Source organism: Chryseobacterium sp. IT-36CA2 (genome assembly GCF_949767875.1).
Classification (GTDB): domain Bacteria; phylum Bacteroidota; class Bacteroidia; order Flavobacteriales; family Weeksellaceae; genus Chryseobacterium.
The window spans coordinates 288,356-519,041 of record NZ_CATKPG010000020.1 but is presented as its reverse complement, the minus strand read 5'-3'; the positions used below and the strand labels follow the sequence as shown (position 1 = coordinate 519,041).

The following is a 230,686-nucleotide window of genomic DNA, read 5'->3' as shown; positions in this document are numbered from 1 at the left end:
ATACACATTCTTGTTTCTGGAATGGAAATAATACAGCTATTGATGGATGCGGGCCTGCGTCAGGAAATAATGAAGGATGTACTGCGGCTCTTCCTCCGGCAGGTGGTGGTACTATTATGAGCTATTGCCATTTGGTAAGCAGTGTAGGAATTAATTTTGCGAATGGTTTTGGCATACAGCCAGCAACACTGATCAGAAATACAGTAGATTCAAAAGGATGTCTTGGAACCAATTGTACCACATCATGTCCTACATCCATCTCCAACTTTACAATTAACAATATCACACAAAACTCTGCAAATGCTTCTTTTACTGATGCTGCCTCTACATCATGGAAGTATAAACTGACAACAAGTAGTGGAACACCCATATCTTCCGGAAATGCAAATACACCATCTTTTAATTTTACAAATCTTCAGCCAGCTACTTATTACAGATTAAATGTAGGAACTGATTGCAGCGGACCAAACGCATTCCAGTTATCACAGCTCTTTTTGACTGATGGAGCATGGTGTGACGGAACTCAATTTGTAGATACAGGAGGTTCAACAGGGCAGTATAAGGATAATGAAGAATTGGTAAAAACATTTTATCCTACTTCTGGATCTTCTATGACAATGGCGTTTACCACGTTTGATATTGAGCAGGGATACGATTTTATGTATGTGTATAATGGTCCTTCCACAGCTTCACCATTGTTTGCCAATGGAAATAATCTAAGCGGAAGTACAATTCCTGGTCCTTTTGTATCAACACATCCTTCAGGGGCAATAACCGTAAAATTTGTTTCTGATGGAGGGGTAACAGGAAATGGATGGAATGCAAATTTCTCTTGCAGTGTATTAGCTGTAGAAGATATTAATATTAAAAATAATTCAATAGATATTTATCCGAATCCTGCCAAAAATATGATCACCCTTTCTTCAAAAGAAAAATTGAAAGGATATAAAATCTATGACGAAGCCGGAAGACTGGTACTCTCTGATTCTTCTTTAAAAGGGAACAAACAGGAAATAAACCTTTCCTCAATTCAGACAGGAAACTATGTGATTACCGTTGAAACAGAGAAACAAACCATCAACAAAAAGTTGATCAAACAGTAATTTTTAAATAATTTATGATGAAAGCCTGAGATTATCAGGCTTTTTTTGTATATTCATAGAAAAATTTCGGCCTGAGTTTTGCTTATATTCAGCGGAATAATTTTTAACTTTGCAAAAAGATTTATTGTCAACATGACCAACCCTTTATTTTATGCAAAAATAATTCTGTTCGGAGAATATGGAATGATCGAAGATTCCCAGGGACTTGTAGTACCTTACAGTTTCTATAAAGGAACTTTGAAATTTTCAGATCTGAGTTCTGATTTTGAACTTAATTCCAACAAACATCTGCAGAAATACTCTGAATTTCTTACAGCACTTGATCTTTCTGACGATTTTAAGTTGGATATCGAGAGCTTCAAAAAAGATATTTCAAACGGACTTTTCTTTGATTCCAATATTCCTCAGGGATATGGAGTGGGAAGTTCAGGAGCTTTGGTAGCTGCTATTTTTGAAAAATATTCAATCAGCAAACTGAATCCTGAGAATATTTCAAAAGATAATCTTAAAAAATTAAAAGCTGTTTTCGGAGAAATGGAAAGCTATTTCCATGGGAAAAGTTCTGGAATGGATCCACTGATCTGTTATATGAATCTCCCAATTCTGATCGAAAATAAAGAAAATTTAGACAGAGTAAATATTCCTGAAGGAGAAGAAGGAAAAGGAGCTATTTTCCTGATTGATTCCGGAATAACGGGAGAAACAGGACCAATGATTCAGATTTTCTTTGAAAAAATGAAAGCCGAAGGTTTCCGTAAAACCCTGAAAGAAGAATTCATCCGTTACAACAACGCATGTATTGAATCTTTCCTTAAAAAAGATATGAATCCTTTCTTCAGAAACCTGAAAAAGCTTTCTCACTGGGCATATGAACATTTCCGTCCTATGATTCCTGAAAGTATTTTTAATATCTGGAAAAAAGGTCTGGATTCTAATGCTTATTATCTGAAACTATGCGGTAGTGGCGGTGGCGGCTATATCTTAGGATTCACCAAAGATTATGCAAAAGCAGAAAAAATGCTTGAAGGCTTCCAAAAAGAAGTGATTTACAGATTTTAAACAGATTGGAATGAATTCTGAAAAAGAAACTTTCCAATCTAAAAACTATGTATCAAAATCTATATTTTACAGATTTTCACAATTCGTGGGCTTTCTCCTTGGAGCACGTTTTTTTGTAGCAGCTCTGTTGACATTTGCCCTTTATGTTTCTACTTTTTTCCTGTTCAACCAGGATGAATCTTTCCAAAAATTTGTCTTTGATTTCAAAGTACATGGTATTATTTTCTGTACGGTTCTTACGATATTGGCGGGTGGTATTATTAATCAGTTCTATGATATCGAAAAAGACCACATTGTAAAACCTTTCAGAACAAGGGTTCAGAGTTTTATCAAACAAAAATATTTTCTATACGCGTATCTGGCACTCAGTGCCATTTCTTTAGGAGTAGCATGGATGATCTCCCATAATGTGTTTGTTTTTTTTGTGGTATATCAGTTTTTTATGTGGTTTTATAGCCATAAACTGAGCAGGATACTGATTTTAAATAACCTTACTTTTGTCAGCCTTACCTTATATCCGTTTTTTGGAATGATGGTGTACTATGAAACCTTTTCCAAAAAGGTATTTCTGATGGCCGTTTTCCTTTTTCTGATCTTATTATGTATTGATATTGTAAAAGATACTCTTACCAAAAGTGTAGATAAAACCTTTGGATATACTACAATTCCCAACTATTTTAAAACCAGAAATACAAAAATTATACTGGCTTCTTTATTGATGATCACTATGGCGGTTTCTATGAAGATCATTACCAAAACCGGCGTTACCGGATTCATGGCTTATTATTTTGCCGGAGGGCTTTTTGTCATGATCCTATGCATCTATCTTATTATCAATGCATCTCGTAGAAGTAACTTCTTTACATTGAATGTGTTACGATTTTGGGTTTTTGTAGGAATTATTGCAATGCTTTTAAACGGAATAGAGCATAAATTATAAAAAAAATTCTTTAAATAAACTGAGGTTATTACTACCTTTGCCTAACTAAATTTAATAAATAGGAATGCCCATTTTTAACGATACAAAAGTCGCATTTGCAGACAAGTCTGATGCACAATTGAAAAAGGCTTACTGGATGTTTAAAATGATTGAACAGCCCGCTCTTACAAGCCTTGGAACATCTGTCCTGAATTTTACAGTACACAACAACTTTCCTTTCGTTACCGGAATTGTAAAAAGTACTTTATTTGCCCAGTTTTGTGGTGGTGAAACCCGCGAAGAAAGCATGAAGGTTGTGAAACAGCTGTTCAAAAGAGGAGTTGGAAGTATTTTTGATTACTCTATTGAAGGGAAAGAAGATGAAGCAACTTTTGATGCGGTATGCAAAGAAATTAAAGACATTGTAAGATTCTCAGTAGGAAATCCGGCAATTCCTTTTATTGTGTTTAAACCTACGGCTTTCGGAAGGATTGATCTTTATGAAGCAGTTGGAAAAGGGACAGAGCTTACTACCAGCCAAAAAGAAGAATGGGAAAGAGTAGTGAAAAGATTTGATGAAGTATGCAGTCTTTGCCACGAAAATGATAAGAAAGTAATGGTAGATGCTGAAGAAACCTGGATGCAGGATGCAGCAGATCACCTTTGTGAAGAAATGATGGAGAAATATAACCAGGAAAAACCTATCGTTTGGAATACGATTCAGATGTACAGAACGGGAAGGCTGGAATATATGGAAGCTAATCTTCAGAGAGCAAGAGAGAAGAACTATTTCATTGGATATAAGATCGTGCGTGGTGCTTATATGGAAAAAGAAAGAGCCAGAGCAGCAGAAAAAGGCTATGCAGATCCTATTCAGCCAACCAAAGATGCTTCAGATAAAAACTACAATTCAGGAATTGATTTTGTCATGAATCATCTGGACAAAGTTTCAGCGTTTTTCGGAACCCATAATGAAATCTCTTCAGAGTTGATTATGGATAAAATGAAAGCTAAATCTCTGGAAACCGACAATCCTCATGTGTATTTCGGGCAGCTTTACGGGATGAGTGATAATATTACTTTCTATTTGTCTGATAAAGGCTATAATGTGGCTAAATATCTTCCATATGGACCCGTAAAGGATGTTGTGCCTTATTTAACGAGAAGAGCTCAGGAAAACACCTCTGTAGCCGGACAAACCGGAAGAGAATTGGGATTGATTAAAAATGAACTGGAAAGAAGAAAGAAACAATAATATTGTTCTTTATATATCAATCAAGCTCGCAGATTTGCGGGCTTTTTTTTATTGGATTAAACGCAATAAAAAAGGGGGGAATTTCTTGAATTTTCAGGTTTGGATTATAAGTCAAAATTAATAATAATCAACATAATTTTTACTTACATTAATTATATGTTAAAATAATTTGATTTTTATTGCTGATTTGATTTTAAATATTTATATTTGGTATAGCCATAAAAAACAATGTATGAAAAGACTTTATTTACTGCTATAATACCTCCTTATAACAGGATCTTTACAACACGATAAACAGAACAGATTACCCTTTAATAAATAATCGAAATTATAAAAGTATAGTTGTGGACAGATGATGCAGTAAGATGAAAACTTCATCAATTTAATTTCCCCTTATATTTCAAAAACAAAATAAAGCAATAGCTTTAGTTTTCTTCTTCAAATATTTTTTAACCTGATCATTTTCTTTGATCAGGTTTTTTTTAAGGCTCAAAACTTTCGAATTTTCCGTTTTCGTAGAATAAAACAATACGTTTTATTTTACTTTGTTGATTTTCAAATAGTTGCCCTAGTATTTGATCGCTTGAATTTTCTAATCGCTGAGAATCCGATATTTTTTCCGGAGCTTTATCTTGGGTCGGTATAAACGATTCTCCAGAACTTGATTGGGGAGCTTCAGCTTCCGTTTCATCACTCCCGAATTCATTATCATCATTCATCATCGTAAAAAGATCGGTTAGTGGAGTTGTTCTTATTTTCTCCTCTTCAGTATGCTCTTCGTTCATTTCTGTTTCGGGCAGCTGAGATTTCAGCATCTCACCTTCACCGGTAACCAGCCAGTCCCACAGAAGTTCCGGGAAACGGGATTTTATTTTTATGATAAACTCAAGAGACGGTTTGTTTCTTCCTGATGTGATATGCGAAATAGACGAACGCTGTACATCAATCTCATCAGCAAACTCAGAAGGAGTAAGGTTTGAATACTCTATAATTTTGGAAATTCTTTCATTTAAACTCATAAAAATAAGCCTTTAATTATTTTACAAATGTAACTGATATAATTTACAAATGCAAAATACAAATGTAAATAAATGAAAATATTATTTGTATACATTTGTAACAAGGTTATAATTGTTTTAAAATCAATACATTAAAATATGATTACAATTGTATTTAATTTGTATATCAATCCGTTACAGGACTTTTGAAGAGACATCTTTGGTCTAATATTGGAGTATGATTTACCCTAAATATTGGTTTAAAAATGTAAATTCATGTATTTTGGAAGGATATTCAGGTCCTTAAATCTCTTTAAAAGTAGGATATACATTACTAAACCAACTAAACCACTTTTAGGACTTCAATTATAAATAAATTTCTGTTAAAGGCTTTATAAATGGACTTTTTTAAATATTACATTCGTAAATTACTGATGTAAACGCCCTATTTTAAGCCCGTTTTGGGTATTATTGAAGAAAAATACTATTCTTATTAAGGACAATTTTTATCCTGGATTAAAATGCTTCAAAAATAGCTGCTTGATTAAATTTTGAAAGAAAAATAGGATTCTATAAGCACTTTACATATGTATACTATACTAAATTACAGAGTTATCCACAATTTCAATGTTTAATAAAATAACTCTCAAATGGCAAAAATAGCCCTTTAATACACTTAAAGTACAGTTACAAATACAATTGAGATAAATTTCATAAAGTATTGACTTTTAGGTATTTAAATATCTCATTTTAAATTATTCGCAATCCACAATTTTATCAACAGACAAATTGTCTTCTGCTTATGTTTAATAATGTTACAAGTGTTAACTAGTATCTAAAGCTCCAAAATCTCAATATTTAAATCTTGTAAACAATTTAAAAAAACTGATGTCAAATGTAAATTTGTAAATTTCGCTAATATTTACAAATGTTAATTTATGTTTTTGGCTAAAAATGGCTAAATTTGATTTTTGTAAACAATTCCCAAAATGAATTTTGAACAGATCTATTCTCAAACTTCCGATTTCTCAAATCGCTATATTTTCCCTGAAAAATTATTTTCTTATCTACAGAGCAATCTCAGCGATTATATTGAGGAGATCGGAACATCCTATTTAGATAAACCTATTTATCAGTTAAGCCTCGGAACCGGAAATATTCAGGTATTGGCCTGGTCTCAAATGCACGGCAATGAATCCAATGCTACTCATGCTATGCTCGACCTTTTGGTAAGCCTTGATAAAGCTCCGGAAATGAAAGAGGATTTATTCAGTAAAATAAAACTCGATTTTATATTCATGCTGAATCCGGACGGATCTGAAAGATGGACCCGACTGAATGCTGCCGATATTGATCTGAACAGAGATTTTCATAACGAAGCAAGCAAGGAGATTAAATTCCTGAAAAAAGCGGCAGCTTCCAAGAAGTATGACTATGCATTAAACCTTCACGAGCAGAGAACCATCTTTACTACTGATGGTCTTCATCCTGCTACACTTTCCTTTTTGGCACCTTCCGAAAACGTAGAACGTACTGTGACGGAAAACAGAAAAAAATGCATGGCAGTTATCGGAAGTGTTTACAACCATTTAAAGGAAATGATTCCTAATCAGATTGGAAGATATTCTGATGAATTTTATCCAACTTCTACAGGAGACAACTTTATCAAAGCCGGAATGCCAACGATTTTATTTGAAGGCGGACATTTTGTAGATGATTATACCAGAACTGGAACAAGAAAATATTATACAATTGCTCTTTATTATGCATTAAAGGCAATCAGTGAACTAAACTCTGATATTACGGGTTGGGAAACATACCTGGAAATTCCGGAGAATCAGGAAACACATTATGATCTTATTTACAGAAATGTAAGATTGAACACGGATCATGAATGTATTTTAGATATTGCCGTTCAGTATAGAGAAATAAAAGAAGAAGGGAAGAGCGAAATCTCATTTATTCCTTTTGTAATGGAAGCCGGGGACGTTAAAAAAAGAAAAGGCTGGAAAGAAATAGACTGTACCGGAAAGAAATTTATTTCTGCCACTAAATATCCGAAACTGGATTCTGTGGTGGATTTTACAATTGAAGATTAAAAAAATTGGCTGTCCTTCAGGACAGCCGATTCTATTTTTATGTAATTTCTAAAATCTCTATTCAATTGGGATGGACTTTAGTCAAAACCTAATCTTAAAATTAATTTAAACTAGTTCACTACTTTAATTCCGTTCGCTACAAATCTGATCTCTTCTTTTGGCTGTGTAATTGCATCAATTTCAGACTGAGGCTTTTTAGCATCTTCAGCATAATGTTTCTGTTCGTTTACAGAAGTTACTTTTCTTTCTGCATTTCCTTCCAATACTACATTTTTACCTTTTAAAGCTGTAGGTACGAAGAAAGCATAGTCTTTCATTTTTACAAAAAACTTAGAATTATCTTCCGTCTGAATGGTAAGCCAGCAACCTTTTTTGTCACAAACGTCGGTTACTTTTCCTTTAACGGATACATTCTCAACCTTTTTGTTATCTTTTTTAAGCTGTTTATTCAATTTATCTACTGAAACTGCTTTGGATTCAGCAGAAGAAGTTACCTGATCTCCGTAAGTGTCACCTACCAAAGCTTTTCCTTCTGGTGGTCCGGATTGAGCAAATGCTAATGAAGAAGCTGTTAATGCTGCACCAAATAATATTGCTTTAAATTTCATGTTTAATATTTTTTCCAAAAATACTAATTAAAATTGAATCATAAAGGAATAAAAAATGACAAAAAACAGGTGTTTTAATGAATTTTCAACAAAATTGAAAATAAAAGGCAGATTTGATTATATTTGACCCCTATACTTGACTATGCAGAAAAAATTAAAACTATGGGATGCCATCATGCTCGTGATGGGATCTATGATTGGAAGCGGGATCTTTATTGTAAGTGCCGACATGATGAGGAATCTGGGATCCGGATATTGGATGATTGTGGTGTGGGTCATCACAGGAATAATGACGGTAGCCGCAGCCATAAGCTATGGAGAGCTGTCCGCATTATTTCCAAAAGCTGGAGGGCAATATACCTATCTGAAAGAAATTTTCGGTAAAAGAATGGGATTCCTTTATGGATGGGGATTGTTTACAGTAATACAAACCGGAACGATTGCTGCAGTGGCCATGGCTTTTGGTAAATTTACAGCATATTTGATTCCATCACTCAATGATGCTGCACCTATTTTTCAAAGTGGCGAATTTAAAATTACCTGGATACAGATTTTAGCGATTGCTGTGATAGTTTTGCTTACCTACATCAATACCAGAGGAGTAGAGAGTGGGAAAATCCTACAAAATATCTTTACAGGTTCTAAAATTATTGCATTATTGGGTCTAATTGCTGCTGGTTTTATATTGGTGGATTTCTCTCATATGGCAGAAAATTTTAGCTGGGGAACAGATTCTTTTAACAATCTTAAAAAAGATCTGAGTGGTAACTTTCTTAAAGAAGGCTGGGAACCCATTGGAGGAATGACGCTTTTGGGCGGAATTGCTGCTGCAATGGTAGGTTCTGTTTTCAGTTCTGTGGCTTGGGAAAGCGTAACATTTGTTTCTGGTGAAATTGAAAATCCTAAAAAGAACGTTGTAAAATCTATGATTTACGGGACTTCTGCCGTAATGATTCTTTATATAGCGGTAAATTATGTATACCTAAATGCACTGGACAGAGATGCAATTGCTTTTGCTGCCAATGACAGAGTAGCAGTATCAGCCTCTCAAAATATTTTCGGAAGTGCTGGAACAATCATTATTGCTTTATTGGTTATGATTTCTACTTTCGGATGTAATAACGGATTGATTCTGGCAGGAGCAAGAGTTTTTCAGACTATGGCAAAAGACGGAATGTTCTTTAAGTCAGCAGAAAAAAACAATAAAAATGAAGTTCCTGAAAATGCTTTATGGATGCAGGGAGTTTGGGCTTCCATTTTGTGTCTGAGCGGGCAGTACGGGAATTTATTGGATATGATCTCTTTCGTGATTGTTCTGTTCTATATGATTACGGTTTTTGGAGTTATTTATTTAAGAATGAAACAGCCTGAGCTGGAAAGACCTTATAAAACATGGCTGTATCCGGTAACACCTCTTATATACCTTTTAATAGGAACTTGTTTCTGTATTCTACTGTTAATTTATAAGCAACAATATACATGGCCAGGTTTTATTTTGGTATTGCTGGGACTTCCGGTGTACTATTTTATCAACCGAAAAAAAGCAGATGCTTAGAATAAAATAAAAATATAGCAGATTAAAGGGTCTTCAATTCAGTTTGAAGACCCTTCTTTTTGATAATATTTAGGATATTATATTCATTATTTGGTGAAAATGCGTATTTTGGTATTCCGTTTTTAGATAAGCGGAAACCATGAAGTAAAAACTAAAAGTTATGGATACACCAAATTACAGAATGCCTTTCGTACCGTCTACTTTAATGACCGAAGGCGGAAGTATCGATACCTGCGATATGGGGGAAAGTATTGCCCACAATATTATGCTGCTGATCACCACAAAAAAAGGGGAGAACAGATATGATGAAAACTATGGAAACGATGTTTGGAACCTTGAATTCGATAATGGAGTAACAAGTGCCATCTGGGAAAGCGTTTTTATCAAAAGCCTAAGGAGACAGATTCAGGAATATGAACCAAGAATCGTAAACCCGCAGATTGATGCTCATATCCAGTTTGTAGAGCACAGCTACGATACCAAAGAACACACCGAAATTAAAAAGAAGGTAAGAATTGCCATCAATGCAAAAATGGAAGAAACAGGAGAGCGTTTCAGTTTTTCAACAGAACTGTTTCTAAGCCCAATGTCTATTGATTAATATTTTTAACAGCGAAAGAAAATTATGAATTTAGATCAGAATATATATTCCAAAGAATCTGTAAAAGCAAGAATGCTGCAGAATGCCACTAAAGTATGGGGATTGAGAAGCCCTCAGTCTTTAGATCCGTTTGTAAAACTTTTGATAGATGCATTCAGTACAGAAGTTTTTAAAGCGAATAATGAAATACAAACGGTAAATGCCCGTATATTGGAAAAACTGGCAAAACTTCTTACACCGTCCATTTATACACATCCTATTCCGGCTCATTCTGTGGCTTTTACACAGCCTTACGATTCATCCGAAATTTTATTGGAACATACGGAGTTTTTCTTCCGTAAACAAATGACTTCCACGGTGAAATCAGAATCAGATAAGCAGATTAATATTCCTTTTACTCCGGTAGGAAATGTGAGAATCAATAAAGTTCACACCTCTATTATGTTTGTAGGAAATACCTGCTACAGTATAGATGACAGGTTCAATAAAATTCCTATTGCAAGATTTCAGGGAAGACCTGAAGATTATAGAAAGATTACAATAGGAGTAGATGTCAGTAAATACATCAGTGAAAATTTCCCAAAATATCTGAGCATATTCTGCTCCAATCCTGCTTTTGAACACCTTGATTTTGTGTATAAATTATTACCATACATCACCGTATCAAGCAATGGCAATCCGCTTTTTGTAAGAGAGGGATTAAGTTACCTTACAGAAAATCAAAATGATGGCTACGAGCAGATGTTCAAAGAGCAGTCTATCAGAAATAAAGTGATTGAGGATATTAAAAGTATCTATCGTCATAAATTTATTGAAGTCACAGGAATTTCTCAAAGTCTGTTTTCAGAACCGGGACAGCTCCCACAGAATCTTGACTTCCTTGCAGAGAAAGAAGAAATTACCAAATTCCTGGATAATAAACGTTACCTGTGGCTTACTTTTGAATTTCCACCACAATTTTCGGCAGAAATCCTTGATAATTTTTCCTTTGTTCTGAATGCCTTTCCGGTATACAACAGAGGCTGGAAAAAAACAGAATATAGCCTTGATATCATGGGAAATAATATCCCTTTGGTAACAGATGAAGGTGAACATTTCCTTTATGTAGATGAAGTACAGGACGGTGATGGAAGAAAGTACACCGAAATCCCTTTCACTCCGGCTGATGATCTTAAAAAAGGTTTGTATACGGTAAGAAAAGGAGGGATGGAACGCTTTACAAGCAGAAATGCTGTAGATATGATTGCCAATGTTCTGGAGCTGACAAGAGACGAAATTGCTGCATTTTCCCTTTTGAACAGGGATAATGTAAAAGGAGTTCTCAGCGAAATGTCTGATAAAATGAAATCCATGGTACAAAAAGTAAACAATGCCAAAAGGAGCATCAGACAAGAGCTGAACTATGTGATCATGGAGCCTGTTGAAAAAACAGATCATACCTATGCTGCTTTCTGGGTAACCCATTGCACGCTTGCCAATCATATGCGTCCGGGAACTGAACTTTCCAATCAATTGAAGTCACAAACCGTTGTACTGCTTACAGAAACATTGGGTGGGGCTGAGGAACAGAAAGGAACAGATAGTATTCAGGCTTATAAATATGCACTGACGACCAGAGATAAAATCATTTCATTGGAAGACGTTAAAAACTATTGCCGAATGATCCTGAAAGATGAGGTAAGAGAAGTAAGGGTAAGAAGAGGAACAATGATCAGCAATAAACCTAAAGAAGGTTTTGTAAGAACAGTTGAGATAGAAATTATACCTCAGAATTATTCTTTTTACGGAAGGGCTTATTGGGAAAATATGGCGAATATTATCAGAAATCAGATTATCGCCAAAGCTATTGACGGAATTGAATATATTGTAAGAATTAACAATGAAGATGTTGATTTTCAGGATATGTAATCTCTTCAAAGAGAATTAAATCAGTTTAAAATATAAATGTCTTTATTAATAAGCATTTTTAAATGATATCAATAGGAACGGGCTTTAGCCCGTTTTTTTATTTTAACACAAACCTATGGGCTTCAGCCAAAACATAATTATCCTAAATAAAAAATCAACAATTTCTGATTCAATGCATTAACAAAACAAAAGAATTTTTTATGAAACTTTTATCCCTTTTATATTCAAAAAAATTCCATAAAATTCCGTATTTTTGCACGTTGTGATTTTCAGGCAAAGTCACTCCAAATTATGAGCAAATCAACAGAATATATAGAAGTTTACGGTGCACGTGAACACAACCTTAAAAATATTAACGTTAAAATTCCACGCAATGAATTGGTTGTTATTACCGGCCTTTCCGGAAGTGGAAAATCGTCATTGGCTTTCGACACTATTTTTGCGGAAGGCCAGCGTCGTTATATCGAAACATTCTCTGCTTATGCACGCCAGTTTCTAGGCGGGCTGGAGCGTCCTGATGTAGATAAAATTGAAGGACTTTCTCCGGTAATTGCTATCGAGCAGAAGACGACTAATAAAAACCCTCGTTCTACCGTAGGAACTGTTACAGAATTGTATGACTTTCTGCGTCTTTTGTATGCAAGAGTTTCAGATGCGTACTCTTTGTCTACAGGACAAAAGTTGGTAAGTTATACTGAAGATCAGATTCTTGAAACCATCAAAGAAAATTATAAAAAAGAGAAAATCATGCTTTTGGCGCCAGTGGTACGTTCCAGAAAAGGGCATTATCATGAGCTCTTTGTTCAGATGGCTAAAAAAGGTTACGGACAGGCAAGAATTGATGGTGAACTGCAGGACATTGAATATGATTTAAAGCTTGACCGTTATAAAACCCATGACATCGACATCGTTATCGACCGTTGGATTATCGGGGAAAATGCCTCAGAAGGTAGAATGGAAAAATCCCTGCGTACCGCAATGGAAATGGGAGAAGGAATTATAGGAATTCAGAAGCTGGGAGGTACAGATATCGAATATTTTTCCAAAAACCTGATGGATGCAGAAACCGGACATTCTTTGGCGCTGCCAGAACCGAATACTTTCTCATTCAACTCTCCAAAAGGAAGCTGTCCGAACTGTAAAGGTTTGGGAACAATCAAAAAGATCAATACAGATTATTTCATAGATAATCCCAAATTGTCAATCAATCAGGGAGGATTATTACCATTGGAAGATATCAAGTCGAACAAATGGATTCTTTCTCAGATTAAGAATATTCTTGAGATTTTCGGATTGGGATTAACAACGCCGCTTCAGGATATTCCGGAAGAAGCACTGGATTATATCTACAACGGATGCCATAAAGAATTCAATAAAGACTTGAAATACGCAGGAATTACCAAGAAAATAAAGATTGGTTTTGACGGTTTGATTGCTTTCATGGAAGAAATCATTGAGGAAAGAGAATCTTATGAAGCTATTTTATTGGAAAGACATTTCACCACAGAAGAAACCTGCCCGGAATGTAATGGTACTCGTCTTCAGCCTTCAAGTTTAAGTTTTAAAATTGACGGAAAAAATATTGCTGAGGTTAACGGTTTAAGCTTAGCCGATTTAAAAGACTGGTTAGCGGATGTTAAAGATAAATTCTCAGAAAAAAATAAAATCATTGCTCACGAGATCTTAAAAGAAATTGAAACCAGACTTCAGTTTTTGCTGGATGTAGGTTTGGATTATTTAAGTTTGAGCAGAAGTTCAAAAACACTTTCGGGAGGGGAGTCACAGAGGATTCGTTTGGCTACTCAGATCGGATCTCAGTTGGTGAACGTATTGTATATCCTTGATGAACCTAGTATCGGGCTTCACCAGAGAGATAACGAAAGACTGATCCATTCCCTGAAAAACCTGAGAGATATCGGAAACTCTGTATTGGTGGTGGAACACGATAAAGATATGATTCTGGAAGCTGATGAGGTTCTGGATATTGGTCCAAGAGCTGGAAAATTCGGTGGAGAAATTCTTTGGCAGGGAAAACCAAAAGACCTGTTGAAAGCAGATACCATCACTGCTCAATATATCAATGGAAAAAGAAAAATTGCAATTCCTGAAGAAAGAAGAGCAGGAAGCGGTAAAAATATTGTTTTAAAAGGAGCTACAGGAAACAACCTTAAAAACGTAACGCTGGATATTCCTCTTGGAAAACTGGTCGTGGTAACCGGAATTTCAGGAAGTGGAAAATCTTCTTTGATTAACGGAACATTATATCCAATCCTTAACAAGCATTTCTACAGAGCGGTTCAGGAGCCATTACCATACAAAAAGATTGAAGGGCTGGATAATATTGATAAAATTGTAGACGTAGATCAGACTCCAATCGGAAGAACACCGCGTTCTAACCCAGCTACCTATACCGGAATGTTTACCGATATCAGAAATCTTTTTGCCGAACTGCCGGAAAGTAAAATCCGTGGTTATAAGCCTGGAAGGTTCTCTTTCAACGTAAAAGGCGGAAGATGTGAAACCTGTCAGGGTGGAGGATTGAAAGTGATCGAAATGAACTTCCTTCCGGATGTATACGTACACTGTGAAACCTGCAACGGAAAACGTTTCAACAGAGAAACACTGGAGGTTCGTTACAAAGGAAAATCAATTTCTGACGTATTGGATATGACAATTGATGAAGCGGTAGATTTCTTCCAGCCGATTCCTAAGATTTTTGCGAAAGTGAAAACATTACAGGATGTAGGTTTGGGATATATTACCCTTGGACAGCAGTCGACAACCCTTTCAGGAGGTGAAGCGCAACGTATCAAGCTGGCAACCGAATTGGCAAAAAGACAAACAGGAAACACCCTTTATATCCTTGATGAACCAACTACAGGACTTCATTTTGAAGATGTGAAAATCCTGATGGATGCCATCAATCAATTGGTAGAACTCGGAAACTCATTCATCATCATCGAACATAATATGGATGTAATAAAACTAGCAGACCATATTATCGACGTAGGACCGGAAGGAGGAAAGTATGGTGGACAGATTGTAGCACAGGGAACTCCTGAGGAAATTGTGAAGTCTAAGAAGAGTTTGACTGGGAAATTCCTGAAGAGAGAACTGGAGTAGATATCAGAATAAAAATTTATATAAAAAAGGCTAAACTGATTAAGTTTAGCCTTTTTTATGCTTAAAACAATTCTTCAATATTAAATTTCCAATTATTTTTAAAATTTATCATACTGATTATCAATTAATTAGATTTTAATGTTAACTAAATGTTAACTGAATGTAAAATTAATATGAATTTTTTTTAATAACTTTGGTTAAGAGATACAAAAATAAGTTAGTATAATATTTAAAACCAGTTAGTTATGAAAAACAGAATTCAAATATTGTTCGCTTCACTTTTCGTTTGCGGATTTGCTGCTGTTTTGAACACTGCTAAAGCTCAAACTACAGATCATAATACCATTCAGGAAATTCAGCTGAATAGAAGTGAAACATTTAATGATATCCGAAATAAATTAGAAGCCAATTTTGACCTTACCAACCCTGATTACAAACAGGGAACGGTAAATTCAGTGGTGAAATTTGATATTGCAAAAAATGGGAAGATCGTCAATGTTCATTCCAGTGGTGACTGTAAAACCGTAAGCAAAGAAATTGAAATGGTACTAAGCGATCTTGACTATAGAGTAGACCGCAATAAACTAACAGATAACATGGTTGCTTACACTTACGTAATGCCTGTTACAGTAGAGATTCACAGCAGATAATATTCATATTATTCAATAATGTGTGAATAATGAAAACTTATCAGATTAAGTTGTAATAAAGAATAAACTTCAAGGTTTTAATTTTGGACTACCATAAAAATTAAAACTATATGAAAAATCTAAAGAAACTGACGAAGTCAGATTTGAAATCAGTGTACGGAGGAGAACCTAAAAAATACTGTACGTTTTGCGAATGGGCAAATAAAGTAATTTGCAGTGATATTCCAATCGTTCAATGCCCGTAAAAAATAAAGCCGCTTTTATAAGCGGCTTTATTTTTTTATTTATTTTGTTCTTTTGCATACTTAATAAAGCTTTGTAAGCCAGTCTTAAGATCTTTAGAATTTCCTATTGTATCAAAGACTATATTATCAATTCTCCAACCTGCATCAAAAGCATTGATCAAATGTATTTTGTCAGTCCATATAACTTTTGGTGAAGAATGGGAATATTCAAATTCAACATTTACGTCTGCTTGAGAACCTAATGGCTCCGTACTTTCACTAATGTTAATGGATTTTATTTTATAACTGGTAAATCCTTCATACAGACTGGAAAACATAGCTCCTTCAAAAATTAAAGGTTTCTCATCGGGATGGTCACTTTTCTTCACCTTTTCAATATCCGCTTTTGATGCATGTATTGCTTCGTCTAAAATTTTTTTTAAATCCTGAGAAAACAAATTGTCAGGAATCGGTTGGTTGTAAATAGCTTCAGTAGATTTACCATACTGAGTGTAAAGTGCATTTACTTTTTCCTTGATGGCAGCATCTGAAGATAAAGAAGGTTTAGGTTCATTTTTTTTGCAGGATGCAAAAATCAGGACAACTCCTAAAAAGAGAAATAATTTTTTCATTTGATAGTATTTTTATGGTATTTATCAGAATCCCAAGGTCAAAATGCATACCAAAATCTGTTAAAAAATATTTTTAGCGCATGACAAAAATCAATACATTTGAGTAGATAAAAAAATTGTGGATCCTATTCTTAATGTTGCCGTCCGTTCCCTGTGCGTTTACCTTTTCATGGTGATTGCTATCCGTTTATTTGGTAAAAACCAACTTTCCCAGCTCAATGCAGGAGATGTTGTATTGTTATTATTAATTTCAAATGCTGTTCAGAACGCAATGGTAGGTCCTGATACCTCTCTTCAGGGAGGGATTATTGCGGCATTGGTTTTGTTTGTTGCTAATTTTACCTTGAAAAGGATCATGTTTTCCAATCGTTCCTTTCAGACTTTTATGGAAGATGAACCCGTCATTTTGATCAGAGACGGAATTGCAGATCAGGCAGCCCTGAACCGTGTAAAAATTACCGAAAGTGAATTGGAAGAAGCCATAAGAGAGCATGGGATTGAAGATATACATAATGTAAAGCTCTCTGTTCTGGAAGTGGATGGAAATATAAGCGTTGTTTCTCAGGACGAAAAGAGTAAACAGACTCACTATTCGAGAATTAAAAGAAAAATGAAAAGAAAATACCATTAAATACAATGAATTACGAATTAAGAGAAATGCTTCCCAGTGACGAAGTAAGGGTGCTGGAAATTTTCCGACAGGGAATAGACAGTGGAATTGCCACTTTGGAAACAGAAGTTCCCACTCCGGAAGCCTGGAGCATGGAATATTTCAACGACTGCCGCTGGGTACTTGAAAATGAAAATAATGAGGTAATAGGATGGTGTGCGTTGAAGCCTTTCAGTAAAAGAGAAAGTTTTAAAGGAGTAGCAGAAGTAAGCATTTATTTCGATAAAGAATATCAGGGCAAAGGATTGGGCTCCATATTGCTCAAAAAGATCATTTTGGATAGCGAAGACCACGGATTCTGGACATTACAGACCAATCTCTTCTCTGAAAATGAAATGGCCATTAAATCTCATCAGAAAAACGGCTTCAGAACGGTAGGAGTCCGTAAAAAAATCGGAAAGCTCAACGGAGAGTGGAAGGATCTTGTCCTGATGGAGAAAAGAAGCGAAACGATTTAGAGAATTATAAATTATAAATGATGAATGATGAGTCGGGACAATGCTCATATCTTTAAACCTTAAACTTTGAACTTTGAATTCTTTTTTTGGCATTAACATTGATATATTTCGCTATCGAAATTGAAAAAGTGAAAGTAATGAAAAGTATGTTGAAAATTGTAGGGGCAGGCGTGGTTCTGTTAATGTTGTCCTCATGTGTGGTACATGAGCCTTATGGAAGAAGAATGCCGCCGGGACACGCAAAAAGATATTATGGCGGAAGTGCAAGGTACTATGCACCAGGCCATGTTCAGAAAGTGTATATTTATGAAGAGCGTGGCCATCATCACAGAGGTCGTGGTCATAGGCATCACAGATAAAAAAGAAAAGCACTGAGAAATCAGTGCTTTTTTATGATTAATTATAATCTCGACTTTTTGGGATTCAGGAAAGTGTTAAAAATCATAACTTCTTGTCCGAATTTTTTCTCAATTCTTTCCGAAATATTCAAAAGTTCACTTTGAATGAAGTCTTCCCGCAGTTCATCATTATCAAAGATCAACAGAAGATTATAATTTTTACCTTCTTCAATAAAATCACTGTGTACTTCAGAAAGGATATATTTATTTACATCCATCAGGTTTTCAGTCATTAAAACCAGTGTTTCATCAATATAATTTTCCCATTCTTCTAGGTTATCTTTTGTACAGTGGAAAGTTATACTTAATACGCTCATTTTTTTATGAATTTTTAAGATTTTTTGGATAAATTCTACTGCAAAAATCGGCATTTTTTTCGTAAATTAGCCCGTTAATAAAAATTGGAAATAAATAATTTTCAGACTTACAGCTAAAGGTTTGAATATCATTACAATAAAATTTGTTTATGCAAAAAGAAGGAGAAAGACTGATTCCTATCAACATTGTTGATGAAATGAAGTCGTCTTATATCGATTATTCGATGTCCGTTATCGTTTCAAGAGCGTTACCGGATGTAAGAGACGGCTTGAAACCCGTTCATAGAAGAGTACTTTATGGTATGTATGGATTAGGGGTGTTTTCTAATAGAAAATATTTAAAATCTGCGAGAATTGTTGGGGATGTTTTGGGTAAATATCACCCGCACGGAGATTCCTCTGTATATGATGCTATGGTAAGAATGGCCCAGGACTGGAGCTTACGTTATCCTCAGGTAGACGGGCAGGGTAACTTCGGTTCAATGGATGGTGACCCGCCTGCAGCAATGCGTTATACCGAGGCAAGATTGAAAAAAATCTCTGATGAGGTGCTTTCAGACTTAGACAAAGAAACAGTTGATTTCCAGAATAACTTCGACGACAGTTTACAGGAGCCGACAGTAATGCCAACTAAAGTTCCGAACCTTTTGGTGAACGGTACTTCCGGTATTGCAGTAGGGATGGCAACCAATATGGCGCCACACAACTTATCAGAATCTGTAGATGCTATCTGTGCTTATATTGATAATAAAGAAATTACAATAGACGAGCTGATGCAGCACATCATTGCGCCGGATTTCCCTACAGGTGGTATCATCTATGGATATGACGGTGTAAGAGATGCTTTCCATACAGGAAGAGGTAGAGTTGTTTTAAGAGCTAAAGTTAGTTTTGATGAAATAGGAAACAGAAACGCTATTATCGTTAGTGAAATTCCTTATCAGGTTAATAAAGCTGAAATGATCGCAAGAACAGCAGAACTTGTAAAAGACGAGAAAATCCCTGGTATCCACGAGATCAGAGATGAATCGGACAGAAAAGGACTTCGTGTTGTTTATGAATTGAAAAACGATGCAATTCCGAATGTTGTTCTTAACCTATTATATAAATATACGGCACTTCAGACTTCTTTCAGTGTAAACAATATTGCATTGGTACACGGAAGACCGGAGCAGCTGAACCTTAAAGATATCATTCATCACTTTGTAGAGCACAGACATGAGGTAATCGTAAGAAGAACTCAGTATGAGCTTAAAAAAGCAAAAGAAAGAGCGCATATCCTTGAAGGATTCATGAAAGTGATCGGAACTCAGGATTCTCTGGACAGAGCTATTTCTATTATCCGTCACAGTGCCAACCCTCAAGCTGCAAAAGAAGGTTTGATCGAGGCATTTGAACTTTCTGATATTCAGGCTCAGGCGATTCTAGATCTTAGATTGGCTCGTTTGACAGGAATGGAGCTTGACAAGATTCGTGATGAATACGATGCGATTATGAAAGAAATTGAGAATTTAGAAGATATCTTAGCCAACGAGCCAAGAAGATTCCAGATTATCAAAGAAGAATTGATCGAAATCAAAGAAAAATACGGAGATGAAAGAAGAACTGAAATTGATTATTCAGGAGGAGAAATGTCTATCGAAGATATTATTCCGAACGAATCTGTAGTTCTTACAATTTCTCATGCAGGATATGTTAAAAGAACTTCTCTTTCAGAATATAAAATTCAAAGCAGAGGAGGGGTAGGAAACAAAGCGGCAACAACAAGGGACTCTGATTTCCTTGAGTATATTGTTTCTGCTACCAACCACCAGTATATGTTATTCTTTACAGAAAAAGGAAGATGTTACTGGTTAAGAGTATTTGAAATTCCTGAAGGCTCCAGAACAGCAAAAGGAAGAGCAGTACAAAACTTGATCAACATTGAACCGGATGATAAGATCAAAGCGTATATCAGAACCAATAACCTTAAGGATTCCGAATATGTAAATCAAATGAGTGTTGTGATGGTTACCAAAAACGGTACAATCAAGAAAACATCATTAGAAGCTTATTCAAGACCAAGAGTAAACGGGGTAAATGCTATTGAAATTAGAGATAATGACCAGTTATTAGGTGCTTACCTGACGAACGGAAATTCTCAGATCATGATTGCTACCAAAAATGGTAAATGTATCCGTTTCCCTGAAGAAAAAGTAAGAGAAGTAGGTAGAGGATCTATCGGGGTAAGAGGTATTGCCATGGAAGACAATGATGAAGCTATTGGTATGATTGTTGTGAACGATGTAGAGAACGAAACAGTACTTGTAGTATCTGAAAAAGGATATGGAAAAAGAACTGCAGTAGAAGACTACAGAATTACCAACAGAGGAGGAAAAGGAGTAATCACGCTGAACATTACCGAAAAAACAGGAAATCTGATCGCTATTCAAAACGTAACAGATGAAGATGGATTGATGATCATCAATAAATCCGGTGTTGCCATCAGAATGGGAATGGATGAAATGAGAGTAATGGGTAGAAATACGCAGGGTGTGAAGCTGATCAATCTTAAGAAAAATGACGAAATTGCAGCCATTGCAAAAGTAGAAATGGATAAAGATGTAGAAGAAGATTCTGAAGAACTTGAAGAAGGAGAAGAAGGAGTAGGAACACTATTTGATGATCAGGAAGAGAATAAAGCACCTCAGGCTGAAAATGAAAATACAGCAGAGGAAAATTCTGATTCTGAAGAATAAATTGTACAATATAAATATAAAATAGTTATTATGAAGAAACTAATTTTAGGAATGGCTATCGTAGCATCTGCTTTTGCTTTTGGGCAGAAAAAAGATGCCGCTGCTTTGAATGCTCAGCTTCAGGAAGCTAACAAAGTTGCTATGGACGCATATAATGCAAAAAACTATGCAGCAGCAGCACCCAAGTTTATTGAAGTTTATGACTTATTAAAGTCTAGCGGTCAGGACAACAAAATATATATGTATTATGCTGGTCTTAGCCACGCGTTAGCTAATAACAGTGACCAATCAATCAAAATTTATACAGACCTTGTTAATTCAGGATTTACAGGAGTAGAAACTACTTATACTGCTAAAGAAAAGAAAACAGGACAGGTTGTAAATCTTGATAAATCCACTTGGGAGCTTATGAAGAAAAATTCTGACTATTCTGACTTCAAAACTGAACAGTCAAAAAGTATAGAACCAGATTTGTATGAAACTTTGGCTTCATTACTTCTTAACGCGAAAAAAGGACCGGAAGCTCTTGCTGTTATTGAAAAAGGATTAGTGAAATTCCCAAACAGTGCTAAGCTTAAAGAAGCTCAGACTACAGCATATCTTCAGTCTGGAAACACTGATAAATTTGTTTCAGGATTAAAAGAACAGTTGGCTAAGAACCCAAGTGATCCTACAAACTGGTATAACTTAGGAGTAATGCAAGCAAAAAGCCCGGCTACTGCTAACGATGCGGTAGAGTCATTCAAAAAGGCAATTGAGCTTAAACCTGATTTCTCTGACGCGTACCAAAACCTGGTGTATACTACTATTGGTGATGATTCTAAAGTAGTAGCAGAAATCAATGCATTGAGAAAAGACAAGCCGGATGAAGCTTCTAAATTGATCGATGCAAGAAGAGAAAGATTTGGAAAAGCATTACCATACGCTGAAGGATGGTATAAAGCAAATCCAAAGAGCATTGACGCAGTTTCTGCATTAAAAGAAATTTATGTAGTGACTAAAAACATGGAAAAAGTTAAAGAAATGAAAGCTAAAGAAGCTGAGCTTAGTGCAGCTGCCAAGTAATCATTAGATAACTTAATAATAAAAAGCCGGAACAGAAATGTTCCGGCTTTTCTTTTGGTTAAAATTAAACTCAGTTTTTCATTCTAAAACGGCCCTTTTACTGAATATTCACAGCCAGAAATCCATCATTCAAAATTTATCCTCCTTATAGCAATGATCAGTGAATTTCCCATACAGAAATTCTCTGTAATTCCGTATCTTTGAGAAAAATTTTTATAAGATGATCGAGTGGAAAACCGCCAAGGAATACGAAGATATTACCTATAAAAAATCTAACGGAGTAGCAAGAATTGCTTTCAACAGACCAGAGGTTCGTAATGCTTTCAGACCTAAAACAACTTCAGAATTATACGATGCTTTTTATGATGCCTATGAAGATCCTTCCATAGGAGTTGTATTGCTTTCAGGTGAAGGGCCAAGTCCTAAAGATGGAGGATGGGCATTTTGTAGTGGAGGAGATCAAAAAGCAAGAGGACACCAGGGATATGTAGGAGAAGACGGAAGACACCGTTTGAATATCCTTGAAGTTCAGCGTCTGATCCGTTTTATGCCAAAAGTGGTGATTGCAGTGGTTCCGGGATGGGCAGTTGGTGGAGGACACTCTCTTCATGTAGTATGCGACCTTACCCTAGCAAGTGAAGAGCATGCTATTTTCAAGCAGACAGATGCTGACGTAACAAGTTTTGATGGTGGTTATGGTTCTGCTTACCTTGCTAAAATGGTAGGACAGAAAAAAGCCCGTGAAATATTCTTTTTAGGAAGAAACTATTCTGCGCAGGAAGCTTTCGAAATGGGAATGGTGAATAAAGTGGTTCCTCATGCGGAATTAGAAGATACCGCTTACGAATGGGCACAAGAAATTTTAGGAAAATCTCCAATGTCTATCAGAATGCTGAAATTCGCCATGAATCTTACAGATGATGGTATGGTAGGACAGCAGGTTTTCGCAGGAGAAGCTACACGTCTTGCTTATATGACGGAAGAAGCTCAGGAAGGAAGAAACGCATTCTTGGAAAAAAGAAAACCCAACTTCGGAGAAGATCAATGGATATCTTAAAAATATAATTGATAATTGATGAATGATGATCCATATATTATCATTTATCAATTATCGCTTATCAATGATAAATTTATGACGGATTGGATAAAAGCCGCAAGGCTAAGAACTTTACCGCTTTCCCTAAGCGGAATTATTATGGGAGCCTTCATTGCAAAATGGAGACTGTACGGAGAAGGCGGAACCTGGGATTGGAAGATCCTTGCACTCGCTCTTTTGGTAACGCTTTTATACCAGATTTTATCAAATTATGCCAATGATTATGGTGACGGAGTAAAAGGAACCGATGCCAAAAGAATCAATGAAGCAGAAGCTAGAGCCGTAGCATCAGGGAAAATTACTGCAAAACAGATGAAAAATGCAGTAATCCTTTTTGCTGCATTATCTTTCATTGCTACCATTGCTTTGCTGTACGTAGCGTTCATTCCGAATTATATGAATGAATTCTACATCTTCATAGGATTAGGAGTAGCGTGTATTCTTGCAGCGATTGGATATACAGTAGGTAAAAAACCTTACGGATACATGGGATTGGGAGACATCTTCGTGTTTATCTTCTTTGGATTGGTTTCTGTATGTGGAAGTTATTTCCTCTTTACAAAAACGTTCAGCTGGGATATGTTATTACCCGGAACAGCTGTAGGAATGATGAGTATGGCGGTTCTTAACCTGAACAATATGAGAGACATCGAAAGTGATAAATTATCAGGAAAAAACAGCTTTGCATTGAGAATCGGATTCAAAAATGCAATGATCTATGAAATGGTGTTGTTACAGCTTCCGTTATTGCTGATTCTTATGTTTTTAGGAATAAATGGATTCATGCAGGGACAAAACTACTATGTTTTCATCGTAATGATTCTGTTATTCCCACTGTCAAAATTAAGAAGAAAGATTTTATCCGTAAAAGAACCAAAAGAATTAGACCAATATCTAAAACAGGTCGGGATTATGACGTTTGTAATGGCTATTCTTACGGCACTCGGACTTAATTTATTTAACTAATTTAAAAATAAAACACTCATGAATTCCAATGTCTATGTTGAAGCTCAAATGCTTATCAGAAAACCGATTGAAGATGTTTTTGAAGCATTTATCAATCCGGAAGTAACCACTCATTTCTGGTTTACGAAATCTACCGGAAAACTGGAAGAAGGTAAAACCATTACCTGGGAATGGGAAATGTACGGTGTAAAATCCGAAGTGAAGGTTCACGAGATTATTCCAAACCAACTGATCAGAACAGAGTGGGGCGAGCCTTCAACCAACGTAGACTATGAATTCAAAACCATGGAAAAAGGAACTCTTGTTATCATTAAGAGCTACGGATTCAGCCAGAGTGGCGAAGACCTGTTAAAAGTAATTAACGACAATACAGGAGGTTTTACAACGGTTTTAGACGGGTGTAAAGCTTATTTGGAACACGGGATTAATCTCAGACTGATCGAAGATAAATTCCCACAGAAATAATAAATTTAAAAAAACACGAATGACACGAATGCTTTCATAAATGTCACTAGTTTCATAGTGCTGTTTGTGAAATTATTTGAGTCATTTGTGTTTAATAATAATTGAAATTAAATTTAAAATGAAAATACAATTCTTAGGGCAAAATTGTTTCCTGTTCACTTACAAGGACAAAACAATTTTGAGCGACCCTTTTTACAACTACAAAAAAGCAGAATCAGGTTTTGATATTGCTGCTCAAAAAATCGACTACATTCTGTTGACCCACGCACACGGTGATCATATTGCTGATGTAGCAGAAGTATTGCAGCATTATCCGGAAGCCACCATTATTGGAGTTCCTGAAGTATGTGGTTACTTCCAGCAGGCTAAAAATAGAGACGATGTGAACTTAGGAGGATCGGCAAAAATCGACGATCTTAAAATTTCCATGGTTCCGGCTCATCACACAAGTTCTTTCCCGGATGGAAGCTATGGAGGCGTTCCTGTAGGGTATATCTTCAGACTTCCTGAAGGTAAGAACATCTATTTGGCAGGTGATACAGGAGTAATGGCAGATATGGAGCTGTTCCCGAGATTATACGGAAACATTGATCTTTCTATTCTTCCCATCGGAAGCCACTACACAATGTGTCCTAGAAAAGCCTCTTTTGCAGCAGCAGAACTATTGAAAACACCTAAAGTAATCGGATGTCACTTTGATACTTTCCCTGCTATTGAAATTAACCATGAAAGTGCACTAAAGCATTTTGCAGATAAAAATTTAGAACTTGTTTTACCAAAATTAGGTGAGACATTCGAATTTTAATCAATAACGAAACCGGAGGTAATCTGAAAATTAGAAAATGAAAATGATGCGTAAGGTATTAAAAACAAAAAAAGATAATTATCAAATTACCTCTCTTCTTACTTTAAAACAAAAAAAAATGGCAAGCTACCTAAATCACACCGCTACGACCGATTACCTTTGCTGCGTTCCCACCCTGGAGGATTCTCAGGAGCTGGTTGTTTAGGACTTGCCGTTGCAAAGGTAGGAATATTTTATAAACTTCAAAACTTTATCAAAGAAAATTAGTTGAAAAAATGCAGTAGTAAAGCTAAACGCCTGACATTTAGAGGGAAAATTTTTCAACTTTTTTTAAAAATTTAAATATGACGAAAAGTCCATCAACACTAGGAATTATACTTTTTATCGCTACAATGATCGTTTTCTTTGTAGTGTACACTTTTTTCTCAGGAATCAATTATTTTGATATCTCTTTGAAAGCCAATGCTTTTGTTTTGCCTCTTCTTTATGCGGGAGCTGCTTTCTGGTCTGTGAAATCCTTTTGGAACAATCATAGAGTAGTAAAATTCAAAGAAGCTTTCAAAAGAGCATTTGTCCCAATGTTTGTCGGAGGAATTCTTTCCATCTTCAGTATTTATGCCTTTTTAAACTTTGTAGATCCGGCTGCTAAAAAGCTGTTGAACTACCAATATGTTCAGAGACAAAAATCAGAACTGGATACAGAATATACTTCAGCAAGAAAAATTCTGAAACATCAGAAAGATATTGATGAGCTGGATCAGAAATATAAAGAAAGAGTACAAAGCTTCACGCCTGAGGCTGTTAAAGGAAAAGATATGCTTACCGCAAGTCATTTTTCAGGATATTTTGCAGCAATTCTTATATTTTACGTAGTTTTGTCGGTGTTTTTCGGAGCATTTTTCAGAACAAGAACAATACATCAGCCCGAAGAAACAAATCAAGCCTAATTTTTATTAAAATTAAATGAATTTATCTATAGTTATTCCGTTACTGAACGAAGAAGACTCTCTGGAAGAGCTTTTTTCAAGAATTGATAAAGTATGCACAACCAGCAATTTATCTTATGAAATCTGGTTTGTAGATGATGGAAGTACGGATTTGTCGTGGAGTATTATTGAGAATATGAAAGTTCAGTATCCTCAGATCCACGCTATTAAATTTTCCAGAAATTATGGAAAATCTCAGGCGCTTCATGCTGCCTTTGAAAGAACAAACGGAGATGTAGTGATTACAATGGATGCCGATTTACAGGATTTTCCGGAAGAAATTCCAGAACTGTACAATATGGTCATTCATGATAATTATGATATAGTTTCCGGTTGGAAAAAGAAGCGTTTTGATAATGTAATGACGAAAAATATTCCGTCAAAACTATTCAATGCAGCAGCAAGAAAAGTTTCAGGAGTTTATCTTCACGATTTCAATTGTGGTTTGAAAGCCTACAAAAAACAGGTTGTAAAATCTGTTGATGTTTACGGTGATATGCACCGTTATATTCCGGTATTAGCTGCTAATGCAGGTTTCAGAAGAATCACGGAAAAAGAGGTACAGCACCAGGCAAGACCTTACGGAACGTCAAAATTCGGAACCGAAAGATTTGTAAGAGGGTTTTTGGATTTGATAACCCTTTGGTTTGTAAGCCGTTTTGGAGGAAGACCAATGCATTTCTTCGGAGCTGTTGGTACTTTGATGTTTATTGTTGGTTTTCTTTCCGCACTTTGGCTGGGTATTTCCAAACTTATTGATGTTGCAAGAGGAATTTACGGACATTTGATTACCAATAACCCTTGGTTCTTTATTGCATTAACAATGATGATTTTGGGAAGCCTTCTGTTTGTAGCAGGATTTTTAGGAGAAATGATTATCAGAACAAACCGCGAACACAAGAATTATAATATTGACGAAGTGATATAGACAGAAAGATATTCAAACAAAATGAAAATCAATCTGTTAATGTAAATATCCATTCGATGTATGACCATTCCCATCCTTTGGAGGGGTGGCGAAAATTCAAAGAATTTTTGACGGGGTGGTTAACCTGATTATAACGACTTCAATCCCAATAAATAAAAGCACTCTGCAAAAAACAGGGTGCTTTTTTGTATTTTGAACTTATCAGATAAAAAGCAAAAGAAAAGCATACAAAGAAATAGTCTTTTCCCAAAAAGCACAAAATTGAAAATAATCAGGTATTTTATTGTCAAAAGACAAAGATTTTTAGAAATTTTAATCCTATTTTTGTTCAAACGTAATATTGAAAGTCCTGTGAGAGACATGAAAAAGTTTTCAGTGATTTTCAGTAAATATCGTTGCGATTATAATATAGAATATTTAAAATTAAATATGAAAAAAGTTGTATACACATTAATGCTGATGGTGGTAGTTTCCTGTGGAAAAGTTTCTCCAAAAGGAAATATTGAAAAGAAAGATGTGGATGTTTCGGAATTCGTAAACCTTGATTTGGAAGGGAAATTCCGTGTATTTTATGCCAGAGGTCCTAAAAATTTTGTTGAAATAGAAACCTATCCGAATGTGGCGAGCAATCTGGATGTGGATGTAAAAGACAAAACTCTTTTCATTAAAGAAAAAAGAGGGACAAAAGGGGTAGATTTTTATAACGTAACGATTTATTCAAAATATAACCTGGAAAAAGTAGCCGTTTCTGATTCTGTTGAAGTGAATATTTCAAGTGAAATCAAAACAGATAATTTCAGACTTAATATGAAAAATAATGCAAGCTTCATGGGTTCTGTTAATACTAGAAGAGCAGAAGTGGAAATGCACAACAGAAGCCGAGCAAATTTTCTGGGATTGTCCAAAGATGCGGTGATAAAGATTTCAGATACAGCAAGTTTAATTGCACCCTACTGGAAAATCACCAACCTGAATATTGATTCTAAAAACGGAAATTATGCAGAAGTAAATGTAAAAGATTCGTTGAAAGGACATATTCAGAATACTGCAAAATTTATCTATTATAACGATCCTATCAGAGCGTTCAAAATTGATAAAACAACAAAAGTCGAAAACAAAAAATTAGAGTAATTTGGGTTGGAAGTCAGAAGCTGGAAGATGGGAGTAATATTAGTTTTTCATAGCTCTTATTTTCCAGATTAGAAATTTACTTCCAAGCTTTAAAACATAAAAATAAAAACAAAGCAGGAATTTTGAAGCCAGGCACGATATAACTTCCAGCCTCCAGCTTCCTTCTTCCAACTTAAAAAACTGAATATGAGTTTTAAATTTGAGAAATTGATTATCTGGCAGAAATCTATGGAGTTTGGAGAAATTATTTTTAATTTATCCCAGCATTTTCCAAAGATTGAGACTTTTAATCTTAGTTCTCAAATAAGAAGAGCATCAGATTCTATAGCACTCAATATTTCAGAAGGATGTATTTTGCAGTCAAAATTAGAGTTTAAAAAATTTTTAGGATATTCAATTCGATCTTTGGCAGAAACAGTAACCTGTTTATATAAAGCAAAAAACAGACAATATATTACAGAAGAAAAATTTAGAGAAATATACAATGAAAGTTATAGTTTAATGAATCAAATTATTGCTTTCAGAAATCAGATAAAAGAGTAGAACAAGGCTGGAAGAGTGAAGCTGGATGATGGGAGCGGTGTTAGTTTTTCATACCTCTTATTTTCCAGATTAAAAATTACTTTCAGATTTTAAAATAAAAAAATAGAAAATAAAAACAAAGCAGGAATTTTGAAGCCGGGCATGATATAACTTCCAGCCTCCAGCTTCACTCTTCCAGCTTAAAAAACTTAGACATAAATATGAATACACTAGAAAAAGCGAAACTTTGGTTAAGTGATACCTTCGATAAAGAAACAAGAGATGCTGTACAGACATTGATTGACAGCAATTCCTCAGATCTGGAAGATTCTTTCTACAGAGAACTGGAATTCGGGACGGGAGGTATGCGTGGAATAATGGGAGTAGGAACCAACCGCTTGAATAAATATACATTAGGACAGGCTACTCAGGGATTGGCCAATTATATGCTTCAGCAGTTCAAAGGAGAAGAAATTAAAGTGGCCATCGCTTATGATGTTCGTAATAATTCCAAAGAATTTGGAAAACTGGTAGCAGATGTTTTGACGGCAAACGGAATTAAAGTATTGCTTTTCAAAGATCACAGACCCACTCCGGAATTGTCTTTCACAGTTCGTGATAAAAAATGTAACGGAGGAATCGTGTTAACAGCTTCTCATAATCCGCCGGAATACAACGGTTATAAAGTATACTGGAATGACGGAGCACAAATTGTTCCGCCTAATGATGAAGCGATTATCAATGAAGTATATTCTGTGAAATTTGAAGAAATTAAATTCAACGGAAATGATGATCTGATCGAGTGGATCGGAGAGGAGCAGGATGATGTTTATATTGATGCCTGTATTGAAAACTCTACCTATCAGAATGTTGGAAAAGAAAATTTAAATATTGTTTTCACATCTATCCACGGAACAACGTATACTACCATTCCGAAAGCTTTAGAAAAAGCCGGATTCAAAAAAATAGATCTTGTAAGAGAACAGATGATTCCAAGCGGAAATTTCCCTACAGTAGATTCTCCAAACCCGGAAGAGCCTGCAGCACTGGAAATGGCAATGGATCTGGCAAGAATTACCAATGCTGATATCGTAATCGGAACAGATCCGGACGGAGACAGATTAGGAATTGCAGTAAGAAACCTTGATGGTGAAATGCAATTGTTAAACGGTAATCAAACCAATACAATCCTTACGTATTACATTCTGAATGAGTGGAGAAAACAGGGAAGAATCACCGGAAAAGAATTCATTGGTTCTACAATCGTAACTTCTGATATCTTCTTTGATATTGCACAGAAATTCGGGGTAGAATGCAAAGTAGGTCTTACCGGATTCAAATGGATCGGGAAAATGATTCGTGAAGCAGAAGGAACACAGAAGTTCGTGTGTGGTGGTGAAGAGAGTTTCGGATTTATGACCGGAGATTTTGTGCGTGATAAAGACTCTTGCGGAAGTATTCTTGTAGCTTGTGAAATTGCTGCCTGGTGTAAAGCTAACGGAAAAACAATGTATCAATACATGATTGAGATCTATGAAGACCTTGGAATGTATTATGAAGGATTAATCAATATCGTAAGAAAAGGGAAAGAAGGAGCTGAAGAAATTCAGAATATGATGAAAAACTTCCGTGAAAACCCTCCAAAAGAACTTGCAGGTTCATTGGTAGAAGAAGTGAAAGACTTTAAAGAACAGACAAGCCTTACCATTTCTACGAATGAGAAAAAGGTAATGAACGATATTCCGAAGTCTAATGTTTTGATCTATTACACACAGGATGGAACAAAAGTATGTGTAAGACCTTCAGGTACAGAACCAAAAATTAAATTCTATGTTTCAGTGAAGGATTCCATTACTTCAGAAGCTGATTTCAGAGATAAATTAAAATCATTGGAAGCTAAAATCGGAGCCGTTAAAACAGATTTAAAACTGGATTAATTCTTTGAAAACAGCAGATGATCAAAAAAATAATAGCAGCTTGCCTATTGTCTGCGGCTGTAGTTTCCTGTAAAAAGGAAGCTGCAGTTTCAGATACAAAACCGGTAAACGATTCGGTTGCTACAACGGAGACCAAAGAAGATCAGTACAAGCCGTTAGACACAGCGTGTTCGTCCACCCACAAAACGGAGGATTATATCACTTCTCTTCAGTGGTATCGTACCAAAATCGAAAAAGAAATAGCTGGAAACAGTCTGGAACAAAACGACAAAGTATACGAGGATTATTTAAAAATAAGAGGAAAGTATACCGAATGTCTGATGAACTTACACAGCAATGTTCTGGATAAATATGTGAATTATTATAATTACGATAAGGATCAGTACAACTTACCGGACAATGTTAAAAAATTAGCTTCAGAACTCAAAAAAGCAGATCTTGAATTCAGAGAAGTAGGAGAAGGAATAACTGAAATATGGACCATTCCGGGATATTATTCTTCTCTTTTTAAGAATAAAGTAACTCCGGATTATGAAGCCTATATTTCACAGACTGATAAAGAAAGTGAAACTAATTATGCAGCAGATGCAGGATTAATAATTACCTGGGAACAGCTGGGAGACAGGCTAATGTTCTGGGAAAATTTTATGAATAAATATCCTAAAAGCAAGCTGATAAAGACTGTAAAACAAGACTATAACTACTATCTGTCTGATTATCTTATAGGAATGGATAATACTCCAACCTATGAAAGAGACCCAGACAAAGGAACCGGACAACTAAACGATGAAAACAGAGCGGAGTTCAACAGGATTATCAAGAAATATCCGAATTCCAATACGGCAAAAAAGGCAAAGGAAATAATCACTCTTTTTGATGCACAAACGCCCGTAGATCAAATACATGAGAGAATCAATGAAGAACGATAATATTAGTAAATTTTAAATAAGAAAAAAAGTGAAAGTTTCAAAATTAGCAGCGAACCTGATCGGTTCTGAAATTGTAAAAATTGGTAACGAAGTAAATGATCTAAAAGCAAAGGGAGCGGAAATTGCCAATCTTACTATTGGTGATTTGAATTCTAATATCTATCCTATTCCAGCATTGCTGAAGGAAGAGATTCAGAAAGCATATCAGAATAATCTGACGAACTATCCTCCTGCAAACGGACTTTTATCTTTAAGAAAAGAAGTTTCCAAAGACCTTAAAAAAAGATGGAATCTGGATTATTCCCCTGAAGATATTCTGATCACTGCAGGGTCAAGACCTTTGATTTATGCCGTATACAAAACCATCGTAGACGAAGGTGATAAAGTAGTATATCCTACACCATCTTGGAACAACAACCACTACGCTTACCTTACTTCAGCTAACGCTGTAGAAGTAAAAACAAAGCCTGAAACCAACTTTCTTCCAACTGCAGATGATTTAAGACCTCATTTGGATGGAGCCGTATTATTGGCGTTGTGTTCACCATTGAACCCTACAGGAACCATGTTTACAAAAGATCAGCTTTCAGAGATCTGCGAACTGGTGATTGCTGAAAATAAAAAAAGAGGAGCAGATGAAAAACCGTTATACTTAATGTATGACCAGATCTATTCTTGTCTTACTTTCAGTGCTGAGCACGTAGATCCGGTTTCTCTTTTCCCTGAAATGAAAGACTATACGATCTACATCGACGGTATTTCAAAATGCCTTGCAGCAACAGGAGTACGTGTTGGATGGGGATTCGGGCCTGCTCATATTCTTGATAAGATGAAGGCACTTCTTACACACGTTGGAGCATGGGCACCAAAACCAGAACAGGAAGCAACTGCTAAATTCTATGAAAATCCAGAGAATGTAAATACTTTCGTTGATGATTTTAAAGCTAAACTTGAAGAAAGTCTAAAAGTTCTTCACGGTGGAATTCAGGATTTAAAAGGAAAAGGACTTGCTGTAGACAGTATTGAACCAATGGGAGCTCTTTATCTTACCATTAAATTAAACTATATCGGAAAAACAAAACCAGACGGAGCTGTCATTGAAAACTCTTCAGATCTTGTATTCTATTTAATTAATGATGCAGGAGTAGCTTTAGTCCCATTCTCAGCCTTCGGAGAAGAAAAATCAGAACCTTGGTTCCGTGCTTCTGTAGGAGGATTAGCTGTAGATGAGATCAAAGTAATGCTTCCAAAACTGGAAAGTGCTTTGAACCAATTAAAGTAATTTTCAAATAAATATAAACTTCGGCTCTGTCCGGCATGACACTGTTTGATCTCGAAAAGAGTATTAGCCATGTCACGCTGAGCAGAGCCGAAGCTTTTTTTGATCAAATATTTCAATTGAAATTACGTTTATTTATAAAAAATTAAATAAATATTAAAAATTAAACTACTTCTTTGTAGTAAGCTCAACTAGGAATTATCTTTGGGGCTTTTACACACACTTAAATATAATAAAGTCGAAAATTACACGATGAAAAAACTGAGATTTCTACTCTTACCAGTTTCAATACTGGTATGCTCACAAGAGGTTGATAGTCTGAAGGTAAGTGAGTTACCAAAAGAAGTCGAGCTGCCAAAGGTACAAACCTACACCTTAAAAGATGGATCCGTCCGAACTTATCCGAAGCCTAAACTATTAGATTTTGTAACCAAACTACCCAGAAACTTTATCAACACCAATAAAGATTTTGTAGCCCAGGATCATGCTTATTATCTGGGAGGAGCGGTTGCAGCCACGTTGATTCTTTTACCAGTTGATCAGAAACTGATCGACAATTCCAGAGAGCTGGGAGAAAGATGGGGAATGGACAAAGATAATAACTACACCAAAGTTGGAGGTGTATTTAAAATCCCAAAAGACATCGGATCTGCATTGTACCTGGTAGGAAACGGTTCTACATTAGTATTGTTAGGAATTGGTTTCGGAACGTATGGTTTGATTAAAAATGATTACAGAGCACAGGCTACAGCCAGTGGCTTGATGGAAAGTTTAATTCTTTCAGGAGTTTTTACCCAGACTATTAAAAGAATTACCGGAAGAGAAAGTCCTTTTATTGCAGAAATAAATGGTAATAAAGGTGGAGCATGGAACCCTTTCCCAAGTTTCTCAGCATTTGGAAAAAATACTTCAAATTATGATGCGATGCCATCAGGACACTTAACCACCTTTATGGCAGGTATTACTGTGATTGCAGACAATTATCCCGATGCAAAATGGATTAAGCCAGTAGGATATACCCTGGCAGGAGCACTTTGTTTTCAAATGATGCAGAGTAAAGTTCATTGGGCTTCAGATTACCCTTTAGCCTTATTAATGGGATATTTCATTGGAAAAACAATCTCAAAAAGCAGATATACTTCTTCAGAAGGAACTATAGGAAAGACAAAATATAATCTCAACTTTGTAGCTTCCCGCCAATGGGAATACAATATGGTAGGAGTAAAACTCTCTTTTTAAACTGCTGAAATCTCTGTTTTGTAGAGTAAATAAGATACTTTTCACTACATTTGGTCTCAGGATAAAAGGATTATTCAGGCTTTTGTAAAGGCCGGAATGAAACCTGCTGATTTTAAAAGAATTACTTAATATCATATTGAATGAAAATAATCGCTGTCATCCCTGCCCGTTACGAAGCAAGCCGTTTTCCGGGGAAATTAATGCAGATTTTAGGAGAAAAAACCGTGATCACTACTACCTATCAGAATGTAGTGGAAACCGGACTGTTTGATGAAGTATTTGTAGCCACAGATTCTGAAATTATTCTTGATGAAATTGTAAAAAACGGAGGGAAAGCTGTTATGACAGGACAGCACGAAACCGGAAGTGACCGCATTGCTGAAGCAGTACAGAATATTGATTGTGATATCGTAATTAACGTTCAGGGAGATGAACCTTTCCTGAAACTGGAACCTTTACGCCAGCTGATTGAAGTTTTTAAACATGATGATCAACAGGAAATATCTTTAGCTTCTTTAAAGATACAGCTGCATGAAAAAGAAGAAATTGAAAATCCGAATAACGTAAAAGTCATTACTGATAATAATGGTTTTGCCTTGTATTTCAGCCGTTCTGTAATTCCTTTTCACAGAGAAGTTTCCTATGATGTAAGTTATTTTAAACATATTGGAGTATATGCCTTCAGAAAAGAAGCCTTACTGCAGTTTTCAAAACTGGCGATGAAACCTTTGGAAATATCCGAAAAAATTGAATGCATCCGTTATCTTGAATATGGGATGAAAATCAAAATGATAGAAACTAATTTTGTAGGGGTAGGTATTGATACACCGGAAGATCTGGAAAAAGCACGAAAGTTAATTTAAAATTGTAGAAAGAAGTAGAGTAAATTTGCCAATCAGCATTTTTGCTTTCTTTGTGTTTTTGCAACTTTACATAAATCCCCCTATATTTGAATTTATAAATAAAATTAATGAAGAAGTTACTATTCGTATTTGGACTGATATTTTCGCATGTGATATTCGGACAGACCGCAAAGGAAATTATTGACAAAAACATAGAATTATCCGGAGGGTTAACCAATTGGAAATTGCTGAACTCGGTATTGCTTCAGGGAAAAGTAGTATTGGGAATCAAAGATGAATATCCGATCAGAATTTTTCAGCAACGTCCGAATCTTACTAAAACATTGATTACAACTGGAGGAAAAGAAACAGCTATTGAAGGTTTTGATGGTTCCAAAGGCTACGCAATGAACTACGCCGCCAACAAGCTTCAGGAATATCCTGAATATGTGCCGGAAAATTTTGATAATGACTTCATTGATTGGGAAAATAAAGGTTTTGATGCCAAATACCTTGGAAAAGAAAAAATAGGAGAGATCTACTGTCATAAAGTGGAACTTACTAAGAACGTTAATAAGAATATGTATTATTTTGATACAAAAACTTATATGTTGATAAAAGAAGTGAAAAAAGATGAAACGCTTGTCTATTCTGATTTTAGAAAAGTAGGAAACCTTACCATGCCTTTCAGAATAGAATCTTCCAGTACAAAAAAAGACGGAGATTATGTGATGTTATTAAACAAAATAGATATCAATAAAGTATTTCCGGCTAATATTTTCAAGTTTTAATTCAATTGCAGTTCGCTGTATAAAACGAAAAAAATGAAAAAATTTTTTTTAATGCTGCTTTCCTTCGTTGCATTCCTGCAAAGCTGCTTCAATCAAAAAAGTGAAATTTCAAAAGCTAAAACCAACGAACTTATGGGAAAAACAATATATGACTTTAAAGTAGAAGGTCTTGACGGAAAAGAAATCAATTTTGCAGATTTTAAAGGAAAGAAAATCCTGATCGTCAATACCGCCTCAGAATGCGGATTTACTCCTCAGTATGCAGACCTTGAGAATGTATATCAGCAATATAAAGATAAATTGGTCGTAATAGGTTTCCCTGCCAATAATTTCGGAGGACAGGAACCCGGAACCAATACTGAAATTGGAGCTTTCTGTCAGAAAAATTACGGTGTAACATTTCCGATGGCTGCTAAAGTTTCTGTAAAAGGTGATGATACAGCACCTATCTTTAAATATTTAACAGAGCAGGAACTGAACGGAGTAAAGAATACAAGCATTCTTTGGAACTTCACAAAATTCCTTGTAGACGAAAACGGAAAACTGATTGACTCTTTTGTAAGTACTACAAATCCTAACGGAGAGGCGATTACAAAGTATCTGAAATAACGATAAAAAATATATTTTTAATAGTGGGTGTTTACATCCACTTTTTTTATTTTTAACCCTAATAAATACTTCCTATGAAAAAAATAATTTTTACCCTTTGTGTCCTGGCTTCATTTATGTTAGGATTTGCTTTTAAGGCTGTTACGGAAAACAAGTCTGATGATATGAAAAGAGTAACCGGTATTGGCGGCATCTTTTTTAAGTGTAAAGATCCTAAAAAAATGAGAGAATGGTATGAAAGCCATCTAGGTCTCAATACTAATGAATATGGAGCTGTATTTGAGTGGTTTCAAGGCGCTGATAACTCTAAAAAAGGCTTCAGCCAGTGGAGCCCATTCAGTGAAAAAACAAAATATTTCCTGCCTTCCGAAAAAGATTTCATGATCAATTATCGTGTAGAAAACCTTGAAAAGCTGGTTGAACAGTTAAAAAAAGAAAATGTAACAGTAGTCGATAAGATCGAGACGTATGAATACGGAAAGTTTGTCCATATAATGGATATCGAAGGCAACAAAATAGAACTTTGGGAGCCAAACGATATTGAATACGAAAAATTAGGACAGAAAATGAACAGCAAAACCACAAAATAGATGATAGGTAGCAGGGATTAGGGCTTAGGTTTTAGGAAAATTACTAAGAAGGTTCTCACTTTTAACACGGACCCCCATTAACTCTCATCCCAAACCCCATATCCCGATTATTCATTACTCTTCTCTGCAAAACAAAATATATTTCCCAGCTTTATACTGGAATAACCATTGCTTTTTATTTTCGAAGAATTGATCATTGCCTTTGCCAGAATATCGGTTGGCAGAGGCTTTTGACTTTCCAGTAATCCCAATTTATTGGCAAATTTGATAATCCGGCTGCCTAAAACTTCTCCGGTTCTTTCAGAATCTTTTCTTTCAAGCATTCCAGGTTTGAAAATAGTGATCTTATTGAAATGGAGCTGCTTTACAGCGTCTTCAAGTTCTCCTTTCATTTTAGAATAGAAAATTTTAGATTGCGGATTCGCGCCATAAGCTGAAACCAGAATATAATCTTCCACATCATTTTCTTTTGCTGCTTTCGCAAATTCATATTGATAATCAAAGTCTACTTTCTTTTGGGCTTCCTTGCTTCCGGCATCCTTTAAAGTTGTTCCTAAGCATGAGAATGCAACATCTCCCTTCACCATTTCTTTCCATTCTTCAGGGTTTTCAAAATTCACAACATGAACTTTAAGCTTATCATTCTGAATATCAACAGGCTTTCTGACAAAAATATCCACTTCATCAAACTCTTTGTCATTCAATAACTGATTGACCAGATCCTTTCCTGTGGCACCTGTAGCGCCTATTACCAGAGCTTTCATAATAATTGTGATTTTGCGGGATTATTTCTTTCTTAAATTTACTAAATTTGAATCAAAGATTAAAGAATTATATCATTTAATCATTACTAATTACTGATCACTCATTATTAATAACTGCATGGATGCCAACGAGATTTTAGACTATTGTCTTGCCAAAAAAGGGGTTACGGAAAGCTTTCCGTTTGATAACGAAACACTTGTAATGAAAGTAGATACCAAAATGTTTTTACTGATGGGGCTTGAAAGGCAGCCGCTAGCAATCAATGTAAAAACAGATCCGGAGTGGAGTGCAGAGCTTCGTGAGCAATATCCTCAGATCACAGGCGCTTATCATATGAACAAGACCCATTGGAATTCTGTATTGCTGGATGGATTGAAAAGAGATTTGATCCTTAAACTTATTGATCAATCGTATGATCTGGTTTTTAAATCTCTGACAAAGAAAGCTCAAAATGAAGTAAATTCTTTATAAAAATATAAGAAAAGATTGAGGTACGAAATTTGTTATCTATTATCGGTGAAATATAGATTTAACGTTAATAAAATAAAGAACAAATGAGAAACCACCTTTTATTATTCGTCGCAGCAGGCACATTGATGCTATCAAGCTGTACCAATCCGGGAAAGAAAAATACTACTGAAAGTCCAACTCCGGAAGCCTCAACATCTGAAGCTTCTTCTGAAAATATTAAATTGGAATTTTCAGGAACAGAGAACTTTACGATTAAAAATCCAAAATTGAAAGTAAGTTTATATGGAGCAGACGAAAAACTGGCAGATGCTCCTGCTACCTTAATTACAGAAAAAGAGTATGAGCAAAAATCTGTACCATTCACCATTGATCTTCCGGTACCTAAAGATGCTGAAAGTAAGATCAATCCTAAACCTGCAGGTCCTGCAAAATATTACGTAACAATAAGCTGGGATTCTGACGGAAACGGAAAAGCAGATGAAAAAGGGGATATCTTTATTGATTATGACAAACGGTTTCCTAACGTGAAACTGAGTAATGAACCTCAGAAAATATACCTAAAAGTATTAAAATAAATAAAAGCAAAAAGGCTATTCATCACTGAATAGCCTTTTTAGCAAATAAATCTTTATATCCTAATGCTTTCTTTTCAATCAGATGCCAGGAAATATATCCCAAGAGAACTGAAATTGGTAAAGAAAGTATAAATAACATAGCGGTGTCCAACTTAAAAAAATACATCAGTGCCTGCTGTATGGGAAAAGAATAAATATAAATCCCGTAAGAAGTATCTCCAATTACTTCTCCTACTTTATTAAGATATTGAGTGGATCTTTCACCAATAAGAATAATCAGTAACGGTAGTGTAATATAGCAGGTATACTTGGAAATATTAAAATAGAGACTGATGATAAGAACTAGAAAAGAAAGTAGAATAATGATATTCTCAGTTCTTTTATTATTGATTTTCAGATAAGTTAATACCATTCCTCCAGCAAAAAAACACATCAGATTATAAAAATGATTAGTTCCCAATGCCAACCTGCGAAATAATCCATAAAGAAAATAAGGGTAGTAGATGCTTAAAACATAACTTGATATAAATAAAAGGATAACAACCGTTTTTACAAAAGCTTTTTTTCTTATAAAAAATAACATTGATGTCATAACATACATGCTGAATTCATAGCATATAGTCCATAAACTGCCATTGATACTGTGTTTATAAGGATTGCTTTCGAAAACACCATCGATCCCTTTCTGACGGAAGAATAGTGTTATATTTTGAGGAATATAGGTATATACTGATTTGTTTTGCAAATAAGGAACAGAGCCTTCATATACTGCAGGTGCCAGCAAAACAGTCAGTAAAAGAACTACTAATAACGCGGGGAAAAGTCTTAAAAGTCTTTTCCAGTAAAAATCAGTGAGACCTTTGCAGCGAAGTAAACTTTTAAAAATTAAATATCCGGAGATAATAAAAAAGCCATGCACTCCCAGATAAGAAAATTCCATCTGGCCATGGGTGAGCTCTGATAAAGGATCACCTTGAGTAGCTCCGGAAAGAGCATAGGAGTGGGTAATTATAACAAGACTTGCAAAAAAAAGTCTCAGAAAATCAAAATTGTTGATTCTTGAAATCATAATCCTGGGTATGTTTTTTATCCAGGTCCAGTTTCTCGATAAGCTTTTCTAGGCTTTCAAATTTAATTTCATCATGAAGGAAATCTCTGAACCTAACTGTTATTTTCTCATCATAAATATTGTCATCAAAATCCAGAATATAAACTTCAACAGTTAATTTTTCTCCGTTTACCGTAGGGTTGGTTCCCACACTCAGCATTCCTTTATATTGGTTACCTTTTATGAATACTTCTACAATATAAGCTCCTTTTTTGGGTAAAAGCTTAATAGATTCTGTATCAATATTGGCGGTTGGATAACCAATTGTTCTTCCGATCTTTTTACCATGAACTATTGTACCAGATACTGAGTAGGGATACCCCAGCATCTCATTAGCCTCTGTAATATTTCCGGTTAAAAGAGCATTACGAACCTTTGTTGAACTGATATTATTTTCGTGGATGTTAATAGCTTCCATTTGTTCTACTTCAAAATCAAGCTCTTTGGATAATTTCTTAAGAAGCTCGAAGTTTCCGCTTTTATTTTTTCCGAAAGAATGGTCGTATCCTATAATAAGATACTTTACATTGAGTTTATCAACTAAAATCTGACGTACAAACTCTTCTCCGGTTAAGTTTCTGAATTCTTCATCAAATTCTTTCAGGAACAGATTATCAATACCATATTTCTCCACCAGCTGTTTCTTTTCTTCCAGCGTATTCAGCAGTTTTAAATCTTCATTAGGATTAAAAACAAACCTTGGATGCGGCCAGAAAGTGAGAATAGCAGTCTCCAGATTATTCTCTGTACCTACTTTAGTCAGCTCATCAATGATACTCTTGTGCCCGAGATGTACCCCGTCAAACATACCTAAAGACAGTGCTAAAGGCTTCTGTGAGGAATAATCTGTAAAATTCTTGAAAACTTTCAAAACGGAAAAATTTGATTGCAAATATAGAAATAATGTACCAATGTATCAATATAACAATAGAGTAATACCTGTAACCTTAACATTGCTACCTTGATACATTGCTATATCGGGATATTACTAAAATAATCTATTCTCAAAAAGCATGATAAAAATCTTTTTTTTACCAATTGCGGGTTTATGAAGAATCACTATATTTGCACCAAGAAAAAATTTAGCAATGGCAAACCAAATTAAAGGTAAAATTTCTCAAATTATTGGTCCGGTAATCGACGTTGTCTTCACAGATGTGGAAGCTGTTCCAGCAATCTATGACGCGTTAGAAATTACAAAAGAAAACGGTGAAAAAGTAGTTTTAGAGGTAGAACAACATATTGGCGAAGATACAGTAAGATGTATCGCAATGGACGCTACTGACGGTCTTAAAAGAGGGCAAGACGTAATTGGATACGGAAATCCTATTATGATGCCAATCGGTGAGGCTGTAAACGGAAGACTATTCAACGTTGTTGGTGATGCTATCGACGGACTTCAAAATATTTCTAATGAGGGTGGTCTTCCAATTCACAGACCAGCTCCAAAATTTGATCAACTTTCAACTTCTGCAGAAGTTTTATTTACAGGTATTAAAGTAATCGACTTAGTTGAGCCTTACGCAAAAGGAGGTAAAATTGGTTTGTTCGGTGGTGCTGGTGTAGGTAAAACAGTATTGATCCAGGAGTTGATTAACAATATTGCAAAAGGACACGGAGGTCTTTCAGTATTTGCCGGAGTAGGTGAAAGAACGAGAGAAGGAAATGACCTTTTGAGAGAGATGTTGGAATCAGGTATTATCAAGTATGGTGATGATTTCATGCACTCTATGGAAAACGGAGGTTGGGATCTTTCTAAAGTAGACTTAGAAGCTATGAAAGAATCTAAAGCAGCATTCGTTTTCGGACAGATGAACGAGCCGCCAGGTGCAAGAGCGAGAGTAGCACTTTCTGGTCTTACATTGGCTGAGTACTATAGAGATGGTGGAGAAAGCGGACAAGGTAGAGATGTACTTTTCTTCGTAGACAACATCTTCCGTTTTACACAAGCTGGTTCTGAGGTATCTGCACTTCTTGGTCGTATGCCATCAGCGGTAGGTTACCAACCAACACTAGCTTCTGAAATGGGTGCGATGCAGGAAAGAATTACTTCAACTAAAAATGGTTCAATTACTTCAGTACAAGCGGTATACGTACCTGCGGATGACTTAACTGACCCGGCTCCTGCAACTACATTTGCTCACTTGGATGCAACTACGGTACTTGACAGAAAGATTGCTTCATTAGGTATCTATCCAGCGGTAGATCCACTTTCTTCTACTTCAAGAATCCTAAATCCTGAAATCTTAGGTCACGATCACTACAACTGTGCTCAAAGAGTAAAAGAAATTCTTCAAAGATATAAAGCTCTTCAGGATATCATCGCAATCCTTGGTATGGAAGAACTTTCTGAAGAAGATAAATCTGTTGTATACCGTGCAAGAAAAGTTCAGAGATTCTTATCTCAGCCTTTCCACGTAGCAGAGCAGTTTACAGGTATCCCAGGATCATTAGTTGATATCAAAGATACTATCAAAGGGTTCAACATGATTATGGATGGTGAATTAGATCACTTACCAGAAGCAGCTTTCAACTTGAAAGGAACTATCGAAGAAGCTATCGAAGCTGGACAAAAAATGTTAGCTGAAAACGCTTAATAATTAGACACAAGATTAAGATACCAGACATGAGACTTTAACGTTGTCTGAAATCTGAAATCTGAAATCTTCAAATCTAAATTAAAATGAATATAAAAATTTTAACACCAGAATACGTAGTTTTTGAAGGAGAAGTAGACTCAGTATTATTGCCTGGAAAAAATGGTGAATTTCACATCATGAAAAACCACGCAGGAATCGTTTCTTCTTTGATCGGAGGTGATGTAAAGCTTTTTGCTAATTCTATTGATGAAGCTTTTGCTAAAAACTTCACTAAAGAATCCGGAAAAGACTCTGTTTTTGCTTATGCTATCAAAAGCGGTGTTGTAGAATTTAATCATAATAAAGGAATTATCCTTTGTGAATAATTAAATGAAAAGCTAAATATATTTTCAAGAAAGTGTAACTTTGTGTTACACTTTTTTTATTTATGTAAAAGTCTGATTGTATGAAGAAAGGCATAATCATATTCTTTACAGTTCTGGGTGTTTTTCTCCATGCTCAGAACATCAAAACCAAGAGGGGAATTATCAATCTTGACGGTATTCCGGTAGCTAAGCTATCCAACAAATCCAGCGAGTATACGTTTATGGATCTAAAGGAGACTCCGCTCTATACGATAAAATTTATTGATAAAAGCGTTGTTGATTCCGTTCGAGACAGCTATATCAGTGTCAACAGAGTATATAACAGGGATAAGACGATTGAAATTGATTATTCATCACCTTCTGCATTCTCAGGAGAGGAAAAGTCAGCAGTTTTTACTTCGGTTAAGGATCTTAAAATTATTGATAATAAAGGGATCAATGTCAAAAATCTTGATGAACTTTTTTCAAATGTTCCAAAAAGAAAACTGGATACTAAAACTAAAGATGCCTATACCATCAGAAAGAAAATAGATAAGATGAATATTGAGGTCAATAAAGTAGGAGAAATCCTTAGTAATGGCGTTCCGGTGGGATATTTCACCAATTTACCTGTAAGTTTCGGCTCGGAAGACACCATTATGGACAAAACCTCTATAGATATTGAAATCTATGATGCAAAAAGTAAGCTTATCGGAAGATATATTACGACCACAAAGCAATTAAAAACAGCTGGAGGAAAATCTTTCACTATTTATAAAGAAATGTCTGGCAGGGCTTCCATCTTAAAATTTCCAACATATAAAGCATTGGCAGAACGTATGGCGATTATGGATCCGAATTTCATTAAAATTCAGGAAAAGGTGTCTGTAGGAACCGTATCAAAGGAAACTCCTAACTGATTTATTTATCAATAGGAATGGGTTGTAATCCTGAGTTTAGAATGAAGGGAGCCCATTTACTTATTAAAGATTAAATTTCGATTGGGTTTAGCCAAAACTTATATAATTAACCACCCCGTCAAAAATTCTCCGAATTTTCGCTACCCCTTCAGATGATGGGAATATTTTGCCGTTTTATTCTATAGTAATCTAGAAATTTGGACTTGATCCTTAGGTATAAAAATAGAAAATTTTATTCTCTTAAATCAAAATAAAAATCTGTGTAAATCCGTATAATCTGTGAGAGATTATAATTCAATCAAGTCTTATTCATCCAGAAAAATAAAAATTCACAAAAAATTCAACAATTTCAAAAATCCCTGAGAAAAAAATAGAAATTTTTATAAACTTAAGATCACCCCATTTTCCTTCAATTGCTGCATGGGTTTTGAGAACCAGAATAACTCAAAATCTTCAAAATTCTCTTCAAATTGATTCTTAAGTTGTTGAACTGTAGGTTTTTTTGAATTTTCAATTGCATTTTCTTCCAATACACTCATTAGCCACTCTGCCTTTTCTTGTTCGAGCTCTACCTTCACAATATTGGTTTTTAAGTGGAATGTAAGAAGCGTATATGTACCAGAATATTTCTTTTTATTTTTTACGCGATTCTCAGCGATTACATTTTTGGTCAAAAAAATCACTTTTGAATTTCCTTTCAGACTAAACTGTCCATCTTCCAAAAGACAGTCATGAATATAATCCGGATGGATAGTTGTTCTTGGAATTTTAAAATCAAACCATTCCTGAAGAGGAAGCTCAAAATTCACTCCATGCATATAATTGAATAAGGATTTCTTTAATCCAAAACTGAACTTGTTATGATCAATTCCGGTTTTATCTTTAAAATCAATATCATTATTGGCAAATAAGATTTCCTGCTTTACAGGTACCACTCCAAAATCTTCCGGATTGATTCCTACAGGTGAATGGGCAGTCATGGCAAACTGATGCCAGAATCCGCTTTGAAGAATTCCCATTTCAAACATCTGCCGAATCATTTCCAGAGAATCAACGGTTTCCTGAACGGTTTGGGTAGGGTAGCCATACATCAGATAAGCATGAACCATAATTCCGGCTTCGGTAAAATTTCTGGTTACATTGGCAACCTGATCTACAGAAACTCCTTTATCAATTAATTTCAACAATCGGTCACTGGCTACTTCAAGTCCTCCGGAAACAGCAACACATCCTGAAAGTTTCAGAAGGTAACATAAATCGCGGGTGAAGCTTTTTTCAAAACGAATATTGGTCCACCAGGTAACGACAAGGTTTCTTCGTAGAATTTCCAGCGCTACTTCTCTCATCAAGGCAGGTGGTGCCGCTTCATCCACAAAATGGAAACCTGTTTCACCAGTGGTGCGGATCAACTCTTCAATTCGGTCAACCAGAATTTTAGCAGAAATAGGTTCGTAGATTTTAATATAGTCTAAAGAAATATCACAGAATGTACATTTTCCCCAGTAGCATCCATGAGCCATTGTCAGTTTGTTCCATCTTCCGTCACTCCATAAACTGTGCATGGGATTGGCAATTTCAATAACAGAAATATATTGATCCAGTTTTAAATCTGTATAATCAGGAGTTCCGATTTCAGACTGCTTATAATCATGTTTTTTAGAATTGTTCTTATAAACAACTTCATTATTTTCGAGAAGGAAAGTTCTCTTGAATTCGCCTTTATCAGATGGAATTTCTAAATTCTGGTGAAGAAGTTCAAGTGGAATTTCTCCGTCATCTAATGTAATAAAATCAAAAAATTCAAATACTCTCTGATCTTTCACTTCCCTTAATTCTGTATTGGGAAAACCTCCTCCCATAGCGGTTTTAATATGAGGATAGTGCTTTTTGATCCATTGGGCACATTTGAAACCTGAATACAGATTTCCGGGAAACGGTACCGAAAAACAAACCAGTTTAGGCTGAACGGTTTCTATGTTTTCACGAAGAATTTTTAAAGTAAACTCATCAATAAAAGTGGAGTCACCAGATAGTTTCGAATACAATTCATCAAAAGAATTGGCACTTTTTCCAAGGCGTTCCGCATATCTGCTGAAACCAAAATCGGAATCGATATTTTCTACAATATAATCTGAAATATCTTCCAAATATAACGTTGCCAGATGCTTGGCTTTATCCTGAAGTCCCATATTTCCGAAAGCAAATTCCATATCATCCAGCTGATTGAAACGGGAAGCTTCGGGAAGAAAATTCATGCTACAGATCTGTCTTGCCAATGTAGGCGTTTTATCCTGTAAAAAAGTAATGACCTGATCTATGGTTTTTACATATTCTTCTCTTAAGGCATAGATTCTCTGAGAGTTTTCAGAGATGGTATGAAGATCAATTTCTTTACTGAAAACCTTTTGAATTCCGTCTTTTGAAAATAATTCCAAGATAACATCGATCCCCAAATCTACCTGATAAGCGGAAATATTTTTGGTATTTAAAAATCCTTTAATATAAGCCGTTGCAGGATAGGGAGTATTAAGCTGGGTAAAAGGCGGAGTAATAAGAAGCAGGTCTTTCAACAGAAATTTTTTGCAAAGTTATTCTAAAGTTTTTTTAGAAAAAAATTTTTTCTCCTGATTATGGACAGTCAAGAAAAGACTTTGCGTTCCGAGTTATTATAATCTCTATTACAAGTAGTCTTCTAAAATAAATTAGCAGGTTTATTAAACAAGGCATCTGGAGAATTATTGTCAATAAAATTAAGGAAAGAATCTTCGTCAAAATACCCGTCTTCATCCAGAATTTCAGCTTTCAGTAATCCGATTTCACCAGGTCTTTCGATGCTGATATTCTCAATGAACTTTCCTGTTTTCCCGATGATTTCATTATGAAAACTGATTAAATATCTGGAATATATATTTCCTTCAGCCACCGTATAATGCCCGTTTTCTGCAATAAGAGAGGTCATAATACTTCCTCCGATATACGTTTCATTATCATTACCCGAGGCTCCGAATAATGCTTTGGATGTAATATTTCCGGAACAATATAATGAACCGTTGACAATAATATTTTCAGCCTGAATATTACCTGTAACAATGAGAACAATGTAATCTTCCACAAAAAGTTTTTTTGATAATTGTAGGTCACCTTCTATAAGAACTATTTTGTACCCTTCATCTTCAATGGTCACCAATTCAAGAGAAATGTTGTTTTCATTTTCTATAAGGACAATTTCGGGAGCATTATCTTCATTATTAATATGCAGAGAAGCATCTTTGATTTTTTCTGCTGTTTCATCATCCAGCATTTCGAGAAATTCGGCAAGACTTTCTTCATCTAAATAGCTTTCGTTGAAGAAATTGTTTTCCAGCGCTTCATGAGCGATGTTATATAGATTTTCCGATTTTTCTTTAAGCTTTTTATATAATTGATCTTTGGTGAGTTTTTGCAATTCTTTCATCGGTTTCTAAAAGTATATACATTGGCCTGATAGGAGAGGAAATACCTATTAATAGACAGATGCAATATAGTCAGATAAATTTTGTTATGCCAGAAAGTAAAGGATTTATTTTGTTAAATATATTCAGACATAATATTTTTTTATCTTAATATGATATTATTTTATCAGTAAACTCACTTCTAGGAACTTCTGTGTGGTATTTTATTATTTTAGATACAAAAAGGAACAATGTGAAAATAATTTTTTGATATTGATTTTTTAGAGTCATTCATCCTTATAATGTTCAGTTTTTTTGATATATTGTAATAATGATTTACTCAAAATCTATATAACAAGTCCATTTTATTTACAATGTCAAAAGAAACCAATCCGCTTGTAGAATATTTTAAAAGCTATATCCCTCTTTCAAAGAAGGAAATTGAGGTATTGAATGAACGGTTTGTTGAACGGAGAATCAAACGAAAACAATTTATCCTGATGGAAAACGAGATCTGTCAGTATTATACGTTTGTGGTTTCCGGATGCTTAAAAATGTACAATATAGATGGTAATGGGGAAGAGCATAATCTCCAGTTTGCTGCAGAAAACGATTGGATTGTAGATATAGACAGTTTTCATAATAAAAAACCAAGTAAGCTGTATATTGCAGCTCTTGAGACTTCCACTGTACTGCAGATTGAAAAAAATGACCTTTGGTTTCTTTATACCTATTATCCCAAATTTGACAGGAACTTCAGGGTAATTATTGAACAAAAATTTATTGAGCTCCAAAATCGGGTACTTCAAAATATAAGTTCTACAGGAGAAGAAAAGTATGAGTTTTTTCTCAAACATTATCCCCAGTTGGCAAACAGACTTCCCAATACACAAATTGCTTCCTATTTGGGGATTACTCCTCAATTCTTAAGTAAAATCAGACAACGGAGAATCAAAATCTGATCATATTCATTTTCTTTATGAAACTAGTTTCATGATTCTTCTTACCAAATGTCAAGATGAGTTCTTAAACTAGTTTGCCCTTTTTTGGATGTCTTTCCTCCTAATTTTGACATAGATAAATATTAAAAATCAAAAGAAATGGAAACATTAAAAAAAGTGGCCGTTATTGGTCTAGGTAACATTGGAAAAGCAATTGCCGGTGATTTAATTAATAACAACCATAATGTGATTGTAGCATCAAGAAATATTGAAGAGTCTGCGGGCTTTGCTCAACAGTCTAATGGTTTTGCCCAAAGTATGGATATTGATCAGGCAATCAATACCTCAGATATTATTATTCCGGCAATATGGTTTGGCGCTTTTAAAGAATTTTTTAATGATCATAAAGACATTCTGAAAGGTAAAACCATAATTGATGTATCAAATCCTATTGCCCCGGATGGAAATGGAGGATTTAAAAAGATCATCGGGGAAAAAGAATCTGCCGGAGAATTGAACAGAGCAGTGCTTCCTCAGGGAGCTAAACTGGTAAAAGCATTCGGAACATTGGGCGCAGGAAGTCTTGCAGGAGCTTCCAACAGTAACCCGGAAAAAGCAGTATTGTTTTATGCTTCAGATGATACCTCAGTAGACAAAGATGTTGAAGATTTGATTAAAATTGCAGGATTTGATCCTTTAAAAGTAGGAGGGATTGACCAATCGATCCGTATCGAGGTTTTTGGGGATCTGCATGAATTTGGAGCACTGGGAAAAACGGTGAGTCTTACAGAAGCAAAAGCAAAGTTATAGAAAAACACTTATTTAAGTTATACAAAAAGCCGAACTCATAAAGAAGTCCGGCTTTTGTATTATTATCAGTTAAGCATGACCTATTTTCTTTTGATCACCAATTACATTCAACGTAACTCCAAAAAGAATTAAAGTAATCCCGATTAGCAGATTGGGAGTAAATTTTTCATGAAACATCAAGACACTGATCAGTACAGCGACCACAGGTTCCAGGGCTCCTAAAATAGCCACAGGAGTAGAACCGATATATTTAATCGCAAATACCAGACACAAGCTGGAAATAACCGTAGTAAGAAATGCAAAAATAAGGAAGTTAATGAAAATTTCTGTTGAAGGAATAACAAATGATTCATTCGCCATCAAAGCCTTGGTCATAAAGAATATTGAGGTGAAAAACATAGAATAAAACGTAAGCTTAAATCCTGAAACCTTAATATTCGATTTGTTGACAATAACCATATATAAGGCATAGAACAGTGAACTGAGCATTACAATTCCCAGTCCTGCAAAATTGATTTCCAGTCCATTTCCTTTTAAACACAGAACAATGACTCCTGCGAAAGCCAGAAGTAAAGATGCTCCTGATAATTTGGTAAGCTTCTCTTTATAAAAGAAAAGCATGATCAACGCTACAATAATTGGGTAGATAAATAAAACGGTAGAGGCAATTCCTGGGGTAAGAAAATCATAGCCTAAAAACAGAAACTCTGATGAAAGGGCATAGCAGATTCCAAGAATAGCCAGAATTAAGGCTTCTTTTTTATTGATTTTAAAACTTTCCCTCGAATACAGCAGATATCCTCCCACCATTAAAGCTGAAAAGAAAAATCTGTAAAACAGCGTAATATCCATTGAAAAGTGTGCCCGTTTCACAGGCAGAATAAAAATCGGAATCAGGCCATATGAAACAGCCGACAGAATTCCCAGTGTGTAACCTCTAAGTTTCATTTGCTTTTATAGGTATTAAACAAAAAAGCCACTGAATCAATCAGTGGCTTTTTTTATTTTTTAAGATTAAATAGGTTTAAAACTTAATCCTTGTTCCTGCAGTAATTTTTCTTCCTGCTCTTTGTAGTAGCCACCTACTAATTTATCATGAATTGCTTCAAATGCTGCCAGAGTTTCATTGATCTCTGCATCTGTATGAGAAGCAGTAGGAATCAGTCTTAAAAGAATCATTCCCTTCGGAATGACCGGATATACCACCACAGAGGTGAAAATTCCGTAATTTTCTCTTAAATCTTTCACTAATATAGTTGCTTCTACCGGAGTTCCCTGCATCATAACCGGAGTTACACAAGTGTTGGTATCTCCAATATTGAATCCTCTTTCTTTAAGTCCGCTTTGTAGTTTTTCAACATTCTCCCAAAGTTTAGCTTTGATCTCAGGTCTTGATCTCAATAGCTCTAGTCTTTTTAATCCTCCGATTACCATTGGCATCGTAAGAGATTTTGCGAAGATTTGTGATCTCAGGTTGAATTTCAGATATCTGATGATTTCTTTGTCACCCGCAAGGAATGCTCCGAAACCTGCCATAGATTTAGCAAAAGTAGAGAAGTATACATCAATCTGATCATTACAATCCTGCTCTTCACCTACACCGGCACCCGTTGTACCAAGAGTTCCGAAACCGTGAGCATCATCTACTAAAAGTCTGAATTGGTATTTTGATTTAAGATCGCAGATCTCTTTAATTTTTCCCTGCTGGCCTCTCATTCCGAAAACCCCTTCTGTAATCACAAGAATACCTCCTCCTGTTTCTTCAGCTACCTTAGTTGCTCTCTGAAGGTTTTTCTCAAGACTTGCCATATCATTGTGCTTGTAGGTAAATCTTTTACCAGAATGAAGTCTTACTCCATCCACGATGCAGGCGTGAGAATCCATATCATAAACAATCACATCATTTCTGCTTACCAAAGCATCAATGGTAGAAACCATTCCCTGGTAACCGAAATTCAATAAGTATGCTGATTCTTTTTTTACGAAGTCTGCCAATTCTCTTTCCAGCTGAAGGTGCTGATCTGTTTCTCCAGACATTGCTCTTGCCCCCATTGGATAGAACATTCCGTATTCTGCAGCCGCTTTTGCATCCGCTTCTATAACTTCAGGATGATTACACAGTCCTAAATAGTCATTGGCACTCCAGAAAATTACTTCTCTCCCCTGAAATTGCATTCTAGGGCCGATAGGTCCCTCTAATCTTGGGAAAATAAAATAGCCTTCACCATAATCTGCAAATTGTCCAAGTGGTCCTGGATTTTCTTTTATTCTTTCAAAAATATCCAACATTGTATCGTAATTTTTAAGTAAAAAAGCCTTTTTTGTCAGAACACGCAAAAGGCTTTATTTGTATCGTGATTTTATTCGTTCTTATTTGATAAACTCTGTTTTGAAAACTTCGTCATAATTGTGAACACAATTATTGACAAATCCTTGTTCAGCCATCCATTTGTCACTGTATACTTTAGTGATATATCTGGAACCATGATCAGGATATATTAAAACAATTAAGTCATTTTCTGTAAGCTCATGAGATTGAGCATACTGTATCAATCCCTGCGTTACAGCTCCGGTAGTATAACCTCCCATGATGGCTTCTTTCAAAGCAATTTCACGGGTTCTGTAGGCAGACATTTCGTCATTTACCCTTACAAATTCATCTACCTTGTCGAAAAGCAGGGCAGCAGGAATAAGGTTTTTACCCATTCCTTCAATCTGATAAGGATGTACATCTTCTTTGTGTATTTCCCCTGTCTCATGATAGCTCTTCAGGATAGAACCATCTGCGTCTACTCCGATGATTTTGATATCTGGATTTTTTTCCTTCAAAAACTTGGCAGAACCGGACAGCGTACCACCAGTTCCTGTGCAGGCAAAAAGGTGAGTGATCTTACCTTTAGTCTGCTCCCAGATCTCAGGACCTGTCGTCTGATAGTGTGCATCAATATTAAGCTCGTTAAAATATTGATTGATGTAAATAGAATTAGGAGTTTCCTGAGCGATTCTTTTAGCTACTTCATAATATGATCTGGGATCATCCGCCGGTACATTGGCTGGGCATATATACACCGTAGCACCCAATGCTTTCAGATAAGAAATTTTTTCAGGTTTTGTTTTATCACTTACTGCAAGAATACATTTATATCCCTTAATAATACATACCATCGCAATAGAAAACCCGGTATTTCCGGAGGTAGTTTCAACAACTACAGAATCTTCTTTTAAAAGGCCTCTTTTCTCTGCGTTTTCTATAATATGAAGTGCGATTCGGTCTTTGGTGGAATGTCCAGGATTATATGATTCTAACTTGGCATAAACGGTTGCTGGAATATCTTTTGTAACAGTATTTAGCTTCACCATAGGAGTATGTCCTATTAGGCCAAGAATATTATCGTAAACATTACTCATTATTTGTTATTTTCAATAAAAATCTGACTGCAAAAATACAAAAAAATAAATAATTACTAAACTTTTGTTTGATTTCTAGGGCATAGTTTTGTAAAAAGTCATTTTCGTATTTACAGTTTTAACACGTCTATAATCTCAAATACTACGCCAAAATTTTTAAATTTTGTTAAAACCCGCATAAAATAAGATAAAAGCCTTATTTTCGCATAATTGATTTAATACTATGAAAAATTGGACTTTTAGGCAATGGAACACCGTTTCAGGATGGGTGATTTTCGTCATTGCGTTTTTCACGTACTTGTCCACCATAGAACCCAATTTCAGTTTTTGGGATTGTGGCGAGTACATTTCTTCTGCAGTAAAACTTGAAGTAACGCATGCTCCCGGAGCTGCCTTATTCCAGATAGTGGGTGCCGTGGCAGCCATTTTTGCATTAGGGAAAGGCGAAAATTATTCTATCGTGATCAACGCGATGTCTGCATTGTTCAGTGCGCTGACTATTTTATTTTTGTTTTGGACGATTACACACTTTGTGAGAAGACTTCTTAACAAAGATTTTGAAGAAATTACAAAACATCAGGAGATTTCTATTTTATTTGCCGGAGCAGTGGGTGCACTTTGCTTTACATTCTCAGATACATTCTGGTTCTCGGCAGTAGAGGGAGAGGTTTACTCTATGGCTTCTATGTTTATTGCGCTTTTGGTCTGGTTAATCACCAAATGGGAGAATGAGTATAAAGCGGGAGACAGTGAAAGATGGATTATTCTTATTTTCTTCGTTTTAGGACTTTCTGTAGGAGTGCATATGATGTGTATGCTGGCAATTCCTGCAGTATGTCTGGTATATTATGCAAGAAATTATAAGTTTACCTGGAAAAACTTTATCTGGGCAAACCTTATCACATTAGGGATTTTGATTATCGTTTTCAAAATTATCTTCCCTTTAATTATGACCATGTTCGGAAGACTGGAGATTTTCTTCGTAAATGGTCTTGGACTTCCTTTCCATTCCGGAACAATTGCAGCTTTTGTTTTGATGGTAGCGATTTGCTATTTCTTACTAAAGTATGCAAGAAAAGCAAAAAGAAATATTTATCAGACGGCTGCATTATCTGTAGTTTTCATGATGATTGGGTTCTCTTGCTGGATGGTTATTCCTATCAGAGCGAATGCTAATCCGCCAATGAACCTTAATGATCCGGATACGGCAATTGGTATGCTGGATTATTATAACAGAGAGCAGTATGGTGACTGGCCTACCATCTACGGACAAAACTATACAGCATTCCTTGATGCTAACGGAATTGAAAAGAACGAAGACGGAAGCTTCAAAACACAAAAAACCGGGGAAATCTACGAAAAAGATGAAAAAACCGGAACATACAGAAAAACCGGAGACCGTTTCAATTATGTATTCAACAAGTCTCAGGTAAGCTTAATGCCGAGAATGTTTAATGAAGATAAGGATGTAATGGCGAACTATATTTCCATGTATGGTGCTCCTGATTTTACATTCAACTATGCGAATGAAGATGTAGCAGACAATCCACAGGCAAAGCAGATCTTTGACGAACTGAGAGCTAAATATGAAGACAAATCGATTACAGCTGCAGATTACCTGAAAGTAAAACCTTATAACCTGATCAATGTTCAGAAGCCTTCACTTCTTCAGAATATGGATTATTTTATCTCTTTCCAGAACGGATATTACTTTGTAAGATACCTGATGTGGAATTTCGTAGGAAGACAGAACGACCTTGAAGGAAATATGGAAAGCACAAAAGGAAACTGGATTTCCGGAATTCCTTTTATTGATAATGCTGTGGTAGGAAATCAGGATAAAATGCCTGCTAAATTCAAGAATGAAAGTACTGTAAAATTCTTCTTCCTTCCATTGATTTTAGGTTTAATCGGATTTTTCTTCCAGCTAAACAGAGACTTCGGAAGATTCTATGCACTGTTATCTTTATTTATTTTAACAAGTGTAGGAATTGTTTTCTATACAGGAGTAAAACCTTTTGAACCGAGAGAAAGAGATTATGCAATGGTAGGTTCATTCTACGCATTTGCCATTTGGATTGGTTTGGGAGCGGGAGCTATCTTATGGTTCTTACAGTCTAAAATAAAATCAAACGGAGCCAATATTGGCTTAGGAGTCGTTTTATTAGGAGTTCCTTTCATGATGGGCTTCCAGAACTATAATGTTCACGACAGAAGTAACAGATATACGGCTTACGATTATGCGTATTCTGTATTAAAATCATTACCGAAAAACGACATCCTTTTCGTTTACGGAGATAACGATACTTACCCGGTTTGGGCTATTCAGGAGACTGAACAGTTCAGAGATGATGTGAAGGTTGTGAACTTTACCCTTGCTTCAACTCCTTGGAATCTGGATCAGGTAAAAAGAAGAACGTACAACGCTATGGGAATCCCGAGCCAATTGACACACGAAGATTACAGAGATGGGGTAAATGACCAGATCTATATGATGAAGAAGGAAGATTGGGAAGGTGTTTTCTCTATGTTGAAAGAACAGGGAGCTCCGGACACAGAATTCCAGTCTTTCAGAAAATATCTGACTCAGGATTCTTTAACATTGAAGGAAGCAATCAATTTCATTAAAACCAAATCTCCTGAAAAAGATGAATTATTGAAAATGTATTTCGGAGAAGAAAAATATGAAAAGTATAACATTCTTCCTGTCAACAAATTCATCCTTCCTGTTAATAAAGAAAATGCTTTGAAAGCAGGAATTATCAACCAGGCAGATCTTCCAAATGTAGCGAATCAGATCATGATTACTTACAAAGGAAATACATTGTATAAGAATAACCTTATTTTGATGGATCTTTTAGCGAACTTCGACTGGAAGCGTCCAATCAACTTCTCATCAGGAGGTATTTATGACAGCGAGAATATTTTCTATTTGAACGATTACCTTCAGTTTGACGGGTTCAGCTACAGATTAATTCCTATCCAAACACCTCCAACAGCAGATGGAGATATGGGAAGAGTAGATGCTAATTCTCTTTATAATGTTGTGAAAAACTTCAGATGGGGGAACTTTAAGAACCTAAATGCTCACTTTGATGAGACAGCTACATCTAACATTATTAGCTATAGAATGTCAGCGAGCAGAGCTGCAGCAGCACTTGCATTAAGCGGACAGAAAGCTAAAGCAATAGAAATTCTGGATCTTGCAGCCAAAGAAATTCCTGCTGAGAAATATAATGATCCACGTTCATTAAGCTCAATTGTTTCAGGATACATCATTGCAGGTCAGGAGCAAAAAGGTCTTCAATTGGCTGAGGTGCTTAAAAAAGGAATCTTTGAAGAGTACGATTATTATTTAAGCCTATCCAAAGCAGACCAAAGTTACTTAAGAAGACAAATGAGAACAAAACCAATGGAATATTCTCTTGTGGTTTCTGCAGTAACGGATGCTTACACAAAAATCGGACAGAAAGAAAAAGCTTATGCTTATCTGGTAAAATCTATAGAGCCGATTGATAAGAAGTTCAATGTATTTATCAAAGATCTTCAGGAAATGGGTAGAGAAAAGGCAATGAAGGAGTCTGAAAATGTTCAGCAGATCACGCCATTCTATCAATATTTATTTGATGTGATGGAACCTTATGACTCTACTTATTCAAAAGAAAAAGAAAATCAGATAACGACAGCGATTATCAAAGCAACAAAATAGCATACTTTAAAACGGAACTTCGGTTCCGTTTTTTTTATTTATTGGGAATCCTGAATATTAAGATTATATTTGTACAATTAAAAATACATAATGGCTGAAACAAAAAATAGCAGGTTCCCGATCTATGCTGTAATAGCTACTGTTGCTTTTAAGCTTCTTTTTTTATTGACACATTATATTCAGGAAGATGCGTTTATTACCTGGAGAGTCGCCCAGAATTTATGGGATTATGGAGTAATTGGTTTCAATGGTGATACCAAAATTTCTGCGTCTACAACACATTTATATGTTTTTGTGTCTTATTTTTTCAATCTTGTTTTTGGAAAAGAATACTTTATTGAACCTCTTTTGATTTTTAATTCTCTATTATTTACAATAGGAACTTTGCTTCTTTCTCATTTGGTTCTTAAAAATCCATGGCATAAAGCAATCTTTATATTTCTGATCGGCATTTTGCCGCCATCCATTAAAATCTCAATTCTCGGAATGGAGTATGGGCTTCTGTTCTTTCTGGAGATGTCATTATTGTATTATGGGTTTCATAAAGGCAAAAAATGGGTATTGATTTTTCTGCCGGTTCTCATCATGTTTACCAGAATTGATACTGTGATCTTCCTGGGAATTGTATTTCTTGTAGATGTATTCTGGAACAAAAAAATCCGATGGAATTATGTTTTTGGCGGAATTTGGGGCGTTTTATTTACAGTTGCTTTCAACTGGTTTTACTTTGGAGAACTAGTGAATAATACGATTACAGCTAAAAAACTTCTTTACAATAAAAACTTTACAATCCAACAAAATATTGAGCATTTTTTTAAAAGTTTTGGAAACTTCTGGGGAATGTTGAAAGTTCCTGGAGATTTCAATCCAATGACTATTGTTATCTTGATTTTTGAGCTGGTTTGTTTTATTTATCTGATCAGACAAAGAGATAAGAGAAACTATTTTTTATGGATGATTTTTCTCTTCGGATGGGCAAAACAGATTATTTTTATTTCTCAGAAAAGTTTGTTCGACTGGTATTATTGGGTACCACAGCTTTTGCTTTTTGTTCCTATTCTTATTTTTGTATTAGAACAGAAAGAGAAGAGGAACCTATGGCTGTCATTACTTGTGATCTTCTATATTTTCCCAATGCTTGTTTTCCAGACTGTTCACTGTATAGCAACAGGAAATGGAGAATGGAACTACCGAAGAACGATTGGAACCTATTTAAATAAATATGAAAAAGATAAAAATCAGTGGATTTTATTGGAACCGGCTGGTTATGTACCTTATTTCTCAGGGTTAAAAGCAATTGATGAAGTTGGGTTGGTAGATAAACAGATTCAGGAAGAAATTAAAAAGGATAAACTAAATTACTGGATCAATACCGTAAAGACAAGAAAACCTAAGTACCTTCTTTCTTACCAGAATCTATACGAAGGAAATAATGTGAATTCAGAATATTATAAAACTCATTATAAACTTTTGAAAGAATTCCGTGTGAAAGATCACTTGAAAAGTGACAATAAAATTTTAGAAAAAATATACAACCTGAAACCTTCCGGAACAGACTATAATTTGTACATTAGAGTTGATTAAAAGATTTATAATAGCTCTAGTCCTCTAAACTCTAAGGCCCAAAAACTGTAACCTATTACCTAAAAACTAAAACCTAAAAAAATGAAATACTGTGCTTTTCTCCGCGGTGTCAACGTAAAAGGAACCAATATGAAAATGGCTGATGTATGTCAGGTCTTTAAAGATGCAGGTATGAAAGAGGTGAGTTCAATATTAGCTTCCGGAAATATTGTTTTTTCTTCAGATAAAAATGGTAAAGATTTAAAGATCATATTGGAAAAAGCCATGTCAGCTCATTTTTCTTATGAAGCGTTTCTGTTTGTAAAATCTCAGGCAGAAACAGAAGTTTTCTGGAACAGTATTCCTTTTGATAAAAGTGAAGAACTTCATATTTATGGCTTTGTTGGAATTCCGGGTGTGGAAAAAGTTCTAATGGATGAGTTTCAAAAAGCAGGACAGGTAGAAAATGAAAAGGCAGAAATCATCAATGATGTATTTTACTGGCAGGTTCCGAAAGGAAATACGTTGGATTCTACCTTTGGAAAAGTGCTGGGTAAAAAAAGCCTTAAAGATCAGTTTACCAGCAGAAATGTAAATACGTTTGAGAAGATTCTGAAGAAATTCTAAATAAATTATCGTAAATGCTTCGACAGGCTTAGCATCACATCGCTGTAAATTAACTTTTAACGTAATGCTAATCTTGTATGTTTTAAAGCAAAGGGAATCAAAGAGTTTTTTTATGCTTTATTTTCACATATTTTAAGCTTGCAAAGACATTGTCTCTCTGCAAAGTAATGGAGACTCACTTTTTTGGATAAATAATCATAAGCTATTTATTTCTATACTAGTTATCATAGTTATAACAGGTTGTATTAGGGTTGCCATGCTGAGCTTGTCGAAGCATTCATCAATTATTAATCGGAAATTCAAGAATCCAAAAGACTCAAAGACTATTGCAATCATAGCCTGTTAAAGCAACCAAATAATTTCCATTTGTGAAACTTTCTCAGTATTTTTACTGAACTTTTTAATTACAACAAAATGATTCAGTATTTAGATAATATTTCGCACAAAGATTCAAAAAACTTTTTCCTTATTGCCGGACCTTGTATTATTGAGGGAGAAGACATGGCTTTAAGAATTGCTGAAAAAGTAATCAGTCTCACAGATAAATATAATATTCCGTATATTTTCAAAGGGAGCTTCAAAAAGGCCAACAGAAGCCGTGTAGATTCTTTTACATCCATTGGTGAAGAGAAATCTCTTGAAATTCTTAAAAAAGTAGGAGAGACGTTCAATATTCCTACAACAACGGATATTCATGAAAATGAGCATGCAGCATTAGCAGCACAATATGTTGATGTTCTTCAGATTCCTGCATTCCTTGTACGTCAGACCGATTTATTGGTGGCAGCAGCACAAACAGGAAAATGTGTGACTTTGAAAAAAGGACAGTTCCTTTCTCCGGAATCGATGAAGTTTGCTGTTCAGAAAATTACAGATTCCAATAATCAGAAAGTAGCCATTATTGAAAGAGGAAACTCTTTCGGATATACAGATCTGATCGTAGATTATAGAGGAATTCCTACCATGAGAGAATATGCTCCTGTGATTTTGGATGTTACACACTCTTTACAACAACCTAATCAGAGTTCAGGAGTTACCGGAGGAAGACCGGATCTTATCGAAACCGTTGCCAAAGCAGGAATTGCAGTAGGTGCAGATGGAATATTCATCGAAACACATCCTACACCGGAAACCGCATTGTCTGATGGTGCCAACATGTTAAGATTAGATTTATTAGAAGATTTGTTACAAAAATTGACAAGAATTAGAGAATCAATTTTGTAATTGTTAAAAAAACATTAATTTTAGAAATTCTAAAATATTTCTTTTGAAAAAACTAGTTTTACCGTTAAGCCTTATGGTCCCTGTACTGATTTTCTCCCAACATAGAAAAAAGGATACAGTGACCACTAAAGTGACCGATATAGAGGAAGTTGTCTTCCAGAAAAAAGTAACAGGAAGAACCAATGACCTTACCAACGTAAGAATTTCAGCGAAAGAAGCGAAATCAGTAGCTTCTATCAATGGAGGGATTGAAGGATTGCTTAAAACACTTCCTTCTGTAAACTCCAATACCGAGCTGTCTTCCCAATATATGGTTCGTGGTGGAAACTATGACGAAAACCTTATCTATATTAATGATATTGAGATCTACAGACCTTTCCTGATCAGAAACTCTCAACAGGAGGGAATGAGTATCATTAACCCGGATATGGTGTCTGCAGTGAACTTCTCTGCAGGTGGGTTTGAAGCCAAGTATGGAGATAAAATGTCTTCTGCTTTAAACATCTATTACCGTGAACCTGAAAAATTTGAAGTTTCAGGAGAAGCCAGTTTAATTGGAGGAAGACTGACAACCGGTCTTGCTTCGAAAAATAAAAAATTTACAGCTTTATTTTCCGGTAGATACAGAAATACCAATCTTGTTCTTAATACCTTAAAAGAAGATACAGATTTTAACCCAACATATTGGGATTTCCAGTCTTATCTGAACTATCATGTGAGTGATAAATTCACAATGTCATTTATCGGATATTATTCCAAGAATGATTATCAGATGATTCCTAAGGCGAAAAGTGTTACGTTCGGAAGTCTTCAGCAGCCTATTACTGTAAATATTGGCTATGGAGGTCAGGAAAATGACCAGTATAAAAATATGATGGGTACATTTTCCATGAATTATAAGCCAACAGACAAATGGAAGCTTACTTTGGATGCTTTTGCTTATCAGAACAGAGAAAGAGAATATTATACCATACAGTCGCAATATGAATTGCAGACTTTTGATCCGATAACACAGAAGCCTGTGACTTCTTTTGATGTTGGAGGACAGATAGAACATGCAAGAAATGATTTATTTGTAAGAACATACGGAACTCAGTTCAGAGCTAAATTTTCTCCCAATGTAAATACTGACTTTGAGGTTGGATTTAAATATGAAAAAGAAAATCTGAAAGATCTTACCAATGAATGGAAATTGGTTGATTCCGCAGGATACAGCATTCCAAGACCGGAAGTGATTGATCCGAGAACCGGAACTACAGGAGATCTTAAGCTTGCTTATTATATTGCGGGACAAAATAATATTGAACCAACAAGACTTTCTGCTTATGCTCAGTATTCACAGAAGTTCTACTGGGGAGCCAGTAAAGTATTTGTGAACGCCGGAGTACGAGTTGCCAACTGGAGTTTCAATAAGGAAACTATTTTCTCTCCAAGAGCTCAGTTTGCCATAAAACCTGATTGGGACAGCGATATGTTGTTCAAAATTTCCGGAGGAATCTATTACCAGTCTCCTTTTTATAAAGAGATCAAAGATTTAGACGGTAATTTTAATTCCAATATAAAATCACAGCGCTCTATTCAGGTAATTCTTGCCAATGATTATGAGTTCCAGATGTATGACAGACCATTTAAACTGACTACGGAACTTTACTATAAGAAAATGGATAATCTGATCCCGTACTATATGGATAATGTAAGGATTCGTTATTCAGGACAGAATAATTCCAAAGGATATGCCTATGGTATTGATACAAGATTATTCGGGGAATTTGTACCTGGAGTAGATTCTTGGTTGTCTGCGAGTTATGCCAGAGTATACGAAAATATTGATGGAAAAGGAGATATTCCAAGACCTACAGATCAGAGGTTGAGGTTTGCCATGTTCTATCAGGATTATATGCCGAGCTTCCCGTCTATGCGTGTGAATCTTACTTTGGTGTATGCTATGGGATTGCCAACAGGAGCTCCTGTAATGTTCAACAGTAACGGGCAGCCTGATTTTAATGCTGCTTATAACTACCAGCAGACACTTCCTTCTTATAAACGAGTAGATTTAGGATTAACGAAAGTATTTATAGATCCGAAAGAGAAAAATAAGAGATCCGGTTTCTGGGGTAATTTTGAAGAACTGACATTAGGTGTTCAGGTTTTCAATGCCTTTAATATTAACAATACTGTTGCTAACCAATGGATCACAGATTATAACAGTAATTATATGTATCCTGTTCCGGTACGTCTTACAGGACGTTTCTTCAATGTGAAACTGGAATTCAAACTATAGAATTGAAATCCCGCAGGATAAAAATAAAATAACAGAAAGCTTCCGAATTTTCGGAAGCTTTTTCTTTTTTACCAGAATTTTATAACAACATTACCAAATTCTATAACAACGGTCTCAGAGATATTTTTAACTTTGTCTTACCAATGAAAAAGATTCTTGCCATATTGTTTTCTATTTTCTACTTCGGTTTTTCTTCCGGAGCAGCTTTTAGCATTCATTATTGTACGAAAGAATTTGTTTCTGTAAGTCAGAAAGCAGACGATATCTGTGGAAAATGTGGTGTTAAGGAAAAAAAAGGATGCTGCAAAACAGAAATTAAAATCGTAAAAGTAGATGATTCTCAGAAATCTGATTATCTGAACGTTGATTTCTTAAGTGCAGTTTCAGAGATTCCGGTGGAACATCAGTTTGCTGTTATTGATAAGTCTTTTTCTGCAACTAAGTTTACTCAGATTCAAATCAATGCACCGCCAGAATACCGGCCGGTACCTATCTATATCAATCATTGTAATTTTAGAATTTAGAATCCGTCCGTCGTTTTCAGTATTATAAAAATAGATACTGTTACGGGCGACACGTCCTGACGCATTTACCGTTGCGTTACCCATTATTCTTTATTAAAAATTAATTCTAAAATTTAAAACAATGAAAAAATATATCATTACAGCAGCCTTATCTTTATTTTCAATCCTTTCATTATCAGCGCAGTCTAAAAAGGATGCTCAGGTTTCTAAACTGTATCAGAACTATATCGCTATCAAATCTGCTTTAGCTTCAGATGATGCTGACAAAACTTCAAAAGCGGCAACAGAATTTATTAAAACAGCTTCCGCAATTGATCTTAAAGTAGTTTCTGAAGGAAATCTTAATGTGCTTAGAAAAGATGCTTCTGCTATTTCTGATGCGAGAAATGTTGCTGCACAAAGAGAAACTTTTTTAAATCTTTCGGACAATATGATTGCTCTGACCAAACAGTTTAAACTTTCTGATAAACCAGTCTACGTTCAATATTGCCCAATGGCAGATGGGAGCTGGCTGAGTAATGAAAAACAGATTGTTAATCCATACTATGGAAAGTCTATGCTTTCTTGCGGAAGTGTAAAGTCAGAGATTAAATAATTAACGTACTGTTCTTTAAAATAATAAGTTGCATAGCCTTAGTTATAATTAACTTTAAGCTGTGCAGCTTCTAAAAAGTTCGAAATATTATGAAAAAGATAATAATGTTTCTGGTACTTTTGTTCTCTGTATTTACTTTCGCTCAAACTACAAACAATGTTTATACTTGTCTGATGCACCATGAAGTGGTGTCCTCTAAACCTGGAAACTGTCCGAAATGCGGAATGACTCTGGAGAAGAAGACTATTGCTATAAAGTCAAAAGTAGCGACAAGACCGGAAGCGAAATCTATAACGGAGACAAAGACAAAACCCTCAGAAACAAAAATAAATAAAGGGAAAGTTGAAAAGATAGATACTAAAGATGTAAATAAAACTAGTTATACCTGCCCGATGCATCCCGAGATAATTTCAGACAAACCGGGAAAATGTCCGAAATGCGGGATGGAACTTGAGGAAAAAGAAGGTCATTCTCATCCAGATAAACCGAAAGAAGAAGGTTCTTTTTTAAAAAGAAACTCTGAAAACGGGAGAATTTCTTTTGGAGGGAAAAAGGTTCGTTACGACCTTTATGTAAAAGATACCATCGTTAATTTCACAGGGAAGAACAGAAGAGCAATTGCAATCAATGGGAAACTCCAGGCTCCGACTTTGTATTTTACAGAAGGAGATACTGCCGAAATTTATCTGCACAATATGCTTAAAGAAAATACAGGACTGCACTGGCACGGAGTGATTCTTCCCAACGAACAGGATGGGGTGCCATACCTTACAACAAAACCTGTAAAACCTGGAGAAACTCATGTATACAAATTCAGAATTTCCCAAAACGGAACGTATTGGTACCATTCTCATGAAGCACTTCAGGAACAGATAGGAATGAATGGTATTTTGGTCTTCAAAAAAAGAGAAGGTGAGCCCAAAACAGAATATAATGCTGAAATTCCTGTGTTATTGGGAGATTGGAGTGATGATGATCCCATGCAGATTGCAAGAAGACTTCATATGGCCAATACAGATTGGTATGCTGTAAAGAAAAATGCAGTACAGAGTTATTGGGAAGCCATTAAATCTGGAAACCTGGGAACAAAAGCTTTGAATGAATGGAAAAGGATGGAAGCCATGGATGTAAGTGATGTCTATTATGACAAATTCTTAATCAACGGAAGTCCAAGCTCCGATTATTCTAATCTAAAAGCAGGTGACAAAGTAAGATTGCGAGTTGCTAACGGAGGTTCATCTACTTATTTCTGGCTGAATTATGGTGGAGGAAAGATAAAAGTAGTAGGAAATGACGGAAACGATGTAGTACCGGTAGAAGTTGACCGTCTGATTGTTGGAGTTTCCGAAACATATGATATTGAAGTAACCATTCCTGAGAATAAAAGCTTTGAATTCAGAGCAACTTCTGAGGACAGAATAGGGCACGCTTCGCTTTGGCTGGGCTCAGGGGAGAAGATAGAGGCTCCCAATCTTCCAAGGCTGATGCTTTTTGAAGGAATGAAAATGATGAATGGGATGATGGAGATGAGCGGAAATATGAAACCGATGAATATGACGATGGGAAATCAGATGATGGATATGAATGAAGTTATGTATCCGGAATTATCCGAAAGTCAGAGAAAAACCACAGCCAAGCACATCAATGAAATGATGGGAATAAAAATGAAAGAAGATAAAAAAGAAGATCATTCCCAACATTCAGAAATGGATACAAAAGAAGAAAAAACAATCAAAAGGCTGTCTTATAATATTTTAAAGTCTCCCGAGAAAACTATTCTTCCTACGGACAGTATCCGTGAAATGAAATTTACGCTGGAAGGAAATATGAATCATTATCTGTGGACACTGGATAACAAAACGGTGACAGAAACAGATAAAATAATGATTAAAAAAGGAGAGGTTCTCAGAATTAAAATGTATAATAATTCTATGATGCGCCACCCGATGCACCTTCACGGTCATGATTTCAGATTAATCAATTCAAAAGGAGAGTATTCTCCGCTGAAAAATGTAGTAGATATCATGCCGATGGAAACCGTGACCATAGAATTTGCAGCCAATCAGGATGGAGACTGGTTTTTCCACTGTCATATTTTATATCATATGATGGCGGGAATGGGAAGAATCTTCAGTTATGAAAATTCAAAACCCAATCCACAGCTTCCAAACAGAAAACTGGCCTGGAAAAACTTTATACAGGATAATAAAATGACCAGTTCTATGGCAATGCTGGATATAGCAAGCAATAAAATCCACGCAGAAACAATGACAATGTTCGGGCCGAGATGGGCCAATCTGAATGAGTTTCATTCCAACTGGAATTTTGACCATTTTGAAGGAAGCGCAAAAGTAGGACGCTTCTTAGGAAAATTTCAATGGGCATTACCTTATGCAGGAATCAGGGTTCAAAAGAATCATGAAATTATGGAGAGACAGATGGCAGAAGATATGGGAATGGATTTTCATGGTAAAAAAACATGGTTCGGACAGCAGAAGGCTTCAAAAAACAGATTTGCGTTCATTGTGGGGATGCAATATGTATTACCCATGTTGATTACAGCTGATGCAAGTGTGGATCAAAACGGAAAAGTATTGCTAGAATTGAGCCGTGAAGATATTCCGCTTTCAAGAAGGCTGAGAGGAAATTTCAGTGTCAATTCAGACGGAGAGTTTTCTACAGGACTCCGGTATATTGTTCAAAAATGGTTATCCCTTTCCGGAAACTATGACAATGAAATGGGCTGGGGTGCAGGTCTTACTTTAACTTATTAAATAGAATAAAAATCAGTAAACTATTTTGCGTGTTCTTGGACAATTATAAATATGAAAATAAATATATTTTATTGATTTTTAAAATGTTAATTTGCTATATGTGTATTTTTTTTTAACTTTATTGTAAATTTTAACACATAACAAAAATGAAAAAACAATTTTTAATTGCCTCTTTGATGCTTTCATCATTGGCATATTCCCAAGTAGGTATTAATACACCAACACCAACCAATACTTTGGATGTTAATGGGACTGCGAGAGTCAGGACCGTTAATCAAGGTGTGGGTACCACTGTGATATCTCCTCTTTATGTAGATAATACCGGTGTTGTTGTAAAGTCTTCTACTTCAGCTACTTATGGTAGTGTAAGATCCAATACTGTCACTGTTGCCAGCGGCGGCACAGGAACGCTCGCTGGCAGTGTTACTGATGGTGTTTATAGGGCTGTTGTTACTACTGGTAATGGTTGTGCATTTTCAGCCTCAGTAGAGTTTTTTATTAGTACTAATTCAGCTAATAGTTATTATGGGCTTAATGGACAGGATGGACTCATCATTGCCACTGCGAATAACCACCCAATTTTTACCCAAACAAGTTCTTCTAGTGTTGCTGTAACCTGGAACAGTACCAGCGTTCCTTCTTGTTCTGATGGAAGCAATTCTGCAGCACTTAATTTCACATTGTCAATGCCTGCTGCAAATACAATAAATGTGACAAATAATGGAAATACAACAAAAGCTTATTCAATAACCCTTACAAGAATTAATTAATAAGAACAATTACAATCTAAATACACAAGAGCGGAGCCTGATTTTCAGGCTCCGCTCTTTTTTGTTTATAGTAACAAGATAGGATTATTTAGAAACTCCTGCAGCTTTTTCAGTTTTTACTGGTGTATAAGTTACTTTTGAAATATCAACTGTCATTTCCTTCAGACGCTTTGCCACATTATCAGGCATATCTTTCTGATACCTTCCTCCAATTACTTCTGAAAGGAATTTCTCTGTTTCAGCATACATCGCCATGCTGTTTACCGGCTTACGGAAACCATGACCTTCATCATCAGCTAAAATATAATTAACCTTTTTACCTTTATCACGAAGAGCAATTACAATCTGATCTGCCTCAGCCTGTTTTACCCTTGGGTCATTAGCGCCCTGAACAATTAATAATGGTTTATTGATTTTATCTACACTAAATAATGGGCTTGCATCATGCATTCGTTTTTTACCTTCTTCAGTCTTTGGATCACCTACCATGCCATAAAGAAAAGCACGTGCAGCTTCCCAGTAAGCAGGAACAGAATCGAGTAGAGTAAATAGGTTACTTGGTCCTACAATGTCTACCCCTGCAGCATATACATCCGGAGTGAAGGCTAGACCTGCCAGTGTTGCGTATCCGCCGTAACTTCCACCCATAATCACCACTTTGTTTTTGTCTGCAATTCCTTGATCTATAAGGTATTTTACGCCCCATGTAATGTCATCCTGCATGAGTTTTCCCCATTGAAGATCGCCACCATTCTGGAATTTTTTACCATATCCGCCACTAGCTCTGAAATTTGGTTGTAGCACAGTATAACCTCTGTTGGCTAAAAACTGTACCGTTGAATTGTACCCCCAATAATCCCTTGGACCTTTAGGGCCGCCATGAACAAGAACCACTACAGGAACATTCTTTCCTGTGGATCCCACTGGTAAAGTCAGATATGCTGGAATTTCAAGGCCATCACTGCTTTTATAGCTGATAGGAGTCATTCCGGCAAGATATTTTTCAACTTTTTTCAGTTCTGCTCTTGGAGTATACTGAAAGATTAGCTTTTGGGTTTTTGCATCAAAGAAATAGGCTTCAGAAGCGTATTTATCACCACCTACAGAAACCAGGAATTTAGAATAATCATTGGTTGAGCTAGCAAAACCAACTTCTCTTCCCGGGAATTTACTTTGCAGGAATTTGTAATTAGCTTCCCATGTTTTGTCTTTCCAATAATATTCGGTCTTATCCCCGGTATAAGAGGTATAGATCATCTTTCTGGTATTTCTGTCCAGAAAAAGTCCTCCGAAATCTACTTTATCTTTAGGATCACTTTCTATTTTTGTAATCTGTTTGGTTTTTGGATCCATCAGGAATAAGGTAGACTTATCCAGGTCTCCCTTATTGGTTACCAGATAAAATTTGGAATTATCCTCGTTCCAGTTTGAGATATAAGCGCTTTCTGTTACTAATGTTTTGTAAATAGGAGTCAGTTTATCACCTTCTTTGTAAAAAAACTGGGTAGTTCCTTTATCATCTGTTTTGGAAAGAACTCTCAGTTTTTCATCCCAGTCAAAATCATAGCTTGTGATACGGTCTTTATTCTCGTAGATCTTTTTCATTTCACCCGTAGAAATTTTCAGTGAATATAGATCATGCCATGCTTTGTCACGATTATTCAATCCAACCATCAATAGATCCGGATCTTTTCTGCTTACCATATAGATTTGAGCCGTTACATCTTTAAGTGGGGTGATATTTCTGGATTCCGGAACTCCTTTTGCTACTTTTGCCATAGGATCTACTACAAAAATATTCATATTTTCATCCCCATTATTGTCTTTTACATACAGGATATATTTTCCGTTTTCTGACCAGAAATAACCATTCAACGGACGTTTGCTGTCTGTTAAGGGACGTGCTTTTTCAAAAGGTTCATCAATTTGTTTTACCCAGATATTCATAATACCTCCATATTCTTTCATAAAGGATATCCATTTTCCATCCGGACTCAATTGTCCCCCGGCAATTTCCGGGTTTCCAAAGAATAATCTTCTGTCCAATACCGGAACTTCCTGTGCTCGTACCGTATGAGCTCCTATAAGTAGAAGCAGTACATAAAAGATTTTTTTCATGTTTTTAATTTTTGTTGTTAGTGATACATCGAATATAATTTTTTTAAATCTTTATCTTTCTTAAATTGAATCTCTACATTTCCAGTTCAATAATTTTTTTAGCCATCTTTTGATTCACACTTTCCGGAATCAGTCCCATTAGAAAATTACGCAGTGAATTCCCTTTTTCCCATTGAGAAATTTTTCCGATGTTGCGGCTTGTATTCACAATATAATCTACTTTCTTTCGTCTGATGCTTTGAAATTTTTCGAAAAGAGTATTAAAATCTTGATGATTATCCAGCAATTTTCCAATAATATAAGCATCTTCAATGGCCTGGCAGGCACCTTGTCCCATGTTAGGAGTGGTAGCATGGGCGGCATCTCCGATCAGGCAAAGATTTTCAGAATACCATTGAGGAATAGGGGCAAGGTCGGAAATGGTATTACAGATGATATTTTCAGTGGATGTAGCTTCAATAATTTTTAAAACCAAAGAATCAAAATCATTGAAAATATCTTCAATTACCGAATGCCTTCCGAAGCTTTTTTCGTTGATGCAGGCGTACCAATAGACTTTTTTATCGGAAATTTTTACAAATCCGAAGCGTTTTCCTTTCCCCCACATCTCAAAAGCTTGCTGATGATGTTTTTCCGGCAGATCAAAATCTACGAGACCACGCCAGCATTTCTGTCCGGAGTTCCGTATAGTACCCGTTTTCAGGATCTGATTGCGGATAGGAGATTTGATGCCATCTGCTCCAAAAATGATTTTACTTTCAATCTGATTCCCATTTTCAAAATCTAGAATATAGTTTTCCTCTTTTCTTATTTTCTGTAAAGTATGATCTAATTTTATTGAATTCGAGTTTAAATTTTTAGCCAGAATTTTCTGAAGTTCAGCCCGGTGAATGGCAACATTACAGGAATTGTACTGAGTTTCCAGTTCTAGGATTTCTGTTTTTGAAATAGGTTGCATAGATTCATCTGAGATAATAATCCTGTGAATTTTATTACCTGCATTTTCAATCTTTTCTTTTAACCCCAAACGATCAAAAACCTGCATGGCATTTACAGCCATCATAATTCCGGCACCTACAGGCTTTATTTCGGGAGCAGATTCATAGATTGTGAAGTCATATTGATGCTGCTTCAGTATATTTCCAAGGGTAAGTCCCCCGATTCCGGCTCCGATGATTGAAATGGTATTCATATATTGATTTTTGCTGGGTTCTTCGCAAGGGTGCCAAATACTGCTCTTGCTATACAGTTTGTATTCTATTTTCGATAAAATTTAATCCTGCCTGTAATTTATAACGTTAAAATATAACTCTCCGATACTTTTTTGAAACCATATCTGCTAAAAAAATTGTGAGCACCGTGGTTGTTGACTCCGCTTTCCAGTAAAATAAAGCTGATGCTCCAGTTTTGAGATTCATGAATGGCTTTTTCCAAAAGTGTACTTCCCAGAGATTGGCCTCTCACAGACTGATCCAGAAGCATGTCTTCCAAAATTGCATATTTTTTAAAAGGGCTGTTGATCACATTGAAAACCATCATTCCTACAATTTCTCCGTTCTCATTTTCTGCAATCAGAATATTCAGTTTGGAATTACCGTCAGAATTGAAATCTGTGATCAACTGTTCAGTAAGAATTACTTCAAGATCAGGATTCCAGTGGTGTGAATCTATGGCTCTTCCGGACATCATTTCGCCATGAGAAATATAAGAATCTGTTTTATGCGTAATAAAAAAGTCTACGAGTTCCTTGATGCGGCTTTTATCTGTTAGCCATTTGGTTGTATATTTCATGAAATGGGATGGTGTTTATTTTAAGTTTTTCAGCTCTTCCAGCAATTTATTCTGTTTATTAATGAATTGATTAAGGCTATCTGCTTTTAAGGGATGAGCATTTTGATATTTTTCAATTTCAGGAAGCGTTTTTCTGATTTTGAACACGATATATTCATTATAAAGAGCTGCCTTGTTTGCTTTTATTTTGCTAATGAGATCTTTAATGCTTTGAGTTTTTACATCATATTTTTCAGAGCTTTCCATGATCTCTTTTTCAATCTGTTTTTTGGTAATAGAGTCTGTTATTGAATTTGACAATACAGCGGCATCATTATAGTATGTTTCTGATTTTCCAAGAATGTCATCATATTCTGAAAGAATTGTATCGGTTTCATTATGAATGTTTTCTATTCTGATATCAAGCTCCTGTAAAGCTTTGTCATTTTTGATAATTTCCTGATAGATTTCCTGAACAAGATTTCCACCGCCAGAATATCGGGTATTTTTCTTAATAGAACTGGAGACTGAAGATTCAGCATTGTCGACTGCATTTTCTATACTTGGTGCTTGCCGGGGTTTATTTTCTCTACAGGAAAGCATGGATAATGTAAGGGCAGAAGCGAATAGTATTTTTTTCATAATATGTTTTGTTTTGGTGTATTATCAACATCATATCCCGATAATTAAAATTACTCATTTCAATTTTATTACAAGTGATTAGAGGATATGATTTTAATTAGTTGGATAGACTGTGAAAAATGTTACAGAAGCTTATAAAATAGAATAAAAGCAAGCCAAAATCATTGTATTTCTTTTTGAGTTATACATATTGAATTGATTATCAGTGATTTTACTTTGGTGTCATATGTATGTAATAGTGCTTTTTTGATCTAATATCGATATTTTTTGCACTTTTGAGATACTACGTATAGGATGTAGAGAAGATAACATTAAATATACTTTTGAAATGAAAAAAAAAATTACCCTAATGTGCTTTTTGGTTTCATCATTGGCATTCTCTCAGGTTGGAATCAATACCAGTAATCCCCAAACTACTTTACATGTTGATGGAGGTAAAGACAATGTAACTACGGGAACACCTACAGTAGCTCAACAGCTTAATGATTTTAATGTAACTTCTGCAGGAAATGTTGGGGTAGGGACAAACATACCTGCGTCTGGGGCAAAACTGGATATAGTAGGCTCTCTTTTCGGGATAAAAAATTCTGCAGCCAGTGGAAGTTGGGATAACCTTTGGTTTAATGTGACCGCGACTATTCCTTCGATTAATGCTTCAGGAGCAGAATCCGGCTTGCAGTTTAATGTAGGAGCCAATAACACAGGAACTTATGGAGATGGACAAACTTTGGCAACAGTTGCTACAATGATGCCCGATGGGAAAGTGGGAATTGGAACCACAACTCCAACAAATACTCTGGATGTCAACGGTACTACAAGAATCAGGACGATCAATCAGGCTTCTGCAGGAACAGTAACATCTCCTATTTATGTAGACCCTACCGGAGTTATAGTGAAGTCATCAGTTTCATCTACATCTGGTCAGAGGATATCTGCTTCTATTACACTTGCAAGTGGTGCTACCGGATCAGTAATTACAGGCTTGGCGCAAGGTGCTTACAGATGTACTGTTCTAATACCGCCTACCCTTTGTGGTGATATGGCTACAGTAGATTTTTTAATTCATTACAGTACACAAAATAATTGGTTTGCTATTAGTGGGCAGAATGGGCTTATAAGCAGTCCCACTACTGGAAATGGTCTTCCAGCAATTACCAGAACAGGAAGAAACACTGCAGCAGTTGTCTGGTCCGGAGTTATAGGATGTGCTGATGGTGGTAATACTAACGCACTTAATTATACAATAACAACGCCATCTATGGGAGCAATCAGTATAACAAACAATGGAAATGTATCAAGAAACTATACGGTTATTGTTACAAGAATTGATTAAAAAACAGGTTGTTTTTTTGGAAAATAAGAATATTAACTTTTAATAAATTGACGATAATTACATGGTACATAATTACCCGGAGAAATCTTTTTCTCCGGGTTTTTTTATGAATATCTCTATTGAGCAAAATTGTAAAAAATTACTCATCAATGCATAGAATAACATATAAATAAGTTTTTTCTTTGATGAATTACAATAAAAAACGGAGCCTGAAAACAGACTCCGCCTATAAAATTTTTTACGCTAAAATTATTTACCCAGGTAAGATTTAAGGATCTTGCTTCTGGTATTGTGTTTTAGTCTCTTAATTGCCTTTTCTTTGATCTGACGAACTCTCTCTCTTGTAAGATCGAAAGTTTCACCAATTTCCTCTAAAGTCATTGGGTGTTTTCCGTTCAGTCCGAAGTATAATCTTACCAGATCAGCCTCTCTCGGAGTCAAAGTATTCAATGCTCTTTCAATCTCAATTTGTAGAGATTCCAGCATCAGATCTTTATCAGGACTTGGAGATTCTCCTGAACGTAATACATCATAAAGATTAGAATCTTCACCTTCTACTAAAGGTGCATCCATAGACAGGTGTCTTCCGGAGTTTTTCATAGATTCTTTGATATCTTCCTCGCTCATGTCAAGAACTTCAGCCAATTCTTCCGGAGAAGGTGGTCTTTCATTTTCTTGTTCAAGGTGAGCGTATGCTTTATTGATTTTGTTGATAGAACCAATCTTGTTCAACGGTAGTCTTACAATTCTTGACTGTTCAGCCAATGCCTGTAAAATTGATTGACGGATCCACCATACTGCATAAGAGATAAATTTGAAACCTCTAGTTTCATCGTACCTTTTTGCCGCTTTCATTAATCCTAAGTTACCTTCATTAATCAAATCGGGTAAAGAAAGACCTTGATTTTGGTATTGCTTAGATACGGATACTACGAAACGAAGGTTGGCTTTGATTAATTTCTCCAGTGCGGCTCTGTCGCCTGCACGTATTCTTTGTGCCAATTCTACTTCCTCGTCCGCAGTGATCAGTTCCACTTTACCAATTTCCTGCAAATACTTGTCTAATGAAGCAGTTTCCCTGTTGGTAACCTGCTTAGTGATTTTTAATTGTCTCATTTATTTTTTCCTCAAAAAAGAGTTACTATAATATATACGTATGAAAAGGTAAAAAGGTTACACAAGGTGCAATGTTTTTTGTATAATGTATAAAGTAAAATGTATGAATGTATTTTAAAAACGTTTTAATTATTTGGTATTTAGTTATTTGTGATTGTTTTAGATTAATAAATAAAATACAGATCATCAATTAAAAGACTGGAATTCAATTGAAAATTCTATAAATTCCTTAAACCTTAAACCTTAAACCTTAAACCTTGAAATAAAAAAAACGAAACCGAAGTCCCGTTTTTATATTGAAGAGTTATATTTTAGATGGTCAGGTTAAACAATTCGCAAACCCGCACCCCGTATTTAAAAAAGCTCGTTTAAAACTTTCGCCAGTCTCAATCCTCCGTACAACAATTGTCTTTCTACGGTATCGTTGAACTTATACTGATAGTCGTAAGATAGCTTAGAATCGTTAGGAGTCTGTGCATAGATCTTATTGGCAATTTTATGAGAATCATATAACCAGTCTTCCAATGTTCCTGACTGGATCTGCGCTACTTCTTCTTTAGATTTAATATCTAAAAGTTTAGAATATTCTGTGTAGCTGTATTTTTGAGAATCTACTAATTTTCCGTCCCAAACTGAGTGTAAATTGGTTTTTTCTCCAAAATAGGTAACATTAATTTTGTTTCCACCCAAATCTTCCGCTCTTCCTACATGTAGTGGCTGAGCAAGATCTCCCATGATGTGGATAAGGAAGATTAAAGCAATTTTTCTGTCTTTTTCAGAAGTATTTTTATCTTTAATCTGACTGGACAGGGTATTTACCTGAGTGTAAAGGCTTGGCCCTGCCTGCGCTTTTAAGTTTTGTTCAAAAGCTTTAAAATCCGTCATTGGATCAATGTTTACATAATGCCATGATGAAGCCTGCTTCCATGCACCTGTAGTATCAGATTTGATGAAATCCGGCCAGTTGGCCCAGTAAGCCAGGCGTTCTTTTCCCATGATTTTTTTAATCTCTCTTCTTGCTTTTCGGGAAAGGTGGTTTTGTGCAATGTCTGCAATCACCCTGTGTCCCGTTAATCCCCACGCATAAGAATAAAGTGAAGAGGCCATGAATGCTAAAATCAGAATTTTAGAATAAATACTTTTCATTTTAAATAACAATTTTCAGTCTGCAAAGATACGTCCAGCTTTCGGAATGAGCATGCATTATCCTGAATTTATTCTATAAGATGATGTTAATAAAATTTAATCTAAATAAATGCACTATCCTATTAGGTTCGAAAAGAAGAGAAAGAAGGGAAGATAATGGCATAAAACTCTTCATATATAATAGATAAGGACTAAAAAACTTAGCCACAACCTTGACATTAAACCTTAAACCTTGAATTTTATACTCTAAATGATTGATTCTGAATGATTAGTTTTTAAATTAAAAAAACAAATAAACAGTGTATTTACCGTATTTTCACGGAATTTGCAGAAGTTTATTCCTATTAATGTCAATAAATTATTATTTTTAGGAGAAAATTATTGTAAAAATATTTTTTCAAACTTATGAGATATATTATCTTTACAAGTCATAATCAGAGGAAACACTATGTATGAGAACAATATTGTAGATATGCATTACAATAAGCTGCAGACAGACTTTAAGGCTGAAGCTGTGGCTGTTAACCTTTTGAAATACCACCGTGCAGTAAGCAATATCTTCATAGAGCGTGTGGGAGTAAACGACCGTGCTTACCTTAAGGATATTAAAAGTATTTCAAGCAGCTATTTAGGGTTTGATGAGGAAGTATTTACTATAGAGAGTTACAGAGAGGGTATCTATGATTACCTTCCGGAAGGACTATTCCATCCGCCATCTCTTGGGGCTTCCAGAAAGAATGTAGATACTGTGGTAAGGGAAATCCGAAAACAGAAAAGGGTAGAAGATGATGCCCGTAAATTTTTCCGTCCTTTTGAACTGGAAGTATTTTTTACGGAGATCAGTGCTTTGCTTAAGGAATCGGAATTTGATATCACAAGCAATACGGATTCTTTACTGGAAACGGTAAGTGAACTTTGGCCCATGATCAAAATGCTGGATCAGCAGAGTGCTTATATTTTCATGCATATTTTACCGTTTTTCCATCAGATAAGAGGGGATAAAAGATGGTTTGAAAGATGTATGACGGCTTTTCTTCAGGTACCGGTAAAAGTAACTTTCTCACCCAATATTATTGATCAGATTGAGAAAAATGATGATTCCATGTTATTGGGAAATTCAAGATTAGGGGTAACCTATATTCCAAGTGGTCCTCATATGGATGGTCAGAGAAACTGGGTTGTCAATATTGGTCCGATTCCTTATGGTGATATGAAAAAATATATTACCGGAAGTCCGTTCAGAAATGTGCTTCAGTCACTGTATGACTATTTTCTTCCTGTAACAGTGGATGTGGAAGAAAATTTTGTTACAGAAAAGGAGGAATATTCGTTCAGTCTGGAGGATGATGAAAGAAATGCCAGCCGCCTTGGATACTCTACATTCCTCTAAATTATTTTATTATATTTACAATTACCAACAAAGTATAAATTCGAAAAGAAACAAATGGAAATTTCTTCAGTAAAAGGTATTTTTTTAAGGTATATCTTAATGCCTTTAATCGCAATTATTATGATGGTTATACTGGGTGTAATCAGGAGAAATAAACCTGCGATCAAGATTAAAGTGATTATTATATACGTGCTTCTGTGCAGTTTATGCCTGGCTATTCCGGGAGTTTTTGGATTTTCAAAAAATCTTTTTAACCCGTACTGGTATCTTATCGCACAGGTTATTTATCTTATTTTAGGAATTATTCATGTGAATTTATTACACAAATATTTCAAAAAGCATATCGAATCTCTTTCTATGAGTATCCTGTTTGAGTCTATACTTTCATTAACATGTATTGCTTTGGGAGGATATCTTTTCACTCTGATTTTCAATTGGATGAGTAAAGGTATAGGATATGCAGTAATGGCGGCAACCAGCATGGCTATTTTTGTGGTTCCAATGGTATTTTATTACTGTTATATTCAGTTCATCAGTATTCCTTTTGATATTTATAAAACATGGAGATATTCACCAGAGCAGAAGTTACCTGATTTTGAAGGAGCAGATTTTGACAGATTAATGGTATTGAATGTTGAATTGAGTAAAAAATTAGAAGATTCTAACCGTTTCAGAATTAAAGCAAAAACACTTCCCACAGGAGTTACTTTCGGAGATTGGTTCTACAGGGTAGTGGATGATTACAACCACAAAAATCCGGGTTCTATTATTCATCTTTCTGATGAAGGGAATGAGCCGTATTACTGGATCTTCTACACTAAAAAATCGTTTTTCAGTTTTAGAAAATATATAGATTTCGACCACGACATTACGACAAACAGCATTTCTGAAAATGAAGTGGTGATTTGTAAGAGAGTTATTCAGCATGAAGAGGAGGGAGTCGCAAAAAAACAATAACACAAAAATCTAAAAAGTATTAAACATGATACAGCCTATTAAACATTTTGCAATCAATTGGGTGGATGGGATGAAGGTTTCCCAGAGACATCTTAATGATCAGGATAATTTCTTAATTGATACGATCAGAGATTCCAATTCTCTTGGAATTACTACATATAACTACGGACTTTTGCCTATTTCCAACGAATTTACAGACCGTACCATTTTTGATGTTCACAATACAGCAACCAATGATGTACAGCTCGTAATCAAGCGTTGCAGTGCGGTTACCATGGCGGGATACCGTATTGAGCTTACAGACAGGAGAATAAGTGTGAAGTCTTTGGCAAAATCCATGAATGAAGAGCAAGCAGATGGGGAATATTATATTCTTATTTCTGTAAACCCTTTTGATAAAGTACCTTTTGGGGATATTGATCCTGAGGAAATTCCGCCACGTCATCCAAGTGCACAGCCGAATCACCATATCGAATTACTTCCTGTAACTTCTTTGAACAGCAGCTATTCAGGAGGGAATTATCTTATCATTGGAAAAGTAGATTTAAAAGGAAATATTGCTCAGGTAGATTCCAACTTTATTCCGCCTTGTACTTCTGTGCAAAGTCATCCGGCTTTGGTGGAGTATTACAGCAGCTATGCGAAATCTATCGGAAATCTTCAGCAGTATGCCTTTAAAATTATTCAGAAAGCCTCTCATAAAAATCAAAATACCGCGTTGGCACAAAACGTTAAGTTTTTGTGTACTACCATGGTGAATACTTTTGGAGACATGTATTTCCAGTTCAGAAATATTACTCCCTGGCAGCCGCCTGTATTCTTGATCGAGTCTTTTGCAAGGCTGGCACTTCATTTATACAACTCAACTCAGCTTTTAGTACCTGCAGAATTGGAAGAAATGTTGAATTATAGCTTAGAATGGAGTGAGATTGCTCCTCATACTTTACTCAACCAGCTTTCTATTGTTGCAGAAACGAATTATGATCACCATAATTGTGGCGAGCCTTTGCTTTATATTCAACAGATGTTGAGAAGCCTGGAAATCATTTTCTCAAAACTGAGCGAACTTGATTATATCGGTCAGAGAAAAGAAAATATCATCGTTAATGAGCAGGAAGTTTCTACCAACACGAATCCAAAAAGAGGTTGGAGTGTTTTAGATTAAAATCACTTATTAAAAATAGAGTCCCGGATGAAAATTCGGGATTTTTTATGTACTTGTATAGAAAAAATTAGAAGTAAATTTGCTTTAAGGTTTGATAAAAATGAATTTAGAGGTTATAAGACAGGAAACGCCGGGATGCTCGGATAAGATATTTTTAAACAGTGCGGGAGCATCATTAATGCCAAAGTCCGTTGTGGAGGCAACCGTTAAGTTTTTATACGAAGAACAGGAATTTGGAGGATATACCGCGGCAACACGAAACTCAGGATTGATTAATCAGTTTTACGAAGAGACCGCGAAACTTATTAATACAAAACCTTCCAATATTGCATTTGTAAATAGTTCTACAGATGGGTATGCTAAAGCTTTGTCAAGTATTTCTTTCAAAGAAGGAGATTCTATTATTACAACCAATGATGATTATATATCCAATCAGATTGCTTTTATTTCCTTGCAGAAAAGATATAAAATCGAAATCATCAGAGTTGCTAATCTTCCAGACAACGAACTGGATCTTGAAGATTTCGAAAATTTGATCAGAAAGCATCATCCCAAATTAATTGCAGTTACTCATACTCCTACCAATTCTGGCTTAATTCAGAATATAGAAGGAGTTGGTAAGCTATGTAAACAGTATGATATTCTTTATCTTGTGGATGCCTGCCAGTCAGTAGGTCAGATTGTGGTAGATGTTGAAAAAATCAATTGTGATTTTCTGACAGCAACCGGACGAAAATTTATGCGCGGACCAAGAGGAACCGGATTTTTGTACGTTTCAGACAAAGTATTAAACCAGAAAATATATCCTTTGTTTCTAGATAGTATTGGAGCCCAATGGACTTCTTTTGATGATTTCCAGCTGATTGATACAGCCAAAAGATTTGAACTTTTTGAAAGACCATATTCTGCTTTACTCGGTTTTACAGAAGCTTTACGCTATGCCAATTCTATAGGAATGGAGAAAATTGAACACTACAATCGCACGTTGGCAGATACATTGAGGATTAATCTGCAGAATAGTGATTTCAGGGTTTTGGATAAAGGTAATAGATTAAGCAGTATTATTACTTTTTGCCAGGCAGATGGAAACGTTGAAAAGATCCATAAAATTCTGACCGAGAACAACGTTTTTTTTAAGGAGAATAAGAAATGTGATGCGTTAATTGATTTTACTTCTAAAAATGTAGATCACGCCATCAGATTATCACCTCATTATTTCAATACGATGGAGGAAATTGAAAAAGTATCCCAACTTTTAGCAGATATCAACCATTAAAATAATGGTTTTAAAAGTATCGGGCCCTGGCATTCGCCAGGGCCCGATACTTTTTTTATCCAATAGATCAATCTTGTGTTCTACATGTCCGCCTCCTTTCCATTCATCATATCCCCAATCGGTTTCCCTTACAGCACTCAGTTTAAATGATAAGTTGCCATCGCGTTGATTATGTTTTACTTTGCATAATTCGATTTTTCTTTCATGTTTTTTATGGGGGCTTTACAACAAAAACTACTTTATAAAATTTGTGTGGCATTTGAGTAGGGGGTTAGATCTCTATTATTTACCTACATCATCTATTCTACATATACTCTACATCATCTCCTACATGATACTTCTTAGCATCTACAATTGGCAGGAAAATATTATTGTCATTGATTTTTAATGAATTGATAATTAGTAGGTTATTTTGAAGAAGTAGATGTGTCGTAGATTTTTTTTAATGATTTTATGAGTTTTAACGATAATACTATGGGAATATGTTAATTATTTGTGTTTTTATTTGATAAATGTATAAATGAATGGTTTTCAAAGAATAATAGATACAAATTCTCCCTAAAGATTGATATTAAATCCTAATAAGATAATTACTTACTAATGAAATAATTTAAAAAAGATCTATGAAAAAGAAAACGTTTAAAATCTTCTGCCTATGGCTTATTTGTACCGGAACGGCGATGATGGGGCAGAATCAATTAAAGGTAAGCCTGGACGCAGGGTATACCAACAGCGTATTACACTCTAATCTTTCTAATCTTGTTGATTCAAGATACACAGCACGATCTGGTTTCGGAGTCAACCTGTCTGGGGAATATATGATTTGGAAATCACTTTTCGTTTCTACAGGAATTTCCTTCCAGCAAAAGAATTATAAGTTTGAGAGAACGGGAAACCGGGCGGGATGGTATACAAATTATACCAATGATTTTTTAACCTTTCCTCTAATGATTGGAGGCTATATTTTGAACAACCCCCATGAAACTACCGGAGTGTGGATCAAGGTTGCCGGAGGAATGTATACGGATTATTGGCTTAAGATGAAACGAGAAGGAAGGTATCCGGTATTTAATGAAGAGCAGGAAAATGGAACTTACAATTATACGGAAGTTTCGGATACGTATGATTTCAAGAAGAATGAGAATCAGCTCAACCGATGGGGCTACGGACTGGCAGGTCAGGTACAAGCAGGGTATTCTTTCAAAAAGTTTGATGTATATGGCTCCTATAATTATCAGTATGGGCTTTCGGATATCAATATGGCAAATGATGATAAAGATCGTAAGTCTACAATTAGGTCGTATATGATTTCTTTAGGCGTGTCGTATAAATTTAAATAAAATCTTATCAATTAAAATATATAAAAATGAAAAAAAATATCATTTATTTAGGACTTGCATTATTTTCAGCATCAGCAATATTCAATTCCTGTGTACAGGATTACGAATCTTCCATTAAAGAACCAACAAGATATACGAGGAATGATATAAAATCTTATGCAGATCTTTTTAAAGTATTCTGGACAGTAATGGATCAGCGGTATAATTACTTTTATGAACAGAAGGAAAAAGGAGGGATGGACTGGAATGCTATATACAAAGAATATTACCCCAAATTTGCTGCTTTAAAATCTTATAGTAGGATTGGAGTAAGCGATGCGGATATGCAGGCAGATGCTGAAAAAGCAAGAGGGTATTTTACAGAGATCATCAACCCTATTATTGACAGACATTTTAATGTTAAAATAAGTATGCCTTTCTCAACTTCCGGTGTTGTCAATACTTATACATTTTTAGGGGGGATGAAGGAAAAGAAATCTAATTATTATTCATTTGATGCAAAATTCGCATATATGAAAGATAGATTGAATGATGTTGTATTTAATTCTTACAGCGATACTAAGGATGATATGACATATCTTATGGGAAGTTTGAAATCTAACCCTGAAATTTACTATTTTACATATGATAGTTTTGCATTACAAAAATTTCTTAAAATTGATCTTGCTGATAAATATGTAAGTCCGGATCCGGGAAATTCTCTGGTTCTTACCCCTGCAGCTATTGAAAGCAGCGCAGAGCTCAATGCAATTGGTGATATTAGCAAGAGAAATGAAATTAAAAATTTCACTATAAATATACTGAACGAATGGAATTCATTTCCGAATTCAAATGATATGAAATCCTTCAACAGTCAGATCGGAGCGTTTAAAAGTACAGAAGTTTTATCAGATTCTTTTTTAGTTTTAACCCAGCAGTTACTCACCAAGTCTAATAATCTTGTAAAATATAATAGTCCGGCAACTTATTCAACTGTGTTAAATAGTGAAAACCTTCCTTATATCCAATGGTTTATTGCTAAAATGAATGATCATGTAAAATGGGGGTATCGATTAGACATCTTTCAGAATGCCGCAAACAAAATACTGACAAGTGCTCCTTTTTATAAAAAGTTTCTGAATCCTTTGCATAAAGGAGATATTAAAAAACTGATTATTGACCTAAGAGGCAACGGTGGCGGTTACACTATGGATACTCGTTTTTTTGTGGATCGTTTTATTACCAAAAGTACAACGGCATTTTACCAAAGGACAAAAGAGGGTAACGGACAATTTAATTATACTCCCTGGATTCCGGTACAGGTAAAACCTCATCTGTTTGGACTTCCCAAAGATATTCCGATTGTATTATTAACAGATAAGGAAAGTTACAGTATGTCGGAAATGTCTACATTGATGCTTAAAAGCCAGGGACCTCATGCTATCTCAATAGGGGATTACAGTGCGGGAGCTACTGCAGGTTTGGGAGGACCTGATGAATTTAACGGTGGCACCCAGGATGTCATCGCTGATGGGATTTTTAAATTTTATATACCGTTGATGGCCACTAAAAATCTCAACGGAGAAGTCATAGAGGGAATTGGTGTAAAGCCGGATATTTATGTGGCACCTCCTTCGGATGTTGAAGTTTCACAAATGAAAAATAGTCCGCAAACATTTGTAGACAGAGTAATGGGAGAAGCTATAAAATATCTTTCAGGGAAGTAAATGCTTTATAAAAAAAGACCTGGCAAAAGTCAGGTCTTTTCTATTTCATATGATTATTTTTTGTTCAAAAGATCCAGCGTATGTTCTACGTGTCCGCCTCCTTTCCATTCATCATGACCTGGAATGATAAGAGTGGCTTTTGAATATTTTGATTTCAGTTTTGCCATGGTTTGCGGCCATTGAGCAACATTGGCTTCTCCTGTGTAACCCAGATTTTCTGCAGTTCTGCTTTTTACAAGACATCCTCCGTCCAATATGTTATATTTTGGAAACCAAACGACTACATTATCTACAGTGTGTCCTTCACCAAGAAAGTCTACTACAAATTTTTCTCCGCCAATACGGTATGTTTTTCCGGTTTCTATAATTTCTGTAGAAGTTGCTTTTCCTTCTTTTTTCAGCAGTTCGTTGGTTTTAGCTGTTGCGTAAGTTTTGATTCCTTTGTTATTATAAAAACTTAAATCTCCGGCTCTGTCTTCATGTGAATGGGTTGCAAATACTGCTATAACAGGAAGATTATGACGTTTTTGAATTGTATCCAACAAACTTTGATACTGCGTTTTCTGCCATGGAACATCGAATAAAACAACTCCTTTTTTGGTAATCAGGTAAACTGCATTGGTAGAATATTCTTTCCCACCGAATACCCCGAAAGTTTTATAAATATAGAAATTAGGCTTAATCTGTGGTTCAATTACAAAATCTCTTACCTGAGTGGTTTGAGCATTTGAAAATGGACTTAATAACATCGAAATAATAAAAAATGGGATGCTTTTCTTCATAATTTTTTTAAGTAATAATTAAATGTTGGTATTTGTCAGAATGACAAATGCTGTAGAAAGTTTTGCAAACCTAATTAAAAATAAATTTTTCGGAGAGTTCAAAAAGGGAGTTTAACCGTTTTTTAACAGTTAATCGAGTGCTGTTCTTCAGGAAAATTTTAGAACAGACTATTTTTTAAAATGAATTTAAAATTAAATAATGCAACTTTGTTGCGATATTGTTTTTTTTAGTACTTTTGATTTTTAATTAATAACCATTTCTTCAATGCTTCAAAGACTTTAATAAAAACCTTAATGTATATGAAATTTAGATTGATGCTGTCGGTATTGGTAATCTTTATTACTATAATGGTAAATGCTCAGGATGCGGAAATAGCAGGGAAAGTACTTTTTGAAAATGGAGGAAGTCCTGGTGCTGACGTAATGCTGAAAGATACCTCGATAAAAACTACAGCGGATAAAAATGGTGATTATGTAATCAAAAACCTGTCTCCAGGAAATTATAAGCTTTTGGTGAAAGCTAAAGGATATGAAGAATTTGAAAAGGATATTTCTGTAGGAAAAAAAAATACACTCATTCCAAATATTGTACTTACCCAAAATAGTAACAGGATTGATGAAATAGCAATAACAGGAGTTTCGAGGGAAACTTTAATTAAAGAAACCCCCGTTGCCATGCTCAGTATTTCGTCCAAACAAATTGAAAGAACTGTGGCTACCAATATCATCAGTTCATTGGTAAAATCTGCTCCCGGATTAAGTGTGGTGGAAACAGGACCTAATATTTCAAAACCCTTTATCAGAGGACTGGGCTATAATCGGGTACTGACTCTTTATGATGGGATACGCCAGGAAGGACAGCAATGGGGAGATGAGCATGGTATAGAAGTCGCTCCTTATATTGTAGAACGGGCAGAGGTTATAAAAGGACCTGCCAGCTTGATGTTTGGTTCTGATGCCTTGGCAGGAGTGGTAAGTCTTTTTCCTTATATGCCTTCTCAAAATGATGGTATTGTGCATGGCAAAATAACAAGTGAATATCAGGGAAATAATAGTCTTATCGGAAATGGGATGCAGTTAGGCTATAAAAAGAATTCTCTTATAGCTTCATTAAATGCTTCCTACAGAATGGCAAAAAACTACAGGAATGCTGTAGATGGAAGAGTATACAATACCAATTTTGAAGAAAAAAACTTTTCCTTTCTCTTGGGACGAAAAACAACTACAAGCTTTTCAAGAATCAATTTTACATTATATGATAATCTGCAGGGAATACCTGATGGAAGCCGTGATCCGGGCACCGGAAAATTTACCTATCAGATAGGAGAGGGAGACGACGATGACGTTGAAAAAAGGCCTGTTGTTTCAGAAAAAGATCTTAATTCTTATACGCTTTCTCCTTTGCACCAGAGAATTCAACATTACAGGCTCTATGCACAGCACACTCAGCAGATAGGGAAAGGGGATCTGGATATTCAGTTGGCTTTGCAGCAAAATATCCGTAGAGAATATAATCATCCCACTGTGCCCTCACAACCCGGAATGTATGTAAGGCTTAATACGTTAAACTATGGAATACGCTATAATTTTCCTAAATTTTCATCAGTTGAAATTTCTGCGGGTATTAACGGAATGGTTCAAAATAATAAAAATAAATCAGCAACAGATTTTCCAATTCCCGATTACGACTTAAGTGAAGGAGGAATCTATACATATATCAAATGGAAACATAAAAGATTCAACATAAGTGGCGGTGCCCGTTATGATATCCGAAAGATCGGCTGGGATGATTTTTATATACAGACTAATCCTGTACCACAATTTGAAGAACATGCTGCTCAGGCGTCTGCTAATACCAGACTTGGATTTGCTTCTTACAACAAAACGTTCGGTGGTCTGTCTGCAAGTATCGGATCGGCTTTTCAGCTGACAAAACAGATCAGTCTTAAAGCTAATATTGGAAGAAGTTACAGAGCACCAAACATTACAGAAATTGGTTCAAACGGACTAGATCCCGGAGCCCATATTATCTATAAAGGAAACAGAGATTTCAACCCTGAGTTCTCATTACAGGAAGATCTGGGAATCAGTACCAGATTTAAGGACTTTTCAGCAGATGTAAGCTGGTTCAACAATAATATCCAGAATTATATTTATCTGTCATTACTTGTAGATGCACAGGGAAATCCTATCGTAGATGCGCAGGGTAATAAAACTTATCAGTATCAGCAGGCTTCCGCTCAGCTTTATGGTATGGAAGCATGGCTGTCACTGCATCCTGAAAAATGGAAAGGGTTTAATTTTGAAACCAGTTTATCCGTCATTTATGGTTTCAACCGTGATAAAAAATTCAAAAATAAAGAAACTCAGGGAGAATATCTTCCTTTGATTTCTCCATTAAAGTTATCCGGAAACCTATCCCAAAAAATATCTATCCGGTCAAAATTGATTTCATCCGTAACACCCACAGCAGAAGTAGAGTTTTCGGCGGCACAGAACAGGTATATGGGGTTAGACAATACAGAAACAGCAACGCCTGATTATACATTGTTTAATATCGGTGCATCCGTTGCCATTCATTATTCTGAAAACCATTCAGCTGTCTTGCAGTTTCAGGTAAACAATGCATTTGATCGGGCTTATCAGTCACATCTTAGCCGGTTAAAATACTTAGGAAACATATATAATATGGGAAGAAATATTTCTTTAAAACTGATTGTACCTTTTTAATAGATTATACTAAAAGTGACTTTATACAATGAGTCACTTTTAGTATAATAATTGTTGGTAGTTTATTTTTTTACCAATATTTTCTCAGTTGCTTTTTTGCTTAAAATTTCTGTTTTGCCCTCAATTTCTATCGTCATTGATTTATCAAAACTTTCCACTTTTACCACTTTTACTTTGGTATTGAGGAGCAGTTTTCTGTCATTCAGGTAGGTAAGGAAAGCATCATCAGATAGGGTAACTGAAGCAAAGGTCACATCTTCGCCAGGTTCACAGTTGCTGAGTTTTTGCAGATCTTGTGAGATAATATTTCCGTCTTTATCTGGGATCGGTTCTCCATGTGGATCGAATTTAGGATGATCCAGAATTTCGTCCATTTTATCGAAAAAGATTTGAGAATGCACATGCTCAAGCTGTTCTGCGATTTCATGAACATTTTCCCAGCCAAAATTCATTTTTTTAACGAGGAACATTTCAGTAAGCCGGTGTTTACGAACTACCAGTGCTGCTTCACGTCTTCCGCTTTCTGTAACAATTAATGGCTTATAAGTTTCGTAGATGACCCACTTTTTGTCGGCAAATTTCTTCATCATATTATTGACACTCGGCATTTTTACGTTCAAAAATTTACTGAGCTCATTAATCGTAACCTTTCCTTCATTGTCAACTAAATGAAACAAAGCTTTCAGGTAATTCTCTTCTGTTAGGGTTGTTTTCAAAATGTTAGATGATTTTCAATACAAATCTAACAAAATATAATTTAATTTATGATGCTTATATAGCAAAAATTCATTTGAAGAATCTGCAAATTATTTTAATGAAAAAATAGAATTATGAGTAAATTAACAAGTATGCAATTTAAAATTAGTTATAAATGAGATTGTTATATGTAAGCTTGAAAGTTTTTTGTATTTTTATTTATTCAAATTTTAATTAATATTTTTCTTAATAATTAGAGATGTTTGTGTTTTTTTTAAGGTATTAAGGATTGACATGCGTTTTTTTTCATTTTTATGTGATTTATTGATTAATTACTTATCTTAACTTCGTAAAAAATAGAGCAATGAAATTAAAAATTACTTTCCTTTCACTCTGTGCATCATTTCTTATGAATGCACAGATATTGAAGCCCATTGGTTTAAACAGTGATGATCTTCCTGGAACAACTTTTAAACTTAATATTGATGATTTTAAAAGAACTGTAAATACCAGTAGAAAAAGTTCTGAAAAAATTAGTAACCAATCTATTGTTTTAACGCTTATTGATGGTACTAAAAAGGAGTTTATTCTCTCTGAAAATAATCTTTTAAAAAGGAAAATTGATAATATTGTCACCTTTGACGGATATTCAAAGGACAGAAAGGATAAGATAAAACTTACACTGGTTGGAAATGAGATATCTGCAATGGTTAAATCCGGTACAGGATATTACATCATTGAACCTTACAAAACTAAAAAAGGGGAGTACCGTATTTATAACTCTTTTGAAATGTTTGGTGAAAAATTTATATGCGGAACGGATGAAAATGATTTCAAAGAGAGTTTAGAGGCCGTAGCTAAAGGCTTGAATGTTCAGAAGTCTGCGACAGGATTTCCTTATGGAAGCTCATTGAAAACCTTCAGGATGGCTGTAGCAACGACTGGTGAATTTACAACTGCTTTAGGAAATCAGGATGCTGCTCTTGGAGAATTGGTGGCTATGATGAACCTTATCAATCAGATATATGAATCAGAATTATCCATTTCTTTTACATTAATTGATAAAACAACCAATAAAACCCTGATTTTTACTGACGGAGCTACAGATCCTTTTACAATAGACCCATCTTTTGCCTCAGCGGCCAATTCACAATCCGGGTTCGATATTATGAATACGAACGGAACACTGCCTTATGCAGATTACGATATTGGTCATACCTTTAATATTATGCCGGGAGCGGGAGGAAGCGCTCAGGGACAGGCAGGTCCTCGTCCATGTACTGCATCTCTTAAAGCGAGAGCATGGAGCCAATGGACGCTCTCTATGCCAAAATCTTTGTCTGCCAACCTGATCGTTCATGAAATGGGGCACCAGTTTGGAGCAGGGCATACTTATAATGCGGTGGGAGGAACGCCTTCAAGCCCTACATTCTGTACTTCCGGATGGAACTCTGCGGCAGCAACTGAGCCGGGTTCAGGATCTACTATTATGGCTTATAAAAACAACTGTACTACTCCTAATGATCAAACTAATACTGGAAATAACGGTTTGAATTATTTCCATGCCAAAAGTATTGATCAGATCTTAAATACACTTGCAGTGTCTTCTACCTGTTATACTTCTGTAGCAGTAAATAATACACCGCCATCTGCAAACCCGGGGAATACTGCCATAAGCATTCCGAAAAATACACCTTTTAAACTGAAAGGAATAGCAAGTGATGCCGAAGATACCAACCTTTCTTATACCTGGGATCAGGTAGACGTTGCTACAGCTAATGATAAAGGAGCTTTTGGAAGTACTATTAACGGAAGTGGCGGATATTCTGCAGTCAACAGTACTACAGCGCCATTGTTCAGATCTGAGCAGAGTACAACGACTACAGAACGATATTTTCCAAAAATGAAATTTGTTCTGAATAACCAGAATAATCCTCCTGTTAATGAAGCAGAGGCACTTCCTTTGGTAGCTAGAACCATGAAAATGAGATTTACTGTAAGAGATAACAGTGTGATTTCTGGCGGGGCAGATTCTGATCAGGTTACAGTGACCGTAACTGACCAGGGACCTTTAGCAGTGACCTATCCTAATTCAAATGTGACAGTGAATGCTGAAACAAATATCAATGTAACATGGGATGTAAACCAGACCAATGTTCTGAAAAATACAGTTAATGTTCTTCTTTCTACGGATGGGGGAGACACTTTCCCATATGTACTTGCTTCCAATGTTCCGAATAATGGAACTGCAGCGGTAACTTTGCCATTTGTTCCTTATACCAATAAAGCAAGAATAAAAGTTACGGCAGTGATTAATGATTACGCAGAATTTTTTGATGTTTCTGATACTAATTTTATCATCAGTTCCAACTGTAATGCTTTCCAAACCATTATGGTAGATAATCCGAAAGTGGTAACAGCAATACAGGGAAGTGCACAGGCTAACCTTAATCTGGTACCACAAACCCCATCGAATGATACGTATAATTCTAAAACACTTACTTTCGATGCTGCGAATATGACTGCCAATAGCTGGTACATATTCAATCAGGCACAAACAGCTCCTTATCTGCTTAATGCAAGCTCAAGTATGCTGACTTTAAAATTCAAAGCAACAGAAACAGGAAGTTATACATTAAGCTATCCTTCTCCAAGTGGTGTGGCTATTACTTTATATAAAGGAACCCAAACAGGAACTGCTAATTTCTTGACTTCAAATGCTGTGTATTCCGGAACAGGAACCAGCTTTACCTATTACAGAACATTAACAGTAAATCTGGAAAAGGGTGTAGAGTATTTCATGACTTCAAGAAATCTGAGCAGTACTCCTGCAGGATCAAGTGTTGTGGTTAGCATTAATGGACCTGGGCAATTCTATGATACTGTAAGTTTACCTGCAGGCGTTAGTTTTACGTATGCAGCTATTAATCCGACAACCAATACGATCATTGCTACAAGTTCAACAGGTAACTTTACGACTTTACCAGTAGGAACATATACGGTACAGGGTATTTCGTTTACCGGAGCAGAAAGCGCATTAGTTAATAAAACGATTGCTGAACTTAATCAGGCAAAAGTTTGTTACCAATTAAGCAGAAACAATATTACTTTAAATATTACTTCTGTATTAAGTACCAAAGAGCTTTCTAAAAAGCCAATTGGCTTGGTTCCGAATCCGGTAAAAGACTTCCTTCAGGTATATAGTGATGAGAAGATCACTCATTATGAAATTTATGATGCATCGGGAAGATTAATGGAAAGTAATACGATGAATAATTCAGCTATTAACTTCACTAAATTTAAAACCGGTGTTTATATGTTAAAATTATTGAATAATAAAACATTGATTCATCAATCAAAAGTTATCAAAAAATAATAAATAATTTATATTTAAAGGAGCTATAGCGATATAGCTCCTTTTTTGTATAGAATTTGTATGAGTATTAATAAATACTACCCAAGATGAAAAACATTATACTATTTCTGCTTTTTACATTGTTCTGTAATATATCAGGACAATCCCGAAGCTTTGCATTTGATTTTAATCCTAAAAAATTTATAAAGGAAAATAAATTAAATAAGGGAGGAACAAAAGAGATTATTTTTAATTTATATGATATCAATGGTAATGAAACAAAATATATAACAGCAGACAGAACAACTGAAGCATTGAGAAAAGAGCAGGTATACAGTTTTAAAGGGAAATCTGAAGATGGTACAAAGCTTATTACCTTAACCATTGCCTCAGGAAATTTAACAGGAGCTTATATGGAGAACGGTGTCTCTTATTTTATTGAGCCACTGGAAAAAAATTGTAAAAAGAGATATAAGATATATATAAATTCCGGAAAAGGGTTTCAGGTGGGACAGCCTAATGATGTTATTCAATAAATGCAATATTTGCAGATATTGTATTGATTTATCTGTTTCATAAGAACGATTTTCTTTTTACATTTACTCTATGAAATTTTCATTCAAAAATGATTATTCTGAAGGATGCCACCCCAATATTTTACAGGCCCTTTTACAGCATAATCTTGAACAGCAGGCCGGATATGGAGAAGATGAGTATTCATTAAGCGCTAAAACATTAATCAAAGAAAAAATCAATAACCCGGATTCGGAAGTCTTTTTAGTTTCAGGAGGAACACAGGCTAACTTAATTGTTATTTCGGCGATCTTAAAACCTTATCAGTGTGTTATTTCTGCAGCACCGGGGCATATTCTGAACAATGAAACGGGAGCTATTGAAGCTACAGGTCATAAAATACTGAGCATTGAAACAGCAGACGGAAAAATAAGACCATCAGATATTATCCCAATTTTAGAAGGACATAGTAATGTACCGCATCAGGTAATGCCTAAACTGGTATATATTTCCAATTCTACGGAGTTGGGAACAATCTATCAGGCAAAAGAATTGGAGGAGCTTTCCTTATTTTGTAAGCAGAATAAATTGTATCTATTCATGGATGGAGCAAGATTGGGACATGGACTGACTGCGGAAATCAGTGATCTTACCCTGGAGAAAGTAGCTGCGCTAACTGATATTTTTTATCTTGGAGGTACCAAAAACGGAGCTTTAATAGGAGAGGCCATTGTGATTAATAATCCTGTTCTTCAGGAAGATTTTGCCTTTAATATCAAACAGAAAGGAGCATTACTGGCAAAAGGAAGACTGTTAGGAATTCAGTTTATGGAACTGATGAAAGATGATCTGTACTTTGATCTGGCAAGACATGCCAATCAGCAGGCGATGAAAATTAAGAATGCATTGCAGAAAAAAGGAGCTGCATTTCTTTCTGATACTTATACCAATCAGATTTTTCCTATTCTCAATAATCAGTTGATTGAGGTATTATCTGAGCATTTTGAATTTTACGTCTGGAAAAAAGTAGATGAAGATTCTTCTGCTATTCGTCTTATTACTTCCTGGAGTACAGGAGATGAAGCTGTGAATCGCTTTATTGAAATTATTGAGCAGAATTAAGATAAAAAAACAGCCTTTTTCAAGGCTGTTTTTGTTTTTACGATGAATTATTTTTTCAAAGCTTCGCTTACAACTTTACAATCTGCAGGGTTTAGCTTCTGTCCGTCTTTATAGCTTACTTTTTTATCGTCAGCATATTTGGACTGTCCGTCTTCTTCTTTATGATCACCAATACCTTCTGTCAAAGCATTATCTTTTTGAAGGAAGTAAATATCTCTTTTGCTTTTTTTACCTTCTGCAGTAAATTCATAAGTTAGTTTTAGAGTATCTCCGGATTTGAAACCGGTTACATCTCCTTTTGAACTGTCTTTTTCACTGTTTTTGTAAGATAATTTTCCGGTGATTGTTCCCAAATTGTCATCAATAGAGGCAAAAACACTGTCTTTTCCAGTTACCCCTACATAACAGAAAGATTTTGGTCCAAGAGTATCAATTACAGGTTCTTCAACAGCAATCGTATCTGCTTTTGGGGCTGGAGCCGGAGCTTCAGTTTTCTTATTACAGTTGATTAAAAAAGCTGAAACAGCACCCAATAAGATTAATTTTTTCATATCCTTAATTGTTAAAATCAAATTTTGAAGTTCAAAAATAGCAATAGTATTTATATATTGAAGAATATTGTTTATAAATAAGAATAATTTTCAATGGTCTTAAAGATGATAAATGTTTTTAGGCACGAAAAATGATTTACTTTTTAAAATTGATTTTAATGAAAAAGATTACTAAAGTACTAGGATTGGGATTATTTATTCTAGGTTTACAATTGATGAGAGCACAGGCTCCTCAAAATTACATTTATACTTCTTCGGGAGACCTTCATGATATTGAAAAAATGATTACGAGGGAAGATATTGGCGGAGTTCAGATTGTCTATAACTGGAGGGCTTTGGAAAAATCAAAAGATGTATATGATTTTTCTGTTATTGAGAAAGATCTTGATTATCTGACGGGTCTCCATAAAAAACTATTTATTCAGCTTCAGGACAGATTCTTTGAACCACAGGCAAGATATATTCCTGATTATGTTTTGAATGACAAAGAGTATGCCGGAGGATTGGTTCCTCAATATGATAATCCGGGCGAAAATAAACCTGTTGGAAGTGGTTGGGCTACCCAGCAATGGAATCCAGCTGTCCGAGTGAGATTTCAGAAGCTGATAGGAGAGTTGGCAAAGAAATTTGACGGAAAAATTCAGGGAATTAATCTTCCGGAAACTGCCATAGATATTGACATGAAAAAGGATAAAACAGGATTCAGCTGTGACCGTTATTTTCAGGCTGAGCTAGAAAACCTGAAGTTTGCAAGAAATGCTTTTCAAAAATCCAATGTCTTGCAGTATGTGAATTTCTTTCCGTGTGAATGGGATAATGACCATCAATACATGTCCAGATTATTTGATTTTGCCTATAAAAATAATATAGGATTGGGCGGACCTGATATTGTTCCGAATAAAAAAGGACAAATGAAAAATTCTTATCCTTTTTTCAATCAATACAAAGGAAAGCTTCCTCTGGTAGCAATGGCGGTTCAGGAGCCGACTCTTACGTATAAAAATCCTAAAACTAAAAAGCCTTTCACTAAAGAAGAATTTACAGAATATGCAGAAAACTATCTTGGTGTGAAAATCATATTCTGGAGTGTGGAATCTCCCTGGTTGAGAGATTCCAAATAATAATTCTCTTTATACTTTTAATACACCTCTGAAACCTCTCGCTGCATAATAAGAATCTGCGCCATTGTGGTAAGTAAATACGGTATTGTATCGTCTGTCGCAGAAAATAGCCCCTCCCAATTCCCGAATTTGCTGAGGTGTCTTGATCCAGCTTGAGGTTTTTTGATCAAATTTTCCCAGTTCCTGAAGATAGCGGTATTGTTCTTCTGTTAAAAGTTCAATACCCATTTCTTTAGCGGTATCAATGGCATTGCTTTCAGGTTTGTTGGCCTTTCTGGCATCCCAGGCCGGATAATCGTAGCATAAGCTTCGACGTTTTGGGCTTTCCGGAGAACAGTCGATAAAGGAATATTCATCTGTTTTTTTATTATAATCTACTACATCGGGTTCACCTTCTGTAGTTTCCATTTCGTACAAAGACCATATTTTTTCAGGATTGGCTTCCAGTTTTTGCTGAATTTTTTCCCATTGAAGATCTTTATGACGGTTCATATTTTTTTCAAATCGAGTTTCTAATGTTTTTAAAAGTTCGTTGATTTGTTCCTGGGTCAGTTTCTTTTTCATGTCAAATTTTTTTTATAGTTTATTGTGTTGTGTTGTTGGAAATCGCAAAGGCGCAAATTTCTTAGTGAGAATATTTCTTAAAACGCAAAGATTTTATCTTCGATAAAATTTCTGACTGTTATTCTTTAAAACTATTAATCAATAATAGTGATTTTTCTGTCTGCAGGTCTGAAGTACCAGGAAATAAGAACCAATACGAATAATAATACCGCCGGGAAAGTTCTTCCTGCTGTGTCACCCACGATCAGGTGGGAAATAACTGCTCCTGACATAACGAAGAAAAATCCTGCATAGGCCCATTCTTTTAACAGTAAACGTTTAGGAATCAATATGGCGATAACGCCCAGAATTTTCCATACTCCAATGATGGTCATCAGGTAAGAAGGGTAGCCGAGATTGGTAAAATTGAGCAGTTCGTCTTTACTTTTCATCAGTTGTACAATAGCAGTGGAAACCATTCCCAATGCCATCCAAAGGGTGAATATCCAATAGATAATCTTTGTTCTTTTTTGTGATTGTGGTGTGTTCATGATGAGTTTTTTTATAGTTAATCATTTAATCCTATTCCGTCCATTATTTGAGGAATGCATTTTTCAATGCGGGCTTCGCGGGTTTTGGATTGTTTGGCAGAGGAAAAGTGGAGTAGGTAAGCTCTTTGTCTTCCCGGAGTTAATGTTTCAAAAGCTTCTTTTAATGCCGGATCCTGATCCAGTATAGTTTGAAATTCTTCAACCATTTCAAACTCTTTGGTTTTCTTCATTTCCACTTTGGCACCTGATTCTTCAATTTCAACGGCTTCAAACATATATTCCCGAAGAACTTTTTCCAAATCATTGATTTGCTCTACATCTGTAAAACGAATCTGCCTTGCTGCCTGTACATTTTTAGACTGTTGGATCAGAATCTGATCCGGATCTTTCATCAGAGCACCTTTAAAGAAAAGAATTGCACAATATTCTTTAAAACCGTGGATCAGGAAAATATTTTTCCCTTCGTAGGTATAGCAGGGACAGCCCCATTTTAAATCTTCTACTAGCTCAGTGCTTAAAGCAATGGTTCTTAGTTTTTCAAATTCTTTTTTCCATTGCTTGGCGTCATTAAAGAAAAAATTAACTTTTGGATTCATGTGTTTTGGGTTTTGTGTTGGAAAGTTTGAGGGTTCAAGATTTAAAGTCTAATGCTTAAAGTTATTATCCTTTCACTGATCATTGACGATTCACAATTTTAATGTTGGTTCAGCGTCTATTATCTGCTGCCTAAAATCTCCTGTAAACGGTTATGAGCCATATTAATACCTTGAGCAAATGGCATTTTCAGATGCTGATCTCTGAGATCCGCAGATTTATAAATAGTCTGAATAATAATTTTACTTGTTGTATCTGTTAATTTTTCAAATTCTAAAAACTCAATCTGAGCTGGAAAAGGTGTATTTTCCATTTGGAAAGTTCTTATAATTTTCTCATTCTGAACAATATCATGAATAGTTCCATTGGCATTGAAAACCACATCTCCCTGAGGGTTTGATGTTTCGAAACGGTAACTTCCATGCTGCTTGTTTTCAAACTTGGTCACTTTTGTTCCCATCCATTGTTCGAAAAGTTCAGCTTCTGTATAAGCTTTGAAAAGGAGTTCTACAGGAAGATCAAATTCTCTGATAATGAAGATTTCCTGTTTTCCGTCTTCGGCTTGTATTTTTGTTTTGAGTTCCATATTTGGGGTTTTCTTGGGTTTGAGGGTTTTAGAGTGGGAGAGTTAGGTTTTTGTGTATGAGGTTCGAGGTAAGAAATTCGGGTTGTTTTAAATTGCTATTCATTTATGCAATCCAACTCGCCTCACGCTTCTCTGTTCTGATACGCTTTCATCACATCTTCCAGTTTGTTGAATTTTTCGTCCCACATTTTGCGGAAAGGTTCTATAAAATCGGCTATTTCTTTCATTTTATTGGGATTTAGGTGATACATAATTTCTCTGCCGTTTTGTTCAGATCTTAACAGTTCGCACTCGGTAAGGATCTGGAGATGTTTTGAAACGGTAGGTCTCGCCGTATCAAAATTGGAGGCAATGGCTCCCGCTGTCATCGACTGTGCCGCCACCAACATCAATATAGATCGTCTCGTAGGATCTGCTATCGCCTGAAATACATCTCTTCTTAAATTCATCGTGTAGTTATTTGACTACAAATATATGTGTAGTTATTTAGCTACGCAAATATTTTTATAATAAATTTTTGATTTTAATAAAAAAAGCTCAAAAATGTAAAGAAATACACTTTTGAGCTCTATAATTTTACATTTCGAATAAAGAAGTACGCTTAAGATCTTACTTCAATATCTTCAACTATATGTATTGCTTCCTGCAGGTACAAGTCTTTTTGCAGATTTTTAACCCATACTTCAGATTTATTTTTGAAGGCTGCATCAGTTTTCTCTCTTTCAATATCCTTTGGATACATAGTGAATTTAAGACCGCTTTCTAATGTTTTTAAAACTTTGAATTTATCATCCTGAGTTTTTCTCTGCTTCATCAGGTCACTGTATTTTTGCATGCTCAGAGGTACTGTTTTTTCTTTGCCCAGATTCTCTCTCCATTGTGCGTATTCAAGCAGTAACTTATAATTATCATTTTTAGCGATTCTTTCTTCACTTACTTTCTGCAAAGCCTGAATATTAAGAAAGTTTCGTTTGCTGAAGCTTGTTCCCGGTATTTTATCCCAGGCTAATGCATAATCATCATATTTTTCACCTATGTCTGCATAAGAGAAAACATCTTTCATCTGGATATCTGAGCTTACTCCTTTTCTCTGTGTAGACTCACCAGTGATTCTATAATATTTCTGAATGGTTAGTTTTATGGAGCCAAAGTCTTCCTCGGTATTCAGAAACCTGTTCAGATCTACAAAAACCTGTACGGTCCCTTTTCCATAGGATACAGGAGATCCCATGATAACTGCTCTTCCATAATCCTGCATCACACCAGCTAAAATTTCTGCTGCAGAAGCTGACAATTCATTTTGTAGAATGACAAGCGGCCCGTTCCAGATCGGCGTTTCATTTTTATTTTTTAAAGCTGTAATCTTTCCATTTCCGTCCTTCACCTGTACATAAGGACCTGCATCCATGAAAAGGCCCATAATATCGCCAACTTCGCTTAAAGATCCTCCAGAGTTATCTCTAAGATCCAGAACAATTCCCTGGATATTTTGTTCCTTAAGTTTAATGATTTCTTTTTTAATATCATCAGATGCATTTCTGCCGTCTTTATCTTCAAAATCAGCATTGAACTTTGGTAAATTGATCAATCCGTATTTTTTATCAGATGCATTTACGATAATACTTTTAGCAAAAGTATCTTCAATCGATATTTCTTCACGGAGCATGGTTACGTCCTGAATAGTTCCGTCTTTTTTCTGTACCGTTAAAGTAATTGGAGTTCCTTTTTCACCTCTGATTAATTTTATGGCTTCGCTGGAAAGCATATCCACAACATTTACAGGATCAGTAGTGGGAGTAGATTTTATTTTTAAAATTTTATCACCCTCAGTCAGCTGTTTTGTCTTCCAAGCCGGAGCTCCAATGGATAATGTGCCGATATAAAGATTTCCTTTCTTTTCCTGGATCACTGCACCTATTCCGATTATTTTTCCTGTGAAGTCCATATCGAAATCTTTCTTTCCCTGCGGTGAATAATAATTGGTATGAGGATCAAAAATATGGGTATAGGCATTCATATATACAGTAAACCAATCCATTTTTTGTCTTTTCTTGAACCTGATAAATTTTTCTTCCAGAAGATCTTTAACATTTTCTGTTGCTTTTTTTACCTTTTCATCCTGGCTCAGTACTTCGGGCTTACTTTTGTTGTCTTTGTTATCAGAATCTTCCTTCTTTTTTTCTTCGCTTTTCCTGTTCATGGATTCTATTTCCTGAAGAATATTGTATTTCACATATTTTCTCCATTCATTATACTGCTGCTGCTTGTTGGCAGGTGTATTTTTCAGCTTGGGCTCTAACGTTAATACTTCATCCTCTTCCAGATTGATGGGCTTACTGAAAATATCCTTAGTCATTTTATCAATTTCATCAATTCTTTGATACAATTTATCGACTGTCAGTTTATAAAAAGTAAGATCTCCGGTATTCAAATAATCATCCAGCTTGGTTTCATATTTACGAAACTCATCCATATCAGATTGCAGGAAATAGGTTTTTGTAGGATCTATTGATTCAAAATACTGTTTATACACTTCTTTTGAATAAGCATCATTAATGGGTTTGGGGCTGTAATGCAAATAGGACAAAATATTCTTTGTATTGACCATGATAATCTGCATCTTTTCTTCTTCATTGATGGCAGGACGAAAACCGAACAAGGAAAATGAAAGCGGAAGAAGAAGTAAAAAACGAACGGTTTTAAAATTTTTCAACATAATATATGATTGTGCTTTTAATTGAAAACTATACTTGTTTAGTTGCTATTAATGGATCTATTTCCAATTTTTTGATTAAAAATAGTAGTAAACAAGAGCTTTCAATGTGCTTTTATAAATATCATGTGAATGTATGAAAAATAATGATAATAAGTAGTTGTAGGGGAGGATTTTAAGATAAGTTTATGGTTTGAAGAGTTTGGTTCTCATCATTATCAATTTTTGTAGGATTTACTATTGGCTGAAATCTATCTTTTCTTAAATTTATCGTATAGTTATTTGACTAAAAATTATGTAGTTATTTAACTATGTAATTTTTTTGAAAATTTGTATTTTTATAATCATAGTTCTATGTAGGATATTCAGTATTTAGATTAAAAAATTATGTTTTTGGATCAACATATCTTAATTTTTGAATATTTTTTAATGTAAGAAATTCTGAATATCTTCCGCTCCTAGTTTCTCCAAGTGCATTTGTTCTTCGAGTGGAAGTAAATAATATACAACCTTTAATAGCTCGAGTTATTCCTACATAATGAAGATTTAAATCTTGAGTGTAATTAGGATATATCGGATTATCAAAATCATTATTTTTTCCTGGACGTTTAGCAGGAAGTACCCATTCATATAAATCTAAATGTATAACCAAATCAAATTCTAAACCTTTTGATTTATGTAATGTCATAATTACTAATTCATCATTACCTGCAGATCTATATGAATCCAATTCTTCATTATTATTTAATACACTATCCAACAGGTTTATAGATTCATCATTGGATAGTTTGGGAGCTATAATATTAGCTATATTAATAAATTGTTCTTTTAATTTTGTAATATCAATATTTTCTGATTCTATAATGTAATCAATATCTTTTTTTACTTTTTTTAGGTCTTCAATCTCTCTTTTTATAAGTTTATCATAGGAGGTGAAAACTTCAATAATATCAATAAATTTATGACTGTTATTAAAAACGTAATGTAATAAATTAGAAAAGATAAGTGACCAAATATTAAGATTACTATCTAGATCATTACTTATAAAATATCTATTAGGTGTTTTTAAAGAATTAACAAGAATTTTTGCAGTACTTTTCCCCCTAACTAATAGAGCAATTTGGTTATTATGTTTTAGATCAAAATATTTTTTTAACCTAACTAAATTTTTATCTAAAAAATTTGCAATTGAACTCTCATCTCCTTCTGTTTCGAAATGATATACTCTAGATTCAACATTAGGAATCATAACTGCTTTATCATTTAATAGATAATTGGAATAGTTTATAATTGATGGATGACACCTATGATTCTTATCAAGTATAAATTGTTCAAAAGAATCATTTTCTGATAGTTCTTTCAGGAATTTAGCATCTTTACCAGAAAAAGCATATATTGATTGATTTAGATCACCTACAGCAATAGCATTAGCACCCAGATTTTTAATCTTTAAAAAAATATCGTGTTGATGTTGTCCAGAATCCTGATATTCGTCAATATATATAAACTTATATTTAGCTTTTATATAATTTTGACAGGCTATAGATTGGTCTAATACATAATTTGAAAACAACCCAATGGTTTCTATTAAAATTATTCCATTTAAAAAATAATTGACTAAAATACTAAGCTTTTCTTTGTCTAAGTCACTTAATAAAAGATTCCTATCAATCCAATTTAGGCTTTCATATTCAAAATTTTCTAATGAATCTTTCTTAATAATCCTTATATCAGTAGAAGGAATACCAAACAGCAATTTTCCAAAAGGTATTAAAACTTCTGAAAGGTTAAACTTATCAATAGTACCAAAAAATGATGATTTAGGATTTTCTCCGTTTGAAAGGCATCTATTTTTTAATTCTGTGCTAGCTTTATTTGTATAGGAAATAGCAATTACACCTTCATGTTCTTTTAAATGATGTAAATTTCTTTTTATTTTTTGAGAAATTACAAATGTCTTACCACTTCCAGGCGCAGCAACTACAACAGAATTACCATTATAATCTATAATTATTTTTTGTTGTTCAGTTGGCTTCATGTTAAGAAATTAAATCTACACATCTAAATAAGGGAATAGCTATATTATCATCTTTAAGATTTTTCAAGCAATTTTTATTTTCCCTTAAAAATTTATACATATAGATTGCTTTCTTTTTTTGCATTATTGATACTAAATTTTTCTTTTCATTTTCGTTAAAAGATGTTTGTAAATCTTTTAAAATAGGACTATTTACTAAATCGTTTTCCAGATCTTTTTCAGACAAAAACATATTATAACTTCTTAACTCTTCAATAATATATGACGCAGAACTTATATTTTCAGGTTGAGGAGTAGTTTTTGAATCCCAAGTTGTATTATCAAGATGTTCATCTAAAATTGTTTCAGTTTTAGGATGTTTTTCAAAACAATCTTTATAAATGGAAATGCATCTATGAATTCCTGCAAAACGATGTCTATCTTTTTTAGGGACTTTAAATATATCATTATCCGTTCTTAAAACCCAATCAATATTTAGTGCATTAAGTATTTTGACATAGGTTTTAAAGCTAATTCCATCAACCATTAAAATACTTATGTTTAGTCTATCTAAATCTATATCTAGTTGTTTGGCTAATGTTTTATAAAAAATTTCTTCTGAGGGTCCCTCAACAAGAAAAACAACACTAGCAAAAAAGGCTTCAGCAGGTATGATACTCATTCTATAACCAAAATCCTGAAATGCTTCATTAATTATTTGAGAACAGCCTTCTGAAGCAGCTTCTGATTTTAAATTTTTATTATATATTCTAATTATTGAATTAGGGCTAAATTCAGAAGCAATTTGAGGAGAATGCGTTGTTGTAATTACTTGCCCATACAACTGATTGTTTAAATACTCAGCTAGTTTTCTTTGTTGATGTGGATGCAAGTGGGCTTCGGGTTCCTCAATACAAAAAATAGTTACTTCGTTTAGGTTTTCTTCTCTTAATTGATTTCTTGAGGTCCAAAGCGCTAAATATATTTGGTTTAACCTACCGTCCCCACCTATTAATACTGATTGGTCTTCAGATTTTGCTGAAATTGATACGTTATTAATAAATGAATCCAAATTAGATGTAGCAGAATCAAAAACAATCTGTTGTTGAGAATGATGTAGTGATAGTTTTGTTAATTCTTCATTAATCGTTGCGGTTGCATCTTTTACAAAATTTAATTTTGGAATGCGCTCATCTATACTTTTTAAATTTTCTTGAATCTCAGTATATAGTTTATTATCAAATTCAGATTCTTCAACAGTTCTATTCTCTTTTGCGGTTTGAAATAGATAGTTTTTCTCCTTGTTTATATATCTTATTAAATCCCTTCTACTACTAATATATTTTAGATTTAACACTTTTCTATAGTATCTATCATCGATTTCTTCAAGTTTTTCGATTGACGACCCACAAAATAATTTATATGATTTAGCCTTGGTTCTTGAATCTCTGTAACCTTCATATTTTATAATTAATTCATCTCCATCGCTTATTTTTCCTTTAAGTTTAGAAACTACACAATCTTCTACTACATTTGTAAAGAAAAGTGTAATCTCGAAATTATTAGTTTCTGTAAAGGCATAAAAATCTGAATCTTGTGGCTCAATATCATAATCAGATAAGCTGCGATCTAAAAGAAGCCTAATGGCCCATATTAAATTTGTTTTCCCAACATCATTAGAGCCTATAATTAATGATTTTTCATTAAAATCTACAGTTGCATTTTTGAAATTTCTAAATCCAATTAATTTAACTTTAGCAAGTATCATAAAATTTTATTAATAAATTAATATCCACAGAAATAAACAGGTATACAGTTATTTATGTTTAATTCGAGAAATACTCCTAGTCCATATTTGTATTCTCCATCTTGATGTGTAAAATCCTCAAGTTTAATTATATCAATTTCTCTTGACTCTTGATTCCACCAACCTTTAATTTCGATTATTAATAAGTTGGACTCATTATTTCCTCTTTTATGAATAATTACATCTGGTCTTGTGCCTTTCGGGCGTCTAGGAGTTCTTTTGGGAGCTAATCCGTTTTTATTGTATTCAATATCAATGTCAAGTTGCAAATCATTTACCCATTTAACAGTTTGTAGAGCTTCATTTAAATAAAGAGTGAAGCGAAATGCTATACTTTGTTCCATGCCCTTCCTTTCGATTAAATCTATATCATTAATATATAATCGACGAATTGATTTTGATATAACTCTTTTGAGACTTTCAGATTGTTCTTCTGTGAGAAACATGATGGATATATTTTATTATTTCTTTTCAATCAACCTCTCCAATTTCTCAATCATTTCCCTCTGCTGCTGAAGCATACGCTCATAAAGCTCCACCATCTTATCAAGTGGATTGAAATTGAAATTAGGATAATAGTTATAACCATTTGATTGATCATTGAACGTATTAGAAATAATATTCACCGCCTGTTCCTCATCAAAATTCTCAATTGCTTCCGCAGGAACTTTCAAAATTTGAGCTACCTGCGCCAGAATATCAGATTCTACGGTTTCTTTTTGCTCTAAAAGTGAGATTTTCTTTTGGTTCCAGTCATCGCCCAGTTCAAAAGCCAATGCTTCCTGTTTGATCCCTAGCATTTCGCGGAAACGCTTTATATTTCTACCCTGATGTATTTTCTTATTTTGCATATCTGTGTCAATCATAATAACAAATATAAAGCTTTAGAACAAAAAAATAAAGCTCCTTTTTAAAATAAATACTATTCTAAAATATCTCTCTTTCTGAATAAATTATCCTTTCCTCAACTGGCATATTCTCCTGATTATGTTTTCATTTGTTGAAAAATAACAAATATGAAAAGAACAAGAAGAATGAACAGCAACAAATATAATGAACTGCGCAATCGTAACCTTACGGTTTCCCTCAAATCGTTTTCAAGAGCGTATGGTAAAATAGTGTACTTCCCGGAAATAAGAATAGCAGGGAAGTGGGTAGAGCAATGCGGCTTCCAGGCAGGAGAAAAAATACTGGTTACCGTAAGCAGAAACCAGATTATTCTGGAAAGGGAAGTAGATTATGAATAGAAGTATATTTTTTTAAACCATTAAGGAGGCTTAAGGTTTTAAGTATAGTTAAGATTCAAATAAATTTGAAACAAGCATTGCGCTTATGAATATCTTTAGATATTCCCTTAATATTCTTAACGGCTTAATCTATTCTTAATGGTTTAAAAGTATTTGATTTTTTTTAAAACGCAAAGTTTTTAAGAGTAGGATGTTTTATTTTAGGTAGCTAAGGCTAGACAAGTAAACTTGCCTGATGAAGCGATAGGGATGGTTTTCTTTATTGTTTTATAAAAACTCCGATGTATTTTCCGGCGTATTGTACAACAGAAGTCTTAATATTCTTTTTAATACAAAAATCCTGATACGCAGAATTGTCGCCAATATCATCACTAATAAAGACTGCACCGGGTTTCAATCTTTTATAAATTTTATGATAAGCCCACATTCTTCCATGATAACTTTTGTCAGAATCATAATGAAAAACATCAAAAGTAGAGACTTTTTTGAAAATTTTAGGTAGAGATTCTCTGTCTGCAAAACGGAATAACTTCCAAAACTTTTTAAGGTTTTCAGGAACAACATATCCTACAAAGCGATCACCATCCTGAGCAAGATAAGGCATATCTGAGCTATACAGCGCACCATTTCTTTTTTGAAGCGAAAGCAATATGGCTAAAGAAGACCATCCATAAGCCACTCCTGTTTCAAGAACATTTTGTGCTTTGGTAAATTCACATGCATAATAGATAAGCTCCAATGCACCGGCACCACCCATTGTAATAGGGCATTCTTTTTCTTTTGTATGGGCTTTTTCCAGAATATCGGAGTATATATTTTTGAAATGATCACTATCCATAGAGAAGAGCCTGGAGACAGCCTCTTTTTGGGATACCGCTACAGATGCAGCCCATGAGTTTGTTTTTACTTTTCCTTTGAATGGACTTCTTCTGCTTACCGTATTTTTAATAATTTTTCTGCCCAGTTCAGGATAAAGAGCAGGTCTTTTAAGATAAGCTACAAATGTTTTAAGAACTGTTGACATGTGATTGGTTGTATTAAAGTTGCAAGACAAATGTATTTTATAAAAAACCATATTGCATTGAGATAACATTAATTTTGAAACTAAATTTGTTTATAATTTTTTAATGATATAAACAGTAATTGGTCAACAATAAATTGTATTTTCTGATCTATACGTAAAATTTTAAAAGTATGATTTAATTTTTTTCAGAAGCTAAAGATAGGTGCGCGAACTTGCCTTATAGAGCGTAGAATGGTCTCACGCAGATTTTGGATTATACATTTTTGGAATATAATCATCTGAGATATCTATCTGATTATTGGGAGATTTTTTTTTAGAATCGTTAAGATTTATATAAATTTGAATGAAACGTTCTGCTGCATGAACATATGTAGACATTTCTATTAAGTATTCTTAATAGCTTAATCTATTCTAATGTCCAAATTTTTATTGCACAAATGATTGTATTTCATTTGTTTAAGGCTGAAGGTGTTTCTTTATATTTAAGGAGGAATTTTTGTTTTTTTCTTTACAAAAATGTCTGTCCAAAAATATATGGAGTACAGCCATAAAAAGGGTGATTCTTTTCTGCTTTTTCACTTGGGTAGGTATTGTTTTTAGTAACACACCAAATGGTGTGTTGTTTAATGATTGCAAATGTATAAAATAATTATATAAAAAGATAAATTAGGCTAAATTATTTTAATAATCTTTAATCATTGATTGCTGTAGAAAGCAGTACTCAGGAAATTGCCTTATCTTTGGGATCCGATGTTTTCTATACATTAATCAATATTATTTAAAGATGAAATTTTTACTAGACCTCTTATTCCGCGTTTTCCAACTTTTTACAGAACCTTATTTCTTAGTATTTCTTGCTGTGGTTATCATTACGTTGTTAAAAAGAAAAAATAAGCGCAAAAATCTGAGAATAGGAATTGGTATAGTGGCGGTTTTAATGACCATTTTTATAGGAAATGGTTTCCTGGGCAAACTCACTTCCGAATATTTGCAGAAAAGCTATGTGAATACTTCTAATACTAAAAATACAGCTTCTCAGAATCCCGTTATTGTAGTATTGGGTGGCGGAGTTGTAGATTTTGACAATACAGAAAAATTGCATACTATGTCTTATTCCAGAATTGTCACAGCTTATCAATTGTATTATGAATACAAGAAAAATAATCTACCCTGTAAAATACTCATTTCCGGAAAGGGAAGAGGACGTAAAAGTGAAGCAGAATTATTTAGTGAAAATTTCAAAAAAATGGGAGTATCAGATGCCGATATTATCAAAGAAGATAAAAGCATGAATACTTATGAAAATGCAAAATATTCCAGCAAGATAGTAAAGCAAATGGCTCCTTCCGGTGTATATCTGGTTACTTCAGGATTTCATATGAAAAGATCTGTTGCTTTGTTCCAGACATTTGGATTGAATCCTGTTCCACAGGCATCAGATTTTATAGATACTGAAATAACGATGGTTCCTAATAGCTATAATGCTGCATTTACATTTGTGATGCTGAAAGAAGTATTGGGAATATGGCAGGTGAAATTGTACAATAGCTTGGGGATGAATGGATAGTATTATGTGATTTTTTTAATCATAAAATATATGAAACCGGGCACTTAAACTAACTTAAGTACCCGGTTTTGATTTATAGAAACTAGCTTATTATCTTGTTTTCCTCAAAGAGATTGCCGTCTGCAAAACCACAGATGAAATAATGAATACCAATCCTATATAAAAAGAAAGATTGACTTCTTTACTTTCTCCAAAAAATAAAAAGGCCATAATAATAGCATATACAGGTTCCAGATTGTAGGTTAAATTAACTGTAAAGGCGGAAATTTTCTTCAAAACTTCTGCAAACATCACATATAAGCCAACTGTACAAAAAAGTGATAAAACGCCCAAATATGCAGTGTTTTTCAAGTCAGGGACTATGCTATCTGACTTGAAATAGAGGAGGTATACGGGCAAAAATGCTCCCCAGCATAAAGTACCAGCAATCATCTGATAATAGTTGATGATCTTCGTGTCGAAATGGTCTACCAGACGCTTGTTATATATGGTATACAGAGCACCGAATGCGGACGAAAAGACTCCTAAAATAATCCCAAGCTGATAGGAGGTATCAAAATGAAATATTAAACTAATCCCTATAATTGTCAGTGTACTGAGAAGTAATTCTGAAATTTTGAATTTCTCCTTATCAATTACAGGCTTAAATACTGCTGTGAAAAAGCTTGTAAGGCAATAACATACCACACCAATGGATATATTGGCGTATTTTATACTTGCATAAAAAAGAAGCCAGTGTAAAGTAAGCAGCAATCCTGCTTTTGAAATCTGAATTTTTCCCCGAAATGGAATATCAGTTGGAATTCTCAATAGCTTTAAGATAAAAAATAAAATAATGGAGGAGAGGAGGAGTCTATACCAGACCAGTAAACCTTCATTAAGAGTGATCAGTTTTCCGAATACACCTGTAAATCCGGCCAGAATTACGGCCAGATGTAATAATAAATATGATTTTTTCATTAGATAATGAACTGTAAAGATTTGAATTAATATTTTTTGAATGAGAAGCATAACAGCTTATGTCGTAAATAAAATATCGACATAAGTTCACTTCAAATTAAATTGAAAATATTAAGGTGCCGGAGGAGGCAGACAGTTCGCGCGGTTCATATGTATCTGTTGAATGTCAAATATAGGGAAAAATAGTTTGTAAGTTTACATAAAAAATACATTAAACTTGTGTCCATCCGGATCTGCAAACACAAAACCATAATAATTTTCTCCAAAGCTTTCTGGTGCTGAAACAATAGTTCCTCCAGCATTTTTTACTTCTTCAGCCCAATCATCTACCTGATTTTTACTTTCCGCAGAAAGGGTGAATATAATTTCGTTAGAGCTTTGAGGATCTCCAAATTTCATACTTTTCAGGTTATTTTCTATGACATTTTTTAAGAAAAAATGGACAATTAATTCATTTCCTGCCATAAAAAAACTTACCAATTCATTAGAACTGTGTGGGTTATTGGGCTTGAATCCCAGTTCTGTATAGAATTTCTCTGTACGTTCAAGGTTGGCTACGGCCAGATTAGCCCAGATCATTTTAGGTTTCATATTTTTATTTTTTGGTTAGAATAAAGGTATTATGTTTTATGATGATAAAAGCTGTCATGTGGCAAGATTTTGTTTTTTAAGAAAGAATAGAAAAACAGTGCTCTGCAAGGATTTGCTTGAGTTGATTTAACATAATAATTATAAACCAAATGGAACCTGACAGAGTAGGTTCCATTCAATTATTATTTATTTTATTGTAATGATTTGATTATTTCTTCTGCATCTTCATTTTCAATTCCTTTCTTTTTAGATAGTTCTAAAGATTTTTTAGCCCATAGTAAGGCATTGGCTTTATCTCCAAGTTTTCTGTAAAGTTTAGCCAGTGTTTGAGTATTAAAATAGTTTTCCTTCTTTTTTATAGATTCTTTACACCATATTACAGCTTTTTTCAGAGACTCTGGGGTAGATATAAGTTTTTCAAACCTCCATGCAGCCTGCATTAGTTCTTCCGGGCTTGCATCTTTTGGAATTGTACTATACTGTTCCAGAATTATTTTTTCATAAGAAGTATAGTCCTTATTATCCAACGCTTTATTTGCCTTTGCTTCATACAAAGCTTGTTTTGCTTTTTCTTTACCCAGTACTTTTGTTGCTTCTTTAAGGAAGTACACTTCATCAAACTGATTACTTTCTTTATTATAAGCTATTTTTGCAATTCCTTTTTTTATAATGTCTTCTTTAGAATCATTGAATGCCTTATCGCCAAGAAGTTTTCTGATCGTTTTTTCTTTTTCTATCATTATTTTATATAAAGGATCATCAGAATCTTCAACTCTTTCCAAAAGAGCTTCAGCATCTTTTTTTGTAATGTTTTTATCTTCAATTGTACTAAAATAAACTGTTGTAACTTTTTTGGCAATTTCATTATTTTGAAATAGGGTAAATTCATACAGCTTTTTGATAAGCTGTGCATCTCTGTCTCCATTTTCAAATTTTTTCATAAGCCCCTGTACATTTTGATCCGGATCTTCGGCATCTTTAGCCAGTTTAATAAACTCTGATTCATTGCATGAACCAACCTGTCTGTGAACAATATTTCCGTCTCCGTCTATAAATAAAAAAGAAGGGAAGCTGGTAATACTGTACTGTTTTGCTATTGTCTGACCTTCACCTTTTTCCATATCAAACTTAGCATTGATAAATTTTGTATTATAATAATTTCCTACTGATTCTTGGGTAAAGATTTTTTTAGCCATGAGCTTACATGGAGCACACCAATCTGTATAGGCATCAATAAAGAGTAATTTGTTTTCTTTTTTAGCTTTGCTCAATAGTGTTTTAAAATCTCCGTCTTCGAAATGGATTCCTTTTGTTTCTGTTTGTCCAAATAATATAATGCTAATAAAAAGCAGTATAATCATATTCAATTTTGTCATATTGTATAAAATTTATGTTATTTATTTTTCTTGTAATAGCTAATTCCACACTCCAGAAATTTTTTAAATTCCTCTTTAGCCATGTATCCGGAAACCGGAACATTAATAACTTTTTGATCAGGTGTTACCAAAACATAATGTGGCTGTGAATTGTTATTGAAGTTGATCTGTTGAAACATAGACCACTTGTCTCCAATAGTTTTAATTTTCTTTTTTTGTCCATTCCCCATATCAATAGATACTTGTTGGCTGGCAGGAAGGGTTTCTTTATCATCCACATACAGGGATGTCAGAATTACCTGGTTTTGAATAATGGAAAGGATATCTGCCTCACTCCATACAAATTCTTCCATTTTACGGCAGTTTTCACAACCGTATCCGGTGAAGTCAATCAATACAGGTTTGCCAGCTTTTTTTGCCAGTTCAATGGCTTTGAAATAGTCGTGCTCAGGGCTTAATCCCAGAATGCCTTCTTTTTCGGTTTGATAAATACTCACATTCGTTGGAGGCAAAATACCGCTTAATGTTTTTAGCTTAAGGGTATCTGAAGGCAATAATCCAGGTATTAAATACATAACGAATCCTAATCCTGATATTCCTAATATTTTTCGGGAGATGGAGATTTTCGGATTTTTTTCATCATGCGGGAATCTTATTTTTCCGAATAAGTAAAGCACTAGTCCAATAGTAATGAGAATCCAAAGGCCAATAAATATTTCTCTTTTCAGAAGAAATGTTTTAGAAACCAGATCTGCTTTGGAAAGAAATTTTAATGCCAGTGCAACTTCTATAAAGCCTAATATTACTTTTACCGTATTCATCCAGCCACCAGATTTTGGTAATGACTGTAATGCCTGCGGAAATAATGCAAGTAAACCGAAAATAATTGCCCATGCCAATCCAAATCCACCTAGAGCAAATGTGAGTAATACAGGAATATTTTGTGTACTGGAAGCAACACCACCCAGCAAACTTCCCAATATTGGGCCTGTACAGGAAAATGAAACAATAACCAATGTAAGTGCCATAAAGAAGATGCCGATCAAACCTCCGGCTTCTTCTGCTTTTGAAGATTTATTAGCCAACCAGCTGGGAAGTGTGATATCGTAATATCCAAAAAAGCTCAGCGCAAAGAACATGAATACAGCAAAGAAGAATAGATTTAGCCATATATTGGTGGAAATGTCATTCAATATATTTCCGCTGATACCATCCAAAATATAAAATGGAATGCTTAAAGCAATGAAAATAAGTAAAATAAACAGTCCATAAATAAGTGCATTTCTCTTCCCTTTTGCTCTGTTGCTTGCTCCTTTTGTAAAAAAAGAAACAGTAAGTGGAATCATTGGAAATACACATGGTGTAAGAAGTGCGATAAGGCCACCTAAAAAACCAAGTATGAATATTAGCCCGTTGCTGGAATCTTCTGTTATCTGTCCATTTCCACAATCTGTTAATGGGTTTTTATAGTTCAGACTATTTACCCGAATTCCTCTATTATTTGCAGGTAATTTTGGTCTTCCATCTACTGTCGAAATATTGTCTGAAATTGATGTCTCTGAAAGAATGGTATCCTGCTTCTTAATTTCTTTCTTTTCTTCTGTTTTAGCATTGCTGTTTACATCAATTTTCTTTTCGAATTCTAGTGTATTGGGAGCTAAGCAAAGGCGGTCATTGCATGTTTGAAAAGTAATTTCTGCCGTTATACTAGCTGATTTTTTAGGGTCTTTTAGTTTAAATTTCTGAATGAATTTGGCGCTATTGGAGTAGTATATAATTTGGGCTCCGAAAGCTTCACTGAATTCTTCATGTTTTTTGCCTTCCTCGCGGAATCCTCCAATAATTTGTATGTCTTTGGAAGTTAGTTTCATTTTTGTAGGAATACCGCTGTCAGCCGGTAAATCTTTGGAATAAATATGCCATCCATTTTCCATTTTAGCTGTTAATTCAGCCTCATATTCATTGTTACCAATTTGGTTTAGCTGATAAGACCATTTCACTACATCTTTAACCTGGGCACCAGCACCTGTTGCTATAAATAACAGCACTATCAACAACCATTTTTTCATTTTAGTTTTATCTTTCATTAAAAATTTTAAGTTATTCTCCATCGTTTGCTATTTTGTTGTATTTTACTTTTGCTCAATCCTTGTTAGAAATTCACATTACAAACTTAAAAAAGCTTTATAGGGCATATTGTTAATCGCCTACTAATAAATGTTAACTAGAGTTAACTGCTGTAAATCAGTAGTTAATTAAGTTTTATATTTGTAATAAGAATAAATCTTAAAAAATTTTCAGAGTAATAAAGAGAGTATGAAAAAGAAATTCAGATCTGTATTTTTAATTGCTTCCGCTACTGCTTGCTGCATTCTGGTCTTTCAGGTTTATTGGGCATTTAATACCTATAAAACAGCAGAGGAAAATTTGAATGCGGTCATTGGTAATACCCTGAAAAAAAGCGTTGAAATCTATCAGCTTAAACAGCTTGATTCTATTCCTGTTATAAGAAAAGATGACCAGCGGATCTATTATGCTACAAAGAAATGGTATATAGATTCTACAAAGAAAAATAAGGACTACAAAAAGGAGCCTCCTTACAAAATGATAATAGATCCCATTGAAATTTCACAACAGCAGCTGCCAGTCATAAAGAATATGATTTTACAATTGAAAGCATCAACATTAAAGTCAATTGACTTAAAGGAGCTCACGTATATTGTACAGCAAGAATTCGCCAGAAATGAGATAGATCTTCAATTTGATCTTTCGCTGAGCAAGAAACAGGTTCCTCTTAAAAATGTTTTTTACATCCCTGTACAATTATCGAAAGATAATATATTGATAAAAGCCCGGATTACTAATTCTGATGTGTATTTAATGAAACAAAATCTTGTTCCGTTATCTATTTCTCTGATCCTCATTCTTTTATCTGCTGGAAGCTATTATTTTATGGCATTAACAATTAAAAGACAATTGAAGCTTGATCATCTTAAAAACGATTTTATCAATAATATGACGCATGAGCTGCGTACTCCGATCACGATATTAAAGTCTTCTAATGATGCTCTCCTAAATTTTAATGCGATTAATGATCCGGATAGGGCAGAAAAATACCTGAAAATCAATGGAGATATTCTGAGCCAATTAGAGCATAATGTAGATAGGATACTTGACATTGCTCAATACAATAATAATTCTGTTGCGGTTCCCCATACAAAAGTTAAGTTAAATGAATTAATCACTACTGTTATTACCCGTTTTTCTATACATGAAAATGTTGATATACAGTATATTAACCAACTGGATAATGATGAGTTTTATACAGATCCCTTTATTTTAGATACAATTCTTTCTAATTTATTGGATAATTCTATAAAATATGCGCGTGAAAAAGCTCAGGTCATTTTAAAAATTTCTCCTACAGAAAATGGATTTCAGCTCTATGTTGAGGATAATGGTAAAGGGATTGACTCTATTTATCTTCCTTATATTTTTGATAAGTTTTTCAGAGTCCCTGAAGATGATAATCTTCATAGTGTAAAAGGATATGGATTGGGTTTAAATTATGTAAAGGAACTTGTAGACTCATTAAAAGGCACTCTTGACGTTAAAAGCAGATTAGGATCAGGAACAATATTTATCATTAATTTTCCCGCTATATGAATAAAATAAAAGTTTTACTGGTAGAAGATGAAGCAGTATTGGCAATGGTGATCAAAGAAACCCTGGAAAAAATTGGTTTCGAGATAGAAGTAGCTGGCAATGGGGTGGAAGGCTGGATTCAGTTTAAGAATATAAAGCCTGATATTTGTGTTGTTGATGTAATGATGCCCCGCAAAGATGGCTTTTCTTTAGTAGAAGATATCAGAAAAATAGATGACTTGGTACCTATTATCTTTCTGACTGCCAAATCATTAACCGCTGATGTATTAAAAGGTCTGGAAATTGGCGGTGACGACTATATGAAAAAGCCTTTCAGTATGGAAGAGCTTATATTGAGAATCAAGAAGTTAGTACGAAGATCTTCTGTAAAACCAACTGAAGAGCCAATTGATCCTACAATAGATATGACTGTAGGTAAATTTCATTTTGATTTTAAAAGGCTGAAGCTTTACAATGAAGATACTGCCGTTAATTTGTCTCAAAGGGAAGCCGAATTGTTGAATCTGTTAATAATCAATAAGAATCAAATATTAGAACGCAAAACGGCACTGATAAAGCTATGGGGAAATGATGATGTTTTTGCGGCTAGAAGTATGGATGTATACATAACACGTTTGCGTAAGTTTTTGATTCATGATCCGTCTGTAGAAATACTTAATATAAGAGGAATTGGATATAAACTAATTGATTAAAAAAATAAGATTGGGTTAGACCATGATGATCCTATATAAATTTATAGCTAAATAAGACCTCTTAGAAACCGTTGTAGAATATTTGTCAAGGATAATTTGGAAATAAGTGATTTTGAGGTGGTTAATACTTCTATTAAACATGTATAATTAATATCCTATAATTTATATTATGTTAAATTGTATTTTTGTAACGATTCACTTTGAAGTCTCCAGGTCTAATTTTATAAGCTTTTAAACCTTCTTCTTTTTTTCCTAGAAGTAATAAACACTCAATAGGATAAATTTTTTGCCTATATTATAAATTCCAATCACCATTTTGATCAAGGATTTTTAAATATCTGCTTTCAATATGTCCCGTATCATATAATTGATGAATCTTGGTTGTAATTTCAACCAAAAATATAAAAAATGTTTCAAAGTCCTTTTTAGAATTATAAAATCCTCCCCATTCATTGAGTATCCATTCTATTTTTTCTCCTGAAGACATTGTTATTGTAAAATTTAAATAAGGCAGATCAATATCAGAGTTCTTATAACGCTCATATATATCTGATCCTAACGCTCCGATTTCTTCTACAGGAACATGGATGTGAATAATATTTCTATAAGCTATCTTTCTACTTCGAATACAGGAAAAATCATTTTCACTGGTTATTATATGCTCTTTCTGTCTTATTTTATGATGCATTCGCTTCCTCAGGTTTATAAATAAGATAATCGCAATTAAAAAAGAAAAAATAGCGAGTAAACCATTGGCTAAGACACATAATAAGAGGCTGGCAGATAAAGACATAATAAATGTGAAATATAAGATTACACCAGGTTTATCTGGTCCGGAGCTCTTATAATTGAAATAATATTCGTTCATCTGCTTGAATTTTAAATGTTTTATATACTCTATTTTTGATTTAAATGTTAATCATTAATCTCAATTTTGTTATAAGCCATCCATCGTTTAAGATTCCCAACCATTCTTTTTAAATGATCTTCATTCAGGAAAATATTGGTCCAATATTCAAATCTGTCGCACTGAACACTTATATAATAGGTCATAATTGCCAAACATGCGAAAGGTAAAAACTTTTTTTCTTCATCATTGATTTTAGTTATGGTCTCATACCCTTTTATGAAGCTTTCTGCTTTTGCTTGATATTCCTCTTCGTTCAGATTGGTTGCCAACAATTGAAAAAGAAAATAAGAAATATCAAAGCATAAATAACCGTTGCCACAAAAATCAAAGTCAAAAAATGTTATTTCTTTTTCATTATCAATGTGCAGATTGTCAAACCAAACGTCAAGATGAACGGCTCCAGATCTCATATTCTGCTGGTCTATATTTTCCATTTTTAGCGTTAAAAATGCAGAAAGACTTTCTAAAAATTCAATTTCGCTGGTATTTTTACTGTAGAATTCTTTTGTTTTTGCAACAGGATTTTTAAGCAAATTCTGAGCATTATAAGACATTCTCATCAGTTCTACATTTTCTGTGGATTGATGAACTTTTGCTAATGCCTGCCCTATCAGAAAGCTTGTTTCGGGGGAGAATTTTGCGGTCTTTATCCCTTTAGCAAACGAAAATAAAACACCAAATCTTTTACCTTCCGGAGCTTCAATTTCCTGAATAAATTTGTTCGATTGATCAGCGATTGGAAAAGCAACCTGTCTGTCTGCTTTTTTTAAAAGATTTAAAAGCCTTAATTCTTCTTCAATTTCTAATTGAGTCCGCCAATGATGGGTGTAAACTCTAAAAACATATTTGTTTTCGCCATCATGAACGATGTATAAATGGTTCATTGCAAGCCGGATTATACTGCATTCCGTTTTGTCGGTTAGACCATATTTTTCTTGAATAAGTTGACCAAGTCTTTCAGGTGAAAGTGTGCTGTTTATGGTCGGAAATTTCTCTGTCATTAATTCTCGTTCGTAACTGGTTATAGAATGTCTGCAATTTCGGTAACATTTTTCGATTTTACAGCTATTAAATCCATTTATTTAACTAATTAACGCAATTCGATTTCTAAATCCTTTTTTTTCATTTTCTTTATAAAATTCAGACAATCTTAAAATTAACAATCCCTTTCTGGATTTGAAAGGGATTGTTAATTTTCTTAGTTATTATTGTTAATAATAGGAGCAAGTTCTTTTTTTAATTCCTCAAACTTTTCTTTGCTCATCATATCAATTTCCATTAGTTCTTTTGCTTCTTTTAATTTTGCAATCGCTTCATCCCTAGTCATTTTTCTATTTTTTAAAAGAATTTCGCCAGATTCAATCCCTAACTCCGTATCCATGACGCTTAAATATTTATTGATTCCAAAAGCTCTATCATTTATTTCTCCCAAAACCATAACTACATACAAAGGTTTACTTTTACTGCCTCTGTGATATGTTTTTATCTCTCTGACAATAACTTTAGTATTTTTTAAGCTATTATCTGCCATATCCTGTGCTTCACCACCCATAGCAGACATAATACTTCCAAATCCAGCTGGTCTACCCATTTGTACAAATTCATAAGTTTTTTTTGAAGTACTTCTTGATTGTGCAATACCCCCTCTGGCTTTATTTCCATAACTCCCTGAATAAGTCCTTGTATTCAGTTCTTCAGAAGTAGGAGCCCCTAATGTTAAAGTATCCCCCACTTTCACACTATTTTTACTCGTTGTTATATATTCCTTAACCTGAGCACCATTTTTAATAGTTTTAAAAAAATTAATGTCCTGCGTATTTTCGTAGGTCAATAAATCAATATTTTCTTGAGCTTGAATATTTGCTATCGATAAAAGAATAGCAAATAAAATAATTGCTTTTTTCATAAATGTTATTTTTTATATATTGGAATTCAATTCTTAGTCCACGCAAATATAATATACTTATTGACATATAAAATATGGAAAACCATAAAGCTCCAAAGTACAATGACTTTGGAGCTTTTTTTATATAAGTAGCCTTTCGGCTGATCTATTATTTCTTGATTATTTTAGCGAACGTACTATTTCCTTTTAACAGATAATTCCCTGATGGATAGCCCGTAAGATCAATACTATTTTTTCCTTTGTTTAAAGTTACAGTTTTAATGATTTTACCGGTAATATCGTATAAATAGGCATTCTCGTTTTCAGTAGACTCTACAGTTATCATTCCTGTTGTTGGATTAGGATAAGCTGATGTTTTTTGTTTTACTGAGACCTCTGCTGTTGATAAAAAACATCCGGAATTATAAGAATCTCCAATAATATTAAAACCTTTATTAATCAATTGAGCTCTGGCCAAAATAGCTTGCGGTGTAGAATAAATGAGTCCCGTCGCATCTATAGTTCCGGCTGTTATTGTTGAGCTCGTCCATGTAGGATTATTATTCAATGCAATCAGGAATTTACTGTAATTCGTACATGATAAGCCTGCGTTTTTAAATCCGAAATAGATGGAACCCCAACTAAAGTTTTGAAGCTTGATATTCCATGTAGAAATATCCTGATCAAAATGTAAAGCCTCTTCAAACATATTAAAACCGGCATAATAATTAACTTTACTTACATCCCAGTTTCCAATGGGCTGATTGAATGATGTTGCCTTTTTAAACATGTTCTCAAAATCTGTAGCTTTACTTGTATTCCAATTATTAAGCGGTTGGTTAAAGGCTACAGCATTATAGAATGTATAACGAAAATTAGTAGCATTTTTTGTATTCCATGAATTTAAAGGCTGGTTGAAAGTTACTGCATCCGAGAACATGGAAGAGAAATCAGTTCCGGATATTGTGTTCCAGGCAGAAATGTTTTGGTTGAAAGAAGCTGCAAAAGAAAACATGCTGCTAAAGTTTGTGACTTTTGCTGTATTCCAGGTTCCAATATTCTGATTAAACAGAGTTGCTCTGCTGAACATACTGCTCATGTCCGTAATATTATTTGTATTCCAGTAAGAAAATGAATTATTACCAACCAAAGATGAGCAGTTAAGGAACATTTGGGATAAATTGTTTATCTGTGTCAGATCAGGAGTATCTGTAGCCGTTACGTTAAGGCTGGGACAATTCGCAAATCCGCTGTCGAATTGCTGAAGCCATGTCGTATTTCCCCATTGGCTAATTTCTATGAGTTCCTGGTTTCCTGTAGGATTCATGATGCCATTATTAGCCCTAAATCCGTAAAATAATCCATTTCCGTTTGAAACTTTCAACTTATATGTGGCCTGGAGAGGATTTATATTTAAAGATGTACCAAAAGAAATGGTAATCGGGTTGTTACTGTTAGAGGTCACAGAAGTCATGAGCCCGCTATGCTGAGGAAAGCCAACTTCTTCCCAGCTAATGGTATAACTTGTTCCGGTACCACCAAAATTTATTGAATTATCAATGGTGCCATTGGCGTTAGGTTTCCATAGAGTAATAAACTCAGTCTGCGCATAGGAAATGAAAAATAAAAAGAGAAAAATGATTATTAGTTGTTTTTTGTACATAATTTTAAAAATTTAAATGAGTTGTTTTTAAGGTTAAAATTTGATTTGGTAAGACAATAAATTTCCCGGGATTCTTTATCTTATTTCTAACACAAAGATAGAGGCGCACAGCGACAGAACTTGTCGTATTAAAATAGTATTCCTTCTTTTTTTAATTATTTTTTATCTTAAAAATGGGCTGAAAAATCACCCAAAATAGTTATTGCGTTCATTCTATTGTAAAGCTAAATTTGAAAGAAAATAACCACCATGGAAACCTTTACAATCATCAAAAATTTTCTGAAAAAAGAAAATGTACAAGCTGTTCTCATTTGCTTGATTCTTGGTGCTTTAGCATTTACTGTACAAACTCAATCGGGTCGTTTTATGGAAGATTCTTCTGTGAAAGTATTAGAACCTTTGGATAAAGCTGATTCTATTCAAAATCAGGTAATTAATGCATCGCTCACAGTATCATCGGTGAAAATTTCAACTTTAAAAAAGCAATATCTTATGAGTGAGCAGGTTAAAAGATATTACAGACAACTGGGAACAACGTATTATGTGAATTATTATTCATTTTCCATTTGTGCCATCGTATTTGCTACCCTTCTTACGGTTGCTGTTTTTCTTATGGTGAATAAAGGCTGGCAAAATTCCAGTCTTCTTCTTAAGACATTCTTATTGGCCAATATTGTATTATCATCTGTGTATTACTTTCTGCCCAATGTTTTAAGCAATAAGGATAATATCAATTCGAATATGCTGAAAATAAAAGAATTTCAAAAAATTCAATCGGATATTATGAAAATAGCTGTCAATGCAGGCAAGTTGGATGAAAAGAAAATGGACAGTGCTATTCAGAACCATTTTGATAGGATTAGTGCGAATATAGACTTTCCTACTACCATTGATAACAGCAAGATTGATAGCAAATTATTGAAACTTCTGGAAACGGATAGTTATAATAAATAACCCCATTTATGATATTAAAAAATCTGCAGCTATCATTAAATAATAGCTGCAGAAATAATATTCATTTAAATTGTAATTTTTACCCCTGCTGAAACATTAATTCCAGGTAGAGGACTTAAAAATTTTAATTGAGAGTTCTGAAGTCTTGCTTCGGTATTCAGAAGATTATTTCCTATGATATAATATTCCAGATCACCTATGCCTAGACTGTTGTCTTTATAAGCTAAACGAACATTCAGTAATGAAAATGCAGGCATAGGAAGCTCAGGATTAATATTTTTCCCTAAATATTTTTGTTTTAAATAATGGTCTAAACTTACATTCACGCTGAAGTTCTGTAGAGTTCCTTCCAGATTAAATCCAAAACGGCTTGTAGGCATATTGGGCATATAATCGCCATCACTCCATTTTCTTATGGAACTGTCGGCAACACTTATATTTCTTACCAAATCATAATATCCCCCTATCTCCCACTTCCCTATTTTTCCAAGATCTGCTTTATAAGAGGCTTCAGCTTCAATTCCATTGATTTCTGTATCATCAGAACGCCATTCTTTTACAAGGAAAATCTCTCGGGAAAGTCCTGTGTGAGCCAGATAAATATAATTTTTATAAAAAGTATGATACAGATTGGCAGATACCCTAACGTTTTTCAGATTTAAGCCACCACCTATTTCAACTGTATTTGCGGTTTCTTTATCCAGCTTGTCATCACCATTTTCCTCTGTCAGAATAGCAAAATGATTGTTTCCTGAGTAGAGTTCATTCACTTCCGGAGCTCTTTCGGAATGGTTATACTGTACCTTTAAATAAGCTTTTTTGAAGATATTCCATTGTGCGGAACTATGGAATTGGTGAAGAGTAAAGTCTCTGTCGCTGAGCTTTCCACCAGAAAGTCCGCGGCTTCTGACGTATTTACTGTCTGCTTCTGCCCTGCGTTGTACATGATCATTTCTATATCCAAGATCTAACTGAATGAAATCAAAATCAAGATGCTGCATCGTGAATATTCCGATTTCACGGCTTATATTGTTGGGTAAATATCTCTGACCTCCAGTTCCGTCCATATCTCTGTATTGTACTTCAAGACCTGTGGTTCCCGTCAGGAATTTTAATTTTTGTTGTGTGATTTCCAGTCGTCCATTGTGCTGGTTTACAGCAAACTGATTTGCTCTGAAAGTATCAAGAAGTTCTGCATTTTTGGAAAATACTCCCATATAATTTAGTTTGATACTGGAAATTGGAAAGTTTGTAAATCTGTAACCCGTTTCCAACATGGCTTTGTGGGATAAGCTTCTTATATTGATGGGAAGATATTCTATTTTTTGCTGTGGTTTTCCATGGGTATGCTTGGGTATTTTCGCAATTGCATATCCCGGAACTCCGAAATAAGAATAAGAATTCTGATAAGCTCCTCCTGCATAAAACGATTTTCCAATATAGCTTGTCCCAACGTAAAATGAGTTGCTTTCTGAATGGCTGTTTGGGATAATACCATCTTTTGTCTCCACATAATCCCTGATTCCGTTTACCTCATTTCTGTAACGGTCTTTTGTAGCATCCTGACCTGGAACGTAAAGATCATTCTTTGGATTGGGATAGTTTTTACCGTCAGCCGGATTATAATAAGTAGGGCTGAATGTGTAAAGGTCATCTTCAGAAAGTTCATAATCTATCATATGATCTTTGGCAAACTGGCTGATGTACGGGAAAAGGCTTTTATTTAGCACTCGTCTGGAGTCCACATCTACCTGGCACAATGACTGTAAAATACTGTTGAAACCCATCAGATTGGGATCATAACATCTGCTATCTTTAGATTTTCCGGGAATTCTGACTATATCCTGCTTGTGGTTGCTTCCTCCTACAGCCCATACCCAATTTTTAGCGATAATCCCTCTGGCTGAAAACGCTTGTTTTTGTCCACTATTACTTCCTCCTTCAAGAAGTCCAGTTATATTCAACTTTTTATCTGGTAATTGCCTGGCAATATAGTTGGTTTCAATGTCAATAGCACCTCCAATGGCTTTCCCGCCATATAGAACAGATGCCGAATTTTTATAAACAGTAATGCTTTGAACACTATTCATTTCTATATCCGTATTAAAATCAGGGCTTATTCCGGAAAGATCATTCACAGCAGTTCCATTTTCCAGTATTTTTACCCTATTTCCACTCAGGCTTCGAATAACCGGAGTGCCAGAATTGGGGCCATAACCTGAGTTTTGAATTCCCGAAATTTTACTCAATGTCTCTCCTAAGGTATTGGATTGAATAAAATCCAGCTTTTTCCTTGAAATATTTACAGAACTGTAATTGGTTTTTCCCTGTATTTCAACAGATTCTATGTCCTTAATAACTTTTTTTTCAGGGTTAAGTTTCTGCGCCTTCAGAATGGATGAGGAATACATTAGTGTGCTTCCCATCAAAAAATAAACGGTCTTTTTCATGTGCATATACTTTAATGATCCGGCAAAGCTAGATAATTAAATCCATTAATGCAACAATGTTGCTTTATTAAGTGTGTTGTCTTTATTTCTTTTACTGATACTCCATTTTATAGATTAAATTTTATATTAGCAGAAACTAAACAACCATAAAAAACGTATTATGAACAAGATATTTCTTCTATTTTTGTTTTTTTCTTTAGCTATACATGCTCAGAATGTTAAATGCAAATCTGCACACACTGGAAAATTCCAGATAGACAGTGGCGAATATGGAATTACCATCATTGATAGGAGTAGTAAATTCCAAATTGAAACAAACGAAAAGATGGGCTATAAAGCAAGATATGACATCCACTGGATTGATGATTGTCATTATCAATTAAAAAACAGAAAAGTTATAAAAAGTAAATCCCCTGAAGAAAGTGCTTCTGGTTATGTATTAGCAGCAGAAATCTTAAAAGTTGTGAATGAAAAAATTTTTTTAAGACTTAGTTCAAACTTTTCTGATGAAATAATGGAATGTGAGATGATTAAGATTAAATAATGCAAATTATTTAATTTCAAATATCCAGGATTTTTATGTCGATATTAAAAATGTTCCTATAGAAAAGAGGCTGCCTGGAAAAGGCAGCCTCATAATTTTTAATGTCAATGTTTACTTATTAGCAAGTAGTACCGCACTCAAGTAATCTGATGTGGATTACACCATTAACAACACATTGTGTTTGGCATAAAGCGTTAGTAACAACAGTACCTACACCGCCTACTACTCCACCTACTGTAGAACCTACACCGCTAACAACACCGCCAACGATAGTACCTACACCGCCTACTACTCCACCAACTACTCCTCCTAGTCCACCTAGAAGACCGCCGATTGGATCTAGTAATCCGTTACCTGAAATAGTTTTTAATTCGTTTCTGTCTAATTTTTTTAAGTTTTTCATAACTATAATTTTATATGATTATTACATCACGAATATATGAATAATAATATTACAATTGCAAATTATTTTAAATAAATTAATTATATGTTTTTATTATTTAATATTTCATTAATATAAATGTTTTTTAATGCAAATATGATTTTCACTTATATGTGATTGATTTACTAAATGTTAAAAATGATAACTCTAAATTTCACAAATTGAGTTATTATTTTTGTACTAAATTATGTTTATTGATGATTATTATTGAAAGTATGTAAAACGTTGTATATTGGATCAAAAACCAACTTTTAGTCTGGTAAAATGAGTCGTTGAGACACTGAAATTCTTTCATTTTGGTAAAAATAGAGATCACACTCATTAAATTTCCTTCTATCTTATAGTAAAACCTGCTGCAGTAATTGATAACGGCATCAAATTTTTGTATTTTTGCTGACATACTTTTATCAATGTCAATTTTTTCAAATAATATACGCTTTTTAAGAGCCAGAAGAAAGCTCTCCCAACAGAATGTAGCCGATGAGCTGGTGATTTCCAGAGTTCGTTATTCAAAATATGAGAATGGAATATCCGAGCCTCCTATCGAACTGCTAGTAAAAATCGCCAAGTATTTTCATGTAAGTATTGATCTTATGCTGTCTGTAGATCTTGAGAAACACCCGATGGATGAAATGCTAAAACTTCCGGACAACAGAATTGTTCTTCCGGTTGCTGTAGATACTCATGGAAATGATACAATAGAAATTATCCCTCAGAAAGCTTCAATGGGATACCTGGAGGGATATAGTGATATTGATTATATCGAAAGTCTTCAGCGTATTGCTCTTCCTTTCCTTACCAATGGGAAATACAGAGCATTTCCGGCAGATGGTGATTCTATGCCTCCGTTTAGAAACGGGTCTTATATTGTAGGAAAATATGTAGAAGGAATCAATGAACTGAAACAAGGGAAAACCTATGTTTTTGTAACCCTTAATGACGGAATTACCTACAAACGTTTTAAAGAAAGAAAAGAAAATGCAATTTCTGTAAGTGCGGACAATTCTTTTTATGAGCCTTATGATATTCCGTTTGAAGAAGTTGTGGAAATCTGGCAGTATGCTTCAGGAATTTTCCCGGAAGATTTTGAGCCGGGTGATTATGAAAGCTACAATTTTAAAGAAATGTTCCGTGAACTGAGACAGGATATCAGGGATCTTGATAAAAAGGTTTCAGGTCGCCGCCGTAAACAGTCTTAAATACATACAATATTTATTATATCATATAGTCCCGGTAATCAACCGGGACTTTTGTATAACGTTTTTGAATGTCGTCAAGATCACCTGATGTCCGGCTTTATTGATTTCCTGTAAAGGGAAACGCTTCTGAGATGTTTTTAATGCCCTGAAGACAGACAATGTCGGGGGAAGTTTCCTTCAGTCTTTCAATATACAGGCAATCTGCGTTGATTCCATTGATATTATAAGTTGTTATCTTCACAATGGAGATTTTTATAAAATCATACTTTTTTAATTATGGTGATAATTATTTCGTCATAAATGTTTGTTGTGTATTGTTTTAGTGAATAATAACCTAAAAAATATAAATATTGGTTAATAATCTCTGGGTTGTGAGATAAAAGTTCAATATATTTGTGATACAAGATGTAGCTCATTAATACAAAACACATCAATGAAGAGATATTCTACCTTTTTATTAGCACTATTTTTTCCAATTGCAATGTATGGACAGCAGAACTTATCTGCTGATGAATTGTTTGTGAAAGCCAGAAATGCAGCTTTTGAACAAAAAGACTATCCTGCATCTATTGCTTTGGCTAAAGAGGCACTGGAGAAAGCTCCCAATTACACAGATATTTCAGTTTTTCTGGGCAGAGTATACGCCTGGAATAAAGATCTGGTTGCAGCAAGAGCTGTATTTGAGGATCTTGGAAGAAGAGAAGTTCAGGATGAGGATTATTTTCTGGCTTATGCTTCATTGGAATATTGGAATGATCAGAATACAAAGGCACTTGAAATTCTGGACAAAGGACTTTCCTATCACTCAAAATCTGAAGCATTGCTTTTGTTGAAAGCAAAAGTATATTTTGGGATGAATAATTATGATGAAGCTGATAAAGTAATAACCACTCTATTATCCATCAATCCTAAAAATACAGAAACCAGAGCTCTTGCAGTAAGAATAAATGAACTTAATTCTAAAAATGCGGTAGGTATTATTTACAACTATTCTCATTTTGACAAGCAGTTTGATGATGACTGGCATATTGTAGGTGTAAGTTATAAGAGGATTACTCCTATCGGTTCTGTGATACTTCGTGGGAACTATGCCAATAAATTTGCTCAGGGTGGTACCCAGATTGAGCTGGAGGCCTATCCAAGACTTTCCAAAATGTTTTATCTGTATGTTGGCGGAGGATACTCTGATGATGTAGGTCTGTTTCCGAAATACCGTACAGGTGTTTCTTTAAATGCCAATCTTCCTCATAGTTTTGAAGCTGAAATGGGCTACCGCCAGTTGTATTTTAGCAGCAGTATTTGGATGTACACCGCTGCTGTAGGTAAATATTATAAAAATTTCTGGTTCAATCTGCGTACTTATATTACTCCCGGCAGCAAAAATATTTCGCATTCTTATACCGGAACTGTAAGATATTATACGAAAGGAGCCCAGGATTATTTTGCTTTTCAAATTGGAACCGGGATCAGTCCGGAAGAATACCGTAATAACCTTCTGGAAAATGAAACCTTTAAGCTCAAAACCTTTAAAGTAGGTGCAGAATACAATTTCTCATACCATTCCAACCTGTTTTCCGTGGGTACAATGTATTATAACCAGGAATACCGTCCGGGAGAGAAAGGAAATCAGTTTGATGTTACTTTAGGCTATACCAGAAAGTTTTAAAACTTTGATTTTGTTTTTTTCTTAAAGTTAGCCATTACCGAATCCGGCATCAGTTTTTTCGTGGAAAAAAACTTAGAATTCATGCTTTTATACTGATTGAATCTGCCATTGATTTTACTAAAGACTGCTGCGTTATTGGAGGGATCTTCTTCGAGATCTTTCAGGTTAAAAAGCTGTCCGTCGTGGATATAATATTTTTCAGATACAAAATCAATAAGCTGGCTTTTACTCTGCATCATTGGTATTCCGGTTTTGCTGATTTCGGAGTCTTGAGAAAATCCCCTTCCTACCCATGTTATGGTAGCTGGTGTCTGAATTTGATAATTATTCCTGTAATAGGCTAAAATAGACGGGGCAATATCAAAATGACTTACTGTTTTATAAAAACGTTTTGATTCTTTTAATAATGGAGAATAGATCAATAAAGGCACATGGAATCTGTCAATCTTGGACTGTAAAGTAATTTCAGGCATACTGTGATCTCCTGTGATAACAAAGATGGTATTCCTGAAGTCCGGACGCTTACTATAGCTCTCAAAAAAACCTTTGATGGCATCATCAGCATTAAGCACTGAAATCAGCTGATCTTTATGACTGGCAGCCCATTTTCTCTGTTCCGGAGTTAAAATCCCAGAATTAAGCCTTTGATTATACAGTTTTTCATAATGATCTTTATTGTTGATTAAAAAAGGATTATGGGTTGAAAGGGTAAGAATCATATTGAAATAAGGTTTGTTCTGTGGTTTTTGCTGTTGCTGCATTTTACCCAAAACTGCCTGGTCTTCATATCCCCAACTTTCTCCGTTATTTGCGGGAAGTTTACGATACGGACTGCTGAACTCGGCTTCATCTATGATATGGTCCACTCCGCTGTATTCCAGGAATTCACGATAACGGTCAAATGACACATGGCCTCCGTAGTAGAATCCTGTTTCAAATCCGTTGGCTTTAAGGATGTTATAAAGATTGAAGTTTTCCGGTGTTTTTTCTATTTCCAGAAATCCATTTTTTCCAAAAGGAAGTGATCCCGTTAATGATGGCAAAGCTCCGAATGTTCTTCCTGCCGAGCTTAGGCTGTTTTCCCAATATAAGCCTTTATGAGATAAGGAATCGAGATAAGGAGTGAAGTTTCCGATATACCCTTTAGGAGAAGTATAAGCATGCCCGAACCCTTCCATCACAAGGAATACAAGATTGGGAACTTTCTCAGACCTGTTAAAGTAGGGTCCTAAAAAATCTGAAGTATTTTCTTTCCTCCAGAATGGGAAATTTTTATCCAGCATCTCCGGATTGGCAGTGAAATCATCATTTTCACTGAGTAATTCATTCAGTTCCGGATGCTCGCTGATAAAGTTATCTTCATTGGATATAAAGAAATAGGCCCACTTGCTTTTTGCCGCATTTTGATTGAATTCACTACCGGAAATCAAAGCTTGAGTGTCCAGCATTCTGGAAGGAATGAAAAAGGCTGCTAATCCTAAGAATAGCAATATAATTCCCGGATATATTGATTTTAAAGCTGTTTTTCCGGCAATCCACAAGGGAATGAAAGATACTGCAATTAAAATTCCCAGCAGGGCAAAATTCTTAAAATTAAGCATTCCACTTGCCTGCAAAATCTGTTTCATCTCTTCTTTGCTGTAGTATAACAGATCTGCTCCCAAAACATTATGGGTTTCAGAAAAATACAGGAATAAAATGTATTGGGTAACTACTACAAGAGGTAAGATTATCATCGCCAGCATTTTTGCCCAGCCTTCTTTGATGAAATTGATAATCAGGAAAACAAGTCCCGCACAGAAAGTCAGCTTAAGGGCAAAAAGGACATTCTCTCCAAAAAGATGAGCGGCAATGCCCGATGTTTCAAATTTTGGAAAAGTATACCGATACCATAACCATTCTGCTGTAACACCTATTGAAAATAAAACAAAGAAAATCAGAGCCAGTATTCCCCATTTTTTAAGTCCTGACTTAAGAATAGCAAAAATTCTTTCTTTTAAAGGTAAATGCTGGGTACTTTGATTGAATCCCTGTCTTGTCATTTCACCCCAGCCATGGGATTTTTTGAAATAATCTATAAATCCGTTCACTCCTGCTTTTACTACTATGGGATGAAAATAGAAGGGTTCTGAAAAGGCTGTAACAATCAGTGTAAGAAAGTCTTTTCTTTTGGTATACACCTGATGACTTACAAGATCCACAAGAATTGCATATATAGAATAAAGGAATCCCATTGAGATAACAAGGGCAAAAAGAACAGTAAAGAACGGCCAGTTGATAATGCCCAGCAATAGAAAAACTATAAAAATAATATACCCTGAAAATTCGATCAGCGGACCCAGAAATTCAAAGAAAAACCAATATGGAAGACTGATCATTCCTAATTTTCCGTATTTGGGATTGAACATCAGCTTTCTGTGCTTCCAAAGGGTTTCCATAGTTCCGCGCATCCATCTGTTTCTTTGTTTTCTCAGGATATCTTTGGATTCAGGAACTTCTGTCCAGCATAAGGGATCCGGGATGGTAAGCACTTCATAAGGTTCCTTCCTTTCTTCCATGTACTTTCTCATTCTTACTACCAGCTCCATGTCCTCTCCCACTGTATTTTTATCATAACCACCACATGCCAGCACTATTTTTCTATCAAATACTCCAAAAGCTCCGGAGATCAGAATTAATCCTGAAGCACGTGACCAGGCCATGCGTCCAAGTACAAAAGCTCTTATGTATTCTAATGCCTGAGTTCTGCCCAAAAGGGTTTTCGGCATGTTGACACTTACTATTTTACCATTTTCTATTACGCAGTTATTGGCAAGACGAATTACGCCACCACAGGCGATGAACTTTTTATCGGTTTGTTCCAGCATAGGTTTTGCGAGTTTCAGAATCGCATCCTGTTCCAGAATACAGTCTACATCTATACAAACAAGGTATTCGCCGGAAGAAATATTAACTCCCACATTCAAAGCATCCGCTTTTCCTCCGTTTTCTTTATCAACTACGATCAGTTTTTTAAAGGCCTGATTTTTACTTTTATAAACCCCTCTTACTGCATTGGTTTCTATCTTTCCCTGAATGAAGTAAGCTATAGATTCCAATTCATATGCTTCGATCAGCTTTTGCATGGAATCATCTTTACTTCCGTCATTAACAATGATGATTTCCAGATTGTGATAGTAAAGGGATAATAAGGAACGCACATTTTCTACAATGGTCATTCCTTCGTTATACGCTGGTGCAATAACACTGAATACCGGTGCATTAGGATTGGCCGCAATAATACTGTAATCGGTAAATGTATTTTCTTTTTTATAACGCAGAACAGCTCCAAGTGCATAAATTCCTATCCATCCATAGATAAGGGTTACGGCTGCTCCGTAAATAAGGAACAGCCAAATAACAATTTCGTATAAGATATGTGAGAATTCTACCATTCTTTTTCCTGTATTGCGTATTTAATAATTTGTATTAATTCTTCTGAGGAAGTCTCCATTTTGGATATTTCTATCAGGTATCCCTTCTTTTCCAGAGAACATAAGGCTTCTGCAGCATGTACTTTTACCCCGGAATCAGTATTATTAAGCAATTGATCTTTCAAAAATTCTGTAGAGCAGTGATCTTTTGATTTTTTCATGACCTTAAGGATTTCTTTCTGAACTTCAACAGGCTGATGGGGGTAAGCTTCCATAAGACGGGTAATAGTTGAAGAATTTTCCAGAGACAATAAGGTCTGTACTGCCTGCATACGTACTTCAATGGAAGGATGATTCAACAAATCAATGACTGTAGGGTAGAGAGATAATATCTGAAATTTTTTTAATAATCTGAGCGTGAAAATAACCACAGAATCGTTAGAACTTTCCATCCAGTTTTTAATATTATCATCAGAATTTTCGGGAATATTGCTGATTGAAAGGAGCAAACGAAGCTGTTGCCATTCTGATATTCTGGATGAAATGCTGCTAAGGAAATGAAGTCCTTCAAACCCTTTAAAACTCACCATTGCGTATTGTGCTTCCTGATAAACCTGTGGTGAAGGATGGGTTAAAAAGGTTGAGATTTTTGGCAATGCATCCTTTACATTCATAGCTGTAAGCTCCTGTATTCCTCCTGCAATCAAATGTTCCTTTTTCTGACTGAGTTTTTTTGAGGCATCTTCCTGCAGGTTATATTTCTGGAATAAGTTTTTTAGTTTATTTTGTGCTGCTCCGGAAAATTTCTTTTCAGATTCTGCCAGTTTTTGTAGGAATAAATTTCTGAATAAAGAATTGCCGGATGCTGTTGAAAAACTATTATCTATGGACTTTTCTTCATCATAAACAATCACTTCTGAGATTCTTTTGTTAATCACCTCAGACCATTTGATGACCTGAACAGATTCTTTGTACTGATAAAAGCTATAAATGAGTACTGCTATGATCAGTAAAAGTACCAGAGAAAGCATTCCCAGAAAAACGAGAAAAAGAAAATGCACGGAAGTGGTGAGAAACATGACTGTCGTTTATTTTGAAAATCTTTTAATTCTTAATATCAATTCATTGGGACTGAATGGTTTTACAATAAAATCGGCAGCTCCGAGATCAAAAGCATTCAGCACTACTTCCTCCTGCCCCATACTGGAAAGCATAATTACGGGTATCTGCTTTTCCATGGTTTTGATGGCTGAAAGTATTTCAATTCCTGAAGCAAACGGCATCATAATATCTGTGATAGCCAGATCTACTTTCTGGGTTTTAAGGGTTTCTATGGCGTCCTTACCGTTGCGGGTAAGGATCACTTCATGTCCTTCTTTTAATAATTTGTGCTCTATCGTTTTTAGAATGAGTTCGTCGTCTTCAGCGATTAGAATCAACATAGTTTTAGTTTTTTATGGTATTAAATTTTTTATTAATTGAAGTCCTGTTGTTATTTCCCGGATAATTTCCTGTTCCATGGATGGGAAATCCATATTTGAATCTGTTTTTCTTTCCCAGTCGGCTGTAGATTCTGTAAGTTTTATTAAGCCTGCAGTTCCGGAAGTTCCTTTGAGTTTATGGAGAACTTTTTTTAAGTCTGCTGCATTTTTTTCGATTACATTTTTTTTGATATTTTCTTCAGCCTGAGTAAGTTCCTGTATTACAAGATCCAAAAATATTTTTCTGAAATCATCATCATCATCACCTGTCTGTTCATTCAGTAGTTTGAGATCCAGATATTTTGTCTGATCAAAAGAATCCTCAGAAGCAGTATGATTTTTATTCATGATGTATTTCTTAAGCATTTCCAAAAGATCAGCCTGTCTTAAAGGTTTAGGCAGAAAATCATTCATTCCGCAATCCATACATTTTTCTTTTTCACCCAGAACATTTCCGGCCGTCACGCCAATAATCGGAATCTGTGCATAGCCAGGCAGCAAACGGATTTGTTTTGTAGCCTCAATACCATCCATTACAGGCATCTGAACATCCATTAAAATAATATTGAATATTTTTTCTTTGCATTGATTCCATGCCTGCAAACCATCTGTGGCTTCTGTGAGTTCGGCATCCGGAATCAGTGAACGCATCATTTTATGGTTCAGAACCATGTTGACAGGGTTGTCATCTACCAGCAGAACCTGAGGAGCCTGCATTAGTAATGAAGCTTCTGTTTCCGGCTGTACGGGTGTGCTGATCTCTTTTTCTGTATTTCTTACTGCTTGTTTCAAGGTTTTATACAGTTCTTCGGATTTAATAGGTTTAAGTAGGAAGAATGAATTATTTTCCTGGCGGAACGAATTGATCACATCATGTTCTTCAGAAGAAGTATGAAGAATAATCAGAGGAGATGATTCATTTTGTCTGCTAAAAAGTTCCTTGATTTTTTCTATAGTTTCCAATCCGGAGATAATTGGCATGTGGTAATCCATAAGAATAACATCGAAACGCTCTCCGGCTAAAAGTATCTGAAGAGCTTCCATACCATTGGCCGCAAGTTTTGAATCTATATTTTTATAGGCAAGCATATGCTGAAGAATCACTCTGTTGGCTTCGTTGTCATCAACAATCAATACGCTGTTTATTTTAAGATCATCTTCTTCGCGACGTTCTGTCATTTCATAAGGAATCTGAATATCAAAATAGAAAACAGAGCCTTTCTGTACTTCGCTCACCAAAGACAGGCTGCTTCCCATATATTTAAGAATATTGTTTGAAATGGTAAGTCCAAGTCCTGTTCCGCCATAACGTTTGCTGATAGAACTGTTTTCCTGGGTGAAGGCATCAAAAATAAACTGCTGTTTTTCTTTAGGAATACCAATTCCGGTGTCTCTGACTGAGAACCTCAATGTGATATCTTTACTGTCAATATTGAGTTTTTCTACTTTGAGTTCAATTTCTCCCTGTTGTGTAAACTTTACTGCATTTCCGAGAAGGTTGATCAGAATCTGTTTAAGCCTTGATTCGTCCAGCCAGATTGTTTCCGGCAGTCCCTGTTCTAGGTTTAAAAGCAGTTCTATGTTCTTTTTCTGTGACTGGTACAGAATTACATTGATAACCTGGCTTACAATATCGTATACGTTGGATTTCTCAATTAAAAGATCCATTTTACCGGATTCTACTTTAGAAAAATCAAGAATATCATTGATGATGTTCAATAGGTTTTCTCCGGATTCATTGATATAATTGAGATACTGTGTCTGTATTTCGTTCAATGGTGTTTTTAACAGAAGGTCAGAAAAACCGATTACGCCGTTTAGTGGAGTTCGGATTTCATGGCTCATATTGGCTAGAAATTCTGACTTTGCTTTATTAGCAATATCAGCCATTTTCTTGGCATTTTTAAGTTCTTTATTGATTACTACTGATGCGGTAATGTTTTGTGCTGAGACAATAATTCCACCGAGAATATGATTGGAAAGATACCACGGTGTAACCTCTACGTTATAATGCTGAATAATTCCTTTTCCGGGAACTTCTATCACCATGTCTTCATTTTTATAGGCCTTTCCAGCCAGTGCGTCCTGATATATTTTTATCCTTTCATCTGGTACATTAGGGGAAATTTTAAACATATTTTCTCCAATGAGCCTGATATCATTCATCTGGAACTCCTCTTTCCAGCTGCTGCTTACAGAAAGGTAATTGAGATCTTTGTCAAACATTGCTACTGTAGCTGGCACATAAGTCACAAATGATTGCAGCATAGCTTCTTTTTTAGCAAGTTCAAGGTAAATATTTTTAAAAGTATTGATATCCTGAATAATCCCAAATACTCTGATACACACTCCTTCTTCAAACTCAGGAATTCCTTTTACTCTTACCCAGATCATTACCCCATCATTGCGTACAAGCTGGAGTTCTTCATCGTAAGGAATGCCTTCCTTTACAGCTCTTTCAAATAAGTAGGTCAGTTTTTCTCTGCTGCTTTCGCTATAAAAACCCAATGCATTTTCAAAATCAGGCTGGAATGTTTTATCTATTTTATGAATTTCTCTCGCAGACTGTGACCATATTACGGTATTGTTTTTAAGATTGACTTCCCATCCTCCCACCTGGGCTACAGCACTTGTCTGTTCCAGCATTTTTTTGGTTTGAACAAGATCTTTTTCCAGAGTCATTCTTTCCGTAACATTCAATGCAGTGCTTACTACATAAGGTTTTCCTTCTTTGTTGATTTCCACAAGATTGTGATACATCCAGATCACCTCCTCTCCGCCTTTTGTTTTCAGAATCATGGTTCCGAAATCTTCATGATTCTTATTGATCCGCTCCAGATATTGTTCAAGGAGCGGCCAGTTTTTTTCAGGAACCAGATCTTTTAAATTCAGTCCTTCTACTTCTTCCGGAGAATATTGCAGGGTTTCTCTACCTTTTTCATTAACAGCAGTGATATTACCTTCCATATCATGCATGCTCATTAAGCCTATTGCATTTTCGAAGAAACTTCTGAATCGGCGTTCAGAGCTTTCCAACTTAAGTTTTTCTTCAATACGCTGGGAAATATCGATTCCGAAGCAGAAAATTTCAGAGTGATTCTGATTAAGCTTCAGGTACCATTCTACAATGATGTTTTGGGTGTCATCAATAGGTGTAGAGGTAGTAAATGTTACTTCTTCATCATTCTCCGGAAGATTTTTAGCCAGTAATTGCAATTGAGAATTATGACTTCCTAAAATATCCGAAAAATTGTGGTCTAGAACTTGGCTTTTCTTTATTTGGTAAGTCTTTTCAAAGGCTGGGTTAATATCTTTCAGTTTGAAATCTTTATCAAGAACGCAGATTAGATTATTGGAAATACTGAAGGTTTGCTGAAAATACTCGGCCTGAATATTTTTTCTCTTTCCCATCAGAACTTTAGTAATCGCTTCTCCAATTTTTTTCAGAGTTGAGATCTGGTCTCCTGTAAGGGTTTTAGGCTTATAATCAATAACGCAGATGGTGCCCAGTACAAAACCTTCATCGTCTATGAGGGGGACTCCTGCATAGAAACGGATCTCACCTGCCAGAATAAGCGGATTATCAGAAGATCTTTCGTCTAGCAAAGTGTCATTAATAATTACAATATCTCCATTTGCTACAGAATACTGGCATAAAGTACTTTTTCTGTCTACAAAATCAAGAGCAAGGCCCACGCAGCTTTGGATGGTCTGGGTTTCGCTTTCCATCATAGCGATAAGTGCCGCAGGGCAGTCTGTCACCAGGCATGCTGTTTCAGCAAAAATGTCTAACTGGGGATCTTTTTCCAGATTTAAAAGATCAAAAAACTCCAGTTTCTTCATTCTACCTTCTTCATTCTCTGGAATTGGGTACTTCTCCATATATTATTTCATCGGTTAGAGATTTTTATTTTCACATTATTAAAAAATGATAATCAGTGGCTTAATGTTTAAATTTTAAACATTCATAAGCGGTTTAAATTATTATTTTAATAAGTAAACCAAAATACGAAATAATTTTATTTCCTTAAAGTATAATTTTCAATAAAGGTATATGTGTGTTTATTTATAATAATTCTGGATGAATTTTAATCAATATGAAGAGTAATATGCAAAAAAACAAGGCGGACACAATCAATCCGCCTCGTATCTCCCAAATAATTAAATATGAAAAAATATGAATGTTTATATTATACAGGTCTTCAGCATCAGATCATGGAGATCCGTATTTTTAATAAAAGGCTGCAGAAGTTCATTTCCTGGTCCATAAGCAGCCACTTCTACATAATCTCCAGAATGATCCATGCTGATCCATCCTACAGAATTTCTGTTTTTCTGAATTTCCGAGTAAAGTTTAAAAGGAAGTTTCTTATAATTATACAATCCTTCTTCTTTCTCAAGACCGTTGTAAAAACTAAGAAGATGTTTGGCTTCATCATCATTCAGTATGACTTTGTTGCCTTCATAAATCCAGTCTTTTATATCTTTTGCTGAATATTCTTTGTGAATATTGTTCAGAATATATTCATTGGTGTATTTGTAGTCTGAAATACTGTTGAAATTCTTGGTTGCATCTGTCCCATAAATTGTTCCGGGATTGGCATTCCCATGATCTGTAGTGATGATGACTAAAGTATTTCCGTCTTTTTCAGCAAAATCCATAACGGTTTTTACTGCTTCATCAAATGCAAGCTGATCATGAATAAGTGCGGCAACATCGTTGGCATGAGCAGCCCAGTCTACTTTTCCTGCTTCTATCTGAAGAACAAAACCTTCCGGATGATCTTTCATTTGATTGATAGCTGTATGAGCCATTTCTGCAAGAGTCGGAGTATTTTTTAGGTCTGGAAGATGACTTCTGTCAATACTGTAAGGCAATGCTCCTGTACTAAATATTCCTAATAGCTTCTCTCCTTTTCTGATTTCTTTCAGATCGGTTTGTGTTTTTAGAATCCGATAACCTTTCTGGCGATAAAAAGAATAAAGATCTTTTTTATCCTCTCTTTTGGCAGGATTAAAAAATTCATCTCCGCCTCCTAAGAGTACATCCAGCTCTAGCCCGGCGTACATTTCAGCAATTTGAGGTTCGGCATTTCTCTTCGAAGAATTGACACAAAAACCTGCGGGCGTAGCATGAGTAATTGTAACTGTTGTTACGCAGCCTGCCTTCTTTCCAGCTTTTTTATATTTCTGCCATATGGGAAGATGTTTTTCACCGTTAGCTCCCATATTCAAAGTTCCGTTTTTTACCCTTATTCCTCCTCCAAAAGCAGAACTTGCAGCTGCTGAATCCGTTACAATTGAGCTTGCTGAAGCAGTGTCCATTAAAGCACGGGTTACCTTTTTGTCATGGTACAGATTCATCCAGTTGCTTCCTTTTCCCAAAATATTCCTTGAATATAAATCTGCCATTGAAAGTGTCCCAAGGCTCATCCCGTCACTTACCATGAAGATGATATTCTTTGCTTTTCCTTTCTGATGCAATTCAGTATTCTTCCCGAAGCTCCACAGATCGGAGGGTGATAAGGTCAATAAGCTTGAAAGTAATGCTGAACCTTTTAGAAATTTTCTTCTGTCCATATTGTTTTTAAAATAATGCTGTAAGGTATTGTATTTAGTTTTCTATTGAAACTTAGTTGCATTAATTAAAAGTTAATTTTAAATATTCTTTGGAAACGGATCTTCAAAAGTCAACTTTTGATCAAACATTTCCTTTTCATTATCATTAATAAGACAATACTGAAGATCTGATAACATTTGATCTTTATCCAGATTCTGTCCGATGAATACAAGCTCATTGATTCTATCACCCCAGTTTTTATCCCATCGGCTTTCAATAAATTCCTGATTTTCTGCAAATGAAGAATATTGTATCCTGTGATTCATAGGCATACTGCACCACCAAACTCCAGCTTTTTCAAGTCTAAAAGAACCTCCGGCCTGAGAAAAATTTAAGGCATCATCGGGTCTTGAAGCCAGCCAGAACAATCCTTTAGCCCTGATGGCTCCTTCCGGATAATGATGATTTAAGTATTCCCAAAGTCTTAAAGGATGGAATGGTTTTTTATCTCTGAAAACGAATGAACTTATTCCATATTCTTCAGTTTCGGGTGTATGATGATCAGATTGTAATTCCTTTTGCCAGCCGGCTGATGACTGTGCTTTATCAAAATCAAAAAGCTGGGTATTTAAAATCTTTTGAGGCTCAATTTTTCCAAATTCAGAATGTAAAAGAGCAGCGTCTGGATTCAGTTTCTTTATAGCAGCTGTTAAAAAGCCGAGTGTTTCAGTGTCTATGAGATCTGTTTTATTTAAAATAATTACGTTGGCAAATTCAATCTGATCGGTCAGAAGGTTGACAATGGTTCTGTAATCTCCTTCCATATCGGTAAGATCCCGATCCATTAACAATTCATTAGAACCAAAATCTTTCATAAAATTAAAACAGTCTACTACGGTTACCATGGTATCTACATAACTGAAACGGGAAAGATCTATTCCACTTTCTTCATCAATATAAGTAAAGGTTTGAGCAACAGGAATGGGTTCACTGATTCCCGTACTTTCGATAAGGAGGTAATCAAAACGGTTTTCATGCACCAGACGTTCAACTTCTATCATCAGATCTTCACGGAGTGTACAGCAAATACATCCGTTACTCATTTCCACCAGCTTTTCTTCTGTTCTTGAAAGGGTATTTTGATTTTTAACAACGCGGGCATCAATATTAATTTCACTCATATCATTCACAATAACGGCTACTTTTAAGCCCTGTTTGTTGTGCAGAATATGATTCAGTAATGTGGTTTTACCAGCTCCCAAAAATCCGCTGAGTACTGTTACAGGAAGTTTCTTAGTCATGTTCTGAATGTTTATGATTTTTAAAATTGATGATATGACCTGTAATTAAACCTGCAGCTCCAACATAAATCAGAGGAATATGGACTTCAAACAGGAAATCTGTCAGTATAGAAACGGAAATGAGACCAATGGAGATCCAGAATAGAAGCTTCAGCCATCGGTTTTCCATTTTTTTTGTTATTCTGAATACTACAACTGCTCCAATACAAAGGAAAGTCAAATCAATATAGGGATTGTGCGATATTCCCAAGGGAACAATTAGTAATAATGGAAAGACAATACAATGAATCAGGCATAAAACAGCAGCGGAGATTCCTACAGCATCAAGAATTTTTGATTTCATAATAGTATGGATTAATTTTCTTATCGTAACTTTGTTGCAAAAGTAAAAATAAAAAACTAAACAACGCAACTTTGTTGCATTAAAATATGAAACAGGTCAGAAATACACATGCCAAAACTGAAATTTTAAACCTTATTAATGGTTCAGATGTTGCACTTACCCACTCTGATATTCAGAAGACACTGGGAGATCTGTGCAATAGAGTAACCATTTACAGGGTGTTGGAAAGGCTTGAAAACGAAGGTGCAATACACAAGATCGTTAATATCGACGGTGTGGTAAATTTTGCAAAATGTAGTGGGAAATGTACTCATGAACAGCATTTTCACAATCATGTTCATTTTAATTGTAAAGAATGTCATTCCGTGACGTGTATTGAAAATGCAATTCCGGAAATCAGTTTACCGGAGCACTTTATTGCACAGGAATTTAATTTTATTATCAGCGGGATCTGCCCGAAATGTGCTGATGCATAAAAATAAAAAGGCAGAAAAGCGAATTTGCTTATCTGCCTTTTTACCTTTTTTATAAGGTGTTATAAAGAAGAGATGTAAACTTCTATTTTGGTCCCGTCGTAATTGAAGGTACCATCAGAATTTCTTTTGCCTAATACCCATTTCATATCTACAGGTACAGACCACGCGGATCCTAATGAAAATCCGTTAACAGATCTTATTTCATTTCCGTTTCCTGTAGTTATAGCAGAGTGAAAGAACGTTTTATCAATAAGTCTGTAGAAACCAATGGCTTTTCCTGCCGGAATGGGTGAATATCCATCCCATTTTTCTCCTGCCGGATAATTGAATAATGTTAACCATTTTTGTCCTGCTGATTCTGCAAGCTGAGTAGGACTTATTCTGGCGCCACGTAAATACAATGCATAAGCTACCACATCATGACATACTCCACTGTTGTATTTCGAAATATTCTCCTCCCCGGAGAGAACTGCATGAGCAACGGGTGCTCTTTCAGATAGGGATAACTGAGCCTTCCTGGCTCCTTCTGGTGTAATAAATGACATATTGTAATATTTTGTTTGGTATGGTAAAGATACAGCTTTAAAATTTAATCACGATTGTAGGAAAATATGTCTTTATTATTTCTAAGTTTCGGCTTATAGTAAATGATTAAAATTTTCTAACAATAAAACATGCATTCATAACTGAAAAGCTTTCCATCTTTAAAAGTGAAAATAAAGAGTCCTGCATCTCCATTCTGAATGTGATATTCATGTGGAGAGGAAATCCAGCGTGAAGAAAGCAAATCACCAAAACGGGTCACAAAATTCTTTTCATCATAATTAGAATCCATGCGCTCTTTTCCTAGAACCACAGCTTCACCATTGCTAAAGGTCATTTTGTAGATACTTCCGGAAACTTTTCCTTTGTATTCTTCAAAAGCAACTATAATATTAGGATTTTTATAAAAATATTGAGGTTCCCAGCCACATTCGGGTGTATTGGGAATCTCTTTTATTTTCTGCATTTCCAATTGCTTTACCTGTGCATCTGTGATTTTTCCGTCAAAAAGTTGGGTTTCCTTCCATACAAAATGCATATCCAAAGCTTTCAGCTTTTTTTCATAAGCTTCTGTGGATGGTTTTTTAGCAAATTGATCCGCCAGAAGAAGTTCAAAGTCGATATCTATCTTTGGGTTTTCTATTCCCGCATGGGTGTAAGATTCTTTCCAATAATTCAATGCTTGTTTAAGGTTTTTATCTTCAGTCCATGCTATTTCACGCAATCTTCCAACTTGGGTCAGTTCTTTTTCCTGGTTTTTGCCCTTTACAGCCAGATATTCTTTCAGAACTTTATCATAAGTAAGTTCACCACCGAGATATTTCATTTGAATATATTCAGGATTTTCGTGGAAATGATCACCAATATATACCCATCCATCCTGATATAAAGGGACATAATCAATACAAAGCAGCTCATTCAATGGAGCTCTGCGGGTTGCCATACTTTCTGTGGTAGGCGCTTTTCTTACCCGAAGTTCTGATACCTGTACATAGAAATGTGGACATTGATACCCTTGTGTTCCGCGATAGAAATACTGAACCGGTTCGCCAGCAGATTTTTTTCCGCGCATAGACTTTTGCAAAGACTGGCGGTCTATAAAACCAATATCTCCGTTACTTACCTGTACTTTATATTGTGTTTGGGTAGAATCCAGAACATAAACTGGTGCTTCGGTAGAAAATATTCCTAAAAGATCCTTATTATTTCCATTTTCACGATAAAGGTGACCCCATTCTGAGGTATAGACAGGATGTGCTCCGGCACTCTGAGCCTGGATATTGCATAAGCAGCACTGGATAATACCAGATGCCAATAGTATTTTATTCAACATATTATAATGAATGTCTGCAAAATATTTTATGTTTTTTGCAGATGGGTTTATAATGGTTAATATAGTTATTCCTTCAAAAATACTGAAAAATGAGAGTTTGTTCCAAAGTTATTGTTATTCAGAATCGGTATAAATTCCATCCTATTCACCTGCTTCCGTTGGGTAGCGTAAATAAAAATACTATTTTTATCGGCCAAAAAGTAAAGACTCAATATGCCGACTGATGCTTCTCATAAGCTGATTCCGATGACCACTTTCGTGCTGGAATATTATTCGCACGAAGGATATGCCGATCTTCAGATTTTAAATCTGATGAATAATTATGCCAATTTTTTAAAGAAGCGTTTGACCCTTGGTATGTTTGTTCCTGTAGACCCCAAAGGAAATATTCTGAAAGAGCCTAAAAATTATTTTGAGTGGAAATCTCTCGATCATAATGACGGGAAAAGAACAGACATTGCCGGATTTGAAGAATATGCTGAATATCAGAAGGCTGAGCAGAACTGTATGTTTGAAGCATTCAAAGTAGATTACAATGGATATTCAAAAGTGAGAATTATTGCTGCATATGACCCTTCTATTGAATTGTCTTTTAATAAAAATGATCTGATTCCTTCAGGATTCATTGATGTAGAATCACTTACTGTCTTTGATGATGTTTTCTTAACATCCAGTGCGTTAAAGGCGATTGGTATCAAAAGATAAATTGAATTCCAGAACCATATTTCTCTTAACCAATTACTTTGCTATTGATCTCTTTTTAAATTCGGACGGAGACATTTCTTTATACCCTTTGAATATTTTATTGAAATGACTGGCGTCATTAAAGCCCAGTTTATCAGCAATTTCACTGATGTTGTAATGACTTTGGAGTAAAAGTTTTTCTGCTGTTTTTATTCTATGCTGCATAATATGCTGCTGTACAGAGAAGCCTGTTTGTTTTTTGATATAAATACTGATATAATTTGGTGAAAGCATAAACTCTTTGGCCAAATTTTCAATTTTCATTTTATCAGCATCCAAAGCATTCACATTTATATAATACAGGATTTTTTCAATTCTGCTTACATGCTGTATAACCCAGTCTTTAGTAGTGACATTGTTCATTGTATTTCGAATAAGAATGGTCATAATTCCAGAAAAAAGATCAGTCGTTATTTCTTTACTATATGTGCTCTTATGACTGAATTCATACAGAAGAATTCGGGCTAACTGTAACAGGTGTACTCTATCAGTTTTACTTTTAATCACCGATTCATATACAAAAGGGTGATTTTCCATCAGGAGCTGAACGACTTTTTTTAGTTCATTCTTTTTATTAGATAAAAGGTTTTCCCAGATATATTGTTCTGTAAATTTTATATAAATGAATTTTGTTCTGCTTTTAATCGAAAACTCATGACCATCGCTTGGTCTTAGGAGAAAAGCATCTCCTTTTTTATACGGAAAAGTAATATTGTTAAGATGATGAAATCCTTTTCCATTTTCAATAATAATCAATTCATAAAAGTTATGGTTATGATACTCAACATCCCAGATTTCCTTTTCTATACTGAAAACATTAAAAGAGTTGAAATTAACAATTCGCTTCATAAGAGAATGGATTTTTACAAATTTACCATTAATTTTTACAATAAATACAGATGGGTTATTTCTCAATTTTGTCCTATCAATACATTCAAAATGAAATATATAAAAGAATCAGTGTTGCTGCTTGCATCAACAATTGTTTTGATGTCCTTTTCTGATCATCATGACAGGGATAAAACAGAGAATAAGCATCAGCATGAAAAACAGGCTTCAGCAAAAAAATACTGGCCTAATGGAGCTCAGTTGGTTATTTCCGTTTCTATGCAGTTTGAAACAGGCGGACAACCAGAGGGAGCAGAAAGTCCTTTCAGCGGAACTCCCCTGCCTAAAGGGCAGCCAGATCTTCCCGCAGAAAGCTGGTATCGCTATGGAGGAAATGAAGGCATCTACCGTATGCTGGATTTATGGAAAAAATATAACATTAAAGTAACATCCCATGTCGTAGGAACAGCTGCTGAAAGGTACCCCGAAGTGGCCAGAGCCATTGCAAACGGAGGACATGAAATTGCAGCTCATGGTATTGCGTGGGACAATCAGTGGAATAAAAGCTATACTGAGGAGCTGAATTTTGTAAAGGAAGGTGTAGATGTTGTTGAAAAGATTACAGGTAAGAAAGCTGTTGGTTATAACGCGAACTGGCTCAGAAGAAGCCCGAATACACTAAAGGTTTTACAGGATCTTGGTTTTCTGTATCATATTGATGATTTAAGCCATGATGAACCTTTCATTACCAAAGTAAAAGGGAAAAACTTTGTAGTCATTCCTTATACCCTTCGTAATAATGATATTGTTAGTATTGAAGGAAAGCATTGGAGTCCGGATCAGTTTCTGGTACAGCTGAAATTTGAATTTGACCGTCTTTATGAGGAAGGAGCTTCAAAGAGAAGGATGATGAGCATCAGTTTTCACGACAGAATTGGCGGAACTCCTGCTATGGTGCATGCCATGGAGGAATTCATTAAATATACCAAAGAAAAACAGGGCGTAGTCTTTATGAGAAAAGATGATATTGCCAATATGGTGATGAATGATCCTGATACCCCAATTGATAATAGCGAAGAAAAGTTTAATAAGTAAGCTGGTGGCTGGAAGAAAGATGGTATTAAAGTCTGCAAAATATTTTTAAAACCAGCTTCCATCCACCACCACCACCACCCAAAAAAAAATACCTCTATGAATACAAAAACAGCCTATTTTTTCCTCCGTCTATCTATGGGAATCAATTTTTTAGGACACGGATTGGTTCGTCTCGTGAAACTACAGGACTTTGCATCAGGAATGATGAAAGGTTTTGAAACAAGCTGGCTTCCACAGCCATTGGTGCATCTGTTCGGAGTTACACTCCCCTTTTTGGAATTTATCATCGGACTACTGTTAATGATTGGCTTTAAAACCCGTATCGCCACTATAGCCGGGGCTTCTCTGATTATCCTGCTGCTTTTTGGAAGCAGTACCATTGAAAATTGGGAAGCGATGGGAATTCAGATGATCTATGCAGGTTTGCTTTATATTCTGATCAGCAGAATTGAGGATAATTATCTGGCATTGGACAAAAAATGATAACAAGGAAATTCTAAGAGCCGGGAAGTAAAGAAAGCAAAAAGAGTTATATATTCTTCTTCATGGCTCTCTTTATTTTCCGGGCTTTTTTATACCATCAGAGATTATGTTACAATTTTCATGGATTCTGCTACTCTGTTTTTATAGTTGTGCCCGAATTTTGCATTGAAAATAAAAGCAATTTGAAAGTATTCCATTTATTTTCAATACAACAGATAACCCTTAAAATAGGAAACGATGCAAACAATATTAGGAGCTAATGGGCAGATTGGTGAAGAACTGGCAAGAGAACTGAAAAGAAATTATACCTCAGATATCCGTATTGTCAGCAGAAATGCTAAAAAAGTAAATGATACAGATACTGTTTTTTCTGCAGATTTATCAGACAAAGAAAAAGCAATTGCAGCGGTGGAAGGAAGTAAAATTGCTTATTTTACTCTTGGACTTCCTATGGATACAGATTTGTGGGAAAAACAATTTTTAACCATCATGAAAAATGTTATTGAAGCCTGCAAAATCAACGGTACAAAACTGGTGTTTTTTGATAATACCTATATGTATCCCCAAAATAATGAGGTTTTAACAGAACAAACAGAATTTGCTCCCGTAGGAAGAAAAGGAATTATAAGAAAAAAAATGACAGATATGCTTTTAAAAGAAATGAAAGCAGGAACAATTGAAGCAGTAATCTGCAGAGCCCCTGAATTTTATGGTCCCGGAAAAACACAGAGTATTACCAATAGTCTTATTTTCAATGCGATTAAAGAGGATAAAAAACTGAAAGTTCCTTTAAGAGATGATAAAGTTCGAAGCTTGATCTGGACTCCGGATGCAAGTCGGGCAACTGCTTTAATCGGAAATACTTCCGATGCTTATGGACAAACATGGCATTTACCGGTAGACGATAATAAATTAACTTACAAAGAATTTATTGCATTGGTTTCTGAGGTCTATGGAAAGGAATTCCGGTATTCTGTAATCCCGAAAGTTGCTTTTACAATAGGTTCTTTATTCAACAAAAATGCAAAAGAACTACAGGAACTGCTTCCGAGATATCAATATAATAATCTCTTTGATGATTCAAAATTCAGAAAAAGATTCCCTGAATTTCCGGTAACCACTTACAGGCAGGGAATTGAACAGATTAAAAAAGAACAACAAGCAACAAAATAGTTCTGTTACATTAAATAACTTAGAAAGACCAATATCCTAAATGAAGGGCAAAAATTCCCCTCTTTTGGAGGGATGGCGAAAATTCAAAGAATTTTTGACGGGTGGTTAATAAAGCAGATGCCCCTCGATAAGTTCCAAACTAAACAATCAGTATAAAAATTTTACTATATTTGTCTTAGTTGCTTGGAATTTATGTTGAAAAAGAAGGAATTATGGAAGTATATACGAGTATTAAATATATTTTTAATACTACTCCATTTGGTGATCCTAAAAACTGAAAATTCCCATTTTTCTTTTATCAATACAAAACAGCATTACAGTCAGAAAGAGACCTCTCATAAAAAATGCAATAAGATTTATCTGGAAGAGAACAACAGAACTCCAATAAAGTGCAACAGTAATTATTGTTCTGGCTTTTCTCTGTTTTTTACTGCTTCTTTTCATTCTTTTGCATTTGAAAAATTTATGGATCAGGAGATAGATAACCGTTATTTCTTGTATGATGATCCACCCTATTCTTCTTTTTTTAATTCTATCTGGATCCCTCCTAAAATATAATTTAGAACTTTTTATTTTACGGATTTCTGAAAATTATATAAGAAATCCAATGATCTAATCAAAAATCACATGACCAGCTGTTGTTCGTGGTTTAGTCATGTTGATATAATCAATCAATGAATTAAAAAAATAATGAAAACAATACTATCAAACCTCGAAAAAAATACAGTTAATATCTATGTAATATGCAGAATACTCATTGGATTATTCTTTTTTATTGCAGGTTTCAACAAACTTTTTCATCCTATTTTTCAGGGATATATGTTCAATACCATCAGTACGATAGGATTTCCATTTCCTCAGTTTACTGCGAATTTTACTGCATTTTGTGAATGTATATTCGGTTTATTTCTCATGCTGGGTTTTTGGACGAGAATAAGCTCTGTATTTTTAATCATTATCATACTTGTCGCTTTATTCACACATGATTTGGGCTCAATTCCCAAAGAACTTATCCCAATAAAATCTGAAACCGGAATTTATGAAATGGATCCTTTTACATGGCTGAGCTATTTCCTTTATCTGCCTCAGACACTGTATCTTCTGTTTTTGCTCCTGTTCTTATTTCAAGGGTGTACGGGATTTGGATTTGATACTTTTAGGAAAACAAAATCTGTAAATAGTTAATTACTTTAAGCAGCTCTCTTTTTGGGAGCTGTTTTTTTGTTGGATAATCGTAAGAGCGCAAAGATTTTTAAAATTTTATCTGAAATTTTTAAGATGCAAGAAAATCCGGGATTTTCAGGAAGGACTGTGTTATAACTTTTCTCAAAGATTTAGAAGTTTTTTTTCTTTTACGCTTAATTTGTATAATCTACGAGAAATTTAAAAATGTACAGTGTCCAATTTTATCGGAGATAAAATCTTTGGGACTTTGTGTATCTTAAAAAAGCAAGACCATATATTTTTTAAATAAAAAAACGCAAAGTTTTAATGGTTTCAGATTTTTACTAAAAATGAGTAATGATAGTGTCTATGCACTGTATCATTGATTTTTCCCCCTTTGAAATCTCAAAATAAAGTAAAACATTAAAATCTTTGCGTTAAAAAAACACGCTTTTTCTGAAGCTTAATTATTATTTTTTATGATAAAATTGATTTTATTATGGTAACAAGACTCATCAGGATCACCACTATTCCTACCACAACAAACATTTTCTTTGTTGGAAGCTTTGACGTAAGCATTGCTGAAAAAGGAGCTGTAAAAACACCACCCAGCAAAAGCCCTAAAACAATATTCCAGTGATGAATTCCAATCGTAAAAATAAATGTAATAGCACTTGTTATGGTCAATAAAAACTTGGCAACTGTAGAACTTCCCACTACATAGCGGGGAATTCTACCCTCTTTAATTAGTGTTCCGGTCACCAATGGTCCCCATCCGCCTCCTGCAAAGGAATCAATAAATCCACCTATCAATCCTAATACTCTGAGATTAGTTCTTCGTTTGGTTTTACCTTGCCCCGATTTTTTATCTTTGAATGCATTTCTTAAGATGTTGATTCCAAGATATAAGGTGTAGCAGGCAATAATAGGTTTTACAATATGAGCATAATGTTCGCCATAATGAGACAGCGTTAAAGCACCTATGATAGAGCCTACAATAGCCAGCGGGAACAACACCCATACCATTTTTTTATTGACATTTCCCAGTTTATAATGACTGAAACTACCGGCTGCAGTAGTAAATGACTCTGCAGAGTGAATACTTGCACTCACAACGGGAGGTGGAACATTCAATAGCAAAAGAATGGTGGTACATATCACTCCATATCCCATTCCCATGGATCCTGCAACAATCTCTGCCATAAAACCGGCAAATAGCATCCAGTAAAAAATATGACCGTCCTTATTCAGAAAATACTGAATATCACCGGAAAGATTGAACTGGTACACTAAAAGTCCAAATAATCCGAAAAGAAGTAAAACGCCTATGATGGCCAGGTAAATATTAGCTTTTCTCTGAGCTGTTTTGGTAATATTGATCAGTTTCTCAATTTCCATGTCTGGTTTTGCAGCAACTTTTCCGTCAGACAGGTATTCTGTAGTAATTTTGTTGAGTTCTTTCACCTTATAATTGAAATCTCCGGTAAGCTGATTACGGATATGCTGCATATTATCCAATACATGATCCATTTCATCAGGAATCACTTCAGTAAAGGTTTCTCTTAATCTTTTAGCGATGGTCGGAGATTTTCCGTTGGTGGAAATAGCAATTTTGAGACTACCCTTTTTGACAATGGAACCTAAATAAAAATCACACAAATCCGGCTTGTCTGCAATATTGACCAGTACATTTTTTTTCTGGGCTTTTTCTCTGATTTCTCCAGCCAATACAATATCATTCACTGCTATAATGGCGAGATCGGCATCATTAAAATCATGATCATCATAGGCTCTTTCGTGCAATGTAATATTGGAAAACTGATTTTGTAAGGTTCTGACTTCGGGGATAATCTCTTTTGCCACCAGTTTGATGGAAGTTTCCGGTGAATTGCCCAGTACAGATTCCAGTTTTTCAAGAGCGACCTTTCCACCGCCGATGATCAGCAGTGAAAGGTTTTCGAGTTTTAAAAATATGGGATATAATGAATTGCTCATCCTGATTACAGTTTTAAGTCATAAGTAAAAGCGAGATAATACAGTCCTCCGATTTCAGGACCTGCTGCATACTGGAAATAACGACGGTTCAGTAAATTGGTAGCCCCAATTTTAATATTTGCGCGGATTTCCGGAAGTTTCCATGTAGCCTGAGCATCAATCGTATAGTAAGCCGGAATTGCTCCGGATGCTAAAGGACTTTCCCACATAAAACCGCTCTGCCATCTCGCCACAAGGGTAAATCCTATATTTTTAACAATTTCTCTGTTTCCTACACTTATATTCACCATCCATTTTGGGGTGTTGAAAGCGGTAATAAACAGGTCTGAAGAATTGTTAGAAGCAAGATCATTATAAGAAACATTGGTGTTCACATTATAATTTCCTGTAATATTATAACGAATTCCTAAAGAGGTTCCATAGCTTTTGTAAGTGTTGTTACTGTTAGTATACACCCTGTATCGGTCCTGTTTGCTTCTATCGAGCATTGCAAGTACGGCAGTATTGCTTCCTACCTGACTATTTTTAGGGACAGCTACTTCTACCTGCCCAAGGAATCCTTCATAGATGTTGTAATAGAAATCCCAGTCCAGTACCAGTTTATTATTGAAAAAAGTAGATTTATACCCTACTTCAAATGAATTGATTTTTTCCGGCTGTAACTTCTGCAGATTGGCTACGGTTAAAAGCTGTTTGTTATCCTGAGCAGCCTGAGCCTGGGTTTTTCCGACGTCTACATCTGCATTCACTGCTGATGTGAATTTATCAATTGAAGCTAGTGTGTAGGAATTTTCCAGATAGCCTAATCCATCATTCACTTTTGAAAGTCCTCCCACTCTTCTTACATTTCCGTTGTTTACGAAAGAGAGGGCTTCAAACAATGATGGAAAACGATATCCGTTCTGGAAAGAAGCTCTGAAATTATGCTCTTTAACAGGAGAATAAACTACACTGATTCTCGGATTTAATTTGGATTCAAATTCAGGATTTCTGTCGATACGTAAAGCAGCATTAATTTTTAATTTATCATCAAAGAAAAGCTTGGTAATCTGTGCAAAAGCTCCATACTTCTGATAAATAACATCTTTCCCGAAGGTACCATTGGCCAAAGGAATATTTCTTTCATTGACAGGGCGGTTGAAATCAACAAAATTGTTTCCATCCGGAGTAATACTGTACAAACGATAATCTATACCAGCAAGAAGGTTGAAAATCTTCACAAACCTGCTGAAATCGTAGGTAAGTTCTCCCTGATAAAAGCGGGATTTCTGTTCAAGTTTTGCCCCTCCTGTTGCCGGAGCTCCTGCTACTCCTCCATTAGCCGAATCCCAGTTATTGATCCCTATAATGGTGTTTTTTAACTGTTCAAAGGCTGCAGTTCCTGGTACGACTCTGTTTTTATCTGCTTGCTGACGAGCTAAGATGAATGCATCGTTGAGATTAGCTCCCGCATTCAGGTTATTCTGAAGTGCTGTTTGGAATATATTTTTCCAGTTGGTATTGGAAAGATTGGTGAGATCCAGATTGTCTGCCAAAGGTTTAAGATTATAAGAATCTCCGGTATTTTCAATGGATACATAAGCTCTGAATGTCAGCTCTTTTCCGATCAGTTCTATTTTATGGTTCTGAACGGTGGCATTCTGTAAACGGATTTTATTTCCTCTTTGAAAAGTCCCGTCCAGTAAGCCATAACGGTATACGTAGGATGTTCTCCACTGATCTCCGAAACGGTAGTATAATCCTGCATCGAACTTGATATTTTTCACATCCGGACTTACAAGATCTTTCTCCAGATATCCTGTTCTTGAAACATTGAATGTAGTTGGTTTCCCATTGTAATCCACTTTTACGGCTACACGGTTATTTCTTTCGTCGCCGTATTTATTCCAAAGGTCTTCTGCCGGATTATTGGCCAGTGCAAAATTAGGATTGGCTGTAACCAGAGATCCTGGATTCTGATCGGTCAGATTGTTGGAGATCCAGTCGGTTCCGCTGAAATAAGATGCATTAACTTTTACCGCAAAGTTTTTATTGATCACTTTTGCAAAGCGGATAGCACTTTCTCCCAGAGAACTTATTTTATGATTGACATTGTCTACATGATTCACCCCGCCACGGAAATAAAGGCTTATTCCTTCAGACGTAAACGGATCTTTGGTCTGTAAACTTGCCAGTCCGTTGATGGCATTCATTCCGTATAATGCTGAAGCGGCTCCGGGCGTGACTTCCATAGATTGGATATCCAGTTCGGTAGGACCTATTGCATTTCCCAATGGCACTCCCAACGTTGCCGACTGTACATCTACACCGTCTACCAACTGCATGAATCGGAAATTATTAGGCGAGTTAAATCCTCTCGAATTAGGAATTTTCAACGTAAGACTTGATGTTAAAAGTTGTAATCCCTTTACATTTTCCAATGTTTCATAGAATGAGGCTGCAGGACTTTCTCTGATGGTTTTGATATCAATCTTCTCAATGGCTATAGGTGATCTTAATATCTTTTCCGGAACTCTGGAGGCTGAGATTACCACATCATCAATGATTGTATTCTGAGGGTTCAGTCCTATCGTTATTTTATTGGAAGGTGAAAGGATTTCAACGGTTTGTCCTGTGAAACCGTCTTTCTGAATCACCACCCTAAACGGAATGGTAACTCTTGTTCTGAGCTTAAAGTTACCCAGCTGATCCGTTAATGCAGTATCTTGTGTATTTTCGATCTGCACCTTTACAGAGTCAAGACCTTTGCGTGTACCTGTATTTTTGATGCTTCCGCTGAGCTCTATAAGCTGCTGCTGTGCTTCTGCGAAGTTAAAGAATAGAAATGTGAATGCGATAATACCCGCTTTTGGCAGAAAATTTCCCTGCTTTTTGTTTTTCATTTTGCTTCATTTTTTAGGTTGAGAATGAAGCTGTCTGAATTTTTTACTTCTATGATGAAAGTCTTCTATATTGGTTAATATTACAATTGAGTGGCTTAGAATTCCCCTCTTTTGGAGGGGTGGCGAAAATTCAAAGAATTTTTGACGGGGTGGTTTAAGCCATTAATATTATTGCTGAGATTGCTTCACCTTCGGTTCGCAATGACAGTCTGTTAGACTTCCATGATTCAAAAACTTCAAACAGCTTTGTTTGTATTGTTATTCAAAAATCAACAACACATACACATTCGTCCGCCTAAATGAAATCGTTTAGTTTTTTTATTTTTTTTCAGATCATAATGAAAATTAGCCATATAATTAATTTAAGGTGTGTAAGTAACGGTATGAAAAATCACCAAATGTTTCTTCTGCAAGTCTTTTCTGTACATAAATTCCGAAAAGCTCATCCAGCGTGGTCAGGATTTCTTCTTCACCAATATTTTCTTTAAATTTTGTATTCAGTCGCATTCCTAAGTGGTCTCCTCCAATATGAAGATTATATTTTCCATAAGCTGTACCTACAAATCCGATTTCAGCATTGGGAGATCGTCCGCAGCCATTTGGACAACCCGTCATACGAATGGTAATATCTTCTTCCAGCAGACCATATTTTTCAAGGATAGGTTCTATTTTTGTAACCAAAGAAGGCAGATAACGCTGTGCTTCCGCTAAAGCCAGTGAACAAGTGTTCAAAGCCACGCAGGCAACGGAGTTTTTACGCAGGGCACTTGCACCATTCGTATAATCTGAAATTCCATGCTCTTTTAAAATATGTTCAATTTCAGGTTTATCTTTTTCCTCAATATCAGCCAGAATAAGATTCTGATTACAAGTAAAACGGAAATTGGCTTTGCCAGTTTGTGCGATTTTTAATAACCCTGATTTTAAAGGATATTCCGCTGTATTAAGGATTCTTCCATGCTCTACAAATACAGTATAAAACCATTTTCCTTCATGATTCTGAATCCAGCCGTAACGGTCTTTTCTTTGTTCAAACTTGAATTCTCTGGCAGGTTCAAAACTGAATCCTGTTCTTTTTTCTACTTCAGCTCTGTACTGATCGATCCCCAATTTATCAATTGTGTATTTTAATCTTGATAATTTTCGGTCACTTCTGTTTCCGAAGTCTCTTTGTACTGTGATGATTTCGTAGACAGCTTTCAAAACTTTTTCTTCCGTATCTACAAACCCAAGAATAGAGGCAAGACGGGCGTAAGTAGCTTCATTTCCATGGGTTGCTCCCAGCCCACCTCCGGCAGCGATATTGTAGCCAACGATTTTATCATTTTCGATAATAGCGATTAAGGCAATATCATTGATGAATACATCCACATCATTATTAGGCGGAACAGCGATTCCTATTTTCAGCTTTCTCGGAAGATATCTGTCCTGATATAATGGATCTTCTTCCGCTTTACGGTCTATCAGAAGTTCGTCATCAATCCAGATGTCATAATAAGATTGGGTTTTTGGAAGACACATTTCACTGATTTTTCCAGCCAGTTCGTAAGCTTCCTGCTGTAAAGGAGATTCCGAAGGATTCGCTGTACAGGTTACATTCCTGTTGACATCTCCACAAGCCGCAATCGAATCCAGGTGTTGCAGATTGAAGCTCTGAATGGTAGGTCTTAAATGAGATTTTAAAATCCCATGCAGCTGAATCGTTTGTCTTGTAGTTACTTTTATCGTTCCTGTAGAATGATCTTCAGCAGTTTCATTCAATCCTACCCATTGTTCCGGAGTTAAAAAGCCACCGGGAAGCCTTAGTCTGATCATATAAGAATACAGCCATTCCAGTTTTTTAGAGACACGTTCTTCCCTACGGTCTCTGTCGTCCTGTTGGTACATTCCATGAAATTTGATCAGAGTCTGGTCATCTTCCCTTATGGCTCCGGTAAATTGATCAGCAAGACTCTCTTTTAAAGATCCTCTGAGTCCGTTACTGCTGGTTTTAATCCTTTCTACCGGTGAAAGGTTTTCTTTATCATTGTTCATAACTGTTTCCTTTAATTTTTACGAGTACTTCTTTTTAATACACATCTTTGGCATATCTGCCGTTCAGTTCCATTTCTTCGAGGTAAACTACAGCGTCTTCTTTACTGCGTTTTCCTTCATTTTGAATAATGGTAAGAAGCGTTTGTTCTACATCATAAGCCATGGGTTCTTTGGCTCCGCATACGTACACCGATGCTCCGCCTTCCAGCCAGTAAAATACTTCCTGAGCATTTTGCTCCAATCTGTGCTGAACATATACTTTCTCTGCGGTATCTCTTGAAAAAGCAAGATCTAAATGCGTTAAGCTGCCTGTTTTAAGAAAATCCTGAAGTTCGGCCTGATAAAGAAAATCTGATACAAAGTTCCTGTCTCCAAAAAACAACCAGTTTCTTCCTTCTGCACCTGTAGCATCACGTTCCCAAAGGAATGATCTGAAAGGAGCTATCCCTGTTCCCGGACCAATCATAATGATATCTTTACCGGCTTCCGGAAGTTTGAAATGTCCTGCATCCTGAATATAAAATTCCACGTTTTCTCCTTCTTTGAATTCACTCAGAAAACCACTACATAACCCATTGTGTTTCTGATGGTCAATAAAGAATTCTGACTTTGCTACGGTAATATGAATTTCCGTATCCCCATGAGCTTCTACAGAGGAAGAAATTGAATAAAGACGTGGGGCTTGTGCTGTCAATATTTGAATAATTTCTTCAAATTCATCTGCATTTTTCACAGGATAAATCCTAAGAAGATCAAGAAGGCTTAATCTCACTTCCGGAATGGAATGTTCCGTTATTTTTGCATATTGAGCAACAACAGATTTTAATAAGTAGCTGATGTTAAGATGTTTGTGCAACAGCTCTTCAACAGAAGCTGTAACCTTTGATGTTTCTATTTGTTTTTGAGCATCAATTCCTGTCAGCGCAATAATTTCATCCACTACAGATTTTGAATTGAATGGAATAACTCCCAGCGCTGCTCCAGGTTGATAGATAAGTGCTTCTTCTGTTTCAATTTCAATATGATAGGTTTCTTTTTCAGACGTAATATCATTCAGATTGATGATGGCTGAAACTTTCCCCTGATATTTCTTTCTTCCGGTAGATACCTTTGGAGCTGAAACATTTTTTGTATTCTGACCAGCATTTTTATTAACCGTTTCGAATACATGCTCTATCCAATGAGAGGCTTCCTGCTCGTAATCAATATCACATTTTTTTAACGGAATAATACGCTGTGCTCCCAATATTTCAAAACGTGAATCTACATCTTCACCGGTTTGGCAGAACAAAGGATAACTGCTGTCTCCCAATGCCAGCACTCCATATTTAAGTCCGCTAAGATTAATTTCATTTTCATAAATATAATCGTAGAACTTTTTGGCAAGGGCTGGTGGTTCACCTTCTCCCTGCGTACTGATGACTACGAAAAAGAACTCTTCTTTTGCCAGATCTTTGGGCTTGTATTGAGAAAGATCAGCCAGTTTTACCTGAAGTCCTTTTTTCTTCACTACACCTGCCAGAGCAGTCGCTAGTTTTTTACTGTTTCCAGTTTCTGTTCCGTAAGCCAGGGTTATTTTCTTTACAACATTCTGTGCAATAGTATTCGTTTCCTGTGGTGGCAGAGCGGCTGTCAGTGATGTCCCTCCGGCAATTCCGGCCAGATATCCGCTTGCCCAGATGGCTTCGTCTCTGGAGAGGTCTCCGGATATTTGTTTTAATACATTTAATTTAGTTTCAGACAGCATATTCGAAGAAATTTTGAGTTGTAGGGATTAGACTTCCGTTTTCTACTGATTTGAAGTAAAGACCTTCCTGTTCGGCATTTTCAAGCCATGAAAATTCTTCATGGAGATTTACAATTTTACCCACTACCACCAATGAAGGTGAAGCAAAGTTTTTGTCTCCGAATTTTTCATTGAAATCATCAAATGATGACGTGTATACCTTTTGGAAAGGTGTCGTAGCCTGTTCAATGACTGCAATTTTTTTATCACTCGAGATCTGAAGTTCTTTCAGCTTTTCTACAAGAGGGGTAAGATTTCCTTTTGACATATAGAAAACAAGGGTGTCATTAGTTAAAGCAAGTTCTTTCCAGTATTCTTCACTTACGATTTCCGATTTATAGTACGTCAGAAAACGAACTGATGTAGAATATCCTCTCGCTGTTAATGGCATCCCTGCAAACGCTGCAGCACCTAAAGCGGCAGTAATTCCCGGAATAATTTCGTACGGAATATGGTTCTGTTTTAAAGCCTGCAGTTCATCCAGAATATTTGAAAATATAGAAACGTCTCCTCCTTTCAACCTTACAATGGTTTTGTTCTGAAGGGCATATTCCACCATCAAAGTATTGATATGAGATTGAGGAGTGGAAGCATTTTTACTGCATTCTTTTCCTACATAAATGATTTCTGTGTTTTCATTAACGTAGGTTTCCAGAATTTCCGGACTTACAAGTCGGTCACATAAGATGGCATCTGCTTCTGCGATAGCTTTTACTGCTTTTACAGTGATAAGTTCAGGATTGCCGGGTCCTGCACCGATAAGGAAGACCTTTGGTGATTTTATATTTGTTTTCATTGAAGTAGGTGTTAATTAAGGATTTAGAAGAGTCCTTCTACAGACAGATATCTTTCTCCGGTATCGTAATTGATGGTAAGGATTTTAGCATTAGGTTGTATTTCCGGTAGATGTTTGGCGATGGCTGCTAAAGCGGCTCCAGTGGAAACTCCCACAAAAAGGCCTTCTTTTTTAGCGGCATTGAGGGCATATTCATAAGCCTCTTCCTTTCCTACAGTGATCACTCCGTCCAAAAGGGTAATATCCAGAATGGAAGGTACAAAGCCTGCTCCTAATCCCTGTAATGGGTGTGGTGCCGGACTTCCTCCGCTTAGTACAGGGGATAATTCGGGCTCTACAGCAATTACTTTCAGGTTAGGGTATTTTTCTTTTACCGTTTTTGCAATTCCGGTGATATGTCCTCCGGTTCCTACTCCTGTAATGATGTAATCCAGACCGTCCGGAAAATCTTTTAAAATTTCCTGAGCGGTAGTTTCTACGTGTACTTTTACATTGGCAGGATTATCAAACTGTCTTGGAATCCATGAATTTGGGGTTTCTTCAGCCAATTCACTGGCTTTTTCAATGGCACCTTTCATCCCTTTTTCCCTTGGAGTAAGTACGAAGTCTGCTCCGTAAGCTTCCATAATTTTACGGCGTTCTATACTCATGCTTTCCGGCATGACAAGAATGAGTTTATATCCTTTTACAGCAGCTACTAAAGCTAGCCCAATTCCTGTATTTCCACTTGTAGGCTCTATAATAACGCTGTCTTTATTTAATAATCCTTTGGCTTCTGCATCTTCAATCATGGCTAAGCCAATTCTGTCTTTAATGCTTCCGCCAGGGTTGCTTTTTTCAAGTTTAATCCAGATTTCATGATCTGAACTGAAGAGTTTATTAATTTTTACGACGGGTGTATTTCCAATCGTTTCTAATGCATTCTGAAACTTCATATCAATGTACTTTATTTTTGTTTTTTTTCTTAAATCACAAAGGTTAATGATTCCGGTAATGAGCTATTATCCTTTATTTTTATTTCACTTTTATGGTAGACCAGAGAATTGGCAGGAACATCCTGTGTAACCCAGACATTTCCTCCTATGACACTTTCTCTGCCTATGGTGGTTTCCCCTCCCAGAATAGTGGCTCCCGAATAGATAATCACATCATCTTCAATATTAGGATGTCTTTTCTGATGGGCTTTTTCTTTGGAAACATTCAATGCTCCGAGGGTTACTCCCTGATAGATTTTGACGTTGTTCCCGATAATGGTTGTTTCTCCGATCACAATTCCTGTTCCGTGGTCAATAAAAAAAGACTTTCCTATTGTTGCTCCCGGATGAATATCAATTCCGGTTTTACTGTGAGCATATTCTGAAATGACACGGGGCAAAATTTTCACTTCCTGATTCCAAAGCTGATGTGAAATACGATAGACGTACGTGGCAAAAAAGCCGGGATATGCCAGGTACACTTCTTCCAGAGAATCAGCAGCAGGATCAAATTCCAAAATAGATGTTGCATCCAGAACCAATTGATTATAAAGCTCCGGTAAAGCCTCAAAAAACTGACTGACCTCTTTTTCAGTAAGGATTTTATCTCCTGTTACCGTATTGATAAGGTCTGAAAGTGTTTCCTGCAGTGCTTCAAAATTTCTTTTCAGCTGATCTTCAGTATTATCATTCTGAGGAAGGAAGAGTGTTTCATACAAATCCTTTACCCATTTTTTGGTCTTTATTTTATCAAAGAATCCATGGATATTATTTTGTTTAGTCTGATGAATTCTTTGTATTAACTGATCGGAAATTGCCATTTTTCTATTGAATTATACAGGCCGCTACCGTTGAATTAGACGTTTCATCCACCAAAATGGCAGAGCCTGTTGTTTTATTATTGGTAAAGCTGTCATAGACCAGTGGCTGTGCTGTACGGAGGGTAACTTTTACAATTTCATTCAGTTTAATATCTCCATCCGCCTGTTCTCTGACAAGAGTATTAACATTGATCTTGTAGTCTACCTCTTTTACTACTGCTTTTACAAGTCTGCTGTTTTGCTGCAGAAGGTATTTATTTCCCGGCTGCAAAGGTTTTTGATCAAGCCAGCATAAAAGAATTTCAAGGTCTTTTTCAACAACCGGAACATGTTCTTCAGTAGCAAAAATATCTCCTCTGCTGATATCTACATCATGAGCGAGGTGGATAACGGCAGGCTGACCTTCAAAGGCTTCTTCTTTTTCAATACCATTGATCTCAATTTTGGTGATTTCTGTGGTTAGATCTGCTGGTAGAATATGGATTTTGTCTCCTTTTGTAAATTTTCCGCTTAATATTTGTCCTGCATATCCTCTGTAATCGTGCAATTCTTCCGTTTGAGGACGGATTACATACTGAACCTGAAAACGACTTCCGTTATTTTTTTCTTCATTGATTGTTACTTCTTCAAGATATTCCAGAAGAGAATTTCCTTCGTACCATTCTGTTCTCGAAGATTTTGAAACAATATTATCTCCTTTTAATGCTGAAATAGGAAAATAACTGACATCATTTAATCCCAGATTTTCTGCAATTTTTGAGTATTCTGATTTTATATTTTCAAAAACTTCTTCGGAATAATCTACCATATCCATTTTGTTGATGGCAACAGCTACTTTTTTCAGCTGTAATAAAGAAGCGATAATGGAGTGCCTTCTGGTCTGCTCAATTACACCTTTTCGAGCATCGATCAGAATAACCATCAGATCAGAGTTGGATGCTCCGGTGATCATATTACGGGTATATTGTACGTGCCCTGGAGCATCAGCAATGATGAATTTTCTTTTTGCCGTTGAAAAATATCGGTAGGCAACATCAATCGTGATTCCCTGCTCTCTTTCTGCGCGCAGACCATCCGTTAAAAGGGCAAGGTCTACTCCGTCTTCATTTTTGTTTTTAGAATGTTTTTCAAGGACTTCCAACTGGTCCTGTAAAATACTTTTGCTATCGTAAAGCAGTCTTCCGATAAGGGTACTTTTACCGTCATCTACGCTTCCTGCTGTTATAAATCTTAATATATCCATCCGATTGTAATTATAAGTGATAAATTATGAATGATAATTGATGAAAATGCTTTGTGTAATCATTAATCAACTATCTTTTATCATTGATTAAAAATAGCCTCCTTTTTTTCGGTCTTCCATAGCGGCTTCTGTTACCCTGTCGTCTATTCTGGTTTCCCCACGTTCTGAAATTCTGGTGGCTACAATTTCTTCTATTACAGCATCTATTGTTACAGCATTAGATTCTACAGCGGCGGTGCAAGTCATGTCTCCTACAGTACGGTAACGGATTTTTTTGGTGGTAATGATATCTTCCGGTTCTAACACGACATGTGTAGAATTGGCAAGCCACTGCCCGTTGAAGTCAATTACTTCTCTTTCATGCGAGAAATAGATGGAAGGAAGTGCAATTTTCTCTCTTCGGATATAGTTCCAGATGTCAAGCTCCGTCCAGTTACTGATTGGGAAAACTCTTACATTTTCTCCTTTATGGATTTTTCCGTTGAAAATATTCCAAAGTTCAGGACGTTGCAATTTAGGATCCCACTGTCCGAATTCATCACGTACTGAGAATATTCTTTCTTTGGCGCGGGCTTTTTCCTCATCTCTTCTGGCTCCTCCGATACAGGCATCAAATTCAAATTCTTCAATGGTGTCAAGAAGAGTGTAGGTTTGCAGCCAGTTTCTGCTTGGGAACTTACCTTTAGCCTCGGTCAGTTTTTTGCTTTTTATAGTGTCTTCCACTTTTCTGACTGCCAGGTTAACATCTAGCTGTTTTACCAGCTGATCACGAAAATCCAGAACTTCCTGAAAATTATGACCAGTATCTACATGAACAAATGTAAACGGGATTTTTCCATGGAAGAAGGCTTTTCTCGCCAGATGAGCCAGTACAATACTGTCTTTTCCTCCACTGAATAATAAAGCCGGACGTTCAAACTGACCTGCTACTTCTCTTAATATGTAAATAGATTCGGCTTCTAACTGATCTAAATAGTTTAACTGATGTATTGACATTTTTTTCTTTTTTTATTGATGAATATGCAGACCGCATTCTTTTTTGTTGGCATCTTCCCACCACCAACGGCCGGCTCTGAAATCTTCCCCTTCTTTTATTGCTCTGGTACAGGGTTCACATCCTATGCTCACAAATCCTTTTTTATGAAGATGATTGTAAGGCAGCTGATGATCTTTTACATAAGCAGTCACCTGTTCTGTAGTCCAATGAAGGATAGGATGATACTTAATAATCTTATTATCCGGATCCCATTCCAGCTGAGGCATATTCTGTCTGTTCGCAGAATGTTCAGATCTCAGACCTGTAATCCATACTTCATAGCCTTCCAGTGCTTTTCTTAAAGGATGAACCTTTCGGATGGTACAGCATGCTTTCCTTTTTTCTACAGATTGATAGAAAGAATCAGGACCATTTTCTGTTACAAATTCTCTGAGCTCTTCCATATCCGGATAATAGGCTTTGATGTTCTTTTTAAAGAATGCTTTAGTGGAAGTCCATGTTTCGTAGGTCTGCTCGAAAAGTCTTCCCGTATCCAGGGTAAATATTTCAATATTTAAATCTTTTATCAGATGAGTGATGACCTGATCTTCGTAACTGAAACTGGTTGAAAAGATAACTTTACCCGGAAATCTTTCAGTCAGTATTTCCAGCCCATTCGTTTGAAAGGAAGCTTCATTAACCTCTTTTACAAGATTTTCGTATTCATTTTTCAGACTGTTATTCATTTTGAATTGAGATTTAAGTCTTGCAAATATATACAAAATTCTACAACTCCTATCAAAATAGTAGAATTTAAATGAAAAAAAATTATTTGTTATTGATAAACTTAGTCAGAGTGGCTTCCATCATACTTGTTCTGGTCTTTTCACGAACGATCATTAATTCTTTTCTCAGATAACAGACAGCTTCATCTACACAATCGTCACAGGCTTCGTAAAAGTTTAAAGAAACGCATGGTGTAAGAGCAATAGGGCCATCGAAAATACGGTAAATATCTGCTAACGAGACCTCATCAGGTGATTTCAGAAGGTAATACCCTCCTACTTTGCCTTGCTTACTATTGACAAGTTTGGCTCTTTTAAGTTCGAGAAGAATTTGTTCCAGAAATTTCTTGGGAATGTTTTCGTCTTGTGCAATAACGGAGGTTGGCAGAAAGCCCTGGTTATAATTCCTTGCTAATCTGACCATTGCTTTAAGCGCATATTTGCAACGTTTCGACATCATAATTCCTGCAAGTTATGATAAATTATCTGATAAATGAAATGTTTTATAGTGAAGAAGCGAGAAGTGGATGTGTGCGAACCACCCCGTCAAAAATTCTTTAAATTTTCGCCACCCCTCCACAGGAGGGGAACTCCCAGCCCTTCATTTGTAATATGAGAGACAAGGTTACTCTTTCTGTAAAATAAAATAAGCCAGTTCTCTGTCCTCCCGTTTTAGGTTTTCAATCCTTTTAAAATTACTTTTAAGAAGTACTTTCTGTGATCCGATATTATCAAGATCGGTTACCGCTACGATATCTTTCTTATGATTTAATGAATAGCAATAGTCAACAAGTGCTTTGCATACCTCAGTTCCAAGACCTTTTCCCCAGTATTTTTCGTCTAAAGTATATCCTATTTCCATCTGTTCCGGATTGTCTAGAAAAATTCTGGCAAGACACATTCCTACAAAATCATTATTCTCAAAATTAAATATTCCCCATCTGCTGAAAGGTCCTTCCTTATAATCTCCCAGGGCTTTATCAAACATTTCCTTATATTCTTCAGGAGTCTTGTAAGGAAGATATCGGGTAACGTTTTCATTTTGAAAAAGAGTGGAAAATAAAGAAAATTCTTCAGGAGTAAACGCACGGATGATGATAGTTTCGTTTTTATAATACATTGAAATGTTATAATGAAATTAAGTGATAGCATAAAACTACATAAATAAACGAAGAACCCATCACAAAATCTAAATTTTATTGTAACAAAGAAGTCTTTTAACGATACAAATCGTACATTAAACCTTTAAATAAAAAAGTATTCATAATATGTTTTCAGCAACCACTTATCAGGACAGAAGAGCCGTATTGCAAACCAGTGTGCAAAGCGGAATCCTATTGTTTTTGGGAAATATAGAGAATCCGGTGAACTTTGAGCACAATCCTTACTATTTCCGTCAGGACAGTACCTATTTATACTATTTCGGAATTCAGGAACCCCGTATTGCAGCCATTATTGATATCGATGAAAATAAAACCATTGTTTTCGGAGACGAATTGAGTATTGATGATATTGTTTGGATGGGAAGACAGGAAACTCTGAAAGAAAAAAGTCTGAAATCCGGTGTGCAGGAAACGCTACCTTATGCAGAACTTTCTCAATACATTACAAAAGCATTGTCTTCGGGTAGAAAAGTGCATTATCTTCCACCATACCAGTCTTCCAATAAAATTGTACTGGCAGATCTTCTCGGAATTAAAATTGCAGCATTACAGCCTTCCATAGAAATGATCAAAGCTATTGTAAAGCAACGTTCCATCAAAGAACCTCAGGAAATTGTACAGATAGAACAGGCTGTGGATGTATCTAATGAAATGCATCTGCTGGCAATGCTTGCAGCGAAACCGGGGATGAAAGAATATGAAATTGCCAATGCAATTCAGCATCTTGCTGCCAATAAAGAATGTCAGATGTCTTATCCTCCAATTGTAACAATAAACGGAGGTATTCTTCATAATCATTACCGTCTTAATACCCTGAAAGAAGGTGATCTTTTCCTCAATGATTCCGGAGCGGAAACGGCTATGGGATATGCAGGTGATCTTACCAGAACATTTCCTATTAGCAAGACCTTTACCACAAAGCAAAAGGAAATGTATGAAGTAGTTTTAAATGCTTTTTATAATGCTCAAAGCCTTCTGAAACCAGGAATCCGATTTAAAGATATTCACCTGAATGCCGCTCAGCATTTAGTAGAAGGTCTTATTGATCTTGGGTTGATGAAAGGAAATCCTGAAGATGCAGTTAAAAACCATGCTCATACTCTATTTTTCCAGTGTGGATTAGGACATATGATGGGACTTGATGTGCATGATATGGAGGATCTTGGTGAACAATATATCGGCTATACCGAAGCAGAACCAAAAGATACCAAAACCTTCGGGCTTAAATCTTTACGTTTAGGAAAAGAGCTGGAAACTGGTTTTGTGGTAACAGTTGAACCCGGTATCTATATGATCCCTGATTTGATTGATATGTGGCAGGCTGAAAATAGAAATGCAGACTTTATTAATTATGATAAAGTGAATGAATATCGAAACTTCGGAGGAATTCGTGTAGAAGATGATTTCCTGATCACAGATAACGGTTACAGACTCCTTGGCAGCGGTTTGATTAAAACAGTTGAAGAAATTGAAAATTACAGAGCTGAACATTTAGCTTAATTGAAATAATACCTATGAAGAAAATAAAAAAACTGACAATTATTGCATTGTACTTCCTATGTCTGTCGCCACTTGCGGCGCAAAAGACACAATGGACTCCGGATGGCAATGCATACTATTCATTTACAAAAAAAGGAGTTGAAATTGTAGACATACTGCATCCTGAAAAAGATCAGACGCTTCTAAGCAGCAGTGAACTTGTTCCTGCAGGAAGTACTGAAGCATTGCAGGTACAGAGTTTTCAAGTATCTCCTGATGATAAAAGTTTATTGCTTTTTGCCAATACAAAGAAAGTATGGAGAGACAATACCCGTGGAGATTACTGGATTTTTGATAAAAATACTAAAAAACTTACCCAGCTTGGAAAAGACTTACCAGTTTCATCACTGATGTTTGCAAAGTATTCCCCAGATGGTAAAAAAGTAGCTTACGTGTCCAAGCATAATATTTATGTTGAAGATCTTTCCAACAATCAGCTTACCAAAATTACTACAGATGGTACTGACGGAATGATTAACGGTACTTTTGACTGGGTGTATGAAGAAGAATTCGGAACTCAGGATGGTTTCAGGTGGTCTCCGGATGGCAGTAAAATAGCGTATTGGAAGCTTGATGCACGAGGGACGAAAAACTTCCTGATGATCAATAATACAGATAGCCTGTATTCTTTTACCATTCCGGTAGAGTATCCAAAGGTAGGAGAAAATCCTTCAGGATGCAGCATCTGGTTTTATGATATTGCTTCCAAATCTTCAAAAAAAGCTGATATTTCAGGTGATGAAATGCAAAATTATATTCCCAGAATGGAATGGGTACTGGATTCCAAATCCGTTATTCTGCAGCAATTGAACAGAAAACAGAATCAAAGTAAAATTATCGTAGCAGATGCCAATTCTGGAAGCAGTAAGACCATTCACACAGAAACCGATGCTGCATGGATTGATATAAAATCACGTTGGAACGACAACGATCCAAAGGGTTGGGACTGGATTGATAACGGAAAAGAATTCTTATGGCTTTCTGAGAAAGACGGATGGAGACATATTTATAAAATAGATATGAACGGTAAGGAAACATTGATTACAAAAGATGCCTTCGATGTGATTAAGCCAGAGTTTTTTGATGTTCAGAATAAACAGATTTACTTTTTAGCTTCTCCGAATAATGCCACTCAGAAATACCTGTATAAAGTAAGCATGAAAGGAGGAAATGCCCAAAAAGTGACCCCGGAATCCTATAAAGGATCCAACGAATATACCATCTCTCCTAATGGAAAAATTGCTATGTTTACCAATAATAGCATCAATGCATTTTCCGCAGATGCAGTGGTGTCACTTCCGGAACATAAAGAGCTTGTAGCTGCCAAAAGATCTGCAAAGGCTGATCCTGCTAAGTCTAAAGCTGAGTTCTTCCAGATTACCACTCAGGATGGTGTTACTTTAGATGGCTGGGTAGTAAAGCCTAAAAATTTTGATCCCAATAAAAAATATCCTATCGTCTTTACAGTGTATGGAGAACCCGCTATGCAAACAGTAACAGATGAATTTTATACAGGTTGGAATTGGTTATATGCCGGGGATATGGCAGAAGACGGCTATTTATATGTTTCCCTTGAAAACCGTGGGACCCCTGCTCCAAGAGGACGTGAATGGAGAAAATCTGTCTACCGAAAAATAGGCCAGATGAATATCCGTGATCAGGCGATGGGAGCTAAGGCTTTATTCGCGAAATGGCCCTATGTGGATACTTCGAGAGTTGCCGTATGGGGCTGGAGCGGTGGAGGCTCTTCTACGCTGAACCTTTTAGGACAATATCCTGATATTTACCAAACGGGTATCGCCATTGCACCAGTTGCCAATCAGTTGTTCTATGATAATATCTATCAGGAACGTTATATGGGACTTCCGCAGGAAAACAGAGAAGATTTTGTTAAGGGTTCGCCATTGGCTTATGCGAAAAACTTAAAAGGAAACCTTCTGTTGGTTCATGGAACAGGTGATGACAATGTACATTATCAGAATACAGAAGTATACATCAATGAATTGGTAAAATACAACAAACAGTTTCAGCTGATGTCTTATCCTAACCGTACCCACGCTATTAATGAAGGAGAAGGAACGTCACTGCATCTGACAACTTTGTTTACGAAGTATTTAAAAGAACATTGCCCTCCGGGAGCAAGATAAATAATGAAAGTCTCACAGCAATGTGGGACTTTTATTTTTAATTGTTAAAAACTATTTTAAGCTCAAACAAAAATTCCCCGGATTGCTCCAGGGAAAAATAAGTGTCAAAACCTATAAATTTTTATAGTGGTGTAAAATGATGTTATAAAGAAAGCAACAATGGATGTGCCAAATTACTCACTGATTTATGAAATGTGATTTTTTGTGGTATCTTTTGTATACTTCGTTTCCAATGGCTTTTATTTTTATAAGATTATGACTAAATTTGAGTAAATAATTTCAAAATCATTCATGAAACTACCACCCTCCTATTATTCCAACCAGGATGTTCTTTTTCTGGCTCAGGATCTTTTGGGAAAAGTCCTTTTTACGGAAATCAATGGTGAAATAACAGCCGGAATCATTGTAGAAACAGAAGCCTACTTTGGTGTTAAGGATAAAGCTTCCCATGCTTATGGAGGCAGACGTACAGACCGTACAGAAACGTTATACAGCCAAGGTGGAATTTCCTATGTATATTTATGCTATGGAATTCATCATCTTTTCAATGTAGTGACCTCCCTGCAAGACGATCCACATGCCGTTTTGGTGAGAGCTGTTGAACCTTTGATCGGTAAAGAAATCATGGCACTAAGAAGAAATATGCCCGCTACTAAACCTGCTATTTCTGCAGGTCCAGGATCCGCATCCAAAGCGTTGGGAATAGATCGGTCATTGAATAAAAAAGATCTGAATGGACATGAAATCTGGATTGAAGATCATGGTATTTCTTATACTTCGGATCAAATTACTACAGGACCTCGTATTGGGGTTGCTTACGCACAGGAAGATGCACTTTTACCATGGCGTTTCTTTGTGAAGGGAAATAAATATGTGAGTAAGCCGAATAAATAATTAGTATCACGATTTGTTGACAGTATGATAAAACTCTTTATAATACATAACCAGACTGTCAAGAGAAAAACCACGATTTAAACCACTGGTATTGGGTAAAACCCAGACTTTTGCTCCACAGAAATCTTCAGACTGTTCTCCCCAAAGAATTTCTTTCTTTTTAGAAAATGCTTTATACGCTGCTTTACCAAGAAAAACAATATATTTTGGCTGATAGGTTGTTATTTTTAATTTAAAACTTTCAAGAGATTCATCAAATTCTTCCTTTGAAAGCTCATCTGCGCGCGAAGTTGCTCTTGCCACAGCAGTCGTCAATCCATATCCGAATTTCAGCAGAGATGTATCATGTACCGCTTCAATTTCATACGGTGTAAATCCAGCCTGATGCAGTACTTTCCAAAAACGGTTGCTTCTTCCGGAAAAATGATGTCCGTCATTGGATGATTTTAAGCCTGGATTAATTCCACAAAAAATAACGTTAAGGTGAGGTTTAATAATGTCTGTTAGCATAATTGAACTGAATATTTAGAAGGTCAGTACTTCCCTATTTTACCTTTTAAAGATATTAATATTAATGAATTTCATCCTAATATTTAATTCTAAAATAACAAACGTTTCGTGGTCTTTATACTACGTTTTACCCCTATCTTTTACCGGATCACTCAGTTTTTTGTATTAAGGAGGAATAAGGAGAGCTAATTTTGTAGCAGTAATTGAGATGTAACATTCTATTAGAAAGAACTCATTTTTAACAGATTGAACATCATTAAAACAAATAGTATGAACTGGATTGCATTAATTATCGCAGGAATCTTTGAAATTGGATGGCCTTTGGGTCTTAAAATGTCTCAACAGCCGGAAAATAATAAATGGAGCTGGATTATATTCTCTGTCTTATGCATGACAATTAGCGGTGGATTTCTCTGGTTTGCTCAGAAAAGTATCCCTATCGGAACAGCCTATGCGGTCTGGACGGGAATCGGTGCCGTAGGAACTTTATTGGTTGGGATTCTGTTTTTTCAGGATTCTGCAAGTATTTTGAGATTATTGTCTGCCTTACTGATAGTAGTAGGAATCGTTGGTCTTAAGCTATTCTAATAAAAAATTGGCTTAAGATGATCACTCATCATTAAGCCAAAACATTATTCAACATTCAAATAATAGACTATCTTCATTTATATTTGCCACCCTTTGAATCGAAGGACTTAAAATTTCCCTTCCTTGGAGGGATGGCAAAAATTCAAAGAATTTTTGACGGGGTGATCTAAAGCTCCATCAGCGGTTTATAAGTTCTTCCCACAGGAAGTTTTTTCCCATTGATCTGGATGATATTCGCAGACTTTTCTTCTATTTTTGATCGGGATATAATATAGGATTTATGAATGCGGGTAAACATTTTTGGATTTAAAGTCTCTTCTATTTTACTAATAGGCATTTTAAAAGTGAAAGTCTCCGCTTTTGTATGAATATGAATGTATTCTCTTAAACTTTCAATGTATAAAATGTCCTGAAGAATAACTTTCACCTGCTTTCTTCCAATGCTGATGAAAATAAAATCACGCTCAGCAACTTCCAGTAAAGCATCTTCTGCTTCCAGCAAATGTTTAAATTTGCCAACAGCCGTCTGAAAACGATCATATGGAATGGGCTTCATCAGATAATCCGTAATATCAAGCTCATAGCCTTCTACAGCATATTGATGATAGGCTGTTGTGACAATGACAAACGGAGGATTTTTTACTTTCCTGAGAAAATCAAACCCTTTTACTACCGGAAGATGAAGATCCAGAAACATCAGATCTACCTCATGAATACTTAAAAGACTGCTGGCATATACAGCATCTGCACATTTTCCCACAAGATTCAGTTCCGGATCTCTGGAGATGAAATTTTCCAGAATTTCTGAAGCAATGGGTTCGTCTTCTACAATGATGCAGTTGTATTTTTTAGAGACTTCGTGTGTCATGAAAATCTATGATTAAGGTTACAAGATAACGGTCTTTTTTATCTTCCACGGAAAGCTTGTGTTGTGGATAAAGCAGTTCAAGCTGTCTACGGATATTTTTCAGTCCTATTTTTGTGGAATGCGCGTGAGGTTTTTCTTCCTTAGAATTTTCTATAAAATAAGTAAGAATTCTGTTATTCAAATGAATATCAATACTTATAAAAGCATTTCCTAAGCTTTCTGAAACGCCATGTTTAAAGGCATTTTCTACAAACTGTATCAATATCAAAGGGGAAATCTCCTGAGAAGGATTATCAATATCTTCTTTAAAATTTAACGTTAGCTCACGGTGGCGGATCTTCTGGATTTGTATAAAATCCCTTATGTTTTCAATATCCTTAGCTATGGAAATGGTATTTTCTGCTGCTTCATAGATATTATAACGCATTATTTTGGAAAGCTGTAGAATGACTTCCGGAGTTTCGTCCGCTTTTTTTAAAGCCATTCCATAGATGTTATTGAGGGTATTGAAAAGAAAATGTGGATTTATTTGTGCCTTCAGCATTGTCAGTTCCTGATCCAGTTTTTCTGATTTTAATTGAGAAATCTGATCTTTCAACAGGTTTTTCTGCCTTGTAATTTCAACCCCAAAGATAAGCCCTGTCATAAAAATCAGATCCATAAAAGAATTGAAAGCCACATAACCATTGATAAATCCTGAAGACAGCTTTCCGTCCAGAGTTTCTGTAACGCCATAGATATAAGGATAAATGATAAAATGAGTGAAGAAACGATGCCCCAAAACAGCTGTTATTACAATAAGAATATAGAAAACGTATTTGAAAATCTCTTTACTATGAATCTTTTCGTACACATACAATAATGCATAGGCAAGAGGCATTTTGACCAAAAGATAACCAAGCTCCAGCATAAGTGTATTCTGAAGTCTTATTTGCCATTTAAAATCCGGAAATTGATACCTGGACCAGTAAAAGTCAAGATAAACTTCCAGAATATAATACAATATCCAAAAAAGCAAATGAACCCGTAACTTAGATCTGCTGTTTCGTTTCAAGCTTATAATGATTTAATAGTACAAAGTACCGGTTACTCAGTCAAATATAGAAATATAAGTCTAGCAAATGAACACAATGATCTACAAACTACTCGTTTCGATTCATGTTAAATAATAAAGATTGGTAAAGCAGATGATTGTTGGAAATCTAAGTATTCTTTTTGTTCTTAAACTTTAAATATACTTCAGGGTACATAAGATTAAAAAAACTGAAAATCAGCAAAACATTGTACTCAATGCCGTTGGTTCCCCCTCCTACCACAAACCATCCATTCTGCCAGTGAACGTAATAAATTCCAAAGGCAAAAATCAGAATATTACAAAATGCTAATGGTTTAATACACCTGTCAATCCAAAGTAATGGTATTGAGAAAAGATGAGTCAGTTTTACGGCCCATGCTATATAAATTCCTATAGGACTGAATCCTAAACTGTTCAGGTAAATATTCCCAAAATTGTTCACATCTCCACTGAAAATAGAAATCACACTATGCATTAGTAATATTACTGAAAGGGCCAATCGAAGGTAAAAATTCTTTATCATACCAACAAAATTAGAAGACAAAAACAAGCACTCAGTGTTTTGTATATCAACAACTTGGAATCAGGGATGAAAGTTTCAGTGTAAGGTTTTATTCTTAAACTGAATTTTAATTAGAAATTAAATATTTAATATATTTCAATATTTAGTGATTTAATAAAGATAATTTATTATATTTACATTAAGATTGGATACAATGATTGATTCCCTCGTAATCATTAATCCATACTTACAAAATAATATTAAATTATTATGACACGATTCTAATACACAAATGCTTCTATCTTTTTCAACCAAAAAGAGTGGTAAAATAACTTACCACTCTTTTTACATCTTATCGGGAAATCCTGTTCTACTTTTGAATCAGTTTTTCCTTAATAAATTCTTCCAGCTCTTTTCCATGAAGATTTTTAGCTAAAATAGTTCCCTGTCCGTCGATGATGACGTTAAAAGGTAGTTCATCAACTTCGTAAAGCTTTGCTACAGGGCTTTTCCAGAATTTTAAATCACTGATCTGTATCCAGTTGATATGAAATCTGTCAATCGCTTTCTGCCAGCTTTCCTTATTCTTGTCTAAAGAAACCCCCAGTATTTCAAACTGATTATTTTTCACCTGTTCGGAATAGGTATCGTACATTGTTTTCAATTGAGGCTGTTCTTCTACACATGGAGCACACCATGTTGCCCAGAAATCAATCAGAACCAGTTTTCCCTTTAATGTTGAAAGCAAAAATGAGTCTCCATCTGCTTTAGACATTATAATTTCAGGTGCTTTTTTCCCTATTTCTATCTTGTTTTGTGCCGTAATATATCCTGAAAACAGTATTGAAAATAGTATTGTAAAACTGGTCTTCATATTAATCATTTGTAGGATAGTTTTTATCCAGCCAATCTGTTTTGATATTTTTTGGAAGATTTAAAAGTTTCGCGTTTTTGAAACCCATTTCCATAAGCAGGGCAAATGCAGGGCGTATATTAGGACACTTTACAAAAGGACAGCATCCACAGTAGATCACTACTTCCTTATTTTTAGAAACATCTTTAAGGTAATTTCTCAGTTTTTCTAGATTTTCGGGCTCATGTGTTGGCCCAATATCCACAGAACCTTTGACAATAGCTTCGGGACCTACTGAAATGATCACAAGATCTTTTACTTTATGCTTTTCAATTCTGGAAGCCAGTAACGCGGGATCCATCAGCTGACTGTCTTTCCATGGATCCTGTTTTTGCTGTGCCTGGCTGAAGACCGAGCAGACAAAACATGCGATGATAAACAAATACTTCATTCTTCTATTTTTCACAAAGATAGAAATGTTTTGTAGAGTCTGTCAATAGATAAATGGCTCTATTAAAGATATTTTTATAGAAATCAGAATCTTTTTGGAGTAATATGAATCACATTAGAAGCACCAGGTTCTATAATAAGTTGGGTCCCTCCATCTCTTTCATTTTCCCGGCCTTGGATGGCTGATCCGGTAGCAAGTGTTAGTTTTCCCTGAAAAACAGGATGAGGAGGAACAAGGGAAATTTCAATTTCTTCTTCAAGTTGTATAATAATGGATTCAGCTTCAATGAGATGCCTTGTTCCATCCTTTAAAACAGCAAATGCCTGATATTTATGGTTTTCTTTCATTTCTTTATTTTGTATTAAAGAGTAAAAGTATTAAGATTTTTTTAATGGCTTCATTTAAATATTTAATACATTTATATCAAGTATCATCACATAAAAATATCTTGAAAATGGAAGATCAATTCCAGCCTGATGCCATCATCATCGGAAGCGGACTGGCAGGCCTTACTGCTGCGATGGAAATTACCAATACCGGGAAAAAAGTACTGCTTTTAGATCAGGAAACAGAACAGAATATTGGTGGACAGGCCTTCTGGTCATTCGGAGGATTATTTCTCATCAATTCACCCCAGCAAAGAAGAATGGGAATCAAAGATTCTTATGAACTTGCACTACAGGACTGGAAAGGAACAGCTGGTTTTGACCGTCCGGAAGACTATTGGCCCCGTCAATGGGCTGAAGCTTACCTCAAGTTCGCTGCCGGTGAAAAATATGAATACATTTCTAAGTTAGGAATTAAATTAATGTTTATGGTAGGTTGGGCAGAACGTGGCGATGGTTCGGCAACGGGTCATGGAAATTCTGTACCCCGCTTTCATGTAAGTTGGGGAACAGGAACAGGTGTTGTAAAACCTTTTGTAGAAAAAGCTTACAAGGCCCAGGAAAAAGGACTGCTTCAGATGAAATTCAGACATCGGGTAACTGAAATTATAACAGAAAACGGAAAGATAAAAGGTCTTAAAGGAGATATTCTGGAAAATGATACAAAGGAAAGAGGTGCTGAGACCAACAGAAATGTAATCTCTACATTTGAATATACAGCCTCAAATATCATCATCGCTTCCGGAGGAATTGGTGCCAATCATGAATTGGTAAGAAAAAACTGGCCGGAAAGACTGGGAAAAGCCCCTGAAAATATGGTTTGTGGTGTTCCTGCTTATGTGGATGGAAAAATGATTAGTATTGCAGAAAATGCAGGAGCTCACATCATTAATCCGGACAGAATGTGGCATTATACAGAAGGCTTACAGAACTGGAATCCAATCTGGCCAAAACACGGAATCCGGATACTTCCGGGGCCTTCATCACTATGGTTTGATGCAAAAGGAAAACGCCTCCCCGCTCCTTTTCTCCCTGGATTTGATACGCTGGGAACGTTACAGTATATTCAGGAAACAGGGTTTTCTTATTCGTGGTTTATTCTTACTCAGAAAATTATCAAAAAAGAATTTGCTCTTTCAGGTTCAGAGCAGAATCCTGATATCACCAATAAGGACTACTCTCTTTTTCTGAAAAGGATTTTTGGAAAGAAAGCTCCCGGGCCGGTAGAGGCTTTTAAAGAGCATGGAAAAGACTTTATCATATCCGATAATCTTGAAGATCTGGTTACAAGAATGAATGAACTGGCAGGAAATAACCTGTTGAAGTATGAAAGCATAAAATCTCAGATTGAAGCCAGAGACCGGGAATTAAACAATAAATATTCAAAAGATACCCAGGTTAATTATATCCGGAATACCCGAAATTATTTAGGGGATAAACTAGGACGTGTTGCAGCTCCGCATAAGATTTTAGATCCTGAAAACGGACCTTTGATTGCTGTACGCCTTAATATCCTGACCAGAAAAACGTTGGGCGGAATAAAAACCAATTTAAATGGTCAGGTATTAAGAGATAATGACAGCATTATTGAAGGCCTGTACGCTACAGGAGAAGCTGCAGGGTTTGGAGGTGGCGGAATGCATGGCTACAGAGCTCTGGAAGGTACATTTCTAGGGGGCTGTATCTTTTCAGGAATGAAGGCCGGTAAATACATTGCCGGACTTTAAAATTTAATACTATTGAATATGAGCAGTTATTTTGATCATAAAGTTATTTGGATCACAGGGGCATCATCAGGCATTGGAGAAGCTTTGGTAAAAGAGCTTACGAGGACCAGCAACGCCAAAATCATTCTTTCATCCAGAAAAGAAGAACAGCTTCATTCAGTGGCTGAGAAAGCTGGTTTGAGTAAAGATCGGTATGCGGTAATTCCTTTAGATCTTAAAAATTATAAAGAAATGCCTGCCATTGCAGCAAAAGCATCAGAACAATTCGGAAAGATTGATATTCTGATTAATAATGCCGGGCTGTCACAACGTTCATTAGCCATGGAAACCGATATTGAAGTGGATAAACAGCTCATAGATATTGATTATATCGGAACTGTTGCCCTTACGAAGGCAATTCTTCCTTATATGATCAGAAATAAAGGAGGGCAGATTGCTGTTGTATCAAGTCTTATGGGAATATTCGGGGCTCCTATGAGAAGCGGATATGCCGGCGCCAAACATGCATTACATGGTTTCTTTGATGCGCTGAGAGCAGAATTATTCAGCCAGAATATTAAAATTACGATTATTTGTCCGGGTTTTATACAGACTGATATTTCTATTAATGCTGTTACGGGAGATGGCTCATTACAGGGCACAATGGATGATGCCACAAAAAATGGAATGCCCGTCGATATTTTCGCAAAAAAGATGCTGTATGCTATTGAGAAACAGAAAACTCAAAAAGCTATAGGAGGTAAAGAAGTAATGGCCGTGTATCTGAAGAGGTTCTTTCCGAATATACTGGCGAAAATAATCCGTAAAGCTAAAGTAGTGTAAAGAAAAAAGCACCATTCAAGGAGAAATGATGCTTTACTAAATATAATGAAGAATTTGTTTTAAAAGGTTTTTACAAGGCCTATTCCCACAATTTTATTTTGGTAGAAAGGCATTACCATGGTGGATGAAAGTGAAGTTTTAACTTTATTCTTTCCTCGTAATAAATTATCAATTTTGGGAAACAGCCAGTAAGCCAGCTCTGTAGAAAGAATCCCGAATCCGGCTCCTGCTACAACGTCTCCCAACCAGTGTTTATCATTCAGCATTCTGTATACTCCGGTGAAAATGGCAAACGGATATCCGGAGATACTGAGCCAGAAATTAGTGTCTTTATATTCCCGGAACATAAATTGCGCAGAGGAAAATGCGGTTGCGGCATGTCCCGAAGGAAAAGATAAGGTGTTTGACCCGTCCGGTCTTTCCTCTTTCACCAGATATTTTAAAGGCATGGTAAAGGCAGCCGCAATCAACTGTGAAGAAGCGTAAATGATGGTGCGGTCTCTCAGATTATGCTTTCCTTTTATCCCCATTGCATTAAGACCGTATACCATTACTGCCGGAGCATATTGGGTGTAATTATCCAGTTGTATTTTTTTAGGCTGATGCTCATTGATTTCATCCTTAGTGGACAGATTAAGCTGTTTCAGATTCTTGATGGAAAGACCTGCCACTCCGTAGGTAATAAATGCGGCAGGAATGATCAAACTCTTATAATTCAGGGTGCTTTTTTTAATTTCCGTCGTGGTAATAGTATCCTGTACAGGCTTTTGAACATTTATCGTATCATTGGTATTCTGAGCATTGATCCGGCTTAAAGCTGAACTCAAAATTATTACATACATCAGTGCTTTTTGAAACTGTTTTTTCATGCTAAATCACATTTAAAATTATCCGATTCTGTTTTAAAATTTATAGCTGTACCCCAGTCTAATTACTTGGGTTTCATAATAATCATTGCTGGTATAGGCAAATCCGTTACCTTGTACAGATTTCTTGATCACCATGGTGTTGAGCAGATCCGAAGCGTTGAAAAAGACTTCCCCCTTCCCTTTCTGAATCGCTTTTTTTATCCCAGCATCCATTGAGAATCTTGACTGTATTCTTCCCTGCGGAATAATATCCGGTGCCAGATAAACAAGGGTAAACTGTAAATCCAATCCTTTTGAGAAACGGAAAACGTTATTCATCTTAACATTCCCTGAGATAGCGGTTTGCTGAGCTGCAGAGAATGTATTAGGCTGAGGATACAGATTCTGGACGGTAAATGCATCAATCTGGTTACGGTATATATTTCCGTTAACATTCAGGGAATAAACATCCGATATTTTTTGATTCCATATCGTTTCAAGCCCTGTATTGTAGCTTTTTCCCGCATTTTGGAAGATGGCGTAAATAAGCGTGCTGCCCGGAACAATACTTGAAATTCTTGTGATCGTTCCATTGGCGAAACGATGGTACAGCGCAGAATATAAGTATCCGCTATCCCAATTGTGCTTATATCCGAGTTCAATAGAATTCGTAAACTGTGGTCTTAACGCAGGATTTCCGACCTTAATGATTTCTGCATCATCATATTTTGGGAAAATTCTGATATCTACTTCATTGGGACGGTCTACCCTTCTGTTGTAGAAAACAGAGAACTTATTACGGTCATCAAGTTTGTAGGCAAGCCTGAAATTTGGGAATGGCTGGGTGTAATTGTATCCGTCACTTTTATACGTAGGATGGTTAGGATTTACATCATATTGAATTTTCACATATTCCAGTCTAAGTCCCAGTTCTGCTTCCCATTTTTCATTTTCAAAGACATAATTTCCATATACGGCAGGAATAAATTCTTTATAATCTGCCTTTCCACCTGCAGAAACATCCAGAACAGAGTTTGCTCCCGGAATGAAATTCATATTGGTAGGAATGCTCCTGTTTCTTAGCTTAATTCCAGTTTCTATTCGTCCATATTTTAAAGGTTTTACATAATCTACATTGAAATCATACACCTGTTCATCAGATAATAACTTAAAAGCATCAGTTCCTGTAGAAGAAGGAAGATAATTATCATAGAAATATTTTTCATCCTCTCTATGGAAAGTATAATTAAATCCTACATTCAACACATGTCCGGCTTCTTTGAATTTATGCTGATAAGACGCTGTCCCCATTACGGTTGTTTTCAGTTCATCTTCCAGAAACTGCCAAAGACGCAGCCGTTGAGACCTATCTCCATTGAAAAACGGCTGATCTCCCCTGTCGATAATCTTTTCGCTTCCGTACATTCCTGAAATGGTTAAGGTATTTTGAGGATCAATATTCCAGTCGATTCCGGCTTTGGTCGTAAAGAAATTGGTATTTCTGTTTCTTTTCAGCTGTGAATTGATAATTGTTCCGTCATCATAAGTACGGGTTACAAATTCATTCTTGTTAAGTGTTTCTGTATAAAGATTATCGGCCTGTAAGAATATATTAACCTTATTTTTTCTGTAATTGACAGACAGTGATGGATTAATTTTAGGCGTAAGGGTATATTGAGGTCTTATCGTAGGCAGATTTTCCTTTCTTACCCAAAGTGAGCCTAAACCTGTGGTAAATCCTGCTTTTCCATTCCATCCGTTCTGTTTGTTTTTTTTCATGATAATATTGATGATTCCGGCATTTCCGTTGGCATCATATTTTGAGGAAGGATTGTTGATGATCTCAATTTTATCAATCGCAGAAGCAGGAATATTGTCCAGTCCGGCCTGACTTCCAAAACCAGTGAGAGCAGTCTGTTTGCCATCAATCAGTACTGTTACTTTATCATTACCTCTAAGCTGTACTTTGCCATCCTGTACAGTAATTCCGGGAAGATTCTGCATGCTTTGTAATACAGAACCACCACTTTGGCTGATGTTATCAGCTACAGAATACGTTTTCTTATCCAGACGGCTGTCAATTTCATTCTTTTTGGAAGCTGTGATGGTAATGGCTTCTATTTTGTTCTCAGTTTCCTGCTGAGGAGCCAGTTCAATGGTGGGGATTTCCAGAAACTCAGAAAGGCTTCCTATGAAAATAGGCTGTATTTGTGTGTTATATCCTGTAAGTGAGGTTTCCAGAAGATAATGATCTGGTTTTATTCCAGTAAGAGAAAACCTGCCTTCTTCATTAGTAATTGTTCCGGCTGTAAAGGTGCTGTCTTTTTCTTTTTTTAAAATAATATGAGCATAAGGTAATGCCGTTTTGTTTGTACTTATGATCCTCCCTGAAGCTGTCACAGAAGTTGTCTGTGCAGAAACAAGAGAAGAAGCCACCATACAGGCTGGAAAAAATAACAAGGCTGTTTTATTCATTCTTCTAGTTTTTATTTTCTTTAAAAATCATTTTCGTTATAACAGGTGTTGAATTATTCGTTTTGAAGGGGTAATTCCCGGTTGTGCTTTCTTTGTGAAACAATGATCATCAATATCATCAGAGCAAGAGAGATCAGAGAAGCATTCAAGGTTCCCAGATCCATACCTCCTTTAGCTAAAGGTTTGGTTAAAAGGTCTCCGAATGTAGCACCAAATGGTCTGGTAAAAACAAAAGCAATCCAGAAAAGCACTACATGATTGATCTTTGTGAAATAATGAAGCAATACAACAATTAAAATAATCAGTCCGGTAATCAAAGCTCCCGTCATATATCCGAGTCCTAAATTATCACTCAGAAAATCCCCAAAAGCAGTTCCCAGGCTGTTGGAAAATAAAATGGCAGTCCAGTAATACAGTTCTTTATTCTTTTCAAAAATGGGATAAACCTCAAGGTTACCATACTTTTTATACCATAAAAACAAAGAAAGTAAAAGACCGGAAAGTAAAATTAAACTGCCCGTGAGGTATCCGGTTTTCAGAGTTCTGTCGATGCAGTCAGAGATTTCCGTTCCTAAGGTTGTTGTTCCTATAATCACCATCCAGTAAATTGCCGGAACATATTTTTTCGCACGGAGCTGTACAGTTAAAATGGCAACAAAAAACAGCAGAGTAACCAGAATACCTACTACATAGCCCAGGTTAAGCGTCATAGAGATAAAATCACCTAGAGTTTCTCCTAATGTGGTGGCTACAATTTTCATCAGCCAGAAAAGAATAGTTACGGATGCAACTTTGTTTACAGTTTTCATTTTGATTTATTTTTTAAGAGATGAAAAATCAGGCTTTCAGTTTGGTAAGTACATTATTTTTGTAACAGTAGAACTCATGAGAACTCTTTTTACCCAGTGTATAAACCTTTTCTACATGTACTTTATCATAGTATTCCATCAGGGAATGGTATTTTTCTTGAAGGTTTCCGGATAATTCTTCAGGATGAACGCTTTTTTCGAGTTCCAGCCCTTTTCCTGCTTTATATTCCAGTTCCATATGGGTATTTCTCCAGGACATAGAATATATTTTAATGTTCGGAGTAGACGAGTTATTGATCGAAATCTGATCCTGTTTGATGATTTTTCCGGAAGTACCGCCCAGTAAGGTTATTCCCGATATTACCATTGCTGCATATCCTATTTTTTTAAACAGATTTTCGCTGAGATGAGGAAGAATATATTTCACTGTATAAGAAGAAATTATAGCTGCCACGGCAATCGCAATACCCAGCCATAACGCCATATTGGAATATAATCCTAACGAAATATAGATGATTAGCTTAATAAGATGTAGAAAAATCTCATTGGCTGCACGCGTAGCTACAATTTCCTCTTTTTTAAGCCCGAATCTTAAGTAAAACCGATTGAAAAGAAGACCTACAGCACCCGTAATCCCAGAAATAAAACCCGCAGAAAAACCAATGAGTGCCAATGCTGATTTCGGATATTCTTTTCCGGTTTCTTCGGCTTTATTTTTGGAAGCAAAAAGCTGTGGAAGATTGGCAATCAGAAAGAAAGCAACGATCATTTGAAGGTAATTCGGATTTACATATTTGATCAGATAAGCACCTAATAATACGGCTGGAATTGAAAATGGAACAAACCATAAAAATATCTTCCAGTTGATGTGCTTTTTGAATACCGCAATTCTTGATGCAGAACTTGTAAAAGTACCCACCGTTAAAGAAAATGGAACCAATGATGTAGGAAGAAGCAGATTCAGAATAGGAATCAGAATAAGACTTGCACCGCCGCCACAAATAGCGCTGATCCAGAATGCAAGGATGGTTCCTGCGAATAAAAGGACAATTTTTAAAATCATTTCTAAATAAAATTTATACCTCAGTATGTTTTCAATACAAAGGTGCAACCCGATTTAGAAGAAATTTAGAATTGCAGGAGTCCGGATTTTTTTTAACTATAATTTAACAGAGAAAATATGGTATTGATTCTCAAATCTGTAGCTGATTGTCCAATGATGAAACCTGCAGATTTCCTGAATAATAGATAAGCCAAGCCCACTTCCGCTGTTATCCGTTGAAAGTTTTGAAAATCTTTTGAACAGCAAATCTGTGTTCAGTTTTTCAGTCCCTGAATTGGAAATTTCAAAAACAGAATGGGTAAGCTGTATGGAAATACTGCCTCCAAAAGCCGTATGACGAATGGTATTAATGATGAGATTATTAATTAATATTTCTGTCAGAATATTATTTCCGCTTACCTGTACCGCATTTGAAATGTGTTCCGTAACTGAAATATTTTTTTGATCAAAATGTTCTCCGAGGATATCAATGCTTTGATGAAGCAAATGATCAAACGAAATAATTTCCGAACTGTCGAACTGGTTATTTTCAATTTTAGCAAGCAGCAAAAGGTTTTTATTAATACGTGAACTTCTTGTCAGTGCTCTGTTCATATCTTCTGCAATGCTGTATTGCTTTTCGGTAAGATTTTGATCCTGAAGCAAAAGATCCAGTTTGTTTTTAATAATAGCCAGCGGAGTCTGCAACTCGTGGGAAGCATTTTCGGTGAACTCTTTCTGGGTTTTATAAGTAGAAACATTACGCTCTATAAGCTTATAAAGAGATTGATTAAGTTCTTCAAATTCAGTAGTATCTGAAGCCGGAAATTCTATCGTATTCTGACTGTTAAGGTTAAATGTTTTAAGCTGATCCAATGTACTTCTGAACGGTTTCCAGATAGATGAAGAAAGCTTTCTATTGAGATATAAAAGCCCGACAACAATCATTACAAAAAAGAAGATGGTAATCATGGCAATAACCGCTATGGTTTCATGAGATTCCTCAATATTGGTCTGTATAGTGAACAGATAAGGTTTGCCATGAATGTAAATTACTTTTTCAAGACATCTGTAACGTTCCTTTTTCTGTTCCGAAATAAAAGGCAAATGCCTTTCATAAGTATAAACACTGTCCCGTTTTACCTGATTGGGAGAAATCCTTTCAATATTGGTTTCAGGCTGAATGTGATTCCATAATTCAAGACTTTTGTCCAGCGCTTCTTCCGAAAGTTGCAACTGGTTGAATTCGTAAGCCGTTTTCTCTACAATAATCTGATTGTGCTCATCCAGTTCATTTTTCCAGATCGTATCCACCACAAAATAGTATACAGGAATACTTATCATCAGTACAATAAGCACGTAGATAAGAAAAGGTTTGGTGGTTTTGGTAAGTAGAGGCTTCACGATAATGATGAATTATTAATTTATAGAGTTTAAGGTTTAAAGTTCAGGATTTAAAGTTTAAGTAACATACAAAAGATAATCATTTTTTACCTTCCAACTATCAACTATCAACTATCAACTATCAACTATCAACTATCAACTATCAATTCTCCCACTTATACCCCGTTCCGTACACTGTTTTAAGATAATGTCCGCATCCTGCGTCATAGAGCTTTTTCTTGAGGTTTTTTACATGAGCGTATACAAAATCATGATTATCAAGCATATCTGCAAAGTCTCCGGAAAGATGTTCCGCCAGCGTACTTTTAGAGATTACTTTATTTTTGTTTCCGATAAAATAAATGAGGAGATCAAATTCTTTTTTGGTCAGCGAAATAAGTTCATCGTTTACTGCCACTGTTTTAGCTAATAAATCAATCTGAAGTTCATTTTGATTCACCACATTAGAACTGCTGAACTGTTTCCGCCGGATAATAGAATATACTCTGGCCATAAGCTCGGAAAGATGAAAAGGTTTAGTAAGATAATCGTCAGCGCCCAATTTTAGTCCTTCAATTTTATCATCAAGGGCATTTTTGGCAGAAATAATAATTACCCCGTCCTGTTTCTGTTGTTTTTTTAATTCTTCTAAAATTGTAAGCCCATTTCCGTCCGGCAGCATAATGTCCAGCAAAATACAATCATAGTCGAATGTTTCTATTTTACTCATCGCTTCACCAAATGTACAGGCAGTTTCGCAGAGATAATTTTCCCCGGAAAGATATTCGGAAATACTTTGAGCAAGAGCGGCTTCGTCTTCAATGATGAGAATTTTCATGCGATAAATCTATTACCAAATTTAGAAGAAATTTTGAATTTTAAATTAAAACATAAATTACAAAAATAGAATCTATAGAACAAGTGTAAAGGCTCAAAAGGAGTTTTTTTGTGATATATTTCATAAATTTACGGTGCTGTATCAATCTGATGATAGTGTAAAATATTTCCAAGGTGAAAATTCACAACAAAAAAAAATACCTGAGTTTCCTTAAATTTAAAAGAGATTTCCAAAAATACGGACTTGAAAAAGCACGCAGTTATGAGCTTATTCTGCATTGGCTGAACAACAGGCTGAGCAGAAACCAATTTCTTGTTCTTTCCGGAATTCTGGTTGGCTGTACAGCAGGTTTGGCGGGGGTTATCCTTAAAACTCTTGTACATAATATTCATTATTTCATTACCAATAAAGTTCATTTTGAATATCAGATATTATTTTATATCGTTTTTCCTTTTTTAGGAATTGTTCTGACTACGATGATTGTTTTGACTCTGTTTAAAGGTCAGGATCGTAAAGGTATCGGAGCTATTTTATATGAAATTGCACAGAATTCCAGTATTGTAGCCTCTGTTAAAATGTATTCTCAGGTCATACAAAGTGCTGTTACTGTAGGTTTGGGAGGTTCCGCAGGTTTGGAAAGCCCTATCGCGGTTACCGGAGCAGCTATTGGTTCCAACTATGCACAGACGTACAGATTAAGCTATAAAGAACGAACTCTGTTACTCGCTGCAGGGGCTACAGCAGGGATTGCATCGGCTTTCAATGCTCCAATTGCCGGAATCATGTTTGCCTTTGAAATTCTTTTAACAGGAGTCGTCTTCACAGATTTTATTCCTTTGGTGGTAGCTGCGGTTTGCGGAAGCCTTTTGTCAAGGATTTTGCTTCAGGAAGACGTTCTTTTCAGATTTTATACCAGAGATCCGTTCAACTATAAAAATGTTCCCTATTACCTTATTTTAGGAATTGTTACGGGGTTGTATGCCCGTTATTTCGTTATTATTTCTCAAAAAGTAGAACATTTTATAAAAAGGCTTCAGCTTTCAAGAATGCGTAAAGCGATGTTTGGTGGAGCTGTGCTTTCCCTTTTATGTGTTCTTTTTCCTCCTTTATTCGGAGAAGGTTATGAGACTGTAAAAGCTTTTACCAATGGAAACACCTATTCTATTATTGAAAACAGTTTTTTCAGATATTTTGAAATCGGAGACTGGACAATCATTATATTTTTGGTTCTGGTACTGCTTTTAAAAGCATTTGCAACCTCATTTACGATCTTTAGCGGCGGAAATGGTGGTAATTTTGCGCCTTCTCTTTTTGCCGGAGGAACTTTGGGGTATTTATTCGCTCTGGTTTGTCAGCATATTGGTTTTACAGATGTTCCGGTGACTAATCTTGTCCTGGTTGGAATGGCAGGCGCCATGAGCGGTGTACTGTATGCTCCGCTTACAGCTATATTTCTGATTGCAGAATCAAGTTTTGGATATGATTTGTTTATTCCTTTGATGATTGTTTCCATCATATCTTACCTCATTGCCAAATGGTTCTCTCCTATTTCTCCGGAACTAAAATCTTTAGCAGATGAAGGAAAGATATTCACGAATAAGCATGATAAAAACCTTCTTTTTGCTTTAAGAACCGAAGATTTCATTGACAAATATTCACAGACCATTAATGAAAATGCTCCTGTTACAGAGCTTTTTGAAATGGTAAAGAATGGTGATAAAAATATTTTTGCTGTTGTGGATGAAAACAGAAAACTGAAAGGAGTTCTTACTTTGGATGATATAAGACCTTATCTGTTTAACAAAGAGATAGAGACCTCTCAGACGGTTACCCAGATCATGAAAGCGCCACCAGCCGTTCTTCATAGGGAAAATAAACCACTGGATATTCTCCAGACCTTTGACGATACTGGAGTATGGAATCTTCCGGTAGTAAATCATAACAATGATTTCATCGGGTTTATTTCAAAATCCTCAATATTAATGAGCTACAGACAGCTTTTGAAAGAATATTCCGATTAATAGTAATAACCGAATATTACAACCGAAAACCTGAATTCCCATCCTTTGGAGGGGTGGCAAAAATTCAAAGAATTTTTGATGGGGTGGTTAACATCGTTGAATAACAAAAAAATCCGTTCATTGCTGAACGGATTTAATTTTAATCTATAATAAAGTTGAAAAAATTAGTTGCTCGCGTTATTCAGCAGAGCAATATCTTCCTGATCCAAAACAAGTTTTGGTGCATTGAATACCGTTTCAAGCTGTGATGCACTGGTAGCACTTACAATAGGAGCAGTGATCAATGGATTGGATAGAAGCCATGCCAGAGAAACCGTTCCCTGGGTGGTATTGTGTTTTGCACTCACCTGATCCAGTGCTTTTAAGACTTCAACTCCTTTTGGATTTAAATATTTTCTTACCCCTTCACCTCTCGCGCTTTTTGCAAGATCTGCTTCATCACGGTATTTACCTGTTAAGAAACCTGCTGCCAACGACCAATACGGGAATACACTCAAATCAAACTGCTCTGCCAGAGGAGCATAATTTTGTTCAAAGCCTTCTCTTTCCATTAAATTATAATGAGGCTGTAATGCAACATATTTTGGAAGGTTATTCTTTTCTGCAGCTTCAAATGATGCTTTCAAACGTTCCGGAGATAAGTTGGAAGCTGCAATATAACGTACTTTTCCAGCTTTAATGATCTCATCATAAGCAGAAAGTGTTTCCTCTACCGGAGTGGTATTGTCATCAAAATGAGTATAATAAAGATCAATATGATCCGTCTGAAGTCTTTGCAGTGACTCATCTACAGATTTTAGGATATGTTTTTTGCTGATATCATAGCCGTGTTCTTTTGTTTCTGAACCTACTTTGGTTGCCAAAACAATATCATTACGGTTAGCTCTGCTTTTCATCCACTTTCCGATGATTTCTTCAGACTGTCCGCCTTTCCCATTTACCCACCATGAATAGGTATCTGCAGTATCTATAAAATTGAATCCAGCTTCAGTGAAGCGGTCCAGTATATCAAAAGACTGTTTCTCGTCCAATGTCCATCCAAAAACATTTCCTCCGAAATTGATTGGCGCAATCGATAAATCGGTGTTTTTGATTCTTCTTTTTTCCATAAAAATAATTTACTAAGTGAGCTCTAAGGTAAGGAATATTATGCCTGAAGGATATTCAATATAGCCATTCCCGCTATAGTTATTATAAATGGGAATACAGATGTTTCCTCAGTTTTTTTGATTATTTAAGTTTGTTGGAAAAGCACAAAGGTGCAAATAAATTTAAAGCTAATTGCTTTAAGGCGCAAGGATTTTATCTTCGATAAAACTGTATACTGTTTATTTTATGCCTCTCGCAAAAAAAATGTAAAACCTCTTAACATATCAATTTCTGAAAATCTTACATTGAATGAAGCCGAAATGTTCCTGATCCCTAAAAGTATATATGGTAATAAAACCTTGCGTCCTTGCTTTTTTCCAACAAAAAATACAAATGTTTCATTAGTAACCTAAAAAAATAAAAACAGCCCATGTAAAAGCTGTTTTTATTATCTATCAATTAAAAATACGGTTATTTTTCAACCTGAGGAACCTCAATAGCGATAAGCTGAAGTTTATATTCCTCTAATTGATGGTTGATGGTTGATAAACCGTTGCTGAAGAATGATGATGCTTTAAAAAGCTCATGATAATATGTTATCCCTTCAAGAACATTTTTCTTGAAAGCGTTCCATTTTTTTGTCTGCGAATGAGTAATCTGTGCAGTTGATTCTGTAATTTCTTTTTTCAGATAATCTACATACATTTTCAATTCGTTGATAAACATATTCGGACGTTGATTATCGGAAAGAATATTATTGTTTCCGTAGATGTGTTTTACCATATCTGAAAGAGAAACTTCTTTGTCAAAAAAGGCAATATTAGGGCCCGGACATATTACAACACCTTGCTTTTCACCTTTAATTTCAAGGTTCTGTTCCATGTATGCCGCATTCACAAGTCCTACGCACAGGCAGGCTTTATCGGTAATTTCGGTCTTTCTTTTATTAAATTCTTTTTCAGTCAAGGTTTGCTTGTTTTCGTACAGCTCTTTTAGCTTGATATCCTGATACTTTTTGGAAGCAGTACAGGTTCCTTCCTGAGAGAATTCTTTGCTTAATGCCAAAAGTTTTTTGGGACAAGAACTTCCATATTTCCCTTTTGATTCTTTTTCATACTTCAATATTTCGTTGGAGGTTCCTTTTACCGTATTGAAAGGTACTCCCAATGGCGAAATATTACTCAGATAGAAGTCCTGCTCTTTTGATTGTACAAGCAGATTTCTGGTTTCTTTATCTACAGAAGTTGCTTCTGGTACCAATAAAAATGGTGAACCCCATCCAACACTGTCTACACTATAATTAGCCAATAAAAACTCGTGTTCTTCAGAAGTTCCTACTCCACCCTGAACAGTAATTTTCATTTCTAAAGGCTCAGAAACGGCAGGCCTTCCTTTTTGTTCCAAAGCAGCCGTCATTAAGTTATGAGCAGATTGTATCAAATCATTTTTTTTCTGCTTAAATTCTTCCATAATGGGCCCAAGAAGCATCCCTTCGGTTGCAAAAGCATGGCCTCCGCAATTCAGTCCGGATTCTATTCTATATTCTGATACCCACAATCCTTTTTTTGCCAGAAAATTTCCCTGAATCATAGCCGAACGGAAATCACTGACTTTAAGGATGATTTTCTTTTTGAGCTTTCCTTTTTCATCCGGAAAAAAATCATCAAATTCTTCCATATAGCTGTATAAGCGAGGATTCATGCCTGCTGAAAAAACCATTGATGATGATAATTTACTTTTGGCAAATCCACGCAAAGAGGCATGAGCATCATTATACATCACAGGAAGCTGTTCATTGTTTTGATAATTGTCTTTATCCACTTTCGTCATGATATTGACGTCGATGCTTCCTGGTTTTAAATTGGATTCTATGAAGTTTTTGATATTGGAACTCCATTCATCTTTTTGATTGATAATGTTTTGAAGACTGTTTTTAAGATCTGAAGTATTCGGAAGCATGGCCATAAAGTCCTTCAAAGCCTCTTTATTTCTGCTGATTTCCTGTTTGAAAGATTCAAATTTTTCATTCACGATATCATCCACCATATCCAGATAAGCGGTAACTCTTTTTGCTCTGTAGTCGTCTGTTTTTGTTGAAATTCCGAAATAGTCAAGGTTGAACTTTTTGTTGTAAAAGTTCTTCATTTTTTCCAGGATTTCATCATCAATGATGGAGATTACAGAAGAAATTCCATATTGGGCAACACGAATCGGGCTGTCTATTGTGTAAGCCAGTCCCATTACCGGAATATGGAAATTGTGCAAAGGTTTTTTTGTCATAAAGTTTTGATAAAAGTTCTTTTTATTATTCATCTAAAAATCCTTTACAACTATTCACTTCTTAAAAATATTATTTAAAAATGAATTATGCGTCAAATAGTATTTCTCAATATGTAAAACATGTCAAATGTCATGTTTTTATGTCTTTTAACGCCAAGTAACAATGATTCAGATATTCATTTTGAGTGGGCGAAGAAGTGGGACTGTGTCGCTGAAGAAGCTTATAATTATACATTTGCTTAAATGAATCAATAAAATTGATTCTCTCTTTACCTTATAATATATAACTGTGATAACTTTGCGTTTATTTTTTTAGTCATAATAAATAAAAAAGACCATTCGAAAGAATGATCTTTTTAATGATATAGAATTTATTTAATACTATTCTGCTTTATTTTTAAGCATCATAAGAAGACTGTAGGCACCTTTCTGTACTATTTTCTTATCCTTTAAAAAATCAACTTTTAATACCTCTGTAAACTGGTCATCAGAAATTCCGGTCACTACAGGAATCATTTTGTAATTGGATTTTCCAAGGTCTTCAAAAACATAATTTTTGTTTTCAAAAGATACTACCGCTTCATTGGGAAGCCCTTGTGTGTAACGGCTGCTGATATTCACTTCGGCATTCACGTACATTCCTTTTACAAATTCAGTAGTTACGGAAGATAATTTGGCGATTGCCGTTGCAGAACCTCCGTTTTCAATACTTGGAACTACGCTGACAATTTTGGCATTCAACTTCACATCCGGATGCTGGTTATTGTACACCAAAATTTCCTGCCCCATTTTTATATCATTCACATCATTTTCAAAAATCTTTAGCTCTAAAAGTAATCCAGCTGGATTAATCAGTTCAAATAAAGTATCTGCTGGGTTGATATACTGTCCGTTATTCACAAGAATTTTGCTTACAAAACCTGTAAACGGAGCATAAATATTGATTTTGCTTCTGATATTTCCGGTAGTCAGACCTTTGGCATTAATTCCAATGATTCTCAGCTTTTCTTCCAACCCTTTTAGAGTGGCATTCAAAGTAGAATAATCTGCCTGAGCGGTCTGCATAGTTTTGTCACTGCTGGCTTTGCTTGTATTCAGATCTTTCTGACGGTTAAAATTCAGTCTTGCCGCTTCGAGCTGTGCTTTTGTCACCAGATAATCCTGCTGAAGCTGGATAAATTGCGGATCTTCTACTACTGCAAGCACCTGTCCTTTGCTGAAATGGCTTCCATTAATGACATTGATCGACTTGATATGCCCTCCCATAATACTGGAAACCAGACTGATGTGAGACGGGGCGATTTCTGCTTTTCCGTTCAGTCTCACCAGCTTTTCCATATTTCTATTCTGAATAGTGGTGGTTGTTAATCCTACAGACTGAATCTGCTTTTCTGTAAGATGAACGGAGTTTTTGTCGTTTTTAGAAAATTTAGTGTTTTCGTAAACGGTTTTTTCCTCTTCCTTCTTTCCTGAACATGAGGATAAAGTAAGGATTAAAGAAAGGCTGTATAGCGATATATTCTTGAAATGCATGATGTATTATTTTGAAATTAAGAATTGAAGTTCAGCTCCGGTTTGATTAAGCTTTTCCAGCTGGTCAATATAATCTGCCTTGGTTTTTACGGCCTGATTCACCAGTATTACCCAGTCCAGATAGTCTATTTCTCCTACTTCCATCTGCTTCTGAGCTGTTTTTAGAATGGTCTCGGATTTTGGAAGCTGTTTTTGTTCATAATTTTCGATGATCCGCTGTTGGTTTATATAATTACTCAACTGTTGATTCAACCTGTTTTTAAGTTCAATTTCTTTTCTCTGATATTGATTTTCAGAGATGACAATTTTAGCCTGTGCTGCTTTTGCCAAAGCTCTTTGTCCTTTGGTAAACAATGGAATTCCTACACCCACCTGAACCGAATTGAAACGGTTGTTATTGATGTTTTTCATACTCTGATTGGTGTATCCTATAAGAAGATCCGGAAGCAGTCTGCTTTTTTCAAACTGTACTTCGGCCTCTCCCACTTTAATCTGCTGCTGCAGATATTGAAGCTCAGGATGTTGTTTTACCATTTCTTCTGAAATCTGTAACCCAATGTTGATTGTAGGTTTTTCTGAAACAGGTTGATAAGAAGCTGTAGATTGAAGTAATAATTGAAGCTGAAGTTTTGTAATATTCAAATCATTTTCAAGGGTATTCAATTGTACTTTTATCTGTTCTTTCTGAATTTCAGTGGTGGATTCCTCCAGAATATTGGCCTCTCCTTTTTTTAATCTTAATCCGGCCTTCTCTGCAAAATTATGATAGAGCTGGCTGATATATTCCAGTACTTTTTTCTTCTCCTGAAGCACCAGTATCCTGTAAAAAACATCTGTAACCTCTTTGGTAAGTTGTGTTTTAGTCAGATTCTGATTGATCACACTGGCAGACCATTCAGCATCCAGCATTTGTTTTCTTTTTGAATACACTGTCGGAAAGCTGAACCTTTGAGAGATTCCAAATGAATTATCCGTTTCTTCTCCCTGAATTTGTCCAAAACCACCCGTAACTTCCAGTTGTGGAATATCCAGATAGCTGGCTTTCAGCTTTTCCTGGTAATCTGATATTAATTTTGAATTTTTAAGGGTACCATTCTGCTGGTACGCTTTTTCCAAAGCCTGATCATAGGTGATGTTTTCCTGAGCCTGATTAGTTCCGAAGGACAATAACAACAAGAAAACAGACAGTTTTTTATAGTTGATTTTTTTTGAGAATTTCATTTTATCTTTATTAATATGTTCAAACAGGACGTATAAAATTGGAAGTACAAATAAGGTTAGAAGGGTCGCAAGCATCAGTCCTCCAATAACCACAGTTGCCAAAGGTCTCTGTACTTCAGCTCCTGCACCGTTGCTGATTGCCATGGGAAGAAACCCAAGAGAAGCCACAAAAGCGGTCATTAAAACCGGACGGAGCCTTATTTTTGTCCCTATGAGTACAATTCTGCTGGTGTTACTTATTCCATTCTTTTTCAATCGGTTAAACTCTGATATCAAAACAATTCCATTAAGTACGGCAACTCCAAATAAAGCGATGAACCCTACCCCTGCACTGATACTGAAAGGCATACCTCTCAACGCCAGAAAATACACACCACCTATCGCTGATAATGGAATAGCTGTGTAGATTAGCAAGCTGTGTTTTACAGAACCAAAAGCAAAGAACAATAACAGGAAAATCATCACTAACGAAATAGGAACTGCTATACCTAATCTGGCTTTGGCTTCATTTAAATTTTCAAAAGCACCGCCGTAAGAAATGGTGTATCCCGGGGATAGTTTCAGATTTTTACCTGCTTTTTGCTGAAGTTCTTCCACAATACTCTGGACATCTCTTCCTCTTACGTTAAATCCTACAATAATTCTTCTTTTGGTATCTTCTCTCTGAATCTGGTTTGGACTGTTTTTAAGCTCTACTTTTGCCAGCTGTGACAATGGAATCTGTTCTCCCGAAGAAGTAGGTACCAGAAGATTTTGGATGCTGGTAATATCTTTTTTGTGCTCATTATCCATTCGGACAACGATATCAAACTTCTTCTCTCCTTCATACAAAGCCCCTGCAGTCTGGCCAGCAAAAGCCATATTGATCACCCTGTTGATATCTGCTACCGAAATATTATATCGGGACAGCTCAGAACGGTTATAATCAATCACAACCTGCGGAGCACCTACAACTGGTTCAATATAAAGATCCTGAGCACCTTTTACGGTATTAATGATGCTTCCAATCTTTTTGGCATACGTGGCAAGGCTGTCCAGGTCTTCACCGTAAATTTTGCATACCACATCTTGTCTTGCTCCGGTCATCAACTCATTGAAACGCATTTGTACCGGAAACTGGAAACTGGTAGTCAGTCCAGGAATAACCCTTAATGCTTTACTCATTTTGTCAGAAAGTTCCGGGAATGATTTTGCAGAAGTCCATTCTTTTTTCGGTTTCAAAACAACAATCATATCTCCGGAATCCATCGGCATTGGTTCCGTAGGAATTTCAGCACTACCGATTTTCATTACTACCTTTTCCACTTCAGGAAACTGTGTTAAAAGGATATTTGCGGCCTGAGTAGTGGCTTTTTTAGTCTCATTGATGTTGCTTCCCTGAAGGATTCTCATTTCAACGGCAAAGTCGCCTTCCTCCAAAGACGGAATAAATTCTCCACCCATTCTGGAAAGCGTAAAAACAGCTCCAACAAACAGAATCAGTACACCAATAATTATTGTTTTTCTGAATTTAAGGGCTTTCATCAGGAGTTTCTGATGTCCGGTTTCCACTTTGCCCATCACACGGTCTGAAATGTTCTCTTTTTCTTTTTTCTTTCTGCTTAATACCAGAGAACTCATCATTGGAATATACGTCAGAGAAAGAATAAATGCTCCGATAAGGGCAAAAGCTACAGTCTGAGCCATAGGCTTAAACATCTTTCCTTCAATTCCCTGAAGCGTAAAAATCGGAAGATATACGATTAAGATAATGACCTGGCCGAAAACCGCGCTGTTAACCATTTTGGTAGCAGAACTTGAAACCTGATCATCCATTTCTCTTTTGCTGAGCATATTGTCTTTTCCAAAATGCTTTTTATGGGCAAGCTGGTGCAGAACGGCTTCCACAATAATAACGGCTCCGTCTACAATAAGACCGAAATCCAGCGCACCAAGGCTCATCAGGTTTCCTCCAACCCCGAAAATATTCATCATGATAATAGCGAAAAGCATGGCCAAAGGAATGACGGAAGCAACCAGTAATCCCGCTCTGAAATTTCCTAAAAATAAAACCAGAATGAAAACGACAATCAAAGCGCCTTCCATCAGGTTTGTTTTTACGGTACTGATGGTGTTATTCACCATTTTAGCACGATCCAGAAAAGGCTCAATCACCACACCTTCCGGTAATGATTCCTGAATTTTTTCTAATCTTTGCTTGATATTCCCAATCACTACATTGGCATTCTCCCCTTTCAGCATCAAGACAATAGCTCCGGATACTTCTCCTGTGTCATTATAAGTCATAGCGCCATACCTTGTCGCATAACCTATCTTCACAGACGCTACATCTTTAATATGCACGGGAATTCCTTCCTGAGTTTCCGCTACCTGAATGCTTCCAATATCTTCCGTACTTCCCAGAAGTCCTTCGCTGCGGATAAATAGAACGGTTTCTTTCTTTTCAATATAAGCACCTCCAGTATTCTGGTTGTTCTTTTCCAGCGCTGCAAAAACATCATTGATATTGATATTGAACGCCTGTAATTTATTAGGATTAATCGCAATTTCATATTGTTTCAGTTTTCCTCCGAAACTGCTGACATCTGCCACTCCTTTCGTTCCGAGAAGCTGTCTTCTGACCACCCAGTCCTGAATGGTTCTCAGTTCAGTTTCATCATACACATTTTCGTACCCTTTTTTGGCCCTCACCACATATTGGAAAATTTCTCCCAATCCGGTTGAAATGGGACCTAATTCGGGCTTTCCGATTCCGGCTGGTATATTGTCCTGAACAAGCTGCAAACGCTCCTGAACCTGCTGGCGTGCCCAGTACACATCCGTATTATCATCAAAAACGACAGTCACTAATGAAAGTCCGAATCGGGAGAAACTTCTCAGTTCCGTTATCCCGCTGATATTGCTAGTAGCCTGTTCGATAGGAAATGTAACAAGACGTTCTATATCTGCCGCACCATAAGAAGGAGCCGTGGTAATGATCTGAACCTGGTTGTTAGTAATGTCCGGCTGAGCATCAATAGGAAGTTTGGTGGTTTCATAGACTCCAAAAAGGATGAGTGCTCCTGTAAACAGAGCAATGATGAGTTTATTCTTTACAGAAAACTCAATAATTTTATTTAACATGGAAAAACTATTAATTGTAATCCGGAATGCTTTATAGAAGCTGAAGTTTTCCCAAACTTAAAGTATCAAAAACAAGTGTTCGTAACTTCTCTGGTTCAGGTTTAAGCATCAATACATCACATTACGAATTAATGGATATGTAACAAGAATTCACTACTTTAGGTAAAAACATAAAGTATTAATTTTCAATGTAAAGTGGATTAAGAAAGCCGTGGAGGCTGGAAAATCTGAGAAAGATATTGATTGGAGAAATCTTTTTCCTTATAAATACTGCTTTTTTGTGAAACAGTAATTTCCTTAGGTTTTTTTATTTCGAATGAAAGTTCCGGAAGCTGGGCATGTACAGTCAATACAATTGGCGGATTGATAAATGGCAGTTTCTGATCGGCATCCCAATCAGAATCCTCCTTGTGATTATCATAATGCTCCATTACAAATTCAGAAAAACTTCCGTGGTATTCCATGAAGTGCTCAACAAACATAGGCACTTTCAATACTTCCCCCGCATTGGTGGTAGCCAGTACATACATCATAGAACATAATATGGAGAACCATTTTAACATGGATGCAAATATAAGGCTTAAATTTTTCTTAGGAAGGCTCAGATATTAATTTTTTGAGAATTTTAGCCAGTTTAAAAGCAGTTTAAATAAATAATAACTCTTCGTAATAATGTTAGTTTTATCAAACAAAAATCAAAGTCTTGATTTTAATCTGCTTAATGTTTCCTGTGAAATATTAAGATAAGAAGCTACCATTTTATTGGAAAGTCTTCTTACCACAACCGGATTTTCATCCAGAAGCTGGCGGTATTTTTCAAGAGCATCCTGAACAAGGAAAGACATCAGCCTCTTCGTATTGTTGACATAAGCAGTTTCCAGATAAATCCTGTAAAACTTTTCCCATTGAGGAATAATGTCCAGAAGATGGTAGAAATTCTTATGGGTAATAAAATAGACTTCTGAATCCTCTACGGCTTCTATGAACTCCTCAGAGGGTTCAGAAGTAATAAAACTGGTGAGTGCTGTTGCAAACTGATTTTCAAAAGCAAAATATCTTGTTGAATCCTGCCCTTCTTCATTAATGAAAAATATACGGAGACAGCCGCTGACTACAAAAAAGGTTTTCTGGCTGTTCTGCCCGTTGGCAAGAAGCATTTCATTCTTTTTTAATTGAACAGAGCTGAAATAAGAAAGAATCGTTTCCAATTCTTGATCCGTTACTGATATTCTATTGTTGATATATGAAGTTAAAAGTTCCTGCATGTAAGCAAAAATAGTGATAAATGGCTTTGCTTACACCCTTTCATCTCTAATATCTACTGGCTTTCTGCCTGTCCGGCTTTCCAGTATGAGCAAATATACATTCCATGTGGATCCCATTCCAATGTTGTTTTGAAATAGTTACGAAGCTCATGTACGGTTGTATATTCCGCAGCGATGTAGACATATCCTTTTAGCATTCCGGGTGGAAAGTCAATAGATTTTATTTTTTCCGCAAGCCTGCTTCCCTGCTCAGGATGAGGATTGTAAAGCCATTCTACCGCAATATCTGCAGCAGAACGCAGTAGAAGTTCATCTTCTTTACCTGCCACTTCCAACACTATTTTTGCGCTTACATATGATGGAAGCTGTTCTGTGATAGCACAAATAACAGGCAGCGCTGTTGCATCTCCTGCAATCAGATAAAAATCAGCTGTGGGAACTAAAGGCTTTGTACTTTCTTTCATTCCTATTTCCAAAAGGTCTCCCGGATTAGTTTTCAATGCCCACGCAGAAGCCGGGCCATTATCACCATGGGCAACAAAATCAATGCTTAGTTCCCGTTTTTCCAGATCAATTTTTCTGTTGGTATAGGTTCTTATGATAGTGCTTTTTTCCTCAGTTGGGATAAAAATTTTATTATTAGAACCGGATTTCACATTGGCGAGTAGTTCAGCTTGGTTTTCATCAATATGAAATACAACACGGATAAGATGCGGTGTAATAAATTGTTTCTTTTTAACAGTGAATACTGAACGTATTTTTTTCGTTTCTTTTGCTTGAGTTGTTAAAATGTTTTCCATCTTTATTTTTTATTAAATAGTAAAATAACCATTGCTATGACGCAGCTGATTCCCCCGAACAGATATACAGCCTGATAATCAAACCAACCTGCAATTAATCCGGCAACAGGTCCTGCTAATCCTAATGAAAGATCTACAAATGCTACATAAGCACCTAATGCTGTTCCTCTCATCTGTGGTTTTACTTTTTGAATAGCAAGAACTCCCAAAGCCGGAAAAACCAATGAAAATCCAACACCTGTTAATCCACAGCCGATAATAGCGGCCACTTTGGAACCAGAGGTCCATATCAGCATCTGTCCCGCCACTTCTATGATCAGAGAGATTAATGCGATTGTAAAGCCTCCGTATTTATCAGGGAAAGAAGCAAAGAAAATTCTGGTTAAGACATAGCATATTCCGAAAACCATAAAAGCCAGTGAAGCATCACCCCAGTTTTTTTCTGAAAAAAATAAAGCAATAAAAGTAGCAATACATCCAAAAGCCATTGATGAAAAAGCAAGACTCAATCCCTGTCCGGATATAGCCCCAATGACTTTATAGAAAGGTGTTCGTACATGATTTTTATCCACAGGAATTGATGGAAGCTGTGCTGTAGAGAGCCAGCTTACAAGCGGAAGCAGGGCAATAAAGACAAAAACAGGAAGGATACTGTATTCTTTACTCAGCCAGATACTGAGAGGGGCTCCAATAGCAATTCCGGCATACATGGCAATGCCATTCCAGGTCATTACTTTTCCGGAACTGGAAGCCCCTACAAGACCTATTTCCCAGGTTAATGCTCCGGTAACGAGAAAGCTTTCACCAACCCCATGAATGATTCTCGCCAATATAAGAAAAGTGAGAGCAAGAACAGGATGAGCTTGAAGTGATACTGCCAAGACGTAAACAATTCCTGCAATAACAGCTAGTATTACGCCGGACATTTTACTTTTCTTAGCACCTTTGGTATCGGTAATTTTTCCGGAATAGGCGCGGGTTAAAAGCGTTGATATCGATTGTAATCCAATCACAAGCCCTACGATAATACTGTCAAAGCCTAACGTGTTCTGAACAAACCTGGGAAGAACTCCCAAAGCAATTCCTATGGTAAGGTATACCGCAAATACCGAAATAATAATTGGAGCGGTTGCCTGATAGAAATTAATAGTCTGCCCTTTTTCTAATGTTGTACTCATAAATTTTGTTTAAAATATTCGGGTGCAAAGGTCCCGGTACAACAGGTAAAAAACTTTGACTTAGATCAAAAAAGGCAGAACGGTTTTAATCAAGATTCAAAAAACCATCAGTAAGACATTTCCACTGCATCTTAGCAGTTCCCATCATTCCTCCGGCAGCGATGGTAATATTTCTTATAATATCAAAGAAGTTAGCATTAAAATTAGGTCTTTCATTTCGTCCGTATACTGCGGCTTTCAAGTGAGCCGGATTTCTGGAGATCATAAAGGTAGAGCTGGCCGCAGAACTGTAAAAGTGGGCAATATGTTTACTTTTTTTATTTTGCGGATTGATGGATGGTCTGCAGATTATCGATATACTTTCGGAAAAGCTGTCCTGATAGAAACAGATATCACTAATTTCTACCCAATCATATCCTTTGGCTTCCTTCTCACCTGGTCCCGGAATATCAATACGGATAAAATCTCCTTTTTGAGGTTCACGATCTACCGGATGACCATTGAAGTCATATAGTTTAAATGCTGCGAATTCTTTTCCGCAATAATCTTCCCATTTATTAATTGATAAGAATCTTTCTCTCAATATTTCAAACTTCAACGGAATCAGGTCCTGCTTAAATAGTATTCTGCTTTCCGTATCGTGGAAACCTCCGAATGTTTGTGTAGGAACTCCCTTGAATGTTTTTGGCCCCATGCAATTATATGTTTTGTAAAACTAATACAAAAACCGTACTGAATTTTATGAACAGCGTCATAAAATAGTTAAATATTTGTTTAATTATGGGATCGGATAGGCTGTAATTCTTTAATAATTCACTTTTAATGAATATTTTATTTTACTTAAAAAACAGCACACAATTCATCAGATGGCGAATTATCTTTGATAGCGACGGTTTTTGCATAAAGAATTCCGGAATCCTAAAAAAAATTAAAATCATTTAGAGAATAATTATTTTTACTTAAAATAAATATTTTTTAAAAAAAACGAACATATAGTGTCTTGTATAACGGGATTTTTGCTTATATTTGTGAATCGAAATAATTTTTTTTCATCATTTGTGTTTTTTTAAGGTCTTCATTCGTGGAGACCTTTTTATTTTGAATAATCTCATAATTGAATATAGCCTATTGAAGTGAAAAATAGATCGAAATGTGAAATATTCCATTTTTCAAACAGGTTAATTGCTTTTCTACAAAGGAATATTCAAACTTTTAAAGGGTCAATAAATCCCTTTTTTAATAAATTTCAATCGGCTTTGTAAGTACTTTAAAGGGGGTATTAAATAGTTTTAATAAAATCTTTAGGTCTGAACTGCATCATGGAAAAAAAACTTTTAGAATAAGCCTGAACACTCTTATATCCTACTTTATAGGCTGTTTCTGAAATGGTAAAATTTTCTGAGCTTAAAAGCTCCAGACTTTTAATAATGCGGAGCATCTGCTGGTATTTACTTAAAGTGAGTCCGGTTTCTTTTTTGAAAATACGTTCCAATGTACGAAAAGACAACAGAGCGGCATCGCTGAGATCTTCCATCTTGATTTCATCCTGATAATGATTATGAAGATGCTCCATGACTTTGGTAAGCCGTTTATCCTTTGGAAGGCTGATATGAAGTGTCAGAGAATGTTCTACAAATCTTGGAAGTTCATTGAAAAGTGCTTTCAAAAATAAATTTTCATCGTTGTCCGATGTCATCAGCTTAGACCATTTTTCAGCATATTTTATCATTTCTTTTAAAACCGGGGGAACAGAAAACACACTCACTTCATGATAGAAAGGTTCCTTTGTACTAACATCTGCAAACATGATCATCAGCTTGATCTTTTCAGAATGGGAATTGGTCTTATGGACAGCATAGGGAGGAATCCATACTGCATGATTCTGAGGAAGAAGGTATATTTTTTCTTCAATGGTAATATACTGAAAACCGCTTTCTACATAGACCAGCTGACCTTTCTGGTGATGATGGAGAACATCATCGTGAACCCAGTTTTCTTCAAACCATACAAAATAAGGTTTCTTCAGATCATCTATTTCTATACTGTCGTTAACGTTCATGTCGTTTTAGGTTAAAACTTTGGCAAAATTAAACAAAATTACTGTGTTAATTTTGTACAAAAGTTTTTATTATGATGAAGAATGAAGTAAAAAAGAATGCTTCGTATGTTTTATTAATTATTAATGTTCTAGTAGTTATATTAATTTCAAGCAATCTGCGATCACCGATTGTGGCAGTTGCTCCTGTATTGGGAGAGATAAGAGACGCTTTGAAACTGGATAATTTTCAGGTGAGCCTGCTTACCTCTATTCCACTGTTTATGTTTGCAGCGTGCTCTGTGCTTGTAAGTAGGTTTTCTAATAAATTAGGAATCAGTAAGCTTCTGATGTATTCTCTGATTATTTTAAGTTTTGGATTGTTTCTGCGGATTACCGGATCTCTATGGCTGTTATTTTTAGGTTCGATATTTATTGGTTTAGGAATATGCATCGGAAACGTGGTTACTCCAGGATATGTGAAGAATAATTTTCCGAAACAGATAGGTCTTATGACAGGGATTTTTGCTGTATCCATGAATCTTACTGCAGCTTTGGCTTCCGGATTCAGTGTGAAAATCGGGGAATTAACTGGTTTTGGGTGGAAAGGTTCTTTAGGAATCTGGCTGGTAATTGCAGCATTAGGGTTTCTTGTTTTATCATTGGAATTCATATTTAATAAAAGAAATCCAAATCAGCCTAAAACGGTACTCAGTACTTCAGATTTTAATATGTTCAAATCTGCTCAGGCATGGAATATCAGTATTTTCATGGGATTACAGTCATTATTTTATTATTGTCTGGTAGCCTGGCTTCCCTCATTTCTTGCTGATTTTCATATGCAGGGGGAAAGTTCCGGCTGGGTGTTTTTTGTGATTCAGATCACGATGATTCCTGTGACGTTCTGCTGCCCGATTATTGCCAGTAAAATGAAAGACCAGAGGATTATGATCCTTTTTATATGTGCTCTGATGTTTGGAAGTACGATGATGTTTGTGTTCCTGAAATCTCAATGGATCTATCTCAATGCTGTTATTATTGGTATTTCCAATGGCTTGTCTTTTAGCCTGTCGATTCTGTTCTTTTCTACGAGAACGAAAAGCAGTATCAATGCAGTTAAGATATCGGGAATGGCGCAGTCTGTAGGATACCTGATTGCCGCATTCGGGCCTCCATTGTTTGGGAAGCTGCATGATTGGGATATTTCCTGGAACAGTTCATTTTATTTATTAAGCTGTGCAGTACTGCTAATGCTGTATTTTGGATTTAAAGCTGCGAGAAATAAGTGTGTAGAAGATTAAAATTACCTTTTGATAAATAAAAAAGGATAGAAATGAGCTCTATCCTTTTTTATTTTATATTAATTCTTTTTAAGCGCGCTTTAAATTAAAAATTAAATTCAACTTCTTCTCCGTCATTCAAAATAAAACATCTTTTCTCTAATCCATTTTCATTAATTTTTTCCTGAATAAATTGACGGTTTTCTCTACAATGGCTTACGGCTTCCAGATGAGTTATCCAAACTGTAGATTCCGGAGCGTATTTGCATACTTTTATAATATCTTCACTGGTCATGATAATAGGATCTCCCACCGAAAAAGTAGCAGCACCTCCTGCTACAATGATATGTTGTGGCTGATGTTGAGTAATTTCTGCCGCAATTTCATCATACCAAATGGTGTCTCCTGCAATGTAGACCGATTTATTTTCTGTTTTAAAAACAAAACCATTTACGATTCCCATTTTTTCTCCGATTTCTCCGGTTCCATGCTGGCCTTTGGTTGTAGTTATCTCAATATTTTTCCATTGAAGAGCACTATTCACCGTAATAATATTTGTAAATCCTTGCTCTGCAATGTGGCCTGCAATAACATTTGAACAAATTATGGGAATATTTTTATCTAAAAGTTCAACAGCATCAGCATCCCAATGATCAGGGTGAAGATGGGTTACAGCAACTGCATCAATTCCTTCTAATTTTTTATTTAATTCTTCTTTACTGAAAGGCAGATCTACTAAAGGATTCAGCAATTCACTGTCTGTCATTGGGATTTTTCCCATAGAACCTTTTTCTCCCAACATAGGATCCACCAGGATGGAAATTCCATCAATATTCAATAGCAATGTTGCATTGCGCCATAATTGTAATTTCATTTTACTTAAGTTTGTATAGCAAAGCTATTGCCCAATACAGGTAAAACAATCGAAGGTTACCAAAAGGTTAACCATAAATATTCAATGGACTTATGAATTTTGAAGAATTTAAGAACTGTGGATTAAGACGCAGCCTGAATATACTTTCAGGCAAATGGAAACCTTTGATCCTGCACAATCTTTTTGAGGAAGATCAGGTACGCTTTGTGGAGCTTTGGCGAAATATGCCCCGGGTTTCCAAGAAAGTACTTGCAGAGCAGCTGAAGCAGCTGGAAGAGGATCTTATTATTGATCGGATTGAAGTTTATAATTTTCCGCCGGAAGTCTATTATAAATTAACGGAGAAAGGACAAAAGCTGGGACCTATTCTTTCCGAACTTCATTCCTGGGGAAATGAACTTGGTTAAAATCATTTGATTAATATTTTATATATTGTCGAATATTACAGTATAATTTTAAAGTGTATAAAAACTAATAACAATTTTTACAAATGAAAAGAATCATTATTTTGATATCCTTTGTGCTAGGCGCATGGGTAAGTGCACAGATAACACCGCCACCTACTATTCAAAGATCTACTACCACATCCCGCGGACTTACTGTCAATTCAAGAAAAGGGACATTAATTGAGAAAAAAATCACCAATCTGGGTAAATTTAAAAACCTGAATATTCAAAAAATTGTAACGAAAGATATATCTGACGGTTCATCAGATTCTCTTCTGGGAATCATGTACGAATATGAAACGTTTGATGAAATATCCAAAAAAACACTTACCGTTGATAAAAATGAACTGGGAAAACTGATTCAGGCTCTTCAGACTGTAGAACAGAAAGAAAACGAAAAGATGAATCAGGAAACAAAGTACAAGTTTGTTACAATGAGCAATATTGAATTTGGAAGTGTTTATCGTGAAAAACTTTCTTCGTGGGTTAATTATATAAAAATTCCGTCAAATCATTTTAATCAGAACTTACTGGAATTCAATAAAGATGAATTGAAAGAGCTGATTAGTGTATTGAAGAAAGCAGAACAGGAAATTTAAAAAACACTAAAATCTATCATTAAACATAAAAACCTTATAGGTTCTGGAAACCTATAAGGTATATTAAAAAAAATTAAAAATAATTATTACTGAAGGGATCATGTTAATCTTTAAACTGATCTAACACTTCCATAATATTCTGATATACAAAATCCAATTCTTCTGATGTAATACAATATGGGGGAACCAGATAGATTACATTTCCCAGCGGCCTCATAATAATCCCTCTCTGTAAGAATTCATTATAAAGCTTCTTCCCTATTTCGTTGAAATAAGAAGTATCATTCCCGGTTTTAAAATCGAAAGCTAAAATAGTCCCGATTTGTCGAACCTTTTCTACATGAGGATGAAAAGCAAGTGTTTTCACAAACTCAGAATGTTGATGAGTGATGCGGTTAATATTCATTTGAGTTTCATTTGTCAAGAGTATTTCCATACTGGCCAGAGCCGCAGTACAGGCTAATGGATTAGCCGTGAACGAATGCCCGTGAAATAAGGTTTTATAACGGTCATCAGAAAGGAAAGCATTGTATATTTCATTAGAACAGGTGGTGATTCCCATGGGCATGGTTCCTCCTGTCAATCCTTTTGAAAAACACATAATGTCCGGTTTTTCTGTAAGATAATCTACTGCGAAAAGCTTACCTGTTCTTCCAAATCCTGTAAACACTTCATCCTGAATCATAAGAACTCCTTCTTCCCTGCAGTATTTCATCAACTGGCTGAGATCTTCAGCTTTATACATCAACATTCCGGCAGCACCCTGAACTAATGGTTCATAGATAAAACAGGCCACTTCATCGGCTAATTCTTTAATCTGTGTATGTAAACTGTCCAGGTTTTCAGCATTGGGTGTGTCAATAAAAACAACTTCAAACAGCATGCTTTCAAAAGGTCTTGTCCAGAAACTCTTTCCGCTTACAGACATTGCTCCGAAAGTATCTCCGTGATATGCATTTTTAAAAGCTAAAATCTTTGTTTTCTTTTTTTCCTGATTGTATGCATATTGAATACACATTTTCAAAGCAACTTCTACTGCTGTTGAGCCATTATCAGAGTAAAAAATCTTTTCCTGACCAGCCGGAAGAAGCTTCAATAAATTCTCCGAAAGCTGTACTGCAGGTTCATGTGTAAATCCGGCAAAAATAACCTGCTCCAGTGTATTCAATTGTTCAAAAACACGTTGTGCAATGTAAGGATGAGAATGCCCATGAAGCGTTACCCACCAAGATGAAACAACATCCAGATATTGTTTTCCTTCAATGTCATAAAGGTAAACTCCTTTTCCCTTTACAATGGGAATAATATCGTCAGCTGTTTTCATCTGCGTATAAGGATGCCAATTGACAGCTTTATCTCTTTGTTGCAGGCTGATTTCTTTTGTTATTGTATTCATATATTGATGTAAAAAGTAATAATGAGTGATGAAATTGGATCTAACAATAATTTAGTTGAATAGGTTGAAATATTGGATTGATCGCAAAGGCGCAAAGTTTATCATCGATTGCTATTAATTTTAAGGACACAAGAGCATTTCGACTTCGCTCAATATTAGATTTTCAGCAAAGAATGTGTTGTAATTTTCCCGCAGATTTTTTATATCATTCATAATCTGCAAAAGGGTAAAATTTGCACTTTCAATTTTATCTCCGATAAAATCATTGCGCCTTAAAATATTATTTACCTTAAGAATCTTCGCGTCTTTGCTTTTTCCAACTCATATCCGATGAAAGCAGTTTATAAAAATTCAAAAATCAATTTTTATAATAAGCGCTATAATAACAATAATCCAACTTATCACTCATAATTTATAATTCATAATTATCTAACAGCATGTTTCTTTTTTCATCATAGGTTTCAGTCCTAATGTCTGAAGCATCTGCATATCTTCGGAAACTCCAGGATTAGGTGTTACTAATAACGTTTCTCTTTCTCCTGTAAAAATGGAATTAGCTCCTGCCATAAAGCACCACGCCTGTTCTGTTTCTGACATTTCTATACGTCCGGCACTTAATCTTACCATAGAAGAAGGCATTACGATTCTTGCGGTAGCAATCATCCTTACCATTTCCCAGGTGTCTACTTTTTCATTGTCTGCTAACGGGGTACCTGCTACTCTAGCCAAAGCATTGATGGGAACGGATTCCGGATGTTTTGGCATTGTTGCTAAAGTTAAAATCATTGAAATTCTATCTCTATGGGTTTCTCCAAGTCCGATAATTCCTCCGGAACACACTGTGATCCCTGCGTTTCTTACGTTATTTATGGTGTTGATTCTGTTATCAAAAGTTCTGGTGGAAATGATTTCCTCATAATATTGCTCGGAAGTATCAAGGTTATGATTGTACGCATATAATCCTGCTTCCTGAAGCCTTACAGCCTGCTCTTCTGTAAGCATTCCCAGTGTGCAGCAAACTTCCAGACCAAGGTCATTTACGCCTTTCACCATGTCAATTACTCTGTCAAAATCGCGGTTATTACGAACTTCACGCCATGCCGCTGCCATACAGAATCTTGATGATCCGGAATCTTTTGCTTTTTGTGCGTGGGCAATTACAGTTTCTGTAGGTAATAAAGCCTGTACTTTAATATTGGTGTGATAACGGGCTGCTTGTCCACAGTATGAGCAGTCTTCAGGACATCCTCCGGTTTTGATAGATAATAAAGTTGAAATTTGTACTTCAGAAGGGTCATGCCATTCACGGTGTACGGTTGCTGCTTTATAGATCAGTTCCATCAGAGGAAGGTGATAAATTTCCTCAATTTCTTCTTTCGTCCAGTTGTTTCTCAATGTTGTTTTTGTATCCATTATCCTATTTTTGTTATTGTTAATTGCTTTGCAGCATGTTGTATAGATTCCTTATTCGTATTGTTGATTTCGGGAATCTTTATAATTTTTGTTTCTTTTTCGATAAAACTGCAGATCACTCTTTCTGTATCTTCCGGGAAATCTCCGTTAAGAATTAAATATTCCAACTGTATTTCTCTCTGTCGTAATGCTATGATCGACAGTAAGCTGTGATTGATACAGCCTAAATAATTTCTGACCACCAGCGCTGTCGGAAGATTCAACTCTTCAATCAGGTCTATCATAAAAGTGGTGTCTGAGATAGGTACCATAAGACCTCCGGCTCCTTCTACAATTAATGGGCTTGCTGTTTTTGGAAGTTGAAAATCATTCAGATTGATGGTGATATTTTCTTCTCTTGCAGACTGATGTGGTGATGCTGCCAGCTGTAAACGATAAGTTTCCGGATGGCAAAATTCGGTATCTGTCCATGCTTCAATCTTATGACTGTCCGTATAATGCAGATCTCCAGACTGTATAGGTTTCCAGTATTCTGTTTTAAAATGCTGAACCAAAACGGCTGAGCAGACTGTTTTTCCTATTTCGGTTCCTATTCCTGTTATAAATAATTTCATGTTTTCGTGATTCTGGATTAGTGCTCCGGATTTTAAAGTTTATTTTTTGTTTTAAAGAAATTCTTTGATAATTCCGGTTAATTTCATAATTTCTTCTTCTGTATTAAAGCTGTGAAGGCATATTCTTAACCGTTCGCTTCCTTCTTTTACTGTAGGGCTGTAGATAGCGTAGGTTAAAAATCCTTCCTCAGATAAAGTATTCTGAAGTGTTTTCAGTTTTTGGTTATCCGGTATTATAATTGCCTGAATCGGACTTGTTTCTGCTGACGGAGACTGTAACTTTCTACTTCGGAAAACTTTGATGTTATTCTGAAGTTTTTCAGCCAGTTTATGGTTTTGATCTAAAAACTCATACCCTGTTTTGATACTCATCCACTGAAAATCCTGTGCTGAAGTGGTATAAATGAACGGACTTGCAAAATTGATCAGGAAAGATTTCATCGTTTCATTACAGAGAATTGCTGCTCCATGAGATCCGAGAGCTTTTCCGTAGGTCATAACAGCCGCTGAAACCTGATGTTGTAATTGATATTTTTCAATCAATCCATGTTCAAAAACTCCGAATGCGTGAGCTTCATCTACAATCAGAGAGGCTTTATATTTGCTTGCAAGCACAGCGATTTCCTGAATAGGAGCAAAATCTCCTTCCATGGAATAAAGACTTTCTATGGCAACATAACAATGACCTTCTTGTCTTTTTAAAATATTTTCAAGATCTTCAATATCATTGTGATTGAATTTCAACTTTTTAGCATTTGAAAGTTTACAGGCATCGTGTACTGACCGATGAATCTGTTCGTCCACAATAACGGTATCGTGACGACTGGGAAGCGTAGAAAATAAAGCCAGATTTGCATTATATCCGGATGGAAAAAGTAATGCAGATTCAAACAAATGTCTTTGGGCAATATCCTTTTCCACAGAAACTGCAATATCGCTGTTCCCGCTGATTAACCTTGAACCTGTACTTCCGGAAAGCAGTTGAGGATTATTCACAACCTTTTGCAACAGCAAATTTTGCAGTTCTTTACTTTTTGCAAACCCCAGATAATCATTGGAATAAAAATCAATTCCATCAGGTTGAAGCCGCAAACGCCTTAATGTTCCCTCCTTTTTTCTTTTATCAAGAGATTCCTGAAAACGAAAGCTATTATTAAGCATAATTCAACTGAGCCACTTCCTGCTTAATCGCGTTAATCCACTCTTCATGCAGTTCCTTTTCTATAGTAAGAATGTGGTCTGCATGGTGTTTCCAGTCCGATGAAAAATCATTAAGCTGATGAATCATTTCTTCCAAATGTCCTTCTTCTTCAAGAATGATCGATTTTACCATGATTTTAGAAGATGCTTCTGTAAGCGCCTGCTGATAAACGGGATAAAGCTCATCAGCACGAACTTCAATAGCATAAGTTACAAAAAGATAAGCTGCATACTTAATATCTACCTTATCAAGATTGAATGCTTTCTGAAGATAACGGCAGGCTTTAATATCTAATGAGTGAAGATATTGGCTTGTTGCAATAGGCGCCAGAAGTTCTGTACTTTCGTAGGTTTTGCAGAGTTCAGGGTTTATTTTCCCGATCTGTTTCTTTAAATAATAAGCGTGGCGGTGCTCTTCAGCAGCGTGTTTCAGCTGGATCTGAGAAACCAAAGTAGGATGTTCACATTTTGATATTTTTCTTGCACCGGCATTTTCCATAAAAGAAAGAGTATTCAGCCATTTGGCGTGGGTACTTCCTTCCTGTACAATTTTTTTTAACAGATGATGAAATTCCATAGATTTTTATTTTGATGTCAAAAGTAGTATATTGCCGGATGGTTATATGGTGCCAGTTTTGATATTATGGATAGTCCGGTTAAGATTCCTTATGAAAGTTTTATAAAAATTGATAGAAAATCAGAGACATCTATCTACTTGCAGATTGCCAATCAGCTGATCAATGCGATTCAGAGAGGGTTTTTACCTTTCGGAACGAAACTGCCGGGTACCAGAACTTTCAGTGAAATGCTGGAAATCCATAGAAATACAGCCGTTGCGGTATACGATGAACTCTCTGCACAAGGCTGGACAGAGAGCTTTCCAAACAAAGGAACTTTTGTGATTGGAAAAGATCAGGAAAAACCTGTTAAATTGAATGACTTTGAACACAATAATCTTCAAAACTACCCTGTTTCGACCGGCTTTTCATTCAAAACATCTAATATTCTCGATAATCCTTTTGAACATTCAAATTGTGAATATGTATTTAATGATGGAGTGCCGGATATCCGCTTAACACAAATCGGACAGCATTCAAGGTTTTACAGCTCCATCTTGAAGCGAAAATCCAACCAAAAAGCACTGGGACATTATAATCATGACGGAAGTGAATTTTTTAAAGAACATTTATCCCAATACCTGAATCTTTCCCGTGGACTTCCTATTTCCAAGAACAATCTGCTCATCACCCGAAGTACGGAAATGAGTATTTATATTGTTTCTGAAATTCTTCTTTCTGCAAGTGACACTGTATTGGTAGGTGCTTTGAGTTATTTTTCCGTTAATATGATCTTTATGAAAGCTGGTGTTGACATTGTTTCAATTCCTATTGATGAAGAAGGAATTATCGTAGAAAGCGTACGGGAAGCCTGTAAAAAGCAAAAAATACGGATGCTCTATCTAACTCCCCACCACCACTATCCTACTACTGTTGCACTGAGTGCTCAGAGAAGGTTTGAATTATTGGAATTGGCCAACGAGTACGGATTTATTATTCTGGAAGATGATTATGATTACGAATTTCATTACGACAAAAGTCCGATTCTTCCTTTAGCCAGTGCTGATACCAATGGAATGGTAATTTACATCGGTTCTTTCGGGAAATCGTTAGCTCCGGGATTCAGGACAGGATTTATTGTGGCTCCTGAAAATTTGATGACAGAAATGCGTAAATATCTTGGAATTATCGACCGTCAAGGGGATATTCTGATGGAAAGGGCACTTGGAGAGATGATTGCCGAAGGAGAAATCAATCGTTATCTGAAAAAATCTTTAAAAGTTTATCAGGAAAGACGGGATTATTTTTCTGCGTTGCTGGAGGAAAATCTGGGTGACTTTATCTCCTTTCAAAAGCCTTCCGGCGGGCTGGCCATATGGCTGGAATGGAATATTCCGCTGAATCTGATGCAACTGAGCCGGAACTGTGCAAAGGATAATCTTTTTATTCCTAAAACATTGTTGTATCAGAATAAAGGGCTTACAGCAATGCGTCTGGGTTTTGGAGATCTTAATTTTGATGAGATGAACAAAGGAATTGATGTTTTTTCGAAGAATGTGAAGGGATTGATTGGTTGATTTATAATCAATTGAATATTTCTTGGTTGGAAAACGCAAAGGCGCAATTGAGATGAAGATAACTTGTTTTTAAGGCGCGAGGATTTTATCTGCGATAAAATTTGATACTGTACATATAATGTAAGTAAAGAGGTTATTCAGAAGTGTCATTCTGAACACAGACTGAAAGTCTGCGAACGTAGTTCATCAATGTAGTGAAGAATCTCTTAACCTAAGTTATTAATGAGATTCTTCCTTCGTCAGAATGACAAAAATGGGATTATTACCCTTTGAGATAACCTCTTTTCTTTACTAATGATGAGTAGGAAAAACTACTTTGTTTTTCTTATGTTTTGGTTTCTTCTTTTTCTTATTCAAATAGATAATAAAACCGGTAATCGGGAGTGACAGGGCGATAACAGCTGCCAGAAAATAAATGATTCTGCTCGTTAATCCCAAAATACTTCCGGTGTGAAGGTCATAATTTCTTTCTCTTAATGCGGTTCCATATCCGATATTTTTGTTTTTATAAGATTGAGATTTTAAAACAGCTCCTGAATACTGATCAAAATTAAAATGTTCATTTCTGTATTGTCTTCCATCATAAGTCAGCTCTGCATAATACGTTCCTTCTTCCGATCTAGGGAAATTGACAAGTGCCGATTTTTTATCCTTAAGTCCTTTTTCCGTGGTATTTCCAATCAGATTGAGGATATTTTCACGGTTTGAAAATTCTTCGGAAGGCATTGTACTTTTGGCTTTCTTTTCTGTAGGAATATTTCCGTTTAATGTATTCTTTACCCATTTGTCTACATCTTCAAAGCTCCATATCAATGCAGAATAAGAGATTAAGAGTAAAGGAATAATAGCATAGAACCCCAACACATTGTGAGCATCATAGTTAATCCTTTTCCAATTAGCAGATGTTTTAATGAAAAACATTCCTTTCAGCATGGCTTTACTCATTTTTCGGGGGTACCATATCACAAGTCCCGATAAAAGGATTACAGCAAATATCAATGTGGAATAACCAGTAATCATTTTCCCGATTTTTTCACCCAGCAAAAGTCTTCTGTGAAGATCCAGTACAATTTCAAAGAAATCTTTTTTGGCGTCTTCTACTTCCTGTACTTTTCCGGTGTAAGGATCTATATAAATTCGATAATAATAAAGATAAGTTCCCCAATACGTCCAAGCTTCGTCATCCATTTTTAAGGTACGGAATATATAGGTTCGTGAGGGATCGGAAGGCATGACTACCCTTTTGACTTTCAAATCTTTTGGAAGTGCTTTTTCTGCTTTTTCCGTAAGTTCAGACAGTGAAAGTTTTTTTCTTCCGATGTTTTCAACGTAATATCTGTTGGGATGAACAATATGTCTTAATTCTTCTTCAAAAGCCAGGATACATCCCGTAGCGGCCATGATAACAACTATAAGCCCGGACGTTAGTCCGAGCCATAGATGTAACTGATATGCAATTTTTCTAAACTTCAGCTTCATTCTTAAAATTTAAAGCTTACCTCAGCAACAAAATTACGAGGCATCTGAGCGACTACCACTCCCTGCCCTGCAAAATATTGTACATTGCCCAAGTTATTCATTTTAAATCCTAATCTGTATCTTTCTTTTTCAAGGGAGATAGAAGCGTTCACTAAAGTATAAGCAGGGAATGCAAACTGTCCGGTAACGGTTTTGTTTCCGGTAATCTGTTTTCCTACACGGTTTACTCCAAAACCTACTCCAAGTCCCTGAAGTCCTTTGATTGGAAGAATATAACTGATCCATGAATTGAATACATTCGCAGGACCTGCAGACTCAGGACGACGGCCCTCTACAGCGGGATCAGCCTTTTCATATCTGCTGTGGTTGTAGCTATATCCTGCCATAATGTTTAATCCCTGAACAGGATTCATGATGGTTTCAATTTCAATCCCTTTACTTCTTTGTGTTCCATCCTGAACAACAATATTGTATTCTTTTCCGTCACGGATTACACCGCTTCCTCTCTGAATATTGTCAACAAGAATATCGTAATATGAAACGGTAAAATTAATCTTGTTTCTCCAAAGGTTTCCTTTCAATCCTACTTCCCACTGATTCGCCATCTGAGGTTTCATTTCTCCGCTAATGTCAGGAAGCTGCTGTGCAACAGGTGCTGTATAACTGAAACCATTCATATAGTTACCATAGGCAGATAACTGATCTTTAAGGATTTGGTATACAATTCCCACTTTTGGAGACCATGCAGTCTGGTTGAAATCACCGGTTCTGGTATTGTTACTCAGGTTAAGCTGTCCTTTACTTTCGTAGTGATCCATACGTAAGCTTAAAAGCGTAATCAAACGGTCTGTAATATAAGTAACGTTTGAAATGTAGGCTCCATAAAGGTTTGATGCAGAATTATTTCTTACCAAAGGAGCTGTAGAAGTCTGGATTTTCTGCAGCACAAGATCTCTGGTGATATTGGCATAACCTGCTAGAGTTTGCCCGTTGATGTTATCATACACCACAATTGGGGAATGGTTGTTATTGATGGTCTGATTCAGATAATCTAATCCGATCAACACTTTATTTTTAATGCTTCCGATTTTAAATTCACCATTGAAATTCTGCTGAATACTTGTAGAAGAAGCCTCTGAGTTCTGCCACTGTACATTACGTTCCAATGTAGCATCATTTACATTTCCTCTGATGAACTGATATTGATATAACCCTTCTGTTTTTCTGAAGTTTCTTGAAAGCAATGTCTGTGAAGTCCATTTATCAGAAATTTTGTAATTCGCCTCAGCTTTTACATTGATAGATGGTGCTTTTAAAGTAATATCATTATTGGAATAAGATTTTTTCCAATCGAAGCCTAGTTCGTCCGGGTTGTGGGCGAAGTAAGGTCTTGTTCTCGCAAGGAAAATAATCGGAGTATTGGTTCCTTCATAATTGTAGATCTGAGCTCCTAAATTGAATTTCAATCTGTCATTCACTTCGTAGCTTATGGTAGGTGCCACAAAGAATGATTTTCTGAACTCAGAATCTCTGAATCCGTTCTGATACTGATAAGCGGCATTCAAACGGAACAGCATTTTTCTGGACTCTGTCATTGGTCCGTAAACATCAGCTGTTACACGGTTCAAATTGTAGCTTCCCATCAAATAAGAAGCTTCTCCTCCAAAATAATCTTTCGGTTTTTTGGTTACAGCGTTAATCAAACCTCCAAAGGAAGTTACCGCGCCTCCATACAATGTTCCTGAAGGTCCTTTGATCACTTCCAGACGTTCAAGATCGGCAGGGTCTATTTCTCCGTTGGTGGTTGCAGGAACGCCGTCTACCATGGAGACTTTGGTAGGAAATCCTCTAAGGCTGTAGTAGAAACTTCCGTCTCCGGAACCTCTTCCTGGGCTTCCCTGCATTTTTACCATACCCGGAACGTTTTTCAATACTTCCGAAATATCGTAAGTAAGCTGTTCTTTCATGATTTGCTGGTTGATGCTTGTGTAAGCCTGTGGATTTTCAAGCACTTTCAAAGACATTTTAGCCACTGAAGTACTGTCTTTATCCAAAAATTTATTTCTGCTCACTGCATATACTGTAATTCCCTCAATCACATTATTGTGTAAAGGGGCATAGATTGCAGGGATTTCATAGACATCTTTCTGAATGTGGATGGGTTCCTTCATCAGTTCGATATCATTTAAAACCACCTGAAGCGTATATTCTCCAGGTGGCACATTTTCAAAGTAATATTCTCCTAAATTATTGGTTTTTGCCTGATAAGACGTGTTGACAAGTCTTAGAATAGCGTTTTTTACCGGTGCTTTTTCAGACAGCATGATTTTGCCATGAATTCTGTCGCCCTGCTGTGCAGAAAGCGAGTTTGAAGATAAAGCAAGACCAAGAAGTAATATAAGGGTTTTAGATGTTTTCATGCTGTAAGTTTTGTAACAGGGGATAGTTTATTTTACCGTTTTGTGATAATGGGAAAGTTTCTATAAGTTCTGTGCGTACATATTGCGGATTGATACGCAGTTTATTTTTAATGGTTTCGGTGATAACCTGAGGATCTATTTCCGGATTGTCATACAATACCACGATTTTTTTATCATTGGCATTCAGACATACGAAAGTATTGCCCTGCATTTCATTTTTAAGAATAAATTCTACCTCATCGAGATTAAGACGTATTCCGAAAAGCTTCATGATACGTTTTATTCTACCTGTGATATAATAAATTCCGTTTTCACCTTTTCTGGCAGTATCTCCGGTATGAAGTACGGAAGGCTGCTCATAAGTAGCAAGATCTTCCAGTTTATTGGCATAGCCCCCGAATATACTGACATGAGAAAAGAGAAGCTCGTCGGTTTCAGAATCAATTCTGAAACTTCCGTTGTGTACAGGCATTCCTATAGAGGTTTCTCCCTCCAGCAATCCTTCTGTAGTAAGATAAGCCATCCTTCCTCCTGCTTCCGTTTGTCCGTATTGTGCAAAGAAATCTTTTTTAAATTCATGACAATAAGAGAAAATGGTTTTTCTCAACTCAGCGTTGATCACTCCTCCGGTATGGGTAAAATATCTAAGGCTTGGAGAATCTTTTCTGAAAAATCCTATTCTGTTCAGGTTTTCATAAAGAAAAGGTACTCCACCCAAAGTACTGTAGCCGTACTCCTCCATTTCATCCCAGAATGCTTTCTGCATAATATCCTTATCTGTACACACAATTCTTCCGGCACGCATACAGTTGGTGGTGAAAATAGAGAATCCGTACACAAAGTTGATCGGAACGTTTAAAGGAACTACATCCGTTCCCTGAATCGGCATATACTGAAGGATACTCAATGCGTTCTGATAAAGACTTTCATCAGATAATTTAACCAGCTTCGGTACCCCTGTTGTACCTGAAGTGCTCAAAAGGATTTTAATATCAGGGTGAATGGTAACTTCACTCTTATAATCATCCTTTGCGAAGATGCTGATGTTGTCTGAGAATACTTTCAGACTGTATCCTTCAATGGCTTCTCTTTGTGGATCAAAGATGTATTTCGGACGGTATTCTGCCTCAATACGTTCTTTGAATTCCTCATGCAGTTTCTGTCCCAGTACCGCAATCGTGTGCGCTGTTCCATAGAAATTGAGGAGCACCTCAATGCTGGACAACTGATTGTCATTGTACAAAAAGAGCAGTCCTTTTTCTACCGGGTTTAAGCCTAAAGACCGGTACAGTGTTCCCACCGGTATTGTTGTACCGGTGGAAGCATCTGTAAACCCCAAGTTCTTATTGGCAATTACATTTTCTAAAATTTTCATATGCTTAGTTTTCTACGAATACTTCGTATTTTTTCATTTTTTCGCGAATCTTTCCGACGGTTCCCATCTCCAGAATATCGTTAAAATCAAATTTGATCTGATAAAACTGTTCAAGCGCTTCTACGATAAGAAGGTGAGACATAGAATCCCATTCCGGGATTTCCTGATACGTTAGTTTTTCATCTACCAATTCTTTCTTTATTGCGATGGCAGAGGCGATAATTTCATAAAATTCTTCTGTAGTGTTCATTTTAAATTTTTATAGTTTTCCATTTTCCATTTTTAAAAATCATGAGGAATAGTACAGCCAAAACTATTTCCGAAGAAACGATTGCGGTAAATATTCCTCTCAGTTCCCACTGAAATCTTACTCCTAAGAGATAAGCCAGAGGAAGCTGAATCACATAAAACATCACGAGGTACAGCAGCGTAACCTGCAGAATGTTTCCGGCTGCATTCAGAGCACGGCTGATCACCATTGTGAATCCTAACAGCAGATAAGCCATAGATACCACATGGATGTATTGAACCGCATATCTTGCGACTTCCGGTTCTGTAGTGAAAAATTTCACCACATATTCAGCGGCAACCTGCCAGAATAAGGCTACAAGTACCAGATAAGTCATGTTGATGGTTCCGGCTCTCCAGACTGTTTTTTCAGCACGTTCCGGTTCTCCGGCACCAAGATTCTGACCTGTAAGAACTCCAGCAGCATTTCCTATTCCCCAGGCAGGCATCGTAGCTACGGAAGCAATACGCTGTGCAATGATATATCCTGCAAGTGCCGTAGTTCCGAAAGTAGAGATGATCTTCACCATAATCAGCCAGCTGGATGTTGGAATGATATACTGAACCAATCCTCCAAAAGCTATTTTCAGAATCTTTTGCAATAAGGGTACATCAAGCTGTAAAGGAACTCTGATGCTGATACTGGTTTTTCCGGACATTAACACAAAAGCCTGGTATAAAACCCCTAAAAGCCTTGATAAAACCGTAGCATACGCCAATCCCATCAATCCAAAAGCAGGAATAAATCCTAATCCGAAAACAAGGATCACTGCAAAGATGATATTGGAAATATGGCAGATCCAAAGTGATTTCATAGCAATATCGGCATCACCAGCTCCTCTGAAGAGCCCATTCACAGACAGACGGAGAATCACAAGCCCGATACTCAGGAATACCAATCGTGAGAAATAAACTCCTTCTGTTACCGTACTGGCATTGATTCCCAGAAAATCCACAATTTCTGATGCGAAAAAGCAGGAAACCCCACCAATAAACACTGCAAAAAACAGAGCCAGCAAGATGATGTATTGGGCGGTTCTACCCATTCCTTCTTTATCTTTTTCACCCGCTCTTCTGGCGGTAAGGGTTGCTGCTGCAATTCCCAAACCTACTGCAATGGCATAAGCGAAGTTGATGTAGTTATCTGTAATTCCCACAAGACCAAGAACTTTGTCGCCTAATTTTGCAATAATCAATAGATTGACGCTTACAAAAACAGATTCCATGACAAGTTCCATCACCATGGGAATGGCAAGACTAAAGATGGAACGGTTGATACTTCCGGAAGTCAGCTCAACTTTCTTTCCGGCTATGGCTCCATACGTAAAAACCGCTCCTTCTTTTAGTATATGCAGGAATTTCCTCATACTGCTGCTACTGAATTTTTATTGGCAATCTGATACAGTGGATTAGGCAGTGCTCCGTCTTTTCTCGGAATGGCAAATGCTTTGTTCTCGCTGTATCCGTTATTTTTCAAACGCAGACTGTTGATATAAAATCTTTTAAATGCCGGCACGTACAGGTCATACTTTTCGTATCTTTCCTGAAGGTGGGTGTTCTCAGCTTTATAATTTTCAACACAGTTGTGAACCAGTTCCCAGAATGTTTCTTCATTAAAGTTGGAATACGTATGCAAAGCATTTGACAGATATCTGAAGAAGGCATCAAAAACACCAAGCAAAATAAACAACGGGATATTTTCTTTGTTGGAAGACTGGATTAAACCATCTGCAAGGTGTGCAGGAAGCTTTTCTCTTGCCTCAGTGGTTAAAACAATATCATCAACAAAGTCTTTGATTACGATTCTCTTCGGAACTCCGTTTTTCAAAACCACCATAATGTTTTCTCCGTGTGGCGTTACACATAATGAATGCGTGTAATAGATATGCAACAAAGGCGTAAGATAGGCATCAAGATAGCTTTCAATCCACTCTTTGATGCTCACTCCTGCTTTTTCAGCAAATGCCTGAACCAATGGAACTCCACTTTCGTCTACATAGAGTAAAGAAGCCATAGTTACCATTTGTTCGTCCTCTTTAAGATAGTTTTCAGCACTTTCTCTCCATAATGCACCAAGGAATTCATTATACTGATAAGGTACACTGGCAATAGCTCCATATTGTGGATGCAGATACGTGATGGCAGCTTCTTCTCCTAAGAAAATAGTTTCTTTGTTCTCAAGGTAAGCATCATCTTTAATCAAACCTTTTACCCAATCTGTAATAGCAGGAGCAATTTTCATCTGCTTAGGTGATAATCCTCTGATATTTCCTGTACTCAGAATAGAAACAGCCGTTTTCAGGTATCTCTTTTTAGGATGATCTACATTGAATAAAGTACGGATACTTTGCTGCGGACTGTAGGTATCGCTACCCTCTCCTAATTGGATTAAAAGTCCGGAAGCAATATCTCCGGCAAAATGAATCTGAAGCTTATGCTCCCACTGCCATGGATGTACCGGGATAAAATGATAATCTTCAACAACTTTTCTTTTACTCAATAGCTGCTGCTGAAAATCATTATATAAATCCGCTCCTATTTCTGAACGGTAAAATTCATCTCTGTTGATATGTTCCAAAGACTGGAATGACGATCTGCTTTTATGAGAAGCCAGCCAGATTACTTTTAAATCTTCATCGGCTTCAGGAGCAAATGTTTTCAGATCACGTGGAGAAAAACCTAATCGGCTTTTGTTCACAATTACCCAAGGATGTCCGGTCATATTATGCTCTACAGTTTGATAATCTGCATTAGCAAGCTCTTTTGAAGACATTACTCCTCTTGATAAGATTAAGGCATCACAATACAAAGTATGCAGTAATTCTTCTGTATATCTTGCGATAGTATAAGGATCCAGATCGAATACAGACTGCATTTCCAGGAAGAAAGCCGCTACATCTACTGAAGACAGGTCTTCACCGTTTTCTGTTTTTGTAATGCTGTCTTTATCAATATGCCAGTAATCCATCATTCTTTCCTGTCCGCGGAAGCTGTAGATAATATTTTCAACTCCGGTTTCAAGGGTAAAAACAGTATATCCGTCTTTATTTTCAAAGGTTACCACAGGCTTTAGAAGCTCTTCATGCATCAATTCTGCTATGGTTTTGGCCATTAGGTTTCTGTTAGCCTGATTCCAGTTTTCCTGGCTTACTGTATTTTTTAAGTTGGTGTTCATTTTTGATTAAATTTTGGCAGTTGGTAAATCAGCATATTTTTCTACATCGAAATCCTGGAAAGCAATTTTCTTTTCAATTTTATAATGCTCTCTTCCCAGAATATCATTGATGATGTAGGAATTACGGTACGCAGCCATTCCAAGATCTGTAGAAATATAGCTGTGGGTATGAACTTCAGCATGAAGCACATAAATTTCTCCTCCGTTGTGGTCTATTGAATAATTTCTGTTGACATCAAACAATCCGCTGGAATCTCTTTTTATTCTATCCTGAATATTCTTTATGAATGCAGGCTCGTGATAGCGGTATCCTGTTCCAAGAATCAGATAATCTGCTTCCTGATCATAAGGTACTTCCTGTTCCAGTTGAGTAAATTCAAGATTGATGAAGTCAGGATTACTGTTGTCTACTCTATTCAGCTGGCTGTTAGGAATAATTTTAAGATTAGGATCAGCGTTGTCGATGTTCAGATCATAAATGAAATCATAGATATCATTGATCAGATCGTAATTGATTCCTTTAAACTGAGCTTGTTGCTTGCTTAAAATAGTTTTCCTTGCAGATTCGCTTCTGTTGTAGAAATATTCTACATAATCAGGTGAAGTAAGCTCTAGTGTCAACTTAGAATATTCCATAGGGAAAAATCTGTCCGGACGGGAATACCATCCCAATTGTGTATCTTCATTTCTGTTTTGAAGAAGATCATAAAAAACTTCTGCGGAACTCTGTCCAGAACCGATAATCGCTATTTTTTTTCCCTGAGATAAAAGTTCTTCTTTTCTGTATAAATAAGAACTTGTATGAATAACACGGGAATCATCCTTCGGAATGAAAGAAGGAATATGAGGCTGTGTTCCTGTTCCTAAAATCAATCTTTCAGTTTTGAAAACCGTAGTTTCTTTGGTTTTTGTATGAATAGTCATTACATGATATAACCCATCTTCATAAGTAATATCCACTACCTGAGTAGAAAAACGGCATTGTGGAAGCTGTTCAATTACCCATTGGCAGTAACGGTTATATTCTTTTCTCGGAATGAAAAAGTCTTCTCTGATAAAAAATTTATACAGTCTTCCGGTTTCTTTCAGATAGTTCAAAAGACTCAAAGGATTCGTAGGATCAGCCATAGAAACGCAGTCGCATAAAAATGGGGTCTGCAGGGTTACATGGTCAATCATCAGTCCCGGATGCCAGTCGAAACCATCTCTCTGGTCCAGGAAAAGGGTTTTTAGTTCTGAAATCGGATTAGATAATGCGGCAAGTCCCAGATTGAAAGGGCCTATACCTATGCCTATTACATTGTATACGGCTTCGTTAGTCATTTTTTGTGATGTTTGTGGTGATTTGTACCTCTTTATTCTGTGGGAATTTTTCCCAGTACCATTCTCTGTAACAGAAGTTCAGATTGGCTTTTTTATGAGGCATTTCAATTACTTTATCTACTTTGAAGCCTACATGGGCTTTGTTCATCATAGACGCAAGAGAGTCTACAGATCCTTCGCCTACCATTTTTCCTACCTGTGGCTGTGCAAAAACATAATCAACCATAGATTGAGTAGACGGAGATACAAATTTCTTTTTAGGATCAATAGGTGCAATAAACTGGTGTGTACCGTAATCTGTTGGCAGCACTTCGTAATAATCACCTACAATATCTCTGCAAGCCCAATACACTTCAATATTACAAGAAGGCTCATCGTTTCCTGCGACGATATAACTGTGTGCTTCATCACTTGGAAGCATTAATCTGTAATACGTTTCCAACTCGTCAATAGGCCAGTTCATCTGCCAGATTTTTACGGCATGTTCACGGTTGAACCATTCATGAAGCATTTCAAGGTCATTTTCAAGATCTATAGGACGCATACTCATCGTCACATCTTCTTTCTGGAAGTATCTTTTAAAGAAAACTTCTGTTCCCTGCGGATTGATTAGCTGATCCGAGAAGAAATGTTTGTGAAGAAGGTTCGGAACCTGAGCATAAGAAATTGAAGAAGCATTCACGCCTCCGTCTACATCAGCAACCGCCGACTGAAGGTTTGATTTTACCGCCCAATATCTTTGATTCAAAGCATAATCGGTTAACGATGAAGGTTCAGTTTCATGAAGATTTTCAAACTCTCTGTACAGAATATGAATCAGTCTTCTTTCCTTAACCAGACCTGTTTTGCCTATTGAAGCAATCAGTGCGCTCAGGTTACTTACCAGAAGATGGTGTGAAATAATGTCCAGAAGACGCTCATCTCTGATGAAAAGGTCTTCCACTTCAGGGTAATCTTTAATCAGAGATTCATATTTTCCTTTAAAACTTTCTTTGATCAGATATCCTTGCCCGTCTCTTACATAAATAGATTGAGGAAGCAATTGATTATCCAATTGTACAAGTAGATTCTGCTGATGAACTTCAGGAGCCATGCCTAATTGATCGTACAACCTGTTTAAAGGAGAAAGCAATAGGTTTACATACTTTTCAAACCAAATAATAGCTGCTTTTTCTGCATCTACACCCAATTGATTGCCTACATTTTTAAAGAAATGCGTTGTAAAATTGAAACCATCTGTAGATTCATCCTGACAAAGCCTGGCTAACAGAATCACTTTATCTTCATTCGAAAAAGGATTTTCACGGAGCAGTATATTCAGACTGTCCATATTCTTCCCCTCATAATGAACGCTTAACGTGGAAGGTTCCAATAATAATTTAAAATTTGGGAAATCTTGTTCAAATGAAGCTTTTTGATGCTGCCACCAGATTGCCGAAGCATACCCTCTGTTGAGATCTTTTAAGCTGTTTGTTCTCACAGAACCAGTCATTAAAACATGCAGAGAGAATTTTAACATCCAGCTGAAATCAGGATTGTATACCGTTCTTATAGAAGAAGTTGCATAAAAATCCTCACCCAAAGGTCCGATGTGAATAATTTTCCCGGAACCAAGCATTTCAGGATATTCTTCGGTTGATAAAAGATATTGTGCTTCCCATGGATGGCATGGAACTATATAAAAATCATTTGTGTTTTCAAAATCGTAGCTTTCCGGTAAAGAAGTCCATTTTTCGAAGATTTCTTTTGCAGAAATTCCTGGAAGAGATTTTTCCGTGATGCAGTCTTTATGAATCAGGAAATAATCCAGCTGAAATCCTTTTCCGAATTCAGGGCCGTATAAAAGCTGTTCTTCCTCAGAGAATCCCATTCTTGATTTAGTGAAAGGATGCAGATTGTGTCCGGCAGGAAGCATTTGTTCAGATTCAAGAAAAGAATACGTTAAAAGCTGATCATCCTGAAGACAGGCTTCTGTTGTCAATTCCAGGTTTCTTAAGCTGCTCTGAATTCTTTCCACAAAGTTTCTGAAACCTGTTTCATTTGTAGTCTCAGAAAGTTCTCTGTAAACCAGTTCAGTAAGCTTTTGATCATTAACTTCAAAAACTTCTTGATTTTGGTGATCCACCGCCCACAAAACAGGTGCGTATTCATGGAAAAGAGTTTCGGAACGATAGGAAACCGGAGCAAATAAAAACAGTCCGCTTTTCTTCATTTCAAATCTCATGTATAATGGATAATTGCTATTCTGAAGAGCTTTTGCTGTCAGAAGATCATATTTCGGAACACCCTGATAGAATTTTCCGTTTCCCAGTTCTCTCAACATTCCGTTCAACAGAATTCTGAAAGTAATTTCCCGGGCTTTTTCTCCTGTTCTATTTTTCTGAATTAAAGTCTTTTCCATGATTTTTGATTGTGGTGAGAATTTGATGAATGTCTTCTGTAGTCGTAATCGGGTTCAGGAATGTAAACTTCAGATAGAAGTTTCCATCCACTTTTGTACTTGCTACAAGGATTTCTCCGCTGTAGAACAGTTTCATCTTGATGTATTGATTCAGGGCATTCAGATCACTGATTTCCGGATTTACATATCTGAAAACAAGAACACTTAAATCAGAATCTGAAAGAAGTTCAAAATCTGTATCTTCCGTAATCATTGCGGCTGCATCTTTGGTAAGATCAATCACTGTATCTGTATATTCTGCCAATTGTTCTTTCCCCATCATTCTTATGGTAAACCAAAGTTTTAAAGCATCAAATCTTCGGGTACTTTGCGTAATGGATTTATTGATCTGTGCCGGAATTTCTTCTTCGTCCATTTCTTTCGGATTTAGATAATCGGCATGATGCTTAAGGATCAACAGTTCTTTTTTGTTTTTAACAATAAAAGCACTGCTGCTGATAGGTTGGAAGAATGATTTGTGGTAATCAATCGTTACAGAGTCTGCTCTTTCAATACCATTGATCAGATCACGGTATTTCTCGCTTAATAATAAAGCACAACCGTAAGCTGCATCTACGTGCATCCAGATGTTATATTGTTCTGCAATATTGGCGATATCATCCAATGGATCAATATTTCCAAAGTCTGTGGTTCCTGCTGTTGCTACAATACCAATAGGAATATTTCCTAACTGTTCTTCTCTTTTAATATATTTTTTCAAAAGAGAAATATCCATACGGAAACGGTCATCAGTAGGTACTTTAACAATACTTTTCTCACCCAGTCCCATAATGGACGCATTTTTCAGATTGCTGAAGTGAGATTTATCTGAAACAAATATTCTGAAACGGCTTGCCTCCACTGGAAGACCATCCATCTTAATATTGTGATTGTATCTTTTCTGGGAAAAACAGTCACGCATCATGACCAATCCCATTAAATTGCTCTGTGAGCCCCCTGCTGTGAAAACTCCATCGCTTTCATTTGTATTATATCCAATCTGACCAGCAGTCCAGTCGATCAGTTTTCTTTCCATAAAGGTTCCTCCGGCACTCTGATCATAAGTATCCTGTGAAGAATTGATAGCACTTACAAGGATTTCTCCTGCCAAGGCCGGGATTACTACAGGACAGTTAAGGTGAGCTACATATTGTGGAAGGTGAAAAGCTGTGGCATGTTTCACATAAATATCATCTACTTCTGCCAAAAGCTCATTATAATTGGAAAGTTTTTGATTAAGATCAATCTGTTGTACCATTCCTTTCATTGTTTTGGCTTCTATACCACTGAAAGGCTTGTTGTTTCTGTGAAGAAATTCCTGAACCAGGTCTAAAGTACTATTGACAGCATTACGATAATGATCATAATTGTCAGGATGAAAAATATTCCCAAAATTCCCCGAAATGTGAGGTGAAGTTGTGCTTGCGAGCTCTTCTAGGGATATTAAATTGTTGTTCATAAAAGTTTTGTAATGTGATTTTTTAAATCTGTGAGTTGTTGTGGTTTTTTCGATATACTATTATATATATCTGATAGTCAGGTTTTTAAATTTTACATTTTTTATTATAATTTATTTGGTGATTGAGTAATTATTACTAAATTTGAACCAGCTATTGTTATTTAGAATAATTAAAAACAAAGATAAAAATTATTACTTAACACCAAATTTTTTTTAATGAATTCTACAGAAATTTTAGATAAAGACTGTTTAACAGCGGTAAAACTGCTTCCTACGGTCATAGAAGTCACCTCTCAGGAAAGAAGAATGATAAAAGATGCGGCATTGCATCTTCAGAAAAAGTATGACAATTATGAAAACCGTGATTTTATAAAGCATGTACATCAGCTGGCGTCTTATTTCTTACCGGAGAGAATTTTAAATATAGCGGCTGATTTTGCGAGTGACTTTTCAAAAAATCAGTATGGTGCCCTGATCTTTACAGGATTAATGGATATTGATCAGGAGGATATAGGATCTACCCCTCCCAATTGGCAGGCGGCAGATTATTCAAAATTTAATTTATATGGTTTTGCGTGTGCACTTATTCATGGGGCACTTCCATCAAAACCTGTACAATATTATTCACAGCGTAAAGGTGGTGGACTGATCCATGCCATCATTCCTGATGAAAAAATGAAGGAAACACAGACAGGATCAGGGTCTTCAACAGATTTATATGTACACACGGAAGATGCTTTTCTGAAACATCAGGCTGACTACTTAAGCTTTATGTATGTAAGAAATGAGGAACAGGTTCCTTCTACGCTTTACTCTATCCGTTCTCATGAGTCTATCGGGGACAATTACAGACCTCTTTTTGAGCGTATTTATAAAATTCCGAAAGATGCCAATCTGGAAACGGATGATAATGAAGAGGAGACATTAGATTCTGTACTGTATGGTAATTATAGTCTTCCGTTTATGAGATTTGATGCTGCGGAACAGCTATTTAATTCCAGCATAAGACAATCTGATGAAGCACAAAATACGCTGCATGAGTTCTGGGAAGAAGCCAGACATTTGATTTATTCAGGATTTACACCTCAGGCTGGAGATGTTATTCTGGTTAATAATCATCTATGTGCTCATGGAAGATCGGCTTTCCGTGCAGGAGTACGAAATATTGACGGTATAGAACAGTCGTGCGAGAGAAGAATCATGCTTCGTATGATGAGTAAAGTGAGCCTTATTGATATGAGAGCACACACGCTTACGGAAGATCCGTTCTTTGTTATTGAGGAACATCTGGGTAAAAACTTTCAACATTTTTAATAGAATGCTTAGTTAGCATTTTTGAACATTCAATCAATCGAAATCCTTTTTGGGCATAGCTCAAAAAGGATTTTTTTATTTGACTTTAAGTTTTGGCTAAAGCCATCGGAATTTATATTTATTTATTAAAACGGGCTAAAGCCCGTTCCTATTGAATACTTAAAATATTCACTATATTTTGTGCTGTGAACCTATCATCACTTCAAAAAATTTTACTGTTTAAAAAACCTGTCAAACAAAGACAACTGTTCAGATAACGATCTGCTCCAATATTCCGGGACATGTCCCCCCAAAGATTCTGTGTAGAGATGCTGAATCTTCATTTCTGTCAGTTTTTTATGAAAGTTTCTATTCATACTTATCATTTGAGTATCTTCTGTACCGCAATCGAAAATATATTGTTGGCCTGCTCCTACCATCAGTTTTACTTTGCTGTCAGTGAGGAAATTGGGATTGATCGATTCCAGCGGCCCAAGTACTTTATTCACCATATATTTTTGATACCCTTCTCCGAAAGAGTTGAAATCCAATGCTCCACAAGAACTCCCTACGATACCAAATGTCTTATTATAAGTCACTCCAATATTGGTTGCTCCGTAACCTCCCATACTCCATCCCAAAATTCCGCGGAATCTTTTCTCTGCTTTTACCGGATAATTTTTATCAATGAATTCTACCAGTTCTTTTCCAATAAAGGTTTGATATTGTGAATCTTTAATGATTGGGCTATCCACATACCATGAGCTGTAATTGCCATCCGGAAGTACATAGATTGTTTTAAGTTCCTGTGCTTTTTTTACCAGATCCGGAATATCCTGCTTAATAATTCTGTCCGGATTACCACTGAAACCATGAAGGATATAGACCGACGGATAGGTTGTATTAGGCTGAAGATTTGGGGTGATGATAACTGTTTTGATCTTTTTATTCATTTTCGGACTGAAAATTTCCTGATGAATAATTTTTTGTGCTGATAACTGAATGAATGCTGTCAGTACAAATACAATGTTGATAAGCTTCTTCATTTTGAAAATATTTAATAAATGATAATCACAGGTTATTAATGGTAGAACACATAATATACCAATGATCTTTTGATACAACAAAATTGCAGGAGAAAAAGAAAAAAAGCCTCAACATATGTTGAGGCTTTTTTAATTTATTTTCCAGTTAAACTTAAAAATATCAGTTGATTTCCTTTTTGATCCGGCTTAGCTGTGTAGGGGTTATTCCTAAATAAGAAGCGATGTGATGCTGTTTCAGTCTGTTATATAAAGATGGATTTTCCAGTAATTGTAAATACCGTTTTTTTGCTGTTTCATACTTCAGGGATACTTCCAGAGGTTCTTTTTTTACTACCCAGTTTTTTTCCAGGTAATACAGATGAAAAAGGGCCAGATCATGGTGTTTTTCCAGCAATTCACGATAAGCTTTTGCGGGATATTGTATCACGGAACAGTCTTCCAGTGCAATGATATTGAAATCGCTGGCTTCATTTTTAATAATGGCTGCTGTGGAAGCAACAAAGCTGTTTTCTTCGAAGAAGATTTTATAAATATTATCTCCGTGTTCATCCTCAGTATAATATCCTATCAGCCCTGATTTAATAAAATAATAATACCTTGCCATAGAACCGGATTCCAACAGAAGATCATTTTTGTGATAATATTCTTCTGTACAGATACTCAATAAATCCTGAATTGTTTCTTTGGATAAAGGATAATACTGATTAATATGCTTTACAAATTCTGAATGGTTCATTTTGGAATATCTTACTCAAATACAATCACCTTAATTTTTGTTTTTGAATTGCAAAAATTCTGATAAAAAATTAAAATCCCGATTTTTCTTAAATTTTAAAATATAATCATCCGTGAAAATCTGCGTCATCTGCGGGCAAAAAAGGTTTATTCCAGTATTTTTTTCATCATCAGATCCGTTTGTTCCTCTTCTCCCAATCTGAAAATATGTTTATCAAACTCAACAAATCCGTTTTTCTTGTAAAAGTTTAAAGCTCTCAGATTTTCTTCCCATACTCCAAGCCATAGGTAGGATTTACTGAGCTGTCGGGCAATTTCCAAAGCCTGATCATAAAGAAGCTGCCCTACTTTTTTTCCGTGGTGGCTTTTCTTTACATAGATTCTTTCAATTTCAAGACTGGTTTCATCCTGAAGTTCTGTCTGAGCATTTCCTGTATTTACTTTCAGATAGCCCACCGGATTGTCTTCTTCCCAGGCAATATAGAAAAGAGAATCAGGATTATTGAGCTCAGATTTTATCTTTTGGGTATTAAAGCTTTCTTCCAGATATTTTTTCATGGCCTCTTCCGTATTATCTTCTGCAAAAGTTTCAGAAAACGTCTGTATTCCTAAATTTTGTACAATTTCTACGTCTTCAGCCGAAGCTTTGTTAATAATGGTTGAGCTCATGATGGTAAGATTAAATGTTATGAAAAGAGTATTTTCTTAAAAGCTTCAGAAGCCAGGTGAACCTGTACGCTCCAGTCGTTTGCAGCATCACTTCCGGCATCATCAGAGATATATTTCAGGCACAGAAACGGAATGTTTTCCTTTTGAGCAATCAATGCCAATGGATAAGCTTCCATATCTACAATATTATAATCGGTTTCAGAGTGGTTCATTTCAAAACTGTCACCACTTCCGCAAACTCCTTCTTTCAGGGTGTCCATTTTAAGACCGTATTCCAATACAGGTGGTACTCCGGATAATGGTGTTTCATACAATTGAAATCCTAATCCTCTTACATCCATATCTCTCTGGATGAATTTTGTACAGCATATCACTTCTCCTTTGTGAAATCCTTTACTTCCAGCAGAACCTAAATTTACAATCAGTTTAGGTTTTCTTGTATGAATTTCTTTGGTTAATTCGATCGCTGCATTTACTTTTCCGATGCCAGTAATTAATTTATTTTTATCATCAAACACAGTTCCCGCCTCGGAATCTAATGCAAAAACAAAAAGAGTATCATCAATTGAATAATGACTTTCGTTGTTAATTTTTATCATTGAAAAATTAGATTTATACAGTTATTACCACTGTATGACAAAGATACGAGACTCTATTCAATTAAAACCCCCAAAATAAAACTATTTTGGGGGTTTGATATCTTAAATGCTGCATCCGTCTGCATCACAGGAGGCTCCGTTCTCACTGGAAAGATCCTTAAACGGGCTCACTGTTTCTTTGTAAGTTTGCTGCAGTGCATTTTCAAATACTTCTGCAGGCTGAGCACCAGAAACGGCATATTTACCATTCAGGACAAAGAAAGGAACTCCGGAAATACCATTGTTTCTCGCTTCCTGAATATCCTGGTTGACTTCATCATCCAATTGATCTGTTGTAACCGCCAGTCTTGCCTCTTCTTTATCAATTCCTAAGCTTTCAGCAAGGGCAATTAGAACTTCATTATCTCCTACATTTTTACCGTCAATAAAATGAGCGATAAATAATGCTTCTTCCATTTCATTGGATTTATTGTGCTTTTTAGCCAAATGAAGCAGTTTATGAGCACTAAAAGTATTGGTGATCAATGTTTTTTCAAAATTAAAATCAATTCCGGCTCCTTTCCCCATTTCAGTTACCTGTCCAAGCATTTGGGTAGCCTGAGCTTCAGGGAAGCCTTTCTTTTCTCTGAAATATTGTATCGTATCCTGAGTTTCTTTTGGATCTAAACTTGGATCCAGTTGAAAGCTCTTCCACTCTATTTCTACTTCATCTTTAAAAGGAAGCTTATTCAAAGCCTGTTCAAAATTATTCTTTCCGATATAACAAAACGGACACATTACGTCCGACCAGATTTCTATTTTCATTGTATTTAATTTTACATCAAATTAATAGTGCAAATATACTGTATTTTATTTAATGTAACAAAAATTATTACAATTTAATTCTGACAGGTGGAAAGCACTTGACTCCGCTTTTCTACGATCTCTTTTACAATCATCATCAGAAATGCAAGAAGCCCAAAAGCAAGGCCTATCCATGGAATATACTCTACTCCTTTTGTAATGATCACCCATCCTCCGATTGTAGTTCCGACTGTTACTCCCAGATTTCCAAATGAAGTGGCAAGGCTATTGGCAAACTCCAGAGATTCCGGTGCTGAAGAAATCATATAAGTGGATGCATTCAAAAAGCTTGGTGAATAAAGAAAACCCCAGATTCCAATGACGGCAATTGTAGCCCATAAGTTTCCATCAGAAAAATAGAGAAGAATAGGCACTACAATAGTTCCGGAAAGAAAAATAGCGGTGGTACCAGCCACATTTTTGTTAAGCATTTTTCCGGCTACTCCATTGGCCAATACTCCGATAATTCCGAATAACAAGAGCATATAACTTACCATTGAAGTATCCATTCCTTTGGCTTTGTTCAGATAATCTGCAAAATAACTGTAGGTAGAAAACCAGGCTGTAATCATGAAAAAATTAGTCAGTGTACTCAAAACAAAGGGAGGCTGTTTCAATATCCTGATCTGATTTCCATAGGATTTCTTCTCTTTTACAGGCATTGGAGGAAGCAGGAAATAAATGACAGCCAGGGCAATCAAACTCACCATAGTCTGTATCATAAATGAATATTCCCAAGACCAAAGCCCTGCAATCCATGTGGCAAAAGGTACTGTAGTTACCATTGCAATGGCTACTCCGTTGAAAACAATTCCCATCAGCTCATTCTTTTTTCGTTCATCTGCCTGAGATACCGCCACAGATAATGCGGTCGCAATATACACCGGCTGAAGGAATGCGGGTAAAATTCTAACTAACATCAGCAACCAGAAAGGAGGTGAAAAGGAAGATACAAATCCTGTAATCAGAAACATGAAAATAGCAGTGAGCATTATTTTTTTCCGGTCAAAACCTGATGTGAGTAAAGTCATAAAAGGTCCTGTAAGAGCAATAATTAAAGCAAAAGCACTTAAGAGATATCCAGCTTTGTCTATGCTGATATTATAATGCTCTGCAATCTGCGGGAGAATTCCGATTACCCCAAATTCGGTTGTAATAACGGCTATAAATCCGAGACATCCAATGTATGCATATTTTTTCATGATCCTTTTTATTCGTCAGATTTTAAATTTTGATAGGCGAAATCAGCCATTTCATTCACTGCTAACTGTACTTCTTCCAATAGTTCTCCCATGTGCATAAATCCGTGAACCATGTCTTTGTAAAGACTTGTTTTAAGCTCAACTCCTGCATTCTTCATGTTTTCAGAAAGCTGTTTGCCATCATCCAGCAAAGGATCATGCTCTGCCAGAATGATTAAGGTAGGCGGTGTTTCTTTAAAATCTTTGATCAAAACAGGAATTGCCAGAGGATTTCCTTTTTCTTCTTCCGGAAGATAGCCAGCCCAGGCTTCTATACCGCCTTGTTTATTAAGAACCGGACCGTTTTCATAGATTTCCCAGCTTTTAGAGTTCAATTGATTGTCTACTGCAGGATAAATCAATACCTGAAATTTGAACTGTTTTCCTAGCTGGGTAGAAACTGCTGTTGACAAAGCACCTCCGGCACTGTCTCCAATGATTCCTATTTTATCAGGATCAATTCCTAAAGATTCTGCATTTTTGAATACCCATTTTACTCCATCCATACAATCATTTAAGCCAGCGGGAAAAGGATGTTCCGGAGCAAGACGGTAATCTATAAAGATCACTACGGATCCTGCTTTATTGGCCAATTTACGGACTACAGCATCATGAGTCTCATATCCTCCGGCAATAAACCAACCTCCATGGATGTAAATAATAGCCGACGATTGTTGAATTTCTTTTCCCTTAGAACGATAAATCCTGACAGGAATCTGATGATTTTCTTGTTGAATACTCAGTTCTTCAATCATGGCCACAGATTCTTTTTTTCCACTAAGCTGAAGAGACATGGTTTCAAGGAATTTACGTGCACCGTCTAAAGAATCCTGAGGATTAAAGGGTTGTATGGTTTCTAAATGATTTAAAATCTGTGTTATTTTAGGCGTTAATTGCATTGTATTCTGGATTTAAATTATTGTTACTTCTGCTGAGAACCTTAGCGCTATTGTTCTTTAGGCAGTATATTTTCTATTTCGATGAACAAAATTAAATCTCAAACCCTACATTTGCATTGTATACAGCTAAATGTATGGTACTAACAAATTTGTAAGTAATGGGCAAGATAAAAGAGAATTCAACGAATAATATCAACAAAAAGTATATCCAGGGATGCGATCTGAGCTATGCAGTATGCAGAATCGGGGGACGTTGGAAACTGATTATTTTAAACAAATTAAAAGACGGAAAATTACGCTTTAGTGAGCTTAGAAACTCCATTTCCGGAATAACGGAAAGAATGCTGACGCTTCAATTGAGAGAACTGGAAAAAGAAAGGTTAGTAAAGAGAACAGTTCACGCAGAAGTTCCACCGAGAGTAGATTATGAATTGACAGCTATTGCAAGAGAGCTTATCCCTATTTGGAAACAGCTTGATGAATGGGGAGGAAGACACAGAGAACTAATGCAGGTGCTGGAAGATCAAGGAGAATTATAATAAAAAACTTCGGGATTTTATCTACGATAAAATCCCCCGAAGCCATAAATAGGTTTAGCATAAAAAGACTTTTCCTATGCTTTATTTACTTTTTTACAAAATAATATATGTGCTACCAAAGCCAATACACCAAATACCGTTCCTACAAAGCACACACCAGTCCATTGAGCCTTTTGCCACGCGATAGAAGCCAGCCAGGTTCCCAAAGATCCACCGATAAAGTAAGATACCATATACACGGTATTTAGCCTGTTAACGGCATTTGATTTAATCAGAAAATAATTGGTCTGGTTCATAATATGACTTGACTGTACTCCCAAATCCACAAGAATTACTCCTATAATCAGTCCCCAATAGGTTTCTCCTGCGAAATAGGTAAAACCCCAGCTTCCAATAACAATCAATAAAGAATATAGAATAATCCGGTTGATATCCAGATACTTTTGCAATTTTCCCACTTTGGCCGCAGCTAAAGCTCCTACAGCTCCTGCTAAACCAAAACTTCCTACAACAGAAGACCCTGCATTAAAAGGAGGCTTCTCCATATGGAAAACCAATGTGGTAAACAAAGCACACATCGACCCAAATGCCATAGCTCCACGGAATGATGCCAGCTGAAGCACAGGCTGTGTTTTTGCAAGTTGAGCAACAGAACGCATCAGTTCTTTATAGGTTCCTTTAAAGTTTGGAGACATTTCCGGAAGCATTTTATAAACAGCCAGCCAAACGAGAATCATCAGTCCTGCTGCAATACCAAACATAGCTCTCCAGCCCCAAACCTCACCTACAATTCCTCCTATAAAACGGGATAGAAGAATTCCAAGTAATAGCCCGGACATTACCAGTCCGATATTGGAGGATTTTTCTTTATCTGACGAAAGTTCTGCCGCAATAGGAACAAACAGCTGCGGAATAACTGATGTAGCTCCAATCAGTAAGCTTGCTGCGTACAACATCCACAACTGAGTAGCAAAAGTCATCCATAAAAGAGACCCGAAAACAAGAAACAGATCAATTAAAATTAATTTCTTGCGGAAAAACTTATCTCCCAAAGGAACAATCAACAACAATCCTAATGCATAGCCAATCTGTGTAAGTACAGAAATTCTACTTGCCGCACTTTCAGAAACATGAAGCTCTTCAGAAATGAGTGCCAATAAAGGCTGGTTATAATAATTGTTGGCTACTACAAGTCCCGAAATAATGGCCATAAGCCAGATAACAGTCCGGGAAATACCATGGGAAGAACTCTCCTGCATTACGTATAAGTTTTATTTGAATTGAAAGCTGCCTGACGGAAGATACCGCCAGATTTTTAAGAGATCAAAGATAGTCATTAAAAAAAGAATTGATCCGCTTCCTTTCTTTACGTTTTCATGAATAACAGAAGATTTTGCAGTAAGTAGAATAGTTTCAGTGTTCTGCCTGTATGATTGTTTTTATTGATAATATATATCGACGAAAATCCTTTTAAATATTAGAAATATTAAAGAAATTTGCAGCATGAAAATCATTCCACTTAAAGAAGGCAATTTTTCGGCAAGCAAAACCAAAGACTTCACGCTTTTAACAGAAGAAAATTTTGATAAGGTTGGAGGAATCAAAATGTCTGTTCAACCCTTTTTAATTATTACTGAAAACGATTATATCCTTTTAGATGCTGGAATTGGTTGGAAAAATGACTCCGGAAAAACAGTAGTTTCAGAAATTCTTGAAAGAGAAAATATCCGTCCTGAACAGATCACAAAATTATTGTTGTCCCATCTTCACAAAGATCATATTGAAGGAGCTGTAAAACTTAC

At 35.8% G+C, this 230,686-nt stretch carries 199 protein-coding genes and 1 other RNA gene (2 of these 200 cut by a window edge); 88 read left to right on the top strand and 112 right to left on the bottom strand.

Annotated elements, in window-relative coordinates:
* The 4 genes from ACM6F9_RS09725 to ACM6F9_RS09710 form a co-directional block, all read left to right on the top strand.
* Window positions 1–1,103: the 3' portion of a M12 family metallo-peptidase gene (locus tag ACM6F9_RS09725; protein ID WP_414845531.1), read on the top strand. 1,060 nt of this gene lie to the left of the window's left edge; only the last 1,103 of its 2,163 coding nucleotides appear in the window; its start codon lies beyond the left edge, outside the window; it ends in the stop codon at window positions 1,101–1,103.
* A gap of 132 nt (window positions 1,104–1,235) precedes the next feature.
* Window positions 1,236–2,162: a mevalonate kinase gene (locus ACM6F9_RS09720; RefSeq protein WP_414845530.1), complete on the top strand. Its 927-nt coding sequence runs from the start codon at window positions 1,236–1,238 to the stop codon at window positions 2,160–2,162.
* 10 nt (window positions 2,163–2,172) lie between these two features.
* Window positions 2,173–3,102, top strand: a complete 930-nt coding sequence (locus tag ACM6F9_RS09715) for a UbiA family prenyltransferase (protein WP_414845529.1) — start codon at window positions 2,173–2,175, stop codon at window positions 3,100–3,102.
* A 64-nt stretch (window positions 3,103–3,166) separates the two neighbouring features.
* Complete coding sequence (locus ACM6F9_RS09710; RefSeq protein ID WP_414845528.1) at window positions 3,167–4,336, top strand: proline dehydrogenase family protein; 1,170 nt, start codon at window positions 3,167–3,169, stop codon at window positions 4,334–4,336.
* Window positions 4,337–4,818: 482 nt separating this feature from the next.
* Here the strand turns inward: ACM6F9_RS09710 and ACM6F9_RS09705 are convergent, their stop codons facing one another.
* Window positions 4,819–5,355, bottom strand: a complete 537-nt coding sequence (locus ACM6F9_RS09705) for a helix-turn-helix transcriptional regulator (protein WP_414845527.1) — start codon at window positions 5,353–5,355, stop codon at window positions 4,819–4,821.
* A gap of 968 nt (window positions 5,356–6,323) precedes the next feature.
* Between ACM6F9_RS09705 and ACM6F9_RS09700 the strand changes: the two genes are divergently transcribed.
* Window positions 6,324–7,433 (top strand): M14 family zinc carboxypeptidase, encoded by a 1,110-nt coding sequence (locus ACM6F9_RS09700; protein ID WP_414845526.1) that lies wholly within the window; start codon window positions 6,324–6,326, stop codon window positions 7,431–7,433.
* A 110-nt stretch (window positions 7,434–7,543) separates the two neighbouring features.
* Here the strand turns inward: ACM6F9_RS09700 and ACM6F9_RS09695 are convergent, their stop codons facing one another.
* Window positions 7,544–8,041, bottom strand: a complete 498-nt coding sequence (locus ACM6F9_RS09695; protein ID WP_414845525.1) for a DUF4920 domain-containing protein — start codon at window positions 8,039–8,041, stop codon at window positions 7,544–7,546.
* 142 nt (window positions 8,042–8,183) lie between these two features.
* Between ACM6F9_RS09695 and ACM6F9_RS09690 the strand changes: the two genes are divergently transcribed.
* The 6 genes from ACM6F9_RS09690 (at window position 8,184) to ACM6F9_RS09665 (ending at window position 16,123) form a co-directional block, all read left to right on the top strand.
* On the top strand, window positions 8,184–9,596 hold the full coding sequence (locus ACM6F9_RS09690; RefSeq protein ID WP_414845524.1) for an APC family permease: 1,413 nt from the start codon (window positions 8,184–8,186) through the stop codon (window positions 9,594–9,596).
* A 160-nt stretch (window positions 9,597–9,756) separates the two neighbouring features.
* Window positions 9,757–10,197: a GPW/gp25 family protein gene (locus ACM6F9_RS09685; RefSeq protein ID WP_002979175.1), complete on the top strand. Its 441-nt coding sequence runs from the start codon at window positions 9,757–9,759 to the stop codon at window positions 10,195–10,197.
* 24 nt (window positions 10,198–10,221) lie between these two features.
* Complete coding sequence (locus ACM6F9_RS09680; protein ID WP_414845523.1) at window positions 10,222–12,105, top strand: type VI secretion system baseplate subunit TssF; 1,884 nt, start codon at window positions 10,222–10,224, stop codon at window positions 12,103–12,105.
* A gap of 291 nt (window positions 12,106–12,396) precedes the next feature.
* Entirely contained in the window at window positions 12,397–15,228 is a 2,832-nt protein-coding gene (gene uvrA, locus ACM6F9_RS09675) for an excinuclease ABC subunit UvrA (RefSeq protein ID WP_414845522.1), read from the top strand.
* Window positions 15,229–15,473: 245 nt separating this feature from the next.
* Window positions 15,474–15,878 (top strand): hypothetical protein, encoded by a 405-nt coding sequence (locus tag ACM6F9_RS09670; RefSeq protein WP_414845521.1) that lies wholly within the window; start codon window positions 15,474–15,476, stop codon window positions 15,876–15,878.
* 110 nt (window positions 15,879–15,988) lie between these two features.
* Window positions 15,989–16,123 carry a bacteriocin-like protein gene (locus ACM6F9_RS09665; RefSeq protein ID WP_089692266.1) on the top strand — a complete coding sequence of 45 codons (135 nt, stop codon included), beginning with the start codon at window positions 15,989–15,991 and terminating at the stop codon, window positions 16,121–16,123.
* A 35-nt stretch (window positions 16,124–16,158) separates the two neighbouring features.
* On the opposite strand, the gene ACM6F9_RS09660 is transcribed toward ACM6F9_RS09665, so the two are convergent.
* Window positions 16,159–16,734: a hypothetical protein gene (locus ACM6F9_RS09660; protein ID WP_414845520.1), complete on the bottom strand. Its 576-nt coding sequence runs from the start codon at window positions 16,732–16,734 to the stop codon at window positions 16,159–16,161.
* A gap of 118 nt (window positions 16,735–16,852) precedes the next feature.
* On the opposite strand from ACM6F9_RS09660, the gene ACM6F9_RS09655 reads away from it, so the two are divergent.
* The 3 genes from ACM6F9_RS09655 to ACM6F9_RS09645 all read left to right on the top strand — a co-directional run bounded on the left by ACM6F9_RS09655 (window position 16,853) and on the right by ACM6F9_RS09645 (window position 18,221).
* Window positions 16,853–17,365 (top strand): DUF421 domain-containing protein, encoded by a 513-nt coding sequence (locus tag ACM6F9_RS09655; protein WP_414845519.1) that lies wholly within the window; start codon window positions 16,853–16,855, stop codon window positions 17,363–17,365.
* Window positions 17,366–17,370: 5 nt separating this feature from the next.
* Complete coding sequence (locus tag ACM6F9_RS09650) at window positions 17,371–17,862, top strand: GNAT family N-acetyltransferase (RefSeq protein WP_105701432.1); 492 nt, start codon at window positions 17,371–17,373, stop codon at window positions 17,860–17,862.
* Window positions 17,863–18,008: 146 nt separating this feature from the next.
* On the top strand, window positions 18,009–18,221 hold the full coding sequence (locus ACM6F9_RS09645; RefSeq protein ID WP_414845518.1) for a hypothetical protein: 213 nt from the start codon (window positions 18,009–18,011) through the stop codon (window positions 18,219–18,221).
* Between the two features lie 41 nt (window positions 18,222–18,262).
* Here ACM6F9_RS09645 and ACM6F9_RS09640 read toward each other — a convergent pair whose 3' ends face one another.
* Window positions 18,263–18,577 carry a DUF4286 family protein gene (locus ACM6F9_RS09640; RefSeq protein ID WP_105701435.1) on the bottom strand — a complete coding sequence of 105 codons (315 nt, stop codon included), beginning with the start codon at window positions 18,575–18,577 and terminating at the stop codon, window positions 18,263–18,265.
* A gap of 149 nt (window positions 18,578–18,726) precedes the next feature.
* On the opposite strand from ACM6F9_RS09640, the gene gyrA reads away from it, so the two are divergent.
* The 6 genes from gyrA (at window position 18,727) to ACM6F9_RS09610 (ending at window position 25,712) form a co-directional block, all read left to right on the top strand.
* On the top strand, window positions 18,727–21,315 hold the full coding sequence (gene gyrA, locus ACM6F9_RS09635) for a DNA gyrase subunit A (RefSeq protein ID WP_414845517.1): 2,589 nt from the start codon (window positions 18,727–18,729) through the stop codon (window positions 21,313–21,315).
* A gap of 30 nt (window positions 21,316–21,345) precedes the next feature.
* Complete coding sequence (locus ACM6F9_RS09630) at window positions 21,346–22,380, top strand: tetratricopeptide repeat protein (RefSeq protein ID WP_414845516.1); 1,035 nt, start codon at window positions 21,346–21,348, stop codon at window positions 22,378–22,380.
* A 220-nt stretch (window positions 22,381–22,600) separates the two neighbouring features.
* Entirely contained in the window at window positions 22,601–23,437 is an 837-nt protein-coding gene (locus ACM6F9_RS09625) for a 1,4-dihydroxy-2-naphthoyl-CoA synthase (protein WP_047429929.1), read from the top strand.
* A 75-nt stretch (window positions 23,438–23,512) separates the two neighbouring features.
* Window positions 23,513–24,442: a 1,4-dihydroxy-2-naphthoate octaprenyltransferase gene (menA, locus tag ACM6F9_RS09620; protein WP_414845859.1), complete on the top strand. Its 930-nt coding sequence runs from the start codon at window positions 23,513–23,515 to the stop codon at window positions 24,440–24,442.
* 18 nt (window positions 24,443–24,460) lie between these two features.
* A complete protein-coding gene (locus tag ACM6F9_RS09615) occupies window positions 24,461–24,907 on the top strand; it encodes an SRPBCC family protein (protein ID WP_414845515.1) in 447 nt (148 codons plus the stop codon).
* A gap of 118 nt (window positions 24,908–25,025) precedes the next feature.
* Window positions 25,026–25,712, top strand: a complete 687-nt coding sequence (locus ACM6F9_RS09610) for a metal-dependent hydrolase (RefSeq protein ID WP_414845514.1) — start codon at window positions 25,026–25,028, stop codon at window positions 25,710–25,712.
* Window positions 25,713–25,828: 116 nt separating this feature from the next.
* Here the strand turns inward: ACM6F9_RS09610 and ffs are convergent.
* Window positions 25,829–25,926: signal recognition particle sRNA small type (gene ffs / locus ACM6F9_RS09605), an RNA gene on the bottom strand.
* A gap of 130 nt (window positions 25,927–26,056) precedes the next feature.
* On the opposite strand from ffs, the gene ACM6F9_RS09600 reads away from it, so the two are divergent.
* The 12 genes from ACM6F9_RS09600 (at window position 26,057) to ACM6F9_RS09545 (ending at window position 37,495) form a co-directional block, all read left to right on the top strand.
* The gene (locus ACM6F9_RS09600; protein ID WP_414845513.1) at window positions 26,057–26,659 is read left to right on the top strand and encodes a DUF4199 domain-containing protein; all 603 of its coding nucleotides are present in this window, start codon (window positions 26,057–26,059) and stop codon (window positions 26,657–26,659) included.
* Between the two features lie 16 nt (window positions 26,660–26,675).
* Window positions 26,676–27,626: a glycosyltransferase family 2 protein gene (locus tag ACM6F9_RS09595; RefSeq protein WP_047425488.1), complete on the top strand. Its 951-nt coding sequence runs from the start codon at window positions 26,676–26,678 to the stop codon at window positions 27,624–27,626.
* 429 nt (window positions 27,627–28,055) lie between these two features.
* Window positions 28,056–28,757 carry a GIN domain-containing protein gene (locus ACM6F9_RS09590; protein ID WP_414845512.1) on the top strand — a complete coding sequence of 234 codons (702 nt, stop codon included), beginning with the start codon at window positions 28,056–28,058 and terminating at the stop codon, window positions 28,755–28,757.
* 186 nt (window positions 28,758–28,943) lie between these two features.
* Window positions 28,944–29,300: a four helix bundle protein gene (locus tag ACM6F9_RS09585; RefSeq protein ID WP_414845511.1), complete on the top strand. Its 357-nt coding sequence runs from the start codon at window positions 28,944–28,946 to the stop codon at window positions 29,298–29,300.
* 200 nt (window positions 29,301–29,500) lie between these two features.
* Window positions 29,501–31,216: a phospho-sugar mutase gene (locus ACM6F9_RS09580; RefSeq protein ID WP_414845510.1), complete on the top strand. Its 1,716-nt coding sequence runs from the start codon at window positions 29,501–29,503 to the stop codon at window positions 31,214–31,216.
* 17 nt (window positions 31,217–31,233) lie between these two features.
* Window positions 31,234–32,145 (top strand): hypothetical protein, encoded by a 912-nt coding sequence (locus ACM6F9_RS09575; RefSeq protein WP_414845509.1) that lies wholly within the window; start codon window positions 31,234–31,236, stop codon window positions 32,143–32,145.
* A gap of 28 nt (window positions 32,146–32,173) precedes the next feature.
* The gene (locus tag ACM6F9_RS09570; RefSeq protein WP_414845508.1) at window positions 32,174–33,427 is read left to right on the top strand and encodes a pyridoxal phosphate-dependent aminotransferase; all 1,254 of its coding nucleotides are present in this window, start codon (window positions 32,174–32,176) and stop codon (window positions 33,425–33,427) included.
* Between the two features lie 249 nt (window positions 33,428–33,676).
* Window positions 33,677–34,663, top strand: coding sequence for a phosphatase PAP2 family protein (locus tag ACM6F9_RS09565; protein ID WP_414845507.1), 987 nt, complete (start codon window positions 33,677–33,679; stop codon window positions 34,661–34,663).
* A 140-nt stretch (window positions 34,664–34,803) separates the two neighbouring features.
* Complete coding sequence (gene kdsB / locus ACM6F9_RS09560; RefSeq protein ID WP_114822332.1) at window positions 34,804–35,526, top strand: 3-deoxy-manno-octulosonate cytidylyltransferase; 723 nt, start codon at window positions 34,804–34,806, stop codon at window positions 35,524–35,526.
* A 107-nt stretch (window positions 35,527–35,633) separates the two neighbouring features.
* On the top strand, window positions 35,634–36,296 hold the full coding sequence (locus tag ACM6F9_RS09555) for a histidine kinase (RefSeq protein ID WP_414845506.1): 663 nt from the start codon (window positions 35,634–35,636) through the stop codon (window positions 36,294–36,296).
* A gap of 33 nt (window positions 36,297–36,329) precedes the next feature.
* The gene (locus ACM6F9_RS09550; RefSeq protein ID WP_414845505.1) at window positions 36,330–36,905 is read left to right on the top strand and encodes a glutathione peroxidase; all 576 of its coding nucleotides are present in this window, start codon (window positions 36,330–36,332) and stop codon (window positions 36,903–36,905) included.
* 74 nt (window positions 36,906–36,979) lie between these two features.
* The gene (locus tag ACM6F9_RS09545) at window positions 36,980–37,495 is read left to right on the top strand and encodes a VOC family protein (protein WP_414845504.1); all 516 of its coding nucleotides are present in this window, start codon (window positions 36,980–36,982) and stop codon (window positions 37,493–37,495) included.
* Window positions 37,496–37,602: 107 nt separating this feature from the next.
* On the opposite strand, the gene ACM6F9_RS09540 is transcribed toward ACM6F9_RS09545, so the two are convergent.
* Window positions 37,603–38,259 (bottom strand): NAD(P)H-binding protein, encoded by a 657-nt coding sequence (locus tag ACM6F9_RS09540; protein ID WP_414845503.1) that lies wholly within the window; start codon window positions 38,257–38,259, stop codon window positions 37,603–37,605.
* Window positions 38,260–38,377: 118 nt separating this feature from the next.
* Here ACM6F9_RS09540 and ACM6F9_RS09535 point away from each other — a divergent pair, with 118 nt between their 5' ends.
* Window positions 38,378–38,731: an MmcQ/YjbR family DNA-binding protein gene (locus tag ACM6F9_RS09535; protein WP_414845502.1), complete on the top strand. Its 354-nt coding sequence runs from the start codon at window positions 38,378–38,380 to the stop codon at window positions 38,729–38,731.
* 83 nt (window positions 38,732–38,814) lie between these two features.
* Window positions 38,815–39,306, top strand: coding sequence for a hypothetical protein (locus ACM6F9_RS09530; protein WP_414845501.1), 492 nt, complete (start codon window positions 38,815–38,817; stop codon window positions 39,304–39,306).
* Between the two features lie 22 nt (window positions 39,307–39,328).
* Here the strand turns inward: ACM6F9_RS09530 and ACM6F9_RS09525 are convergent, their stop codons facing one another.
* Complete coding sequence (locus ACM6F9_RS09525) at window positions 39,329–40,375, bottom strand: acyltransferase family protein (protein ID WP_414845500.1); 1,047 nt, start codon at window positions 40,373–40,375, stop codon at window positions 39,329–39,331.
* A complete protein-coding gene (locus tag ACM6F9_RS09520) occupies window positions 40,350–41,285 on the bottom strand; it encodes a bifunctional riboflavin kinase/FAD synthetase (RefSeq protein ID WP_414845499.1) in 936 nt (311 codons plus the stop codon). The genes ACM6F9_RS09525 and ACM6F9_RS09520 overlap by 26 nt, the downstream gene beginning before the upstream one ends.
* Window positions 41,286–41,502: 217 nt before the next feature.
* Here ACM6F9_RS09520 and atpD point away from each other — a divergent pair, with 217 nt between their 5' ends.
* The 3 genes from atpD to ACM6F9_RS09505 all read left to right on the top strand — a co-directional run bounded on the left by atpD (window position 41,503) and on the right by ACM6F9_RS09505 (window position 44,278).
* The gene (gene atpD, locus ACM6F9_RS09515; RefSeq protein WP_414845498.1) at window positions 41,503–43,011 is read left to right on the top strand and encodes a F0F1 ATP synthase subunit beta; all 1,509 of its coding nucleotides are present in this window, start codon (window positions 41,503–41,505) and stop codon (window positions 43,009–43,011) included.
* An 86-nt stretch (window positions 43,012–43,097) separates the two neighbouring features.
* Complete coding sequence (locus ACM6F9_RS09510) at window positions 43,098–43,379, top strand: FoF1 ATP synthase subunit delta/epsilon (RefSeq protein WP_105701454.1); 282 nt, start codon at window positions 43,098–43,100, stop codon at window positions 43,377–43,379.
* Between the two features lie 80 nt (window positions 43,380–43,459).
* Window positions 43,460–44,278, top strand: coding sequence for a hypothetical protein (locus tag ACM6F9_RS09505; protein ID WP_414845497.1), 819 nt, complete (start codon window positions 43,460–43,462; stop codon window positions 44,276–44,278).
* Window positions 44,279–44,658: 380 nt separating this feature from the next.
* On the opposite strand, the gene ACM6F9_RS09500 is transcribed toward ACM6F9_RS09505, so the two are convergent.
* Together ACM6F9_RS09500 and ACM6F9_RS09495 are read right to left on the bottom strand one after the other, a co-directional pair.
* Window positions 44,659–46,848, bottom strand: a complete 2,190-nt coding sequence (locus tag ACM6F9_RS09500) for a B12-binding domain-containing radical SAM protein (RefSeq protein ID WP_414845496.1) — start codon at window positions 46,846–46,848, stop codon at window positions 44,659–44,661.
* A gap of 122 nt (window positions 46,849–46,970) precedes the next feature.
* Window positions 46,971–47,732: a hypothetical protein gene (locus ACM6F9_RS09495; protein WP_414845495.1), complete on the bottom strand. Its 762-nt coding sequence runs from the start codon at window positions 47,730–47,732 to the stop codon at window positions 46,971–46,973.
* 351 nt (window positions 47,733–48,083) lie between these two features.
* Here ACM6F9_RS09495 and ACM6F9_RS09490 point away from each other — a divergent pair, with 351 nt between their 5' ends.
* Both ACM6F9_RS09490 and ACM6F9_RS09485 read left to right on the top strand, forming a co-directional pair.
* On the top strand, window positions 48,084–48,671 hold the full coding sequence (locus ACM6F9_RS09490; protein ID WP_414845494.1) for a Crp/Fnr family transcriptional regulator: 588 nt from the start codon (window positions 48,084–48,086) through the stop codon (window positions 48,669–48,671).
* 138 nt (window positions 48,672–48,809) lie between these two features.
* The gene (locus ACM6F9_RS09485) at window positions 48,810–49,460 is read left to right on the top strand and encodes an NADPH-dependent F420 reductase (protein WP_414845493.1); all 651 of its coding nucleotides are present in this window, start codon (window positions 48,810–48,812) and stop codon (window positions 49,458–49,460) included.
* Window positions 49,461–49,529: 69 nt separating this feature from the next.
* Here ACM6F9_RS09485 and ACM6F9_RS09480 read toward each other — a convergent pair whose 3' ends face one another.
* The 3 genes from ACM6F9_RS09480 to ACM6F9_RS09470 form a co-directional block, all read right to left on the bottom strand.
* Complete coding sequence (locus tag ACM6F9_RS09480) at window positions 49,530–50,408, bottom strand: DMT family transporter (protein ID WP_414845492.1); 879 nt, start codon at window positions 50,406–50,408, stop codon at window positions 49,530–49,532.
* A 66-nt stretch (window positions 50,409–50,474) separates the two neighbouring features.
* Entirely contained in the window at window positions 50,475–51,746 is a 1,272-nt protein-coding gene (locus ACM6F9_RS09475; protein WP_414845858.1) for an aminotransferase class I/II-fold pyridoxal phosphate-dependent enzyme, read from the bottom strand.
* Between the two features lie 84 nt (window positions 51,747–51,830).
* Complete coding sequence (locus ACM6F9_RS09470) at window positions 51,831–52,868, bottom strand: PLP-dependent cysteine synthase family protein (RefSeq protein ID WP_414845491.1); 1,038 nt, start codon at window positions 52,866–52,868, stop codon at window positions 51,831–51,833.
* Window positions 52,869–53,091: 223 nt separating this feature from the next.
* On the opposite strand from ACM6F9_RS09470, the gene ACM6F9_RS09465 reads away from it, so the two are divergent.
* The 9 genes from ACM6F9_RS09465 to ACM6F9_RS09425 all read left to right on the top strand — a co-directional run bounded on the left by ACM6F9_RS09465 (window position 53,092) and on the right by ACM6F9_RS09425 (window position 66,935).
* The gene (locus ACM6F9_RS09465; protein WP_414845490.1) at window positions 53,092–56,577 is read left to right on the top strand and encodes a DUF2723 domain-containing protein; all 3,486 of its coding nucleotides are present in this window, start codon (window positions 53,092–53,094) and stop codon (window positions 56,575–56,577) included.
* 90 nt (window positions 56,578–56,667) lie between these two features.
* Window positions 56,668–58,161 (top strand): hypothetical protein, encoded by a 1,494-nt coding sequence (locus tag ACM6F9_RS09460; protein WP_414845489.1) that lies wholly within the window; start codon window positions 56,668–56,670, stop codon window positions 58,159–58,161.
* Window positions 58,162–58,242: 81 nt separating this feature from the next.
* Complete coding sequence (locus ACM6F9_RS09455; RefSeq protein ID WP_414845488.1) at window positions 58,243–58,767, top strand: DUF1697 domain-containing protein; 525 nt, start codon at window positions 58,243–58,245, stop codon at window positions 58,765–58,767.
* Window positions 58,768–59,181: 414 nt separating this feature from the next.
* Complete coding sequence (kdsA, locus tag ACM6F9_RS09450; protein WP_414845487.1) at window positions 59,182–59,991, top strand: 3-deoxy-8-phosphooctulonate synthase; 810 nt, start codon at window positions 59,182–59,184, stop codon at window positions 59,989–59,991.
* A gap of 43 nt (window positions 59,992–60,034) precedes the next feature.
* Entirely contained in the window at window positions 60,035–62,272 is a 2,238-nt protein-coding gene (locus ACM6F9_RS09445) for a TonB-dependent receptor plug domain-containing protein (protein ID WP_414845486.1), read from the top strand.
* Window positions 62,273–62,415: 143 nt separating this feature from the next.
* Window positions 62,416–62,796, top strand: a complete 381-nt coding sequence (locus ACM6F9_RS09440) for an HYC_CC_PP family protein (protein WP_414845485.1) — start codon at window positions 62,416–62,418, stop codon at window positions 62,794–62,796.
* Between the two features lie 121 nt (window positions 62,797–62,917).
* Window positions 62,918–63,391 carry a DUF3347 domain-containing protein gene (locus ACM6F9_RS09435; RefSeq protein WP_414845484.1) on the top strand — a complete coding sequence of 158 codons (474 nt, stop codon included), beginning with the start codon at window positions 62,918–62,920 and terminating at the stop codon, window positions 63,389–63,391.
* A gap of 89 nt (window positions 63,392–63,480) precedes the next feature.
* Entirely contained in the window at window positions 63,481–66,165 is a 2,685-nt protein-coding gene (locus tag ACM6F9_RS09430; protein WP_414845483.1) for a multicopper oxidase domain-containing protein, read from the top strand.
* A gap of 146 nt (window positions 66,166–66,311) precedes the next feature.
* Window positions 66,312–66,935 (top strand): hypothetical protein, encoded by a 624-nt coding sequence (locus ACM6F9_RS09425; protein ID WP_414845482.1) that lies wholly within the window; start codon window positions 66,312–66,314, stop codon window positions 66,933–66,935.
* An 84-nt stretch (window positions 66,936–67,019) separates the two neighbouring features.
* Here ACM6F9_RS09425 and ACM6F9_RS09420 read toward each other — a convergent pair whose 3' ends face one another.
* The 4 genes from ACM6F9_RS09420 to ACM6F9_RS09405 all read right to left on the bottom strand — a co-directional run bounded on the left by ACM6F9_RS09420 (window position 67,020) and on the right by ACM6F9_RS09405 (window position 71,465).
* Complete coding sequence (locus tag ACM6F9_RS09420) at window positions 67,020–69,053, bottom strand: S9 family peptidase (protein ID WP_414845481.1); 2,034 nt, start codon at window positions 69,051–69,053, stop codon at window positions 67,020–67,022.
* A 73-nt stretch (window positions 69,054–69,126) separates the two neighbouring features.
* Window positions 69,127–70,245 (bottom strand): FAD-dependent monooxygenase, encoded by a 1,119-nt coding sequence (locus tag ACM6F9_RS09415; RefSeq protein WP_414845480.1) that lies wholly within the window; start codon window positions 70,243–70,245, stop codon window positions 69,127–69,129.
* A 98-nt stretch (window positions 70,246–70,343) separates the two neighbouring features.
* Window positions 70,344–70,844 (bottom strand): GNAT family N-acetyltransferase, encoded by a 501-nt coding sequence (locus ACM6F9_RS09410; RefSeq protein ID WP_414845479.1) that lies wholly within the window; start codon window positions 70,842–70,844, stop codon window positions 70,344–70,346.
* Between the two features lie 15 nt (window positions 70,845–70,859).
* The gene (locus ACM6F9_RS09405) at window positions 70,860–71,465 is read right to left on the bottom strand and encodes a hypothetical protein (protein ID WP_414845478.1); all 606 of its coding nucleotides are present in this window, start codon (window positions 71,463–71,465) and stop codon (window positions 70,860–70,862) included.
* A 328-nt stretch (window positions 71,466–71,793) separates the two neighbouring features.
* On the opposite strand from ACM6F9_RS09405, the gene ACM6F9_RS09400 reads away from it, so the two are divergent.
* Entirely contained in the window at window positions 71,794–72,798 is a 1,005-nt protein-coding gene (locus ACM6F9_RS09400) for a hypothetical protein (RefSeq protein WP_414845477.1), read from the top strand.
* Window positions 72,799–73,047: 249 nt separating this feature from the next.
* Here ACM6F9_RS09400 and ACM6F9_RS09395 read toward each other — a convergent pair whose 3' ends face one another.
* Both ACM6F9_RS09395 and ACM6F9_RS09390 read right to left on the bottom strand, forming a co-directional pair.
* Window positions 73,048–73,914: an RNA polymerase sigma factor RpoD/SigA gene (locus ACM6F9_RS09395; RefSeq protein ID WP_002979276.1), complete on the bottom strand. Its 867-nt coding sequence runs from the start codon at window positions 73,912–73,914 to the stop codon at window positions 73,048–73,050.
* A 354-nt stretch (window positions 73,915–74,268) separates the two neighbouring features.
* Window positions 74,269–75,060: a S1/P1 nuclease gene (locus ACM6F9_RS09390; RefSeq protein ID WP_414845476.1), complete on the bottom strand. Its 792-nt coding sequence runs from the start codon at window positions 75,058–75,060 to the stop codon at window positions 74,269–74,271.
* 472 nt (window positions 75,061–75,532) lie between these two features.
* Between ACM6F9_RS09390 and ACM6F9_RS09385 the strand changes: the two genes are divergently transcribed.
* The 6 genes from ACM6F9_RS09385 (at window position 75,533) to ACM6F9_RS09360 (ending at window position 82,894) form a co-directional block, all read left to right on the top strand.
* Window positions 75,533–76,450 carry a type VI secretion system baseplate subunit TssG gene (locus ACM6F9_RS09385; RefSeq protein WP_414845475.1) on the top strand — a complete coding sequence of 306 codons (918 nt, stop codon included), beginning with the start codon at window positions 75,533–75,535 and terminating at the stop codon, window positions 76,448–76,450.
* A 54-nt stretch (window positions 76,451–76,504) separates the two neighbouring features.
* Entirely contained in the window at window positions 76,505–77,407 is a 903-nt protein-coding gene (locus ACM6F9_RS09380; protein WP_414845474.1) for a TssN family type VI secretion system protein, read from the top strand.
* Between the two features lie 25 nt (window positions 77,408–77,432).
* Entirely contained in the window at window positions 77,433–78,572 is a 1,140-nt protein-coding gene (locus ACM6F9_RS09375; RefSeq protein ID WP_121487906.1) for a hypothetical protein, read from the top strand.
* A gap of 100 nt (window positions 78,573–78,672) precedes the next feature.
* Window positions 78,673–79,848, top strand: a complete 1,176-nt coding sequence (locus tag ACM6F9_RS09370) for an aminotransferase class V-fold PLP-dependent enzyme (RefSeq protein WP_414845473.1) — start codon at window positions 78,673–78,675, stop codon at window positions 79,846–79,848.
* Between the two features lie 623 nt (window positions 79,849–80,471).
* Complete coding sequence (locus ACM6F9_RS09365) at window positions 80,472–81,188, top strand: outer membrane beta-barrel protein (protein ID WP_414845472.1); 717 nt, start codon at window positions 80,472–80,474, stop codon at window positions 81,186–81,188.
* A gap of 26 nt (window positions 81,189–81,214) precedes the next feature.
* Window positions 81,215–82,894 (top strand): S41 family peptidase, encoded by a 1,680-nt coding sequence (locus ACM6F9_RS09360; protein WP_414845471.1) that lies wholly within the window; start codon window positions 81,215–81,217, stop codon window positions 82,892–82,894.
* 53 nt (window positions 82,895–82,947) lie between these two features.
* On the opposite strand, the gene blaIND is transcribed toward ACM6F9_RS09360, so the two are convergent.
* Complete coding sequence (blaIND, locus tag ACM6F9_RS09355) at window positions 82,948–83,676, bottom strand: IND family subclass B1 metallo-beta-lactamase (protein WP_414845470.1); 729 nt, start codon at window positions 83,674–83,676, stop codon at window positions 82,948–82,950.
* A 300-nt stretch (window positions 83,677–83,976) separates the two neighbouring features.
* On the opposite strand from blaIND, the gene ACM6F9_RS09350 reads away from it, so the two are divergent.
* Window positions 83,977–86,406, top strand: a complete 2,430-nt coding sequence (locus ACM6F9_RS09350; protein WP_414845469.1) for a TonB-dependent receptor — start codon at window positions 83,977–83,979, stop codon at window positions 86,404–86,406.
* Window positions 86,407–86,468: 62 nt separating this feature from the next.
* On the opposite strand, the gene ACM6F9_RS09345 is transcribed toward ACM6F9_RS09350, so the two are convergent.
* On the bottom strand, window positions 86,469–87,122 hold the full coding sequence (locus ACM6F9_RS09345) for a metal-dependent transcriptional regulator (protein WP_414845468.1): 654 nt from the start codon (window positions 87,120–87,122) through the stop codon (window positions 86,469–86,471).
* A gap of 344 nt (window positions 87,123–87,466) precedes the next feature.
* Between ACM6F9_RS09345 and ACM6F9_RS09340 the strand changes: the two genes are divergently transcribed.
* The 3 genes from ACM6F9_RS09340 to ACM6F9_RS09330 all read left to right on the top strand — a co-directional run bounded on the left by ACM6F9_RS09340 (window position 87,467) and on the right by ACM6F9_RS09330 (window position 92,092).
* On the top strand, window positions 87,467–90,478 hold the full coding sequence (locus tag ACM6F9_RS09340; RefSeq protein WP_414845467.1) for a reprolysin-like metallopeptidase: 3,012 nt from the start codon (window positions 87,467–87,469) through the stop codon (window positions 90,476–90,478).
* A gap of 86 nt (window positions 90,479–90,564) precedes the next feature.
* The gene (locus ACM6F9_RS09335; RefSeq protein WP_414845466.1) at window positions 90,565–90,993 is read left to right on the top strand and encodes a hypothetical protein; all 429 of its coding nucleotides are present in this window, start codon (window positions 90,565–90,567) and stop codon (window positions 90,991–90,993) included.
* 70 nt (window positions 90,994–91,063) lie between these two features.
* On the top strand, window positions 91,064–92,092 hold the full coding sequence (locus tag ACM6F9_RS09330; protein WP_414845465.1) for a threonine aldolase family protein: 1,029 nt from the start codon (window positions 91,064–91,066) through the stop codon (window positions 92,090–92,092).
* Window positions 92,093–92,139: 47 nt separating this feature from the next.
* Here the strand turns inward: ACM6F9_RS09330 and ACM6F9_RS09325 are convergent, their stop codons facing one another.
* Window positions 92,140–92,643 carry a hypothetical protein gene (locus tag ACM6F9_RS09325; RefSeq protein ID WP_414845464.1) on the bottom strand — a complete coding sequence of 168 codons (504 nt, stop codon included), beginning with the start codon at window positions 92,641–92,643 and terminating at the stop codon, window positions 92,140–92,142.
* Window positions 92,644–92,801: 158 nt separating this feature from the next.
* On the opposite strand from ACM6F9_RS09325, the gene ACM6F9_RS09320 reads away from it, so the two are divergent.
* A complete protein-coding gene (locus ACM6F9_RS09320) occupies window positions 92,802–93,764 on the top strand; it encodes a hypothetical protein (RefSeq protein WP_414845463.1) in 963 nt (320 codons plus the stop codon).
* A gap of 9 nt (window positions 93,765–93,773) precedes the next feature.
* Here ACM6F9_RS09320 and ACM6F9_RS09315 read toward each other — a convergent pair whose 3' ends face one another.
* From ACM6F9_RS09315 to ACM6F9_RS09270, 10 genes are all read right to left on the bottom strand, one after another.
* Window positions 93,774–94,328, bottom strand: coding sequence for a DUF4256 domain-containing protein (locus ACM6F9_RS09315; RefSeq protein ID WP_414845462.1), 555 nt, complete (start codon window positions 94,326–94,328; stop codon window positions 93,774–93,776).
* Window positions 94,329–94,462: 134 nt separating this feature from the next.
* Window positions 94,463–94,858, bottom strand: a complete 396-nt coding sequence (locus ACM6F9_RS09310; RefSeq protein ID WP_414845461.1) for a DoxX family protein — start codon at window positions 94,856–94,858, stop codon at window positions 94,463–94,465.
* 17 nt (window positions 94,859–94,875) lie between these two features.
* A complete protein-coding gene (locus tag ACM6F9_RS09305) occupies window positions 94,876–95,454 on the bottom strand; it encodes a YdeI/OmpD-associated family protein (protein ID WP_414845460.1) in 579 nt (192 codons plus the stop codon).
* A 119-nt stretch (window positions 95,455–95,573) separates the two neighbouring features.
* Window positions 95,574–96,038, bottom strand: a complete 465-nt coding sequence (locus ACM6F9_RS09300; protein WP_414845459.1) for an SRPBCC family protein — start codon at window positions 96,036–96,038, stop codon at window positions 95,574–95,576.
* A 122-nt stretch (window positions 96,039–96,160) separates the two neighbouring features.
* On the bottom strand, window positions 96,161–96,487 hold the full coding sequence (locus ACM6F9_RS09295; RefSeq protein WP_414845458.1) for an ArsR/SmtB family transcription factor: 327 nt from the start codon (window positions 96,485–96,487) through the stop codon (window positions 96,161–96,163).
* A gap of 152 nt (window positions 96,488–96,639) precedes the next feature.
* Window positions 96,640–98,754, bottom strand: a complete 2,115-nt coding sequence (locus ACM6F9_RS09290) for a carboxy terminal-processing peptidase (RefSeq protein WP_414845457.1) — start codon at window positions 98,752–98,754, stop codon at window positions 96,640–96,642.
* Between the two features lie 382 nt (window positions 98,755–99,136).
* The gene (locus tag ACM6F9_RS09285; RefSeq protein ID WP_414845456.1) at window positions 99,137–100,789 is read right to left on the bottom strand and encodes a UvrD-helicase domain-containing protein; all 1,653 of its coding nucleotides are present in this window, start codon (window positions 100,787–100,789) and stop codon (window positions 99,137–99,139) included.
* Between the two features lies 1 nt (window position 100,790).
* Entirely contained in the window at window positions 100,791–102,536 is a 1,746-nt protein-coding gene (locus ACM6F9_RS09280) for an ATP-dependent nuclease (protein WP_414845455.1), read from the bottom strand.
* A 17-nt stretch (window positions 102,537–102,553) separates the two neighbouring features.
* A complete protein-coding gene (locus ACM6F9_RS09275; RefSeq protein ID WP_414845454.1) occupies window positions 102,554–103,021 on the bottom strand; it encodes a hypothetical protein in 468 nt (155 codons plus the stop codon).
* A 15-nt stretch (window positions 103,022–103,036) separates the two neighbouring features.
* Complete coding sequence (locus tag ACM6F9_RS09270; RefSeq protein ID WP_414845453.1) at window positions 103,037–103,441, bottom strand: helix-turn-helix transcriptional regulator; 405 nt, start codon at window positions 103,439–103,441, stop codon at window positions 103,037–103,039.
* A gap of 150 nt (window positions 103,442–103,591) precedes the next feature.
* On the opposite strand from ACM6F9_RS09270, the gene ACM6F9_RS09265 reads away from it, so the two are divergent.
* Window positions 103,592–103,822 (top strand): SymE family type I addiction module toxin, encoded by a 231-nt coding sequence (locus ACM6F9_RS09265; protein WP_414845452.1) that lies wholly within the window; start codon window positions 103,592–103,594, stop codon window positions 103,820–103,822.
* Window positions 103,823–104,081: 259 nt separating this feature from the next.
* Here ACM6F9_RS09265 and ACM6F9_RS09260 read toward each other — a convergent pair whose 3' ends face one another.
* Window positions 104,082–104,846, bottom strand: a complete 765-nt coding sequence (locus ACM6F9_RS09260) for a class I SAM-dependent methyltransferase (RefSeq protein ID WP_414845451.1) — start codon at window positions 104,844–104,846, stop codon at window positions 104,082–104,084.
* A 784-nt stretch (window positions 104,847–105,630) separates the two neighbouring features.
* Here ACM6F9_RS09260 and ACM6F9_RS09255 point away from each other — a divergent pair.
* Window positions 105,631–106,413 (top strand): YdcF family protein, encoded by a 783-nt coding sequence (locus ACM6F9_RS09255; RefSeq protein WP_414845450.1) that lies wholly within the window; start codon window positions 105,631–105,633, stop codon window positions 106,411–106,413.
* A 90-nt stretch (window positions 106,414–106,503) separates the two neighbouring features.
* Here the strand turns inward: ACM6F9_RS09255 and ACM6F9_RS09250 are convergent, their stop codons facing one another.
* From ACM6F9_RS09250 to ACM6F9_RS09235, 4 genes are all read right to left on the bottom strand, one after another.
* Window positions 106,504–107,373, bottom strand: a complete 870-nt coding sequence (locus ACM6F9_RS09250) for a DMT family transporter (RefSeq protein ID WP_414845449.1) — start codon at window positions 107,371–107,373, stop codon at window positions 106,504–106,506.
* 195 nt (window positions 107,374–107,568) lie between these two features.
* A complete protein-coding gene (locus tag ACM6F9_RS09245) occupies window positions 107,569–107,964 on the bottom strand; it encodes a VOC family protein (RefSeq protein WP_105702771.1) in 396 nt (131 codons plus the stop codon).
* Window positions 107,965–108,155: 191 nt separating this feature from the next.
* The gene (locus ACM6F9_RS09240) at window positions 108,156–109,340 is read right to left on the bottom strand and encodes a thioredoxin family protein (RefSeq protein WP_414845448.1); all 1,185 of its coding nucleotides are present in this window, start codon (window positions 109,338–109,340) and stop codon (window positions 108,156–108,158) included.
* 17 nt (window positions 109,341–109,357) lie between these two features.
* Complete coding sequence (locus tag ACM6F9_RS09235) at window positions 109,358–111,409, bottom strand: cytochrome c biogenesis protein CcdA (protein ID WP_414845857.1); 2,052 nt, start codon at window positions 111,407–111,409, stop codon at window positions 109,358–109,360.
* A gap of 247 nt (window positions 111,410–111,656) precedes the next feature.
* Here ACM6F9_RS09235 and ACM6F9_RS09230 point away from each other — a divergent pair, with 247 nt between their 5' ends.
* Both ACM6F9_RS09230 and ACM6F9_RS09225 read left to right on the top strand, forming a co-directional pair.
* Window positions 111,657–113,006 (top strand): sensor histidine kinase, encoded by a 1,350-nt coding sequence (locus tag ACM6F9_RS09230; RefSeq protein ID WP_414845447.1) that lies wholly within the window; start codon window positions 111,657–111,659, stop codon window positions 113,004–113,006.
* Entirely contained in the window at window positions 113,003–113,698 is a 696-nt protein-coding gene (locus ACM6F9_RS09225) for a response regulator transcription factor (protein ID WP_414845446.1), read from the top strand. Before ACM6F9_RS09230 ends, ACM6F9_RS09225 begins: the two co-directional genes overlap by 4 nt.
* Window positions 113,699–113,993: 295 nt before the next feature.
* Here ACM6F9_RS09225 and ACM6F9_RS09220 read toward each other — a convergent pair whose 3' ends face one another.
* The 4 genes from ACM6F9_RS09220 to ACM6F9_RS09205 all read right to left on the bottom strand — a co-directional run bounded on the left by ACM6F9_RS09220 (window position 113,994) and on the right by ACM6F9_RS09205 (window position 118,156).
* The gene (locus ACM6F9_RS09220; RefSeq protein WP_414845445.1) at window positions 113,994–114,566 is read right to left on the bottom strand and encodes a hypothetical protein; all 573 of its coding nucleotides are present in this window, start codon (window positions 114,564–114,566) and stop codon (window positions 113,994–113,996) included.
* A gap of 47 nt (window positions 114,567–114,613) precedes the next feature.
* On the bottom strand, window positions 114,614–115,492 hold the full coding sequence (locus ACM6F9_RS09215) for a phosphotransferase (RefSeq protein ID WP_414845444.1): 879 nt from the start codon (window positions 115,490–115,492) through the stop codon (window positions 114,614–114,616).
* A 314-nt stretch (window positions 115,493–115,806) separates the two neighbouring features.
* Window positions 115,807–116,514 (bottom strand): hypothetical protein, encoded by a 708-nt coding sequence (locus ACM6F9_RS09210; RefSeq protein ID WP_414845443.1) that lies wholly within the window; start codon window positions 116,512–116,514, stop codon window positions 115,807–115,809.
* Window positions 116,515–116,662: 148 nt separating this feature from the next.
* The gene (locus ACM6F9_RS09205) at window positions 116,663–118,156 is read right to left on the bottom strand and encodes a BspA family leucine-rich repeat surface protein (RefSeq protein ID WP_414845442.1); all 1,494 of its coding nucleotides are present in this window, start codon (window positions 118,154–118,156) and stop codon (window positions 116,663–116,665) included.
* 249 nt (window positions 118,157–118,405) lie between these two features.
* Between ACM6F9_RS09205 and ACM6F9_RS09200 the strand changes: the two genes are divergently transcribed.
* Complete coding sequence (locus tag ACM6F9_RS09200) at window positions 118,406–119,110, top strand: hypothetical protein (RefSeq protein ID WP_414845441.1); 705 nt, start codon at window positions 118,406–118,408, stop codon at window positions 119,108–119,110.
* 65 nt (window positions 119,111–119,175) lie between these two features.
* Here ACM6F9_RS09200 and ACM6F9_RS09195 read toward each other — a convergent pair whose 3' ends face one another.
* The gene (locus ACM6F9_RS09195) at window positions 119,176–121,560 is read right to left on the bottom strand and encodes a TonB-dependent receptor (RefSeq protein ID WP_414845440.1); all 2,385 of its coding nucleotides are present in this window, start codon (window positions 121,558–121,560) and stop codon (window positions 119,176–119,178) included.
* Between the two features lie 160 nt (window positions 121,561–121,720).
* Here ACM6F9_RS09195 and ACM6F9_RS09190 point away from each other — a divergent pair, with 160 nt between their 5' ends.
* On the top strand, window positions 121,721–122,104 hold the full coding sequence (locus ACM6F9_RS09190; RefSeq protein ID WP_414845439.1) for a hypothetical protein: 384 nt from the start codon (window positions 121,721–121,723) through the stop codon (window positions 122,102–122,104).
* Window positions 122,105–122,222: 118 nt separating this feature from the next.
* Here the strand turns inward: ACM6F9_RS09190 and ACM6F9_RS09185 are convergent, their stop codons facing one another.
* Window positions 122,223–122,507 (bottom strand): bacteriocin-like protein, encoded by a 285-nt coding sequence (locus ACM6F9_RS09185; RefSeq protein ID WP_164976748.1) that lies wholly within the window; start codon window positions 122,505–122,507, stop codon window positions 122,223–122,225.
* 449 nt (window positions 122,508–122,956) lie between these two features.
* Between ACM6F9_RS09185 and ACM6F9_RS09180 the strand changes: the two genes are divergently transcribed.
* A complete protein-coding gene (locus ACM6F9_RS09180; RefSeq protein WP_414845438.1) occupies window positions 122,957–123,745 on the top strand; it encodes an XRE family transcriptional regulator in 789 nt (262 codons plus the stop codon).
* A gap of 97 nt (window positions 123,746–123,842) precedes the next feature.
* Here the strand turns inward: ACM6F9_RS09180 and ACM6F9_RS09175 are convergent, their stop codons facing one another.
* Window positions 123,843–123,986, bottom strand: coding sequence for a hypothetical protein (locus tag ACM6F9_RS09175; protein WP_414845437.1), 144 nt, complete (start codon window positions 123,984–123,986; stop codon window positions 123,843–123,845).
* 192 nt (window positions 123,987–124,178) lie between these two features.
* Between ACM6F9_RS09175 and ACM6F9_RS09170 the strand changes: the two genes are divergently transcribed.
* On the top strand, window positions 124,179–125,411 hold the full coding sequence (locus ACM6F9_RS09170; RefSeq protein WP_414845436.1) for a YaiO family outer membrane beta-barrel protein: 1,233 nt from the start codon (window positions 124,179–124,181) through the stop codon (window positions 125,409–125,411).
* Here the strand turns inward: ACM6F9_RS09170 and ACM6F9_RS09165 are convergent.
* The 7 genes from ACM6F9_RS09165 to ACM6F9_RS09135 form a co-directional block, all read right to left on the bottom strand.
* Window positions 125,408–128,845 carry a sulfatase-like hydrolase/transferase gene (locus ACM6F9_RS09165; protein ID WP_414845435.1) on the bottom strand — a complete coding sequence of 1,146 codons (3,438 nt, stop codon included), beginning with the start codon at window positions 128,843–128,845 and terminating at the stop codon, window positions 125,408–125,410. The genes ACM6F9_RS09170 and ACM6F9_RS09165 overlap by 4 nt on opposite strands.
* Window positions 128,839–129,903 (bottom strand): HEAT repeat domain-containing protein, encoded by a 1,065-nt coding sequence (locus ACM6F9_RS09160; protein WP_414845434.1) that lies wholly within the window; start codon window positions 129,901–129,903, stop codon window positions 128,839–128,841. Before ACM6F9_RS09160 ends, ACM6F9_RS09165 begins: the two co-directional genes overlap by 7 nt.
* Window positions 129,904–129,912: 9 nt before the next feature.
* Window positions 129,913–130,266, bottom strand: coding sequence for a response regulator transcription factor (locus tag ACM6F9_RS09155; protein WP_414845433.1), 354 nt, complete (start codon window positions 130,264–130,266; stop codon window positions 129,913–129,915).
* Window positions 130,267–130,278: 12 nt separating this feature from the next.
* Complete coding sequence (locus ACM6F9_RS09150) at window positions 130,279–134,187, bottom strand: response regulator (RefSeq protein ID WP_414845432.1); 3,909 nt, start codon at window positions 134,185–134,187, stop codon at window positions 130,279–130,281.
* Between the two features lie 303 nt (window positions 134,188–134,490).
* On the bottom strand, window positions 134,491–135,885 hold the full coding sequence (locus ACM6F9_RS09145; protein WP_414845431.1) for an alkaline phosphatase: 1,395 nt from the start codon (window positions 135,883–135,885) through the stop codon (window positions 134,491–134,493).
* 78 nt (window positions 135,886–135,963) lie between these two features.
* Entirely contained in the window at window positions 135,964–137,166 is a 1,203-nt protein-coding gene (locus tag ACM6F9_RS09140; protein ID WP_414845430.1) for a GTP-binding protein, read from the bottom strand.
* Window positions 137,159–137,509, bottom strand: coding sequence for a MerC domain-containing protein (locus tag ACM6F9_RS09135; RefSeq protein ID WP_414845429.1), 351 nt, complete (start codon window positions 137,507–137,509; stop codon window positions 137,159–137,161). Before ACM6F9_RS09135 ends, ACM6F9_RS09140 begins: the two co-directional genes overlap by 8 nt.
* Window positions 137,510–137,595: 86 nt before the next feature.
* Here ACM6F9_RS09135 and ACM6F9_RS09130 point away from each other — a divergent pair, with 86 nt between their 5' ends.
* Window positions 137,596–137,985, top strand: a complete 390-nt coding sequence (locus tag ACM6F9_RS09130; RefSeq protein ID WP_414845428.1) for a Fur family transcriptional regulator — start codon at window positions 137,596–137,598, stop codon at window positions 137,983–137,985.
* Window positions 137,986–138,044: 59 nt separating this feature from the next.
* Here ACM6F9_RS09130 and ACM6F9_RS09125 read toward each other — a convergent pair whose 3' ends face one another.
* Window positions 138,045–138,530 (bottom strand): hypothetical protein, encoded by a 486-nt coding sequence (locus tag ACM6F9_RS09125; protein ID WP_414845427.1) that lies wholly within the window; start codon window positions 138,528–138,530, stop codon window positions 138,045–138,047.
* 116 nt (window positions 138,531–138,646) lie between these two features.
* Entirely contained in the window at window positions 138,647–139,861 is a 1,215-nt protein-coding gene (locus ACM6F9_RS09120; protein ID WP_414845426.1) for a hypothetical protein, read from the bottom strand.
* Window positions 139,862–140,074: 213 nt separating this feature from the next.
* Here ACM6F9_RS09120 and ACM6F9_RS09115 point away from each other — a divergent pair, with 213 nt between their 5' ends.
* Window positions 140,075–140,566, top strand: a complete 492-nt coding sequence (locus ACM6F9_RS09115; RefSeq protein WP_414845425.1) for a hypothetical protein — start codon at window positions 140,075–140,077, stop codon at window positions 140,564–140,566.
* 33 nt (window positions 140,567–140,599) lie between these two features.
* Here ACM6F9_RS09115 and ACM6F9_RS09110 read toward each other — a convergent pair whose 3' ends face one another.
* Window positions 140,600–141,454, bottom strand: coding sequence for an AraC family transcriptional regulator (locus ACM6F9_RS09110; RefSeq protein WP_414845424.1), 855 nt, complete (start codon window positions 141,452–141,454; stop codon window positions 140,600–140,602).
* A gap of 90 nt (window positions 141,455–141,544) precedes the next feature.
* Between ACM6F9_RS09110 and ACM6F9_RS09105 the strand changes: the two genes are divergently transcribed.
* The 4 genes from ACM6F9_RS09105 to ACM6F9_RS09090 all read left to right on the top strand — a co-directional run bounded on the left by ACM6F9_RS09105 (window position 141,545) and on the right by ACM6F9_RS09090 (window position 145,369).
* Entirely contained in the window at window positions 141,545–142,528 is a 984-nt protein-coding gene (locus ACM6F9_RS09105; RefSeq protein ID WP_414845423.1) for a polysaccharide deacetylase family protein, read from the top strand.
* A gap of 96 nt (window positions 142,529–142,624) precedes the next feature.
* Window positions 142,625–143,011 carry a DoxX family protein gene (locus tag ACM6F9_RS09100; RefSeq protein WP_414845422.1) on the top strand — a complete coding sequence of 129 codons (387 nt, stop codon included), beginning with the start codon at window positions 142,625–142,627 and terminating at the stop codon, window positions 143,009–143,011.
* 237 nt (window positions 143,012–143,248) lie between these two features.
* The gene (locus ACM6F9_RS09095) at window positions 143,249–144,184 is read left to right on the top strand and encodes an NAD-dependent epimerase/dehydratase family protein (RefSeq protein ID WP_414845421.1); all 936 of its coding nucleotides are present in this window, start codon (window positions 143,249–143,251) and stop codon (window positions 144,182–144,184) included.
* Window positions 144,185–144,874: 690 nt separating this feature from the next.
* On the top strand, window positions 144,875–145,369 hold the full coding sequence (locus tag ACM6F9_RS09090; protein ID WP_414845420.1) for a DoxX family protein: 495 nt from the start codon (window positions 144,875–144,877) through the stop codon (window positions 145,367–145,369).
* 456 nt (window positions 145,370–145,825) lie between these two features.
* Here the strand turns inward: ACM6F9_RS09090 and ACM6F9_RS09085 are convergent, their stop codons facing one another.
* From ACM6F9_RS09085 to ACM6F9_RS09030, 12 genes are all read right to left on the bottom strand, one after another.
* A complete protein-coding gene (locus ACM6F9_RS09085; RefSeq protein WP_414845419.1) occupies window positions 145,826–147,343 on the bottom strand; it encodes a TSUP family transporter in 1,518 nt (505 codons plus the stop codon).
* Window positions 147,344–147,348: 5 nt separating this feature from the next.
* Window positions 147,349–150,225: a TonB-dependent receptor gene (locus ACM6F9_RS09080; RefSeq protein ID WP_414845418.1), complete on the bottom strand. Its 2,877-nt coding sequence runs from the start codon at window positions 150,223–150,225 to the stop codon at window positions 147,349–147,351.
* A gap of 357 nt (window positions 150,226–150,582) precedes the next feature.
* Entirely contained in the window at window positions 150,583–152,259 is a 1,677-nt protein-coding gene (locus ACM6F9_RS09075; protein ID WP_414845417.1) for an NADPH-dependent assimilatory sulfite reductase hemoprotein subunit, read from the bottom strand.
* A 34-nt stretch (window positions 152,260–152,293) separates the two neighbouring features.
* Window positions 152,294–154,006 (bottom strand): sulfite reductase flavoprotein subunit alpha, encoded by a 1,713-nt coding sequence (locus ACM6F9_RS09070; RefSeq protein WP_414845416.1) that lies wholly within the window; start codon window positions 154,004–154,006, stop codon window positions 152,294–152,296.
* On the bottom strand, window positions 153,996–154,841 hold the full coding sequence (gene cobA, locus ACM6F9_RS09065; RefSeq protein ID WP_414845415.1) for a uroporphyrinogen-III C-methyltransferase: 846 nt from the start codon (window positions 154,839–154,841) through the stop codon (window positions 153,996–153,998). The genes ACM6F9_RS09070 and cobA overlap by 11 nt, the downstream gene beginning before the upstream one ends.
* Before the next feature lie 23 nt (window positions 154,842–154,864).
* Window positions 154,865–155,776, bottom strand: coding sequence for a cysteine synthase A (gene cysK / locus ACM6F9_RS09060; protein WP_414845414.1), 912 nt, complete (start codon window positions 155,774–155,776; stop codon window positions 154,865–154,867).
* A gap of 29 nt (window positions 155,777–155,805) precedes the next feature.
* Entirely contained in the window at window positions 155,806–156,636 is an 831-nt protein-coding gene (gene epsC, locus ACM6F9_RS09055) for a serine O-acetyltransferase EpsC (protein WP_129040287.1), read from the bottom strand.
* 4 nt (window positions 156,637–156,640) lie between these two features.
* Complete coding sequence (locus ACM6F9_RS09050; RefSeq protein WP_414845413.1) at window positions 156,641–157,879, bottom strand: sulfate adenylyltransferase subunit 1; 1,239 nt, start codon at window positions 157,877–157,879, stop codon at window positions 156,641–156,643.
* 87 nt (window positions 157,880–157,966) lie between these two features.
* Window positions 157,967–158,875: a sulfate adenylyltransferase subunit CysD gene (gene cysD, locus ACM6F9_RS09045; protein ID WP_414845412.1), complete on the bottom strand. Its 909-nt coding sequence runs from the start codon at window positions 158,873–158,875 to the stop codon at window positions 157,967–157,969.
* A 12-nt stretch (window positions 158,876–158,887) separates the two neighbouring features.
* Window positions 158,888–159,601: a phosphoadenylyl-sulfate reductase gene (locus ACM6F9_RS09040; protein ID WP_414845411.1), complete on the bottom strand. Its 714-nt coding sequence runs from the start codon at window positions 159,599–159,601 to the stop codon at window positions 158,888–158,890.
* An 82-nt stretch (window positions 159,602–159,683) separates the two neighbouring features.
* Window positions 159,684–160,100, bottom strand: coding sequence for an RrF2 family transcriptional regulator (locus ACM6F9_RS09035; protein WP_027372388.1), 417 nt, complete (start codon window positions 160,098–160,100; stop codon window positions 159,684–159,686).
* A gap of 165 nt (window positions 160,101–160,265) precedes the next feature.
* Window positions 160,266–160,760 carry a GNAT family N-acetyltransferase gene (locus ACM6F9_RS09030; protein ID WP_414845410.1) on the bottom strand — a complete coding sequence of 165 codons (495 nt, stop codon included), beginning with the start codon at window positions 160,758–160,760 and terminating at the stop codon, window positions 160,266–160,268.
* Between the two features lie 148 nt (window positions 160,761–160,908).
* Between ACM6F9_RS09030 and ACM6F9_RS09025 the strand changes: the two genes are divergently transcribed.
* The 3 genes from ACM6F9_RS09025 (at window position 160,909) to ACM6F9_RS09015 (ending at window position 165,383) form a co-directional block, all read left to right on the top strand.
* Window positions 160,909–162,303: an aminopeptidase P family protein gene (locus tag ACM6F9_RS09025; protein WP_414845409.1), complete on the top strand. Its 1,395-nt coding sequence runs from the start codon at window positions 160,909–160,911 to the stop codon at window positions 162,301–162,303.
* Between the two features lie 14 nt (window positions 162,304–162,317).
* Window positions 162,318–164,489: a S9 family peptidase gene (locus ACM6F9_RS09020; protein ID WP_414845408.1), complete on the top strand. Its 2,172-nt coding sequence runs from the start codon at window positions 162,318–162,320 to the stop codon at window positions 164,487–164,489.
* Between the two features lie 291 nt (window positions 164,490–164,780).
* Complete coding sequence (locus ACM6F9_RS09015; protein WP_414845407.1) at window positions 164,781–165,383, top strand: DNA-3-methyladenine glycosylase; 603 nt, start codon at window positions 164,781–164,783, stop codon at window positions 165,381–165,383.
* A gap of 6 nt (window positions 165,384–165,389) precedes the next feature.
* Here ACM6F9_RS09015 and mug read toward each other — a convergent pair whose 3' ends face one another.
* Window positions 165,390–165,893 carry a G/U mismatch-specific DNA glycosylase gene (mug, locus tag ACM6F9_RS09010; protein ID WP_414845406.1) on the bottom strand — a complete coding sequence of 168 codons (504 nt, stop codon included), beginning with the start codon at window positions 165,891–165,893 and terminating at the stop codon, window positions 165,390–165,392.
* A 270-nt stretch (window positions 165,894–166,163) separates the two neighbouring features.
* Between mug and ACM6F9_RS09005 the strand changes: the two genes are divergently transcribed.
* Window positions 166,164–166,481 (top strand): DMT family transporter, encoded by a 318-nt coding sequence (locus tag ACM6F9_RS09005; protein WP_414845405.1) that lies wholly within the window; start codon window positions 166,164–166,166, stop codon window positions 166,479–166,481.
* Window positions 166,482–166,647: 166 nt separating this feature from the next.
* Here the strand turns inward: ACM6F9_RS09005 and ACM6F9_RS09000 are convergent, their stop codons facing one another.
* The 6 genes from ACM6F9_RS09000 to ACM6F9_RS08975 all read right to left on the bottom strand — a co-directional run bounded on the left by ACM6F9_RS09000 (window position 166,648) and on the right by ACM6F9_RS08975 (window position 170,577).
* A complete protein-coding gene (locus ACM6F9_RS09000) occupies window positions 166,648–167,349 on the bottom strand; it encodes a LytR/AlgR family response regulator transcription factor (RefSeq protein WP_414845404.1) in 702 nt (233 codons plus the stop codon).
* A complete protein-coding gene (locus tag ACM6F9_RS08995; protein WP_414845403.1) occupies window positions 167,330–168,403 on the bottom strand; it encodes a sensor histidine kinase in 1,074 nt (357 codons plus the stop codon). Before ACM6F9_RS08995 ends, ACM6F9_RS09000 begins: the two co-directional genes overlap by 20 nt.
* Before the next feature lie 148 nt (window positions 168,404–168,551).
* Window positions 168,552–168,947 (bottom strand): DoxX family protein, encoded by a 396-nt coding sequence (locus ACM6F9_RS08990; RefSeq protein ID WP_414845402.1) that lies wholly within the window; start codon window positions 168,945–168,947, stop codon window positions 168,552–168,554.
* 349 nt (window positions 168,948–169,296) lie between these two features.
* Window positions 169,297–169,800, bottom strand: a complete 504-nt coding sequence (locus ACM6F9_RS08985) for a TlpA family protein disulfide reductase (protein WP_414845401.1) — start codon at window positions 169,798–169,800, stop codon at window positions 169,297–169,299.
* 1 nt (window position 169,801) lies between these two features.
* Window positions 169,802–170,230 carry a rhodanese-like domain-containing protein gene (locus ACM6F9_RS08980; RefSeq protein ID WP_414845400.1) on the bottom strand — a complete coding sequence of 143 codons (429 nt, stop codon included), beginning with the start codon at window positions 170,228–170,230 and terminating at the stop codon, window positions 169,802–169,804.
* An 83-nt stretch (window positions 170,231–170,313) separates the two neighbouring features.
* On the bottom strand, window positions 170,314–170,577 hold the full coding sequence (locus tag ACM6F9_RS08975; protein WP_414845399.1) for a hypothetical protein: 264 nt from the start codon (window positions 170,575–170,577) through the stop codon (window positions 170,314–170,316).
* Between the two features lie 107 nt (window positions 170,578–170,684).
* Between ACM6F9_RS08975 and ACM6F9_RS08970 the strand changes: the two genes are divergently transcribed.
* A complete protein-coding gene (locus ACM6F9_RS08970; protein WP_414845398.1) occupies window positions 170,685–172,343 on the top strand; it encodes an FAD-binding dehydrogenase in 1,659 nt (552 codons plus the stop codon).
* An 18-nt stretch (window positions 172,344–172,361) separates the two neighbouring features.
* A complete protein-coding gene (locus tag ACM6F9_RS08965; protein WP_414845397.1) occupies window positions 172,362–173,165 on the top strand; it encodes an SDR family oxidoreductase in 804 nt (267 codons plus the stop codon).
* Between the two features lie 59 nt (window positions 173,166–173,224).
* On the opposite strand, the gene ACM6F9_RS08960 is transcribed toward ACM6F9_RS08965, so the two are convergent.
* From ACM6F9_RS08960 to ACM6F9_RS08935, 6 genes are all read right to left on the bottom strand, one after another.
* Entirely contained in the window at window positions 173,225–174,034 is an 810-nt protein-coding gene (locus tag ACM6F9_RS08960; protein WP_414845396.1) for a phosphatase PAP2 family protein, read from the bottom strand.
* Window positions 174,035–174,067: 33 nt separating this feature from the next.
* On the bottom strand, window positions 174,068–176,488 hold the full coding sequence (locus ACM6F9_RS08955; protein WP_414845395.1) for a TonB-dependent receptor domain-containing protein: 2,421 nt from the start codon (window positions 176,486–176,488) through the stop codon (window positions 174,068–174,070).
* A 53-nt stretch (window positions 176,489–176,541) separates the two neighbouring features.
* Entirely contained in the window at window positions 176,542–177,297 is a 756-nt protein-coding gene (locus tag ACM6F9_RS08950) for a hypothetical protein (protein WP_414845394.1), read from the bottom strand.
* A gap of 28 nt (window positions 177,298–177,325) precedes the next feature.
* Window positions 177,326–178,360, bottom strand: coding sequence for a sulfite exporter TauE/SafE family protein (locus tag ACM6F9_RS08945; protein ID WP_414845393.1), 1,035 nt, complete (start codon window positions 178,358–178,360; stop codon window positions 177,326–177,328).
* A gap of 96 nt (window positions 178,361–178,456) precedes the next feature.
* Window positions 178,457–179,743 carry a sensor histidine kinase gene (locus tag ACM6F9_RS08940; protein WP_414845392.1) on the bottom strand — a complete coding sequence of 429 codons (1,287 nt, stop codon included), beginning with the start codon at window positions 179,741–179,743 and terminating at the stop codon, window positions 178,457–178,459.
* Between the two features lie 142 nt (window positions 179,744–179,885).
* The gene (locus tag ACM6F9_RS08935) at window positions 179,886–180,560 is read right to left on the bottom strand and encodes a response regulator transcription factor (protein WP_414845391.1); all 675 of its coding nucleotides are present in this window, start codon (window positions 180,558–180,560) and stop codon (window positions 179,886–179,888) included.
* A gap of 173 nt (window positions 180,561–180,733) precedes the next feature.
* Between ACM6F9_RS08935 and ACM6F9_RS08930 the strand changes: the two genes are divergently transcribed.
* Complete coding sequence (locus ACM6F9_RS08930) at window positions 180,734–182,581, top strand: chloride channel protein (RefSeq protein ID WP_414845390.1); 1,848 nt, start codon at window positions 180,734–180,736, stop codon at window positions 182,579–182,581.
* A gap of 164 nt (window positions 182,582–182,745) precedes the next feature.
* Here ACM6F9_RS08930 and ACM6F9_RS08925 read toward each other — a convergent pair whose 3' ends face one another.
* The 10 genes from ACM6F9_RS08925 to ACM6F9_RS08880 form a co-directional block, all read right to left on the bottom strand.
* Window positions 182,746–183,690, bottom strand: a complete 945-nt coding sequence (locus tag ACM6F9_RS08925) for an aldo/keto reductase (protein WP_414845389.1) — start codon at window positions 183,688–183,690, stop codon at window positions 182,746–182,748.
* A 451-nt stretch (window positions 183,691–184,141) separates the two neighbouring features.
* On the bottom strand, window positions 184,142–185,950 hold the full coding sequence (locus ACM6F9_RS08920) for a hypothetical protein (protein WP_414845388.1): 1,809 nt from the start codon (window positions 185,948–185,950) through the stop codon (window positions 184,142–184,144).
* 381 nt (window positions 185,951–186,331) lie between these two features.
* Window positions 186,332–187,483 (bottom strand): efflux RND transporter periplasmic adaptor subunit, encoded by a 1,152-nt coding sequence (locus ACM6F9_RS08915; protein ID WP_414845387.1) that lies wholly within the window; start codon window positions 187,481–187,483, stop codon window positions 186,332–186,334.
* Between the two features lie 6 nt (window positions 187,484–187,489).
* Window positions 187,490–191,827 carry a CusA/CzcA family heavy metal efflux RND transporter gene (locus tag ACM6F9_RS08910; RefSeq protein ID WP_414845386.1) on the bottom strand — a complete coding sequence of 1,446 codons (4,338 nt, stop codon included), beginning with the start codon at window positions 191,825–191,827 and terminating at the stop codon, window positions 187,490–187,492.
* Window positions 191,828–192,027: 200 nt separating this feature from the next.
* A complete protein-coding gene (locus ACM6F9_RS08905) occupies window positions 192,028–192,390 on the bottom strand; it encodes a hypothetical protein (RefSeq protein WP_165790515.1) in 363 nt (120 codons plus the stop codon).
* A 132-nt stretch (window positions 192,391–192,522) separates the two neighbouring features.
* Window positions 192,523–193,092, bottom strand: coding sequence for a Crp/Fnr family transcriptional regulator (locus ACM6F9_RS08900; protein WP_414845385.1), 570 nt, complete (start codon window positions 193,090–193,092; stop codon window positions 192,523–192,525).
* A 53-nt stretch (window positions 193,093–193,145) separates the two neighbouring features.
* Window positions 193,146–193,892: a siderophore-interacting protein gene (locus ACM6F9_RS08895; RefSeq protein WP_414845384.1), complete on the bottom strand. Its 747-nt coding sequence runs from the start codon at window positions 193,890–193,892 to the stop codon at window positions 193,146–193,148.
* A gap of 2 nt (window positions 193,893–193,894) precedes the next feature.
* Window positions 193,895–195,070, bottom strand: coding sequence for an MFS transporter (locus ACM6F9_RS08890; RefSeq protein ID WP_414845383.1), 1,176 nt, complete (start codon window positions 195,068–195,070; stop codon window positions 193,895–193,897).
* Window positions 195,071–195,155: 85 nt separating this feature from the next.
* Complete coding sequence (locus ACM6F9_RS08885) at window positions 195,156–195,764, bottom strand: hypothetical protein (RefSeq protein WP_414845382.1); 609 nt, start codon at window positions 195,762–195,764, stop codon at window positions 195,156–195,158.
* Between the two features lie 585 nt (window positions 195,765–196,349).
* The gene (locus tag ACM6F9_RS08880) at window positions 196,350–197,129 is read right to left on the bottom strand and encodes a helix-turn-helix domain-containing protein (protein ID WP_414845381.1); all 780 of its coding nucleotides are present in this window, start codon (window positions 197,127–197,129) and stop codon (window positions 196,350–196,352) included.
* Window positions 197,130–197,200: 71 nt separating this feature from the next.
* On the opposite strand from ACM6F9_RS08880, the gene ACM6F9_RS08875 reads away from it, so the two are divergent.
* Window positions 197,201–198,406, top strand: coding sequence for a CynX/NimT family MFS transporter (locus ACM6F9_RS08875; RefSeq protein ID WP_414845380.1), 1,206 nt, complete (start codon window positions 197,201–197,203; stop codon window positions 198,404–198,406).
* A gap of 85 nt (window positions 198,407–198,491) precedes the next feature.
* On the opposite strand, the gene ACM6F9_RS08870 is transcribed toward ACM6F9_RS08875, so the two are convergent.
* The gene (locus tag ACM6F9_RS08870; RefSeq protein ID WP_414845379.1) at window positions 198,492–199,259 is read right to left on the bottom strand and encodes an MBL fold metallo-hydrolase; all 768 of its coding nucleotides are present in this window, start codon (window positions 199,257–199,259) and stop codon (window positions 198,492–198,494) included.
* Between the two features lie 92 nt (window positions 199,260–199,351).
* On the opposite strand from ACM6F9_RS08870, the gene ACM6F9_RS08865 reads away from it, so the two are divergent.
* Both ACM6F9_RS08865 and ACM6F9_RS08860 read left to right on the top strand, forming a co-directional pair.
* Window positions 199,352–199,666 (top strand): winged helix-turn-helix transcriptional regulator, encoded by a 315-nt coding sequence (locus ACM6F9_RS08865; RefSeq protein ID WP_414845378.1) that lies wholly within the window; start codon window positions 199,352–199,354, stop codon window positions 199,664–199,666.
* Window positions 199,667–199,749: 83 nt separating this feature from the next.
* Window positions 199,750–200,304 (top strand): hypothetical protein, encoded by a 555-nt coding sequence (locus ACM6F9_RS08860; RefSeq protein WP_414845377.1) that lies wholly within the window; start codon window positions 199,750–199,752, stop codon window positions 200,302–200,304.
* A 103-nt stretch (window positions 200,305–200,407) separates the two neighbouring features.
* Here ACM6F9_RS08860 and bioA read toward each other — a convergent pair whose 3' ends face one another.
* The 5 genes from bioA to ACM6F9_RS08835 form a co-directional block, all read right to left on the bottom strand.
* A complete protein-coding gene (gene bioA / locus ACM6F9_RS08855) occupies window positions 200,408–201,700 on the bottom strand; it encodes an adenosylmethionine--8-amino-7-oxononanoate transaminase (protein ID WP_414845376.1) in 1,293 nt (430 codons plus the stop codon).
* A gap of 429 nt (window positions 201,701–202,129) precedes the next feature.
* Entirely contained in the window at window positions 202,130–203,113 is a 984-nt protein-coding gene (bioB, locus tag ACM6F9_RS08850) for a biotin synthase BioB (protein ID WP_414845375.1), read from the bottom strand.
* Complete coding sequence (gene bioD, locus ACM6F9_RS08845; protein ID WP_414845374.1) at window positions 203,113–203,727, bottom strand: dethiobiotin synthase; 615 nt, start codon at window positions 203,725–203,727, stop codon at window positions 203,113–203,115. Before bioD ends, bioB begins: the two co-directional genes overlap by 1 nt.
* Before the next feature lie 51 nt (window positions 203,728–203,778).
* The gene (locus ACM6F9_RS08840) at window positions 203,779–204,888 is read right to left on the bottom strand and encodes an aminotransferase class I/II-fold pyridoxal phosphate-dependent enzyme (protein WP_414845373.1); all 1,110 of its coding nucleotides are present in this window, start codon (window positions 204,886–204,888) and stop codon (window positions 203,779–203,781) included.
* Entirely contained in the window at window positions 204,881–205,504 is a 624-nt protein-coding gene (locus tag ACM6F9_RS08835) for a hypothetical protein (protein WP_414845372.1), read from the bottom strand. The genes ACM6F9_RS08840 and ACM6F9_RS08835 overlap by 8 nt, the downstream gene beginning before the upstream one ends.
* Window positions 205,505–205,570: 66 nt before the next feature.
* Between ACM6F9_RS08835 and ACM6F9_RS08830 the strand changes: the two genes are divergently transcribed.
* On the top strand, window positions 205,571–207,061 hold the full coding sequence (locus tag ACM6F9_RS08830; protein ID WP_414845371.1) for a PLP-dependent aminotransferase family protein: 1,491 nt from the start codon (window positions 205,571–205,573) through the stop codon (window positions 207,059–207,061).
* Between the two features lie 291 nt (window positions 207,062–207,352).
* Here the strand turns inward: ACM6F9_RS08830 and ACM6F9_RS08825 are convergent, their stop codons facing one another.
* The 9 genes from ACM6F9_RS08825 to ACM6F9_RS08785 are packed head-to-tail and all read right to left on the bottom strand — an operon-like array spanning window position 207,353 to window position 221,020.
* On the bottom strand, window positions 207,353–208,540 hold the full coding sequence (locus tag ACM6F9_RS08825; RefSeq protein WP_414845370.1) for a PepSY-associated TM helix domain-containing protein: 1,188 nt from the start codon (window positions 208,538–208,540) through the stop codon (window positions 207,353–207,355).
* A gap of 2 nt (window positions 208,541–208,542) precedes the next feature.
* Window positions 208,543–210,960 carry a TonB-dependent siderophore receptor gene (locus ACM6F9_RS08820; protein WP_414845369.1) on the bottom strand — a complete coding sequence of 806 codons (2,418 nt, stop codon included), beginning with the start codon at window positions 210,958–210,960 and terminating at the stop codon, window positions 208,543–208,545.
* Entirely contained in the window at window positions 210,947–212,335 is a 1,389-nt protein-coding gene (locus ACM6F9_RS08815) for an AMP-binding protein (protein ID WP_414845368.1), read from the bottom strand. The genes ACM6F9_RS08820 and ACM6F9_RS08815 overlap by 14 nt, the downstream gene beginning before the upstream one ends.
* 4 nt (window positions 212,336–212,339) lie before the next feature.
* Window positions 212,340–212,585: an acyl carrier protein gene (locus tag ACM6F9_RS08810; protein ID WP_047374822.1), complete on the bottom strand. Its 246-nt coding sequence runs from the start codon at window positions 212,583–212,585 to the stop codon at window positions 212,340–212,342.
* A 1-nt stretch (window position 212,586) separates the two neighbouring features.
* Entirely contained in the window at window positions 212,587–213,990 is a 1,404-nt protein-coding gene (locus tag ACM6F9_RS08805) for an MATE family efflux transporter (RefSeq protein WP_414845367.1), read from the bottom strand.
* The gene (locus ACM6F9_RS08800) at window positions 213,987–215,798 is read right to left on the bottom strand and encodes an IucA/IucC family protein (protein WP_414845366.1); all 1,812 of its coding nucleotides are present in this window, start codon (window positions 215,796–215,798) and stop codon (window positions 213,987–213,989) included. The genes ACM6F9_RS08805 and ACM6F9_RS08800 overlap by 4 nt, the downstream gene beginning before the upstream one ends.
* A 6-nt stretch (window positions 215,799–215,804) precedes the next feature.
* A complete protein-coding gene (locus ACM6F9_RS08795) occupies window positions 215,805–217,121 on the bottom strand; it encodes a lysine N(6)-hydroxylase/L-ornithine N(5)-oxygenase family protein (RefSeq protein ID WP_414845365.1) in 1,317 nt (438 codons plus the stop codon).
* On the bottom strand, window positions 217,114–219,522 hold the full coding sequence (locus tag ACM6F9_RS08790) for a GNAT family N-acetyltransferase (protein ID WP_414845364.1): 2,409 nt from the start codon (window positions 219,520–219,522) through the stop codon (window positions 217,114–217,116). The genes ACM6F9_RS08795 and ACM6F9_RS08790 overlap by 8 nt, the downstream gene beginning before the upstream one ends.
* On the bottom strand, window positions 219,494–221,020 hold the full coding sequence (locus tag ACM6F9_RS08785; RefSeq protein ID WP_414845363.1) for a pyridoxal phosphate-dependent decarboxylase family protein: 1,527 nt from the start codon (window positions 221,018–221,020) through the stop codon (window positions 219,494–219,496). Before ACM6F9_RS08785 ends, ACM6F9_RS08790 begins: the two co-directional genes overlap by 29 nt.
* 216 nt (window positions 221,021–221,236) lie before the next feature.
* On the opposite strand from ACM6F9_RS08785, the gene ACM6F9_RS08780 reads away from it, so the two are divergent.
* Window positions 221,237–222,334, top strand: a complete 1,098-nt coding sequence (locus tag ACM6F9_RS08780) for a TauD/TfdA family dioxygenase (protein WP_414845362.1) — start codon at window positions 221,237–221,239, stop codon at window positions 222,332–222,334.
* A gap of 212 nt (window positions 222,335–222,546) precedes the next feature.
* Here the strand turns inward: ACM6F9_RS08780 and ACM6F9_RS08775 are convergent, their stop codons facing one another.
* From ACM6F9_RS08775 to ACM6F9_RS08745, 7 genes are all read right to left on the bottom strand, one after another.
* Window positions 222,547–223,359: an alpha/beta hydrolase gene (locus tag ACM6F9_RS08775; protein ID WP_414845361.1), complete on the bottom strand. Its 813-nt coding sequence runs from the start codon at window positions 223,357–223,359 to the stop codon at window positions 222,547–222,549.
* 160 nt (window positions 223,360–223,519) lie between these two features.
* Window positions 223,520–224,095 carry a Crp/Fnr family transcriptional regulator gene (locus tag ACM6F9_RS08770; protein WP_414845360.1) on the bottom strand — a complete coding sequence of 192 codons (576 nt, stop codon included), beginning with the start codon at window positions 224,093–224,095 and terminating at the stop codon, window positions 223,520–223,522.
* Window positions 224,096–224,241: 146 nt separating this feature from the next.
* Window positions 224,242–224,763 (bottom strand): GNAT family N-acetyltransferase, encoded by a 522-nt coding sequence (locus ACM6F9_RS08765; protein ID WP_414845359.1) that lies wholly within the window; start codon window positions 224,761–224,763, stop codon window positions 224,242–224,244.
* A gap of 17 nt (window positions 224,764–224,780) precedes the next feature.
* Window positions 224,781–225,362: a nucleosidase gene (locus tag ACM6F9_RS08760; RefSeq protein WP_414845358.1), complete on the bottom strand. Its 582-nt coding sequence runs from the start codon at window positions 225,360–225,362 to the stop codon at window positions 224,781–224,783.
* A 102-nt stretch (window positions 225,363–225,464) separates the two neighbouring features.
* Complete coding sequence (locus ACM6F9_RS08755; RefSeq protein ID WP_414845357.1) at window positions 225,465–226,166, bottom strand: DsbA family oxidoreductase; 702 nt, start codon at window positions 226,164–226,166, stop codon at window positions 225,465–225,467.
* Between the two features lie 74 nt (window positions 226,167–226,240).
* Window positions 226,241–227,407: an MFS transporter gene (locus ACM6F9_RS08750; RefSeq protein ID WP_414845356.1), complete on the bottom strand. Its 1,167-nt coding sequence runs from the start codon at window positions 227,405–227,407 to the stop codon at window positions 226,241–226,243.
* Between the two features lie 8 nt (window positions 227,408–227,415).
* Window positions 227,416–228,345: an alpha/beta hydrolase gene (locus ACM6F9_RS08745; protein ID WP_414845355.1), complete on the bottom strand. Its 930-nt coding sequence runs from the start codon at window positions 228,343–228,345 to the stop codon at window positions 227,416–227,418.
* Between the two features lie 158 nt (window positions 228,346–228,503).
* On the opposite strand from ACM6F9_RS08745, the gene ACM6F9_RS08740 reads away from it, so the two are divergent.
* Complete coding sequence (locus ACM6F9_RS08740; protein ID WP_414845354.1) at window positions 228,504–228,884, top strand: winged helix-turn-helix transcriptional regulator; 381 nt, start codon at window positions 228,504–228,506, stop codon at window positions 228,882–228,884.
* A 74-nt stretch (window positions 228,885–228,958) separates the two neighbouring features.
* Here the strand turns inward: ACM6F9_RS08740 and ACM6F9_RS08735 are convergent, their stop codons facing one another.
* Window positions 228,959–230,143 (bottom strand): MFS transporter, encoded by a 1,185-nt coding sequence (locus ACM6F9_RS08735; protein ID WP_414845353.1) that lies wholly within the window; start codon window positions 230,141–230,143, stop codon window positions 228,959–228,961.
* Window positions 230,144–230,387: 244 nt separating this feature from the next.
* Here ACM6F9_RS08735 and ACM6F9_RS08730 point away from each other — a divergent pair, with 244 nt between their 5' ends.
* On the top strand, window positions 230,388–230,686 hold the start of the coding sequence (locus ACM6F9_RS08730) for an MBL fold metallo-hydrolase (protein WP_414845352.1). 433 nt of this gene lie beyond the right edge of the window; 299 of the gene's 732 nt are visible here — the first part of the coding sequence; the start codon lies at window positions 230,388–230,390; its stop codon lies off the right edge, out of view.

Excerpts from the sequence above, each read along its gene's own strand:
- ACM6F9_RS09670 (WP_414845521.1), top strand. The coding sequence starts at position 15,474 with ATGAAAAACAGAATTCAAATATTGTTCGCTTCACTTTTCGTTTGCGGA.
- ACM6F9_RS08935 (WP_414845391.1), bottom strand. The coding sequence starts at position 180,560 with ATGAAAATTCTCATCATTGAAGACGAAGCCGCTCTTGCTCAAAGTATT.
- ACM6F9_RS08965 (WP_414845397.1), top strand. The coding sequence starts at position 172,362 with ATGAGCAGTTATTTTGATCATAAAGTTATTTGGATCACAGGGGCATCA.
- ACM6F9_RS09545 (WP_414845504.1), top strand. The coding sequence starts at position 36,980 with ATGAAAAAAATAATTTTTACCCTTTGTGTCCTGGCTTCATTTATGTTA.
- ACM6F9_RS09295 (WP_414845458.1), bottom strand. The coding sequence starts at position 96,487 with ATGAATTTAAGAAGAGATGTATTTCAGGCGATAGCAGATCCTACGAGA.
- ACM6F9_RS08910 (WP_414845386.1), bottom strand. The coding sequence starts at position 191,827 with ATGTTAAATAAAATTATTGAGTTTTCTGTAAAGAATAAACTCATCATT.
- ACM6F9_RS09085 (WP_414845419.1), bottom strand. The coding sequence starts at position 147,343 with ATGAGCAATTCATTATATCCCATATTTTTAAAACTCGAAAACCTTTCA.
- ACM6F9_RS08920 (WP_414845388.1), bottom strand. The coding sequence starts at position 185,950 with ATGACAAAAAAACCTTTGCACAATTTCCATATTCCGGTAATGGGACTG.
- mug (WP_414845406.1), bottom strand. The coding sequence starts at position 165,893 with ATGCTAACAGACATTATTAAACCTCACCTTAACGTTATTTTTTGTGGA.
- ACM6F9_RS08815 (WP_414845368.1), bottom strand. The coding sequence starts at position 212,335 with ATGAAAATTTTAGAAAATGTAATTGCCAATAAGAACTTGGGGTTTACA.
- ACM6F9_RS09185 (WP_164976748.1), bottom strand. The coding sequence starts at position 122,507 with ATGAAAAACTTAAAAAAATTAGACAGAAACGAATTAAAAACTATTTCA.
- ACM6F9_RS08780 (WP_414845362.1), top strand. The coding sequence starts at position 221,237 with ATGAATTCTACAGAAATTTTAGATAAAGACTGTTTAACAGCGGTAAAA.
- ACM6F9_RS09100 (WP_414845422.1), top strand. The coding sequence starts at position 142,625 with ATGAATACAAAAACAGCCTATTTTTTCCTCCGTCTATCTATGGGAATC.
- ACM6F9_RS09610 (WP_414845514.1), top strand. The coding sequence starts at position 25,026 with ATGAAAATACAATTCTTAGGGCAAAATTGTTTCCTGTTCACTTACAAG.
- uvrA (WP_414845522.1), top strand. The coding sequence starts at position 12,397 with ATGAGCAAATCAACAGAATATATAGAAGTTTACGGTGCACGTGAACAC.
- ACM6F9_RS08790 (WP_414845364.1), bottom strand. The coding sequence starts at position 219,522 with ATGGAAAAGACTTTAATTCAGAAAAATAGAACAGGAGAAAAAGCCCGG.
- ACM6F9_RS09250 (WP_414845449.1), bottom strand. The coding sequence starts at position 107,373 with ATGAAAAAATCATATTTATTATTACATCTGGCCGTAATTCTGGCCGGA.
- ACM6F9_RS09400 (WP_414845477.1), top strand. The coding sequence starts at position 71,794 with ATGAAAAAAAAAATTACCCTAATGTGCTTTTTGGTTTCATCATTGGCA.
- ACM6F9_RS09270 (WP_414845453.1), bottom strand. The coding sequence starts at position 103,441 with ATGATTGACACAGATATGCAAAATAAGAAAATACATCAGGGTAGAAAT.
- ACM6F9_RS09705 (WP_414845527.1), bottom strand. The coding sequence starts at position 5,355 with ATGAGTTTAAATGAAAGAATTTCCAAAATTATAGAGTATTCAAACCTT.
- ACM6F9_RS09360 (WP_414845471.1), top strand. The coding sequence starts at position 81,215 with ATGAAAAAAAATATCATTTATTTAGGACTTGCATTATTTTCAGCATCA.
- ACM6F9_RS09165 (WP_414845435.1), bottom strand. The coding sequence starts at position 128,845 with ATGGTAGAATTCTCACATATCTTATACGAAATTGTTATTTGGCTGTTC.
- ACM6F9_RS09625 (WP_047429929.1), top strand. The coding sequence starts at position 22,601 with ATGATCGAGTGGAAAACCGCCAAGGAATACGAAGATATTACCTATAAA.
- ACM6F9_RS09370 (WP_414845473.1), top strand. The coding sequence starts at position 78,673 with ATGAATTTAGAGGTTATAAGACAGGAAACGCCGGGATGCTCGGATAAG.
- ACM6F9_RS08820 (WP_414845369.1), bottom strand. The coding sequence starts at position 210,960 with ATGAAAACATCTAAAACCCTTATATTACTTCTTGGTCTTGCTTTATCT.
- ACM6F9_RS09390 (WP_414845476.1), bottom strand. The coding sequence starts at position 75,060 with ATGAAAAGTATTTATTCTAAAATTCTGATTTTAGCATTCATGGCCTCT.
- ACM6F9_RS08955 (WP_414845395.1), bottom strand. The coding sequence starts at position 176,488 with ATGAATAAAACAGCCTTGTTATTTTTTCCAGCCTGTATGGTGGCTTCT.
- ACM6F9_RS09420 (WP_414845481.1), bottom strand. The coding sequence starts at position 69,053 with ATGAAAAAAATCTTTTATGTACTGCTTCTACTTATAGGAGCTCATACG.
- ACM6F9_RS09660 (WP_414845520.1), bottom strand. The coding sequence starts at position 16,734 with ATGAAAAAATTATTTCTCTTTTTAGGAGTTGTCCTGATTTTTGCATCC.
- ACM6F9_RS09285 (WP_414845456.1), bottom strand. The coding sequence starts at position 100,789 with ATGAAGCCAACTGAACAACAAAAAATAATTATAGATTATAATGGTAAT.
- ACM6F9_RS09150 (WP_414845432.1), bottom strand. The coding sequence starts at position 134,187 with ATGGAGAAGTACCCAATTCCAGAGAATGAAGAAGGTAGAATGAAGAAA.
- ACM6F9_RS09565 (WP_414845507.1), top strand. The coding sequence starts at position 33,677 with ATGAAAAAACTGAGATTTCTACTCTTACCAGTTTCAATACTGGTATGC.
- ACM6F9_RS09205 (WP_414845442.1), bottom strand. The coding sequence starts at position 118,156 with ATGTACAAAAAACAACTAATAATCATTTTTCTCTTTTTATTTTTCATT.
- ACM6F9_RS09115 (WP_414845425.1), top strand. The coding sequence starts at position 140,075 with ATGCCGACTGATGCTTCTCATAAGCTGATTCCGATGACCACTTTCGTG.
- ACM6F9_RS09495 (WP_414845495.1), bottom strand. The coding sequence starts at position 47,732 with ATGAAAGAATTGCAAAAACTCACCAAAGATCAATTATATAAAAAGCTT.
- ACM6F9_RS09245 (WP_105702771.1), bottom strand. The coding sequence starts at position 107,964 with ATGAAACCTAAAATGATCTGGGCTAATCTGGCCGTAGCCAACCTTGAA.
- cysK (WP_414845414.1), bottom strand. The coding sequence starts at position 155,776 with ATGAAGTTTCAGAATGCATTAGAAACGATTGGAAATACACCCGTCGTA.
- bioB (WP_414845375.1), bottom strand. The coding sequence starts at position 203,113 with ATGGATACAAAAACAACATTGAGAAACAACTGGACGAAAGAAGAAATT.
- ACM6F9_RS09180 (WP_414845438.1), top strand. The coding sequence starts at position 122,957 with ATGTCAATTTTTTCAAATAATATACGCTTTTTAAGAGCCAGAAGAAAG.
- ACM6F9_RS08875 (WP_414845380.1), top strand. The coding sequence starts at position 197,201 with ATGATGAAGAATGAAGTAAAAAAGAATGCTTCGTATGTTTTATTAATT.
- ACM6F9_RS09015 (WP_414845407.1), top strand. The coding sequence starts at position 164,781 with ATGAAACTACCACCCTCCTATTATTCCAACCAGGATGTTCTTTTTCTG.
- ACM6F9_RS08985 (WP_414845401.1), bottom strand. The coding sequence starts at position 169,800 with ATGAAGACCAGTTTTACAATACTATTTTCAATACTGTTTTCAGGATAT.
- ACM6F9_RS09240 (WP_414845448.1), bottom strand. The coding sequence starts at position 109,340 with ATGACAAAATTGAATATGATTATACTGCTTTTTATTAGCATTATATTA.
- ACM6F9_RS09435 (WP_414845484.1), top strand. The coding sequence starts at position 62,918 with ATGAAAAAATATATCATTACAGCAGCCTTATCTTTATTTTCAATCCTT.
- kdsA (WP_414845487.1), top strand. The coding sequence starts at position 59,182 with ATGATTCAGTATTTAGATAATATTTCGCACAAAGATTCAAAAAACTTT.
- ACM6F9_RS09220 (WP_414845445.1), bottom strand. The coding sequence starts at position 114,566 with ATGAACGAATATTATTTCAATTATAAGAGCTCCGGACCAGATAAACCT.
- ACM6F9_RS08895 (WP_414845384.1), bottom strand. The coding sequence starts at position 193,892 with ATGGAAAACATTTTAACAACTCAAGCAAAAGAAACGAAAAAAATACGT.
- ACM6F9_RS09505 (WP_414845497.1), top strand. The coding sequence starts at position 43,460 with ATGAAGAAAGGCATAATCATATTCTTTACAGTTCTGGGTGTTTTTCTC.
- ACM6F9_RS09490 (WP_414845494.1), top strand. The coding sequence starts at position 48,084 with ATGTCAAAAGAAACCAATCCGCTTGTAGAATATTTTAAAAGCTATATC.
- ACM6F9_RS08915 (WP_414845387.1), bottom strand. The coding sequence starts at position 187,483 with ATGCATTTCAAGAATATATCGCTATACAGCCTTTCTTTAATCCTTACT.
- ACM6F9_RS09600 (WP_414845513.1), top strand. The coding sequence starts at position 26,057 with ATGACGAAAAGTCCATCAACACTAGGAATTATACTTTTTATCGCTACA.
- ACM6F9_RS09275 (WP_414845454.1), bottom strand. The coding sequence starts at position 103,021 with ATGTTTCTCACAGAAGAACAATCTGAAAGTCTCAAAAGAGTTATATCA.
- ACM6F9_RS09210 (WP_414845443.1), bottom strand. The coding sequence starts at position 116,514 with ATGAAAAAAGCAATTATTTTATTTGCTATTCTTTTATCGATAGCAAAT.
- ACM6F9_RS09525 (WP_414845500.1), bottom strand. The coding sequence starts at position 40,375 with ATGATTTCAAGAATCAACAATTTTGATTTTCTGAGACTTTTTTTTGCA.
- ACM6F9_RS09580 (WP_414845510.1), top strand. The coding sequence starts at position 29,501 with ATGAATACACTAGAAAAAGCGAAACTTTGGTTAAGTGATACCTTCGAT.
- ACM6F9_RS09455 (WP_414845488.1), top strand. The coding sequence starts at position 58,243 with ATGAAATACTGTGCTTTTCTCCGCGGTGTCAACGTAAAAGGAACCAAT.
- ACM6F9_RS09315 (WP_414845462.1), bottom strand. The coding sequence starts at position 94,328 with ATGAAAAAGAAACTGACCCAGGAACAAATCAACGAACTTTTAAAAACA.
- atpD (WP_414845498.1), top strand. The coding sequence starts at position 41,503 with ATGGCAAACCAAATTAAAGGTAAAATTTCTCAAATTATTGGTCCGGTA.
- ACM6F9_RS08825 (WP_414845370.1), bottom strand. The coding sequence starts at position 208,540 with ATGAAGCTGAAGTTTAGAAAAATTGCATATCAGTTACATCTATGGCTC.
- ACM6F9_RS09485 (WP_414845493.1), top strand. The coding sequence starts at position 48,810 with ATGGAAACATTAAAAAAAGTGGCCGTTATTGGTCTAGGTAACATTGGA.
- ACM6F9_RS09410 (WP_414845479.1), bottom strand. The coding sequence starts at position 70,844 with ATGAAATATACAACCAAATGGCTAACAGATAAAAGCCGCATCAAGGAA.
- ACM6F9_RS09155 (WP_414845433.1), bottom strand. The coding sequence starts at position 130,266 with ATGTTGATTCTAATCGCTGAAGACGACGAACTCATTCTAAAAACGATA.
- ACM6F9_RS09125 (WP_414845427.1), bottom strand. The coding sequence starts at position 138,530 with ATGTCATTTATTACACCAGAAGGAGCCAGGAAGGCTCAGTTATCCCTA.
- ACM6F9_RS08870 (WP_414845379.1), bottom strand. The coding sequence starts at position 199,259 with ATGAAATTACAATTATGGCGCAATGCAACATTGCTATTGAATATTGAT.
- ACM6F9_RS09535 (WP_414845502.1), top strand. The coding sequence starts at position 38,378 with ATGGATGCCAACGAGATTTTAGACTATTGTCTTGCCAAAAAAGGGGTT.
- ACM6F9_RS09160 (WP_414845434.1), bottom strand. The coding sequence starts at position 129,903 with ATGTTTCTCACCACTTCCGTGCATTTTCTTTTTCTCGTTTTTCTGGGA.
- ACM6F9_RS09700 (WP_414845526.1), top strand. The coding sequence starts at position 6,324 with ATGAATTTTGAACAGATCTATTCTCAAACTTCCGATTTCTCAAATCGC.
- ACM6F9_RS09095 (WP_414845421.1), top strand. The coding sequence starts at position 143,249 with ATGCAAACAATATTAGGAGCTAATGGGCAGATTGGTGAAGAACTGGCA.
- ACM6F9_RS09720 (WP_414845530.1), top strand. The coding sequence starts at position 1,236 with ATGACCAACCCTTTATTTTATGCAAAAATAATTCTGTTCGGAGAATAT.
- ACM6F9_RS09335 (WP_414845466.1), top strand. The coding sequence starts at position 90,565 with ATGAAAAACATTATACTATTTCTGCTTTTTACATTGTTCTGTAATATA.
- ACM6F9_RS09170 (WP_414845436.1), top strand. The coding sequence starts at position 124,179 with ATGAAGAGATATTCTACCTTTTTATTAGCACTATTTTTTCCAATTGCA.
- ACM6F9_RS08990 (WP_414845402.1), bottom strand. The coding sequence starts at position 168,947 with ATGATAAAGAATTTTTACCTTCGATTGGCCCTTTCAGTAATATTACTA.
- ACM6F9_RS09080 (WP_414845418.1), bottom strand. The coding sequence starts at position 150,225 with ATGAAAAACAAAAAGCAGGGAAATTTTCTGCCAAAAGCGGGTATTATC.
- ACM6F9_RS09020 (WP_414845408.1), top strand. The coding sequence starts at position 162,318 with ATGAAGAAAATAAAAAAACTGACAATTATTGCATTGTACTTCCTATGT.
- ACM6F9_RS09320 (WP_414845463.1), top strand. The coding sequence starts at position 92,802 with ATGAAAAAGATTACTAAAGTACTAGGATTGGGATTATTTATTCTAGGT.
- ACM6F9_RS09470 (WP_414845491.1), bottom strand. The coding sequence starts at position 52,868 with ATGAGTAATGTTTACGATAATATTCTTGGCCTAATAGGACATACTCCT.
- ACM6F9_RS09215 (WP_414845444.1), bottom strand. The coding sequence starts at position 115,492 with ATGAACCATTTATACATCGTTCATGATGGCGAAAACAAATATGTTTTT.
- ACM6F9_RS09130 (WP_414845428.1), top strand. The coding sequence starts at position 137,596 with ATGAAACAGGTCAGAAATACACATGCCAAAACTGAAATTTTAAACCTT.
- ACM6F9_RS09395 (WP_002979276.1), bottom strand. The coding sequence starts at position 73,914 with ATGAGACAATTAAAAATCACTAAGCAGGTTACCAACAGGGAAACTGCT.
- ACM6F9_RS09235 (WP_414845857.1), bottom strand. The coding sequence starts at position 111,409 with ATGAAAAAATGGTTGTTGATAGTGCTGTTATTTATAGCAACAGGTGCT.
- ACM6F9_RS09595 (WP_047425488.1), top strand. The coding sequence starts at position 26,676 with ATGAATTTATCTATAGTTATTCCGTTACTGAACGAAGAAGACTCTCTG.
- ACM6F9_RS08840 (WP_414845373.1), bottom strand. The coding sequence starts at position 204,888 with ATGCTTAATAATAGCTTTCGTTTTCAGGAATCTCTTGATAAAAGAAAA.
- ACM6F9_RS09425 (WP_414845482.1), top strand. The coding sequence starts at position 66,312 with ATGAAAAAACAATTTTTAATTGCCTCTTTGATGCTTTCATCATTGGCA.
- ACM6F9_RS08880 (WP_414845381.1), bottom strand. The coding sequence starts at position 197,129 with ATGAACGTTAACGACAGTATAGAAATAGATGATCTGAAGAAACCTTAT.
- ACM6F9_RS08805 (WP_414845367.1), bottom strand. The coding sequence starts at position 213,990 with ATGAGGAAATTCCTGCATATACTAAAAGAAGGAGCGGTTTTTACGTAT.
- ACM6F9_RS09405 (WP_414845478.1), bottom strand. The coding sequence starts at position 71,465 with ATGAAAAAAATACTATTCGCTTCTGCCCTTACATTATCCATGCTTTCC.
- ACM6F9_RS08960 (WP_414845396.1), bottom strand. The coding sequence starts at position 174,034 with ATGAAAAAACAGTTTCAAAAAGCACTGATGTATGTAATAATTTTGAGT.
- ACM6F9_RS09350 (WP_414845469.1), top strand. The coding sequence starts at position 83,977 with ATGAAATTTAGATTGATGCTGTCGGTATTGGTAATCTTTATTACTATA.
- ACM6F9_RS09290 (WP_414845457.1), bottom strand. The coding sequence starts at position 98,754 with ATGTTGAAAAATTTTAAAACCGTTCGTTTTTTACTTCTTCTTCCGCTT.
- ACM6F9_RS09025 (WP_414845409.1), top strand. The coding sequence starts at position 160,909 with ATGTTTTCAGCAACCACTTATCAGGACAGAAGAGCCGTATTGCAAACC.
- menA (WP_414845859.1), top strand. The coding sequence starts at position 23,513 with ATGACGGATTGGATAAAAGCCGCAAGGCTAAGAACTTTACCGCTTTCC.
- ACM6F9_RS08735 (WP_414845353.1), bottom strand. The coding sequence starts at position 230,143 with ATGCAGGAGAGTTCTTCCCATGGTATTTCCCGGACTGTTATCTGGCTT.
- ACM6F9_RS08970 (WP_414845398.1), top strand. The coding sequence starts at position 170,685 with ATGGAAGATCAATTCCAGCCTGATGCCATCATCATCGGAAGCGGACTG.
- ACM6F9_RS08980 (WP_414845400.1), bottom strand. The coding sequence starts at position 170,230 with ATGAAGTATTTGTTTATCATCGCATGTTTTGTCTGCTCGGTCTTCAGC.
- ACM6F9_RS09310 (WP_414845461.1), bottom strand. The coding sequence starts at position 94,858 with ATGAACACACCACAATCACAAAAAAGAACAAAGATTATCTATTGGATA.
- ACM6F9_RS09035 (WP_027372388.1), bottom strand. The coding sequence starts at position 160,100 with ATGATGTCGAAACGTTGCAAATATGCGCTTAAAGCAATGGTCAGATTA.
- ACM6F9_RS09040 (WP_414845411.1), bottom strand. The coding sequence starts at position 159,601 with ATGAATAACAGTCTGAAAAATGAATACGAAAATCTTGTAAAAGAGGTT.
- ACM6F9_RS09005 (WP_414845405.1), top strand. The coding sequence starts at position 166,164 with ATGAACTGGATTGCATTAATTATCGCAGGAATCTTTGAAATTGGATGG.
- ACM6F9_RS08750 (WP_414845356.1), bottom strand. The coding sequence starts at position 227,407 with ATGAAAAAATATGCATACATTGGATGTCTCGGATTTATAGCCGTTATT.
- ACM6F9_RS09325 (WP_414845464.1), bottom strand. The coding sequence starts at position 92,643 with ATGAAAAAATTAATCTTATTGGGTGCTGTTTCAGCTTTTTTAATCAAC.
- ACM6F9_RS09530 (WP_414845501.1), top strand. The coding sequence starts at position 38,815 with ATGAGAAACCACCTTTTATTATTCGTCGCAGCAGGCACATTGATGCTA.
- ACM6F9_RS09640 (WP_105701435.1), bottom strand. The coding sequence starts at position 18,577 with ATGAGCGTATTAAGTATAACTTTCCACTGTACAAAAGATAACCTAGAA.
- ACM6F9_RS09650 (WP_105701432.1), top strand. The coding sequence starts at position 17,371 with ATGAATTACGAATTAAGAGAAATGCTTCCCAGTGACGAAGTAAGGGTG.
- ACM6F9_RS09440 (WP_414845485.1), top strand. The coding sequence starts at position 62,416 with ATGAAAAAGATTCTTGCCATATTGTTTTCTATTTTCTACTTCGGTTTT.
- ACM6F9_RS08810 (WP_047374822.1), bottom strand. The coding sequence starts at position 212,585 with ATGAACACTACAGAAGAATTTTATGAAATTATCGCCTCTGCCATCGCA.
- ACM6F9_RS09465 (WP_414845490.1), top strand. The coding sequence starts at position 53,092 with ATGAAAAATTGGACTTTTAGGCAATGGAACACCGTTTCAGGATGGGTG.
- ACM6F9_RS09695 (WP_414845525.1), bottom strand. The coding sequence starts at position 8,041 with ATGAAATTTAAAGCAATATTATTTGGTGCAGCATTAACAGCTTCTTCA.
- ACM6F9_RS08745 (WP_414845355.1), bottom strand. The coding sequence starts at position 228,345 with ATGCAATTAACGCCTAAAATAACACAGATTTTAAATCATTTAGAAACC.
- ACM6F9_RS09090 (WP_414845420.1), top strand. The coding sequence starts at position 144,875 with ATGAAAACAATACTATCAAACCTCGAAAAAAATACAGTTAATATCTAT.
- ACM6F9_RS09690 (WP_414845524.1), top strand. The coding sequence starts at position 8,184 with ATGCAGAAAAAATTAAAACTATGGGATGCCATCATGCTCGTGATGGGA.
- ACM6F9_RS08865 (WP_414845378.1), top strand. The coding sequence starts at position 199,352 with ATGAATTTTGAAGAATTTAAGAACTGTGGATTAAGACGCAGCCTGAAT.
- ACM6F9_RS09070 (WP_414845416.1), bottom strand. The coding sequence starts at position 154,006 with ATGCTGTCTGAAACTAAATTAAATGTATTAAAACAAATATCCGGAGAC.
- ACM6F9_RS09120 (WP_414845426.1), bottom strand. The coding sequence starts at position 139,861 with ATGTTGAATAAAATACTATTGGCATCTGGTATTATCCAGTGCTGCTTA.
- ACM6F9_RS08890 (WP_414845383.1), bottom strand. The coding sequence starts at position 195,070 with ATGAGTACAACATTAGAAAAAGGGCAGACTATTAATTTCTATCAGGCA.
- ACM6F9_RS09260 (WP_414845451.1), bottom strand. The coding sequence starts at position 104,846 with ATGTCAACAGTTCTTAAAACATTTGTAGCTTATCTTAAAAGACCTGCT.
- cobA (WP_414845415.1), bottom strand. The coding sequence starts at position 154,841 with ATGAAAACAAATATAAAATCACCAAAGGTCTTCCTTATCGGTGCAGGA.
- ACM6F9_RS08760 (WP_414845358.1), bottom strand. The coding sequence starts at position 225,362 with ATGATAAAAATTAACAACGAAAGTCATTATTCAATTGATGATACTCTT.
- ACM6F9_RS08800 (WP_414845366.1), bottom strand. The coding sequence starts at position 215,798 with ATGAACACCAACTTAAAAAATACAGTAAGCCAGGAAAACTGGAATCAG.
- ACM6F9_RS08770 (WP_414845360.1), bottom strand. The coding sequence starts at position 224,095 with ATGAACCATTCAGAATTTGTAAAGCATATTAATCAGTATTATCCTTTA.
- ACM6F9_RS09365 (WP_414845472.1), top strand. The coding sequence starts at position 80,472 with ATGAAAAAGAAAACGTTTAAAATCTTCTGCCTATGGCTTATTTGTACC.
- ACM6F9_RS09330 (WP_414845465.1), top strand. The coding sequence starts at position 91,064 with ATGAAATTTTCATTCAAAAATGATTATTCTGAAGGATGCCACCCCAAT.
- ACM6F9_RS09630 (WP_414845516.1), top strand. The coding sequence starts at position 21,346 with ATGAAGAAACTAATTTTAGGAATGGCTATCGTAGCATCTGCTTTTGCT.
- ACM6F9_RS09555 (WP_414845506.1), top strand. The coding sequence starts at position 35,634 with ATGAAGAAGTTACTATTCGTATTTGGACTGATATTTTCGCATGTGATA.
- ACM6F9_RS09195 (WP_414845440.1), bottom strand. The coding sequence starts at position 121,560 with ATGAAAAAGACCGTTTATTTTTTGATGGGAAGCACACTAATGTATTCC.
- ACM6F9_RS09230 (WP_414845447.1), top strand. The coding sequence starts at position 111,657 with ATGAAAAAGAAATTCAGATCTGTATTTTTAATTGCTTCCGCTACTGCT.
- ACM6F9_RS08830 (WP_414845371.1), top strand. The coding sequence starts at position 205,571 with ATGGATAGTCCGGTTAAGATTCCTTATGAAAGTTTTATAAAAATTGAT.
- epsC (WP_129040287.1), bottom strand. The coding sequence starts at position 156,636 with ATGGCAATTTCCGATCAGTTAATACAAAGAATTCATCAGACTAAACAA.
- ACM6F9_RS08860 (WP_414845377.1), top strand. The coding sequence starts at position 199,750 with ATGAAAAGAATCATTATTTTGATATCCTTTGTGCTAGGCGCATGGGTA.
- ACM6F9_RS09430 (WP_414845483.1), top strand. The coding sequence starts at position 63,481 with ATGAAAAAGATAATAATGTTTCTGGTACTTTTGTTCTCTGTATTTACT.
- ACM6F9_RS08835 (WP_414845372.1), bottom strand. The coding sequence starts at position 205,504 with ATGGAATTTCATCATCTGTTAAAAAAAATTGTACAGGAAGGAAGTACC.
- ACM6F9_RS09190 (WP_414845439.1), top strand. The coding sequence starts at position 121,721 with ATGAACAAGATATTTCTTCTATTTTTGTTTTTTTCTTTAGCTATACAT.
- ACM6F9_RS09135 (WP_414845429.1), bottom strand. The coding sequence starts at position 137,509 with ATGAAATCAAAAATTCTTGATGCTGTAGGAATCTCCGCTGCTGTTTTA.
- ACM6F9_RS09280 (WP_414845455.1), bottom strand. The coding sequence starts at position 102,536 with ATGATACTTGCTAAAGTTAAATTAATTGGATTTAGAAATTTCAAAAAT.
- ACM6F9_RS09225 (WP_414845446.1), top strand. The coding sequence starts at position 113,003 with ATGAATAAAATAAAAGTTTTACTGGTAGAAGATGAAGCAGTATTGGCA.
- ACM6F9_RS09105 (WP_414845423.1), top strand. The coding sequence starts at position 141,545 with ATGAAATATATAAAAGAATCAGTGTTGCTGCTTGCATCAACAATTGTT.
- ACM6F9_RS09460 (WP_414845489.1), top strand. The coding sequence starts at position 56,668 with ATGGCTGAAACAAAAAATAGCAGGTTCCCGATCTATGCTGTAATAGCT.
- ACM6F9_RS09480 (WP_414845492.1), bottom strand. The coding sequence starts at position 50,408 with ATGAAACTTAGAGGTTACACACTGGGAATTCTGTCGGCTGTTTCATAT.
- bioA (WP_414845376.1), bottom strand. The coding sequence starts at position 201,700 with ATGAATACAATAACAAAAGAAATCAGCCTGCAACAAAGAGATAAAGCT.
- ACM6F9_RS09385 (WP_414845475.1), top strand. The coding sequence starts at position 75,533 with ATGCATTACAATAAGCTGCAGACAGACTTTAAGGCTGAAGCTGTGGCT.
- bioD (WP_414845374.1), bottom strand. The coding sequence starts at position 203,727 with ATGAAATTATTTATAACAGGAATAGGAACCGAAATAGGAAAAACAGTC.
- ACM6F9_RS08795 (WP_414845365.1), bottom strand. The coding sequence starts at position 217,121 with ATGACTAACGAAGCCGTATACAATGTAATAGGCATAGGTATAGGCCCT.
- ACM6F9_RS09510 (WP_105701454.1), top strand. The coding sequence starts at position 43,098 with ATGAATATAAAAATTTTAACACCAGAATACGTAGTTTTTGAAGGAGAA.
- ACM6F9_RS09340 (WP_414845467.1), top strand. The coding sequence starts at position 87,467 with ATGAAATTAAAAATTACTTTCCTTTCACTCTGTGCATCATTTCTTATG.
- ACM6F9_RS09300 (WP_414845459.1), bottom strand. The coding sequence starts at position 96,038 with ATGGAACTCAAAACAAAAATACAAGCCGAAGACGGAAAACAGGAAATC.
- ACM6F9_RS09575 (WP_414845509.1), top strand. The coding sequence starts at position 31,234 with ATGATCAAAAAAATAATAGCAGCTTGCCTATTGTCTGCGGCTGTAGTT.
- ACM6F9_RS09140 (WP_414845430.1), bottom strand. The coding sequence starts at position 137,166 with ATGACTAAGAAACTTCCTGTAACAGTACTCAGCGGATTTTTGGGAGCT.
- ACM6F9_RS09145 (WP_414845431.1), bottom strand. The coding sequence starts at position 135,885 with ATGGACAGAAGAAAATTTCTAAAAGGTTCAGCATTACTTTCAAGCTTA.
- ACM6F9_RS09590 (WP_414845512.1), top strand. The coding sequence starts at position 28,056 with ATGAAAAAAGTTGTATACACATTAATGCTGATGGTGGTAGTTTCCTGT.
- ACM6F9_RS09050 (WP_414845413.1), bottom strand. The coding sequence starts at position 157,879 with ATGGATATATTAAGATTTATAACAGCAGGAAGCGTAGATGACGGTAAA.
- ACM6F9_RS09265 (WP_414845452.1), top strand. The coding sequence starts at position 103,592 with ATGAAAAGAACAAGAAGAATGAACAGCAACAAATATAATGAACTGCGC.
- ACM6F9_RS09715 (WP_414845529.1), top strand. The coding sequence starts at position 2,173 with ATGAATTCTGAAAAAGAAACTTTCCAATCTAAAAACTATGTATCAAAA.
- gyrA (WP_414845517.1), top strand. The coding sequence starts at position 18,727 with ATGCAAAAAGAAGGAGAAAGACTGATTCCTATCAACATTGTTGATGAA.
- ACM6F9_RS08785 (WP_414845363.1), bottom strand. The coding sequence starts at position 221,020 with ATGAACAACAATTTAATATCCCTAGAAGAGCTCGCAAGCACAACTTCA.
- ACM6F9_RS08765 (WP_414845359.1), bottom strand. The coding sequence starts at position 224,763 with ATGAGCTCAACCATTATTAACAAAGCTTCGGCTGAAGACGTAGAAATT.
- ACM6F9_RS09075 (WP_414845417.1), bottom strand. The coding sequence starts at position 152,259 with ATGAACAATGATAAAGAAAACCTTTCACCGGTAGAAAGGATTAAAACC.
- ACM6F9_RS09000 (WP_414845404.1), bottom strand. The coding sequence starts at position 167,349 with ATGACACACGAAGTCTCTAAAAAATACAACTGCATCATTGTAGAAGAC.
- ACM6F9_RS09615 (WP_414845515.1), top strand. The coding sequence starts at position 24,461 with ATGAATTCCAATGTCTATGTTGAAGCTCAAATGCTTATCAGAAAACCG.
- ACM6F9_RS08925 (WP_414845389.1), bottom strand. The coding sequence starts at position 183,690 with ATGGAAAAAAGAAGAATCAAAAACACCGATTTATCGATTGCGCCAATC.
- ACM6F9_RS08885 (WP_414845382.1), bottom strand. The coding sequence starts at position 195,764 with ATGGGGCCAAAAACATTCAAGGGAGTTCCTACACAAACATTCGGAGGT.
- ACM6F9_RS08775 (WP_414845361.1), bottom strand. The coding sequence starts at position 223,359 with ATGAAGAAGCTTATCAACATTGTATTTGTACTGACAGCATTCATTCAG.
- ACM6F9_RS09375 (WP_121487906.1), top strand. The coding sequence starts at position 77,433 with ATGATACAGCCTATTAAACATTTTGCAATCAATTGGGTGGATGGGATG.
- ACM6F9_RS09680 (WP_414845523.1), top strand. The coding sequence starts at position 10,222 with ATGAATTTAGATCAGAATATATATTCCAAAGAATCTGTAAAAGCAAGA.
- ACM6F9_RS09305 (WP_414845460.1), bottom strand. The coding sequence starts at position 95,454 with ATGAATCCAAAAGTTAATTTTTTCTTTAATGACGCCAAGCAATGGAAA.
- ACM6F9_RS09585 (WP_414845511.1), top strand. The coding sequence starts at position 28,944 with ATGAGTTTTAAATTTGAGAAATTGATTATCTGGCAGAAATCTATGGAG.
- ACM6F9_RS09645 (WP_414845518.1), top strand. The coding sequence starts at position 18,009 with ATGTTGAAAATTGTAGGGGCAGGCGTGGTTCTGTTAATGTTGTCCTCA.
- kdsB (WP_114822332.1), top strand. The coding sequence starts at position 34,804 with ATGAAAATAATCGCTGTCATCCCTGCCCGTTACGAAGCAAGCCGTTTT.
- cysD (WP_414845412.1), bottom strand. The coding sequence starts at position 158,875 with ATGTCAATACATCAGTTAAACTATTTAGATCAGTTAGAAGCCGAATCT.
- ACM6F9_RS08950 (WP_414845394.1), bottom strand. The coding sequence starts at position 177,297 with ATGAAAACTGTAAACAAAGTTGCATCCGTAACTATTCTTTTCTGGCTG.
- ACM6F9_RS09550 (WP_414845505.1), top strand. The coding sequence starts at position 36,330 with ATGAAAAAATTTTTTTTAATGCTGCTTTCCTTCGTTGCATTCCTGCAA.
- ACM6F9_RS09030 (WP_414845410.1), bottom strand. The coding sequence starts at position 160,760 with ATGTATTATAAAAACGAAACTATCATCATCCGTGCGTTTACTCCTGAA.
- ACM6F9_RS08755 (WP_414845357.1), bottom strand. The coding sequence starts at position 226,166 with ATGAAAATAGAAATCTGGTCGGACGTAATGTGTCCGTTTTGTTATATC.
- ACM6F9_RS08900 (WP_414845385.1), bottom strand. The coding sequence starts at position 193,092 with ATGCAGGAACTTTTAACTTCATATATCAACAATAGAATATCAGTAACG.
- ACM6F9_RS09415 (WP_414845480.1), bottom strand. The coding sequence starts at position 70,245 with ATGAATACCATTTCAATCATCGGAGCCGGAATCGGGGGACTTACCCTT.
- ACM6F9_RS09200 (WP_414845441.1), top strand. The coding sequence starts at position 118,406 with ATGGAAACCTTTACAATCATCAAAAATTTTCTGAAAAAAGAAAATGTA.
- ACM6F9_RS08905 (WP_165790515.1), bottom strand. The coding sequence starts at position 192,390 with ATGTTAAAATGGTTCTCCATATTATGTTCTATGATGTATGTACTGGCT.
- ACM6F9_RS09710 (WP_414845528.1), top strand. The coding sequence starts at position 3,167 with ATGCCCATTTTTAACGATACAAAAGTCGCATTTGCAGACAAGTCTGAT.
- ACM6F9_RS08945 (WP_414845393.1), bottom strand. The coding sequence starts at position 178,360 with ATGATTTTAAAAATTGTCCTTTTATTCGCAGGAACCATCCTTGCATTC.
- ACM6F9_RS09380 (WP_414845474.1), top strand. The coding sequence starts at position 76,505 with ATGGAAATTTCTTCAGTAAAAGGTATTTTTTTAAGGTATATCTTAATG.
- blaIND (WP_414845470.1), bottom strand. The coding sequence starts at position 83,676 with ATGAAGAAAAGCATCCCATTTTTTATTATTTCGATGTTATTAAGTCCA.
- ACM6F9_RS09255 (WP_414845450.1), top strand. The coding sequence starts at position 105,631 with ATGAAATTTTTACTAGACCTCTTATTCCGCGTTTTCCAACTTTTTACA.
- ACM6F9_RS09665 (WP_089692266.1), top strand. The coding sequence starts at position 15,989 with ATGAAAAATCTAAAGAAACTGACGAAGTCAGATTTGAAATCAGTGTAC.
- ACM6F9_RS08740 (WP_414845354.1), top strand. The coding sequence starts at position 228,504 with ATGGGCAAGATAAAAGAGAATTCAACGAATAATATCAACAAAAAGTAT.
- ACM6F9_RS09685 (WP_002979175.1), top strand. The coding sequence starts at position 9,757 with ATGGATACACCAAATTACAGAATGCCTTTCGTACCGTCTACTTTAATG.
- ACM6F9_RS08975 (WP_414845399.1), bottom strand. The coding sequence starts at position 170,577 with ATGAAAGAAAACCATAAATATCAGGCATTTGCTGTTTTAAAGGATGGA.
- ACM6F9_RS09110 (WP_414845424.1), bottom strand. The coding sequence starts at position 141,454 with ATGAAGCGAATTGTTAATTTCAACTCTTTTAATGTTTTCAGTATAGAA.
- ACM6F9_RS09540 (WP_414845503.1), bottom strand. The coding sequence starts at position 38,259 with ATGAAAGCTCTGGTAATAGGCGCTACAGGTGCCACAGGAAAGGATCTG.